This window comes from Pseudomonas sp. URIL14HWK12:I5, assembly GCF_900176445.1.
GTDB lineage: Bacteria > Pseudomonadota > Gammaproteobacteria > Pseudomonadales > Pseudomonadaceae > Aquipseudomonas > Aquipseudomonas monteilii.
In genome coordinates, this window is the sequence record NZ_FWXQ01000001.1 from 504,132 (window position 1) to 731,885 (window position 227,754).

Below are 227,754 nucleotides of genomic sequence, written 5' to 3' on the forward strand. Positions count from 1 at the left end.
TCACTTTCAGGTGGGCGCGCGGGCTGTCGTCCTTCAGGGCCTGGCGACGTGCTCGAACACCTTCGTTGAGCATGTTCATGATGTAGCCCATCGTCGCTGCAATCAGGCCGTTCTTGTCCCGAAAGTAGTGACTGATGATGCCGTTCGACACACCGGCCAAACGGGCAATCAGCGCAATGCTGGCGTCCCCCAGACCGACCTGATCGACCGCCTGTAACGTGGCTTCGATCAACTGCTGGCGGCGGATGGGTTGCATACCGACCTTGGGCATCTTGCTATCTCCTCAGGCCTGCGAGCAGACGACGGGCGGCTGACTCGGCGAAGGCCAGTCTATTTTGTTTTGATTGAACGTTCAATCAATAAAGAATAAGCTCTGCGACAATTTGTGCCATTGACAGTTTTTCAGGCGGTCGAGAAGGCACGAGTTGACACCCCAGGAAATCGCGTAACCCCCGGAATACAAGGCGTTGACGGGCATGAGCGATGCGAAATGCAGATTCTGCCGTACGGTCACTGGCCCTGCGACAGGCCCTTGGAGCGGGCGGGGTGATCTGTGACGAATGCGCGCACCTCTGCCGAGGTGTGGCTTTTTCAGCAGGCCACCTGTCTGTTTTTTTGCAACGTATCGATTCGGGATCACGGTTTCCAGGGTGCTTTTATAACACCTGATGCAGTGGGGATATTCCACCAATTGCTCGGGAAAGACTGATTAGCCTCCACAGCCGCACTGCCCGGAGCATTCGTGCAATGAGTTCTGCCTCACTTACCAAGCCCCCCGCCGAGAGGGTACGGGTCAACCGCGTGGTGTTCTTCACCTCCGCGCTGATGATCCTTGTTCTGACTGCCTTGCTGATCGCTGTACCCGAAACCGCCGGCCAGGTGCTGGGCGTGGCCCAGAAATGGCTGACGCGCACCTTTGGCTGGTACTACATGCTGGTGATCTGCGGTTACCTGCTGTTTGTCGTCTACCTGGCCTTCTCCGACTACGGCAGCCTCAAGCTGGGGGGCAAGGACGACCAGCCGGACTTCAGCTACGGCGCCTGGGCCGGCATGCTGTTCTCGTCCGGTATCGGTATTTCGCTGCTGTACTTCGGCGCGTCCGAACCGCTGGACCACTACTTCAACCCACCGGAAGGCACCCCAGCCAGCCTCGAAGCTGCGCGCCAGGGCCTGCAACTTACCTTCCTGCACTGGGGCCTGCACGGCTGGGCGATCTATGCCCTGGTTGGCCTGGCCGTGGGTTACTTCGCCTACCGCCACAACCAGCCGCTGGCACTGCGCTCGGCGCTGTACCCGCTGGTGGGTGAGCGTTGGGTCAAGGGTGCTGCCGGCAACGCCGTGGACATCTTCGGCATGTTCGTGACCCTGCTGGGCCTGGTGACCAACCTGGGGATCGGGTCGATGCAGGTGTCCTCCGGCCTGGAATACCTGTTCGGCATGGACCACAGCAAGACCAACCTGCTGGTGGTGATCCTGGTCATGGCCGGTGTGGCCACCGTGGCGGCGGTGTCGGGTGTGGAGAACGGCATTCGCCGCCTGTCCAACCTGAACATCATGCTGTTCAGCGGCCTGCTGATCTTCGTACTGCTGGGTGGTGAAACACTGCACCTGCTCAACGGTTTCGTGCAGAACATCGGTGACTACCTGAACGGCATCGTGCTGAAAACCTTCGACCTGTATGTGTATGAAGGCGAGGCGGGCAAGTCCGAGCGCTGGCTGGGCCTGTGGACCGTGTTCTACTGGGCCTGGTGGATTTCCTGGGGCCCGTTCGTCGGCATGTTCATTGCCCGTATCTCCAAGGGCCGCACCGTGCGCCAACTGGTGATGGGCGTGCTGCTGATCCCGCTGGGCTTTACCCTGGCCTGGCTGTCGATCTTCGGCAACACCGCGCTGGACCTGGTGATCAACCAGGGCGCCGTGGAGCTGGGCAAGACCGCGCTGGAACAACCGTCAATGTCGATCTACCAGCTGCTGGAATACTTCCCGGCGGCCAAGATCGTGATCGGTGTAGCGGTGTTCGTGGGCTTCGTGCTGTTCCTCACCCCGGCCGACTCCGGCGCGGTCATGATGGCCAACTTGTCGTGCAAAGGCGGCAAGGTCGACGAAGACGCCCCGCACTGGATGGTGGTGTTCTGGTCGGTGGTTATCACCCTGGTCACCATCGGCCTGCTGTTTGCCGGTAACTTCGAAGCCATGCAGACCATGGTGGTGCTGGCGGGCCTGCCGTTCTCGGTGGTGCTGGTGCTGTTCATGTTCGGCCTGTACAAGGCCATGAAGCAGGACGTGGCGGTGGAAAGCGAGCGCGCCGAGCTGGCCGCCCGTGGCCGTCGCGGCTTCAGCGAGCGCCTCACCCAGCTGGAACTGCAGCCGACCCAGGCCGTGGTGCAGCGCTTCATGGACAAGCAGGTTAGCCCGGCGCTGAAAGAAGCGGCCGCGCAGCTGCAAACCCTGGGCTTCGAAGTGGAAACCCGTGTTGGCCAGTCGCGCAACATGATGGGCCTGCGGGTGATGATGGACGAGGGTAACCCGTTCGTTTACGAAGTCAGCCTGGACGGCTACATGGCCGCGCCGAGCGAGGCGCCGGTGGAAGGCGAGCCGGAAGTGCGCCAGCGCTTCTACCGTGCCGAGGTGTATTTGCACGACGGCAGCCAGGAGTACGACCTGATGGGCTTTGCGCCGGAGCAGATCGTGCGTGATGTGCTGGACCAGTTCGAAAGCCACCGCCAGCTGTTGGGGCGTGTGTATAGCTGATGGCTGTTGAGGTAAAAGAAAACCCGCTCACCTGAGCGGGTTTTTTATTGGGCCGCGTTGTAGCCCCTGCTTCTCAGCGATTGGTGTAGCGGCCATTCTTGCCATGCCCAGGCATCGCTTGGTTGCTTCGCAGGGCAATCATCTGGCTGAGCTTGATCAGTTCGATGCCTTGGCCTCTGAGCTGTGGCAGTGCCCGCTCCAGCACATCGAGAGTCTGAGGATAAGGGTGCCCGATCAACACAGCCGAACCCTGCTTGCGCGCCAGGGCGATGCCTTGCTGCAACTGCCCGCTGATGGCCTCGGTAGTGCGCACATCGTCGAGGAACACATCACGCGAAACGTGGGCCAGGCCGATGCGCTGGGCTTCGGCAGCCGCTACGGTGGCCGCGCTGGTGCGGCTGTCGACGAAGAACAGGTGACGTTGTTGCAACTCACCCATCAACCAGGTCATGGCATCACGCTGTGCGGTCATCCGGCTGCCCATGTGGTTGTTGATGCCGGCGGCGAATGGCACCTTGGCCAAGGCTGCATCCAACCTGCTGGCCAGGACCGGCAGCGGCAACTCGGGATGCCAGGCATAGGGACCGGTCGCAGGGTCCATCGGCATGTGCAGGATCACCGTCTTGCCAGCTTTGTGTGCCTGACGAGCGAAATCGCTGGCATGCGGGGTGTCGGGCATGATCGCCATGGTCACCGGGCCGGGCAGGGCGAGGGTGCGGCTGTCCCGCTCGGTGCTCTGGCCCAGGTCGTCGATGATGATGCTCATGTAGGCCTTGTTGGCCGGTGCCGCTTGCGCGATCCCGGCCAACAGGCAGAACAACAGACACAGCAGATACCGCATAGGGTGAATCACTTGCCTGAGGTGATGTTCAGCCCTTTGAGCAGGCTCAGCGCCTGGCTCAACTGGAAGTCGTCATCCTGTGGGCGCTCTTTGCGCTTGCTGCTGCCGGTGGGGCGGTCGGCGCCGCCGTTGCCGTTGCCCAGGTGGCCCTGCAGGTCGGCTTCCTTGAAATTGTCGGTGTCGACTTCGGCGGTGAGCTTGGCCGGGCGCACTTCGATATCGGGGACGATGCCCTGGGCCTGGATCGAGCGGCCATTGGGGGTGAAGTACAGCGCGGTGGTGAGCTTCAGGGCGCGGTCGTTGGCCAGCGGCAACACGGTCTGCACCGAGCCTTTGCCAAAGCTGTCGGTACCCATCAGCACAGCGCGTTTCTGGTCCTGCAGGGCGCCGGCGACAATCTCGGAGGCCGAGGCACTGCCGCCGTTGATCAGCACCACCAGTGGCACGCCTTCGCTGGCGTCCGCCGGGTCGGCGGAGAAGCGCAGTTCGGAGTTGGCGATGCGGCCTTTGGTGTAGACGATCAGGCCCTTGGTCAGGAAGTGGTCGGCCACTTCCACCGCCGATTGCAGTACGCCGCCCGGGTTGTTGCGCAGGTCCAGCACAACGCCGCGCAGCTTCTTGCCGTTGTCCTTGCGCAGCTTGGCCAGGGCCTTGCCCACTTCGTCGCCGGTCTTGACCTGGAACTGGGTGATACGGATGTAGCCGTAGTCGTTTTCCAGCAGCTGGCTCTTCACGCTCTTGACCTGAATGACCGCGCGGGCCAGGGTCACGTCAAACGGGTTGCCGCCGTCGCGCACCAGGGTCAGGGTGATTTTTTCGCCAACCTTGCCGCGCATCTTGTCGACCGCTTCGGTCATGGTCTGGCCGCGGGTGGGGGCGCCGTTGATCTTGACGATCAGGTCGCCGGCCTGCACGCCAGCCCGGGAGGCCGGGGTGTCATCAATAGGCGAGACCACCTTGATGAAGCCGTCTTCCTGGCCCACTTCGATGCCCAGCCCGCCGAACTCGCCGCTGGTGCTTTCCTGCAGCTCCTGGAAGTCCTCGGGGCCGAGGTAGGCCGAGTGCGGGTCAAGGTTGCTGAGCATGCCTTTGATGGCGTTTTCCAGCAGGGTCTTGTCGTCCACTGGCTCTACATAGGCCGCCTTGATGCGGTCCATGACCTCGGCGAAGGTGCGCAGCTCTTCCAGCGGCAGTGGCGCCTTGGCCGTGACCTCGGTGGCAGGCACTGCGGCGGCCTTGGCCGGCTCGGCAGCGATGGCCAGGGGCGCACCGACCGCCAGGGCGATGGACAGGGCCAGCTGGGTGAGACGAGGCGAGTGCAGCATGTCGAACGAACTCCTGATCCTGTAAGCGCTCCCTGGGGAGCATCGGCGCAGCACTCAGGCTACGCCGTAGAAATTTGACTAGCCCCGGCACCACTGCGAAGGGTCGGTCGGGCGGCCCTGCTGGCGGATGGCGAAGTACAAGCCTGCCGCGTCCTGGCCGCCGCTGTCGCCAACGGTGGAAATGGCTTCACCGGCCTTGACGATATCACCGGCGCTCTTGAGCAGGCTCTGGTTGTGGCCGTACAGGCTCAGGTAACCGTTGCCATGGTCGAGAATGACCAGAAGCCCCGCACCGCGCAACCAGTCGGCGAACACTACACGCCCGCCGTGCACCGCACGTACCTGGGTGCCTGGGTTGGCGCTGATCATCACCCCGTCCCATTTGGCACGGGCATCGCTGCCGCGGGCATCACCAAAGCGTGCCAGCAGTCGACCATTGACGGGCCATGGAAGTTTGCCCCGTGCGGCAGAAAAAGCGCCGCCGTAGTTGGCGCCATCGCTGGAAACCATCGGCCCGAGGGTGGTACGGGCCTTTTTGGGCGGTTCCACAGGTTCCTTGGCCTGTTCGCGGGCGGCGGCGGCCAGGGCTTCCTGCTGGCGGCGTTTTTCCGCTTCCTGCTGGGCCAGCAAGGCTTTCTTGCGCGCCTCCTCGGCTTCGCGGGCCTGACGGGCCAGGGTTTCCTCGATGGTCTTGAGGACTTTGGACAGGTCGGCCTGGTCCTGCTCGCGGGCCTGCAACTTCTGGTCGCGGTCCTTCATGTCGCCATTGAGCTTGGCCAGCACCTGCTGGCGCTTGCCGCGCTCGGCTTCCAAGGCCTGGCGGCGGCTGTCGAGGTCGGCGCGCTGGGCCAGCAACTGCTCCTGCTGGGTGGCAATTTCCTGCTCGACGTTGCCCAGCTGGCGCAGGGTCTCGTTGAAGGTGCGCAGTTGTTCCAGGCGCGCCTTGCTGATGTAGTCGTAGTAGGTGAGGGTGCGGGCGAACTTCTCAGGGTTCTGCTGGTTGAGCAGCAGCTTGAGGTATTCCTCGCGGCCGTTGTTCTGGTAGGCCGAGCGGGCCTGGATGGCGATCAGCCGTTGTTGTTCAACGCGGGCGCTCTGGAGTTTTTTTTTCTCGGTATCAAGGCGCTCCAGATCGCCCTCGGTCTTTTTTAGCTCTTGCTGCAGCGCCTCCACCTGTTTTTCGAGGTTGCCGATGTCGGTCTCGGTGGCTTTGAGGTCCTTTTGCACACCGGCCTTTTCTTCCTGGAGCTTACCCAGCGTCTTCTTGAGCTCGGCAATGTCCTGGCGGGTGGCGTCCAGTTGCTGCTGGGTCTGCGCACGCTCATCGGCGAATGCCGGGCTGAGCAGGCAAGACAGGGCTAGGAGAATCAGGGCGCGAAGCATGGGGTTTGGCGTACCAAGGATGGAGACTGGCCTAGTATGCCCGCCCGGGCGGGCAAAAAAAACGCCTCGCTGCGGGTGCAGAGGGGCGTTTGTCCGGAATTCATGTGCAAAGGGGCTGCTTTGCAGCCCCAACCCACCGAATCAGGCGTCAACCAGGATCGAGGTGCCGGTCATTTCCACCGGCTTCTCAAGCCCCAGTAGCTTCAGCATGGTCGGTGCCACGTCGGCCAGCACGCCGCCATCACGCACTTTCACGTTGCGCTTGCCCACATAGATGAACGGCACCGGCTCGGTGGTGTGAGCGGTGTGCGCCTGGCCGGTGCATTCGTCTTCCATCTGCTCGACGTTGCCGTGGTCGGCGGTGATCAGCGCTTCGCCGCCCACCTTGTCCAGCGCGTCAACGATGCGGCCGACGCAGCCGTCCAGGGCCTCGACGGCTTTCACAGCCGCCTCGAACACGCCCGTGTGGCCGACCATGTCGCCGTTGGCGTAGTTGACCACGATCACGTCATAGCGTTGCTGCTCGATGGCTTCGACGATGCGGTCGGTCACTTCCGGTGCGCTCATCTCCGGCTGCAGGTCGTAGGTAGCAACCTTCGGCGATGGAATGAGGATGCGTTCTTCGCCTTCGAACGGCTCTTCGCGGCCGCCGGAGAAGAAGAAGGTGACGTGAGCGTATTTCTCGGTTTCGGCGATGCGCAGCTGGGTCTTGCCGTTTTTCGCCAGGTACTCGCCCAGCACGTTGTGCAGGCTGGCCGGGGCGAAGGCCGCAGGGGCCGGGATTTTGGCCGAGTACTGGGTCAGGCCGATGTAGGCCGCCAGTTTTGGCAGGCGGGCACGCGGGAATTCGTTGAAGTCGGCTTCGACGAACACGCGCGACAGCTCGCGGGCACGGTCGGCGCGGAAATTCATGAAGATCACGGCATCGCCGTCTTCGACCTTGACCGCTTCGCCAACGCGCGTGGCCTTGACGAACTCGTCGCTCTCGTCGCGTGCGTAGGCCGCTTCCAGGCCAGCCAGCGCGGTGTCGGCGGTGTATTCGGCAGTGCTGTCGACGATCAGGTTGTAGGCAGCGCTGACGCGGTCCCAGCGGTTGTCGCGGTCCATGGCGAAGTAGCGGCCGATCAGGCTGGCGATGCGGCCCTTGCCCAGCTTGGCGAAGGTGGCGTCGAGCAGTTCGATGGACGACTGCGCGCTGCGCGGCGGGGTGTCGCGGCCATCGAGGAAGGCGTGCAGGTAGATTTTTTCTGCACCGCGCTGCGCGGCCAGTTCGGCCATGGCCACCAGGTGGTCCTGGTGGCTGTGTACGCCGCCATCGGACAGCAGGCCGAGGATGTGCACGGCCTTGCCGGCACTGGCGGCCTTGTCCACGGCGCCGGTGAGCACAGGGTTTTCGAAGAATTCGCCGTCACGGATGGCCTTGGTCACCCGGGTGAAGTCCTGGTACACGACGCGGCCGGCGCCGAGATTCATGTGACCGACTTCGGAGTTGCCCATCTGCCCGTCCGGCAGGCCGACATCCATGCCCGAACCGGAAATGAGGCCGTGCGGCTGGCTGGCGCGCAGGCGGTCATAGACCGGTGTGTTGGCGGCGTAGATGGCGTTGTATTCGGGGCTTTCGCTGTGGCCGAAGCCATCCAGGATGATCAGGACCAGGGGTTTGGGCGTACTCGTCATCAATCAAACTCACGGTTGTTCAAAGATGATAAAGACACGCATTTTAGGGCAAATCCGCCACCAGCGGCGAATATTCGTCCTGTTGCCTGACCAGCGCGCCCGATGTAGCAACATGAAGGTACCTTTCCGGCCGGCCTGTCGGGCTTTGGTGGCACTGGGGGGCTGTGTATACTGGCCGGCATTTTCAATCGCCTGGAACACCGCTGATGGTTGCTCACCTGATTCAATTCGCGACAGATCACTACATCCTGGTTGCGATCTTCGTTGTTCTGCTGGTCCTGCTGCTGCTCAATGAAATCCGCCGTGGCGGCCAGAGCCTGAGCAACGGCCAGCTGACCGCCCTGGTCAATGCCGACAAGGGGCTGGTCGTCGACATCCGTACTGCCAAGGAATATGCCGCCGGCCACATCGTCGGTGCGATCAACATTCCGCAGGACAAGCTGGCCACCCGCATGAGCGAGCTGGACAAGCACAAAGAGAAGACCCTGATCGTCGTCGACGCAATGGGCCAGCAGTCCGGCACCCACTGCCGCGAACTGCTCAAGGCTGGCTACACCGCTGCCAAACTGAGCGGTGGCGTTTCCAGCTGGAAAGCCGATAACCTGCCCCTGGTGAAGTGATATGAAGCCCGTCATCGTCTATTCCAGCGACTACTGCCCCTACTGCATGCGCGCCAAGTACTTGCTTGAGAGCAAAGGCGTGGCCTTCGAGGAAATCAAGGTCGACGGCAAACCGCAGGTGCGCGCCGAGATGAGCCAGAAGGCCGGCCGTACGTCGGTGCCGCAGATCTGGATCGGCAGCACCCATGTCGGTGGATGCGATGACCTCTATGCCCTGGAGCGCGCCGGCAAGCTCGACGCGCTGCTGGCGGCCTGATTTGCACTGCATTCAAAAACATTAGGATAAGGATCTGCCATGACTGACCAACAGACCAACGGCGCTGCTGCAGAAGACAACAGCCCACAGTTCTCCCTGCAGCGCATCTACGTGCGCGATCTGTCGTTCGAAGCCCCGAAAAGCCCGCAGATCTTCCGCCAGAGCTGGGAGCCGAGCGTTGCGCTGGACCTGAACACCAAGCAGAAAGCCCTGGAAGGCGACTTCCACGAGGTGGTGCTGACCCTGTCGGTTACCGTCAAGAACGGTGACGAAGTGGCGTTCATCGCTGAAGTACAGCAGGCCGGTATCTTCCTGATCGCCAACCTGGATGCAGCTTCGATGAGCCACACCCTGGGTGCGTTCTGCCCGAACATCCTGTTCCCGTACGCCCGTGAGACCCTGGACAGCCTGGTGACCCGCGGTTCGTTCCCGGCCCTGATGCTGTCGCCGGTCAACTTCGACGCACTGTATGCGCAAGAACTGCAACGCATGCAGGAAGCGGGCGCTGCGCCGACTGTGCAGTAATCACTGCCGGTATCAAGAAAGCGCCTCTCGGGGCGCTTTTTTATTGCCTGTGCGGGCTTCTTCGCGGGGCAAGCCCGCTCCCACAATGGTTTGGCGTACACATTTGAATGTGGAGCGGGCTCGCCCCGCGAAGAGGCCGTTCCTGCCCATGCATCAACTGCCGGCAAACGCATTCTGCCGCCACGCCTCATACACGGTCACCGCCACAGTGTTCGACAGGTTCAAGCTACGGCACCCCGGCCGCATTGGCAGGCGCAGGCGCTGCTCAGCCGGCAAGCTGTCCAGCACCTCGGCTGGCAACCCGCGGCTCTCTGGCCCGAACAGGAAGGCATCACCCGGTTGATAGGCCACTTCATGGAACGGGTGCGAGCCCTTGGTGGTAAAGGCGAACAGCCGTGGATTGCCCAGGCTTTCCAGGCATCCGGCCAGGCTCTCATGGCGCTTGAGCGTGGCATACTCGTGGTAGTCCAGCCCCGCACGGCGCAGGCGCTTGTCGTCCAGTTCGAAGCTGATGGGTTCGATCAGGTGCAGGTGGCAGCCGCTGTTGGCGCACAGGCGAATGATGTTGCCGGTATTTGGCGGAATTTCTGGTTGAAAAAGGATGACGTGAAACATGCACGGCTCCAAGCGTGAAGATGACGGGCATTCTACCCCTGAACCGGACGTGCGTTCGAAGGCCTTCCCACGGATGATGCTGTCGCTGGCGATCGTTGGCGTCATGGTCGGGTTGATGATTGGCCGCCTGACAACGCCCGAAGAGCGGGTGTTGCAGCAGGTGGAGGTGGTGCAGGACGGCCTGGACCTTTGGTTCAATGAAGAACCGCAGCTGCACGGCGAGAACGTGGAAGGGACGGTTGCGTTGCTGTTCCAGGCCCAGGGCAAGGCCCAGCAAGGGCAATTGAGCCTGGCGGGGAAGCCAGTTAGCTGGCGGGTGCAGGAGAGCAAGGAAGGGCTGTTGCTGACAGTGGTGGCCGCGCGTCCCCTGCACGGCGAGTGGGCCGGTACAGAGGACGCTGGGCGTTGGCGTGTGCAGGTGAAGCTGCACGAATAAAAGAGGGGATATCCCGGCCTGCCTGTACCAGGGTCCCCAAAAGGGGTACTGCGTGTTGCGTGTAAAGGGGGGATGTCCCGGCCTGCCTGTACCGAGGTCCCCAAAACGGGCGGTGTTGCGAATAAAAGAGGGGTTCACCCGGCCTGCCTGTACCAGGGCCCCCGAAACTGGGTATGTATTAGGTATTGCAGGGGGCGTGCCAATTTTGCAAAGCCCTTGAATATTGGGCTTTGAGGGGTATTTGGCCGGTTTTTGAGGGGATTTGTGCCTTCGAGAGGTGCATTGGGCACAGGATCGGTGCATCGGTAGGCTGAAATGGCTGGGGCCGCAAAGCGGCCCCAGGGATCTTGCAGGATTACCGAGAGTTAGTGGTCGTCACCTTCCTCGTCATCACCGCCCGCGACATTCATCCCCAGCTCCTTGATCTTGCGGGTCAAGGTATTACGCCCCCAACCCAGTAACAGCGCCGCATCCCGGCGCCGACCGGCGGTATGCTTGAGCGCCGTCTCGATCATGATCCGCTCAAAGCTTGGCACCGCGCTGTCCAGCAGGTTCGACTGCCCGCGTGCCAACGCCTGGTCGGCCCACTGGCGCAAGGCCTGCTCCCAGTTGGTGACCGGTGCGGCATCCTGCGGCAGGTTCAGCAGTTCAGGCGGCAGGTCGCCGATCAGCACCTCGCGGCTGGAGGCCATCACAGTGATCCAGCGGCAAGTGTTCTCCATCTGCCGCACGTTGCCCGGCCACGGCAGGTTGCGGATGAACTCTTCGGTCTCCGGCTTGAGAATTTTCGGCTCCACCGCCAGCTCCTGGGCGGCGCGGGCGAGGAAATGGCGGGCGAGGGCGGGGATGTCCTCACGGCGGTCGGCCAGCCGAGGAATATGGATGCGAATCACGTTCAGGCGGTGGAACAAGTCTTCGCGGAACTTGCCGGCCTGTACCAGCGACTCCAGGTTCTGGTGGGTCGCGGCAATGATGCGCACATCGACCTTGACCGGCACGTGGCCGCCAACGCGATAGAACTCGCCATCGGCCAGCACCCGCAGCAGGCGGGTCTGGGTGTCGGCAGGCATGTCACCGATTTCGTCGAGGAACAGCGTGCCGCCATCCGCCTGCTCGAAGCGGCCCCGGCGCAGGTTGGCGGCACCCGTGAAAGCGCCTTTCTCATGGCCGAACAGTTCGGACTCCATCAAGTCCTTGGGGATGGCGGCCATGTTCAGGGCAATGAACGGCGACGCCGCACGCGGGCTGTGGCGGTGCAGCGCATGGGCGACCAGCTCTTTACCGGTACCCGACTCACCGTTGATCAATACGGTGATGTTGGAGTGGCTGAGGCGGCCGATGGCGCGGAACACCTCCTGCATGGCCGGTGCTTCGCCGATGATTTCGGGTGTGCGCGCCAGGTTCTGTGGCACATCCAGCCCTTGCTGTTCCTGGGCATGCTGGTTGGCACGCTTGACCAGCGAGACAGCCTCGTCCACGTCGAACGGCTTGGGCAGGTATTCGAAGGCACCCCCCTGGTAAGACGCCACGGCGCTGTCCAGGTCGGAATGAGCGGTCATGATGATGACCGGCAGGCGTGGGTGCTGCTCGCGAATCTGTGCCAGCAGGTCGAGGCCGCTGGCACCCGGCATGCGGATGTCGGAAATGATCACGTCCGGTTGCTGGCGTGCAAGGCGGCCCATCACACCATCTGCGCTGTCGAAGCTCTGGGTGGTCATGCCTTCCTGTTGCAGGGCTTTTTCCAGTACCCAGCGGATGGAGCGATCATCGTCGACAATCCATACGGTTTCACTTCGGCTCATGAGGCGGTGGCTCCTTGTTCCAGAGGCAGGTAGATCGAAAAGGCGGTGTGGCCTGCGTGGCTTTCACACTCGATCAGGCCCTGGTGCTGGCTGATGATGTTCTGGGTAATGGCCAGGCCCAGCCCGGTACCGTCGGGGCGGCCACTGACCATGGGATAGAAGAGGGTGTCTTGCAGTTCCGGCGGGATGCCCGGGCCGTTGTCGATGATTTCTACCCGCGCCACCAGACGATGGCGCACATGGCCGATGGTGAACTGGCGCAAGGCGCGGCTGCGCAGGGTGATGCGGCCCAGGCGCAGCTCGTTCTGCGAACTGATTGCCTGCATGGCGTTACGCACGATGTTGAGGACGGCCTGGATCATCTGCTCGCGGTCGATCAGGACGTCCGGCAGGCTTGGGTCGTAATCGCGCACCAAAGTGATGCAACCCTGGCTTTCGGCCTCGACCAGGCTGCAGACCCGCTCCAGCACTTCGTGGATGTTGGTCATGGCCAGTGACGGCAGCTTGTTCGAGCCGAGCATGCGGTCTACCAGGTTACGCAGGCGGTCGGCCTCTTCGATGATCACGTTGGTGTAGTCGCGCAGGCCTTCCTCGGGCAACTCGCGTGACAGCAACTGCGCCGCGCCACGGATCCCGCCGAGGGGGTTCTTGATTTCGTGAGCCAGGCCGCGCACCAGCATCTTGGTGGTTTCCTGCTTGCTCAGCTGGGCCTCTTCCTTGGTGATACGCAGCAGCCGGTCGCGCGGGTGCACCTCCAGCAACAGCAGGGTCTGGCCCTGGTTGAGGATGGGTGTTACCGCGTAGTCGACGGTGATGGTCTGCCCGGTCAGCGAGGTGAGCTGCGCTTCGCGCTTGGTGAACGGGTGCGCCTGTTCGACCGCCTGGCGCAACGAGCTGAGCGCTTCGGTCGACTCGGTGAACAGCTCGCTGATGAACTGCCCATGGCTACGTTGCCCGCTGACAGCCAGCAGCATTTCCGCAGCCGGGTTCATGTACTCCAGGCGCAGCTCGGCATTGAGCAGCAACGTGGCGGTGGTCAGGTTGTCCAGAAGCAGACGGTGCTGTGCATCGCTGATGGTCATAAGGCGTCGTTGACCTCTTTTGGCGCTTGCCTGGCACTGCTTTGGCCAGGGCCAGGTGCGGTGGCCCCGCTGGTGCGAAGCTCTGTACCTGCTAGAAATGCAAGAAACAAACCAAAGCTCCGAAAAGAAGCGGGATTTGCCGATAAAGGCCTGTATCTGCGCAAATTCGGATCAGAAACTCTGGATGAAACGTTTCATGTGAACCAGATTGGGGAGCAAATAGGGGCATGGCGCTTTGCTGTGCACCAAGATAGAGCATAGCGTGGGTGAGGTGATTTCTGTGTGGCGCAGAAACGAAAACGGCCTCCCGAGGGAGGCCGTTCCTGATCATGTCATCGGCGCAAGGCGCCGATCAGATCAGCAGCTGTAGTACAGCTCGTATTCCAGCGGGTGCACGAAGGTACGGACCTTGATCTCTTCTTCCGATTTCAGCTCGATGAAGGCATCGATGAAGTCGTCGGAGAACACGCCGCCCTTGGTCAGGAACGCACGGCCTTTGTCCAGCTCTTCCAGGGCTTCTTTCAGGCTGCCGCACACTTGCGGAATGTCCTTGGCCTCTTCTGGTGGCAGGTCGTACAGGTTCTTGTCGGCAGCATCGCCTGGGTGGATCTTGTTCTGGATGCCGTCCAGGCCAGCCATCAGCAGGGCCGCGAAGGCCAGGTACGGGTTGGCCGATGGGTCCGGGAAGCGTGCTTCGATACGGCGGGCTTTCGGGCTGCCGACGTAAGGAATACGGATCGAGGCGGAACGGTTACGCGCCGAGTAGGCCAGCATTACCGGGGCTTCGAAACCTGGAACCAGACGCTTGTACGAGTTGGTCGACGGGTTGGTGAAGCCGTTCAGGGCCTTACCGTGCTTGATGATACCGCCGATGAAGTACAGGGCGGTGTCGGACAGGCCGGCATAGCCTTCACCCGAGAAGGTGTTCTTGCCGTCTTTCCAGATCGACATGTGTACGTGCATGCCCGAACCGTTGTCGCCGTACAGTGGCTTCGGCATGAAGGTGGCAGTACGGCCGTAGGCGTCGGCAACGTTGTGCACGACGTATTTCAGGGCTTGTACTTCGTCAGCCTTCTTCACCAGGGTGTTGAACTTGACGCCGATTTCGTTCTGGCCGGCAGTCGCCACTTCGTGGTGGTGAACTTCAACGGTCTGACCCATTTCTTCCAGTGCGTTGCACATGGCAGTACGGATTTCGTGGTCGTGGTCGAACGGCGGAACCGGGAAGTAGCCGCCTTTCACGCCTGGACGGTGGCCTTTGTTGCCGCCTTCCACGTCAGCACCGGTCATCCACGAGCCTTGCTCGGAGAAGATCTTGAACATCGAGCCGGAGATGTCCGACTGGAACTTCACTTCGTCGAAGATGAAGAACTCTGGCTCCGGGCCTGCGAATACGGTGTCACCGATGCCGGTGCTCTTCAGGTACTCTTCGGCGCGCTTGGCGATTGCGCGTGGGTCACGATCGTAGCCCTGCATGCTCGACGGGTCGACGATGTCGCAGGTGATGATCAGGGTTGGTTCTTCGGTGAACGGGTCCAGCACGGCGGTTTCGTCAACCGGCATCAGGATCATGTCGGAAGCTTCGATGCCTTTCCAGCCAGCGATGGAGGAACCGTCGAACATCTTGCCGACTTCGAAGAAGTCCTCGTCCAGCGCATCACGCGACGGCATGGTCACGTGGTGCTGAATGCCTTTGGTGTCCGTGAAACGCAGATCAATCCACTTGACGTCATGATCTTTGATGAGTTGAACCGACTTCGACATGTTGTCCTCCGGATGGTCTAGAGCGCGGTGGGCCGCTGCCCTGGAAAAAGGGTGTTGCCGGGCGCGGATAGTCGGCCAAGCTTACCTGCCTCACAAGGGAGCAAATTGCATGCCAGTGCCCGAAAATGGCGAGGGCGGGATAAAAGGGGGCGTTTGCGGGCATTTGGTACGCGGATGATGGCGAAAAATGCACCCTTAAGATGCGGGCTTTGGTGTCGGCGCACCAAAGAAGTGCATTGCTTGATTTGTGTCGCGACTGCGATCGATCTCACGGGCACCGCAAAACCCCCGCCTTGCATTTATCTGAAAGCTTCTGATCAAAAGTTGGTCAAATCCTGAGCAATTTCCGCTATAATTCGCGCCCCTCATTTTCGGCAGGCCCTGTGCGCGCTGTTAACCAATGAAACTTATCGTCAAAGTCTTCCCAGAAATCACCATCAAGAGCCGGCCGGTGCGCAAGCGCTTCATCCGCCAGCTCGGCAAGAACATCCGCAACGTGCTCAAGGACCTCGACCCTGAGCTCGCGGTCGATGGTGTCTGGGACAATCTCGAAGTGGTCACCCGCGTCGAAGACGAGAAAGTCCAGCGCGAGATGATCGAGCGCCTCACCTGCACGCCGGGTATCACCCACTTCCTGCAGGTAGAGGAATACCCGCTGGGTGACTTCGACGACATCGTCGCCAAGTGCAAGCACCACTTCGGCCACTTGCTGGCCGGCAAGCACTTCGCCGTGCGCTGCAAGCGCGGTGGCCACCATGACTTCACCTCGATGGACGTCGACCGCTACGTCGGCAGCCAGCTGCGCCAGCAATGCGGCGCCGCCGGCATCGAGCTGAAGAACCCTGAAGTGCTGGTGCGCATCGAAATCCGCGACCAGCGCCTGTACGTGATCCACAACCAGCACAACGGCATCGGCGGTTACCCGCTGGGCGCCCTGGAGCAGACCCTGGTGCTGATGTCCGGTGGTTTCGACTCCACCGTGGCGGCCTACCAGATGATGCGCCGTGGCCTGATGACCCACTTCTGCTTCTTCAACCTCGGCGGCCGTGCCCACGAGCTGGGCGTGATGGAAGTGGCCCATTTCCTGTGGAAAAAGTACGGAAGCAGCCAGCGTGTGCTGTTCATCAGCGTGCCGTTCGAAGAAGTGGTCGGCGAAATCCTCAACAAGGTCGACAACAGCTACATGGGCGTCACCCTCAAGCGCATGATGCTGCGCGGTGCCGCGCACATGGCCGACCGCCTGCAGATCGACGCGCTGGTCACCGGCGAGGCGATTTCCCAGGTGTCCAGCCAGACGCTGCCGAACCTGTCGATCATCGACTCGGCCACCGACAAGCTGGTGCTGCGCCCGTTGCTGGCCAGCCACAAGCAGGACATCATCGACCAGGCCACCGAAATCGGCACCGCCGATTTCGCCAAGCACATGCCAGAATACTGCGGCGTGATCTCGGTAAACCCGACCACCCACGCCAAGCGCCACCGCATGGAGCATGAAGAAAAACAGTTCGACATGGCCGTGCTGGAGCGCGCCCTGGAGCGCGCCAAATTCATTTCCATCGACCATGTGATCGATGAGCTGGGCAAGGACATCGAAATCGAGGAAGTGGCCGAAGCGTTGCCAGGCCAGATCGTCATCGACATTCGTCACCCCGATGCCCAGGAAGACGAACCCCTGGCGCTGGAAGGTATCGAAGTCCAGGCCATGCCGTTCTACGCGATCAACAGCAAGTTCAAGCACCTGGACCCCACGCGCCAGTACTTGCTGTATTGCGACAAGGGTGTGATGAGCCGTTTGCACGCACACCACCTGCTCAGTGAGGGACATGCCAATGTGCGTGTTTATCGTCCGACATAAGACGCCGGGGCTGTATGGCGGCAGTATCCGCCATCGCCCTCCCGACCGCCGGGCCCGCTGAGCCTTAAACAGTACATATTGGCCGCCTACACTGGGCGGCAACCGAATCCTCTGATCGAGATACACTTGTGATCGAAAATCTGCGTAACATCGCCATCATCGCCCACGTTGACCATGGTAAAACCACCCTGGTCGACAAACTCCTGCGTCAGTCCGGCACTCTGGAGCGTAACGAGCTCAACGACGAGCGCGTCATGGACTCCAACGACCAGGAAAAAGAGCGCGGTATTACCATTCTGGCGAAAAACACCGCCATCAACTGGAACGGCTACCACATCAACATCGTCGACACCCCCGGCCACGCCGACTTCGGTGGCGAGGTTGAGCGTGTAATGTCGATGGTCGACTCCGTGCTGCTGCTGGTCGACGCCCAGGACGGCCCGATGCCGCAAACCCGCTTCGTGACCAAGAAAGCCTTCGAAGCCGGCCTGAAGCCAATCGTCGTGATCAACAAGGTTGACCGCCCGGGCGCACGTCCTGACTGGGTTCTGGACCAGATCTTCGACCTGTTCGACAACCTCGGTGCTACCGACGAACAGCTGGACTTCAAAGTCGTCTACGCCTCGGCCCTGAACGGCATTGCCGGCCTGGACCACACCGAAATGGGCGAAGACATGACCGCCCTGTACCAGTCGATCGTCGACAACGTACCTGCGCCGTCTGTTGACCGTGACGGCCCGTTCCAGATGCAGATCTCCGCACTGGACTACAACAGCTTCCTCGGCGTTATCGGCGTTGGCCGTATTGCCCGTGGTCGCGTCAAGCCGAACACCCCGGTTGTTGCCATCGACACCAACGGCAAGAAGCGTAACGGCCGTATCCTGAAGCTGATGGGCCACCACGGCCTGCACCGTGTAGACGTTGAAGAAGCCCAGGCTGGCGACATCGTCTGCATCAGCGGTTTCGACGAGCTGTTCATCTCCGACACCCTGTGCGCCCCGGATGCGGTAGAAGCGATGAAGCCGCTGACCGTTGACGAGCCGACCGTTTCCATGACCTTCCAGGTCAACGACTCGCCGTTCTGCGGTAAAGAAGGCAAGTTCGTCACCAGCCGTAACATCAAGGACCGTCTGGACAAAGAGCTGCTGTACAACGTTGCTCTGCGCGTTCAGGAAACCGATTCCCCTGACAAGTTCAAGGTATCGGGCCGTGGTGAGCTGCACCTGTCGGTTCTGATCGAAACCATGCGCCGTGAAGGCTTCGAGATGGCCGTAGGCCGTCCTGAAGTAATCATCCGCGAAGTTGACGGCGTGAAGCAGGAGCCGTTCGAGAACGTCACCATCGACATCCCTGAAGAATCCCAGGGCAAGGTGATGGAAGAGATGGGTCTGCGTAAAGGCGACCTGACCAACATGGTTCCGGATGGCAAGGGCCGTGTGCGCCTGGAGTACAACATTCCAGCCCGTGGTCTGATCGGTTTCCGTAACCAGTTCCTGACCCTGACCAACGGTGCAGGCATCCTGACCTCGATCTTCGATCGTTACGACACCATGAAGTCGGGCCAGATGTCCGGCCGCCTGAACGGCGTACTGGTTTCGGTCGAAACCGGCAAGGCGCTGACCTACTCGCTGGAAACCCTGCAGGCGCGCGGCAAGCTGTTCGTCGAGCACGGCCAGGAGATCTACAACGGTCAGATCATCGGCCTGAACAGCCGTGACAACGACCTGGGCGTGAACCCGACCAAAGGCAAGAAGCTCGACAACATGCGTGCTTCGGGCAAAGACGAAGTCATCGCCCTGGTACCGCCAGTTCGCCACACCCTGGAACAGGCCCTGGAATTCATCCAGGACGACGAGCTGTGCGAAGTGACGCCTAAGTCGATCCGTCTGCGCAAGAAGATCCTGGACGAAGGCGAGCGTACCCGCGCTGCCAAGAAAGCCAAGAACTGAGTTAGCTCAGGCTGAATGAAAACGCCCCCGGTCGAAAGGCCGGGGGCGTTTTTTTATGCCTTCAGGAATTGTGCTGCCCGCTTCGCGGGCAAGCCCGCGAAGCGGCACTTGAAGGCTAACGATCAGCGCCCAACCACCTTGGGCTTGTACGCACAATACCCCGGTCGCGGCCCGACCTTGGGGTGGTTGCGGCAGGTATCCGGGCGCTTGTCATAAATGGTGCACAGGCGGCTTTTACGATCCAGATACATGCAGTCATCGTTGCTCATCCGGGTCAGGGTGAAGATCCCCGACTTCTGGTTGAAGCGCTCGATGATGCCTTCCTTCTGCAGGCGTTTGGCCACGTTCTTCGGCGGTTCGTCTTTTTCGAACTCGTCTACCACGCCGATACGGATCAGATCCTTGATCTTCACCTCCACCGGCAGGGTGCAACAGGTCGAGTGGCAGCCACCGCACATGTGGCTGGTGTAGCGCTGCCAAGTCTCCAGGCGGTCGACTTCGGCGGCGGCGATCAGGGTTGTTTTCATCTTTATAGGGTGGATCACGGTCTTGGGGCGCGCGATGATACCGGAATTGTTCAATTTATGAACAACCTTTTGCCGGAATCGCAGAGTGGGCATGAAAACTGCGAACCGTAACTGTCACTCCCGGTCGAAGGGTCTAGTCTCAACAATCTCCCTCCGCTTTCGTCAACTTGCCCGAGGATGCCGCATGTCCCAGGAACCCAAAGCACGTGACGCCGAAGTCGCGGATTTTCGCGCCGCCGTACTGAACAAGCTGACCTATGCGGTTGGCAAGGACCCGGAGCACGCCTTCGACCATGACTGGTTCGAAGCCATTGCCCTGGCTGCGCGCGATCACATGGTCGACCACTGGATGGACCATACCCGCCAGGCTTATCGACGCAGCCAGAAGCGGGTCTACTACCTCTCCCTGGAATTCCTTATCGGGCGCCTGCTGTACGACAGCCTTAGCAATCTGGGGCTGCTGGACATCGCCCGCGATGCACTGGAAGGGCTGGATGTGGACTTGGAGCGCATCCGCCTGCTCGAACCCGATGCCGCGCTGGGTAACGGAGGCCTTGGCCGGCTGGCAGCATGCTTCATGGAAAGTATGTCCACCTTGGGCATTGCCGCCCATGGTTATGGCATCCGCTACGAGCATGGGCTGTTCCGTCAGGCCGTGGTCGATGGCTGGCAGCAGGAGCAGACCGAAAACTGGCTGGATTTCGGCAACCCGTGGGAGTTCGAGCGTGCCGAGGTGATCTACCCGATCAGCTTCGGCGGCAGCGTTGAAACCTTGAGCGATGATAGCGGTGCCCAGCGCCAGGTCTGGTCGCCGGGTGAAACGGTGCGGGCGGTCGCCTATGACACGCCCGTTGTCGGCTGGCGCGGGTCCAGCGTCAACACCTTGCGCTTGTGGCGTGCGCGGGCGCTGGAAGAGCTGCACCTTGAACGCTTCAATGCGGGCGACCACCTGGGGGCCGTGGCCGAAGTGGCGCGGGCCGAGAGCATTTCTCGCGTGCTGTACCCGGCGGACAGCACCGAGGCGGGGCAGGAACTGCGCCTGCGTCAGGAGTACTTCTTCGTGTCGGCTTCGTTGCAGGATTTGCTCCGCCGTCACCTGAACATGCACAAAGACCTGCTCAACCTGCCCGATGCGGCAGCCATCCAGCTCAACGACACCCACCCATCGATTGCGGTGGCGGAGTTGATGCGGCTGTTGGTGGATCAGCATGAAATACCGTGGGAAAAGGCCTGGGAGCTGACTGTCGGCACGCTCGCGTACACCAACCACACGCTGCTGCCCGAAGCCCTGGAAACCTGGCCGGTCGCGCTGATGGAACGCATGCTGCCCCGGCACATGCAGATCATCTACCTCATCAATGCCTACCATATCGACTCGCTGCGCGCCAAAGGCCTGCACGATTTCGACGTGCTGCGCGCCGTGTCGCTGATCGAGGAAGACAACGGCCGCCGCGTGCGCATGGGCAACCTGGCGTTTCTTGGCTCGCACAGCGTCAACGGCGTGTCGGCGCTGCACAGCAAGTTGATGAAGAGCACCGTGTTCTCCGAGTTGCACAAGCTTTACCCGCAGCGTATCAACAACAAGACCAACGGCATTACCTTCCGCCGCTGGCTGTACCAGTCCAATCCTCAGTTGACCGACATGCTGGTCGAGGCGCTCGGGCCAGAGCTCAAGGACGACCCTGAAGGGCGGCTGGCCGGCCTGGTGCCGTTTGCCGACAAGCCTGGTTTTCGCAAGCAGTTCGCCGCCCAGCGCCTGCACAGCAAGCGCGCGCTGGCCAGCATCATCCAGGACCGCATAGGCGTTACGGTAAACCCCGAGGCGTTGTTCGACGTGCAGGTCAAGCGCATCCACGAGTACAAGCGCCAGTTGCTAAACCTGCTGCACACCGTGGCGTTGTACCAGGCCATACGCAACGACCCCGGTACCAACTGGGTGCCGCGGGTGAAGATTTTCGCCGGCAAGGCGGCAGCCAGTTATCACCAGGCCAAGTTGATCATCAAACTGGCCAACGACATCGCTCGGGTGGTGAACAACGACCCGACCGTCCGTGGCCTGCTGAAGGTGGTGTTCCTGCCCAACTACAACGTCAGCCTGGCTGAAAGCATCATCCCGGCGGCAGACCTTTCCGAGCAGATTTCCACGGCCGGTTATGAAGCCTCCGGTACCAGCAACATGAAGTTCGGGCTGAACGGCGCGTTGACCATCGGCACGCTGGATGGCGCCAACGTGGAGATGTGCGAGCAGGTGGGTGCCGACAACATGTTCATCTTTGGCCTGACAGCCCAGCAGGTCGAGGCGCGCAAGAAGGCGGGTGATTTTGGTGCCAGTGCGGCGATTGCTGCGTCCAACCGCCTGAGTGACGTGCTGCAGGCGATTCGCAGCGGTGTGTTCTCGCCGGACGACCCTTCGCGCTACGCCGGCTTGATCGACGGGCTGGTGGCGTATGACCGCTTCCTGGTGTGCGCCGACTTCGATGCCTACTGGGATGCCCAGCGGCGGGTCGAGGAACTGTGGCACACGCCGCAGGAGTGGTGGCGCATGGCGGTGCTGAACACGGCGCGGATGGGGTGGTTCTCGTCGGACCGGACCATTCGGGAGTATGCCACCGAGATCTGGAAGGCTTTGGATTGATGTGAGGCCATTCGCGGGCGCGCCCGCTCCCACAGGTGCATCACAAGCCTCGCAGCTTGCGAGACACCTGTGGGAGCGGGCGTGCCCGCGAATGGGCCCACAACCAGACCACCGGCCTGGCGAAGGCTGAACTACCGACCTATTGTGCCGTCAGAGAGCCGTGGCGAGTCTCATCACTCGCTAGCCTGCAACTCTCCCTGTAAACTGCGGGGGTTTTTCATCCCCCCCAATCCGTTCGGAGCCATACATGTCCCGCGTTACCCTGAGTCGCTATCTGATTGAGCAGACCCGCAGCAACAATACCCCTGCCGATCTGCGCTTCCTGATCGAAGTGGTGGCGCGTGCGTGCAAGGAAATCAGCCATCACGTGTCCAAAGGCGCCCTGGGTGGTGTGCTGGGCAGCATGGGCACTGAAAACGTGCAGGGCGAAGTCCAGAAGAAACTGGACGTGATTTCCAACGATATCCTGCTGGAAGCCAACGAGTGGGGCGGCCACCTGGCCGGCATGGCGTCCGAAGAAATGGACAACGCCTACCAGATCCCGGGTAAATACCCGAAAGGCGCCTACCTGCTGGTCTTCGACCCGCTGGACGGTTCGTCGAACATCGACGTCAACGTGTCGGTCGGCACCATCTTCTCGGTACTGCGTTGCCCTAACGAATACCTGAGCCAGAACGAAACCCTGAACGAAAACGCCTTCCTGCAGCCAGGCACCCAGCAGGTCGCCGCCGGTTACGCCATCTACGGCCCGCAGACCATGCTGATCCTCACCCTGGGCAATGGCGTGAAGGGCTTCACCCTGGACCGCGAGCTGGGCAGCTTCGTTCTGACCCACGAAAACATCCGTGTGCCGGAAAGCACCGCCGAATTCGCCATCAACATGTCCAACCAGCGCCACTGGGAAGCCCCGGTACAACGCTACGTGGGCGAGCTGCTGGCAGGCGAGACCGGCCCGCTGAAGAAGAACTACAACATGCGCTGGATCGCTTCGATGGTGGCCGACGTGCACCGCATCCTGACCCGTGGCGGCCTGTTCATGTACCCACGTGACGCCCGTGAACCAAGCAAGCCGGGCAAGCTGCGCCTGATGTACGAAGCCAACCCGATGTCCTTCATCATCGAGCAGGCCGGCGGCGCCTCCACCAACGGTTACGATCGCATCCTCGACATCAAGCCAGAAAGCCTGCACCAGCGCGTGTCGGTGATCCTCGGCTCGAAGGAAGAGGTCGAGCGCGTTACCGCCTACCACAAGGAGTAAGTCATGCTCGCACCTTGGCAGCCGTTGCTGGAATGGTGGTTCGGTTGGGGCACCAGTCCCCAGGCCGTGGCTGACGAGAAGAGCACGCTGTGGTTCGGCAAGCATCACGATGCCGATGCCCATGCGCTGTTTGGCGACCTGACCGAGCAGGCCTTGGCCGGCGGGCTCGACGAGTGGCAGCAAAGCCCGCAGGGCTGGCTGGGCCTGCTGATTCTGCTGGACCAGCTGCCGCGCATGATCTACCGCGACACGCCGCGCGCTTTCGAGGGCGACCGGCGTGCCCAGGTGGTGGCCATGCAGGGCCTGCAGAAGGGCTGGGACTACCAGTTGCTGCCCATCCAGCGGGTGTTCGTGCTGCTGGTGTTGGAGCATGCCGAGGTGCTGGACTGGCAGAACCTGTGTGTCGAGCGTTATCAGGTATTGCTCGACGAGCAGCCAGAGGCCCATCGCCGGCTGTTCGAAGGCTTCCTCGACTATGCCGAGCAGCATCAGCGCGTGATTGCCCGGTTCGGGCGCTTCCCGCACCGCAATCTGGTGCTGGAGCGGCCGAGTACCAGTGAAGAGATGGACTTTTTGCTGGAGCCCGGGTCCAGGTTCTGAGGCATTGAGCCTGCTGCGCAGGCTGTCGTGACGCAAGGCCGCTCCTACAAGGTGCGGCCTTTTTTATTGGGCGATGACTATTACTTTGTGATTAATCGCACGGTAGTGGCCACCCGACCAATGGTGTAGGGGTAAATGGGGTGGAGTAGGGAACCTGGGAGGGTTTTTTCCGTCGAAGGTCACTGCAGGCCACTCGCCTGTATCCCCTCTCCAGGAGTGTCCTTCATGTCGTTGCGTTCCCTCGCCCTGTTGTCGCTGTGCGTCGTCCTGACTGCCTGCAGCAAGATCAACCAGGAAAACTATTCCAAGATCAAGGCCGGTATGAACAAGGCCGAGGTCGAGCAGTTGCTCGGCACGCCGACCGAGTGCTCTGGCGCGTTGGGCATGAGCAGCTGCACCTGGGGGGACGAGAAGAGCTTCATCAGCGTGCAGTACGCAGCTGACAAGGTGCTGATGTATTCAGGGCAGGGTCTCAAATGAGGCGTGCGTACCTGCTGATGGGGGTGTGCCTGGCGTTGCTGCTGGGCGGTTGTGCAGGCTCCGTGCATGACCCGCTGGCGCCGAAAACCGCCGGCAATGTCGACCTCAAGCGCTATCAGGGCAAATGGTTCGAGCTGGCACGCCTGCCTATGCGCTACCAGACCGGCTGCGAGCAGTCCGAGGCGCACTACAACCTCAAGCCGGATGGCAGCTTTGGCGTGCTCAACCGTTGCCGCACCATGGGTGATGAATGGCTGCGTGCCGAGGGGCACGCCAGCATTCAGGAACCGGGGCATACCGACAAGCTGTGGGTAGAGTTCGACAACTGGTTTACCAAGCTGGTGCCGGGCGTGGCTCGGGGCGAGTACTGGATTCTGTACGTGGATGACCGTTACCGCACGGCAGTGGTCGGCAGCCCGGATCGCAAGCACCTGTGGATTCTGTCGCGTACGCCGACATTGCCGGCGTGGGAGCGTGAGAACCTGTTGTCCAAGGCTCGGCAGCAGGGGTATGACACCAGCCGCTTGATTTGGCGGGCGTCTGATCAACAGATTGTAAAAATGCACTGATTTTTTGGGGCTGCAAAGCAGCCCCAGTACACTCAACCCAAAAGCTGCCGCAATACCTGAGTAAACGCCCGCGCGCTTTCCTCTTCCTGTGCATGCCGCCCTTGGCGCACTACCCACTGCCCATTCACCATCACATCGCGCACTTGGCGATCCCCACCCGCAAACAGCCAGCGGTTAAGAATGGCATCCCCATCCGCCATAGCGATATAAGGGTCCTGCCCGTCGAGTACCAGCCAGTCGGCACGCTTGCCCACGGCCAGCTCTCCAATCCCTTGCCCCAGTGCCTGCGCACCACCTGCCAGTGCTGCGTCATACAGCGTGCGCCCGACCATCGGCTGGTCGGCGCGGTACAGGCGGTTACGCCGCTGGTCACGCAGGCGCTGGCCATATTCCAGCCAGCGCAGTTCTTCCACCACGCTCAGCGACACATGGCTGTCTGAACCAATGCCCATGCGCCCGCCCTGCGCCAGGTAGTCCACCGCCGGGAAAATCCCGTCACCCAGGTTGGCCTCGGTGGTCAGGCACAGCCCGGCCACGGCACCGCTGCGGGCCATGGCGGTGACTTCATCCGGCTCGGCATGGGTGGCATGCACCAGGCACCAGCGGTGATCGACATCGATATGTTCGTACAGCCATTGCAGCGGGCGCAGGCCGCTCCAGGCCAGGCAGTCGTCCACTTCCTTCTGCTGCTCGGCGATATGGATATGCACCGGGCATTGCTTGTCGCTGGCCGTCAGCACGTCGGCGATCTGCCCAGGCGTTACCGCTCGCAGCGAGTGGAAGCACAGGCCCAACTGCTGTGCAGGTTGCGCGGCCAGGATCGGGGACAGTTGTGCCTGCAGTTGCAGGTACCCTTCGGTGGAACTGATGAAGCGCCGCTGCCCGTCGTTCGGTGCCTGGCCGCCGAAGCCGGCGTGGCTGTACAGCACCGGCAGCAAGGTCAGGCCAATGCCGCTGTCGGCCGCAGCCGCGCTGATGCGGCGGGAAAGCTCGGCCGGGTCGGCGTAGGCCTTGCCGGCATGGTCATGATGCACGTAATGAAACTCGGCTACCGAGGTGTAGCCGGCCTTGAGCATCTCGATGTACAGCTGGCGGGCGATGACCTGCAGCTGGTCCGGGGTGATCTGCCCGACCAGGCGGTACATCAGGTCGCGCCATGTCCAGAAACTGTCGTTGGGGTTGCCAGCGACTTCCGCCAGGCCTGCCATGGCGCGCTGGAAGGCATGCGAGTGCAGGTTGGGCATGCCGGGCAGCAACGGGCCGGCCAGGCGTTCAGCACCTTCGGCCGAAGCGCTCGGCTCGATGCTGACTACATGGCCATCGCTGGCGACCTCGATACGGACATGGTTGGCCCAGCCCGTTGGCAGCAGGGCGCGTTCGGCGAAGTAGGCGGACATCGGTAAAATCCTGTTATTGTTAACTTGTATATACATATACAGGCGTTTGCCTGCCGGGTAAACTGCGGCAAGCTACCGCTCATTCCATTGCAAAGGACTCAACGCCGTGCCGACACCTCCTGTCTCCGCGCTGGTTGCCCAGATGGGCGAGGGCCCGGCGCCGCTGTATGCCCGGGTCAAACACATGATCGTCCAGCAGATCGACAACGGCAGCTGGCCGCCCCACCACCGGGTTCCCTCCGAGAGCGAACTGGTCAGCGAGCTGGGTTTCAGCCGCATGACCATCAACCGCGCCCTGCGCGAGCTTACGGCTGAAGGCCTGCTGGTGCGCATGCAAGGCGTGGGTACCTTCGTGGCTGAGCCCAAGGGCCGATCGGCGTTGTTCGAGGTCAACAACATTGCCGACGAAATCGCCGCACGCGGCCATCAGCATAGCTGCCAGGTCATTACCCTTGCCGAAGAAGCCGCCGGCTCCGAACGGGCCCTGGCCCTGGACATGCGTGAAGGCCAGCGGGTGTTCCACTCGCTGATCGTGCATTTTGAAAACGGCGTGCCGGTGCAGATCGAGGACCGCTACGTCAACGCGGCCATTGCCCCTGACTACCTCAAGCAGGACTTCACCCGGCAGACGCCTTACGCCTACCTGTCCCAGGTGGCGCCGCTGACCGAGGGCGAGCACGTGGTCGAGGCCATCCTGGCCGAGCCGGACGAATGCACCCTGTTGCAGATCGAGCGGGGCGAGCCTTGTCTGCTGATTCGCCGCCGCACCTGGTCCGGCCGCCAGCCGGTGACCGCTGCACGGTTGATACACCCCGGTTCCCGTCATCGCCTGGAAGGACGTTTCAGTAAATGAGCCAACTGCAGTTGTTGCGTGCGCAGGATTACCCGCGCATGCCGTGGAAGAACGGTGGCGGTTTCACCGAAGAAATTACCCGCGACAGCGGTGAAGGGCTGGACGGTTTTGGCTGGCGCCTGTCGATTGCCGATATCGAGGAGTCGGGCGGGTTTTCCACGTTCGCCGGCTACCAGCGGATCATCACTGTGCTGCAGGGCGATGGCATGCGACTGCTGGTCAATGGCCAGGCCAGTCGACCGTTGTTGCCGTTGGATGCCTTTGCCTTCAGCGGCGAAAGCCAGGTCAGCTGCAAGCTGCTGGGCGGGCCGATTCGCGATTTCAACCTGATCTATGCACCGCAGCGGTATCGGGCGCGGTTGCAGTGGTTCGATGGCACCAGCCGGTTGTACAGCTCGGCGTCGACGGTGTTGTTGTTTGCGGCCAGTAGCCAGGTTGAGGTGACCATGGCAGGGCGCGAAACGCAGCGGTTGGGGTTGCATGACTGCCTGCGGCTCGAAGGCAATGACGAATTGCTTGGGCTGGAGGTTCAGGGGCGGTTCTGCCTGATCGAACTCATTTCACGTTGAGCTATTCGGGGCCGCAAAGCGGCCCCAGCTTTTTCAGCCGTTCAGCGGATCAGTCCAAATATTTTGGTTGTCCATGCTTGTACATACAAGTAAAGGTGTGTTTGTATATTGACCACGACATACCCGCCCGCGGACGACCGCAGAGGACCTTTCCCGTGACCGACAACAACAAATACCGTGACGTTGAAATCCGTGCCCCACGTGGCAACAAGCTGACCGCCAAAAGCTGGCTGACCGAAGCGCCACTGCGCATGCTGATGAACAACCTCGACCCACAGGTTGCGGAAAACCCGAAAGAACTGGTGGTGTACGGCGGTATCGGCCGCGCTGCCCGTAACTGGGAATGCTACGACAAGATCGTCGAAACCCTCACCCGCCTGGAAGACGACGAAACCCTGCTGGTGCAGTCGGGCAAGCCGGTCGGCGTGTTCAAGACCCACAGCAACGCCCCACGCGTGCTGATCGCCAACTCCAACCTGGTGCCGCACTGGGCCAACTGGGAACACTTCAACGAACTGGACGCCAAAGGCCTGGCCATGTACGGCCAGATGACCGCCGGCAGCTGGATCTACATCGGCAGCCAGGGCATCGTCCAGGGCACGTATGAAACCTTCGTCGAAGCCGGTCGCCAGCACTACGGCGGCAGCCTGAAAGGCAAGTGGGTACTCACCGCAGGCCTGGGCGGCATGGGCGGCGCCCAGCCACTGGCCGCTACCCTGGCCGGCGCCTGCTCGCTGAACATCGAATGCCAGCAGAGCCGCATCGACTTCCGCCTGGAAACCCGCTACGTCGACGAGCAGGCCACCGACCTCGACGACGCCCTGGCGCGCATCGCCAAGTACACTGCCGAAGGCAAGGCCATCTCCATCGCCCTGCACGGCAACGCTGCCGAAATCCTGCCAGAGCTGGTCAAGCGTGGCGTGCGCCCGGACATGGTCACCGACCAGACCAGCGCCCACGACCCACTGAACGGCTACCTGCCAGCCGGCTGGACCTGGGAACAGTACCGCGACCGTGCGCAGACCGAACCGGCTGCCGTGGTCAAGGCCGCCAAGCAGTCGATGGCCGTGCACGTACAAGCCATGCTGGACTTCCAGAAGCAGGGCATCCCGACCTTCGACTACGGCAACAACATCCGCCAGATGGCCAAGGAAGAAGGCGTGGCCAATGCCTTCGACTTCCCGGGCTTCGTGCCGGCCTATATTCGCCCGCTGTTCTGCCGTGGTATCGGCCCGTTCCGCTGGGCGGCGCTGTCTGGCGATGCCGAGGACATCTACAAGACCGACGCCAAGGTCAAGGAACTGATCCCCGATGACGCCCACCTGCACCGCTGGCTGGACATGGCCCGCGAGCGCATCAGCTTCCAGGGCCTGCCGGCACGTATCTGCTGGGTTGGCCTGGGCCTGCGCGCCAAGCTGGGCCTGGCGTTCAACGAAATGGTCCGCAGCGGCGAGCTGTCGGCACCGGTGGTGATCGGCCGTGACCACCTGGACTCGGGTTCGGTCTCCAGCCCTAACCGCGAAACCGAAGCCATGCGTGATGGCTCGGACGCTGTCTCCGACTGGCCGCTGCTCAACGCCCTGCTGAACACCGCAGGCGGCGCCACCTGGGTGTCGCTGCACCACGGCGGTGGCGTGGGCATGGGCTTCTCGCAGCACTCGGGTATGGTGATTGTCTGCGACGGTACCGACGAAGCCGCCGAGCGTATCGCCCGCGTGCTGACCAACGACCCGGGGACTGGCGTGATGCGCCACGCCGATGCCGGTTACGCCATCGCCATCGACTGCGCCAAGGAGCAGGGCCTGGACCTGCCGATGATCACTGGCTGATCGCCGCGCTTTGGATCGCACCCCGCAAGGGGTGATACTGAACAACAAGAAGGAGCGCGCAGGCACCGAAAAACGGGCCTGCGGCTCCACGCGATTTGGAGTAGCAACGTGACCGAATTCACCCTCAAGCCCGGCACCCTGACCTTGGCCCAGCTGCGTGCGATCCACGCCGCGCCCGTGCGCCTGCAACTGGATGCCAGCGCCGCGCCGGCCATCGACGCCAGCGTTGCCTGTGTCGAGCAGATCATTGCCGAAGACCGCACCGCCTACGGCATCAACACCGGTTTCGGCCTGCTGGCCTCGACCCGCATCGCCAGCCACGACCTGGAAAACCTGCAGCGCTCGCTGGTGCTGTCCCACGCCGCCGGTGTCGGCGCGCCGCTGGATGACGACCTGGTGCGCCTGATCATGGTGCTGAAAATCAACAGCCTCAGCCGTGGCTTCTCCGGCATTCGCCGCAAGGTCATCGACGCGCTGATCGCCCTGGTCAACGCCGAAGTCTACCCACACATCCCGCTGAAAGGCTCGGTGGGCGCGTCCGGTGACCTGGCGCCGCTGGCGCACATGTCGCTGGTGCTGCTGGGCGAAGGCAAGGCCCGCTACAAAGGCCAGTGGCTGTCGGCCACCGAAGCCCTGGCAGTTGCCGGCCTCGAACCGCTGACCCTGGCTGCCAAAGAGGGCCTGGCCCTGCTCAACGGTACCCAGGCTTCCACCGCCTACGCCCTGCGTGGTCTGTTCCAGGGTGAAGACCTGTACGCTGCTGCCATCGCCTGCGGTGGCCTGAGCGTCGAAGCGGCATTGGGCTCGCGTTCGCCGTTCGATGCGCGTATCCACGAAGTGCGTGGCCAGCGCGGCCAGATAGACACCGCCGCCTGCTTCCGCGACCTGCTGGGCGATTCCAGTGAAGTGTCGCTGTCGCACAAGAACTGCGACAAGGTCCAGGACCCGTACTCCCTGCGCTGCCAGCCGCAGGTCATGGGCGCCTGCCTCACCCAGCTGCGCCAGGCTGCCGAAGTGCTGGGCATCGAAGCCAACGCCGTGTCCGACAACCCGTTGGTGTTCGCCGCCGAAGGTGATGTGATTTCCGGTGGTAACTTCCACGCCGAGCCGGTGGCCATGGCTGCCGACAACATTGCCCTGGCCATCGCCGAAATCGGCTCGCTCAGCGAGCGCCGCATCTCGCTGATGATGGACAAGCACATGTCCCAGCTGCCGCCATTCCTGGTGGAGAACGGTGGGGTCAACTCCGGCTTCATGATCGCCCAGGTGACCGCTGCCGCCCTGGCCAGCGAAAACAAGGCCCTTTCGCACCCACACAGCGTCGACAGCCTGCCGACTTCGGCCAACCAGGAGGACCACGTGTCGATGGCCCCGGCTGCTGGCAAGCGCCTGTGGGAAATGGCTGAAAACACCCGTGGCGTACTGGCCATCGAATGGCTGGGCGCCTGCCAGGGCCTGGACCTGCGCAAAGGCCTGAAGACTTCCGCCAAGCTGGAGCAGGCGCGCAAGGCGCTGCGCAGCGAAGTGCCGCACTACGACCGTGACCGTTTCTTCGCGCCAGACATCGAAAAGGCCGTGGAACTGTTGGCCAAGGGTAGCCTGACCGGCTTGCTGCCGGCGGGTGTGCTGCCAAGCCTGTAATGCCCCTAGGGCCGCGTTGCGGCCCATCGCGAGCAAGCTCGCTCCTATAAAGGCAACGCGTTCCCTTGTAGGAGCGAGCTTGCTCGCGATTGGGTTGCATGGCGGCCCCCTGATCTCACGACCACAAAAACAATTTAAGGACGTGACATGCAACAAGCTCCAGGTCTCAAGCGCGGGCTAAGTGCCCGCCACATCCGTTTCATGGCCCTCGGTTCCGCCATCGGCACCGGGCTGTTCTACGGCTCTGCCTCGGCCATCCAGATGGCCGGCCCGGCCGTGCTGCTGGCCTACCTGATCGGCGGCGCTGCCGTGTTCATGGTCATGCGCGCCCTCGGCGAAATGGCCGTGCATAACCCGGTGGCCGGCTCCTTCGGCCACTACGCCAGCACCTACCTCGGCCCCATGGCCGGCTTCATCCTCGGCTGGACCTACGCCTTCGAAATGGTCATCGTCGCCATCGCCGACGTCACCGCCTTCGGTATCTACATGGGCTTCTGGTTCCCGGAAGTGGCCCGCTGGATCTGGGTGCTTGGCATCGTCTTCCTGATCGGCGGCCTCAACCTGTGCAACGTCAAGGTGTTCGGCGAAATGGAGTTCTGGCTGTCGCTGCTCAAGGTCGGCGCTATCGTGGCGATGATCCTGGCCGGCCTCGGCATCATGGCCTTCGGCTTCAGCCAGGTGGGTACCGGGCATGCCGTCGGCGTCAGCAACCTGTTCGACCACGGCGGCTTCATGCCTAACGGCGTGGGTGGGTTGATCGCGTCCTTTGCCGTGGTGATGTTCGCCTTCGGCGGCATCGAGATCATTGGCGTCACCGCCGGTGAGGCCAAAGATCCGCAGCGCGTCATCCCCAAGGCGATCAACGCCGTGCCGCTGCGCATCCTGCTGTTCTACGTACTCACCCTGTTCGTGCTGATGTGCCTGTACCCATGGCCGCAGATCGGCAGCCAGGGCAGCCCGTTCGTGCAGATCTTCAGCAACCTGGGCATTGGCTCTGCCGCCGCTGTGCTGAACATCGTGGTGATTTCTGCCGCCATCTCGGCCATCAACAGCGACATCTTCGGCGCCGGCCGCATGATGTACGGCCTGGCCCACCAAGGCCATGCGCCACGCAGCTTCGGCAAACTGTCGAAGCATGGCGTGCCGTGGATGACCGTGGTGGTGATGGGCGCTGCACTGCTGATTGGCGTGCTGCTCAACTACCTGATCCCGGAGAACGTGTTCCTGCTCATCGCTTCCATTGCCACCTTCGCCACTGTATGGGTGTGGCTGATGATCCTGCTCACCCAGGTGGCCATGCGCCGCAGCATGAGCCGTGAGGAAGTGGCCCAACTCAAGTTCCCGGTACCGTTCTGGCCCTACGGCCCGGCCATGGCCATTGCGTTCATGGTGTTCATCTTTGGTGTGCTCGGCTACTTCCCGGACACCCAGGCGGCACTGATCGTCGGCGTGGTCTGGGTGGTGTTCCTGGTGGCGTCCTACCTGCTGTGGTGCAAGCCGCGTGCAGGGCAGGGCAGGCCGGCAGCAGAACCCGTAGAGCTGCACCGTTAGTAAAGGAGATTGTGCATGAGAACCCTCTGGCAGCATTGCCATGTGGCTACCATGGCCGAGGGCCGTTATTCGGCCATCGAGGACGCGGCCATCGTCACCCGTGCCGGGCTGATCGAGTGGATCGGCCCACGCGCCGAGCTGGCGCCGGTCGACGCTGACCGCACGGTGGACCTGGGCGGCGCCTGGGTCACCCCGGGGCTGATCGACTGCCACACCCACGCGGTGTTCGGTGGCAACCGTAGCGGTGAGTTCGAGCAGCGCCTGCAGGGCGTGAGCTATGCCGAAATTGCTGCCCAGGGCGGTGGTATCGCCAGCACCGTGCGGGCCACCCGCGCGGCCAGCGAGGACGAACTGTTCGCCAGTGCTCGTCAGCGGGTTCAGGCGCTGATGCGCGATGGCGTGACCACGATCGAGGTCAAGTCTGGCTACGGCCTGGACCTGGCCAACGAACGCAAGATGCTGCGCGTGGCCCGGCGCCTGGCGGACGAACTGCCGCTGGCGGTGCGGGCCACCTGCCTGGCCGCGCACGCCCTGCCACCGGAGTACGCCGGCCGGCCCGACGACTATATCGCGCATATCTGCGACGAGATGCTGCCAGCCTTGGCTGCCGAGGGCCTGGTGGACGCAGTGGATGCCTTCTGCGAACACCTGGCGTTTTCCCCGGCCCAGGTCGAGCGGCTCTTCATCAAGGCGCGTGAGCTGGGCCTGCCGGTCAAGCTGCACGCCGAACAGTTGTCGTCGCTGCACGGCTCCAGCCTGGCAGCGCGTTACCAGGCGCTGTCGGCGGATCATCTGGAGTTCATGACCGAGGAAGACGCCATCGCCATGGCCGCAGCCGGCACTGTTGCTGTGCTGCTGCCGGGCGCCTTCTACTTCCTGCGTGAAACCCAGTTGCCGCCCATGGATGCACTGCGTCGCCACGGGGTGAAAATTGCCTTGGCCAGCGACCTCAACCCCGGCACGTCACCTGGGTTGTCGCTGCGGCTGATGCTGAACATGGGCTGCACCTGTTTCCGCATGACCCCGGAAGAAGCGTTAGCTGGCGTTACGGTACATGCCGCCACGGCACTGGGCCTGGGCGACAGCCACGGCTCGCTGGAAGTGGGCAAGGTGGCCGACTTCGTCGCCTGGCAAATCGAACGCCCTGCCGACCTGGCCTACTGGCTGGGCGGCGACCTGCCCAAGCGCGTGGTGCGCAAGGGCAACGAAATCTCCAATTGAGCGAGGCACGATGGACAAGGTACTGAGTTTTCACCAAGGCCACCTGCCGCTGCTGATCAGCATGCCGCACGCCGGCCTGGGCTTGAGCAACGCGGTGCGCGACGGCCTGGTCGATGAGGCGCGCAGCTTGCCGGACACCGACTGGCACATCCCCCGGTTGTACGCCTTTGCCCGTGACATGGGGGCCAGCGTGGTCGCGGCGGAGTACTCGCGCTTCGTCATCGACCTCAACCGCCCGGATGACGACAAGCCGTTGTATGCCGGCGCTACCACTGGCCTGTATCCGGCCACGTTGTTCGATGGCGAGCCGCTGTTCAAGGATGGGCTGGCGCCCTCAGGTGAAGAACGCAAAGGTTATCTGGAGCAGATCTGGCGTCCCTACCACGGCACGATCCGCAGCGAACTGGACCGGTTGCGCGAGCAGTTTGGTTACGCCCTGCTGTGGGATGCCCATTCCATTCGCTCGCTGATCCCGCACTTGTTCGACGGCAAGCTGCCGGACTTCAACCTGGGCACTTTCAACGGCGCCAGTTGTGATCCGGCATTGGCTGAGCGGCTGCAAGGCGTGTGCGCCAAGGCGCAAGGTTATAGCCAGGTGCTTAATGGCCGCTTCAAAGGCGGGCACATCACCCGGCATTACGGTGACCCGGCCAACCATATTCATGCTGTGCAACTGGAGCTGGCACAAAGCACGTACATGGACGAAACCGAGCCGTTTGCCTACCGGGAAGACTTGGCGAGGCCTACACAAGACGTACTGAAGCAGCTTCTGCAGGCGCTGCTGGCTTGGGGCGAGGAGCGTTACAAGCGTTGAGTGGAAGGGGCGACGCCATTGGCTTCGCCCCGCTTCATGGGTGTTCAGTCGTTGGCTACCTGCGCAATATGTGCGCACGCGCAAAATCGTTTCAAGCGGTAAAGGGTTGTCGAACAAGGCTGGGCCGCTTGGCCGGCTGGGGGTAGATATATGTGTCCGCAAGGTTGGCCGTATCAGCGAGGACGGTGCTGAAAGTGCAATTCAGGTTTATGATGGCCCACGGCCGAATAATCCTCACACGGAGTGCGCAATGCAGACCCTGTACCCGCAGATCAAACCCTACGCCCGGCACGATCTGGCCGTGGAAGCGCCGCATGTGCTGTATGTCGACGAAAGCGGCTCGCCAGAAGGTCTGCCGGTGGTGTTCATCCACGGTGGCCCGGGCGCCGGTTGCGACGCCCAGAGCCGTTGCTACTTCGACCCCACGCTGTACCGCATCATCACCTTCGACCAGCGCGGCTGTGGCCGCTCCACGCCACACGCCAGCCTGGAGAACAACACCACCTGGCACCTGGTCGAGGATCTGGAGCGCATTCGTGAGCACCTGGGTATCGACAAGTGGGTGCTGTTCGGCGGTTCCTGGGGCTCCACCCTGGCCCTGGCCTATGCCCAGACCCACCCCGAGCGCGTGCATGGCTTGATCCTGCGCGGCATCTTCCTGTGCCGGCCGCAGGAGATCGAGTGGTTCTACCAGGAAGGTGCCAGCCGAATGTTCCCGGACTACTGGCAGGACTACATCGCGCCAATTCCGCCGGATGAGCGCGGCGACCTGGTCAAGGCCTTCCACAAGCGCCTGACCGGCAATGACCAGATTGCCCAGATGCACGCCGCCAAGGCCTGGTCCACCTGGGAAGGCCGCACTGCCACCCTGCGCCCCAACCCGCTGGTGGTCGATCGCTTCTCCGAGCCGCAACGTGCGCTGTCGATCGCCCGCATCGAATGCCACTACTTCATGAACAATGCGTTCCTCGAGCCGGACCAGCTGATCCGCGACCTGCCGAAAATCGCCCACCTACCGGCGGTTATCGTGCACGGCCGCTATGACGTGATCTGCCCGCTGGACAACGCCTGGGCACTGCACCAGGCCTGGCCCAACAGCGAGCTGAAAGTCATCCGCGACGCTGGCCACGCGGCTTCCGAGCCGGGTATTACCGATGCCTTGGTGCGTGCGGCCGACCAGATGGCCCGGCGCCTGCTCGACCTGCCTCTGGAAGAAGCATGAGGGGCCTGCTCCAGCGCGTGCGTGGTGCGCGGGTTGAGGTAGCAGGGGAGGTGGTCGGCGCCATCGACCAGGGTTTGCTGGTGCTGGTGGCCGTCGAGCCTGAAGATTCCCGTGAACAGGCCGATAAGCTGTTGCACAAGCTGTTGAACTACCGTGTGTTCAGCGACGAGCAGGGCAAGATGAACCTGTCGCTCAAGGATGTCGGTGGCGGTTTGTTGCTGGTGTCGCAGTTCACCTTGGCGGCGGACACCCGCAACGGCATGCGCCCGAGCTTCTCGACGGCAGCGCCACCGGCCCTCGGCGCCGAGTTGTTCGACTATCTTTTGCAGCAGGCAAACGCGCAGCATACCGACGTGGCCAGTGGCCGCTTCGGTGCGGATATGCAGGTGCACCTGGTCAATGATGGCCCCGTAACATTTATGTTACAAATGTGAGCTCAAAAAACCCTTTGTTTATAGGAAAACAAGGGGTTTTGTACGATAAATAGTTGTTCCAGCCTGATGCGTTGTCACGCGACCTGCTGGATAATCGCGCGCTGCATGGACCTGCGTTCGCAGGTTCGTTTCACTCTGACTCGAGCATTGTCTGGATCCGTTTGGGGAATCATTACGCCCTCACGGGGTCCGAACAGTGCTCGCCAACCCGGCATTTGTCGCTGGCCGTTGGTTTCATGATCTGTTTTCGGCGAGGGTTGCTCGTGATTGTTAGTCCCCAAAAAGCATCAAGAATCCCCGGAACCGGGCTGCGCAAGGCTTTGATGGCCAGTGTGGCACTGGTAGGCCTGATGAGCGCGGGCCAGCTGTGGGCATTCAATCTTGACGATGTTGCAGCCAAGGCAAAGGATCTGGCCGGCCAGAAGTACGAAGCACCCAAAAGCAACCTGCCGGCCGTATTCCGCGACATGAAGTTTGCGGACTATCAGAAAATTCATTTCCTGCAGGAAAAGGCCGAGTGGGCCAAGGACAAGACCCCGTTCAAGCTGTCGTTCTATCACCAGGGCATGCACTTCGATACCCCGGTGAAAATCAACGAGGTCACCGCCACCAAGGTCGAGGAAATCAAGTACGACCCGAGCCGCTTCGAGTTCGGTGACGTGCCACACGACCCGGAAACCACCAAAAACCTGGGTTACGCCGGTTTCCGCGTGCTGTACCCGATCAACAAGGCCGACAAGCAGGACGAGATCATGACCCTGCTTGGCGCCAGCTATTTCCGCGTGGTCGGCAAGGGCCACGTGTACGGCCTGTCGGCCCGTGGCCTGGCCATCGACACCGCGCTGCCGTCGGGCGAGGAATTCCCGCGCTTCACCGAGTTCTGGGTCGAAAAACCCAAACCGGCCGACAAGCACCTGGTGATCTACGCACTGCTGGATTCGCCGCGCTCCACCGGTGCCTACAAGCTGACCCTGCGCCCGGGCAACGATACCGTGGTCGACGTACAGTCCCAGGTCTTCCTGCGTGATCAGGTCAGCCGCCTGGGTATCGCCCCGCTGACCAGCATGTACCTGTTCGGCCCCAACCAGCCGTCCAAGGTGCTCAACTACCGCCCGGCCCTGCACGACTCTGAAGGCCTGTCGATCCATGCCGGTAACGGCGAGTGGATCTGGCGCCCGCTGAACAACCCGAAACACCTGGCCGTGAGCAACTTCAGCGTCGAGAACCCGCGTGGTTTCGGCCTGATGCAGCGTCAGCGCGCCTTCAGCGACTACGAAGACCTCGACGACAACTACCAGAAGCGCCCAAGCGCCTGGATCGAGCCGAAAGGTGACTGGGGTAAAGGTACCGTCGACCTGGTCGAAATCCCGACTGCCGACGAGACCAACGACAACATCGTTGCCTTCTGGAGCCCGGAAAAGCTGCCGGAGCCGGGCAAGCCGTTCGAGTACGCCTACCGCCTGCACTGGACCATCAACGAGGCGAAGTTCCAGGCGCCTGAGTTGGGCTCGGTCAAGCAGACCCTGCGCTCCACCGGTGACGTGAAGCAGTCCAACCTGATTCGCCAGCCAGACGGCAGCGTGGCCTTCCTGGTCGACTTCGCCGGCCCGGCCCTGGCCGCCCTGCCGGAAGACACCGCCGTCCGCAGCCAGATCAGCGTGGGTGACAACGCCGAGGTGGTCGAGAACAATCTGCGCTATAACCCTGAGACCAAGGGCTGGCGCCTGACCCTGCGTTTGAAGGTCAAGGAAGCCAACAAATCGACCGAAATGCGTGCCGCGCTGGTGCGCGATGTGCCGGTCGAACCCGCCAAGCCTGCGCAGGACGCCAAGCAGGACAAGGCCGCAGCCAAGCATGCCAAGGCCGAGAAAGCCGTCAAGGCTGAGCAAACGGCCAAGGCCGAACAACCTGCCGCCGATGCGGCGCCCACCAACGGGGCCCCGGCCACCACCGAGAAGGTGCTGACCGAGACCTGGAGCTATCAGTTGCCTGCCGATGAGTAACTCAAGCGCAAGGCCAGTATCGCTTGGCGAGTACCTGGCTCACCTACCACTGAGTGACGAGCAACGGGCGGAACTCGCCAGTTGCACGTCGTTCAGTGAGCTGCACCAACGTTTGGCTGCCAAACCGGCCGCCGACGCTGCCGAGGCCGTGCAGGCCTCGGTGGGCCCGCGCCTGACCGTGGGCAGCGCCGCCGAGCTGGAGGACGCCGAAATGCTCGGCGTCGACGGCAGCGGTCGCCTGTGTCTGAAAATCGCCCCGCCGATCAAGCGCACCAAAGTGGTGCCAGAGCCTTGGCGCACCAACGTGCTGATCCGCATGTGGCGGCGCATGACCGGCCGCACCAATGCCCCGCAGCCACCCAAGCGCGAGCTGCCGCCGGCGCGCTGGCGTACGGTCGGCTCGATCCGCCGCTACATCCTGCTGGCCCTGATGATCGGCCAGACCATCGTCGCCGGCTGGTACATGAAGGGCATCCTGCCGTACCAGGGCTGGTCGTTCGTCGACCTCGACGAAATCCTCAACCAGTCGCTGTGGGATACGGTGGTGCAGGTTTGGCCGTATGCCTTGCAAACCTCCATTCTGATCCTCTTTGGCATCCTGTTCTGCTGGGTGTCGGCGGGCTTCTGGACTGCGCTGATGGGCTTCCTCGAGCTGCTCACCGGGCGTGACAAGTACAAGATTTCGGGCAGCAGCGCCGGCAACGAGCCGATTGCCCCCGAGGCGCGTACCGCGCTGGTGATGCCGATCTGCAACGAAGACGTGCCGCGCGTGTTCGCTGGCCTGCGTGCAACGTTCGAGTCGGTGGCTGCCAGCGGCAACCTCGACCGTTTCGACTTCTTCGTGCTCAGCGACACCAACGACACCGATATCGCCGTGGCCGAACAACAGGCCTGGCTGGACGTGTGCCGTGAAACCAAGGGCTTTGGCCGCATCTTCTACCGCCGCCGTCGGCGCCGGGTGAAGCGCAAGAGCGGCAACCTTGACGACTTCTGCCGTCGCTGGGGCGGCGAGTACAAGTACATGGTCGTGCTGGACGCCGACAGCGTCATGAGCGGCGAGTGCCTGAGCAGCCTGGTGCGCCTGATGGAGGCCAACCCGGACGCCGGCATCATCCAGACCGGGCCGAAAGCCTCGGGCATGGATACCCTGTATGCGCGCATGCAGCAGTTCGCCACCCGCGTATACGGCCCGCTGTTCACCGCCGGTCTGCACTTCTGGCAGCTGGGCGAGTCGCACTACTGGGGCCATAACGCGATCATCCGCATGAAGCCGTTCATCGAGCACTGCGCCCTGGCGCCGTTGCCGGGCAAGGGCGCGTTCGCCGGTGCGATCCTTTCTCACGACTTCGTCGAAGCCGCGCTGATGCGCCGTGCCGGCTGGGGCGTGTGGATCGCCTACGACCTGCCGGGCAGCTATGAAGAGCTGCCGCCAAACCTGCTGGACGAGCTCAAGCGTGACCGTCGCTGGTGCCACGGCAACTTGATGAACTTCCGCCTGTTCCTGGTCAAGGGCATGCACCCGGTGCACCGTGCGGTGTTCCTCACCGGGGTGATGTCGTACCTGTCGGCGCCGCTGTGGTTCCTGTTCCTGGTGCTGTCGACCGCGCTGCTGGCGACCAACACGCTGATGGAGCCTCAGTACTTCATCGAGCCGTACCAGCTGTACCCGCTGTGGCCGCAGTGGCACCCGGAGAAGGCCGTGGCGCTGTTCTCCACCACCATCGTGCTGCTGTTCCTGCCCAAGCTGCTCAGTGTCATCCTGATCTGGGCCAAAGGTGCCGTCGAGTTCGGCGGGCGGGTCAAGGTCACCTTGTCGATGCTGATGGAGATGCTGTTCTCCATGCTGTTGGCTCCGGTACGTATGATCTTCCACACCCGCTTCGTGCTGGCGGCGTTCCTCGGCTGGGCCGCGACCTGGAATTCGCCGCAACGTGACGACGACTCCACCCCGTGGGGCGAGGCTGTGCGCCGCCATGGTCCGCAAACCCTGTTGGGTATCGCCTGGGCTGGGCTGGTGGCGTGGCTGAACCCGAGCTTCCTGTGGTGGCTGGCGCCTATCGTTGGCTCGTTGGTGCTGTCGATCCCGGTTTCGGTGATTTCCAGCCGTACGCGCCTGGGCCTGGCGGCCAAGGACGAGAAGCTGTTCCTCATCCCCGAGGAATACGCTACCCCGCAAGAGTTGCTGGCCACCGACCGGTACACCCACGAGAACCGCTGGCATGCCCTGCACGACGGCTTCGTGCGGGCCGTGGTCGACCCTCGGCAGAACGCCCTGGCCTGCGCCATGGCCACTGCCCGTCATGGCCAGGCGGCGCCGATCGAAGCGCTGCGTGCCGAGCGCGTGGCCAAGGCGATGGAAGTCGGGCCGAAAGGGCTGGACCTCAATACCCGCCTGGCCCTGCTCAGCGACCCGGTGGCGCTCACCCGCCTGCACGAGCAGGTGTGGGCCGAGCACAATACGGCGTGGATCGATGTGTGGCGTGCGTCGATCAAGAACGACCCGCACTCGCCGCTGTTGCCGCTGCACCCGGAGAGTGAAGGCCAACCGGCACTCGTCGGCGCCTGATCGATTGCAATCGCGAGCTACGCTCGCTTCTACGATGAACACCCGTAGGAGCGAGCGTAGCTCGCGATGCGCCGCGCAAGCGGCGCTCGATTCTTCGGCCACAATCCGATTTTGGCCAACAAAGTCCCCCCCGGCTCTAGGTCCCCGAGCCGCCATGCGTTAGCATCCCATTCCGATACGACGCCTCGGCCAGTACGGCCGTGCCAACACAATAAGATTCGCTACTTTTCTTGCTAGGGGACTTGGTGATGATCAAGAAATACCTTTCGCGACTGCTGGTCGGTGTTACCGCCCTGGTCGCCGTGACAGCGGCCCAGGCCGGCGCCATCGATGATGCAGTCAAGCGCGGCACCCTGCGGGTGGGCATGGACCCGACCTACATGCCGTTCCAGATGACCAACAAGCGTGGCGAAATCATCGGCTTCGAAGTCGATATCCTCAAAGCCATGGCCAAGTCCATGGGCGTCAAGTTCGAGGCCGTATCCACCGCCTACGACGGCATCATCCCGGCCCTGCTGACCGACAAGTTCGACATGATCGGCAGCGGCATGACCCTGACCCAGGAACGCAACCTGCGTCTGAACTTCAGCGAACCCTTCATCGTGGTTGGTCAGACCCTGCTGATCCGCAAGGAACTGGCTGGCGAGATCAAGTCGTACAAGGACCTGAACAACGAGAAGTACCGCCTTACCTCCAAGCTCGGCACCACCGGCGAGATGGTTTCCAAGAAGCTGATCGGCAAAGCCAAGTACCACGGCTACGACAACGAGCAGGAAGCGGTGATGGACGTCGTCAACGGCAAGGCTGACGCCTTTGTCTATGATGCGCCGTATAACGTGGTGGCCGTAGAAAAAGCCGGCGCTGGCAAGCTGCTGTTCCTCGAAGAACCCTTCACCTACGAGCCGCTGGCCTTCGGCCTGAAGAAAGGCGACTACGACAGCATCAACTTCATCAACAACTTCCTGCACCAGATCAAGCATGACGGGACCTACGATCGTATTCACGACAAGTGGTTCAAGAACAAGGACTGGCTGAAGGAAATGGAATAAGGCCCAGGCCACAAGCCCGGCTTTATGACCCCGACGCGCAGGCAAACCCTGCGCGTTCGCATTTACGGAAGTACCCCACGTGATCAAACACAAGAAAGCCCAGTGGCCCTGGCATGGGCTGACGGCCCTGGTTCTGGTGGGCCTGGCGTTCAGCCTGTACATGGCCACCTCGATGATTTCCTACGAGTGGCGCTGGAACCGCGTACCGCAGTACTTCGCCTACAAGGCCGAGGAAACGCAGCGCGCAGCCAATTACGGTACCGTGCAGGACATCGTCGTCTCTGGCGATAACGCGCGCGTCACGCTGAAGGATGAAAGCGGCGCGGAACAAGTACTCGATGTCGCCAAGGACAGCCTGCAACTGAGCCGTGGCGACGATGTTGCCGAAGGCGACGCGATAGGCGTAACCCGCCATTGGGCAGCGGGCCCGCTGGCCTGGGGCCTGTGGACCACCTTGTGGATTTCGGTGGTGTCCGGGGCACTGGGGCTGGTGATCGGCCTGTTCGCCGGCCTGTGCCGGTTGTCGAACAACCCGACCCTGCGCGACCTGTCGACCGTTTATGTCGAACTGGTGCGCGGCACGCCGCTGTTGGTACAGATCTTCATCTTCTACTTCTTCATCGGCACCGTGCTCAACCTCTCCCGCGAGTTTGCCGGGGTGGCAGCGCTGGCGCTGTTCACTGGCGCCTATGTGGCCGAAATCGTCCGTGCCGGTGTGCAGTCCATTGCCAAGGGCCAGAACGAAGCGGCCCGCTCGCTGGGCCTGAACGCCGGCCAGTCGATGCGTCATGTCATCTTGCCGCAGGCGTTCAAACGCGTGCTGCCGCCGCTGGCCGGCCAGTTCATCAGCCTGGTCAAGGACACCTCGCTGGTGTCGGTAATTGCCATTACCGAACTGACCAAGAGCGGCCGTGAGGCCATCACCACCTCGTTCTCGACGTTCGAGATCTGGTTCTGCGTGGCAGGTCTGTACCTGCTGATCAACCTGCCGCTGTCGCACATTGCCAGCCGGCTCGAGCGGAGGCTTGCGCAAAGTGATTGAAGTCCGTGACCTGCTGAAAGTCTTCGACACCCGTGGCCAGGTGGTACGGGCGGTGGATAACGTCACCACCCAGGTCGCCAAAGGCGAAGTGGTGGTGGTGCTCGGCCCATCGGGCTCGGGCAAGTCGACCTTCCTGCGCTGCCTGAACGGCCTGGAGCATTTCGACGAAGGCCATGTGGCCATCGACGGCCTGCAACTGGCCGACCCCAAGACCGACATCAACGCCTACCGCCGCGAAGTGGGCATGGTGTTCCAGCACTTCAACCTGTTCCCGCACATGACCGTGCTGGAAAACCTGTGCCTGGCGCAGAAGGTGGTGCGCAAGCGCAACAAGGCCGAGCGTGAAGCCAAGGCCCGTGCGCTGCTGGAAAAAGTGGGTATTGCGCAGAAGGCCAACGAATTCCCGTCGCGCCTGTCCGGTGGCCAGCAGCAGCGGGTAGCGATTGCCCGCGCCTTGGCGATGGACCCGAAAGTGATGCTGTTCGACGAGCCCACCTCGGCGCTCGACCCGGAAATGGTCGGCGAAGTGCTGGACGTAATGAAGACCCTGGCCCAGGAAGGCATGACCATGGTCTGCGTCACCCACGAAATGGGCTTCGCCCGCGAAGTGGCGGACCGGGTGCTGTTCTTCGACCATGGCAAGCTGCTGGAAGACTCGGCCCCGGCCGCCTTCTTTGCGGCGCCGAAAGACCCAAGGGCCCAGGCCTTCCTGCGCCAGGTGCTGTAACCGCACCGGCCCTTTCGCGGGACAACCCCGCTCCCACAAGTGCTGCACCGCCCTCAAGGCTGGTGATTGACTTGTGGGGCTTGTCCCGCGAAGAGGGTGACCCGGTCTCAAATGCTGAATCGCCCGACCATCCCCCTCAACTGCTGCCCCAGTTGCTCCAACTCCCCACTCGAAGCCGCCGTCTGCTCACTGGCCGCACTGGTCTGATCTGACGCATCCCGCACGCTGATGACGCTTCGGTTGATCTGCTCGGCCACCACGCTCTGTTCCTCGCTGGCCGTGGCGATCTGCTGGTTCATGCCCTGAATGCTCGACACCGTGTCGGTGATCTGGCTCAGTGCATCCCCGACGCGGCGGCTCAGTTCCACGCTCTGCTCGGTCAGGTTCTTGCTGCTGTCCAGCAAGCGGGTCACTTCGTCAGTGCCGTTGTGTAGGCTGTCGATCAGTTGGCCAATCTCCTCGGTCGCTGTCGAGGTGCGTTGGGCCAGGCCGCGTACCTCGTCGGCCACCACGGCAAAGCCACGCCCGGCTTCACCGGCCCGTGCCGCTTCGATCGCCGCGTTCAGGGCCAGCAGGTTGGTCTGTTCGGACACCGACTTGATCACATCGAGGATGCTGCCAATCCGCTGGCTTTCGCCCGCCAGGTGCTGCATGGCCGTCAGGCAATGGTCCATTTGCCCGGCCAGTTGCTCGATACGGCCGATGGCTTCGGCTACCACCTGGTCGCCCAGTTGCGCCTGCTGGTCGGCGTTGGTCGCGGCGAGCGAGGCCTGCTCGGCGTTCTGTGCCACTTCCTGCACGGTGGCACTCATCTGGTTCATGGCAGTGGCTACCTGGTCGGTTTCCTCACGCTGCTGGTTGATGCGCAGCTTGGTGTCCTCGCTGCTGGTCGCCAGCTGTGTGGCGGCCTGTGACAGCTGGCCGACACCCTGGTCGATGCCCCCGATCAGCTCGCGCAGGCTCAAGGTCATTTCGCGCATGCTGGTTTGCAGCTGGCCCATTTCGTCGCGGCGTTGCACGGTGTCAACCTGGCTCAGGTCACCCTTGGCGATGCGCACGGCCACGGCCAGTGTCTGACGTAGTGGCTGGGTGATCTGCAGGGTAATCAGCCAGGCGGCTATCACCCCAAGCACCATGGCCAGCAATGCCACGCTGGTCAGCAGCGAGCGGGCAGCCAGGGCTTCGCTGTCCCGTTGTTCAACTTTGCGCCCGGCCAGTTCGACACTCGCCACGCCCAGTTCGTCGCCCATTTTTTCCATGCTGCCCTGCAGCTGCTCGGCGCGCACCGCTGCGCGGCGGTACTGATCCAGGCTGGCCCGGTACTTGGCCAACTCGACGCCGGGCTGCTCGGTCAGTGATCGTGGCAAGCTCAGTGGGGCCAACGCCTTTAGCAGTTGCTCAAGGCTCTTGTCGGCGGCGTCCAGTGCCTCGTCGCCGACCTTGGCGAACGCCTCGACGGGCGAGAAGGTGTAGGCCGGTACAAGGCTTTGCTGGTTGGCGCCTTCGACATGGCGACCGAGGCTTTCCATCAGGCCCAGCGCGCTGCCTTGTTGACTCTCAGACATCGTCAGCAAGGCTTGGGTCTGCAAGTCGTCGATGACATCGTCCAGTTTGAGCGCTTGCGCTTGCATGGCCTGGCGCAGTGCCGTGCGGCTGGCGACGGTGCTTTGCAGCTCGGTGAAGTCTTCACGCAGCTGTTGCAGCAATTGCAGTTTTTGTGTGAGCAACTGACGGGATTCGTCAACGTTGCTGCGTTGCTGCAACATGCTCAGCATGCGCTCCAGTTGCTCGATGGCCTGCTGGATACGTGCCTTGCTGGTGTCGTCGCTGAGTACGCGGAAGGTGATGCGCTCGGCACGCAGGTCTTTGACCAGATCGTTGATCTGGCCAATTTCACTGAGCTGTTGCGAGCGGTTGATGGCGCCATCAAGTGCACGCCAGCCGCTGATGGTGGTGGCCAGGGTGAGCAGCAGGACCACGGCGAAGCCGAGGGCCAGCTTGGCGGCGACATTGAGGTTGCCGAGCTTGCGGTTGAGGTAGCCGAGCATGGGAAGTCTCCGTGCGATTGGGGGAGGGCATGCAGGCGTATTGCCGGCATTACACCTCTGCCAATCGGCTGCGGAGCTGTAGGACTTGACCTGATAATCAGGTAGGAAATTTCGCCGCGGTATGTAGGAAGGCTCTTCCGGTCCTCGTTTAGAGCCTGAACCGCCCCACCAACCCCTGCAGGTGGGTGCCCAGCCGCGCCAGCTCCACGCTGGAGCTGGCCGTCTCTTCACTGGCTGCTGAGGTCTGGTCGGAAATGTCCCGCACATTCATCACGCTGCGGTTGATCTCTTCGGCCACGGCCGTCTGTTCTTCAGCAGCCGTGGCAATCTGCTGGTTCATCGCCTGGATCGACGACACGGTACGGGTGATGGTTTCCAGCGAACTGCCGGCGCGGCGGGTCAGCTCGACGCTGCTGTCGGTCAGCTGGCGGCTGTTGTCCATCACAGTGGCCACCCGTTGGGTGCCACTTTGCAGGCCGGCAATCAGTTCTTCGATCTCTTCGGTCGACTGCTGGGTGCGCTGGGCCAGGCTGCGCACTTCGTCGGCCACCACGGCAAAGCCACGCCCGGCCTCGCCGGCACGGGCGGCTTCGATTGCCGCGTTCAGGGCCAACAGGTTGGTTTGCTGGGCCACCGACTTGATCACGTCGAGCACACTGCCGATCTTGTCACTCTCGGCCTTGAGCTGGTTCATCGCTTCGCTGGAATTGACCACTTCGCCCGCCAGGCGCTCGATCTGCGCCACGGCCTCGCCCACCACCCGGTCACCTTCGCGGGCTTGCTGGTCGGCCATCAGGGCGGCTTCCGAGGCCTGCTCGGCGTTGCGCGCCACTTCATGCACAGTGGCGGTCATCTGGTTCATGGCGGTCGCCACTTGATCCGTCTCGACCTTCTGGTTGTTGACCCCGGCGCTGGTTTGCTCGGTGACGGCAGAGAGCTGTTCGGCGGCGCTGGCGATCTGCGTTACGCCGTCGCCAATGCCGCCGATCAACTCGCGCAGGCCTTGGGTCATGCGCTGCATGCTGGCCTGCAACTGGCCCAGTTCGTCGCGGCGCTGTACGGGCAGGCTCTGGGTCAGGTCGCCATTGGCCACACGTTCGGCGGCGCGCAGGGTCTGGCGCAGCGGGATGATGATCTGCCGAGTAATGGCCCAGGCGGCCACCAGGCCGAAGGCGAGGGCCAGCACGGTGGCGAGCGCGAGCAGGGTTTTGGCCTGGGCTGCAGCGGCGTCGCGCACCTCGGTTTGAGACGTGGTCATCGCCTGGCTGGTCTGCAGCAGTACCGTGCCTTGTTCGGCCATGCGTTGCAGGGCTTGCTCGCTGGCGGTCTGGGCATTGCCGAACTGGATGACTGCATCGCGGTAGCCAGCCATGGCTGTGGCGGCATCGTCCAGGCTGGCGGCATGTTCGGCAGGCACCTTGGACGGCAGTGCACGCAGTTCGGCCAGCGCCTGGTCGATGGCCTTCAACGCCGTTTGCTGGAAGTCGGCGTTGCCGCTGTAGGTGTAGCCGCGCACCTGAAAACGTGCCTGCTGCAGCAGGGCGCTCACATCCACCGCATGCTGGTACTGGTTGATATCGCCACCTTGCTGCAGCCCTCGCTGCACGCGGCCGATCAGTTCCGCTGCCTTGTCGGCGCTGTCGCCGAGCAAGTCACGGCTGGCTTCGCGGCGCTGGCCGGCCTGCTTCAGCTCGTTGAATGCCTGCTGGTAGGTGCGCACGGCTTCGCGCTGCTGCTCCAGGCGTTGGCGATCGGCGGGGTGCTCGATCAGCCCGAGCATCAGCTGTACCTGGCGGTCGAGGTTGGCCAAGGCCTTTTCAAGCTCGGCCACTGAGGCATCGTCACGCCGGCGCTCGTAGTGCTGGCGAGCAATGCGCAGTTCCTGGGTGTACTGCTGGATGACCGAGATGTTCCCCAGCTTGTCGCCACGGTCGATGATGCTGTCCATGCCGTGCCAGCCGGTCAGGGTAATAGCCAGGGTCAACAGCAGCACCAGGCCGAAGCCCAGCCCAAGTTTGCGATTGACGCTCACATTGCCCAGCGATTGGGCTAACCATTGATACATGTACGACTCCCTGGCGACTTGGCAGTACAAATAGTTGTTGTATTGCCAAGGCATCGGCCTGGGAGAGGGAAACTTGATGGGCTAAAAAACGGCGTTTGCGTCAGAAAATACGCGAAAGCAGCGCTGTTACCGCAGTCTCGACCCGCAAGATGCGCTCACCCAGCTGCACCGGCGCCAGCCCGGCCTTGCCCAGCAGGTCGACCTCGTAGGGGATCCAGCCGCCTTCGGGGCCGATGGCCAGGGTAACGGCTTGCTCCACGGCACGGGGGCAGGCGGGGTAGGGGCCAGGGTGGCCGACCAGGCCCAGGGTGCCAGCAGCGATGGCGGGCAGGCGGTCTTCGACGAAGGGCTTGAAGCGTTTTTCAATGATGACTTCGGGCAGCACGGTGTCGCGCGCCTGTTCCAGGCCAAGGATCAGGTTTTCGCGAATGCTTTCGGGCTGAAGGAAGGGCGTTTGCCAGAAGCTTTTCTCGACCTTGTAGCTGTTCACCAGGATCAGGCGTGGCACGCCCAGGGTGGCCACGGTCTGGAACAGCCGACGTAGCATTTTCGGCCGCGGCACCGCCAGCACCAGGGTCAGCGGCAGCTTGGCCGGCGGCGGTTGGTCAAACGCAACTTCCAGCTCGGCTTCGTGCTTTTCCAGCCGCAGCACCGTGGCCTTGCCCATCAGGCCGCCGATACGGCCCACGCGCAGGTTGTCGCCCACCGCCACGCGGTGGATATCCTGCATGTGGGTGAAGCGCCGGTCAGCGAGAACGACGCGGTCGGCCGAAACGAAGTCGGCCTCTTCAAGAAGCAACAGGTTCACGGTTGGGTCGCAGGTGGCTGGTCGTTATGGTCGTCGGCAGTTTCGTCATGGGCGCTGCGTTTGCGGATCATGCTGCCGCACAGCACACCCACCTCGAACAGCAGCCACATGGGCACGGCCAGCAGGGTCTGGGAGAAGATATCCGGCGGGGTGAGCACCATGCCGACCACGAAGCAGCCGATGATCACGTAGGGGCGGATCTTCTTCAGGTACTTCACGTCGACCACGCCGATCCACACCAGCAGCACCACCGCTACCGGGATTTCGAAGGCCACGCCAAAGGCGAAGAACAGCGTCATCACGAAGTCGAGGTAGCTGGCGATGTCGGTCATCATCGACACACCTTCCGGCGTGGCGCTGGCGAAGAAGCCGAAGATCAGCGGGAACACCAGGAAATAGGCGAACGCCATGCCGGCATAGAACAGGAAGATGCTCGACACCAGCAACGGAATGGCGATGCGCTTTTCATGGCGGTACAGCCCGGGTGCGATAAAGCCCCAGATCTGCTGCAGGATGAACGGGATCGCCAGGAACAGCGACACGATCATGGTCAGCTTGAACGGCGTGAGGAACGGCGAGGCCACGTCGGTGGCGATCATCGTCGCATTGGCCGGCAAGTGCTCGCGCAGCGGCGCCGAGACCAGTGTGTAGATCTGCTGGGCGAAGGAGAACAGCCCGGCAAAGATCAGGAAAATGACGGCAACGCACCGCAGCAGGCGGGTGCGCAGTTCGGTCAGGTGCGAAACCAGCGGCATCGGCTGGTCGTGTTCCGGGATCTCGCTCATGGGGCTCGCGGCGGTTGAGGCGGTTCAGAAGGCGTGGCCGGGGCGGCAGGCGGCTCGACCGGCCTGGCTTCCAGCCCGGCAGGTGGCTGCACGCTGGCCGTGGTCACCGGCGGCTGTGCAGGTGGCGTCAGCGGGTTGAGGATGCGCTTGGCTTCCTCTTCCATCTGCAGGATGTGCTCGTTGTGCAGCTGGCGGCGGATGTCGTCGGCGCCGATTTCGCGCTCCACTTCCATCTTGATGCTGTTGAAGCTGCGCTTGAGCCGGCCGATCCACAGGCCTGCCGTGCGCGCGGCACCCGGCAGGCGCTCGGGGCCGAGCACCAGCAGAGCGACCAGGCCGACGAGCAGCAGCTCGCTGAAACTGATGCCGAACATGGGTCAGTCTTTCCGCTGTGGCTCTTGGACCGGCTGGGCCTGGCCTTCGATGGTGTGGCCTTGCTGCGGCTGCGCGGTGCTCTGCTGGTGAGGCGCCTGCACCGGTGGCACCGGTTGGGCAGGCGGCGGGGTTTGCTCGGCCGGCTTGTTCTCTTCGTCGTTCATGGCTTTGCGGAAGCCCTTGATCGACTCGCCCAGGTCGCTGCCGAAGTTTTTCAGCTTTTTGGTGCCGAACACCAGGACCACGACGACCAGCAGGACGATCCAGTGTTTCCAGTCAAAAATACCCATGGTGCTCTCCTAGAATGCGTTGTGCTCAAGCCGAAGGCTGTCGCGCGGCCTTTTCATCGTGCCCGGACAGCCCGAAACGGCGCTCCAGCTCATCGAGCACGGCTTGTGGATGCTGTCCCAGCGCGCTGAGCATCACCAGGCTATGAAACCACAGGTCGGCGGTTTCGTAGATGACATCGCTGTAATCCTTGCTCACGGCAGCATCTTTGGCCGCGATGATGGTCTCGACCGATTCTTCGCCGAGCTTTTCGAGGATCTTGTTCAGGCCCTTGTGGTACAGGCTGGCCACGTAGGAGCTGTCAGGCGCTGCTTGCTTGCGTTCTTCAAGCACTTCGGCCAGGCGGTTGAGGGTGTCGCTCATGTCAGTGTCCTGCGCTGTAGATGGCATCCGGGTCCTTCAGGACCGGGTCGACGATTTTCCACTGGCCGTCTTCGTACACACGGTAGAAGCAGCTTTCACGGCCGGTATGGCAGGCGATATGACCCAGTTGCTCGACCATCAGGATGATCACGTCGGCGTCGCAGTCCAGGCGCAGCTCATGCAGCTTTTGCACATGCCCGGATTCCTCACCCTTGCGCCACAGCTTGCCACGCGAACGCGACCAGTAGATGGCGCGTTGCTCGGCGGCGGTAAGTGCCAGCGATTCGCGGTTCATCCAGGCCATCATCAGCACGCGTCCGGTCTTGTGGTCCTGGGCGATTGCCGGTACCAGGCCATCGCTGTTCCACTTGATCTCGTCCAGCCAGTCTTTCATCGTCGACTCCAAAACGGGCCCGCTCCTGTACCGGGCCCTTTGCGCTAGTGTGCCAGCCACGGGCGCGGCTGGCTATTGGCGTACGATCAGGTAAAGGCCTGCGGCCAGCATCAGCCAGGCCGGCCACGCAGCCGGGGCGGCCAGGCTGGCGGTTTCGGCGGCGCCAGCGGCCAGCACCGCACCACCACCGAGCAGGCCGGCGCCCAGCAGGCGCAGTGCCCAGCGGTCGCCCTGGCGGCGCCGTTCCGGCAGTTGCGGGTCGTGCAGGTGCGGCTGTGACAGGCGTTCTAGCAGGTCGCGGGCCATGTCGGCCAGGTGTGGCAGTTGCTCGACCTGGCTGTGGATGTTGCCGAACATCGCCTTGGGGCTGTAGCGGTCGCGCATCCAGCGTTCCAGGTACGGCTTGGCGGTGCTCCACAGGTCCAGGTCGGGGTACAGCTGGCGGCCCAGGCCTTCGATGTTGAGCAGGGTCTTTTGCAGCAGCACCAACTGCGGCTGCACTTCCATGTTGAAGCGCCGCGCGGTCTGGAACAGGCGCATCAGCACCTGACCGAAGGAAATATCCTTTAACGGTTTTTCGAAGATCGGTTCGCACACGGTGCGGATCGCCGCTTCGAATTCGTTGACCTTGGTGTGTGCCGGTACCCAGCCCGAGTCGATATGCAGCTGGGCGACACGGCGGTAGTCACGTTTGAAGAAGGCAATCAGGTTGCGCGCCAGGTAGTCCTGGTCCTCGGCGGTGAGGCTGCCGACAATGCCGCAGTCGATAGCGATGTACTGCGGGCTCCACGGTTTTACGGTGCTGACGAAAATGTTGCCGGGGTGCATGTCGGCATGGAAAAAGCTGTCGCGGAACACCTGGGTGAAGAACACTTCCACGCCACGCTCGGCCAGCAGTTTCATGTCGGTGCGCTGGTCGGCCAGGGTGGCCATGTCGGTCACCGGCACGCCGTAGATGCGCTCCATCACCAGCACCTTGGGGCGGCACAGGTCCCAGTACACCTGGGGCACGTACATCAGCTCGGAGCCTTCGAAGTTGCGCCGCAGCTGGCTGGCGTTGGCCGCTTCGCGCAGCAGGTCGAGCTCGTCGTAAATGGTTTTTTCGTAGTCGCCGACGATTTCCACCGGGTGCAGGCGGCGGGCATCGGCCGAGGCGCGTTCGGCGGCCTTGGCGATCAGGAACAGCCAGGCCAGGTCCTGGGCAATGACCGGCTTCAGGCCCGGGCGCACGACCTTGACCACCACTTCTTCGCCGGTCTTGAGACGTGCAGCATGTACCTGGGCCACCGAGGCCGAGGCCAGAGGCTCCACGTCGAAGCGGCTGAACAGCTGCGCCACCGGGGCGCCCAGCTGTGCCTCGATCAAGGCCACGGCCTGCTTGGGGTCGAACGGCGGTACACGGTCCTGCAACAGCATCAGCTCATCGGCGATGTCGTTGGGCAGCAGGTCGCGACGGGTGGACAGCAACTGGCCGAACTTGATGAAGATCGGCCCCAGGTCCTGCAGTGCCAGGCGCAGGCGCGCCCCACGGCTCAGCTCGGACGGCTTGCGTGGCAGCCAGCGCCACGGCATCAGCAGGCGCAGGCTCATCAGCCACCAGGGCAGCGGCAGGTCGAACAGCAGGTCATCGAGACGGTAGCGGATCACCACACGCTGGATGCGAAAAAGACGGCGGACGGCGAGCAGCTTCATGCGTTATCGCTGGTATCAAGGGATCGGGAGAGGCGCTTGAGGCGCGCCTCGAGGCGTTCTGTGTCGAGCTTCAGGGCATCGAGTTCGCTGAAGGCGGCTTCGGCTTCGCGTTTGCCCACCAGGGTGCGGGACTCTTCAGCCAGGTACTCGGACAGGTTCTGGCTGAAGCGCGCCAGGCCCTGGCGGGTCCAGCGTGCACGCAGGCGGATATGGCCTGCCAGCATGGCCGTGGCGACCGGGCCAAGCCAGCGTTGCAGCTCGTGCTCCCAGTCCAGCTCAAGGTCTTGCAGCACGCCGAACAGGTCCAGCAGTACGGCGCTGTCGCCATGCAGCTCCACCTGCGGGCTGTGCAGCACGGCGGTCTTGTCTTTGGCCAGGGCCAGTTGCGCCAGGCTGCCAGCCGGGGCGCGCAGGCTACAGTCGACTTCGCCCTGCCAGTGCGCGGCCAGCATCAGGCCTTCTCCATCGGGCAGGATGAAGACCTGCAGGGCCGGTTGGCGGCAGTCGATCTCGATGACCTTGCCATCCAGCGAGGCCAGGCGCGGCAGGGCCGTGCTGTCCATGCGCAGGATGCGGTTCAGGCCATGTTCGACGCTGGCGAGCAGCCCGGCCAGCAGCATCAGGGCTTGATCCCCCGGTGTACGGCAACGATGCCGCTGGTCATGTTGTGGTAGGTGACGCGGTCGAAACCGGCCTCGACCATCATGCTCTTCAGGGTTTCCTGGTCCGGGTGCATGCGGATCGATTCGGCCAGGTAACGGTAGCTTTCCGAGTCGTTGGTGATCAGCTTGCCGGCCAGTGGCATGAAGGCGAACGAGTAGGCGTCGTAGGCCTTGGACATCAGCTTGTTGGTCGGCTTGGAGAACTCCAGGATCAACAGGCGGCCGCCGGGTTTGAGCACGCGCAGCATCGAACGGATGGCTTCGTCCTTGTGGGTGACATTGCGCAGGCCGAAGGCGATGGTCACGCAATCGAAGTGGTTGTCCGGGAACGGCAGCTTTTCAGCGTCGGCCTGGACGAACTCGATGTTGCCGGCCACGCCACGGTCGAGCAGGCGGTCACGGCCGACCTTGAGCATCGAATCGTTGATGTCGGCCAACACCACCTGGCCGGTCGGACCTACAAGGCGCGAGAACTTGGCGGCCAGGTCGCCGGTACCACCGGCGATATCCAGCACGCGGTTGCCGCTGCGCACGCCCGACAGCTCGATGGTAAAGCGCTTCCACAGGCGGTGCATGCCGCCGGACAGCACGTCGTTCATCAGGTCGTACTTGGCGGCCACCGAGTGGAACACTTCGGCGACTTTCTTCGCCTTCTGGCTTTCAGGGACGTCCTGGTAGCCGAAATGGGTGGTGGGTTCGGCGTGTTCGCCTTTGCGCTGGTCGTTCATATCGCTTCACCGGAAAAAATTACCGCCATTCTAGGGCGAACGGGCGGATTTGTCTTGGCGGGGTGTGCCAGTGGGCAGGGGCGGGCATAATGCCGATTATGTCTACATCTTCAGGAACACCCGCATGACCCAGATCAGCGTCGAACGCAAACACTCCCTCGGCCGCGATGCCGCCCGCGCCAAGGCCGAAGCCCTGGTCGACAAGCTCAGCCGCGAATACGACCTCAAGGCCACCTGGAACGGTGACCGGGTCGATGTGGCGCGCAGCGGCGCCAACGGTAGCGTGCACATTGGCGAGGACAGCATCCGTGTGGAGCTGAAGCTGGGCATGATGCTGTCGATGATGAGCGGCACCATCAAAGGTGAAATAGAGCGGGCGCTGGACAAGGCACTGGCCTGACGCCCGCTGCGCTCAGTTGTCGGGGAACGGGACAAGGTCCTCGATCTGCTCCAGGCGCAGGTCACCCCGATAGATCTGATAGCGCTCCGAGGGCGCCAGAACCCGTTGTAACCGCTCGTCGCGGCTCATGGCGTCCGGGAACTTCAAATGCCCTTTGGCAAACCGCCGGGCATTGGCAGTGGCGCTGGTGTCATGAAAATGAGCTTCCCAGAGCTTGGCTCTGGGCTGCAGCCGATAAATGTCATACACATCCAGAAAATCGTTGGCCTTGAGCCTCTTGCGGCTTCTGGTCAGCCTGACCTCGACTTCGCCGGCCTCTATCAGGAAACGCAACGCTTTGCTGTCCGGGTGCTGGGTGTCCAGGTAAGCCGTGGTCAACAAGCGCTTTTTTTCTGCTTGTACCTCGGTTATTGCCTGTTCCAGCCTGGCGGCCAGTGAATGCCCTTGATCCGGGCCGGTACGCAAAGTAGCAGCGATGTCCGCCATGTCCTGAATATAGAAGTCGAGTTGGTCCGCCAGACTGTTGGGACCTTCCAGGTGGCGGGCAGCGTAAGCGACCCTGGCGGTTTTCTGGGCCAGCAGGTCGTTACCGGTGCGGCGAAGGCGAGCGTAGTCCGTTACCGTCGCAACTTGCGCCACGGCCTCCCAGTGATCTGCTTGTTGCTGATAGCGCGCAACGGTGTGTTCGGTCAGCGGGTCGATCTGCACGGCTTCGCTGTTTTCATCAGCCTGCTCGACAACCAGGGATCTGCCCCGGTTGGTGCGGATCACCTTGCGTCTGACGGGGCGCACCCTGTGCGTCACAGGCTTTTCGGGCACTGCAGCCTGCGTGTCGGCCGCAGCAGAGATCACGCCCAGGTCATTCTCGGTCAGGTTTATCAGTGCTTGCAGTTCAGCGATGTATTCATTGAGCTTGCCGCTGTCCACTGCCGGCAGGTTGCGCGAAAGCAGATACTCGGCATTGCCCAGTGACAGCTTGTATTCGCTCAGTGCGCTCTCCAGCGGCTCTTTCTGCTCCTCTGGCTTCAGGCCGGCTGCAGCCAGGCTGTCATGGCTCAGCAGCGCTTCATGCAGATGTTTGCTGCGCAGGGTTTTCTGTGAGAGCAGGGTGCTTTCGAAGTTCTCAGCGGTTAGCCGGTCTCTGTTCACGACCAACTGATAAAGGTCGCTGAGGATCTGGGCTCGGACAATCAGCGTCGAATAGCGCCGGTTGTTGATAATGGCATCAAGCTTCTTGCGCTTGCCAGAGAACTGGATCTGCCCATCTGTCAGCGCTTCGCTGAGGTTTTGGTCGAGGCGTTGGCTGACGTTGAAGAGGCGTCTATGGGTTGCCAGTGCTGCCTCGACGTTCTTGCTGTAATCCAGGTACAGCTGGGCCTGCTCGTGGCCAAAAGGCAGCTGTACGAGCCGGCGCGATTGGTCTTTGAGTGCCCCATAGTCATTCATTTCGAGCAGGCGTCGGAACTGCTGCACGTCGGCGGCGAGCAACTGCTCCCACCACTGCCCACGGGCATAGGAGGCAGTTGCGTTTGGGTCGAGCCTGGCGTATTTCGGGTCACTCATGCTGGCGAAAAGCTGCGCTTGATCCCTTATCAGAGTGGCCTGTTTTTCGTAGGTAAGGGCCAGCACATCAAAGATCGCACGCGCCTCGTTGCGCAGTGCCTGTAGTGCCTGTCGTCGTATCTGCAGTTCCTCTGGCAGGTCGCCAAGGTCTACGCCGGGGTTGGCATCCAGGGATTGCTGGAATGCCAGGTGTGCCTCGTCATACGGTTTTACCCGTTCCAGATAGCCATTGAGGAACGTTTCCATGCTGGTGAGTTTTTTGTCATTTGCCGCGCGGCTTTCCAGCATTCTCGTGAAAGCTTGTTTCTTCTCATCAATCAGCACCTTGGTCGCTTTCGGCATCCCGCCCGGCAGGTGCAGGTCGAGCATCCATTCGCCGTTCCAGCGCGTCAGCCAAGGTCCACGGGCGCGTTCGCGGCCGACAATGTAGTAACCGTCAGGTTCTGCGCCCCACGTCTGTGACCATTCACTCTGGCTGACTTCCGGTCCGATGATGCGCATGCCGCTATAGGTCTCTTCGACCTCATAGGCAACATCCTGCAGTTTCACATAGTAGCGGTCGTCAACCTTGTACAGGCCTCGCATTCGGCCGTTGGCCACTGCATTTTGCCCGTTGAGGTTGGCCTTGGCGCGTAAGGTGTTGAGCGCCACACGGGCTTCACGCGGCAGGTTGCCGAGCCGCTGGTCGCGGCCCCATTGGCTGACGTTGAGCGCAGCAGGCCCGGGTTGCTCGGTGACAGGGACCCAGGCTGATTTCTCGGGCGGCTGCGTTACAGTTGGGCTGGAAACTCTGCGCGGTCCGGGCTGAATGGGCAGTTCCATCTCGGGGCTGGCGGTAGCGGGCCCATGGGCTAGCAACATGGCCAGGTTCAGCAGGAGGTCGGCACCGGCGAGCCACTTTTCGTCGTTGCTGCCTTGGGTCAATGTGACCAGGTCGTCCTTGATACTGAGCAAGGCTGTGACCAGCCAGGCCAGCAAACCTGCAGGCCCTCGCAGCAAGGGCGCCGCCGTATTGAACGCCAGCCATGCGAACTGCCTGACCAGGGCCCAGCGTTGCTGGGCGTTGGAGATGCTCTGCCATGAGGCCAGCAACACGAGCATGTCAGCCCTGGCTTCATACATCGAATTGTCCAGGTTGCCCGACCATGGAGTGAAGGCCAAGGTGACAGGCGCCCTCAAGCGCTCGATCGTGTCAGCGGTCATTGCCGATCCTGGCCCCACCAGATGCGCCAGTTCATTGAGACCGGCATGCAGATGCGGATGGGTAAAACCATGATTGGCATAAATAGGGCGGGCGTCGTCATCCAGCCAGGTGAGGATGTCCTGCTGCAGGGCTTGTTCGGTCCGGATGGCGGTCATCAATTGATTGCGGCTGTCGAACTGTCTGATGGCCTGCGTGGCATACATAGGCCGGTAGAGTATCCAGGCCCCGGTGGCGGACACCTCGATGACGAACATGGCATGCACCCGGTTTGCCTTTGGGCCACCCGGCACGCTGCTGAACGACAGAGGCCCCATCTTCAGCGATGTGCCCGAGTGGGCTTCACGGTGGCAAAAATCTGCGACGACCTGCCAGTTGCGTTCGCTCAGCTGCCCCGCGATCTTGGCGTGTAATGCGCTCAGCAGTAAGGCATTGCGCCATTCTTCGGCAAAGCGCTGGCGCCGTTTGTCGATGTCAGTGCTCGTCTGCAACTGGTCGTGGACAAACTGCGGATACTGGCCACCGACATCCACGGCAACGATCAGTGCGTTGACATAGTCAAGGTCCATCCAGCTGCTTGTCGGCTGTTGCCCGGCCAATTGAATAGCCGAGGCCACCTGGTCGCTACCCAATTGCAGGCGTGAGATGGCCAGCTCGGTCAGGCTGATGGTTTTCAGGTACTCAAGCTTTGCGGGCCCCACGGAGGACATCTGTACAACTTGTGAAATTGTGATCAGCACCTGGTCTGGGTTGCACGGTTGCTGGTTCGGGTGGTCATCGCGCATTTGCTCACGCAGGCGACGAACCGTGTATTGCTGCAGGGTTTCGATCCCGTCTAGGGAGGTTTCACCTTGCGCCAGCATTTGCCCTGCCGACAGCTTCAGCAGTGCCGTGTGGTACTGAAAACGGTCAGTCACGGTGGCGCTCTCGAGCCAGTCAGGCAGCGGGATCGCGGGTGTCGATTGCACGAGGTGGAAGCACGCCGGGAATATCGATGAGGGGTCACTCAGCGTGTTGAAGAGCGCTTCCAGATCGGCAACGTGTTCGATGGCGCCAAGCTGCACCCGGTCAATTTTTTGCAGCAGGCCGTTGAGCAATTGCCGAGCCTGATAGCTGAACGGGTCTTCGGTCAATGCCGTGCAGGCCCAGGACATCGTGTCGAACGTATGATGCTCTGAAAGCTCGTCGCGCAGGGCGGTGGTGAACGCAGTGATCCCGTTGAAGCCGCGCACGGTGCCTGAGGGCTTGCACCACAAGACCAGGTCGCGCGCATTTTGATTGCCGGTGATGAGCAGGTCCGGTATTACCTCGTGAACCGTGCTGCCTGGGCTGGCGAGTGAAACCTGCAACCCCTGCACGTTTGCCTCTGTGCCGGCTTGAGCGAGAATGGCGTACAGCAGGGCCTTCTGATCGCTGTCCAGGCCCTGGCGTTCAAGGGTGCCGAGCAGTGCGGCCTTGAGAACCTGCTGCATCCAACGCAGGCGGGTTACATCTGAATCACCGTCGCGGCTGTTCCAGAAACTGACCTGCGCCTGTTGAAAGGTCTCGGAAAGGGTTGCAAGCACATCGTCGTAGTCAGTGTTCAGGTCGGCCATGCGGATATCGATGGCCGGCGCAACATGCTGGGGACGAAAGATGGCGGGTGGGTTCAGGCTGAGTTGGTCCGTGGGCTTGAGCGCCATGGGTTGGCCGCTGAGGAAATGTTCGAGCAATGTATCCACCAGGTTGCCTGGCGGAGTCGGTGGTCCTTCATCCAGATCATGCAGGATGCTGAAACCGGTCAGGGATTGCAGCTGCGGGTGGTTCTTGCGGGTCCATGGGTAGCGTGCTGCGAGTGCGTCGAAACCAGCGCTGGCCACGACTTCGCGCAGGCCGGGGCGGCTGGCGAACTGCGTCGCTACCAGATGCTTGAAGGACACAGATGGCGAGGGCAGTGATTGGGGCATGGCATCAGGCTCCGGTCAAAGGGGAGCCGAATGCTGAAGCGTTAACCTGAAGCCGCTGCGGTAGATAAGTCAGCGCGGCCATCTTAGGGTGAAGATTCTAATTCCAGGCCCTACCTTATGCTCAAGCCCAACCTCCATGGGCGGTTCCTCCTCCACTCATGAGCATGAGGTACAGAGCATGGCCAAAGCGACTGTGAAGAAAAAGGACGATGCCCCGGGCACGCTGGGCGAGATGCGCGGCTACGCGCGCAAGATCTGGCTGGCTGGCATCGGCGCTTATGCGCGGGTGGGCCAGGAAGGCTCCGACTACTTTCAGGAGCTGGTCAAGGCCGGCGAAGGCGTCGAGAAGCGTGGCAAGAAACGCATCGACAAAGAGCTCGATGCTGCCAACAACCAGATCGACGAAGCGGCTGAAGAAGTCAGTCGCGTACGCGGCAAGGTAGAAGTTCAACTCGACAAGATCGAAAAAGCTTTCGACGCACGGGTAGGGCGCGCCTTGAATCGCCTGGGCATTCCGTCTAAACATGACGTTGAGGCGCTGTCGATCAAGCTTGAACAGTTGCACGAGCTGCTTGAGCGCGTCGCGCACAAACCATAAGGAGAGCAGGATGGCTGGCAAGAAGAACACCGAAAAAGAAGGCAGCTCCTGGGTCGGCGGGATCGAGAAATACTCCCGCAAGATCTGGCTGGCGGGGCTGGGTATCTATTCGAAGATCGACCAGGACGGCCCGAAGCTGTTCGACTCGCTGGTGAAGGATGGCGAGAAGGCCGAGAAGCAGGCGAAGAAAACCGCTGAAGACGTGGCCGAAACCGCCAAGTCCTCCACCACTTCGCGCGTGTCTGGCGTGAAGGACCGTGCATTGGGCAAATGGAGCGAACTCGAAGAGGCTTTTGACAAGCGCCTGAACAGCGCCATCTCGCGCCTGGGTGTGCCGAGCCGCAACGAGATCAAGGCCCTGCACCAGCAGGTGGACAGCTTGACCAAGCAGATCGAGAAGCTGACCGGTGCTTCGGTTACGCCGATTTCGTCGCGCACCGCTGCCGCCAAGCCGGCTGCGAGCAAGGCGGCGGCCAAGCCACTGGGCAAAGCGGCAGCTAAACCTGCGGCGAAAACGGCGGCGGCCAAACCGGCAGCTAAAACCGCAGCGGCAAAACCGGCTGCCAAGCCTGCGGCCAAGGTGGCGGCGGCCAAGCCAGCCGCCAAACCGGCAGCGGCCAAGCCTGCTGCGGCGAAGAAGCCTGCGGTGAAAAAAGCCCCGGCCAAACCGGCAGCCGCCAAGCCAGCAGCCCCAACGGCCAGCGCCGCCCCGGCCGCTACCGCAGCACCGGCACCTGTTGCAGCCCCGGCCAGCAGCACGCCGTCGGCACCAACGGGCACCGGTACCCTGATCTGATACCGCGTCGCCTGCTTCGCGGGCTTGCCCGCTCCCACAGGTTTATCGCAGAACCCTTGGTTTGTGCGATCCCTGTGAGAGCGGGCGAGCCCGCGAAGGGCTGCAAAGCAGCCCCAGTCAAACTGGAGTACTTACTTGGCTGGCATCATTGTTACCCCTCCAGATACCGCACCGCCAACTGCTCCGCTGCCGCTCGCGCCTGTGCCTGTAAATGCGGCGCAACCAGCATCATCACCTGATACACCACAATCCCCACATCCCCTTCGCGCCCCAGCACCCGCTGGTAATCCAGCGAGAACATCAGCGTCAGGGTGATCTGCTCCACCAACTGCCCCAACGCCTGGGTCTCACTCTCCACCAGCCCCTGGCCCTTGAGGCTGGCCAGCAACGCCGCCAGCGTACACTTGAGCGCGTTGATCAGGCTGCGCATGCCACGCGCCAGCTTGGGCAGGCGCCCGGTCAGGTTGGACAGGTCCTGAAACAGGAAGCGGTACTGGGCCATGTGCTCGACGATCAGGTGCAGGAACAGCCAGTAATCCTCGGCATCCAGGCGCACCTCCAGCGGCGGGTCGAGCAGGGGCATCAGCGCTTCTTCGAAGCGCTCGAACAGGCCCAGCACCAACGGCTCCTTGCCGTGGAAGTGGTAGTACAGGTTGCCGGGGCTAATGCCCAGCTCGTTGGCAATCTCCAACGTGGAAACGTTCGGTTCGCCCTGCTGGTTGAACAGTTGCAGGGCGCATTCGAGGATACGGTCGCGGGTCTTCATCCAGTCGTCAGGCTCATCGGGTCAGGACATAGGTGCCTGGCGCCGGGCCGAGCGGTGGATACGTGCTGTTGCCCAGTTCGGTACGGGGCGCCTTGAGCGGGCCGGAACGTGGCGTGATCCATTCCAGCCACAACGGCCACCAGCTGCCGTCGCTGCGTTTGGCTTCATAGAACCAGGCGCGCGGGTCGCCCGTAAGCTTGGGGTTTTCCAGGTAGTAAGCCTTGGGGTTGCCCGGCGGGTTGATGATGCTCTGGATGTGCCCGCTATTGGCCAGCACGAAGCGCCGGTCGCCACCGAGCAGCAAGGCCGAGCGATACACGGCATCCCACGGGGTGATGTGATCGTTGCTACCGGCTACGGTGAAACTGTCCAGATCGACCTGCTTGAGGTCGATGGGCGTGCCGCACACTTCAAGGCCTGCGGGGTGGGTCAGCGGGTTGTGCTTGAAGAAGTCCAGCAAGTCGCCGTGCAGGGCTGCCGGCAGGCGTGTGTTGTCGGCGTTCCAGTAAAGGATGTCGAACGCTGGCGGCGTCTTGCCCAGCAGGTAGTTGTTGACCCAGTAATTCCAGATCAGGTCGTTGGGGCGCATCCAGGCGAAAATTCTGGCCACCTCGCCGCCGTCCAGCACCCCCCGTTGATACGAGCGACGCTTGGCGGCCTCGACGGTCTGCTCGTCGGCGAACAGGCTGGCCGGGCTGTCGAACTTGCTGTCCAGCAGGCTGACAAGGTACGTGGCGCTACGCACCCTGCGCAGTTGGCGCTTGGCCTGCAGATGCCCCTGCAGCGCGGCCATGGTCAGCCCGCCGGCGCAGGCGCCCATCAGGTTGGGGTCGCGGTTGCCACTGATGCTGCGGCAGGCGTTGAGCGCTTCTTCCAAGGCCTGCACATACGAGGACAGCCCCCACTCGCGGTGACGAGGGTCGGGGTTGCGCCAACTGACCATGAACACCTGCAGGCCGTTCTTGAGCATGTACTGGACGAAGCTGTTGTGTGCCTGCAAGTCGAAGATATAGAACTTGTTGATCTGCGGCGGCACCACCAGCAAGGGCCTGGCGTGCTGTTTTTCACTCATCGGCTTGTACTGGATCAGTTCCAGCAGCTCGTTGCGAAACACCACTGCGCCGGGCGTAGCAGCGACGTTGCCACCGACCTCGAAAGCGCGTTCGTCCACCTGGCGCGGCAGGCCGTCGTTATGGCGCAGGTCGTCGAGCAGGTGGGCCACGCCACGCACCAGGCTTTGCCCGCCGGTATTGAGCAGTTCCTTTACTGCCAGCGGGTTGAGCAGCGAGTTGCTAGGCGCCAGGGCGTCATTGATCAAGCCAAACAGAAAGTGCGCGCGGGCCCGGTCATCGTCGTCCAGGTGGCTTTCGTCGATCCATTGGCGGGTCTGCTTCTGCCAGGCCAGGTAGGCCTGCAGGCCACGGCGGTAAAACGGGTTCTGGCTCCAGGTCGGGTCGCTGAAGCGGGCGTCGCGGGGGTTGGGCTGGTAGGGCGAGTCGCCCAGCATCACGCGGCCCAGCTGGCCGCCGAGTGCCAGCAGGTGCCGCGCCGTATGCAGCGGGTTGGTCAAGCCGTGGCGGCCCACCCTGCGCAGGGTCGACACCAGGTCACGCCCGCGCAGGCCGAGTATGGCGTTCTGTACGTTCATGCTGGTGGCGGGGAGCGTTTTCGTTCCTTTGGCCGGTTTGTCTGTCATGGCAACACTCCCTCGTCTTACCCGTTTTCCGGGCAGCGACAATCAACCGCCGGAGGCGGGGCGCGGGTGCATGACCGCGCGCTGACGTTCTTCCTGGAGAAACTTCATGATGATCGGTGCGACGGCCTCGGCCCGGGTAATCAGGAACAGGTGACCATCGTCGATTATGTGTAGCTGGGCGTTGGGAATCCGCCAGGCCAGCAGGCGCATGTTGATCAGCGGAATAAGCGGGTCGTCATCACCGGCCAGCACCAAGGTCGGCTGGTGGATCTTGTGCAGCCAGTGGATGCTCGTCCAGCCCAGGCCTGCGAACAGTTGCCAGTAATAACCCATCTTGCCGCCAGAGCGGACCTTGGACGCATGGTGCATGGCCAGGTCCGGGTCGCGCCGGAAAGCGCCGCCATAGATCATCGGCGCGATGCGGATGACATGGGAGGGCTGCACGTAGCGCCTGGGGCTGGCCATCATCCACAACACTTTGGGCTTGCCCGGCACCATGACTGAGCCGGCGGCAGTGGCGGCCAGCACCAGCTTCTTGCAGCGCTCCGGGTAGTCATGGGCGAACTGCTGGGCCAAGGCGCCGCCCCAGGACACGCCGATGGCGCTGACCTGGCCGTAGTCCAGGTAATCGAGCATGCGCGCGGTCAGCTTGGCCAGCCCCGGAAAGCGATAGGGATGACGCGGTGTGGACGAACCGCCCACCCCGGGCACATCGAAGGCGATGACCTCAAGGTCCGGGTCCAGTGCTTCGATGAACGGGAACACCAGCTCCAGGTTGGCGCCGATGCCGTTGAAAATCAGCAACGGTGTCAGGTGCGGCTTGCCCGGGCGGACGGCAGTGCGAATGGATTGATCGTCCAGTTCGACGGTCCTGAAGATGTAGGGTTCCGGCATGCGTTCGACTCTTCGGTGAAAAAAGCACCGTGGCGCGCCCGTGGCGGCCACGGCAAGGCCACTCAACGCTCGTGAACGTAGGTACCCGGTGAGGCTTCGCCAGCGGCATAGGCGCGGTTGCCCAGGCGGGTCGGCGCCTTTTTGAGCTCCCCGGCACGTTCGCTCAGCCAGCTTTGCCAGTGCAGCCACCAGGAGTCGGCATGCTTGGTGGCGTTTTCCTGCCAGGCCACCGGGTCACCCGGGCGATCGGCACCGGTCATGAAGCGTGCCTTGGGGTTGCCTGGCGGGTTGAGGATGCTCTGGATATGGCCACTGTTGGACAGCACGAACTCGATCTTGCCACCGAACAGGTGCGCTGAGCGGTAGCACGACTGCCACGGGGTGATGTGGTCGGCGGTGCCGGCAACGCTGAAGATGTCGCACTGCACTTTCTTCAGGTCGATCGGGGTGCCGCACACTTCAAGGGCGTCCGGGCGGGTCAGCGGGTTGCTCTTGAACATTTCGATCAGGTCGCCGTGGAAGGCGGCCGGCAGGCGCGTGGTGTCGTTGTTCCAGAACAGGATGTCGAACACGGGCGGCTCGTTGCCGAGCAGGTAGTTATTGACCCAGTAGTTCCAGATCAGGTCGTTGGGGCGCATCCAGGCGAACACCTTGGCCATGTCGCTGCCTTCCAGTACGCCGGCCTGATAGGAGTGGCGCTTGGCAGACTCCAGGGTCTGCTCGTCGACGAACAGTGCAACCTGGGTATCCATGGTGGTGTCCAGCACGCTGACCAGCAGGGTCAGGGCGTTGACCTTGTTCTCACCGAGGGCGGCATAGTGGCCTACCAGCGCGGTGCAGGTGATGCCGCCGGAGCAGGCACCGAGCATGTTCAGGTCCTTGCTGCCGGTAATGGCCAGCACGGCATCGACCGCTTCCTTGAGCGCATCGATGTAAGTGGACAGGCCCCACTCGCGCTGGGCCTTGGTCGGGTTGCGCCAGCTGATGATGAAGGTTTGCTGCTGCGAGCGCAGGCAGTAGCGCGCCAGGCTCTTCTCCGGGCTCAGGTCGAACACGTAGAACTTGTTGATCTGCGGTGGTACCACCAGCAGCGGGCGGGCATGCACCTGTTCGGTGATGGGGCTGTACTGGATCAGCTCCAGTACATCGTTGCGGTACACCACGGCACCTTCACTGGTGCCCAGGTTCTTGCCCACTTCGAAGGCGTCCATGTTCACCTGGCTGGGCATGCCGCCGTTGTTGACCATGTCCTTGGCCAGGTTGGACAGGCCGTCGAGCAGGCTCTTGCCTCCGGTTTCGAAGAAGCGTTTGACCGCTGCCGGGTTGGACAGGGTGTTGGTCGGTGCCATGGCTTCGGTCATCAGGTTGATGACGAACTGGCCGCGGCTGATGTCTTGCGGTGACAGGTCGCTGCTGCCAATCCAGTCCTGCAGCTCCTTGCGCCAGGCCAGGTAGGTTTGCAGGTAGCGGCGGTACAGCGGGTTGTTGCTCCAGGCCGGGTCATTGAAGCGACGGTCGTCGCTTTCCGGGGCCAGGCTGGATTTACCCAGCAGCACGTTCTTCAGCTCCAGGCCAAAGTGGGCCACATGCTTGGCGCTGTGCAGCGGTTGGCGCACGGCCTGGCGCAGCACGGTACGTGCCGAGCTCAACAGGTCCTTGCGGCGAATGCCGATGACCGGGTTCAGCCCCAAGGTATTGTCCGAGGCCTGCCGCTGCAGCTCATCGTTGTTCTTGTTACTCATCTACGACGCTCCGTTGTCCTGAGACGAGTACCGGTTGCTGTGACATGAGCACAGCCCTGAGCCCGGTACTGCTACTCGGGTGACCAGTGATAAGGAACAGCGGTGCTGCGGGGGTTCTGACTGCCTGCAAAATGATGCAGGGAACTTGCCATACCCATTGGTTACCCGACTTTCATGTAATGCGCAAGACAGCCCTTCACTGGGCTGTCTGCAAGTCATTCAAACAGATGAATTTAGAAAATGCGCTCTAAACCCTGCAGCCCTTGCGCTAGAGCATGAGTTTCACCACCGATTCGGCCGGGTCGCGGGATTTCCCTGCCTTGTGCAGTTCGTCGAGGTACTCGGCCCACAACTGTTCCTGGCGCAGGCACAGCTGTTCGAGGTACTCCCAGGTGAACAGGCCGCTGTCATGGCCGTCGTCGAAGGTCAGTTTCAGTGCATATTGGCCGGCAGGTTCCAGGCCGACGAGGCCGACGTTGATCTTGCCAAATTGCAGGATGGGGTTGCCGTGGCCCTGGACCTCGGCAGAGGGGGAATGCACACGCAGAAATTCGGCAGGCAGGTTGTAGACCTCGCCGGGGGCGTAGGTGAGGGTGAGGGTTTTCGAGGCTTTGTGCAGGTTGATGGCGGTAGGTAGACGGGCCATGGGGGAATCTCTTGTGAGCTGATGAAGTACAGCTTCTGGAGATTTGGAGGAATGTGCAAGGGGCCGCAAAGCGGCCCCGTGCGGACTTACAGGATGTAACGCGACAGGTCTTCGTTCTGCGCCAGTTCACCCAGGTGGCTGTTCACATACGCAGCGTCGATCTGGATCGGCGTTTCGTCGTGGGCGCTCGCCAGATCGCCAGCACTGAACGACACCTCTTCGAGCAGGCGTTCAAGCAGGGTGTGCAGGCGGCGGGCACCGATGTTCTCGGTCTTCTCGTTCACCTGGTAGGCAATCTCGGCCAGGCGCTTGATGCCGTCAGCCTGGAACGCGATGTTCAGGCCTTCGGTTTTCAACAGGGCCTGGTACTGCTCGGTCAGCGAGGCATGCGGCTCTTGCAGGATGCGTTCGAAGTCTTCCGGGGTCAGTGCCTTCAGTTCCACGCGAATCGGCAGACGGCCTTGCAGCTCGGGCACCAGGTCGCTTGGCTTGCTCAGGTGGAATGCACCCGAGGCAATGAACAGAATGTGGTCGGTCTTGACCATGCCGAGCTTGGTGTTGACGGTGCAGCCTTCGATCAGCGGCAGCAGGTCGCGCTGCACGCCTTCACGGGACACGTCAGCGCCGCCCACGTTGCCGCGTTTGGCAACCTTGTCGATTTCGTCGATGAACACGATGCCATGCTGCTCGACCGCTTCCAGGGCCTTGGCCTTGAGCTCTTCCTCGTTGACCAGGCGGCTCGCTTCTTCATCGCGCACCATCTTCAGCGCTTCTTTCACCTTCAGCTTGCGCGCCTTGCGCTTGCCTTTGCCCATGTTGGCAAACAGGCTTTGCAGCTGGTTGGTCATTTCTTCCATGCCGGGTGGCGCGGCAATTTCGACGCCCACGGCATCGGCCACTTCGATTTCGATTTCCTTGTCGTCCAGCTGGCCTTCACGCAGGCGCTTGCGGAACAGCTGGCGGGTGTTGGAGTCGGTGCTGGTCTGTGCGGCTTCCTCGGCGAAGCTGCTCACCCGTGCCTGCGGCAGCAGGGCATCGAGGATGCGGTCTTCGGCGGCATCTTCGGCGCGGTGGCGCACGCGGATGATCTCCTGCTCGCGCAGCATCTTCAGCGCGGCATCGGCCAGGTCACGGATGATCGACTCGACGTCACGGCCCACGTAGCCCACTTCGGTGAACTTGGTCGCTTCCACCTTGAGGAAGGGCGCGTTGGCCAGCTTGGCCAGGCGACGGGCGATTTCGGTTTTGCCGACGCCGGTGGGGCCGATCATCAGGATGTTCTTCGGGGTCACTTCGGCACGCAGCTCGGCAGGCAGCTGCATCCGGCGCCAGCGGTTGCGCAGGGCAATGGCCACGGCGCGTTTGGCGTCGTCCTGGCCGATGATGTGGCGGTTGAGTTCGTGGACGATCTCGCGGGGGGTCATGGACATGGTCAATACGGTCCTTGGGCAGATGAATCAGCGTGGAAAAGCCCCGTCACCGGGAAGGGGCGCCAGAACAGCTGAGTCAGTCGGCCAGGTCCTGCTCCTCGATGGTCAGGTTGTGGTTGGTGAACACGCAGATGTCACCGGCGATGTTCAGGGCGGTTTCGGCGATTTCACGGGCCGAGAGGTCGGTCTTGTTCAGCAGGGCGCGGGCTGCGGCCTGGGCGTAGGCGCCACCGGAACCCATGGCGATCAGGCCGTCTTCGGGTTCGACCACGTCGCCGTTGCCGGTGATGATCAGGGAAGCGTCCTTGTTGGCCACGGCCAGCATGGCTTCCAGGCGGCTCAGGGAACGGTCGGTACGCCATTCCTTGGCCAGCTCGACGGCGGCACGTACCAGGTGGCCCTGGTGTTTTTCCAGCTGGCCTTCAAAGCGTTCGAACAGGGTGAAGGCGTCGGCGGTGGCACCGGCGAAGCCCGCAATGACCTGGCCGTGGTACAGGCGGCGCACCTTCTTGGCGTTGCCTTTCATCACGGTGTTGCCGAGGGATACCTGGCCGTCGCCACCCATGACGACTTTGCCGTTACGGCGGACAGAAACGATGGTGGTCAAGGGGAGAGTCTCCACGCAGCGGGGCGAAAGTGCCTGATGCAGACTCATATGGGGGTGGGGGGAAGGATTTCAACCGTGGGGGATGAATGGTCGCGCTTGGCAGGATGAACAGCGTTGGGGCATTCGCGGGCACGTCCGCTCCCACAGGATCACCATATGCCTTGGGATAGTGGTGATCCTGTGGGAGCGGGCGTGCTTGCGAAAAGTGTTACTCAGGCCTCGTGGCAAACGTGCCCATCGACCAAGGTATAACGCACTGCACCCGGCAGGCAGTGGCCGATGAACGGGCAGTTCTCGCCGCGCGAGAACCATTGCTCGCCGGCAACGGTGGAGGCTTGCGGGTCGAACAGCACCAGGTCGGCCGCGCCACCCACCTTCAGCTCACCAGCCGGCAGGCGCAGGGCAGCAGCCGGGCCGCTGCTCAGCCGGGCCAGCAGGGTCGGCAGGTCGAGCAGGCCGTCCTGCACCAGCGTCATGGCCAGTGGCAGCAGCAATTCAACGCTGCTGATGCCCGGCTCGGTGGCGCCGAACGGGGCCAGCTTGGCGTCGCGTTCGTGCGGCTGGTGGTGGCTGGAAATCGCCTGGATCACGCCCGACTTCACCGCCTCCCGCAGGCCGTCGCGGTCAGCACCGGTGCGCAGTGGCGGCTGCACGTGGTACAGGCTGGAGAACTCGCGCAGCGACTCATCGGTGAGGATCAGTTGGTACAGCGCCACATCGGCGGTTACCGGCAGGCCGAGGGCCTGGGCCTGGGCGATCAACCGTGCGCCACGGGCGCTGGTGATCTGGGTGAAGTGCGCACGCACGCCGGTCTGTTCCACCAGCAGCAGGTTGCGCGCCAGGGCCACGGTTTCGGCGGTTTCCGGGATGCCCGGCAGGCCGAGGAAGCTGGCCATGGCCCCTTCATGGGCCAGGCCGCCTTGGGCCAGGTCGCGGTCCTGGGAGTGGAACACCACGGTCAGGTCGAAGGTGGCGGCGTATTCCAGGGCGCGGGCCAGGGTACGGTTGTTGGGGATTTCCTTCAGGCCGTTGCCAAAGGCCACGCAGCCGGTGTCGCGCAGGGCTACCAGCTCGGCCAGTTGTTCGCCTTCCAGGCCCTTGGTCAGGGCGCCGATCGGGTAGACCTTGCTGTTGGCGGCTTCGCGGGCACGGTCGAGGATCAGCTCGGCCACGGCCGAGGTGTCCAGTACCGGCTTGGTTTGCGGCGGGCAGCACAGGCTGGTGACACCACCCGCCACGGCCGCGCGGGTTTCACTGGCGATGTTGCCTTTACGGCTGTAGCCCGGCTCGCGCAGGGACACGCCAAGGTCGACCAGGCCAGGCGCGGCAACCAGGCCATCGGCCTGGATCGTGCGGCTGGCGCTGAAGCCGGCCGGGGCGGTGCCGATGGCGGCAATGCGACCGCCGTCCAGGTGCAGGTCGGTAACCTGGTCCAGGCCTGTCTTGGGGTCGATGACCCGGGCGCCGAGAATACTGAGGGTCACTGGGCGTTCTCCTGGTCGAATTGACGTTGCGCGTTCTGCCCGCTCATGGCCATGGACAGCACGGCCATGCGCACGGCGATGCCGTAGGTGACCTGGTTGAGGATCACCGAGTGCTTGCCGTCGGCCACGGCCGACTCGATTTCCACGCCCCGGTTGATCGGGCCTGGGTGCATGACGATGGCGTCAGGCTTGGCCCCGGCCAGGCGTGCGGTGGTCAGGCCGAACAGGCGGTAGAACTCGCCCTCGCTGGGCAGCAGGCCGCCAGCCATGCGCTCGCGTTGCAGGCGCAGCATGATCACCACATCGACGTCTTTCAGGCCTTCGGCGAGGTCGGTGTACACCTTCACGCCGTACTGCTCGATGCCGATCGGGATCAGGGTTTTCGGGCCGATCACACGGATGTCCGGGCAACCCAGCGCCTTGAGCGCCAGCATGTCGGAGCGGGCCACGCGCGAGTGCAGGATGTCGCCGACGATGGCCACCGACAGGTTCTCGAAGCTGCCCTTGTGGCGGCGGATGGTGAGCATGTCGAGCATGCCCTGGGTCGGGTGCGCATGGCGGCCGTCACCGCCGTTGATCACGGCAACATCCGGGCACACGTGCTCAGCGATGAAGTGTGCGGCGCCTGAGTCGGAGTGGCGCACGACGAACATGTCGGCGGCCATGGCTTCGAGGTTGCGCAGGGTGTCGAACAGGGTCTCGCCCTTGCTGGTCGAGGAGGTCGACACGTTCAGGCTGATCACGTCGGCCGACAGGCGCTGGGCCGCCAGCTCGAAAGTGGTGCGGGTACGGGTGGAGTTCTCGAAGAACACGTTGCACACGGTCTTGCCGCGCAGCAACGGGACTTTTTTCACGGCCCGGGCACCGACTTCCAGGAAGGAGTCGGCGGTGTCGAGGATTTCGGTGAGCAGTTCGCGGGGCAAACCGTCCAGCGAGAGGAAGTGGCGCAGCTGGCCCTGATCATTGAGCTGCAGCGGGCGCTTGGCGTCGAATGGCGTCATCGCGGGGGACTCTTAAAGGGCGGAAGCGGAGGCGAGGTCCTGGCGCTCGAGGACGAGCGGTGCGGGTCCGGTCAATTTTACCCGTTCATGGGCCGCCAGCGACAGGGTGGCGCCCAGCACATTCGGGCGGATCGGCAGTTCGCCGGCATCCAGGTCCAGCAGGCAGACCAGGGTGACGCTGGCCGGGCGGCCATAATCGAACAGTTCGTTGAGTGCAGCGCGTACGGTGCGACCGCTCATCAGCACGTCATCTACCAGCACCAGGTGCTGGCCTTCCACTTCGAATGGCAGCTCGGACGGGCGCACTTGCGGGTGCAGGCCGTTCTGGCTGAAGTCGTCGCGGTAGAACGAAACGTCCAGGGTGCCCATGGGGCTGGTATCACCCATGGCTTCCTGCAGGGCCTGGGCAACCCAGACACCGCCGGTGCGGATGCCGATGTAACGTGGCTCGCTGATGTTGCGGCGGGCCAGGTGGGCGCGAAGGTCGACAGCCATCTGCCGGATCAGCTCGGCGGGATTGGGTAGGCTCATTGCGGGCTCCTCGGAAGGGTGCGCCGGGCGGGCCCGGCGGCAAAGATGATCAGGTATTGGCCTCCAGCCAGCCTTGTAGCAACAGGGCGGCGGCGATGGCATCGACCGGGTTGTCGCGGTAGCTGCCGCGCTGGCCTCCACGGGCCATGCGCTCGCCTTTGGCCTCGAAGGTGGTCAGGCGCTCGTCGTGGGTGTGCACGGGCAGGTTGAAGCGGCCATTCAGGCGGCGGGCGAACTTTTCGGCGCGGGCGCTCATTTCGCTGGGCGTGCCGTCCATGTTCAGCGGCAGGCCGACGACGATGGCGTCGGGTTTCCACTCATTGATGAGCTTTTCCACCTGAGCCCAGTCCGGTACGCCATTTTGTGCCTTAAGGGTGCACAGTTCGCGGGCCTGGCCGGTGACCACCTGGCCAACGGCCACGCCGATCTGTTTGCTGCCGTAGTCGAAGCCCAGTAGCAGGCGTAGTTCGGCCATCAGGCGTGGCCCGCCTGGCTGGTCAGCAGGTTCAGGTTGATCCCCAGGCTGGCGGCGGCCGCGTCCAGGCGCAGGTCGCTGGCCAGGCCAAAGATGATTTCCGGGTCGAACGGGCAGTTGAGCCAGGCGTTGTCGGCCAGTTCGGCTTCCAGCTGTCCGGCTTCCCAGCCGGCATAACCCAGGGTGATCAGGCTTTGTTTCGGGCCTACCCCGGCAGCGATGGCCAGCAAGATGTCCTGCGACGTGGTCAGCGCCAGCCCTTCCAGTGCCACGGTGGCCTGGAAGCTGCACTCGCTGCTGTGCAACACGAAGCCGCGGTCGGTCTGCACCGGGCCACCCTGGTAGATCGGCACCTGCAAGGTGCTGGCCGGTGGTGTTTCATCCGGGCGCAGCTGCTCGAGGATGTCGGCCAGGCTCAGCTCCTGCGGCCGGTTGACCACCAGGCCCATGGCGCCATGCTCGTTGTGCTCGACGATGTAGGTGAGGGTCTGGGCGAAGTTCGGATCGGCCATGTGTGGCATGGCGATCAGGAACTGATGCTTGAGGTAGCTCGGGGCGAGGGTTTTCATGAGGGATAGTGTGGCGCCAGGTGGCGGGGCTGACAAGGTGCGGATTTGTGTCGTTTGGTTGGCGACTGTCTTGAGGGTTTTGGTGCCTGTGAAATCGAGCGCCGCCGCATATAGCAAGCCCTATACCGAGGCCCGAGATCAGTTACTGGACAAACGGTCCCCTCGCGCAAAACGCCAGGTACGAATGATCTCCAGCCGGTCAAATTCGGCCAGATCCCCGGTAAACGGTGCAAAAGGCGCCGCCAGTCGCACAATACGTTGTGCCGCCTGGTCCAGCACCGGCTGCCCGGACGATTCCAGCACCAGCACCTCATACAACGAACCATCGCGGTTGATCGACACCATCATCCGCAAATTGCCGTAAATCTGTTGCCGGCGCGCTTCGTCGGGGTAGTTCAGGTTGCCCACCCGCTCGACCTTCTTGCGCCACTCTTCCTTGTACCAGGCACCCTTGTCGCGCATGGTCGATGCAGCATTCAGGCGGTGAATCTTCGGCCGCTTGGCGTACATCTGCTGTTCGTTGGACAGCTCCGCCTCCAGGCTGGCGATCTGGCTGGACAGCTGCGAGCTGTCGAAGTCTGGCGCTGGCGCCGCCGGCTTGGGCTGTGGCTTGCTTTCCTTGGGTTTGGGCTCGAGCTTCTGCGGCTTGGGCGCCGTGGTCACCACCGCCGACTTTTGTGGGGTAGGGGGCGGCACCACCTCGGGCTTGGCGGCAGGCGGTGGGGTGATCTTGTTGATCTTGCTGTCCTGGAACGGCGCCAATTCAGTGGTTGTAGGCACCGCTTTCTTGTCCAGGGTGCCGCTGCCCTGCTGGTTGTCCTGGGCCTGGAAATCGGCCTTCTCGGGCGGTTTCTCGCTCTTGAAGGTGGCCAGGGTGATGTCCATGGTGTGGCGGATTTCGGCAGGCTTGACCACGCTGAAGCCGACGCCAAGGATCAGCGCCAGGTGCACCAGGGCAGCCAGGAACAGGGTAAAGCCGAGCCGGTCCACCGGGCGAACACGGGGAGGCAGCAGGGTGGCGGGGATGTCAGCGGGCAGCGTCATCAGGTATCCAGCAACCGCAGGGCGGGGCAGCAGCTCAATCGAATAGGACCGGCATCATACCCCACTCTACGCGTTTGCTTCGCGTTGGCTGTCAGCGCGCCTTCAGCTTGCGATCAATGGCATCCATCAGCTTGCCACCGATGTCGGTGTTGTAGGCAGCGTCGATTTCGCGGATGCAGGTAGGGCTGGTGACGTTGATTTCGGTGAGGTAGTCGCCGATCACGTCCAGGCCCACGAACAGCAGGCCCTTTTCGCGCAGGGTCGGGCCGACCTGGGCGGCAATCCAGCGGTCGCGGTCGGTCAATGGGCGGGCCTCGCCACGGCCGCCGGCGGCCAGGTTGCCACGGGTTTCGCCACTGGCCGGGATGCGCGCCAGGCAGTAGTCCACCGGCTCGCCATCGATCATCAGAATGCGCTTGTCGCCGTCCTTGATGGCCGGCAGGTAGGCCTGGGCCATGATCTGCTGGGTGCCCAGCGCGGTCAGGGTTTCCAGGATCACCGACAGGTTGGGGTCGCCAGCCCGGTGACGGAAGATCGACGTACCGCCCATGCCATCCAGCGGCTTGAGGATCACGTCAACATGCTTGGCTGCAAACTCACGAATGATGTCCGGGCGGCGGCTGACCAGGGTCGGCGTGGTGCACTGCGGGAACAGCGTGGCGAACATCTTCTCGTTGCAGTCGCGCAGGCTTTGCGGGCGGTTGACCACCAGCACGCCATCATTCTCGGCCTGTTCCAGCAGGTAGGTGCTGTAGACGAATTCCATGTCGAACGGCGGGTCCTTGCGCATCAGGATCACGTCCAGCTCGGCCAGGGGGCTGTCCTGCTCTTCGCCCAGTTCGAACCAGTGCGCCGGGTCGGCAAACACCTTCAGCGGGCGCATGCGGGCGCGGGCCTTGCTTTCGCCCTGGTACAGGTCTTGCTGTTCCATGTAGAACAGGCTCCAGCCGCGTGCCTGGGCGGCCAGCAGCATGGCCAGCGAGCTGTCCTTCTTGTAGGAGATGGACGCGATGGGGTCCATGACAATGCCGAGGCGTACGCTCATGGGGTGGTTCCTCTTGGCGGCAGGTGCCGCGATGGCTCGAAAGAAAAGTGGCTCAGGGTGGCGCCGCAAACGCCGCCGGTCAAGGGGCGGCGCAGATGGAATGGCCATCCGGAGTGTGCTAAAAATGCAGCTAATTTCCATTGGTAGGCGTCTATGGAACAACCCCTGAAGGTGATGGTGATCGACGATTCCCGCACGATCCGGCGCACCGCACAGATGTTGCTCGGTGAAGCGGGCTGCGAGGTAATCACCGCCAGCGATGGCTTCGATGCCCTGGCCAAAATCGTCGACCACCAGCCCGGCATCATCTTCGTCGATGTGCTGATGCCGCGCCTGGACGGCTACCAGACCTGCGCCGTGATCAAGCACAACAGTGCTTTCAAGGACACGCCGGTCATCCTGCTGTCGTCGCGCGACGGCCTGTTCGACAAAGCCCGCGGCCGGGTGGTCGGTTCTGATCGGTTTCTGACCAAGCCGTTCAGCAAAGAAGAACTGCTCGATGCGATCCGCGCCCACGTGCCCGGTTTTGCCGCAACCCAACAACCCGCACCCTGACCGTGCCCCGCCATGGCACGGTCTTACTTTCCTGATGGGGAAACAGCATGGCCCGAGTTCTGATTGTCGACGACTCGCCGACAGAGATGTACCGCTTGACCGAGTGGCTGGAAAAGCACGGCTACCAGGTGCTCAAGGCCAGCAACGGTGCCGATGGCGTGGCCCTGGCCCGGCAGGACAAGCCCGACGCGGTGCTGATGGACATCGTCATGCCCGGCATGAACGGCTTTCAGGCCACCCGCCAGCTCAGCAAGGACCCGGAAACCGCCGCCATCCCCGTGATCGTGGTCACCACCAAGGACCAGGAAACCGACCGCATCTGGGCCACGCGCCAGGGCGCCCGTGACTTCTTGACCAAACCGGTGGAAGAAGACGCGCTGATCGCCAAGCTCAAAGAAGTGCTGGGGGCTTGACCACCCGCCCGCAAGGCGCGTCGCTGACCGCCTTCGAGTTGTTGCTGGACATCGACCGGCGCTGCCGCCTGCTGGTCGCCGACCAGCCCCCGCAGGACAACCGCCTGCAACAGTGGAGCGGTATCGGCTTTCGCCTTGCCGGGCAGTGGTTCGTCGCGCCCATGGGTGAGGTGGCCGAGGTACTGCGCGAACCGCGCAGCAGCCGCGTCCCGGGTGTGCAACCGTGGGTATGCGGGGTTGCCAATCTGCGTGGGCGGCTGTTGCCGGTGATGGACCTGAGCAGTTTCTTCGGCCTGGGCCACGCCGCTCCGGGCAAGCAGCGGCGGGTGCTGGTGCTGGACCACGACGACCTGTTCGTCGGTTTGCTGGTGGACGAGGTACTTGGCCTGCAACACTTCGCCCTCGACAGCCTGCAGCTGTCGCCGCCGCAGCCATTGATCCGCGCCGCTGCACGCTTCGTGCAGGGGCATTTCCCGCGTGAACGCAACTGGGCAATCTTCAGCCCCTTCGCCCTGGCCCAGGCGCCGGGCTTTCTTGATGTGGCGTTATAGGACCTGCGAACGTGAACAAGCCTGCCACCCCCGTCACAGCCACCACAGTGACCCCACGTACCCGCAGCATCGCGCAGATCACCGTGCTGTTTCTGATCCTGATCCTGTCGATCATCCTGCTGTTCGCCAACTTTGCCTACCTGAACACCCAGTCCAACTACGACAAGCAGTACATCGGCCATGCCGGCGAGCTGCGGGTGCTGTCTCAGCGCATTGCCAAGAACGCCACCGAAGCCGCCGCCGGCAAGGCCCTGGCCTTCAAGCTGCTGTCGGATGCACGCAACGACTTCGAGCGGCGCTGGGGCTACCTGCGCCAGGGTGACAAGTCCACCGGGTTGCCAGCTGCGCCGCCTACGGTGCGAGACGAGATGGAGGCGGTACGCCGCGACTGGGAAAACCTGCGCAAGAACACCGACACCATCCTGGCCAGTGAGCAGACCGTGCTGTCGCTGCACCAGGTGGCGGCGACGCTGGCCGAAACCGTGCCGCAGTTGCAGGTGGAATACGAAAAAGTGGTCGAGATCCTGCTGCAAAGCGGCGCTCCGGCCAACCAGGTGGCGGTGGCGCAGCGCCAGCTTTTGCTGGCCGAGCGCATCCTCGGTTCGGTCAACACCGTGCTCGCGGGTGACGATACCGCCGCTCAGGCAGCTGATGCCTTTGGCCGCGATGCCGGGCGCTTTGGCCAGGTGCTGGAGGGGATGCTCAGGGGTAACGCGGCCATCCAGGTAACCCGTGTCGAGGACGCCGATGCCCGTGCGCGGCTGGCCGAAATCGCCGAACTGTTCCAGTTCGTCGCGGGCTCGGTCGATGAAATTCTCGAAACCTCGCCCGAACTGTTCCGCGTGCGTGAGGCCGCGGGCAACATTTTCAGCCTGTCGCAAACCCTGCTGGACGAGGCATCACACCTGGCCAACGGTTTCGAGAACCTGGCCGGTGGGCGCACCCTCGATACCGTTGGCGGCTATGCCTTGGGCCTGCTGGCGCTGGCTTCGATCATCCTCATCGGCCTGGTCATGGTGCGCACCACCAACCGCCAGTTGCGTGAAACGGCAGAAAAGAACGAACGCAACCAGCAGGCAATCATGCGTCTGCTGGATGAAATCGAAGAGCTGGCCGACGGCGACCTGACCGTGACCGTATCGGTGACCGAAGACTTCACTGGCGCCATTGCCGACTCGATCAACTATTCCGTGGACCAGCTGCGCGACCTGGTCGCTACCATCAACCACAGCGCCGTGCAGGTTGCCGCTGCCGTACAGGACACCCAGAACACCGCCCGCCAGCTGGCCAAGGCTTCCGAACACCAGGCCGAGCAGATCAGCGAGGCCTCCGAGGCGGTCGGCGACATGGTCGAGTCGATCGACCGGGTTTCGGCACATGCCTACGAATCGGCCAAGGTGGCCGAGCGCTCGGTGGCCATTGCCAACAAGGGTAACGAGGTGGTGCATAACACCATCAACGGCATGGACAACATTCGCGAGCAGATCCAGGACACCGCCAAGCGGATCAAACGCCTGGGCGAGTCTTCTCAGGAAATCGGCGACATCGTCAGCCTGATCGACGACATTGCCGACCAGACCAACATCCTTGCCCTCAACGCGGCCATCCAGGCCTCGCTGGCCGGCGAGGCTGGCCGTGGTTTTGCCGTGGTTGCCGACGAAGTGCAGCGCCTGGCAGAGCGCTCGTCGTCGGCCACCCGGCAGATCGAGGCGCTGGTACGTACCATTCAGGCCGACACCAACGAGGCAGTCATCTCCATGGAGCAGACCACCGCCGAAGTGGTGCGTGGCGCTCGCCTGGCGCAGGATGCCGGGGTGGCGCTGGCCGAGATCGAAGGGGTATCGCAGAACCTGGCCGATCTTATCCACAGCATCTCTGACGCTGCCCAGTTGCAGACCTCGTCGGCCGGGCAGATTTCCCACACCATGGCGGTGATCCAGCAGATTACCGCACAAACCTCCGCCGGCTCCGGTGCCACCGCCGACAGTATCCGCCACTTGGCCCGCATGGCCAGTGAGATGCGCCGTTCGGTGTCCGGTTTCACCCTGCCGCCACCTGCGCAAAGCCCCACCGATGCGCCGCGCTGAGGAGTGCCCATGGCTTCTGCTGCTGTAAGTCCCGAACGCCACGACACCGTAGCGCTGGCCTGGACCAAGGCTGCCATCCTCGACTGCTTGGGCCAGGCGCGCCAGGCGCTGGAGCGTTTTGCCGGCGAACCGGGCGACCTGTCGATGCTGGCCTTCGTGGTCGACAACCTGCATCAGGTACATGGTTGCCTGCGCATGCTTGAACTGCGCGGAGCGACGCGCCTGGCCGAAGAGCTGGAACTGTTCGCCAAGGCGCTGGCCGACGGCCAGGTCAGCCCACGGGGCGATTGCCTGGGGGCGTTGTTTCGTGGCCTGGAGCAATTGCCTTCGTACCTTGAGCGCTTGCGCGGTGCCCGCCACGACCTGCCCTTGGTGATGCTGCCGCTGCTCAATCAGTTACGTGCCTGCCGAGGTATCGAGCCCTTGGCCCAGGCCAGCCTGATCAGCGGTGCAGCACAGCGTTTTGCCGGCGCCGACGACTTGGCCAACCTTGACCTGTCGTTGGGCAATTGGCGTGAACAATTGCAAGCCGGGCCGGGCCGCGATGCCCTGCGCTCGGTGGTGACTGCCCTGTGCGACGACCTGATGCGCATCAAGGAGCGCCTGGACCAGTTCGTGCGCAGCGACCGCCAGCACAGCGAGCAGCTAGATGCCCTGCTGGCGCCGCTGCGGCATGTAGCCGACACCCTGGCTGTGCTGGGCTTCCAGCAACCACGGCGGGTCATCATCGACCAGGTGCTGGCGCTGCAGGCCCTGGCCCAGGGCGAGCGCGTGGTGGATGACGCGGTACTGATGGATGTGGCGGGCGCCTTGCTGTACGTGGAGGCTTCGCTGAACGGCATGGTCGGCCCGCTGGAAGAAAACGGGCAGGGCGGGCTGCCAGGCTCGGACCTGGCCGAGATACGCCAACTGGTGCTGAACGAATCGCTGAACGTACTGCAGCAGGCCAAGGACCTGATCGGCGACTACCTGGAGTCCGACTGGCCGCGCCAACGCCTGCAACCGTTGCCGGGGCTGTTGCAGCAGATTCGCGGCGCGCTGGCCATGTTGATGCTGCCCGCAGTAGCCGAGCTGTTCGCCGGCTGCGCCAGCTATGTGCAGCGCTGGTTGCAGCACCTGGATGTAGAGCCGCCCGCCGATGAGCTGGCCCACTTGGGTGAGGCCATGAGTGCCGCCGAATGCTACCTGCAATGGCGGGTGGCCGACCCGCTGGCGGATGCCCAGCCGTTCATCGACATGGCCCGTGCCAGCCTGGCAGCGCTGGGCGTGTATTGTGCGCAGGCCGACACCCGTGCAGGCCTGGATGCCAATGGCGACGGTATCGATGACGAGCTGCGCGAGGTGTTTCTCGATGAAGCCGGCGAGTTGCTGCCGGAGATCGAGCGGCACTGGCTGCGCTGGCGTGCCGACAACCAGCAGCGCGAGGCGCTGGGGGAAGTACGCCGTGCGCTGCATACGCTCAAGGGCAGCGGCCGCATGGTGCATGCCGAAGCGGTGGCCGAGCTGGCCTGGGGCGCCGAGCACCTGCTGAACCGGGTGCTGGAGGGCCGTAGCGTGCTGAGCCCGGAAGGCGTGGTGGCCCTGCAGCAAGTGTTCGTCCACCTACCTGATTTGCTGGCCGACTTTGCGGCTGGGCAATTGCCGCAACTGACCGAAATCGAACAGTTGGCTGGGCACCTGCATGCCCTGGCAGAAAACGACGAACCGGGTGCTGCCGATATCGATGGCCTCGACCCGCAGCTGCTGGATATTTTCCGCACGGAGGCGCAAGGCCACCTGGCCAGCCTCGATGCTTTTCTGCAAGGCGCAGACGGCCACGATACGCCGGTCAGCGATGGCCTTCAGCGCGCCCTGCATACGCTCAAGGGCAGTGCTGCCATGGCCGGGGTGATGCCGGTCGCCGAGCTGGCCACCGCCTTCGACCGCCTGGCCCGGGAATACAAGGGCCACCAACTCCCCCTGCAAATGGCCGAGATCGAATGGCTGGAAGCCGCACGCTCGCTGTTCCACCTGGGTCTGGCGCAACTCGACAGCACACCGTTGGCCGCCATCGCTGGTGCTGCGGAGCTGATCGAACAGGTTGGCCAGGCCGTAGACGCACGCCTGGCCAGCTTGCATGACGACCCGCAGCATGTCCGGCGCGGCAAGCGCGACCCGCAGTTGGTCGCCAGTTTCCTGGCCCAAGCCATGGATATCCTGCTCGATGCCGAGTCGTTGCTATCGCGCTGGCAGCAACAGCCTGGGCAGCGTGATGCGCTGGACACCCTGCTCGACCAGCTGACCACCCTGGGGCACGCCGCGCACCTGGCCGACTTGTGGCAGATGGATGATGTGTGCGAGGCCTTGCTGGACCTGTATGGCGCCGTGGAAGAGGGCAGCCTGCCTGCCAATGCGCGTTTCTTCGCCCACGCCCGGCGCGCCCATGAAGCCCTGCTGGACATGCTCGATGAAGTGGCGGCCGGGCAGGACATCGCGCCGCGGTCAGAAACGCTTGACGGTCTGCGCAACCTGCTGGACCAAGCCTTGGCGCCAGAGGCCACTGGTCTGGTGGGCATCGACACGGTCACGCCGTTGCACCCGGACATGGACGTGGCCGATACCCTGGGCCTGGGGCTGCCCCATCAGCCGCAGCTGCCTGACGTGACCGAGCCTCTGCTTGAGGAACCGGAAAGCCCAGGCGAAGAGCTGCTGGAGGTGTTCCTCGAAGAAAGCTCGGACATCGTCGAAAGCGCCGCCGCAGCCTTGGCGCGCTGGCAGGCCGACCCGCGCAGCAGCGTCGAGGTAGACAACCTGATGCGCGACCTGCACACCCTCAAGGGTGTGGCGCGCATGGTCGAAATTGCCCCCATTGGTGACCTGGCTCACGAACTGGAGTTTCTGTACGAACTGCTGGCTGCCGGCCGCTTGCCGCCGAGCGCGCCTTTGTTCGCGCTGTTGCAGAACTGCCACGACCGCCTGGCGCACATGCTCGATGCCGTGCGTCTGGGGCAGCCACTGCATGCCGCCACGGCGCTGATCGACTATATCCGCAACTTCAGCAGCGCGGCCCTGACCGACAGTGCTGCCGGCCAGGGGCCGGTCGAAGCCGCCGCCAGCGAGGTGCCGACAGCAGCGCCAGAGCGGGCGCCAGGCGACATGGTCAAGGTCGATGCCGAGTTGCTCGACGACCTGGGTAACCTGGCGGGTGAGCACTCGATCATCCGTGGGCGCATCGAGCAGCAAGTCAACGATGCACAGTTCACCCTCAACGAGATGGAAACCACCCTGGAGCGCATGCGCGACCAGCTGCTGCGCCTGGACATCGAGACCCAAGGGCGAATCTCCAGCCGCCAGCAGTTCGAAGGCGATGCCTATGATGATTTCGACCCACTGGAAATGGACCGTCATTCACAGTTGCAGCAGTTGTCGCGGGCCTTGTTCGAGTCCGCCTCGGACTTGCTCGACCTGAAGGAAACCCTGACTCAGCGTGCCCAGGAGGCCTACAGCCTGCTGCAGCAGCAGGCGCGGGTGAACAGCCAGTTGCAGGAAGGCTTGACCGCAACCTTGATGGTGCCGTTCGAGCGCCTTGTGCCGCGCTTGCAGCGCGTGGTGCGGCAGGTGGCCAGCGAGCTGGGCAAGCAGGTAGAACTGGTGGTCGGCAACGCCGAAGGTGAACTGGACCGCAGTGTGCTTGAGCGCATGGTGGCACCGCTTGAGCACATGCTGCGCAACGCCGTCGACCATGGCCTGGAAAGCCGCGAAGCACGCCTGGCCGCCGGCAAACCGGAGCAGGGCACCATCCACCTGAATTTGCTGCACGAAGGCGCCGATATCGTGATCGAAATGACCGACGACGGTGCTGGCGTTCCGCTTGAAGCGGTGCGGCGCAAGGCCATCAAGCGCGGCTTGCTGGACCCGCAGGCGCAGTTGAGCGATCACGAGATCCTGCAGTTCATCCTGCGCCCGGGTTTTTCCACCGCCGAGAAAATCACCCAGATCTCCGGGCGCGGCCTGGGCATGGACGTGGTGCACGAGGAGGTCAAGCAACTAGGGGGCTCGATGAGCATCGAGTCGGCTCAGGGCAAGGGCGCGCGTTTCCTCATCCGCTTGCCGTTCACCGTGTCGATCAACCGGGCACTGATGGTGCATCTGGGTGAGGAGCAGTACGCCATCCCGCTCAATACCATCGAGGGCATCGTCCGTGTGCCGCCGGCAGAGCTGGCGGTGTGCTATCAGCTGAACCCGCCCCGCTATGTTTATGCCGGCCATGAATACGAGCTGCGTTACCTGGGCGAGTTGCTGCAAGGCCTGCCGCGCCCGGCCTTGCTGGGGCAGAGTGTGCCGTTGCCCGTGCTGCTGGTGCATGCCAAGGAGCAATCTTTCGCCATTCAAGCCGATAGCCTGTCGCCCAGCCGCGAAATCGTGGTGAAGAGCCTGGGGCCGCAGTTTGCTGCCGTTGCCGGGCTGTCGGGGGCGACGCTGCTGGGCGATGGCCGGGTCGTGCTGATTCTCGACCTGCTTGGCCAGCTGCGCGGCCAGCAGCGGCGCCTGGCTCGTTTGCCCGGTGGCGGCACCCCACGCCAGTTGCTCGGCCCGGTGCCGCGCCGCGCATTGTTGGTGATGGTGGTGGACGACTCGGTGACTGTGCGCAAGGTTACCAGTCGCTTGCTGGAACGCCACGGCATGAGCGTGCTGACGGCCAAGGACGGGGTCGATGCCATGGCCTTGTTGGAAGAGCACCGTCCGGACGTGTTGCTGCTGGATATCGAGATGCCGCGCATGGACGGGTTCGAGGTGGCCACTCGCATTCGCCGTGACGCGCGGCTGAAAGACCTGCCGATCATCATGATTACCTCGCGTACCGGGCAGAAGCACCGCGACCGCGCCATGGCCATCGGCGTCAACGAATACCTGGGCAAGCCGTATCAGGAGTCGTTGTTGCTGCAGAGCATTGCACACTGGAGCCAGCCTCATGCTTGAACTGATTGCCGGCCAGCGCAGCAGCCTGACCGGGCTGTTGCTGCCCTTGGGCGACCGCACCCTGGTATTGCCCAACGTGGCGGTGGCCGAGTTGAGCGGCCAGCGCAATTTGGTGTGCCAACGCGGTGAGCCGGCCTGGCACCTGGGCTGGATCGACTGGCGAAAGCAGCGCCTGCCGCTGATCGGGTTCGAAGCGGCGTGTGGTGGCGAGACGCCGTGCGGCGAGCGGGCGCGGGTTGTGGTGCTCAATGCTTTGGGCGACACCGGCCTGCGCTATTTGGCGCTGTTGCTGCAGGACATTCCGCGTTCGTGCAAGCTCGACAGCCAGCTGAATTATGTGGATGTGGCGCTGGGGCGCCTGGAGCTGGCGGCGGTGCAGGTGGGCGAGCAGGTGGCGCGGGTGCCTGACCTGGCCGGGCTGGAAAGGCTGGTGCGTGACGCGGAACTGCAACCTGAGTTTGGGTAAGATTCAGGGCCGTCACTGACGGAATGAGGAACCCAGCCCACCTCAGGAGGTCTGTGTTTGCATGTATTACGGTGAACGCTTCAACGCCTGGACCCACCTGGTCGGTGCTGTCCTGGCCTGTATCGGTGCCATCTGGCTGATCGTGGTCGCGGGCCTGCAAGGCGACCCGTGGAAGATTGTCAGTTTCTCCATCTACGGCAGCACGCTGCTGTTGCTGTACAGCATTTCCACCCTGTACCACAGCACCCGCGGGCGGGCGAAGGTGATCATGCGCAAGCTCGATCACCTTTCGATCTACCTGCTGATCGCCGGCAGCTACACCCCCTTCTGCCTGGTCAGCCTGCGCGGCCCCTGGGGCTGGAGCCTGTTTGGCGTGGTCTGGGGGCTGGCGGTGATCGGCATGCTGCAAGAGATCAAACCGCGCTCCGAGGCGCGGGTTCTGTCGATCATCATCTATGCGGTGATGGGCTGGATCGTGCTGGTGGCGGTCAATCCATTGCTCCACTCGCTGGGCACTGCCGGTTTTGCCTGGCTGGCTGCCGGCGGGGTGTTCTACACCGTCGGCATCATCTTCTTCGCCCTCGACAGCCGCTTGCGTCACGGGCACGGCATCTGGCACCTGTTCGTGATTGCCGGCAGCCTCATGCACTTCGTGGCGGTGTCGTTCTACGTACGCTAGTTAAAAATCGCCCCAAAGCTGTTGTGCCACCGACAGCGCCACCACTGGCGCGGTCTCGGTGCGTAGCACCCGTGGGCCGAGGCGTGCGGCATGAAAGCCGGATGCTTTGGCGTGCTCGACTTCGCCTTCGCTCAGGCCGCCTTCGGGGCCGATCAGGAAGGCCAGGTTGGCAGGCTTGTCGTGGCTGGTGAGCGGCTCGGCCACCGGGTGCAGTACCAGTTTCAGGTCAGCCTTGGTGCTGTTCAGCCACTCGGCCAGCGTGATCGGCGGGTGAATGACGGGCAAGGTCGAGCGACCGCATTGTTCACAAGCGCTGATTGCCACTTGGCGCCAGTGGGCCAGGCGTTTGTCGGCGCGTTCGTCCTTCAGCCGCACTTCGCAGCGCTCGCTGACGATCGGGGTGATTTCGTTGGCGCCCAGTTCGGTGGCTTTCTGGATCGCCCAGTCCATGCGCTCGCCACGGGACAGGCCCTGGCCGAGGTGTACATGCAGTGGCGAATCGGTCTGGCCAGGCAGTGCCTGGTCGAGGTTGACGCGTACGGTTTTCTTGCCCACTTCGAGCAACTGGCCGAGGTATTCCTGGCCGCTGCCGTCGAACAGCTGCACGGCGTCGCCGGGGACCATGCGCAGTACGCGGCCGATATAGTGGGCCTGGGCTTCGGGCAGGTCGTGCTCGCCAAGGCTCAGGGGGGCGTCGATGAAGAAGCGGGACAGTCTCATGGATTTGCTCGGTAGAAGAGAGACGCAGATCCCCTGTGGGAGCGGGCATGCCCGCGAAGCAGGCAGCGTGCTCGCTCCCACAGGAAAAGTGATGTGGCGAACTGCCGGGCCTAGCCCGGGTCACGGAAGTCGGGGTGGAAGTTGGCAGGCACGGCAACGCTGACGCTTTCCCGGGTAGCGATGTCGATGCCTTCACTGGCCACTTCCGCCAGGAAGTCGATCTGCTCGGGTGTGATCACGTAAGGCGGCAGGAAGTAGACCACGCTGCCCAGCGGGCGCAGCAGGGCGCCGCGGGTCAGGGCATGCTCGAACACCTTCAGGCCGCGCCGCTCCTGCCACGGGTAGGCGACCTTGCCAGCCTTGTCCTTGACCATCTCGATGGCCAGGGCCATGCCGGTCTGGCGAATTTCGGCAACGTGAGCATGATCGGCCAGGTGTGCAGTCGCCGTTGCCATGCGCGTAGCCAAGGCCTTGTTGGCCTCGATCACGTTGTCCTGCTCAAAGATGTCCAGGGTCGCCAGCGCTGCAGCGCATGCCAGCGGGTTGCCGGTGTAGCTGTGCGAGTGCAGGAATGCGCGCAGGGTCGGGTAGTCGTCGTAGAACGCCTGGTACACCTTGTCGGTGGTCAGGCAGGCGGCCAACGGCAGATAACCACCGGTCAGGGCCTTGGACAGGCACAGGAAGTCCGGGCGGATGCCCGCCTGTTCACAGGCGAACATCGTGCCGGTGCGGCCAAAGCCCACGGCGATCTCGTCGTGGATCAGGTGCACGTCGTAGCGGTCGCAGGCCTCACGCAGCAGCTTGAGGTACACCGGGTGGTACATGCGCATGCCGCCAGCGCCCTGGATCAGTGGCTCGACGATCACGGCGCTGATGGAGGCGTGATGCTCAGCCAGGGTCTGTTCCATGGCCTGGAACATGTTGCGCGAGTGCTCTTCCCAGCCCATGCCCTCGGGGCGCAGGTAGCAGTCGGGGCTGGGCACCTTGAGGGTGTCCAGCAGCAACGCTTTGTAGGTTTCGGTGAACAACGGCACATCGCCTACCGACATGGCGGCGATGGTTTCGCCGTGGTAGCTGTTGGTCAAGGTAACGAAGCGCTTCTTGCCTGGCTTGCCGACGTTCTGCCAGTAGTGGAAGCTCATCTTCAGCGCCACTTCGATGCACGACGAGCCATTGTCGGCATAGAACACCCGGTCGAGCCCGGCCGGGGTCATGGCCACCAGGCGCTCGGACAACTCGATCACAGGCTGGTGGCTGAACCCGGCCAGAATCACATGTTCCAGCTGGTCGACCTGGTCCTTGATGCGCTGGTTGATGCGCGGGTTGGCATGGCCGAACACGTTGACCCACCAACTGCTCACCGCGTCCAGGTAGCGCTTGCCTTCGAAGTCCTCCAGCCACACGCCTTCGCCGCGCTTTATCGGGATCAGCGGCAGCTGCTCGTGGTCTTTCATCTGGGTGCAGGGGTGCCACAGGACCTTGAGGTCGCGTTGCATCCACTGATCATTGAGGCCCATGGGCACTTCTCCTGGCTTTGCGGCGTGGTTCGACCGCGTAAGCCTAAGCAATGCCGCAGGGCAGGACAACCGCTGGCGTTCAATGGCGGTGGGTGCCGGTCCATTCAAGCTTGCGGATGTGTACGGTCCCTGCCTGCGAGGTGGAGATGGTCAGCCGCCGGAAAGGCCCATCGATCACCTGGTGATAGGGAGACGTCGCAATAGGCCCGGGGCGCAGGTCACGGACGCCGTAGCCTTCCAGGGTGAGCCAGTAGAAGTGGCGCGGCGCCGGAGCAATCAGGTCGTAGTCATTATTGTCGGCATCGAACAGCATGTTCAGGTCGTCACAGAGGAAATCGCTGACCACATAGTACTCCAGCCGCAGGCATGCGACTTCCTGAGCGAAGGTGATCTCCACATCGCTGTGCTCACCAATGACCAGTTCGGTGCCGTCTTCGCCCTTGAACGCTTCATGAAAGCCGGTCCATGAGGTGCTGTTGGAGCGGATACTCAGGCCAGAGGCTGTTCGAAGCGTTTGCTTGTGCCACAAAAACTGCCGTTCGACGTGTTGAAAGTGCTCCTCGAAGATCATGTTCGTGCCCTCCTGGCGGGGCTCTGGCCACCTTCGTCAGTTTCACTTGCCGCTGTGTGACCGGGCTACTGGCAAAAATGTCAGTTGCCAAAAGCACTTGATGTCACTGCGCTGGCAGGGTTGGCGGAGGTGACGTATTCTTAACGCATCTCTCTCGGGGCATTCCTGCCTCTTCCCGTATCTGTAACCTCTGACTCGGAGTTCGCCGACATGGCTGCTGCTTGGGTGCGCCTGTGCGCGTTGGTATTGATTGGTGTGTCCAGCGGCGCCGCGCTGGCAAAGGACAAGACGCCCACGGCAATCGTGGTGGGCGGCGGCCTGGCAGGCCTGACGGCAGCCTACGAGCTGCAGACCAAAGGCTGGCAGGTGACCCTGCTGGAAGCCAAATCGGGCATGGGGGGGCGTTCGGGCCTGGCCACCAGTGAATGGATCGGCAACGCCAAGGCGCAGCCGGTGCTTAACCAGTACCTGGACCGTTTCAAACTTGAAACACTGCCGGCGCCGGAGTTCGTGCGTACCCCCGGTTACCTGATCGACGGCGAGTATTTCAGCGCCACCGACCTGGCCACCAAGCAGCCTGCTACCGCCGAAGCACTCAAGCGCTACGAGAAAACCCTCGACGACCTGGCCCGCTCCATCGACGACCCGCTGAACCCGCAGGCAACCAGCACATTGTTTGCCCTCGACCAGATCAACGTCTCCACCTGGCTCGACAAGTTGCAGCTGCCGGCCACGGCCCGTCAGTTGGTCAACCAGCAGATCCGTACCCGCTACGACGAGCCGTCACGCCTGTCGCTGCTGTACTTCGCCCAGCAGAACCGCGTGTACCGTGGCGTCAGCGACCGCGACCTGCGTGCCGCACGCCTGCCGGGTGGCAGCCCGGTGCTGGCCCAGGCTTTCGTCAAACAGCTGAAAACCATCAAGACCAGCTCGCCGGTCACCGCCATCGTCCAGGACAAGGACGGGGTAACGGTAAAAGTCGGCAGCGTCGGCTACCAGGCCGATTACCTGGTCATGGCCGTGCCGTTGCGCGCCCTGGCCAAGATCCAGATGACCCCGGGCCTGGACAACCAGCACCTGGCAGCGTTGAAGGGCACCAACTATGGCTGGCGCGACCAGCTGATGCTCAAGTTCAAGAAGCCCGTGTGGGAAAGCCGCGCACGCATGTCGGGCGAAATCTTCAGTAACGCCGGCCTCGGCATGCTGTGGATCGAGCCTGCGCTCAAGGGCGGCGCCAACGTGGTGATCAACCTGTCCGGCGACAACGCCCGCCTGCTGCAGGCATTTGGCGACAAGCAGATGGTCGACCAGGTGCTGATCCGCCTGCATGCGTTCTACCCACAGGCCCGTGGTGCGTTTACCGGTTACGAGCTCAAGCGCTACAGCACCGACGCCGGCACCGGCGGCGCCTACCTGGCTTATGGCCCGGGGCAGATCAGCAAGTACTGGCGCTTGTGGGAGCGCCCGGTGCAACGCATCACCTTTGCCGGTGAGCATACCGATGCCCTGTACCCTGGCACCCTGGAAGGCGCCCTGCGCAGCGGCCAGCGTGCGGCCAGCCAGGTGCAGGACCTGTTGGCCGGCAAGTCGTTCGACCCGGCCAAAGCGGCGCCGGTTGCGGCGGCAGCGGCAGCCGGTGCGGTGGCCGCCAAGCAAAGCAAGGGCGGTTTCTTCTCCAATCTGTTCGGTGGTTCGTCCGACAAGGCTGACAAGGCGCCAGTGAAAGAGGAGCCGAAAAAGGTCGAAGAGGCCAAGCAGGACAAGCCGGGCTTCTTCAAGCGCCTGTTTGGCGGGGCGGACAAGCCGCAAGCGAAGGCCGAGCCGATCGCCAAGGCTGAGGAAGTGGTGCCGGCATCCGCGCCAGCTCCACAAGCCGCGCCGGCCCCGGTTGCGCCTGCACCTGTGGTCAAGGAGGCGGCTGCCAAGCCAGCAGCGACCAAGGCGGCCCCGGCCAAGCATGCGCCGGCGCACAAACCCGCGCACAAGCCTGCCGAGACCAAGAAGGCGACAGCCAAGTCCGAACCGACCAGGAAACCTGTGGCCAATACCCAGGCCAAGGCGGGTTGATTTATTGCCAGCGCCGCCCCTTTCGCGGGTAAACCCGCGAAGAGGCCGGCACTGGCAACCTTGCACACCCAGGCTATCGTTAATGTTTCCTTAATGGGAAGGTTACAGAATAACTATCGGATTTCTCGATAATCCGAAGCAATTTTTTTCGCTTTTCTTCGATACATTTCGCGTTAGTCTGTGCACAGCTTTCACGGGGAAACACGCCAACATGCAACTGCGCAATTCATCTTCTCGCTACGGCGTGGTCAGCATCATCCTGCACTGGGGTGTGGCGCTGGCAGTCTTCGGCCTGTTTGGCCTGGGCTTGTGGATGGTCGGCCTCGACTATTACAGCCCTTGGCGCAAAGCCGGCCCGGACCTGCACAAGAGCATCGGCCTGGTGCTGTTGGCGGTGATGTTGCTGCGCGTAGTCTGGCGTTTCGTCAGCCCGCCACCTCCGGCACCGGCCAACCATGGCGCCTTCACCCGCCTGGCGGCCAAGCTGGGGCACCTGGCCCTGTACCTTGGGCTGTTTGCGGTGATGGCGGCCGGTTACCTGATTTCCACCGCCGACGGCGTCGGCATTCCGGTGTTCGGCCTGTTCGAAGTGCCGGCATTGATCAGCGACTTGCCCGATCAGGCAGACGTGGCGGGTGTCATTCACCTGTGGCTGGCCTGGGGCCTGGTCATTTTTGCCGTGCTGCATGCCTTGGCAGCGCTCAAGCACCATTTCATCGACCGTGACGCGACCCTGACCCGCATGCTGGGCCGCAAAGCTTGACCCTCAACCTCAATTGCATAGGAAGGAACAGGATGTTGAAAAAGACTTTTGCCGCTCTGGCGCTCGGTACCGCACTGCTCTCCGCTGGCCAGGCCATGGCTGCCGAGTACAAGATCGACAAGGAAGGCCAGCACGCGTTCGTTGACTGGAAAATCAGCCACCTGGGCTACAGCTTCATCCACGGTACCTTCAAGGACTTCGACGGTAACTTCACGTGGGACAGCGCCAAGCCTGAAGCCAGCAAGATCAACGTCGACCTGAAAACCGCCAGCCTGTGGTCAAACCACGCCGAGCGTGACAAGCACATCGCCAGTGCCGATTTCCTCGACGTGAAGAAGTACCCGGAAGCCAAGTTCGTCTCTACCGCCGTCAAGACCACAGGTGAAAAGACTGCTGACGTGACCGGCGACCTGACCCTGCACGGCGTGACCAAGCCGGTCACCTTCAAGGCTACCTTCAACGGTGAAGGCAAGGACCCATGGGGCGGTGAGCGCGCTGGTTTCAACGCCACCACCACCCTTAACCTGAACGACTTCGGCATCAAAGGCCCGGGTGCTACTTCGCAGACCCTGGACCTGGATATCAGTGTTGAAGGTGTGAAGCAGAAGTAAGTGATGCTTCGGCAATAAAAAACGCCGCCCATTGGGCGGCGTTTTCGTTTCTTAGCCTTTTCGGGTCAACAAGGCTGGGCGCTCACCGCGCGGGCGGCTTGGCAGGTCATCCAGCTGCTCAGGCGTTGGGTAACGGTCGAGCTTGGACTCCTTGCGGATGATCACCGGCTGTTTTTCCGGCTGGCGCGAGTTGCGCACGGCCGGCTCTTGCCGGGCGGCATCGTCACGGGCAGGGCGGCCACGGCCTGCGCCGCCGCCATCGCGACGGGCACCGCTACCGTTGTTGGCGCGAGGCGGGCGTTTTTCGCCGCCGCCGCTGCGCTGCTGGCCACCACTGCGGGCCTGACCCTGGCCGCCGGCATTGCTGCGCTGGCCATTGCCCTGGCCCTGACCTTGGCCGGCACCACCACCTGGGCGGCGGTTGCGGCCCTGGTTCTTGCCCTGGTAGGGGCTGACGTAGTCGGCGCGGTTACCGAAGTTGTCGATATCGTCGTCCAGGAACTCTTCCGGGTCACGGTCGGCTGGTGCTTTCGGTACGCTGCTGTTGCTGGCCTGTTGCTGTTGCTGCTGGCGCGGCTTCTTGTCACGCGGCTTGCGCGGTTGTTGTTGCTTGTCGCCGCTCTTTTCCTTGTCGGCTGGCTTGTCCGCAGCCTGCTGCTTGGTCTTGCCTTTATCCTTGCCTTTGTCCTTGCGGCCGCCGTTGGCGTCCTTGCTGCCTTCGCCGCGTGGCTGATTACGGCCGCCACGGCCATTGTTCTGCGGGCGCTCGCGCACTTCGGGTTTTTCGGCTTCTACCTGGCTGGCGTCGAAGCCCATCAGGTCGCCGTCAGGGATCTTCTGCCTGGTAACCCGCTCGATGCTCTTGAGCAGCTTCTCTTCATCCGGCGCGACCATGGAAATCGCCTCGCCCGAACGACCGGCACGGCCGGTACGGCCAATGCGGTGAACATAATCTTCCTCGACATTGGGCAGCTCGAAGTTGACCACATGAGGCAGTTGGTCGATGTCCAGGCCGCGGGCGGCGATGTCGGTGGCAACCAGCACGCGCACGCTGTTGGCCTTGAAGTCGGCCAGCGCCTTGGTGCGGGCGTTCTGGCTCTTGTTGCCGTGGATCGCAGCGGCGCTCAGGCCGTGTTTTTCCAGGTACTCGGCCAGGCGGTTGGCGCCGTGCTTGGTACGGGTGAACACCAGCACCTGTTCCCAGGCACCCAGGGTAATCAGGTGTGCCAGCAGCGCGCGCTTGTGGCTGGCAGGCAGGCGGTAGACGCGTTGCTCGATACGTTCGACCGTGGTGTTCGGCGGGGTGACCTCGATACGCTCCGGGTTATGCAGGAGCTTGTCGGCGAGGTCGGTGATGTCCTTGGAGAAGGTGGCCGAGAACAGCAGGTTCTGGCGCTTGGCCGGCAGGCGGGCCAGTACTTTCTTGACGTCGTGGATGAAGCCCATGTCGAGCATGCGGTCGGCTTCGTCGAGTACCAGGATTTCCACGTGGGCCAGGTCGACCTTGCCTTGGCCGGCCAGGTCGAGCAGGCGGCCCGGGCAGGCAACCAGCACGTCAACGCCTTTGGCGATGGCCTGGATCTGCGGGTTCATGCCAACGCCGCCGAAGATGCAGGCGCTGACCAGGGGCAGGTCGCGGGCATACACCTTGAAGCTGTCGTGCACCTGGGCTGCCAGTTCGCGGGTCGGGGTCAGGACCAGAACGCGCGGCTGACGCGGGCCGTGACGTTGCGACTTGTCGGGGTGGCCGGCCGGGAACAGGCGCTCGAGAATCGGCAGGGCGAAACCGCCGGTTTTACCAGTACCTGTCTGTGCGGCAACCATCAGGTCACGGCCTTGCAACACGGCGGGAATGGCCCGCTGTTGCACGGGGGTCGGCTGGGTATAGCCCGCAGCCTCGATAGCGCGGACAAGAGCCTCGGAGAGACCGAGGGAAGCAAAGGACATGGGCGATCCTGTTCTCGTGTGGGCTGGGCCCGTTGGGATGTTCTGCCTGGCGCGACGGGCATCGGTGGGATGCGATCGCGTCCGGTCCAGCTGGGCTTTCACTGCACATCCGGGAAACGGAGGGTGGACGCGAAGGGGCGTCGGTGCCGATCGGGATGCCTGTTGCGAGGCCGAGCGTCCGGGCGTGAGCCGGGCGGGAAGGCCCGAGTATAACAGAGCTATCGCGCTGTGCTGCTTTCCTGCTGCTCAACGGCGTTGAGAATGTTTCCGATGTCGCCTGTGTAGCGCTGGTTGATGGCGGCAAAGGCCGGTTCCTGTTTGAAACGCTGCAGTGCTTCGGCAAAGGCCAGGGCCAATGCCTCACGCCCGGGTTTACGTACCAGCCCCAGATACTGGGCCTGGCGGCTGATCACCAGCGGCAGCGCCTCTACTTGCTGTTCCAGGCCCAGTTGCCGGAGCAGGTAATGACCAACCTTGCGATCGGTGATTGCCAGGTCGATACGGCCCAGCAGCAGCTTGCCGAAGTTGGCTTCCTGGGTGGGTGCGGCTTCCCGACGGAAATGCGTGGCCTCGTTGAACGCGGCGCCGTAGGCATAGCCGGGCGAGGTGCCGATGGTGAGGCCTGCGAGGTCGTCTGTGGCGGTCACAGGGTGGCGGCGTGCGCGCGCCTGGAACAACACGAATTCGACTTGCGACAAGAGCTCGGGGGCATAGACCAGGTAGGGGCGCCGGGCTTCGGTCTGGAAGATGTCCAGAATCCCGTCGGCCAGGCCTTGCTCGATCATTGCCAGGCAGCGCTTCCATGGAAGGAACTGCCATTCCACCTCGACGCCGAGGCGTTTGAACACTTCGGTGGTGACTTCGTAGTCGATGCCGTGGGGTTGGCCATTCTGCTGGTAGATGTAGGGTGCCCAGTCATCGGACACCAGGCGCAGACGCTCGCCCAAGGCCGACGGGCTCAGGCAGGCGAGCAGCAGGGTGCAGAACAGGCGGGCGACGAGTGGCATGGCCGGAGATTACGCGCTCGGCCTGTTCTAGGCCAGAGGGTGTGATGTTCTCCTCTGCCGGCCCACTCAAATGTGGGAGGACCTCAGCAAATGTGTCTCGATTTCCTTGCGCCGCTCACCCAGCGACAGCCGCAGCCCCGGGTGGCGCAAGCACTGGCGCAGTTGCTCGGGCTGCAGCTGGCCGTAGCGGGCGTTGAGGTTTTCCAGGGCCTTGTCCCACCAGGCCGGCGCGCAGGCGCGGTCGAACTCATTGGGGTAGGGGTAGCAGCCATAGAGCAACTCGCGGGCGAACTGGCGCTCGTGCCTGGGTAGGGTCATGCTCAACGCCTTGTAGCCCAGGCGGTGCAGCGCGGGAGGCCGGGGTAGCTGGTCGTTGACCAGCTTGACGTCAGCCAGCGCCGCCTGGCCCAGCGGGTCGTGGCCGTGCTTGCGCAGCCAGGCCTGGATCTTGGCGCGGAATTGCGCCTTGCGGCTCCAGTAGTGGTGGATGACATCGGTGCATTCAGCCAGCTCCAGTTGGCGATAGGCCGCCACCGCCAGGCAGAACTCTTCGAGGGTATAGGCCTCGCGGGCGAGGGGGTAGAACTCGTCCATCATGGCGATGGAGCTGTCCAGTGTGCTGGCGTCCTCGGCCGTGAGGCCGATCACGCCGGAGTTGATCAGTGGCATCTGGCAGTCGGCCAGGCCCCGGCCTTGCAAAATGGTCAGCAGGTTCTTGTACAGCAGGCACTTCTGGTTCGCGCCGTAGCGCGGGCCGATGGCATTGCACAGCAGCTTGCCCGGGGCCACGCGGGCGAACAGTTGCAGTGGCGACGTGCGGAAAAAGGTGTCGGTGTCGATCAGCACCGCCAGCGGGTGTTGCTCCAGCACCTGGCGCAACAGCACGTGCTTGCTGCGAAAGTGATAACCGTGGGGGGCGTTCCATGCCTGGCGCGTGGCTTCGTCCAGCAGGTGGATGCTGACAGGCAGTTTGGCATAGGGCTGCGGGTTGTCGGTGTACACCTGGATGTCCATGGCTTCACGTGCCGTACCCAGGTGGGCAAGGGCGCTGACAATGCTGAAGCAGGCTTCCTGGTGATAGGTTGCCGGGCCAAAAGCCAGGTAGACAAGCTGTGGACGCGGTGGCTGGGAATGCTGCATGGCAGGCAAGACCTGTGTAACCCGAAAATGAATAAGGCTTTAGTCTATGACCAAAGCCTTAATCATTTCTTAAGCAGACTTTGCCAAAAGATTTCAGCGCGGCAGCTTGAGGTTGTTCCAGATCGCCAGGCTCGGTTCGGCCTGGTTCAAGGTGTAGAAGTGCAGGCCCGGTGCGCCACCTTGCAGCAGCTGTTCGCACATGCGGGTGATCACTTCTTCGCCGAAGGCCTGGATGCTGGCGGTGTCGTCGGCATAGGCTTCCAGCTGCTTGCGGATCCAGCGCGGGATCTCGGCGCCACAGGCGTCGGAGAAACGGGCCAGCTTGCTGTAGTTGGTGATTGGCATGATGCCAGGCACCACCGGGATGTCCACGCCCAGCTTCTGTGCGCGCTCGACGAAGTAGAAGTAGCTGTCGGCGTTGAAGAAGTACTGGGTGATGGCGCTGTCGGCACCGGCCTTGACCTTGTGCACGAAGTTGGCCAGGTCGGCCTCGAAGTTGCGCGCCTGCGGGTGCATCTCAGGGTAGGCGGCCACTTCCAGGTGGAAGTGATCAGCTGTTTCCTGGCGGATGAACTCGACCAGGTCGCTGGCGTAGCGCAGTTCGCCACTGGCCATGCCCATGCCCGACGGCAGGTCGCCACGCAGGGCGACGATGCGCTTGATGCCGGCGGCCTTGTATTCGGCCAGCAGGGCGCGCAGGTCGTCCTTGGAGTCGCCCACGCACGACAGGTGCGGCGCGGCAGGTACCTTCACTTCGCTTTCCAGCTGCAGCACGGTGTTCAGCGTGCGGTCGCGGGTGGAGCCGCCGGCGCCGTAGGTGCAGGAGAAGAAGTCCGGGTTGTAGCTTGCCAGCTGGCGGGCGACGCCCATCAGCTTTTCGTGACCGGCGTCGGTCTTGGTGGGGAAGAACTCGAAACTGTAGCGGCGTTCTTGTGACATCACTCGTTCCTCAAGCAGCCTGCTTCACGCGGCAGGCTGCAAGTAAAAGCCAGGGCGGTGTGGGCCGGCCTGGCTTGGGCATCGTTGCGAAGCGTTGCCTACGAACGCTTAGTAGCGGTAGGCGTGCGGCTTGAACGGGCCTTCGACGGTCACACCGATGTAGTCGGCTTGTTGCTGAGTCAGCTTGGTGACCACACCGCCGAAGCCGCGAACCATTTCCAGGGCCACTTCTTCGTCGAGTTTCTTCGGCAGCACTTCTACGGTCAGGCGCTCGGCCTTCTTCTCGGCCGACAGGTCGGCGAACTTCTGCTTGAACAGGAAGATCTGGGCCAGTACCTGGTTGGCGAACGAACCGTCCATGATGCGGCTTGGGTGGCCAGTGGCGTTACCCAGGTTGACCAGGCGGCCTTCGGCCAGCAGGATCAGGTAGTCGTCGTTCTGTGGGTCGAAGCTGCCAGCGCCGGTACGGTGGATCTTGTGTACCTGCGGCTTGACCTCTTCCCAGGCCCAGTTCTTGCGCATGAACGCGGTGTCGATTTCGTTATCGAAGTGGCCGATGTTGCAGACCACGGCACGCTTCTTCAGGGCCTTGAGCATGTTGGCGTCGCAGACGTTGACGTTACCAGTGGTGGTGACGATCAGGTCGATCTTGCCCAGCAGGGCCTTGTCGATGCTGGCTTCGGTGCCGTTGTTGATGCCATCGATGAACGGCGAGACCAGCTCGAAGCCGTCCATGCAGGCCTGCATGGCGCAGATCGGGTCAACTTCGGTGACCTTCACGATCATGCCTTCCTGGCGCAGGGACTGGGCCGAGCCCTTGCCCACGTCACCGTAGCCGATCACCAGGGCTTGCTTGCCCGACAGCAGGTGGTCGGTGCCGCGCTTGATGGCGTCGTTCAGGCTGTGACGGCAGCCGTACTTGTTGTCGTTCTTGCTCTTGGTGACCGAGTCGTTGACGTTGATGGCCGGCACCTTCAGCTCGCCCTTGGCCAGCATGTCCAGCAGGCGGTGTACGCCGGTGGTGGTCTCTTCGGTCACGCCGTGTACGCGGTCCAGTACCTGTGGGTACTTCTTGTGCAGCAGCTCGGTCAGGTCGCCACCGTCGTCGAGGACCATGTTGGCGTCCCATGGCTGGCCATCTTTCAGGATGGTCTGCTCCAGGCACCACTCGTACTCTTCTTCGGTTTCACCTTTCCAGGCGAATACCGGAATGCCAGCGGCGGCGATGGACGCGGCGGCCTGGTCTTGAGTGGAGAAGATGTTGCAGGACGACCAGCGCACTTCGGCACCCAGGGCTACCAGGGTTTCGATCAGCACGGCGGTCTGGATGGTCATGTGGATGCAGCCCAGGATTTTCGCACCCTTGAGCGGCTGCTCGGCCAGGTACTTGCGACGCAGGCCCATCAGCGCAGGCATTTCCGATTCGGCAATGATGGTTTCGCGACGGCCCCAGGCGGCCAGGGAGATGTCGGCGACTTTGTAATCGGTAAAACCAGCAGGCATGTTTGCAGCGCTCATGAGAGCCTCCATTCGTAGTGTGCGAATGGGCGCCGTTGTGCGTTAAGCGCCCGCAAGAGCGAGCAACGCCCCATCCGAGCCTGACAGGCCTAGCCTGCTGCAGCGCCCCTCGGACAGGTGGCGGGCATGGCACCGCTGTGGGCAACCATGTGAAGCGGCGCAGATTATAGCCGCCCCCGCCCGCTTGCCCAAGGTTTTCTGTCGATTAATCGCGACGATAGTCGATGTTCAATGGAGCGATGGCGGCCGCTCTGCCATCATTGCTCTACGTTAGCCAAGCAGGTCAGGAGTACAGATGAACTTTCACACCCGCAAGTGGGTTAAACCCGAAGACCTCAACCCCAATGGCACCCTGTTCGGTGGCAGCCTGTTGCGCTGGATCGACGAAGAGGCGGCGATCTACGCCATCGTCCAGCTGGGCAACCAGCGCGTGGTAACCAAGTACATTTCGGAAATCAACTTCGTCAGCGCTTCGCGCCAAGGCGACATCATCGAGCTGGGCATCACCGCCACCGAGTTTGGTCGTACCTCGATCACGCTCAAGTGCGAAGTGCGCAACAAGATCAGCCGCAAGGCCATCCTCACGGTCGACAAGATGGTCTTCGTCAACCTGGGTGAAGACGGCCTGCCGGCGCCGCATGGGCGTACCGAGATCAAGTACATCCAGGACCAGTTCCCGGATTCTGCGGTGGAATGACGATTCCGGGGGCCGCAAAGCGGCCCCAGAATCTCAAGGCTGGGCGCTGACCTTGCGCACCACCCGCCCGATGCTCAACCCCTGCACCAGAATCGACGACAGCACCACGATGTAGGTGATCGACAGCAGCAGGTCACGCTCCTCGCCCAGCGGCAACGACAGCGCCAGGGCCACCGACACCCCACCCCGCAAGCCACCCCAGGTCAGCACCCGCACCGTGCCTTTCGGCACCGGGCGCCAGCGCCGCAGCAGCACAATGGCCGGGGCCACGGTCAGCAACCGCGACAGCAGCACCGCCAGCGCCAGCACGCCGCCGGCCGCCAGGTGCATCCAGTTGAACGGCAGCAGCAACAGCTCCAGGCCGATCAACGCGAACAACAAGGCGTTGAGCATGTCATCGATCAACTCCCAGAAACCGTCCATGTAGCGACGAGTCATGTCATTCATCGCCAGGTTACGCCCCAGGTTACCGATGATCAGGCCGGCCACCACCATGGCGATCGGCGCGGAGACATGCAGCTCGTAGCACATGGCCGAGCCACCAATGACCAGTGCCAGGGTCAGCATGACCTCGACCTGGTACTGCTCGACACTTTTGATCATGCGGTAGGTGGCGTAGCCGATCAGGCCGCCGAACACCACGCCACCGATGGCCTCCCGGGCGAACAGGATGGCGGTGTCGGTCATGCTCGGTGTTTCACCCAGCTGGATGATGCCCAGCAGCACGGTGAACACCACTACCGCCGTGCCATCGTTGAACAGCGACTCGCCAACGATAGTGGTTTTCAGCGGTTTGGAGGCGTTGGCGGTACGCAGCGCGCCCAGCACGGCAATCGGGTCGGTGGGGGAAATCAGCGCACCGAACAGCAGGCAGTAAATCAACGGCACCTGCCAGCCGAACAGGGCGAATACCCAGTGCGACAAGTAGCCGATAACCACGGTGGCGATCAGCACGCCCAATGTCGCCAGCAGGCCAATGGGCCAACGGTAGCTGCGCAGGTCGCTGAGGTTGACGTGCAGTGCGCCGGCAAACAGCAGGAAGGCCAGCATCCAGTGCATCAGCAGGTCGTTGAAATCGATCTGGTTCATCAAGCCTTCGACGCGTTCTTCCAGGCCCGGGAAGCCGATCAGGCTCAGGCCCTGCAGCATCAGGGAGAACAGCAATGCCGTGACCATCACGCCGATGGCGGGGGGCAGGCCGATGAAGCGGTAATTGACGTAGGTAAGAAGGGTGGTGAGGCAGATAAACGCGGCAACTAATTCAAGCATCCCGAATCCTGTAACAGTGGCTTCCAAGTCGTTACCCGAATGGCTCGGGCAGTTCTTTGATGACCTGGCGCGGGGTTCGGGACACAGGGTTTGACCGGATTCCCTTAAATCGTTCCCATGTCGGGGGCGCGGCGGCCCCCCGGAATGCCCTATATTCGAGCCCTTACAACCCTGCAAGGATAAGAAGGCGTGTTGGCAACATCCCTGGTGCTGGTCGCCGCCCTGCTGCATGCGACCTGGAATACCCTGATCAAATTCAGCGGCGAACGCCTGCTGGTAATCGCCAGCATGGACACGGTTGCACTCGCTTTCGCGGTGCTGGCCGTGGCGTTCGTCGATGTGCCGCCCGCTGAAATCTGGCCTTGGTTGATCGCTTCGGCACTCGCCGAGCAGTTGTACCGCTATTTGCTGATCCAGGCCTATCGCGTGGGCGACCTGGGGCTGGTCTATCCTCTGATGCGCGGCCTGTCACCATTGGTGGTGCTGGGGCTGACCCTGGCCTTCGCCGGGGAGTCGCTGAGCCAGCAGCAGATCATCGGCATCCTGTTGATCCCGTGTGGCATGGCCTGCCTGTTGTGGCAGGGCGGTGGTGGCGACCGGCTGCCTTGGTCGATGCTGCCGGTGGTTGCCCTGATTGGCCTGTGCATCGGCTGCTACACCTGGTTCGATGGCCAGGCGGTGCGCTTGTGGGGCAAGCCTTGGGACTACCTGGTGTGGTTGACCCTGCTCAGCGCCTGGCAATTTCCGCTGCTGGCCAGCGTGGCTCGGCGCGCGCCGTTCATGCTGTTCTGGCGAACACAATGGCGCCTGGGGCTGGCGGTGGGCTTTTGTGTATTGTTCAGCTACGCCCTGGTGCTCTGGGCCATGCATCTGGGGTCGGTGGCCGAGGCAGCTGCGTTGCGCGAGTTGAGCGTGATCCTGGTGGTGGTGCTGGGCATGCGCTACCTCAAAGAACCTTTTGGCGGGCCAAGACTCCTAGCTTGCGGGCTGGTCCTGGCAGGCATGCTGGTGATGAAGCTCTAACCCATTTTCGAACAAGGAGTCCTGAGCATGACCGTTGCCCTGTGGTGCATTTTGATCGCGCTGCTGTTGAATCCGCTGTGTGCCTTGATCGCCAAGGTGGCCAGCGGCCGCTTCGGCCTCAAGGACAACCATGATCCGCGCGCCTTCCTTGATACTTTGTCGGGTTTACCGCGGCGTGCGCATGCTGCGCAGCAGAACGGCTACGAGGCGTTTCCGGCGTTTGCCGCAGCGGTGCTGGTAGCGGACATCGTCGGCAATGCCGAGCAGGTGACGCAGGATGTGCTGGGGGTGATGTACATCACCAGCCGGCTGCTGTACATCATCTGCTATCTGGCGGATTGGGCTGCCTTGAGGTCGCTGGTGTGGTTTGCCGGGCTGGCGCTGATCGTGTCGTTCTTTGTGGTTTCCATCTGAAACAGAGTGGCCTTCTTCGCGGGCAAGCCCGCGAAGAATCCAGCGCCGATCAAGGCACTTTGGGTACTTCTGGCAGTGGCTGGCCCTTGGGCCACAGCATCCAGATCTGCCCCTGCTGCTTCATGTTCCCGGCCAGCTCGCCGGCTTGCGGCCCGGTACCCCAGAACAGGTCCGCACGCACCTCGCCAGCAATCGCCCCGCCCGTGTCCTGCGCCCCAACCGGGCGCACCACCGGCGAGCCATCCGGGCGAGTCGTGGACAGCCACAACAGGCTACCCAGCGGTATCACCTTGCGGTCGATGGCCACGCTGTAGCCGGCAGTCAGCGGCACATTCAGCGACCCGCGCGGGCCCTCGTTGCTGTCCGGGCGGGTGCTGAAGAACACGTAGCTGGGGTTGCTGGCCAGCAGTTCCGGCACGCGCTGCGGGTTGGCCTGGGCCCAGGCATGAATCGCGCCCATGCTCACCTCTTCTTTTTTCAGCTGGCCCTGTTCCACCAGCCAGCGGCCGATTGGCCGGTAGGGGTGGCCGTTCTGGTCGGCGTAGCCCAGGCGCAGTTGCCGACCGTCCTCCAGCTGGACGCGGCCGGAGCCCTGGATCTGCAGGAACTGCAGGTCCATCGGGTCGGTCAGCCAGGCCAGCACCGGCGCCTTGACGCCGTCACGGTTGATCACCTCGGCAGTGTCGTAAGGCTTGAGCACCCGGCCATCGAGGCGACCGCGCAGGCGTTTGCCCTTCAGCTCGGGGTACACGCTGGCCAGGTCGACCACGATCATGTCCTCAGGAATGCCATAAACCGCCACATGGTTGGTCGACGACTGCTTCAGGCTGCCGGGGTAGACCGGCTCGTAGTAACCGGTGATCAGGCCGTTGGCGTTGTTCTCGGCAGAGCGCAGGCCGTACACCTCCAGGTTCTGCTCCAGAAAGGTGCGCACTTGCGCGGCGCTTGCCGTGGCGCTTCCGGCCGCTTCACAGGTGGCAGCCCACACGGGGTCGCGCTTGAGCTTCTCGCAGCCGCTACGCCAGGCGTAAAAGCCGGCCAACAGGTCTTCATCGCTGACCGCCGGCAGGTCTTTCCAGGTGGCCGGGGCATAGGTGGCGATGGCGTGGGGCTCGGGCTTGGCGTTCTCGCCGCCATTGCAGCCGGCCAGCAACGCCAGTACAGGGAGTGTCCAGGCCAGATGGCGCAGGGCAGATTTCATGAGTGCATTCCTGTCATGGGCGAACATGAAGATTCACCCCTGTAATTTATGTGGCTATTGGTCTTTGGCCCTTGGGCAGCGATACTGGCCGCCCATTTGCGTAGGCCGAAGTGAGCGTGATGTTGAAGCGATTGACCGTTGTTCTGCTGGCAGCACTGGCCCTGGGCGGTTGTGACCGGGTTGACCCGAACTCGCCGCTGGGCAAGCGCAAGGTGATCTTCAAGGACATGCTCAAGACCAGCGAAGACCTGGGTGGCATGCTGCGTGGCCGGTTGCCGTTCGACGGGGTGAAGTTTGCCGAAGGTGCGCTGAAGCTGGACGGCCTTGCCCATCAACCCTGGCAGCACTTTCCTCAGGTACGCGATGGCGGCGACAGCGCCGCCCGTGCCGAGGTATGGGAGCGCCAAGCGCGTTTTCATGACCTGGCCCGGCAACTGGAGGGCGTTACCGGCGAACTGGTCGGTGTAACCCGCAGCCAGCCGCTGGATGCCGCGCAGTTGAAGGCGCCGATGGACAAGGTCGAAACGGCGTGCAAGGCCTGTCATACCGAATTCCGCAATCACTGATGGCATGGGCCGCTTCTACATCGACCGCGTTTGCTGCTGGTCTCAGCGGTCCAGGTCGTCGACTGCTTCCTGCAATTCTTTACGCGACTCGGCCAGCTTGTCCTTGCGCTTGTTGATCTTCTCGGCGTCGCCTTTCTTCTCGGCCTTCTTCAAGTCTTTTTCCCGCTGCGCCACTTCATGGCGGGCGTCGAGCACCTTCTGCTCACGTTCCTTGCGCAGGCTGGCGTCGGTGCAGTTGTCCACCCCGCGCAGGGCTTCTTCCAACCCTGCAACCTGGTCGCTGTTGCCATGGTCACGGGCGATCTTCAGCTGGTTTTCGATGGCACTGCGCTTGGCGGCGCAGCCGGTCAGGCCGGCATCCGGCTGGGCAGCCTGTGCGGTGCCTGCGGCCAGGCCAAGTGTCGCGAGCAGCAAAAGGGTCGAAATACGTTTCATGAAAAGCCTCCTGGACGGGGCGGGGCAGCAAAAGTTGGTGGAAATCCTGCCTTGGTTTTGCCCATTTAGGAACCCTTGTCGGCTTTTTCCGGAGCAATCTCAGGGTTTCCCTACAAGTAAATTGGTAAAAAATCATTGCTCGATGGGTTCGCTGCCATTCTGGAACCCGTTGATCCCTGCCAGGGCCAGCTCTGCGGCAAGGGCTTGAACCTCATTGGCAGCAAAAAACGCCGCCAGTTGCTGCCCACGCTTTTCGCCAATCCCGGCCAAGGCTTGCCATTCACGGCTGCTGCGTTTTTCCAGCCCTGGCCAGTCGCCTGCCAGTTGCAGGCTCGACGGTAGGGGTGTGCCCAGCCCGCGCAACCATTGGGCAAAAGGCCGTGAGCGGGCCGCATCGAAGCTGCTCGCCAACTGCACAGATGTCGCATCACTGATGCCTGCCACCTGGCCCAGGCGCTCGGCATCCAGATGCAACCAGTCGGCCATCGATGTCACTAGCCCGGCGTCCACCAGCCGGCGCCAGGTGCCAGGCCCGGTGCGTGGCAAGGCCAGCCCGTGTTTACCGCTGAGCCACGTCAGGCGGGCAATGAACTGCTCCTCGCAGCCCTCGCTGGCCTGCCAGCAAGTGTGGGCGTGGTACCGGTCGGGCGCCGGCGCGCTGACCGCCTGGCGTTCGACTGCGCGATGCACCACCTGCTCCAGGCGTGGGATGGTCAGGCCGGCCAGGCTGATGGCCACTTGGTCTCCGGGGCGGATGTCGAGGCTGTGCCAGCGCGCCAGTGAGCCCAGGCTCACTTGGGTAATGCGCCGGTCGTCCAGGGTGACCGGCAGCAATTGCAAAACTGGCGTGACCTTGCCGGTGCGACCGACCCGGAAGCGTACGTCACGCACTTCGGCCAAGGCCTGTGCATAGGGGTACTTCCAGGCCGCGATCCAGTAAGGCGCCTTGGCTTGCCAGCGCTCTGCCGGCGGCCGACTGCCCTGGCGCAGCACCACACCATCGGTGGCGAAAGGCAGGGCAGAGCGGTACCAGTGGTCGCGCCAATGGGCGGCCTCGTCCGTGGTGCCTATGGCGATGCTGTAGCGCAGGCTTTCCGGAAAGCCCAGTTGCGCCAGTTGCTTGAGGCGCTCAGCCTGCTGGCTGGGGCCGTGCGGCCAGTCCCAGACGAACAGGCCGATGCCGGCGCCTTGTTCAGTTGTCAGCTGTTTGCGTGCGAGCAGCCCGGCCACGGTGCCGCGGGCGTTGGCGCTGCCTGCCCGGGCTTGCACATGCTGGTCCAGGCGCAGATACAACTCACCCTGCAATTGCAGGTCGATTGCCTGAGGCAACTGCCGGGTGAGGGTGCCTAGCTGGGGAATGTGCCGGCTCCAGTCGTGCCCTTGCACGCCGTCTCCGCGACTGACCAACTGCACCAGCTGGCCTTGCCGATAGGTGAGCGAGACGGCAACACCGTCGATCTTGGGCTGCACCCATACACCGGTCTTGCCGACCAGCCAACGTGCGACGGCCTGGCGATCAGCCAGCTTGTCGATGCCGGTATGCGGTACCGCGTGAGGGATCGGGCCTCGCGCGCTGGCCAAGGGGGATGGAGCGGTGGCCAGGCCAAAGCATTGCTGCAAATGCTCCAGGCGTAGGCGGCTCTGGTCGTAAAGCGCGTCGGCCACCAGCGCAACACCTTGTCGGTGGTAGTGATCGTCCCAGCGGGCAAGTGTGGCCCGCAGTTGCGCTACTTCGGCGTCGACGTGTTGTGCAGACCAGTCGGGGCACTGCTCGGCCCGGGCCATTGGGGCCTGCTGCAACAGCAGCAGGGTAAGCAACAAAGGGTGAAGCATGGCCAGCATCCTTGCGTGGCGTGTAGGAGCCCCCAGCCTAGGCAGGTTTGCTGGTGCTTGCCGCAGCGAGATTGTCAGCCGATATGTCACAAAAAAGCCCCTGCCGATCACTCGGCAGGGGCTTTCGCCAGGCGCTGTAGGAAGCTTACAGGCCGGCAGCGTCACGCAGCGACTGGGCGCGGTCGGTGCGCTCCCAGGTGAAGGTGGTGAAGGTGTCGTCGCCGACAGTCTTCTGCTGCGGGGTGCGACCGAAGTGGCCGTAGGCAGCGGTTTCCTGGTACATCGGGTGCAGCAGGTCGAGCATGGTGGTGATCGCGTACGGACGCAGGTCGAAGCACTCGCGCACCAGCTGGATGATCTTGTCGTCGGAAACCTTGCCGGTGCCGAAGGTGTTGATCGAGATGGAGGTCGGCTGGGCCACGCCAATGGCGTACGACACCTGGATCTCGCAACGCTCTGCCAGGCCGGCGGCAACGATGTTCTTGGCCACGTAGCGGCCGGCGTAGGCGGCGGAACGGTCGACCTTGGACGGGTCCTTGCCGGAGAACGCGCCACCACCGTGGCGGGCCATGCCGCCGTAGGAGTCGACGATGATCTTGCGGCCGGTCAGGCCACAGTCACCCACCGGGCCGCCGATGATGAAGTTGCCGGTCGGGTTGATGTGGTACTGAGTGCCCTTGTGCAGCAGCTCGGCAGGCAGGGTGTGCTTGACGATCAGCTCCATCACGGCTTCTTGCAGGTCTTTCTGCGACACCTCAGGGTTGTGCTGGGTCGACAGCACCACGGCGTCGATACCGACCACCTTGCCGTTTTCGTAGCGGCAGGTGACCTGCGACTTGGCATCCGGGCGCAGCCACGGCAGCAGGCCGGATTTGCGCGCTTCGGCCTGGCGCTCGACCAGGCGGTGCGAGAAGCAGATCGGTGCCGGCATCAGCACTTCGGTTTCGTTGCTGGCATAGCCGAACATCAGGCCCTGGTCGCCAGCGCCCTGGTCTTCAGGCTTGGAGCGGTCCACGCCCTGGGCGATGTCCACCGACTGCTTGCCGATGATGTTCATCACGGCGCAGGTGGCACCGTCGAAGCCGACGTCGGAGCTGTTGTAGCCGATGTCGATGATGACTTTACGCACCAGGTCTTCCAGGTCGACCCAGGCCGAAGTGGTGACTTCGCCGGCGATGATGGCGACACCGGTCTTGACCAGGGTTTCGCAGGCCACGCGGGCGTATTTGTCCTGGGCGATGATGGCATCGAGGACAGCGTCCGAAATCTGGTCGGCGATCTTGTCCGGATGCCCTTCGGACACGGACTCGGAGGTGAAAAGGGAGTATTCGCTCATCTCGAAGGTTCCTGAAATTTACCGATGGTGTATGTCGCCAGCCGTCCGCTGGAAATGGCGGACCTGGATCTGGAAACCGTTACGCAAGCCTACGTACAGGCTGTCCCCGTGGGCGAGCCCGGCAGCGTTGGCCCAGCGGGCCAGGTCGTCCTGCTCGAAGCCAAGCCACAGGTCGCCGCAGGCTTCACGCGCCCACCCCTGGTCATGGCTGCACAGTTCGGTGACCAGCAGGCTGCCGCCTGCCTTTACCCGTTTGGCCAGCTGGCGCAAGGCCAGGGCCGGGTCGCTGAAATGGTGCAGCACCATGTTCAGCACAACGCAGTCGGCGGCCACATCCGTTGCATCCAGTGCATCTGCCAACTGCAGGTTGACGTTGTGAAGCCCTTCGCGTTGGCACACCTGGCGCGCCAGCTCAAGCATGGTCGGGCTGTTGTCCAGGGCGGTGACGTGGGCAAAGCGCCGGGCCAGGTCTGGCAGGAAGCCGCCGTCGCCGGGGCCAACCTCCAAGGCGCTGGCGGCCGGGTCGAAATTGAGTTTGTCGAGCAGTGTCAGCAGGCTTTCGCGGTATTGCGGCAGGCCGGCGATCAGGTCTTGCTGGGCGCGGAATTTCTCTTCCACACGCAGGAAGAAGTCCTGGCTGGTGGCCGCGCGGCGTTGTTGCACCTGGGCGATCCGCGCTTGCACGTCAGGCGGCAGGGCCATGTCATCCACTTCTTCAAGCAATGCCGCGTGCAGCCGGCCACCCAGGCGCAGGCCATCGGGCAGGGCGCGGCGGTAAAAGATGGCGTTGCCTTCGCGACGGGTTGCCACCAGCTCGGCCTGGGCCAGCACCTTCAGGTGGTGGCTCATGCCCGACTGGCCGATGTCGAAGATCTGCGCCAGTTCCAGCACACCGAAAGAGTCGTTGGCCAGGGCGCGCAATACGTTCAGGCGCAGCGCGTCGCCACTGGCCTTGCACAGGGCGGCCAATGCTTCGCGTTGCTCGGGGATCGATTGCGCACGGAGGTTCATGGGGCGGCAGTCTAGACAGGCATCAATGCCCTAGCAAGGCCAATATCAAAAAGTTTTGATATTGAGTGATGGGCGGGGCGGTTATCCCGGTTTTGCCCCGAATTGAAGGCCAATCACAGGAAAATCCCCCGACTGCGACCATACGTCATTGCCCCAAGCCCCCCCAGTGGGCGAAAATGGCCGCCTTTTTTCGTGACACCACCTATTCAAGCCCCCCAGGAGATCAGCGATGCCCAGCCGTCGTGAACGTGCCAACGCCATTCGTGCCCTCAGCATGGATGCCGTGCAAAAGGCCAACAGCGGCCACCCAGGTGCCCCTATGGGCATGGCGGATATCGCCGAAGTGCTTTGGCGCGACTATCTGAAGCACAACCCGAGCAACCCGAGCTTCGCTGACCGTGACCGCTTCGTGCTGTCCAACGGCCACGGCTCGATGCTGATCTACTCGCTGCTGCACCTGACCGGCTACGACGTCACCATCGATGACATCAAAGGCTTCCGTCAGCTGCACAGCCGCACCCCGGGCCACCCGGAATACGGCTACACCCCAGGCGTCGAGACCACCACCGGCCCACTGGGCCAGGGTATCGCCAACGCCGTGGGCTTCGCCCTGGCCGAAAAAGTACTGGCTGCCCAGTTCAACCGTGAAGGCCACACCATCGTCGACCACAACACCTACGTGTTCCTGGGCGATGGCTGCATGATGGAAGGTATCTCCCACGAAGTCGCCTCGCTGGCCGGCACTCTGGGCCTGAACAAGCTGATCGCCTTCTACGACGACAACGGCATCTCCATCGACGGTGAAGTGCACGGCTGGTTCACCGACAACACCCCGGCGCGCTTCGAAGCATACAACTGGCAGGTGATTCGCAACGTCGACGGCCACGATGCCGAAGAAATCAAGATGGCCATCGAGACGGCGCGCAAGAGCGACCGCCCGACCCTGATCTGCTGCAAGACCATCATCGGCTTCGGTTCGCCGAACAAGCAGGGCAAGGAAGACTGCCACGGTGCCCCGCTGGGCAACGACGAAATCGCCCTGGCCCGCAAGGAACTGAACTGGAACCACGGTCCGTTCGAAATCCCGGCCGACATCTATGCCGAGTGGGACGCCAAGGCCGCTGGTGCCAAGGCTGAAGCTGACTGGAACCAGCGTTTCGACGCCTACGCCAAGGCCTTCCCGGAACTGGCTGCCGAATTCAAGCGCCGTGACAGCGGCGAGTTGCCGGCCGACTTCAGCGAGAAGGCCCAGGCCTACATCAACGAAGTGGCCGCCAAGGGCGAAACCATTGCGAGCCGCAAGGCCAGCCAGAACGCCCTGAACGCCTTTGGCCCACTGCTGCCCGAGTTCCTGGGTGGCTCGGCTGACCTGGCAGGCTCCAACCTGACCCTGTGGAAGGGCTGCAAGGGCGTCGAAGCCAATGACGCCAGCGGCAACTACGTGTTCTACGGCGTGCGCGAGTTCGGCATGACCGCCATCATGAACGGCGTTGCCCTGCACGGTGGCCTGGTGCCTTACGGCGCGACTTTCCTGATGTTCATGGAATACGCCCGCAACGCCGTGCGCATGTCGGCACTGATGAAGCAGCGTGTGATCCACGTCTATACCCACGACTCCATCGGCCTGGGTGAAGACGGCCCGACTCACCAGCCAATCGAGCAACTGACCAGCCTGCGCAGCACGCCGAACCTGGACACCTGGCGCCCGGCCGACGCGGTGGAATCCGCCGTGTCCTGGAAAAGTGCCCTGGAGCGCAAGGACGGCCCTTCGGCACTGATCTTCTCGCGCCAGAACCTGCAGCACCAGGCACGTGACGCCCAGCAGATCGCCGACATCAGCCGTGGTGGCTACGTGCTCAAGGATTGTGCTGGCGAGCCTGAGCTGATCCTGATCGCCACCGGTTCCGAAGTGGGCCTGGCCGTTCAGGCGTTCGACAAGCTGACCGAGCAAGGCCGCAAGGTGCGCGTGGTTTCCATGCCGTGCACCAGCGTGTTCGATGCCCAGGACGCTGCCTACAAGCAGTCGGTGCTGCCGCTGGAAGTGGGTGCGCGTATCGCCATCGAAGCGGCCCACGCCGACTTCTGGTACAAGTACGTCGGCCTGGAAGGCCGTATCATCGGCATGACCACCTACGGTGAGTCGGCGCCGGCTTCGGCACTGTTCGAAGAGTTCGGCTTCACCCTGGAGAACATCCTCGGTACTGCCGAAGAGCTGCTGGAAGACTGATACAAGGAAGGCGAGGGCCTTTGGCCCTCGTTCGCGGCACAAGGCCGCTCCTACAGGGTATTGCGTACGCCGTCCCCTGTAGGAGCGGCCTTGTGCCGCGAATGGGCTGCGCAGCGGCCCCGTTCAACTGCCGGAGTTCAAGAGCTACCTATGCCCCACCTGCGTCCCTACAAAGTTGCACTCAACGGTTATGGCCGTATCGGCCGCTGTGTCCTGCGCGCGCTGTTCGAGCGGGGGGCGAAGGCCGGTTTCGAGATCGTCGCGCTGAACGACCTGGCCGATCAGGCCAGCCTGGAGTACCTGACTCGCTTCGACTCCACCCACGGGCGTTTCCCCGGTGAGGTGAAGGTCGATGGCGATTGTCTGCATATCAATGGCGACTGCGTGAAGGTAATGCGCAGTGCTACCCCTGAAGGCATCGACTGGGCAGCGCTCGGCATCGATCTGGTGCTGGAATGCTCCGGCGCCTACAACACCCGCGCCGATGGCCAGCGTTTCCTCGACGCCGGTGCGCCCCGGGTACTGTTCTCGCAGCCCATGGCCAGCGAAGCCGACGTAGACGCCACGGTGGTCTACGGCATCAACCAGGCCTGCCTGACCGGCAGCGAGCGCCTGGTGTCCAACGCCTCGTGTACCACCAACTGCGGTGTGCCGCTGTTGCGTGTGCTGGACCAGGCGTTCGGCATCGAATACGTGCAGATCACCACCATTCACTCGGCGATGAACGACCAGCCGGTGATCGACGCCTACCACCACGAAGACCTGCGCCGCACGCGTTCGGCCTTCCAGTCGGTGATCCCGGTGTCCACTGGTCTGGCGCGTGGCATCGAGCGCCTGCTGCCGGAACTTGCCGGGCGAATCCAGGCCAAAGCGGTACGCGTGCCCACCGTCAACGTCTCGTGCCTGGACATCACCCTGCAGACCGCCCGCGACACCAGCGCGGCCGAGGTCAACCGGGTATTGCGCGAGGCGGCACTGGAAGGCCCGCTCAAAGGCTTGCTGGCCTACACCGAACTGCCGCACGCCAGCTGTGATTTCAACCATGACCCGCATTCGGCGATCGTCGATGCCAGCCAGACCCGTGTTTCCGGCCCCCGCCTGGTGAACTTGCTGGCCTGGTTCGACAACGAATGGGGTTTTGCCAACCGAATGCTCGACGTTGCCGAACACTTTCTGCACGTCGTTCACCCAACCCGCAACAAACAGCCCTGAAGGACTGCATTCATGACCGTGTTGAAGATGACCGACCTCGACCTGCAAGGTAAACGCGTACTGATCCGCGAAGACCTCAACGTGCCTGTCAAGGACGGTGTGGTAGCCAGCGATGCGCGTATCCTGGCAGCGCTGCCGACCATCAAGCTGGCCCTGGAAAAGGGCGCGGCGGTAATGGTCTGCTCGCACCTGGGCCGCCCGACCGAAGGCGAGTTCTCTGCCGAGAACAGCCTCAAGCCGGTTGCCGACTACCTGAGCAAGGCCCTGGGCCGCGACGTGCCGCTGGTTGCCGACTACCTGGACGGTGTCGCGGTACAGGCCGGTGACCTGGTGCTGTTCGAGAACGTGCGCTTCAACAAGGGCGAGAAAAAGAACGCTGACGAACTGGCGCAGAAGTACGCTGCCCTGTGCGACGTGTTCGTCATGGACGCGTTCGGCACCGCTCACCGCGCCGAAGGTTCGACCCATGGTGTGGCCAAGTTCGCCAAGGTCGCTGCTGCCGGCCCGCTGCTGGCTGCCGAGCTGGATGCGCTGGGCAAAGCCCTGAAGGCGCCTGCCAAGCCGATGGCGGCCATCGTTGCCGGTTCCAAGGTGTCCACCAAGCTGGACGTGCTGAACAGCCTGAGCGCCGTGTGCGACCAGCTGATCGTCGGTGGCGGCATCGCCAACACCTTCCTGGCCGCTGCTGGCCACCCGGTGGGTAAGTCGCTGTACGAGCCTGATCTGGTCGATACCGCCAAGGCCATCGCCGCCAAGGTCAGCGTGCCACTGCCAGTAGACGTGGTGGTTGCCAAGGAATTCGCCGAAACGGCCGAAGCTACCGTCAAGGCCATCGCCGACGTGGCAGCCGATGACATGATCCTGGACATCGGCCCGCAAACCGCGGCCAACTTCGCCGAGCTGCTGAAGTCGTCGAAGACCATCCTGTGGAACGGCCCGGTCGGCGTGTTCGAGTTCGACCAGTTCGGCAACGGCACCCAGGTACTGGCCAAGGCCATCGCCGACAGCGCTGCATTCTCCATCGCCGGTGGCGGTGACACCCTGGCAGCCATCGACAAATATGGCGTCAGCAAGGATATCTCCTACATTTCTACCGGTGGTGGTGCCTTCCTCGAGTTCGTCGAGGGCAAGGTCCTGCCCGCCGTGGCAATCCTGGAAGAGCGGGCCAAGGCCTGATGACGTCGGCGCTTGGCAAAGGGAGTGGCCTGATGGTCAAGCAATTGCCTGTGATGATGCTGGCCGGCCTGCTGAGCGCCTGCTCTGGCAGCCCGGCTTCCGATGCCGATCCGGCGCATTCGCCCAAGGGCGGCTGCTATCAGTCCGAATGGCAGGCCGAAACCGTGCCGGTCATCAGCAAGCGCGTGGGCCCGGAAGGCCTGGAAAAGTACGACGAAGACCACCAGCGCAAGGCGCCGGGTTGCCCTTGAGCCCGGCGTTTCGTCGGCTCAGGCAACCAAGCGACCGCTGTGTGGTCATCTAGAGGATATGTAATGAAAGCGCTTTTGGCCGCTACGGCCCTGGCGACACTGGCAGGATGCTCACTGCTGCAGCCGGCGCAACCCGCCCCGGCAGACAACTGGACCCGTTGGGTCTGCGACACCCAGGCCGAAGTGCTGTGGCGCTTCGCCGATGCACAACGCGACCAGGTCGACGTGCGCCTGGGTGGCGGCGACCAGGTCTACCGGCTCAAGTCCGAGCCGGGTGCCTCGGGTGCGCTGTACAGCGATGGCATGCTGGCCTTCCACACCAAGGGCGAAGAAGGCCTGGTGTACTGGGTGGCAACCAACGATCTGATTGGGCGGGGCTGCAAGGCACCGTGACTGGCCGGGCCGCGACGGTGGCCCACACTACTTGAACAGCAACCGCCCCTGCGGCAGGCTTGCACGAAACAAACGACGCTTGTCGGGAGAGAGATACACAATGGCACTCATTAGCATGCGCCAGATGCTGGACCACGCCGCCGAGTTCGGTTACGGCGTACCAGCTTTCAACGTCAACAACCTCGAGCAGATGCGCGCCATCATGGAAGCGGCCGACAAGACCGACTCCCCGGTGATCGTCCAGGCTTCGGCCGGTGCCCGCAAATACGCTGGCGCCCCGTTCCTGCGCCACCTGATCCTGGCGGCCATCGAAGAATTCCCGCACATCCCGGTGTGCATGCACCAGGACCACGGCACCAGCCCTGACGTCTGCCAGCGCTCGATCCAGCTGGGCTTCAGCTCGGTCATGATGGACGGCTCGCTGGGTGAAGACGGCAAGACCCCGACCGACTACGAGTACAACGTCCGCGTTACCCAGCAGACCGTTGCCATGGCACACGCCTGCGGTGTTTCGGTAGAAGGCGAGCTGGGCTGCCTGGGTTCGCTGGAAACCGGCATGGCCGGTGAAGAAGACGGCATCGGCGCCGAAGGCGTGCTGGACCACAGCCAGATGCTGACCGACCCGGAAGAGGCTGCCGACTTCGTCAAGAAGACCCAGGTCGACGCCCTGGCGATCGCCATCGGTACCAGCCACGGTGCCTACAAGTTCACCAAGCCGCCTACCGGCGACGTGCTGGCCATCGACCGCATCAAGGAAATCCACAAGCGCATCCCCAACACCCACCTGGTGATGCACGGTTCCTCCTCGGTACCGCAAGAGTGGCTGGCGATCATCAACCAGTACGGCGGCGACATCAAGGAAACCTACGGTGTACCGGTTGAAGAGATCGTCGAAGGTATCAAGTACGGCGTACGTAAGGTCAACATCGACACCGACCTGCGTCTGGCCTCTACCGGTGCCATGCGCCGCCTGATGGCGACCAACCCGAGCGAGTTCGACCCACGCAAGTTCTTCGGTGAAACCGTCAAGGCCATGCGCGACGTGTGCATCGCTCGTTACGAAGCCTTCGGCACTGCCGGCAATGCCTCGAAGATCAAGCCGATCTCCCTGGAAGGCATGTACCAGCGCTACCTGAAAGGTGAGCTGGCCGCCAAGGTCAACTGATCGACCGGCAGCATGAAAAACCCGCAGCGATGCGGGTTTTTTTATGGGCGACAGAACCTGCACATAATCCCGGCAGACCGACCGTTAGTCGGCTACCGTACAGTTGAGCCGCTGATAGCGTTCTGATTGCATTGCGCGTTACAGCCTCGGGTCTAGAGTATTGATGGATCCAACCGTATTTTGAAGTCGGTCACATAACAGAGAAGCAGCATGGATGGCGCTCAAGCTCAACCACAGCCACTGGATGGCTGCTCGGTTCTTCTGGTGGTAGACGACTACCCCGAGAACCTCATCAGCATGCGGGCCTTGTTGGCCCGGCAGGATTGGCAAGTGTTGACGGCAAGCTCAGGGATGGAAGCCTTGAGCGCGTTGCTCGAGCACGATGTCGACCTGGTGCTGCTGGATGTGCAAATGCCGGAAATGGACGGTTTCGAAGTCGCCCGGCTAATGCGTGGCAGCCAACGCACCCGGCTGACCCCGATTATCTTCCTCACCGCCAACGAACAGTCCGAAGCCGCCGTGCTCAAAGGCTACGCCAGCGGCGCCGTGGACTACATGTTCAAGCCGTTCGACCCGCAAATCCTCAAGCCCAAGGTTCAGGCCTTGCTCGAACAGCAGCGCAACCGGCGCATGCTGCAACGTCTGAGCCGAGAGCTGGAGGCCGCCAGGGCATTCAATGCATCGATCCTGGAGAATGCTGCCGAGGGCATCCTGGTGGTAGATGCACAAGGTGTCATCAGTTTTGCCAACCCGGCCATTTCGCGCTTGCTGGCGGCACCGGTTCAGCAATTGCAGGGCGCTCACCTGCTTGACCTGGTGCAACTGGCCAATGCCAGGCTGTGGGAGGAGTCCGACTTCTATCAGGCCTACCTGGGGCGGCGCATTTTCCGCGTACACGATGCCCTGTTGCGCACTTTGGGGGGCGAGCTGGTGCCGGTGGCGCTGTCCTGTGCACCGCTGCCGGCCGACCAGCAGGCCATGGTGGTGACGGTGCTGGACATGTCGGTGGTGCGCAACCTGCACCAGCAATTGGAGTACCAGGCGGTTACCGACCCGCTCACCGGGTTGCTCAACCGGCGGGGTTTCTACCAGGCCGCCGAAGGTGCTCTGCTGCGTAACGAGCGCTCGGACAAGGCGCAGGCGCTGATGTACATGGACCTGGATGGCTTCAAGCGCATCAACGACTCGCTGGGCCATGAAACCGGTGACCGCGTGCTGCGCTGGGTAGGCGAGCAACTCAAGGACTGCCTGGGTAGCGAGGCGTTGCTGGCGCGGATGGGCGGTGATGAATTCACTGCACTGTTCGACAGCCTGCCTTACCCCGAGCAGGCGGGCCGTTATGCCGAGAAACTGCTTGAGCGTATTTCGATCAGCCATCAGATCGAAGGGCTTGATGTGAGCCTTGGGGTCAGTATCGGCATCGCCACCTACCCGGACTGCGGCGCCAATGTGGAGGGCCTGTTGCGTGCGGCAGATGCGGCGATGTATGCCGCGAAGCAGGCCGGGCGCCAGCAGTACCGCTTCTATGACCAGGAACTCAACGGCCGCGCACGTTCGCGCCTGATGCTTGAAGACGGCGTGCGCGCCGCCATCGAGCAGCAGGACTTCACCTTGGTCTATCAGCCTCAGGTGTCGTTCATCGATGGCCGTCTGCGTGGATTCGAAGCATTGTTGCGCTGGCAGCACCCCAGCGTCGGCGACGTACCGCCGGGGCTGTTCATTCCGTTGCTGGAGGAAGCACGGCTGATCAACCGCCTGGCCAGCTGGATTTATCGGCAGGGGGCCGCTCAGCGCCAGGCCTGGTACGAACGCTTCCCCGCAGACCTGGTACTTGGCATCAGTTTGAGCCGTGCGCAGTTCGTCATGCCCAGCCTGGTTGAGGAGTTGCAGCGGGTCATCCAGCTTTACCAACTGGACCCGGCGCAGCTGGAGGTGGAAGTGGCGGAGACCTCGTTGATGTACAACATCGATGCGGCCGTAAAGCAGATACACCGCCTGCGCGAGTTGGGAGTTCGGGTGGCGCTGGATGACTTTGGGGCGGGTGACTGCTCATTGCGCATGCTGCGCGACTTGCCAATCGACACCCTCAAGCTTGACCGCCACCTGGTGGCACGCCTGCCCGACTCGACGGTGGATGCGGCTTTGGTCCGCAGTGTGATTGGCCTGTGTGCCGACTACCGTATCACGGTGATTGCCGAAGGGGTGGAGACCCCGCCTCAGGCGGCCTGGCTCAAGGCCAATGGCTGTGAGTATGTGCAGGGCTTCCTGGTGGCTCACCCGATGATCGCAGCGGACGCCAGCGGCTTTCCGGCAATTTTCTCGTGGCCAGGGCCATGATTGGCTAGAATCGGCATTCGTTACGCCGAATGCAGCGCCATGACCGTATTACGTTACTTGCAAGCCTACCCCCCGCACCTGCAAGCGCAGGTGCGGCAGATGATCGACAGCGGCCGCCTGGGCGAGTACCTGCAGCGACGCTACCCCGACCGCCATGACGTGCAAAGCGACAAGGCGCTGTATGGCTATGCCCAGGACCTGCGCCAGCAGTACCTGCGCACCGCGCCGGGCCTGGACAAGGTATTGTTCGACAACCGCCTTGACCTGACCCATCGGGCCTTGGGCCTGAATACGGCGGTGTCGCGGGTGCAGGGCGGCAAGCTCAAGGCGAAAAAGGAAATCCGCATTGCCTCGTTGTTCAAGGAGGCCGCGCCACAGTTCTTGCGCATGATCGTGGTGCACGAACTGGCGCACCTGCGCGAGCGCGATCACAGCAAGGCGTTCTACCAGCTCTGCCAGCACATGGAGCCGGACTACCACCAACTGGAATTCGACCTGCGCGTCTACCTGACTTATCGGGAGCTGCCGGGCAACGTTTAAGGACCACGCAGCATGGAAGTGAGCAAGACCAAGAGCAGCTTCTACCGCCGTTTGTACGTGGCCTGGCTGATCGACAGCCGGACCGCGACCAGCGTACCCGCTTTGATGGAGGCCACCGGGATGCCACGGCGCACGGCCCAGGACACCATCGCCGCCCTGGCCGACCTGGACATCGTCTGTGAGTTCGAGCAGCAGGAAGGCGCGCGCAATCATGCCGGGCATTACCGCATTCATGACTGGGGCGCGATCGACAAGCAGTGGATCATCCAGCACCTGCGGCAGATCCGCGAAGTCTTGGGCTACCCGTGAAGTTCCGGGGCCGCAGCATGGCCCCGGCAACCTCAACCTTTGCGCATCCCGATATGCGGAATATCGTCCTCAAGGTATTCCTCTCCCACCACCACAAACCCGTGCCGGGCATAGAACCCTTGCAAATGCGCTTGCGCCGACAGGTAAACCGGCACGCCTGGCCAGCAATGCTCAGCCGCCTCCAGCCCCTTGAGCAGCAACGGATGCCCCAGCTTCAGCCCGCGCGCTGACGGCGAAGTCACCACTCGTCCGATCACCACATCCCCGCCCTGGGACTGCGGATCGAGCAGGCGCAGGTAGGCGACCAGCTTGTCATCCTGCCAGGCCATCAGGTGCAGCGTATCGCCCGTCAGGTCCTGGCCGTCCACTTCCTGGTAGGCGCAGCGCTGCTCTACCACGAACACTTCCGTGCGCAATTGCAGAATGGCGTAGAGCTGGTCCTTGCCGAGGTCGGTGTGGTGCTTGCAGAGCCAGTCGATGGACATAGGCGCGAACTCCTTGAGTGAGCGGTCGATCATCGCATGGCCTGTGCCCTTCGGCCAAAATAGAGGCTAAATGACACTATTGGCCGCTGCCCTCGGCGATGGCTTTGTGTAATCTCATCGGCAGTGTGTGCCCCCCATCGCGAAAGGACGTGAGCATGCGGCCACTGCTTTGTGTTCTGGGATTACTGGCAATGATGCTGGCAACACCCGTCGCACCCCAGGACAAACTGCGCCTGGTGGCCGACAGCTGGCCGCCGTTCACCGATACCAGCATGCCGGGCGGGGGCTTGGCCACCAGCATTGTGACCTCGGCGCTGGCCCGCGCGGGCTATGCCACAACGTTTGAAGAAGCGCCTTGGGCCCGGGCGTTGCTGGGGGTGAGTGAAGGGCGTTACGACGTGCTGATCAATGCCTGGCAGAACGACGCGCGTGCCCGTATCGGGCAGTTCTCCAGCGCTTACCTGACTAACCGTATTCGCCTGCTGCAACGCACGGGCGAGCCATTGCGCTATCAGCACCCGTCGGACTTGTACCCCTACAGCATTGCTGTGGTGCGTGATTACGCCTACTCACCTGAGTTTGACGGCGATACCCGGTTGAACAAGGTGCCGGTGCGCAACTTTTCGTCGGCCGTGCGCATGCTGGCGGCCGGGCGGGTGAACCTGGCGGTGGAGGATGAGTATGTGGCACGTTACAACTTGCAGCGTGAGCCGCAGGAAGTGCGCGATGGGGTGATGCTGGTGGAGCCGCCGTTGGGGGAGAACACCCTGCATATTCTGGTTAGCCTGAAGCACCCGGGGCATGCGCGGATTGTCGAGGGGTTCGAGCAGGCGATTGCGGCAATGAAGGCGGATGGCAGTTACGCGCGGTTGCTGCGCCAGCATGGTTTCTGAGGGTTGTGCCTGCTCTCAGGCAGGCGCACCCTCCTTGATCAAATGCGCCGCCAAGGTCCGCAATGGCCCCAGCTGCCGGCAAATCAGCGCCAACTGTGTCTGCACCAGCCGCTGATGCTCATCCAGCTCTTCCGGCATCTGCTCAAGGGCATTGGCCAGCGCCTCTTCTTCATCACTGTGAATCGCCACCGGTAACCGCGCCGCCAGCCCATTGGCTATTTCGTCCAGGCTGTTGGCCAGGCTTTGCCCGGCGCCTTCGATCAGTTGCTCCTGGACCTCCGCCGGCAACGCTGTGTCGCGGTGTGCACCCAGCCCGGAGAGGTAGCTGAGCAGGGTGTGCGACAGCACCAGGAAACGGAAGCCCACATCCGCTTCCTTACGGAAATGCCCAGGCTCCATCAGCATGTTGGCCAAGGTGGTGGACAGCGCCGCGTCGGCGTTGTGGGCATTGCGCCGGGCCAGGCGGTAGGCCAGGTCGTCGCGCTTGCCGTGGGCATACTGCTGCATGATCTGGCGCAGGTATACGCTGGCGCAGGCCAGGGTATTGGCCAGTGCCTTGTTCAGCCGCCGCCCTTGCCAGTCCGGCAGGAACAGGAACACCGCCAGGATGGCGATCAGGCTGCCCACCAGGGTATCGAACAGGCGCGGCAGGAACAGCCCATAGCCATCGCCGATCTGGTTGAAGCAGAACAGTACCATCAGGGTGATCGCCGCCGTGGCCAGGGTGTAGCGGGTGGTGCGGTTGACGAAGAACACCACCCCGGCGACCACGGCGAACAGCGACTGGATGACCGGGTTGGGGAACAGGTCGAACAACGCCCAGCCCACTGTCAGGCCGACGGCGGTGCCGAAGATTCGCTGTACCAGCTTGCGCCGGGTTGCGCCGTAGTTGGGCTGGCACACGAACAACGTGGTCAGGATGATCCAGTAGCCTTGGGTGGGGTGGATCAGGTGCACCATGCCGTAGCCGATCGACAGCGCCAGCGGCAGGCGCAGGGCATGACGGAACAACAGCGAGGTCGGCGTCAGCTGGGTGCGCAGGCGTGTCCACACGTCTTTAAGCGAGCGTGGGGAGCGGTCGAGCAGGCTGCTGTCGCTGGCGTCGGCCAGGCTGTCCGGGTTGCTGGCGGCGCTTAGCAGGCGGTCCAGTGTTGCCAGGTTGGCGGCCAGTGCCCGCAGCGAACGCAACAGGCCACGCCAGGCCGGGTTGCTCTGGATGCGCAGGTGTTCTAGCGAAGCGTTGAGGTCTTCGAGGGCTTCGGGATAACCGCTGGCCAGCACGAATGGCTGGCGCAGGCGGATGGAGCGCGCCAGCTCCTGGCAGGACGAACCCTGCTTGCGCAGCAGGCGCTGGCAGCGAAACATCACATCACTGTGGAAGAACGCGTCGGTCAGGGCGTTATAGGGGTAGTGCGAGGCACTGACCCGCTCGTGGATGTCCTGGGCCAGGAAATACAGCTTGAGGTAGCGGCTGACTTTGGAGTTCGGCTGGCTGTTGCCGACCCGGTGCAGGATGATTTCCTTGGCTGCGTTGAGCGCCGCCACCACCTTGCCGTTTTGCTGCGCCAGCTCAAGGCGGCGGGCCTCGACATCGAGGGTGCGTACCGGCTCGAACAGGCTGGCCTTGAGCTTGAGGTAGCTGCCCAGCTCGTAGAACAGCTTGGCCAGGCTTTGCTGCACCGGCTGGTTGGAGAACAGTGCCTGCCATAGCACCGACAGCAGCCCGTACCAGGCCGCCCCCGTCACCAGCAGCAAAGGCTCGTGCCAGAAGTCCGTCACCTGGCCCCCGCGCTGGTCAACGCCGATCATGGTGTAAACCGCTGTGATCAAGGTCGCTGAAGCGATGGCACCGTAGCGTTCGCCCAGTGCACCGAGCATGGTCAGGCCGAATGCGGCCAAGGCCAAGGCAACAACGAAAACCCAGGGGTAGGGGAACAGTAGCTCCACCGCCAGCGCGGCGATGGCAAAACACACGAGGGTAACGGCAAGGGCGCTGAGACGGCCCTGCCAGCTGTCGTCGGTTTCGGCCAGGGCACTGGCGATGATGCCGAGGAACAGGGGGATCAGCAGGGCCATCTCGTTCTGGTACCAGCACAGGGCCAGGCTGCCGGTGAGGGCGATGGTGACCCGGATGCTGTAGCTGAACTTGTCTTGGCCCCACAGGCGACGCAGTGACTGACGGAACGAGCTCGATGACATGATGGCCTGCTAGGCAGTAAGCGAAGAATGCATTGCAGCACGGGCCAGCAAGAAGCGTTCCGTGCTGCTGAATGGATTCTACTCTACACGAACTGCGCTGCGGCGTTGGCCGACGCCCAGGCCCACTGGAAGTTGAAACCGCCCAGGTGGCCGGTGACGTCGAGCACTTCGCCGATGAAGTACAGGCCCGGGCTTTTGAGCGATTCCATGGTCTTGGACGACACTTCGCGCGTATCCACGCCGCCCAGGGTGACTTCGGCGGTGCGGTAGCCTTCGGTGCCGGCCGGTACCACTTGCCAGTTCGCCAGCTTTTCGGCGATCTGTGCCAGCTCTGCCGGGGTGTACTGCTTCATCGGCCTGGACTCGAACCACTGCTCGGCCAGCAGGTTGGCCAGCTTGCGGGTGAACACCTCGCCCAGCACGGTCTTCAGTTCGGCGTTGGCGCGCTCGGTTTGCATCTGTTGCAGCCAGGTGAGCGCATCGCGGTCGGGCAGCAGGTTGATCTCCACCGTGTCACCGGCTTCCCAGAACGAAGAAATCTGCAAGATCGCCGGGCCGCTCAGGCCACGGTGGGTAAACAGCAGGTTTTCGCGGAAGCTGGTGCCATTGCAACTGGCGGTGCAGTCCAGCGAGGTGCCGGACAACTCGGTGCACAGTGCCTTGAGTTGGGGCTCGGTGATGGTGAACGGCACCAGCCCGGCGCGGGTCGGCAGCAGGGTGTGGCCAAACTGGCGCGCCACCTGGTAGCCGAAACCGGTGGCACCCAGGGTCGGGATCGACAGGCCGCCGGTGGCAATCACCAGTGACTGGCAGGCGAACTGGCCACCGCTGGTCTGCAGCAGGTAGCCGGTTTCGGTCTTTTCGATCTGTTCGATGCTGGTATGCATGCGGATTTCGGCGCCAGCCTCGTCGCACTCGGCCAGCAGCATGTCGAGGATGTCGCTGGCCTTGTTGTCGCAGAACAGCTGGCCGAGCTTTTTCTCGTGGTACGCCACGCCGTGCTTGCACACCAGTTCGATGAAGTCCCATTGGGTGTAGCGGGCCAGGGCCGACTTGCAGAAATGCGCGTTCTGCGACAGGAAGTTGGCCGGCTCGGTGTACATGTTGGTGAAGTTGCAGCGCCCGCCGCCAGACATGAGGATCTTCTTGCCGGGCTTGTTGGCGTGGTCGAGCAGCAGCACCCGGCGGCCACGGCGGGCGCTGAGCTGAGCGCACATCAGGCCGGCGGCGCCGGCGCCGAGGATGATGACGTCGGTGGAATGCACGGTGTTACCTCTTGGGAATTGCCGGGGCTGCTTGGCAGCCCTTTCGCGGCACAAGGCCGCTCCTACAGGAGATACGCGATCGCTTGCAGGAGCGGCCTTGTGCCGCGAAAGGGCCGCAAGGCGGCCCCAAAAAAATCATCAGATGATGCGGACTTTCAGTGAACGCCCTTTGATCTTGCCGCTGTTCAGCCGCTGCATGGCCTGCTTGGCCAGCGCCCGCTCCACGGCAACGAACGCCTGGAAGTCGAAGATGGCAATCTTTCCCACCTGCTTGCCCGGGATGCCGGCATCACCGGTCAGTGCCCCGAGAATATCGCCCGGGCGCAGCTTGTCCTTGCGCCCGGCTGCAATGCACAGGGTGCTCATCACCGGCAGCAGCGGCTCGCCGCCCTTGTTCTTCAGGCTGTCCAGCTGGTCCCAGCGCAGCGGGCTCTTCTGTAGCGCCTCGATGGCCTGGGCGCGGTGGCCTTCGGCTGGTGCCACCAGGCTGACTGCAACACCTTTCTCACCCGCACGGCCAGTACGGCCCACACGGTGTACGTGGATTTCGGCATCACGCGCCAGTTCCACGTTGATGACCATGTCCAGGCCATCGATATCCAGGCCGCGCGCAGCCACGTCGGTAGCCACCAGCACCGAGCTGCTGCGGTTGGCGAACATGGTCAGCACCTGGTCGCGGTCGCGCTGCTCCAGGTCGCCATGCAGCGCCTGGGCAACGATGCCCTTGGCGGTGAGGTGGGCAACCACGTCCTCGCATTGCTGCTTGGTGAAGCAGAACGCCACGCAGGACTGCGGGCGGTAGTGGCCGAGCACGCGGGTGACGGCCTCCAGGCGCTGCTGCGGGTCGATCTCGATGAAGCGCTGTTCGATCTGGTTGTCGGTGTGCAGGCTTTCGACCTTCACTTGCTGCGGGTTGCGCATGAAGTCGGCGGCCAGTTGCTTGATACCGGCCGGGTAGGTGGCCGAGAACAGCAGGGTCTGGCGGCGCGACGGGGTCTTGCCGATGATGCCGGCGATGGCGTCGAAGAAGCCCATGTCGAGCATGCGGTCGGCTTCGTCCAATACCAGCGTGTTCAGACCATCGAGTACCAGGGTGCCCTTGTCCAGGTGTTGCTGGATACGCCCCGGGGTGCCGACGATGATGTGCGCACCGTGCTCCAGCGAGGCGATTTGCGGGCCCAGCGAAACGCCGCCGCACAGGGTGAGGATCTTGATGTTGTCCTCGGCGCGGGCCAGACGGCGCAGCTCCTTGGCCACCTGGTCGGCGAGTTCGCGGGTAGGGCACAGCACCAGCGCCTGGCAGCCGAAGTAGCGCGGGTTGATCGGGTTCAGCAGGCCGATGCCGAAGGCGGCGGTCTTGCCGCTGCCGGTCTTGGCCTGGGCGATCAGGTCCTGGCCCTTGAGGATGACCGGCAGGCTCTGGGCCTGGATCGGCGTCATCGAGGCATAGCCGAGGGCGTCCAGATTCGCCAGCATGGCGGCGGACAACGGCAGAGTGGCAAAGGCGGTGGATTCGGTGGTCACGAGGCTGGCCTGCGGTGCGAAGCGAAAAATGCCGCACAGTCTACCAGCCTCATGGCCATTCGCCCTACGACTCCATGTGTTCTTCCGGACGACGGGCACGCCTTCCGTCCGTGGGCGCCAGTTGCAGGAAGATCGCTGCCGCCAGCATGGCCATCACGCCGATGGTGACGAAGGTCAGCTGGAAGGCGCCCAAGGTGGACTCCACGCCTTCGGCGCTGCCCGCTGCGGTAAAGCCGCCCAGCAAGGCACCGGCACAGGCCACGCCCAGGCTCAGGGCCAGTTGCGCGACCACCGATAGTAGGCTGTTGCCGCTGCTGGCGCTGGCGTCGTCCAGGTCGATCAGGGTCACGGTGTTCATCGCGGTGAACTGCATCGAGTTGACCGCCCCCAGCAAGCCCAACTGAATCAGTAGCACCGCGTAGGGCGTCTGCTCGTCGACCAGCCCTAGGCTGGCCAGCAGCAGGCCCAGCAGCAGGGTGTTGCCGGTGAGGATGATGCGGTAACCGAAGCGCTCGATCAGCGGGCGGGCAACGGACTTGGCCAGCATGGCCGCTGCCGCCAGCGGGATCATGCTCATGCCGGCCTGGGCCGGTGAGTAGCCCAGCGCGACCTGCAGCAGCAACGGCACCAGGAACGGCAGGGCGCCACTGCCCAAGCGGGCGAACAGGTTGCCGAGGATGCCGATGGCGAAGGTGCGCACGCGGAACAGGCTGGGCGAGAACAAAGGCTCCGGGTCGCGCCCGGCCCGCAGCCAGTAGGCGGCCAGGCACGCCATGCCGGCGAACAGCAGCAACATCACCCGCAAGTGCGGCAGGTGCAGCTCGCCCAGGCCTTCCATGGCGATGGTGATCAGTACCATCGCGGCGCCGAACAGCAGGAAACCGGGGCCGTCGAACGTGGTGCGCTCGGCGCCGCGCAGGTCTGGTATGAACTTCCATACCGCAAAGCAACCGATCAGGCCGACGGGCAGATTGAGCAGGAAGATCCAGTGCCAGCTGAGGATCTCCACCAGCCAGCCGCCGACCGTCGGGCCTAGCAATGGGCCGAGCAGGCCGGGGATGGTGATGAAACTCATGATTCGCACCAACTCGCTGCGTGGATAGGCGCGCAGCACCACCAGGCGCCCGACCGGCAGCATCAGCGCACCGCCCAGGCCCTGCACGACCCGGGCGAAGATCAAAAAGCCCAGGCTGTTGGCAGCGGCACACAGCAGCGAGCCGAAGCTGAACAGCAGGATGGCACTGAAGAAGATGCGCTTGGTGCCGAAACGGTCGGCGATCCAGCCCGAGGCGGGGATCAGCAGGGCTACGGTGAGCATGTAGGCGATGATCACGCCCTGCATGCGCAGCGGGTCTTCGGCCAGCGAGCGGGCCATGGCCGGCAGTGCGGTGTTGAGGATGGTGCCGTCCAGGGACTGCATGAAGAAGGCGATGGCCACCACCCAAGGGATCCAGCGGGCGGTGACGGGGTCTAGCGGTGCTCGATCGGGCATGACTTCCTCGTTTGTCAGTGCCGGCCTCTTCGCGGCTAAAGCCGCTCCCACAAGGGTTATGCGATCCCTGTAGGAGCGGCTTTAGCCGCGAAAGGGCCAGCAAATCCAGTCACAATGTCAGTGTGAGACCTTTGACCAGTGCCCCCGGCAAATGACTCGACCCGGTACTGCGCTGTCCATAGGTGCTGGTCGACAGGATCATCTCGCGCTCGCGGGTCAGGTCCTCCAGCTGGCTGCCAAGCAAACTGTACAGGCTGTCATCGAAGCGCATGGTGCTCACGGGCCCCTGAATCTGCCCGTTTTCCACCCAGAAGGTAGCGAATCGGGTCAACCCCGTCATGCGCGCCGCCGGCAGATCAGAGTAGTTCAGATACCACAGGTTACTGATGTACAGCCCGGTGCCCAGCCGCTCAAGCACATGCTCGCTGGCCAGAGTACCCGGCGCCAGGCTCAGCGCACACGGCGCTTCGTAACTGTCGGCACCATTGGCCAGCAACGCGAACTCGGCTGCACTGCGTGCACTGATCAACCTCTGCTGCGCCTCTCCTTGCTGAATCAACGGCACATCCAGGCGCGGTGCCCCCTCATCGGAAAACGCCGGGCTCAGCGACCCGCTAACCTGCTCGGAGAAACTCACCAGCGGGCTCAGCCGGGCATCACCGTTGTACAAACGCTGCAAGGCGCTGTTGCCAGTGGCCAGCGCCTGCGCGGAAAAACCGCCCCAGCACAGCATGCCGGCGATTTCGTCCATGGCCGCCGGGGCCAGGTAGGCGCGGTAGCTGCCGGGGTTGAGGGTGACTGCCGGGCGGCCGAGGAAGCCCAACTGTTCTCGCGCCTGGCGCAGACGTGCGATGAAGTCATCCGTGCTCCACACCTGGCCGGCATAGTTGGCCTTCACCGCCTGGCCGTTTTTGTGGAACAGGCTCCAGTCGAAGTTGAAGCTGTTGGCCTGGTGCCAGCCAAAGGCACCGAACGAACTGGCAAAGCCCCGGCAGATCGGGCCGGCAGCGTAGATACCGACCAGGTCCAGCTCGCCTGCTTCGCGGTCGAGCAGGGCCAGTACTTCGTCCAGTTCGGGCAGGGGCTGCGCCTGCAGGCTGTGGCTTTGCCAGGCACTTTCGTCTAGCCGCAGATAAGGGTCAACGGGCAACAGTGGCAACGTCTGGCGCAGTTGCTCCAGCGCATCGCCAAGGCGCTGGCGGTCCAGTTGCGCGTCGCCACTCAAGGTCACCTGCTGTTCCGCCTGGCGACCATCACCGACCAACCGCAGTTGCGCGCTGGCCTGGCTGACAGTGCCGGCCTGGCGCACCTTGGCGTGGTTGAAACGCACGAATTGCGACTGTTCGGCGCTGTAGCCGAGGGTGAACTGCTCGCCTGCTTGCAGGGCGGCGCGCACATCCCCGACCAGGGTTTCGAAAGCATGTTTCATCAGGCGTCTCCTCCGAATACATCAATCTGGCGGAATACGCAGGCGGGCGATGCATGGCCGACCCGCACCACCTGGTTGGGTTCGCCCTTGCCGCAGTTGGGCGTGCCGAGTACCTGGAAGGTGCTGCGGTCGCCAACCGCCGCCAGGTTGCGCCAGAACTGTGCGGAGATGCCGCGGTAGTTGGGGTTCTTGACGATGCCCTTGAGCTCACCGTTTTCGATCAGCTGGCCCCATTCGCAGCCGAACTGGAACTTGTTGCGTGCATCGTCGATGGACCAGGAGCGGTTGGTGCGCATCAGGATGCCGTGCTCGATACCCTTTACCAGTTGCTCCAGGCTTTGGTCGCCCGGCTCGATGTTCAGGTTGGCCATGCGGTCGATCGGTGCACGGTTCCACCCGCAGGCGCGGCTGTTGGCCACGCCGTCCAGGCCAGAGCGGAATTGCGACAATGCGCCGCCCAGCGGGCGCAACAGCAGGCCGGCGCGGATCAGGAACTGCTTGCTGGCCGGGGTGCCGTCGTCATCGAAGCTGTAGCTGGCCAGCTCTTCGCCGATGGTCGGGTCGAACGTCACGTTCAGCAGGCTGGAGCCGTATTGCAGGTGGCCGAAATCGCTGGCTTTGACGAAGCTGGTGCCAGCGTAATTACGCTCGTCACCGAGGATGCGGTCCATTTCCAGCGGGTGGCCGATGGACTCGTGAATCTGCAGCATCATCTGGTCTGGCATCAGCAGCAGATCGCGTGGGCCGCTGGGGGTGTTGGGTGCCAGCAGCAACTGCAGTGCCTCGTCGGCAACTTGCCGGGCGGCGCCCACCAGCCCGCAACGCTCGATGATTTCGAACCCGCCCTGCTGGCCGAAGTTGTCGCGGCCCAGGCTGCGGCTCTGGCTGTCCTGGCCATCGCTGGCGGTGACACCCAGGCCTGGGAACAGGAAGCGCTGGGCGTGGCGCAGTTCGGCACCGGCCGAGTTCAGGTAGGTTTGCTCGACCAGGGTCAGGCCCAGGCTCGCCTGCCAGTCCACCAGGCGGCTGTCCTTGGGCACGCTGGCCGATTCGGCGGCGAGCAAGCCAAGGCAGTCGGCGAGGGACAGCACGGGCTGGTCGAAGTTGGGTGAAATATGATCGTGACGGGCGCTGGTCACGGGTTGGTCGCGCAGGTCCAGCAAGCTGTGCCGGGCGATCTGCCGGGCCAGGACCTCGGCCTGCTCCAACGCGTGTTGCAGGCCCGCCTGGGACAGGTCGGCGGTGGCCGCGTAAGCTTCCACGCCGTTGACCCGCACAGTGAGCATGGCGCCTTCGTCCTGGCTGAAGAACGGAGGTTCGGCAACGTTGCGGCGAACCGATAGCGCCTGGTGCGACTGTTTCACATGGCGCAGGGAAAACAACTCGGCCGTACTGCGCAGCGCGGCAAAACGCTGGCGCAGCAGGGCGCTGGAATCAAACATGCACAAGCCTCCGTGTACACGGTGGCTCCCCCTAGAACCACCCCTCTAGCAATGCCAGCTCATTATGGCAGCCCGGTACTTTTCAGGTCAGGAAATAACGCGCGGCGGGAAATGGTCGGGCGTTGCCACCCCTTCTTTCTGGATGGCGGCTTTCAACATTCCGTTCAAATGCAGCGCGACATGGTGAGAGGTGTCCGTCAGCAGGTAGACGTGATGCTCGGCGAGGTCGGGCAAGCCCATGCCCTCCACGTAAGTGAGCGATGGGTCGGCGTTATCCAGCCCTTCGACGATGCCAACGGCCAGGCCACTCCTCATGCAGGCCAGCACGGCATGCCAGTTGGCGCTTTCCAGCAGGATGCGGTACGCGATGCCTTGAGCTTTCAGTGCCTGCAAGGCCGCCTCTCTGTACGGGCAGCCTTTCAACTGCAGAGCCAGTGGCAAGGGGCGGCTGGCATCATGATTGAACCCCGGGGCGGCGGCCCAGCGAGGCTGAGTCGATCGTATCCATTCACCTTGCTGCCAGTCTTCACTGCTGACCGCCACTGCCAGGTCCAGCCGCTGTCGGGCAAACAGGTCGATGAGCTCGGCGCTGGACCGTGCCACGGCCTCCAGTTCCAGTTTCGGGTTACTGGCAACAAACACCGGCAAGAAGTCGCTCATGAGGTTGGCGGCATAGCCGTCGGGCACACCCAGGCGCACTTTTCCGGTGATCTGCTGCGGTGACAGCGTAGCCAGCAACCTGTCATGCGCCATCAGAAAACGTGTTGCCTCGCCCAGCAAGTGCCGGCCTGCCGGGGTCAGCTCCACCGATTGGTTGCTGCGGGCAAACAGTTGTTGCCCGACCTTTTCTTCCAGCTTCTGGATTTGTGTGGTTACCGCCGAAGGGCTGCGGTGGACGTAGTCGGCTGCATCCTTGAAGCGGCCCAGCCGCGCTACTGCCTGGAAGGTTCTCAGTACGTTGATGTCGAGGCCTTTGCCCATTGCGCCACCTGATTTAGCCGGATCGAACCAGCGCTTCGATTTATTCAACTGTACAGGCTTTATACCCCCTCTTACTGTGAGGTCAAAGCACGCCTACCTCCCGAAAATGCAATGGAATGATACGGATGAGCCTGAACGACTTCGTTGTAGATGCACTTGTGCATACCCCTTCGTACCAGAACGCTCGGCTATGGACGGTCGAGAACCACGAGAAGTACTCGACCCTGTCTCAGCCTGAGCTTGGGCCGCAAAGCGATCATCGTTTTAACCACGAGATATTTCTGCTGATGCGGGCCTTGAATGAACAGGGTGTGGGGCAGGAGGGGCTGTGTGCCGACGCACAAGGGCAGGGGGCGCTCAAAAGCGTCATTAGCAATGTTGCCGACCGCCTGGCAGCACTTGGCAATGGGCGCAGGGTGCACTATGTCGAGTTGGGCCCTGAGCCGATCAAGAGCGCTTGCCTGCTGAAGCGAATGGCCGAGACTTCCAGCTCCATTCGCTACACCGCCATCGATATCAACCAGACTTCGGAGCCCGCGATGAGTGATGCGGTGCGGCCGATAGTGCAAGGCGACGGGAGCTTCAACTACATCGCCGCCGACTACCGCACGGTCACCCATGACGATTTACGTCACGATCAGGAGCTTACCCTGATCACCCTGCTGGGCTTTCAGGAGGGTAACGAGTTGCCGGTGAGCACGGGAAGGCTGATCCGTAGTCTTGCAGGTGAAACGACCTACATTCTTTCGGAAATGCAGGTGTACGAGGAAGGGTTGGAACAGCCCATCCTTGGGTTCTACGCCAACCCCAACATGCTGCAGTTCTCCCGAATGGTTGCGCTTCAACAAGGCTTCACACCGTCGGGGCCGCATGAAGCCATGCTCGTGCCGTTGCGAATTCTGGGTGAGTCGATCCATGTGGCTGTGACCCTGCAGCCTGTTCAGCGCCTACATCAACATGGGTATCTGCTGACCAATATCTGCCTCAAGTACACGCCCGAACAGTTCCGTCGCATCAGGGCACAGCACTGCAACTGCAGCGTGATGGACGAATTCGCCAGTGGCGACGGCTCGGTGCGCTATCAAATCGCGAAGTACCTCCAGTAGCGGCTTACAGGGACAGACTCATCATGAACCACTCAGACACCTTACCTTTGTTCGAGCGCGGCGTTGGCCGTGTGAAGCTGGCGCTCAAGTCAACGCTGAAGCGCGCGCCGCGACCTTCGTCGATATGCCTCGGCGAGGAGGTTGCCTGGCGGGACGATCTGCTCTGGCCCCAAGGCGCCACCATCGCCGATACCCGAACACTGGGAGAGCTGGGCTATACCCGCAGCCCGCACGCCAAAATTTCGGTCGATACCATCACTGGGGTAGCGGTTGTCCATCGGCTGTTCACACCTGAAGGTGTTGCGGCCTTGCAAGGCATCTGCACACGCCTGGAGGAAGCCGCTGGCGACAGTGAATGGATCATTTCCCGGCGCACGCGAGGGGTTACCGCGCTGTCGTCGTTCATCAACGACATGATGTGCAGTCGCGCATTCCTGTTGGCCGTGTCGCGCATTGCGGGCGTGCCGCTGGTGCCTTACCCCATGCTCAACGCCCGCTCGCAGATCAACTATTTCTATCCCAAGCCCGCGGAGCAACAGCAGCAACTGGGCATGTGGCACACGGACGGCACCAATTATGTGCTCAACATCGTGCTGTCGGGGCCTTCCGATTACAGCGGCGGCGAGTTCCTGTTCCACAACGGTACAGTCGATACCTTTGATGCCCTGGATTACCGCACCTTCGAAACTGCACGCCTGGACGCGCCTGGTGATGCCTTGTTCATCTACGGCAGCCGATTGTTTCACGGTGTTCGCCCGGTACTCAGCGGGCGACGCATGTCACTGGTGTTGTCGTTCCATTGTCCCTGGTTCAGTGACGACTCCAACCGTTTCTGGCACCTGGCTTCTGACGACGGCATTCCCGCGACCCTGCCGAATTGGCTGGGGTTACGCTGGGCACTGCACCGGCCGGCTGCCCGGCACTATGCGCGTATCGGCATTGAGCCGATTACGTTCGAGGAATTGCATCCCATAGGGGCGTGAGTATGCCAAGCAGTGTGCTCTACCTGATCCTGCTGCAAGCCATTTTTGTCCTGTCCTGGAGTTCGGGCTTCATTGGCGCCCGGCTGGGTACAGAGGACGCGGGTGCGATCAGCCTGCTCTTCTGGCGCTTTCTGCTGGTCAGCATCTGCCTGTTGCCCATTGTCGCGCATCGACTGGGGGCATTGTCGTGGGCACAAATACGCTACAACGCCGTGATCGGCTTTTTGGCCCAGTTCGCCTACCTGGTGAGTGTTTACATCGCTATTCGAGGTGGGCTACCGGCCGGGATCGCTGCCATTATTTGCGCCCTGCAGCCACTGATAACGGCATCGATGAGCCGCAAGGACCAGCATGAGCGCAGCGGCCGGCAGGAGTGGCTGGGGCTTGGGGTCGGGTTCGCGGGCGTAAGTGTGGTCGTGCTGGGAGAGTACAGCCTGTCCACGACCCGGCTTGAGCTTTGGCTATACGCTCTGCCGCTGATCGCCGCCGTCACGTTGTCCATTGCCACCCTTTATCAGCGGCGGCAATCGGTACTGGCGACCGACTACAGCAAGGACGGCTTGTTGATGCCGCTGTTTTTGCAGTCAACCACGACGTTGGTACTGCTGGCAGCCACAGGCTTGCCGCTGGGCCTGATCGAGGTGCCTGCCAGCACGCAAGTCTGGGCGGCTGTTGCATGGCTGACCTTGTTCTCGACGTTCATCGCCTACTTGAGCCTGTGGATACTGCTCACAAAACTGTCGGCGACTCGCGTTTCGGCACTGGTCTATCTGGAGCCGCCAGTGACGTTGCTATGGGCAGCACTGATGTTCGGGGACGCGATCCACTGGACAACCTATGCAGGCGTCGCAGTGGTCGCTGCGGGAATCGCCATTGCGCGTAGCCCGCGCAGGGTGACTTCGCCTGCACATGCAGTGGAGAGATAGGCACCGTGCATGAAGGCGCGCAATGCGCTCCTAGAACCAGGCGTCTTGCATCGCGAGGCAGGTGGCGTCGCGTGCCTCGAGCAATGCCAGCTCATGATGGCAGCCCGGTACTTCCCAGGTCAGGAAATAACGCGCCGCTTGCAGCTTGCCGAGGTAAAAGTCGCGGTCGCTGGCGTTGCCCTTGAGCAGGCCAAGCTCGGCGTGAATGGCCTGTTCCAGCCAACGCCAGCCAATCACGCAGTGGCCGAACGCCTTGAGGTACAGGGCCGAGTTGGCCAAGGCACCAGCAACTTTGCCCTGAGCCAGGTCGCTGAGCAGGGCAAGGGTCACGCTTTGCAGTCGGTTGACCAATTGCTCCAGCGGCTGGCGTAGCGGGTCGAGGTTCGGGTGATGGCTGGCGCGCTCGGCCGTATCGGCGATCAGGCGGATCAGTTGCTTGAGGCCGGCGCCATTGTTCTGCGCCAGCTTGCGGCCGAGCAGGTCGAGCGACTGGATGCCTTCGGTGCCTTCGTGGATCGGGTTCAGGCGGTTGTCGCGGTAGTACTGTTCTACCGGGTATTCGCGGGTATAGCCGTGGCCGCCGAGAATCTGGATGGCCAGTTCGTTGGCCTTGAGGCAGAAGGCCGAGGGCCAGGATTTGACGATAGGGGTCAGCAGGTCGAGTAGCTCCTGAGCCTGCTTGCGAGTGCTTTCTTCGTTGGCGGTCTGGGTGTCGTCGAACAGGCGAGCGGCGTACAGGCCCAGGTCGAAGGCGCCTTCGACGTAGGCCTTCTGCGCCAGCAGCATGCGTTTCACATCACTGTGTTCGATGATCGGCACCGCCGGGCTGTGCGGGTCTTTGTTATCCGGCAGCCGACCCTGCGGCCGCTGGCGGGCGTACTCCAGCGAGTACAGGTAACCGGCGTAACCGAGCATCACCGCGCCCATGCCGACGCCGATGCGTGCCTCGTTCATCATCTGGAACATGCAGGCCAGGCCTTGGTGCGGTTGGCCGATCAGGTAGCCGACGCACTCGCCGTTGTCACCGAAGTTCAGCGCGGTAGAGGTGGTGCCGCGCCAGCCCATCTTGTGGAACAACCCGGCCAGCAGCACATCATTGCGTGGGCCACGGCTGCCGTTCTGGTTCACCAGGTATTTCGGCACGATGAACAGCGAGATGCCTTTCACCCCAGGCGGGGCGTCCGGCAGTTTGGCCAGCACCATGTGCACGATGTTGTCGGACAGTTCGTGATCGCCGCCGGAGATGAAGATCTTGTTGCCCTTGAGCCGGTAGCTGCCGTCGCCGGCAGGTTCGGCGCGGGTGCGGATGTCGGCCAGCGATGAGCCGGCGTGGGGCTCGGTCAGCGCCATGGTGCCGAAATAGCGGCCCTCGATCATCGGCTGCAGGAACAGGCGCTTTTGCTCGTCGTTGCCAAAACTCTCGATCAGGTTGGCTGCGCCCATGGTCAGGAACGGGTAGGCCGTAGTGCCGGCGTTGGCGGCCTGGAAGTGGGCGAAGCAGGCCTGCGAGACCAGGCTGGGCAACTGCATGCCGCCGGCTTCGAAATCGCGGTTGGCGTTGAGGAAGCCGGCTTCGAGGAAGGCATCGACCGCGGGTTTCACCTCCGGGATCAGTTCGGCCCGGCCGTCCACATAGCGCGGCTCGTTTTCATCAGCCTTGCGGTTGTGCGGGGCGAAGAACTTTTCGGCGATGGTGCGTGCAGTGGTCAGCGCGGCGTCGAAGGTTTCGCGGTTGTGCTCGGCGAAGCGCGGGCGCTGAGTGAGGGCTTCGGCGTCGAGGACTTCATAGAGTTCGAAGGCGAGGTTGCGGCGGCTGAGCAGGGTCTCGGGCATGGTGGCGGTCCTGAGGCGGGATGCTGCGAGTGTAGGGGCGAGGTCGGGGTGGGGACAGGTTAATAGGTTTGGGTGATATGGGTTTAGAAAGGGTTTGGGGCATTTAGGCACTTGTCTTTTGTTTTTTGGCGCCTGCGCGATCGAGCGCCGCCCGCGCGGCGCATCGCGAGCTGCGCTCGCTCCTACGTTGGTTTCGGGCCAGTCATGCCTGTGCCAGAGGCGCGCGACCGCTTGGTTTGTACGACGCGATATCGTGTCATGCACCAAAGCGTTCGCGCGCAAATCCCGCAGGAATAATTGGCCCGAAACAAACGTAGGAGCGAGCGCAGCTCGCGATGCGCCGCGCGGGCGGCGCTCGGTATCATAGGTGCTGAACATCTCAAGCCATGCGCCCATAAAAAAGGAGAGCCGAAGCTCTCCTTTCATATCAACAACCCTCAGCCAATGGTCATCAAGCTGGCATTACCGCCCGCAGCAGCAGTGTTGACACTCACTGCCCGCTCGATCACCAAGCGCTCCAGCGCAATCTGGTGATCCCCGCTGGACAGCCCGTGCACACCCACGATCGCCCCGGCGCGTTTGGCCACCTGCTGGCAAACGCCGCGCAGTTGGTCCGAGTCGCCATGGTGGATCACGGCGTCGAACGCCACCTCATCCTTGTTCCAGTCCGAAACCAGCTTCACCTTGGCCTGCAGCTCGCGTGGCAGGCGCTGGCGCAGCGCCTTGCCAGGTTCGCCGTCAGCCCATACCGCCGAGCTGCCCACCGCCAGCACGGCCGCGAACTGGGCCAGCAGGTCGGCCTCGTTGTCGGCCAGGCACAGCACGTGCTCGCGCGGCAGGATGGTATAGCTGTTGCGCTCGCCGGTCGGGCCTGGCAGCAGGCGGGCGATGCCGCTCTGCGACTGGCTGGCGAACTGGCTGCACAGCGCGGCCAGGTCAGCCAGCTGGTTGTTTTCTGCCCAGGCCTTCAGGCCGTGCAGCGGCTTGATCAGCTGATCGTGCAGGGTGCGGTCCGGCTTGCCTTCGCCATCCTGATGCTGGAAGTGGCGGCCAATCGCGTCGGCCGGGCGGGTCGACAGCAGGCGGTACAAGTACAGCGGGCCACCGGCTTTCGGGCCGGTACCAGACAGGCCTTCACCACCGAATGGCTGCACACCTACTACCGCACCGACGATGTTGCGGTTGACGTACATGTTGCCGGCGTTGGCGGTTTCCACAACTTTGGCGATGGTCTCGTCGATACGGGTGTGTACGCCGAGGGTCAGGCCGTAACCGGAGTTGTTGATCTGCTCGATCAGCTGGTCCAGGTTGCGACGGTTGTAGCGCACCACGTGCAGCACCGGGCCGAAGATTTCGCGCTTCAGCTCGTCGAAGCTTTCCAGCTCGATCAGGGTTGGCATCACGAAGGTGCCGCGCTTGATCTCGGCTGCATCGGCGATTGCCACTTGATAGACCGAGCGGCCTTTCTCGCGCATGCCCTGGATGTGCTTCTCGATGCCGGCCTTGGCTTCGGCGTCGATCACCGGGCCAATGTCCACGGCCAGGCGGTCCGGGCAGCCCAGGCGGCTTTCGGCCATGGCGCCCTTGAGCATTTCGATCACGCGGTCGGCGGAGTCTTCCTGCAGGCACAGCACGCGCAGGGCCGAGCAACGCTGGCCGGCACTGTCGAAGGCCGAGGACACCACGTCGATCACCACCTGCTCGGTCAGTGCCGAGGAGTCGACGATCATGGCGTTCTGGCCACCGGTTTCGGCGATCAGCGGGATCGGTCGGCCCTGGTTGTCCAGGCGGCCAGCGACGTTACGTTGCAGTAGGCGGGCCACTTCGGTGGAGCCCGTGAACATCACACCTTTGACGCGCTCATCACCCACCAGGCCGGCACCAACGGTTTCGCCGCGGCCTGGCAGCAGTTGCAGCACGCCTTCAGGGATGCCGGCTTCCAGCAGCAGGCGCACGGCCTGGGCGGCGATCAGCGGGGTTTGCTCGGCTGGCTTGGCCAGTACCGGGTTACCGGCGGCCAGGGCAGCGGCTACCTGGCCGGTGAAGATTGCCAGCGGGAAGTTCCACGGGCTGATGCACACCACCGGGCCCAGCGGGCGGTGGGCGTCGTTGCTGAAGTCGTTGCGGGCCTGTACCGCGTAGTAACGCAGGAAGTCCACGGCTTCACGCACTTCGGCGATGGCGTTGGCGAAGGTTTTACCCGCTTCGCGGATGAGCAGGCCCATCAGCGGCTGGATTTCGGCCTCCATCAGGTCGGCGGTGCGCTCAAGAATGGCGGCGCGCTCGGCGGGCGGGGTAGCCTGCCAGATCGGTGCAGCATTCAGCGCGCACTGGATGGCGTTGTCGACATCGGCGACGGTAGCTTCCTGTACATGGCCTACCACGTCGCGGTGGTCTGCCGGGTTCAGTACCGGCGCGGCGGCACCTTGGCTGGCCGCGCAGGCCAACAGCGGGGAGGCTTTCCAGTCATTGTGAGCGGTGGCCAGCATGGCGCAGGACAGCGATGCCAGGCGGTGTTCGTTGGCCATGTCGATACCGGCCGAGTTGGCGCGCTCGCTGCCATACAGTTCACGCGGCAGCGGGATGCGCGGGTGCGGCAGGCCGATGCTGCCTTCCTGGGTGCCCATGCGCTCGATGCTGGCGACCGGGTCGGCAACCAGTTCCTGAATGGAAATCGAGTGGTCGGCGATGCGGTTGACGAACGAGGTGTTGGCGCCGTTTTCCAGCAGGCGGCGTACCAGGTAGGCCAGCAGTGTTTCGTGGGTGCCGACCGGTGCATACACGCGGCACGGGCGGTTCAGCTTGCCGTCGGCAACCTTGCCGACCACTTGCTCGTACAGTGGCTCGCCCATGCCGTGCAGGCACTGGAACTCGTACTGGCCCGGGTAATAGTTCTGCCCGGCAATGTGGTAAATGGCCGACAGGGTGTGGGCGTTGTGGGTGGCGAACTGCGGGTAGATGGCTTCTGGCACGGCCAGCAGCTTGCGGGCGCAGGCCACGTAGGACACGTCGGTGTACACCTTGCGGGTGTAGACCGGGTAGCCTTCCAGGCCTTCGACCTGGGCGCGCTTGATCTCGCTGTCCCAGTAGGCGCCTTTTACCAGGCGGATCATCAGGCGGTGGCGGCTGCGCTTGGCCAGGTCGATGACGTAGTCGATCACGTACGGGCAGCGTTTCTGGTAGGCCTGGATAACAAAGCCGATACCGTTCCAGCCGGCCAGCGACGGTTCGAAGCACAGGCGCTCGAGCAGGTCGAGCGACAGTTCCAGGCGGTCGGCCTCCTCGGCGTCGATGTTCAGGCCGATGTCGTACTGCTTGGCCAGCTGGGTCAGCGACAGCAGGCGCGGGTACAGCTCTTCCATCACGCGCTCGTACTGGGCGCGGCTGTAGCGCGGGTGCAGCGCCGACAGCTTGATGGAGATGCCCGGGCCTTCATAGATGCCGCGGCCATGGGAGGCCTTGCCGATCGAGTGGATGGCCTGCTCGTAGGACGCCAGGTACTTCTGTGCGTCGTGCTCGGTCAGTGCCGCTTCGCCGAGCATGTCGTAGGAATAGCGGAAACCTTTGGCTTCGAAGCGGCTGGCGTTGGCCAGGGCTTCGGCAATGGTTTCACCGGTCACGAACTGCTCGCCCATCAGGCGCATGGCCATGTCGACGCCCTTGCGGATCATCGGCTCGCCGCTTTTACCAATAATTCGGGTGAGCGAGGAGGTCAGGCCGGATTCGTTGTGGGTGCTGACCAGCTTGCCGGTCAGCAGCAGGCCCCAGGTGGCGGCGTTGACGAACAGCGATGGGCTGTTGCCCAGGTGCGGCTGCCAGTTGCCGGTGCTGATCTTGTCGCGGATCAGCGCGTCGCGGGTGCCCTTGTCGGGGATGCGCAGCAAGGCTTCGGCCAGGCACATCAGCGCCACGCCTTCCTGGGACGACAGCGAGAATTCCTGCAGCAGGCCCTGGACGATGCCGGCACGGCCACCAGCGCTCTTCTGGTTGCGCAGTTTTTCGGCGATGCCGGCGGCCAGCTTGTTGGTTGCCTCTGCCAGCGGGGCGCTCAGGCGCGCCTGCTCCAGCAGCATTGGCACCACTTCCTGCTCGGGGCGGCGGTAGGCGGCAGTGATTGCCGAACGCAGCACGGACTGCGGCAGGATGCTCTCGGCGAATTCCAGGAAGCACTGGTGGCTGTGGTCAGCCTGGACTTCGCCGGCGTCGTCGGCCAGGTTGCTGACATGACCGTTGAGTTCGGTCAGGGTGGCACCACCCTCGAGCTTCTCCAGGTAATTGAAGATCGCTTGCTTGATCAACCAGTGCGGCGTGCGGTCAATGGACTGCGCAGCTGCTTTGAGTCGCTCACGGGTCGGGTCGTCGAGTTTGACCCCAAGGGTGGTAGTCGCCATTTCTTATCCTCGTTATTGCCACGGTTGTGGCCTAAGCTGGCGTCAAGAGTATCTGTAGGACAATTCGGGTGCAACCAGGTGCAACCCGAATTTTTTGTGTAAAAGGTGCAACTCGTCTGACAGTCATTTCCACACGATGGAAAGGGTCGTTTTCGGTGCTTTTTATTCTGAAAAAACGGCTTGATGCGCCAAAAAGGAGCAAGAAAGCAGCTTTATCGGAAAATGCACCGGCAGGTGCAACTTGCAAATGAAAAAGGGTTGCACCCGCTTTGCGTTGTTGCATAGCATTCGCCGCCTGGGTGCAACCGCCATGGCTGCGGTTGCGCATGAGATAAAAACAAACGCCAGGGCACACGTATGGGCAACCCACTAACGATCACCTTCGTGATCTACATCGCGGCAATGGTGCTGATCGGCTTCGCTGCCTATCGCTCCACCAACAACCTTTCCGACTATATCCTCGGCGGTCGTAGCCTGGGCAGCGTGGTGACCGCGCTTTCCGCTGGCGCTTCCGACATGAGCGGCTGGCTGCTCATGGGCCTGCCGGGCGCCATCTACTTCTCCGGTCTTTCCGAGGCCTGGATCGCCATCGGTCTCACCGTCGGTGCCTATCTGAACTGGCTGTTCGTCGCCGGCCGCCTGCGCGTGCAGACCGAGCACAACGGTGATGCACTGACCCTGCCGGATTACTTCTCCAGTCGCTTCGAAGACAACAGCGGCCTGTTGCGGATCATCTCGGCCATCGTCATCCTGGTGTTCTTCACCATCTATTGCGCCTCTGGCATCGTTGCCGGTGCCCGCCTGTTCGAAAGCACCTTCGGCATGTCGTATGAAACTGCCCTGTGGGCGGGGGCTGCGGCCACGATTGCCTACACCTTCGTGGGTGGCTTCCTGGCAGTGAGCTGGACCGACACCGTGCAAGCGTCGCTGATGATCTTCGCGCTCATCCTCACCCCGGTGATCGTGCTGATCTCGACCGGTGGCTTCGACACCACCTTCGCCGCCATCGACGCGGTGAACCCGGCCAACTTCGACATGCTCAAGGGCGCGACCTTCGTCGGTATCATCTCGTTGATGGGCTGGGGTCTGGGCTATTTCGGCCAGCCGCACATCCTGGCGCGCTTCATGGCTGCCGACTCGGTGAAGTCGATTGCCAACGCTCGCCGTATCTCCATGACCTGGATGATCCTGTGCCTGGCCGGTACCTGTGCCGTGGGCTTCTTCGGTATCGCCTACTTCTCGGCGCACCCTGACCTGGCGGGTCCGGTCACTGAAAACCGCGAGCGTGTGTTCATCGAGCTGGCCAAGATCCTATTCAACCCATGGATTGCCGGTGTGCTGCTGTCGGCCATTCTGGCGGCTGTAATGAGCACCCTGAGCTGCCAGCTGCTGGTGTGCTCCAGTGCCCTGACCGAAGACTTCTACAAAGCCTTCCTGCGTAAGAACGCCTCGCAGGGTGAGCTGGTGTGGGTTGGCCGCCTGATGGTGCTGGCCGTTGCGCTGATCGCCATCGCCATGGCCGCAAACCCGGAAAACCGCGTGCTGGGCCTGGTGGCCTACGCCTGGGCTGGCTTCGGTGCGGCCTTCGGCCCGGTAGTGCTTATTTCGGTACTGTGGAAAGGCATGACCCGTAACGGCGCGCTGGCCGGTATCGTGGTGGGCGCGCTGACCGTGATCCTGTGGAAGAACTTCGACACCCTCGGGCTGTACGAAATCATCCCGGGCTTCCTGTTCGCCAGCATCGCCATTGTGCTGGTGAGCAAGCTGGGCAGCCCGTCGCAGTCGATGGTCAAGCGCTTCGAAACCGCTGATGCGGCTTATCACGCTGACAAGTAATACCCGTTGAATCGGCGGCGCCTGCTTCGCGGGCGCCACCGATCAGCAGCAAGGCCTGACTCCGCCTGCAAGGCAAGGTAAACTTGCCACCCCCGCAGGAGTTGCCATGAACTATCGTCACGCCTTCCACGCCGGCAACCACGCCGACGTCCTCAAACACATCGTGCTGACCCGCCTCATCGCCCTGATGTCGCGCAAGGAGCAGCCGTTCGCCTACATCGATACCCACGCAGGGCTTGGTCTGTACGACCTGCAAGGCGACCAGGCAACCCGTACCGGCGAGTATCTGGAAGGCGTTGCCCGCTTGTGGAATCGTGACGACCTGCCAGCGATGGCTGCCGATTACCTGCGCGTCATCAAGCGCCTGAACGCCGACGGCGAGCTGCGTTACTACCCCGGTTCGCCCGAGCTGGCCCGTCGCCTGATGCGCCAGCAGGACCGTGCCCTGCTCAACGAGAAGCACCCCGAAGACGGGCCGCTGCTCAAGGAGAACATGAAAAAAGACCCGCGCGTGGTCGTGCATCTGGGTGAAGGCTGGCATGTGCCGCGGGCCTTGCTGCCGGTGCAGGAAAAGCGCGCGATCATGCTGATCGACCCGCCGTTCGAGCAGGCCGATGAGCTCAAGCGCTGCACCAATGCCATGAAAGAGGCGATTGGCCGCATGCGCCAGACTGTTGCGGCCATCTGGTACCCGATCAAGGACCAGCGCTCGCTGACTCGCTACTACCAGGACCTGACCAGCACCGGTGCGCCGAAACTGCTGCGGGTCGAGCTGTATGTGCATCATCAGGACAGCCCGCAGGGGCTCAATGGCTCTGGCCTGGCCATTGCCAATCCACCGTGGGGGCTGGAAGAAGAGCTCAAGGAGCTGCTGCCTTGGCTGGCCAAGGAGTTGGCGCAGACCGATGGCAGCTACCGTATGGACTGGTTGATCGCCGAGTAAGCAGCTGTCTCCTATCCCTTGTGGGAGCAGGCTTGTCCCGCGAAGCAGGCGACGCGGTGTATGGCACCGGCTTTGCCGGTGTTCGCGGGGCAAGCCAGCTCCCACAACGACCGCGCAGTTCCTGATCTTTGCGTTATAATCCCGCCCTTTAGCCGCCACCCGCCCAAGAGGCCGCTGGCGCATTTTTACCGAATGAAGAGGCTAATCCCTTGGCATTGACGATCCTTGGCCTGTCCGGCGCCCTTAGCCATGACCCTTCCGCGGCCCTGTACATTGACGGCAAGCTGATTGCCGCCGCCGAAGAAGAGCGCTTCGTGCGTGACAAGCATGCGAAGAACCGCATGCCCTACGAGTCGGCGAAGTTCTGCCTGGAACAGGCAGGCATCAAGCCGTCCGACGTCGACGTGGTAGCCATCCCGTTCGCCCCGATCAGCCTGTTCGGCAAGGCGCGCTGGCACTATGCCAAGCGCTACTGGTACGCCCCGGATCGTGCCCTCGACGCCATCCTGATGGGCAACCGTCGCTACAAGCGCTACCGCAAGAAGATCGTCTGGTGCCTGGAGCAGCTGGGCTTCGACCCGAAAAAGGTCAAGATCGAGCCGGTCGAGCACCACCTGGCTCATGCCTCCAGTGCCTACCACTGCTCGGGCTTCAAGGAAAAAACCGCCATCCTCGGCATCGACGGTAAAGGCGAATACGCCACCACCTTCTTTGGCTACGGCGAAAACGGCAAGATCCACAAGATCAAGGAGTTCTTCGACCCGGACTCCCTGGGTGGCCTGTACGGCGCGATTACCGAGTTCCTCGGCTTCGAAATGCTCGACGGCGAGTTCAAGGTCATGGGCATGGCGCCGTATGGCGATGCCAGCAAGTACGACTTCTCGCGCCTGGCCAGCTTCGAAAACGGCGAACTGGTGATCAACACCGAGTATGCCAACGTTATCGGCCTGCGCCGCTATAAAGAGAAGGGCAAGGGCTTCTACTTCTCGCCGAAGCTGATCGAATGGCTGGGCCCCAAGCGCGAAGGCGACATCGCCGACGAGCCGTACATTCATTACGCGGCCAGCATGCAGGCGCTGTTCGAGAAACTGGCGCTGCAGATGATCGACCACTACCTGGGCGACACCCTGCGTGAAACCGGCAAGCTGGCCTTCGCCGGCGGCTGCGCGCTGAACGTGAAACTGAACCAGAAGATCATCGCCCGTCCGGACGTGAAAGAGCTGTTCGTCCAGCCGGCTTCCGGCGACGCCGGTACTGCCGTCGGCGCCGCAGCCTATGTTTCCCATGCCCGTGGCGTACCGGTCGAGAAGATGGAACACGTCTACCTCGGCCCGTCGTACTCCAACGAAGACGTGATCGCGGCCTGCGCCCGTCACCCGAACCAGCCGAAGTGGCGCAAGCTGGAGAACATGCCCCAGCAGATCGCCCAGATCATGGTCGACGGCAACCCGGTGGCCTGGTTCCAGGGCCGCATGGAGTTTGGCCCGCGCGCCCTCGGTGGTCGTTCTATCATCGGCTGCCCGAGCGTTGAGGGCGTGGCTGACCGCATCAATCACCAGATCAAGTTCCGCGAACGCTGGAGACCTTTCTGCCCGTCGATGCTCGACACCGTTGCCCCGCAGATGATCAAGGTCGACCACCCGGCGCCATTCATGACCTTCACCTTCGAAGTGGCTGAAGAGTGGAAAACCCGCGTCCCGGAAGTGGTCCACGAGGACGGTACTTCGCGTGCACAGGTGCTCAAGCGTGAGTACAACCCACGCTACTACGACATGATGAAGGCGCTGGAAGACCTGACCGGCAACGGCGTGTCGCTGAACACCTCGCTGAACCGCCGTGGTGAGCCGATGATCTGCTCGCCGACCGATGCCCTGAACATGTTCTTCGGCTCGGACCTGCAGTACCTGATCATGGAAGACATCCTGGTCGTGAAGGACGGCGCTGCCGCCTATGACCAGCCGCTCTGAACCGCGCATCCTGCAGTTCTGCCATGGCTATGACGGGCCTTTCCTGGATTGCGCCCGTCAGTACGCCAGCCTGTTCCAGGGCCGTGGCTACCAGGTCACCACGGTGTTCCTTACCGGCGCTGCCGACCCGCAGGTAGCGGCGGGCTGCGCGTCGGACGAGGTGCTGTTCCTGGCGTTCAGCTCCAAGGCCGTGCGTGGCCTGAAGCTCGGCGCCATCCGTGCCTTGCGGCGGATCGCGGCCGAGCGCAATTTCGCGTTCTGCATTGCTCACCGCTTCAAGCCGATCTACGTGGCCCTGCTGGGCACCGGCCTGCCGGTGATTGGCGTGCATCATGCCTTTGGCGACTACGAGCGCAAAGGCCGCCGTTTGTTCGCCAACCTGTTCAGCAAGCGCCTGAGCTTGCTGGGCGTGTCGGACGCCGTGCGTGACGATATGCGCCGCTGCCTGCCGCAGTGGCCGGCCGAACGCATCCAGACCCTGTACAACCGCATCGATATCGACGCCCTGCAAGCGGCACTGGTGCCGCGCGCCGAAGCACGCCAGGCCTTGGGCCTGGATGCACAGGCATGGATCGTCGGCAATGTCGGGCGCCTGCACCCCGACAAAGACCAGGCAACCCTGTTGCGTGGTTTTGCTCAGGCGTTGCCAGGGCTGCCAGCGGGCGCCCGTCTGGCGATTCTCGGCAAGGGCCGGCTGGAGGCCAAGCTCAAGGCTCAGGCCGCCGAGCTGGGCATTGCCGGGCAAGTGGACTTCCTGGGCCAGGTGCCGGATGCACGGCGCTATTTCCAGGCGTTCGACGTGTTTGCCCTGAGCTCTGACCATGAGCCGTTCGGCATGGTCCTGCTCGAAGCCATGGTCGCCGGTGTGCCGGTGCTCGCCACGGCATGCGGCGGGGCTCGCGAAGTGGTCGAGGGTGTGGGGGTGCTGTTCCCGCTGGGCGATGCTGCACAGTTGGCGCAGGGGCTGAAGCATCTGGCCGTGCTGGACGGCGAGCAGCGCCAGGCCTGTGCCGAGCACATGCTGCAGCGTCTGCGTGAACGCTTCTCCGACCACGCGGTGCGTGAGGCCTTCTGGCAGCTGCCGCAAGTGCGTGCGCTGGTGGAGCAGGCCTGATGCTCAATCGAATCCAGGCCTTCCGCGAACGCGGTTGGCAAGTTATAGATGCCAAGGCCTATGCCGAGGCATGGGCGCGCTTTGGTGGCAGTGTTGCCACTCATCCGCTGGTGGTCGAACAGCTGGCAGACCTGGCACAGATCCCGGTGCGATACCTGGGCTGGCATCAGGCGGGTGAGCTGAAGGCCGCCATCCCGACCTGGGGGCGTCACCTGGCGCTGTCCAAGGATGTGCTCAAGCGTGCTGGCAAGAAAGCCCTGTTCGATCTGGGCAATGCCGAAATCATCCTGCCGGCGGCAGCCGATGCCGCTGCACCGCTGCGCCATGCCGCGCGCTACCTGTCCGATCTGAACCAGGGCCGCTTCAGCGGCCTCAAGGCGCAGAAGGAACAGCTGGCCATGGCCCGCGCCCCTGAAGACCTGTCGAAAAAATTCCGCTACAACCAGCGCCGCGAACTGCGCCTGCTGGAAGAAGCAGGTGGCCTGGTACGCCCGATCAGCGACTTCAGTGCGCAGGAAATCGCCAGCATGTACTGCGACCTGTTCCAGCGCCGCTGGGGCTTCCCGGCCACCGGTGCCGAGCACATGGCCCAGGTGCTGGAGCGCCTGCAAGCGCTGCTGATCGGCTCGGTACTGCTGCTGGATGGCAAGCCGATTGCCATTCAGCTGGTGTACCGCGTCGAAGCGCCGGAATGGATCAGCGTCGAGTACATCAATGGCGGCGTAGACCCTGAAACCAAGGCTTTCAGTCCGGGTAGCGTGCTGAGCTTCCTCAATACCCAGGCCGCCTGGGAAGACGCCCGTACGCGCAACAAGCCACTGCGGTTCTCGTTCGGCCGTGCCGACCGCGAGTACAAGGACCGCTGGTGCAACCCTGTGCCGGTGTACCAGGCGTGAGCCGCAAGCAGCAGTTGCTCAAGCGCCACCGGCGCAACAAGCGCCTGGGCTTGCTGACGAGCCTGGTTGCGTTGGTCGCCTTGGGGTTTTTCAGCTGGTGGTGGCTGCCGTTGCTGCTGTTGCCGCTGGTCTGGGCGGCTCACGAAGCCTGGTTTGCCGACCATCTGTTCTACGCCCCGGGCGAGGATTACGCCTACGACTTCGGTGAACAGGCGCGGGAAGTGCCTGCCAGCCTGCGCGATGGCCGGCTCCAGGCCGATTGCGTGCTGCAGGGTGACGAAACCCTCATGCTTGAGCTGCAGGTAAAAAGCTCCTGGCTGGGGCGGTTTCTCGACCCTCGGGTAGAGCTGGATGCTGCTGAGCAGGCTGACCGGCAAACGTTCGAGCGTGGTGTTGATGGCGTACGTTTTCTCAACCTGACCGGCCTGGCCGTGCCCTTGCAAGCGGGTACCTTGCGCCTGCGCGGTCGTCATTGCCGGCTGCAAGGCCAGCCGCGCCTGTGGATAACCCCCGCTGTCGAGCTGCAACGTCGCCGGGTGATGGTGATCGCGCCGCACGCCGATGACGCCGAGCTGGCTGCATATGGCCTCTACAGCCAAGCCGACGAAACCTGGGTGGTCACCCTGACAGCTGGCGAGATCGAAGCCGAACACTACCAGCAGATGGGCCTGCCAAAAGCCGAGGCCGCCCGCCTGAAGGGCCGCTTGCGTGCCTGGGACAGCATCGCCGTGCCGCGCTGGGCTGGTGTGCCGGAGTCACGTTGTGTGCAGTTGGGTTACTTCTGCCTGCAACTGCCTGCCATGCAGGCCGCGCCCGATCAGCCGGCTGCTTCCCGTGAAGCTGACCTGGCCGATATCCGCGTGTTCCGCCAGTTCAACCCGTTCCCGCTACCGGCCGACCGCGATGGCGCGCCAACCTGGCACAACCTGCTGGCCGACCTGCGGGCCTTGCTGGAAATGGCCAAGCCGGAAGTGTTGGTGATGCCGCACCCGCAACTCGACCCGCACCCCGATCACATCTGCGCCCAGGCGGCCGTGCTGGAGGCCCTGCAAGGCCTGGCCTGGCAGCCGCAGACCTTGTTGTGCTACGCCAATCACCTGCACGACAACGACCGCTGGCCGATGGGCGACAGTGGCGACGGCGTGGCCTTGCCGCCGCAGTTGAGCGCAGCCCAGGCCTGGGCACCCTGCAGCCTGGTGCTGGACCTGGCCACGCAGCGCGACAAGGCCATGGCCCTGGGCATGATGCACGACTTGCAGCCGCCGGCGCCCTTCAAGCGTCGCTTGCGCCGCCTGCTGCAGCGCTGGCTGGCCGGGCGGCGGCGCTCGCCTTACGGGGAGAACGAGTTCTTCCGCAAGGCCGTGCGCAGGCACGAACTGTTCTGGCGGCGTGAGCTGTAAGCACGCCCCATGGTTGACCGCGATGGCGCAGAGCGCCCAAGGAACGTTATGAAAGTCCTATTTCTGGTACAGAAGGAACAGCGGGCGATTCTCGACCGCCTGTACGACGGCGTCGCGGCCAACTGCGAGTGCGACCTGCGCTGGCTGAGCAGCGATGACCAGCGCAACCTGCGCCGCTACTTCAAGCGTGAAGTGCAGGTCGAGCGCTATGACCGCATTGTGTTCTTCCTGCGCTTCAAGCAGGAGATTCGCCAGGTGGCCTTCATCCGCACCGTGCCGAACCTGGTCATCCTGGAGCACGACGCCTACCAGAACTACATCCCGTGCAAGTACACCGGCAAGTTCAGCGCCCATTACCGGCAGCTGCCATGGGCGCGGGTCATCAGCTCGGGCTACATGGTCAGCGAACGCCTGCGCCAGGAAGGCTTCGATGCGGTATTCGTGCCCAAGGGCTATGACGAGCAACTGCTGGCCGACCAAGGGCGTGAGCGCGATATCGAACTGGCCTTCGTCGGCAGTGTCAACAGCGTGGCCTACAGCGGCCGCAAGGCGCTGCTGGACGAATTGGGGCAGGTCGAGAACCTGCTGGTTACCCGTACCAAGTCGGGCGAAGACTACTGCAACACGCTCAACCGTATCCGGTTCTTCGTCAGTGCCGACGTTGGCATGGGCGAATACATGATCAAGAATTTCGAAGCCATGGCCTGTGGCTGCGTATTGCTGGCATACGACCAGGGCGAGGAAGAGAACCGCGCGCTGGGCCTGCAGGACATGCACAACGTGGTGTTCTATGACAACATCCCGACCCTTCAGGAAAAGCTCCGCCGTTTGCGGGCAGACCCTGAACTGGCCCGGCAGATTGCAGAAAATGGCCGCCATCTGGCGGTTTCCCGTTTCAGTTTCGCCGCAGTTGGCCGTAGCATCGTCGACCACATGCGCCCGGCGCTGAGGCCCCATCCGCCCTTGTCTGCATGGCAGCGGTTGCGCCTGAAGCTGGGCATCTAAATAAGAGCTTTCACGCCCAGGAGCGGGTTGTTGAAGGCCGTTTGTCGCAATGCGGAGGGAGTCCGGTGCGCTTTTCAAATGAGAGTGACGTCACGCTCGTCGTGACCAGTTGTGGGCGGTTCGATCTGCTCAAAGATACCCTTGAGAGTTTCGACCGCTACAACACCGCGCCCATTCGCGAGGTATTCATCACCGAAGATTCCGGTGACGATGCTGTGCATGCCGCTGTGCCAGAGCACTGGAAACCGCACTGCAAGGTGTTCGTTAACCGGCCCAAGCTTGGCCAGTTGCCGTCTATCGACCTGGCTTACAGCCACGTCAAGACGCCGTACATCTTCCACTGCGAGGACGACTGGCATTTCTATCGCCAAGGCTTTGTCGAAGACTCGCGGGCCATTCTGGAGGTGAGCCCCAACCTGTTGCAGGTGTGGCTGCGCAGTCATGCTCACGACCTGGCCATCCATAGCCCTTACATCCACTTGGGCGATCGGCAGGTGATCGCGGGTGTGCCTTGCTACCCGCTGCTGTCCGACAAGGCTGAATGGCAGGCGTTTTCGCTCAACCCCGGTCTGCGGCGTTTGAGTGATTACCAGCGCTGCGCGCCATTTGCCGCCTATGCTGGAGAGAAGGCGCTTTCCCGACGCTACGCTGAGTTAAATCTGACAGCGGTCACCTTGGAGGGTGATGCAGTATTGCACACTGGATTCGGTAATCACGTGACCTTGCCCATCGAAGTGGAGCGCAAGGCCAAACGCCGTCAACGTGATCGGATCAAACTGGCATTGACGCTGGTGACGGGTGCCTTGATCGGCATGGGTATCACCATTTTTGTTCAATGAAGTCGCTGTCCCACCTGACATGAGCGGGAGAGGGCCCATGAACATCGTCAATATGATGTGGGCGGGTGGAACGCCGTACATGTCCATCCACAAGGTGCATCGCCAAGTGCTGTCGCACGCAGGTACCGATGCCCGGATCAGTAACTGGTTGCTGCTGGGAAGCGGGTTGTGTTGCGGGCTTGGCTCGACCCGGGAGTGGCACATGCCACTGCGTGCGCTGAAAGGACGGCACCTGTGGCGCCTGTTGCGGCCCTGGTTGCGCTTGCGTTTGCGCAAGGCGCTGGCCGAGGCCAACGCTGAGGTCGTGCTGCTCGACGGTATTGGCGTCGCGCGGCTGGTGCTGCCGCTGTTGCAGAACAGTCCCCAGGTTCGGGCAAAGGTGCTGTTCCATGGCAAGACGCGCCTGAGCAGTAGCGATGTACGCTTGTTGCGTATGTTCCCCGCCGAGCGCCTGAGCATCGCAGCGGTGTCGCATACGCTGGCCGAATCACTGGAGCACGACTTGGGCAGGCCGGTGCAGACCCTGCGCATGGCGCTTGACCCGTTAGCGTTCGTCGAGCCGTTGTTGAGCCGTGACAGGGCCAGGCAGGCGCTGCAGTTGCCTGCTGCGACCGGGGTCATGCTGGGCGCGGTGGGGCGGTTGGTGGAAAGCAAAGGCTTCGAGATGCTGATCGAGGCGTTTGCCCGGGCCAGCACACATCAGCCGGACCTGCAGTTGGCCATTATTGGCGAAGGCCCTCTGCACGCCGTGCTGCAAGAGCGTATCGATGCACTGGGCCTGGCCGCGCGCGTTCACCTGTGCGGTCACCGTGAAGACCTGCAGCAGTTGTATCGGGCGTTCGATTGGCTACTGGTGCCTTCTCGCTCTGAAGGCCTGGGGCTGGTGGTGCAGGAGGCGGTCATGGCCGACGTGCCGGTGGTGTGCAGCGACCTGCAAGTGTTTCGCGAACAGTTGCAGGATACCGGCGGTTACCTGCCGGTAGCCGATGAAGGGGCATGGGCCGAGGCAATCGAACGATGCACATCCCTCAGCGCCCGGACGGTAGCCGCCCGGCAGCGTCAGGCGCTGGCGCCGGAGCAAGCCTGGCAGGCCTTCTGCAATGGCTCGCAGAGCTTGCTGCGAAACTGACGTTCAGCGTGCCAGCAGGGCAGCCTCGAACGCAGCGAGGGGGAACCGGTCACCCAGGTTCTCCCGCTCGATATAGCGCACCATGTGCTGCACATTGCGACGAATCATGCGTGCCGACAACGGCGGGCGCAGGAAACGCATGTCGGCCACGTCGATCAGGCCCAGGCGCTGGTCGGGGGTAACCACCACGTTGCCCAGGTGCAGCGAGCGGAAGTACACACCGCTGTGGTGCAGCTGGCGAACCAGCTGAATCAGCTGCGGCAGGTAGGTATCCCAGCTGAACCCATCATCGCGCGACATTTGCAGCAGGGTACGCCCGGGCAGCGGGCGATACAGCACGGCGGTACGGCCTGGCAGGTCGAGCTTGTGCTGGCTGATCACCTCGAGCGTAGGGATGCCCAATTGTGCCAGGCGCGCAGCGTTATCGACGAAGCGCTGCGAGTAGGGGCGCAACAGTGCAGATGAAATCAGCCGCTTCCTACGAAAAACCTTGAGGAAATTTCCATCCTTGAGCAGGTAGACTTTGGCGCCATGGCTGTCTGCCTCAAGCACCTGTGCGCCTTGTGTCAGCTGATCGAAGTCGACCTGGGTGAGCCGGGAGCATTGCATGAATAGAGCCTTGTCGTCTGGCGAGCAAAATGACCGGCAATAATGCCGAAAATAATGCTGTTGCACCATGGATGGTGTCTTTGATTCATCGGGGGAAAGGATGTTGTATCAAAAAAACTGGGCACGGGCCTGGTTAGGTTTGGGTCTGGTCTGGTTCCTGGCAGCAATTGCCCTGGCACCGAGCAACAAGGTTTACCAGCAGGGGCTGGTGTTGTTTTTGTGGCTGCCAACGCTGGTACTGGCGTGGTCTGCCCGTGAAGTGCTGGTGCAAGCCTGGAGGCGCCAGCCAGCGCTGTGGGTGAGTGTGCTGCTGTTGTTGGCGTGGTGCGGGCTGAGCCTGGCCTGGTCGCCCGCAGAAGACCCAGGGCGCGAGATCAAGCGCCTTGTCTACATTCTGGTATTCCTGCTGGCATTCCCGCTGCTGGCGCAGCAAGGCAGGGCCCGCATTCGTCAGCTGTTGCTGCTTGGCAGCGGCCTGTTGGCCCTCGCCGCGCTGGTCTCGATCATCAATTTCTACGGTTTGCAGGGCAAATCGTTGCTGGCCCGTCTGGCAGGCATTGGCGAGATCTCGCACCCGATTCTGGGGGCTTATGTCATCGGCTCGGCGGTGCTCTTCTTGCTGTACGCGCCGCCGCGCCAGCGTGGCATGCAGCTGTTATGGCTGGGGGCGCTGGTCTGTCTGGGCGCGTTTGCCATGCTCAGCCAGAGCCGCGGGGCGATTCTGGCCCTGGTGATCACCGTGGTGATCGCGCCGCTGTGGTTCCGTGATCGCCACAGTCAGGTGTTTTCCATCCTCGCGCTGGTTGCCACCGGCCTTGCGTTCTTCGTCGTATACGACCTGATCGCCAAGCGCGGTTCGTCCTATCGGCCGGAAATCTTCAATGCCGTCATCGATATGATTGCCGCACACCCCTGGACCGGCCTGGGGCTGGGGGCTGCCTACGACGTAAGTGCCGTGGGTAAACACTTTGACCACACCCACAATATGTTCACCCATGTTGCCGTGGAAATGGGGATCCCTGGCATGTTGCTCTGGGTCATCGTGTGGTTGTTCACCCTCGGCGAAATCATCCGTGCGCGCGGTACACTGTTTGGCAAGATCCTTCTGGGGTTCTGGGTGTACTCGACCCTGGCCATGCAGTTCGATGCCGCCAGCCTCACCGGCACGCCGCGCGCCGAGTGGTTCATCAGCTGGCTGCCTGTCGGCCTTGCCATGATGCTGCCATGGGGGCGTGCCGAAAATGGCGCCTGTGGTAAAATTTCCGGTTCAACCTGAACAGCGAGCTCGATAATGGCCGAAACACCGCGACCGGCGGAGCACACCTCCAGCCTGAAGATCTACTTCCGGCTGCTGAGCTATGTGAAACCCTATGTCGGCATTTTCCTGCTGAGCATTGTCGGTTTCGTGATCTTTGCCTCGACCCAGCCAATGCTGGCGGGCATCCTCAAATACTTCGTCGATGGGCTGAGCAACCCCGAAGCGGTGTTGTTCCCCAACGTGCCCTACCTGCGCGACCTACAATTGTTGCAGGCAGTGCCGCTGCTGATCATCCTGATCGCCGCGTGGCAGGGCCTGGGTTCGTTCCTCGGCAACTACTTCTTGGCCAAGGTGTCCCTGTGCCTGGTGCATGACCTGCGGGTGGAGTTGTTCAACAAGCTGCTGGTGTTGCCCAACCGCTATTTCGACAACCATAACTCCGGGCACCTGATTTCGCGCATCACCTTCAACGTGACCATGGTCACCGGCGCGGCGACCGACGCCATCAAGGTGGTGATCCGCGAAGGCCTGACCGTGGTGTTCCTGTTCGCCTACCTGTTGTGGATGAACTGGCACCTGACCTTGGTGATGGTCGCCATCCTGCCGGTAATTGCGGTGATGGTCAGCGTTGCCAGCAAGAAATTCCGCAAGCAGAGCAAGAAGATCCAGGTGGCCATGGGTGATGTCACCCACGTTGCCTCGGAAACCATCCAGGGCTACCGCGTGGTGCGCAGCTTCGGTGGCGAAGCCTATGAGGAACAGCGCTTCGGCAAGGCCAGCCAGAGCAATACCGACAAGCAATTGCGCATGACCAAGACCGGCTCGCTCTACACGCCGATGCTGCAGCTGGTGATCTACAGCGCCATGGCCGCGCTCATGTTCCTGGTGCTGTTCCTGCGCGGTGACTCCACGGCTGGCGACCTGGTTGCCTATATCACCGCCGCCGGCCTGCTGCCCAAACCGATCCGCCAGCTTTCGGAAGTCAGCTCGACCATCCAGAAGGGCCTGGCCGGTGCAGAAAGCATCTTCGAGCAACTGGACGAAGAACCTGAGCTGGACACCGGTACTGTCGAGAAGGAACGCGTGGAAGGGCGCCTGGAAGTGCGCAACCTGAGCTTCACCTACCCGGGTACCGAGCGCGAAGTGCTAAGCGACATCAGCTTTGTCGCCGAGCCAGGGCAAATGATCGCCCTGGTGGGCCGCTCCGGCAGCGGCAAGTCGACCCTGGCCGCGCTGATCCCGCGCTTCTATCACCACGACCAAGGGCAGATTCTGCTCGATGGCGTGGAAATCGAGAACTATCGCCTGCGTAACCTGCGCCGCCATGTTTCGCAGGTGACTCAGCACGTCACCTTGTTCAACGACACCGTGGCCAATAACATCGCCTACGGCGACCTGGCTGGCGCCCCGCGCGCAGATATCGAAGCTGCTGCGGCCGACGCCTACGCCAAGGAGTTCGTCGACCGGTTGCCCAAGGGCTTCGATACCGAAGTGGGTGAGAACGGTGTGCTGCTTTCCGGCGGCCAACGCCAGCGCCTGGCGATTGCCCGGGCGCTGCTGAAAAACGCACCGCTGCTGATTCTCGACGAAGCCACCTCGGCGCTGGATACCGAGTCCGAGCGGCACATCCAGGCTGCCCTGGACCATGTGATGCAAGGCCGCACCACGCTGGTGATCGCCCACCGCCTGTCGACCATCGAGAAGGCCGATCAGATCCTGGTCATGGATCAGGGCCGCCTGGTGGAGCGCGGCACCCATACCGAGCTGCTTGCGGCTAATGGCCATTATGCCCGCCTGCATGCGATGGGGCTGGATGAGCCGGCCAAGGCCGATATCACGTGAACCCTCCTTGATCGGGGCCATCATGGCCCCGATTGTCACGGGAATTTTCCGGGGACGATCTGGCCATAAAGCCGTCGACTACCCTGTGCTAATATCCTGCCCCTGTTCATTATTTCCATATGGGTTGCCCATGAAGTTGTCCATGCCGCGTTTCGATCAAGCCCCGGTACTGGTGGTCGGCGATGTCATGCTCGACCGCTACTGGCATGGCGGTACTTCGCGTATCTCGCCTGAGGCGCCAGTTCCGGTGGTCAAGGTCGATCAGATCGAAGATCGCCCAGGCGGTGCGGCCAACGTTGCCTTGAACATCGCTGCGCTGGGCGCGCCGGCTTCGCTGATCGGCGTCACCGGCCAGGATGAAGCTGCCGACAGCCTGGCCAACAGCCTGCAAGCTGCCGGTGTGCGTTCGGTGTTCCAGCGCATCGCGCACCAGCCGACCATCGTCAAGCTGCGGGTCATGAGCCGTCACCAGCAGTTGCTGCGTATCGATTTCGAAGAGCCGTTCGCCACCGACCCGCTGTCGCTGGGTGCGGAAGTCGACAGCTTGCTCGAAGGCGTCAAGGTGCTGGTCCTTTCCGACTACGGCAAGGGCGCACTGAAAAACCACCAGAGCCTGATCCAGGCGGCGCGAGCCAAGGGTATTCCGGTGCTGGCCGACCCCAAGGGCAAGGATTTCTCCATCTACCGCGGTGCTAGCCTGATCACCCCGAACCTCAGCGAGTTCGAGACCATCGTTGGCCGTTGCGCTGATGAGGCCGAGCTGGTTGCCAAAGGTGTGCAACTGCTGCAGGACCTGGACCTGGGCGCCTTGCTGGTGACCCGTGGTGAGCACGGCATGACCCTGCTGCGCACGGGGCAGCCGGCGCTGCACCTGCCGGCGCGGGCGCGCGAAGTGTTCGATGTGACCGGTGCCGGTGATACTGTCATCTCCACCCTTGCGGCGGCTATTGCGGCTGGCGAGGACCTGCCCCACGCGGTGGCGCTGGCCAACCTGGCGGCAGGCATCGTGGTTGGCAAGCTGGGTACGGCTGCGATCAGCGCCCCCGAACTGCGACGGGCCATCCAGCGTGAGGAAGGCTCCGAGCGCGGTGTGCTGGGCCTTGAGCAACTGCTGCTGGCCATCGATGATGCGCGGGCGCACAAAGAGAAGATCGTCTTCACCAATGGCTGCTTCGACATTCTGCATGCCGGGCATGTCACCTACCTTGAGCAGGCGCGGGCCCAGGGCGATCGCCTGATCGTCGCGGTCAACGACGATGCCTCGGTCAGCCGGCTCAAAGGGCCAGGGCGGCCCATCAACAGCGTCGACCGGCGCATGGCCGTTCTGGCCGGCCTGGGGGCGGTGGATTGGGTGATCAGTTTCCCTGAGGGCACGCCGGAAAACCTGCTGAGCCAGGTCAAGCCGGATGTGCTGGTCAAGGGTGGCGACTATGGCATCGACCAGGTGGTGGGCGCCGATATCGTCAAGGCCTATGGCGGTACCGTGAAGGTGCTGGGCCTGGTCGAAAACAGCTCGACCACGGCGATTGTCGAGAAGATTCGCAAGAACTGATAACGCTGGGGCTGCAAAGCAGCCCCAATATCACTTATTCAGGCTAGTACGCGCCCGCTCCAGCAGCGCCCGCGCTTTGTCACCAAACCGCTGCAAGTGCGATGCCCGCAACGGCTTGGGCTCCACCAACCCCTGCTGTTTCACCCAGTCCTTCCAGCGCACTCGCTCGTCCTTCACCACCCAGCCTTCCTGCCGTGCAAAACTCTCTGCCAGGTACAGCCCACGCGTACTCGCCGGCACCAACTCATCCTTCTTCAGCGTATACAGCTCCGCCAGCGGTTGGCCGTCCTTCAACGGCATCAGGTACAGGTCTGGCCGTTTGCGGTTGAGTCGCGCTACCAGCTGGCCGCTCTCCAGTCGCTCATCGACGTGGAACAGGCTCAGTTTCTTGGCTTCACGGGGCACCTGCAGGCGCATGTCGTAGATCAGTTGCAGCGAGGCGGTGGGCAAGTGCACATAGGCCCGTGGCCGCTCCAGTAGCATCAGGTTGCCGCAGTGCACGGGGCGGGCGGCGCCGGACTGCGGGGTCAGCAGGAAGTGCGGTGTTTCGCGATAGTGCAGGGCGGCGGCATACGGCACGGGCAGCCAGGTATCGTTGAAGCGCCCGCCCAGCCAGCCTTCCGGGGTTTCCAGCAGGCATTCCTCAGCCACTTCCTGCACCGCCGTGTGCAATGGCAGGTTCAGCTCCTGTGCCGGTACATAGCCGGAAATCAGTTTCAGCACCACATCGCCCCGGTCTTGCCGGCGCTGGCGCACCAGCACCCAGTAATCGCGGTTTTGCCAATGCAGGGTGAGGCGCACCGACACGCCCAGGTTGGCCAGTTCGGCCACGAAGTGCTGCGTGTCGGGTAGCTGGATGGCCTTGCGCCGTTGCTGGGTCTGGGCAAAGTTGAGCGGCATGCCGATACTTTGATAAATCAGCCCTTCGGGCGTGGCCTCGACATGCAGCGGCAGTGTCTTGAAGTTGCTCGGGTTCTTGCGGATCAGCGTTCGCGCCACGAGGCTCCTCCTTGCGTCGGGTCAGTCGCCAGGCCCTTGGGCCTGGGGAAACTCAATGCTGGCCCAGGATACGGGCGATGGTGGCCACATTGTGGGCCAGGTGCAGCGGGTTGATGGTGCCGACGATAGCACTGCTGACGCCCGGGTGGGCGAACAGCAGTTCGAAGCTGGCCTGCACCGGGTCAACGCCCGGGGCCAGGCAGACATGTCCACTGGCCAGGGCCTTCTTTATCAGGATGGCCTTGCCGTGCTCGGCAGCGTAGTCCAGTACCGGGCGTTCTGCCTGCTCGTTGAGGTTGTAGGTGACCATGGCGCAGTCGCCCTGTTCCAGTGCTTTCAGGCCGCCGGCCACGGTCTTGCCAGACAGGCCGAAGCCGAGGATCTTGCCCTCCTGCTTAAGTTCAGCCAGGGTCTGGTAGACCTCCTGCTGTTCGAGGATCGCCAGGTCATTGCCGTCGGAATGCACCAGCACCAGTTCGATGCGATCGGTTTCCAGGCGGCGCAAGCTGCGCTCCACCGAGCGACGTGTGTGGGCGGCGCTGAAGTCGAAGTGCGACTGGCCGCTGTCGAATTCTTCACCGACCTTGCTCACGATCACCCACTCATCGCGTTGGCCGCGCAGCAGGGGGCCCAGGCGTTCTTCGCTGCGGCCATACGCCGGGGCGGTGTCGATCAGGTTGATGCCCAGCTCGCGGGCCTGGGCCAGCAGCAGGCGGGCTTCGTCATCGCCGGGGATGGTGAAGCCGGTGGGGTACTTCACGCCTTGGTCGCGGCCCAGCTTGACCGTGCCCAGGCCCAGCGGTGAAACCTTGAAACCGGTGCTGCCCAGCGGGCGGTGGAAGTCGTGCAGGGTTGGCAGGGTCATGGCAGCAGTTGCTCCCAGGCCGGCACACCCAGCGGTGGGCGTGGCAGGCCGGCCAGTTCGGCTTGTGCCTGCGGGCGGATACCGTCGCGCTCCAGGTGGCTGATGACCCGGTCGCTGAAGTCCGGCGCCAGGGCCAGCTTGGTCGGCCAGCCCACCAACAGGCGTTGCTGGTCGGCGAGGAAGGCGTTGTCCGGGCGCACCAGGCCGGACTGCGCAGGTTCGGCGCGGTCGACGCGCAAGGTGGCCCAACGGACCTGGCTTTGGTCTACCCATGGCAACAGGTTGGCTATTTCCTTCTGCGCCGCCGCAATCTGTGCCGCCGGCTCACGTGCCACGCCATCGGCTTCGGCCAGATCCCCGCCCAGGTACCAGACCCATTGGCCATCAGCAGCCGGGTGAGTCGTCACTGTTACCCGTGGCTTGGGGCCGCCGCCCAGGCAGTGTGCATACAGCGGCTTGAGGTTAGGGCCCTTGGCCATGACCATGTGCAGCGGGCGAATTTGCATCGCAGGCAGCTTCAGGCCCAAGGCATGCAGCAGGTCCTCGGTGCCGGCACCGGCGCTGAGCACGATACGCTGGGCACGGATGTCGCGGCCATCGACGCGCAGGCCGACCAGTTCGTCGCTTTCGCGCAGCGGCTCGATGCGTTCCCCGGCCAGCAGGCTGTCGCCCGCCAGGTCGGCCAGGTTGGCCAGCAGGCTTGGTACGTCGATGACCAGTTCGGCCAGGCGATAGACCTTGCCCTTGAAAGCGCGGTCTTGCAGGGCGGGCGGCAGTTGCTCGCCTTTTACCTGGTCGACCCGGCCGCGCACGGCCTTGCTCGCGAAGAAGCTGGTGATGTTGCCGGCCAGAGTGCCTGGCGACCACAGGTAGTGGGCCTCGGACAGCAGGCGGGTGTTGCTCAGGTTCAGCTCGCCGCTACCGCTCAAGGCTTCGCGCCAGCGGCGCGGCATGTCGGCGATGGCTTCCGAAGCACCGGTGAGGGCACCTTGCAGGGCGTACTTGGTACCACCGTGAATGATGCCTTGAGACTTGATGGTCTGCTCGCCGCCAAGGCTGGCGCGTTCCACCAGCACTGTCAAATACCCCAGGCGGCGCAGGCGGGCATTGAGCCAGAGGCCTGCGACCCCGGCGCCGACGATCAGCACGTCAGTGGAAATGGCAGATGGCATGGCGGTACCTCGAAGACTGGGACAGCTGACAAGTATACAGGCAGCTTCAGTGCCCGGCAGTCTTGGAAAACAGCTGAATCACCACCACCCCACCCACGATCATCGCCATGCCCAGCATCGCCGGTACATCCAGCTTCTGCCCGTAGATCACCAGCGCCGCCACACTGATCAGCACGATCCCCAGCCCGGACCAGATGGCGTAGGCAATGCCCACCGGAATGCTGCGCACCACCAGGGTCAGCATCCAGAACGCGATGCCATAGCCAACCACCATCAGCAGCAACGGCAATGGCGTGCTCAGGCCCTTCACTGCTTTCATCGAAGCGGTGGCAATGACTTCGGCGCAGATGGCGATGGCGAGGTAGGTGTAGGCATTCATGGCAGGATCCTCCGGTAACTGGTCGGGCATTCTAGACGCTACCTGGATGGGGTAAAGTCATTACCTATCAGTAGGGGAGATAGGTTGATGGCAGAGCAATGGAATCTTGAGCAACTGCGCACCTTCCTGCGCGTCGCTGAACTGCGCTCGTTTTCTGCCGTGGCCCGGGAGCAGCGCAAGGCGCAGTCGGCCATCAGCAGCGCGATTGCCCTGCTTGAAACCGACCTGGGGGTCACCCTGTTCGAGCGCAGCAGTGGCCGGCAGCCGAAGCTGACCGAAAACGGCAGTGCACTGCTGGAAGATGCCCGCGAACTGTTGCGCCAGTGCGAGCGCCTGGATGGCCGCGCCCTTGCGTTGATGCGCGGGCAGGAGGCTTTGCTGCGGGTGGCGCAGGACGAAGCCATGCCTTATCAGCCGGTGATCGACAGCCTCGACGAACTGGCCAGCCGCTATCCATTTCTAGAAGTGCAATTGGCCAGTGGTGCGCAAGGTGATGTGGCGCGCAAGCTGGTGGAGCGCCGCGCCGACCTGGGCCTGTTCTTCCACCACGAAAGCATGCCGGCATCGCTGGAGCGGCGCGCCCTGGGCAGTGTGGAGATGGTCACGGTGTGCGCTGTCGGCCATCCGCTTGCAGGTGAGGGCCGGGTCACCCGCCAGCAACTGGCCCGCCACCGACAACTCCTCATCACGCCACAGCAAAGCGGTTACCCCGGTGGCGAAGCAGTCAGCCCGCAGGTGTGGCGTGCCGACAGCTTCTACGCCATGGCCGAACTGTTGATGCGCGGCCTGGGCTGGGCCTGGTTGCCGCGGCATGTGGTGCAGTACCCGACTTACCAGGCGCACATGGTCGAACTGGACAGCGAGTGGCGCCCGCCGGCACTCGTGGCAGAACTGGCCTGGCGCCGTGATGAGCCGCTGGGGCCTGCGGCGCAGTGGCTGGCCGAGCGCTTTGCAGTGCACTTGCGTGCGATCGGGTAAACTCCGCCGCCATGAACAGAACACTCTATACCTTGCTATTTCACCTGGGCCTGCCGCTGGTTGCGCTGCGCCTTTACCTGCGCGCACGCAAGGCGCCGGCCTATGGCCAACGCATCGGCGAGCGCTTTGCCTTCAAGCTGCCGGCCATGCGCCAGGGTGGCATTTGGGTGCACGCGGTATCGGTGGGCGAAAGCATCGCAGCAGCGCCGATGGTGCGTGCCTTGCTCAAGGCCTACCCGGGCCTGCCGATCACGCTTACCTGCATGACGCCGACCGGTTCCGAGCGCATTCGCGCCATGTTCGCCGACGAACCACGCGTGCAGCATTGCTACCTGCCCTACGACCTGCCCTGGGCGGCCGGGCGCTTTCTCGACCATGTGCAGCCGAAGCTGGGCATCATCATGGAAACCGAGCTGTGGCCCAATCACATTCACCAGTGCGCCAAACGCGGCATCCCGGTGGCGCTGGCCAATGCGCGGTTGTCCGAGCGCTCGGCCCGTGGCTATGGGCGCTTTGCCAAGCTGACACGGCCAATGCTGGCGGAGATGAGCCTGATTGCGGTGCAGACCGAAACCGAGGCCCAGCGCTTCCGTGATTTGGGCGCGCGCCCTGAGTGCGTGCAGGTCACCGGTTCGATCAAGTTCGACCTGAAGATTGATGAGCAACTGCTCCCGCGTGCCAAGGCACTGCGCGCGCAATGGGGGGCTGAGCAGCGCCCGGTGTGGATTGCGGCCAGTACCCATGAAGGCGAGGATGCGCTGATTTTGCAGGCGCACCGGCAGTTGCTACAGGTGCATGGTGATGCGTTGCTGATCCTGGTGCCGCGCCATCCCGAGCGATTCAATGCGGTGCATGTGCTGTGCAGCGAGCAATTCGCTACCGTGCGGCGCTCTGCCGGCACGCCCGTCGACGCGCAAACCCAGGTATTGCTTGGCGATACGATGGGTGAGTTGTTGTTCCTGTATGCGCTGGCCGATATTGCCTTTGTCGGTGGCAGCCTGGTGGCGACGGGTGGGCACAACCCGCTGGAGCCGGCAGCACTGGCGTTGCCGGTGCTGATGGGGCCGCATGTGTTCAACTTCCTTGAAATCAGCGCGATGCTGCGTGAGGCGGGGGCGTTGCAGCAGGTGGACGATGCCGACGGGCTGGCCGGGGCAGTGCGGCGGTTGGTCGAGTTGCCGCAGGATGCACAGCGCATGGGCGAGGCGGGCAGGGCGGTGATGCGGGCCAATCAGGGGGCATTGCAGCGGTTGCTTGATGGGCTGGGCGCGCTCCTGCGCTGATTTTTGTGTGGCCTTCTTCGCGGGTAAACCCGCGAAGAATCCAGCATCTATATCAAGGCCTGCGCACAAAGTTCTTGGCAGCCGCCGCAGCCAAGTCCGGCGGCAGGAAGTCCTTGTCCGGGTTGTAGTCCGGCTTCAGGTAGCGCTTGAGGTCCTGCAGGTCTTGCGGGCTGAGGGTGCCGGCCGCCTGCTTCAGACTCAGGTTGTCGAGGATGTAGTCATAGCGGCTGTTGTTGTAATCCCGCACCGAGGTGTACAGCTGGCGCTGGGCATCGAGCACGTCGACGATGTTGCGGGTACCCACCTGGTAACCGATTTCAGTGGCTTCCAGCGCACTCTGGTTGGAGATGATCGACTGCTTGCGCGCCTGCACCTGTTCCACGTCGGTGTTCACCGCGCGGTGCAGGTTGCGGGTGTTTTCCACCACCTGGCGGCGCAGGCTTTCGCGCTGCTGCTCGCTCTGGCTCAGGCGCTGGTAGGCCTCGCGTACTTGCGAGCTGGTCAGGCCACCGCTGTAGATCGGGATGTTCAGCTGCAGGCCGATGCTGGTTTGCTCGACGTCACCGCTATAGCGTGAAACAGGGGCCGGTGCAGGGTTGGTGAAGCCGAAGCTGTCGTTGTCGCCTTTCTGGTATTTGGCCACCGCATCGAGCGTCGGTGCATGGCCTGCCTTGCGCTGACGCAGCGTTTCTTCAGCGGCGGAAACCGCATAGTTGGTAGCCAGCAGGTTGAGGTTCTGGCGCCCGGCGGTTTCGACCCAGGCTTTGGCATCGTTCGGGGTTGGCACCTGTACCGGCAGGGTATGCACTACGCCCTGGATCGAGGTGTATTCGCGGTTGGTCAGGGTGACCAGCGCTTCGAATGCATCCTGCACCTGGCGCTCGGCGATGATACGGTTGGCCCGGGCGGTGTCGTAACTGGCCTGGGACTGCAGCACGTCGGTCTTGTCCGAAAGGCCCACATCGAAACGTTCGTTGGACTGGTCGAGCTGGCGCTTGAAGGCAGCTTCTTCGGCTTTGGTAGCGGCCAGGTTGTCCTGGGCGCGCAGCACGGCGAAGTAGCTCTGCGCGGACTGCAGGATCAGGTTCTGTTCAGTGGCCGACAGCTCCAGTGCCGCCTGTTCGTTGACCGCTTCGGCAGCCTGCAGCTGGAACCAGCGGTCCGCGCGGAAGATCGGCTGCGCCAGGGTGGCGCTCCAGGTATTGCCGCTGCGGTTGGTGGTGGCAGACGGCTCGTCCAGCTTGGTGCGGGTGTTCATCATCTCGGCGCCAGCCGACAGGTTGGGCAGCAACCCGGCGCGGGCCTGTGGCACCACTTCGCGGCGGGCGCCGTAATCGGCGCGGGCGGCGGCCAGGTCGGCGTTGTTGTCCACCGCTTCCTGGTAGACGCTGACCAGGTCGGTCTTCACTGTCGGGGGCACGTCCGCTGCCCAGACCACTCCGTTGGACGCACAAGACACGGCTATCGCCAGTGAGAGTTTGCGCAGCATAGAGGCAATCCTTGTACGAAATTTAATTACTGAACTGTTGAGTATCGGATGACGGGCCAGTGTAGTGCCATGCGCCCCCGGCAACAATCGCCAGGTGTGCCTTTCATCAACCGCGCATTTACCCGCTTGGCTTTGCCGACCACTCCAGTCTAGACTGCGCATGTTCTTGTCGGGGTGCCTTGAAGCAAAGGCTGAGATCGCAGAGGTGCGGATCCCGTTGAACCTGATCAGGTTAGCGCCTGCGTAGGGAACAAGATTGCTCGCCTTCCCGGGGAGCCTCTTGTGCCAGGTCCGGGAATGTCGCAGCTGCATGCAGCTTCAGGCACCCCCATATCCGGCACTGCACCCATCATGGGTGTGTCCGCGCCATTCAGGTTCACCCCGACATTCCACTGCTAGGAAGCCGTCTGGAGAGCCTGTGATGACCAAACAAGAAAAAGCGATCAACCTCAGCGAATCGGCACAAGTCGATCAGCAGTCCGTGCAACCGTTCCCGCGTTCGCGCAAGGTGTATGTCGAAGGCTCGCGCCCGGATATCCGTGTGCCCATGCGTGAAATCAGCCTGGACGATACCCCGACCGATTTCGGTGGCGAAACCAATGCCCCGGTGCTGGTCTACGATACCTCTGGCCCGTACACCGACCCCAACGTGATCATCGACGTGCGCAAGGGCCTGGCCGACGTTCGTTCGGCGTGGATCGACGCCCGTGGTGACACCGAGCGCCTGGACGGCCTGAGCTCCGATTTCGGCCAGCAGCGCCTGAACGATGCCGAACTGGCCAAGCTGCGCTTTGCCCACGTGCGCAACCCGCGCCGCGCCAAGGCCGGCGCCAACGTCTCGCAGATGCACTATGCCCGCCGTGGCATCATCACCGCCGAGATGGAATACGTGGCCATCCGCGAAAACATGAAGCTGCAGGAGGCCCGCGCCGCCGGCCTGCTGAAAGAGCAGCACGCCGGCCACAGCTTCGGCGCCAACATCCCGAAAGAAATCACCCCCGAATTCGTCCGCCAGGAAATCGCCCGTGGCCGCGCGATCATCCCGGCCAACATCAACCACCCGGAAGTGGAGCCGATGATCATCGGCCGCAACTTCCTGGTGAAGATCAACGGCAACATCGGCAACAGCGCCCTGGGTTCCTCGATCGAGGAAGAAGTGGCCAAGCTGACCTGGGGCATCCGCTGGGGTTCGGACACGGTCATGGACCTGTCCACCGGCAAGCACATCCACGAAACCCGCGAGTGGATCATCCGCAACTCGCCGGTGCCGATCGGTACCGTGCCAATCTACCAGGCGCTGGAAAAGGTCAACGGCGTGGCCGAAGACCTGACCTGGGAGCTGTTCCGCGACACCCTGATCGAGCAGGCTGAACAGGGCGTGGACTACTTCACCATCCACGCCGGCGTGCTGCTGCGCTATGTGCCGCTGACCGCCAAACGTGTTACCGGCATCGTCAGCCGTGGTGGCTCGATCATGGCCAAGTGGTGCCTGGCGCACCACAAGGAAAACTTCCTGTACACCCACTTCGACGAAATCTGCGAAATCATGAAGGCCTACGACGTCAGCTTCTCGCTGGGTGACGGCCTGCGCCCTGGCTCGATTGCCGATGCCAACGACGCCGCGCAGTTCGGTGAGCTGGAAACCCTCGGCGAGCTGACCAAGATCGCCTGGAAGCACGATGTGCAGTGCATGATCGAAGGCCCGGGCCACGTGCCGATGCAGTTGATCAAGGAGAACATGGACAAGCAGCTGGAGTGCTGCGACGAGGCGCCGTTCTACACCCTCGGCCCGCTGACCACCGACATTGCACCGGGTTACGACCACATCACGTCGGGCATTGGTGCGGCGATGATCGGCTGGTTCGGTTGCGCCATGCTGTGCTACGTCACGCCCAAGGAGCACCTGGGCCTGCCGAACAAGGACGACGTGAAAACCGGCATCATCACCTACAAGATCGCCGCGCACGCCGCCGACCTTGCCAAGGGCCACCCGGGCGCGCAGATTCGTGACAACGCCTTGTCCAAGGCGCGCTTCGAGTTCCGTTGGGAAGACCAGTTCAACCTGGGCCTGGACCCGGACACTGCCCGTGCCTTCCACGACGAGACCCTGCCGAAGGAATCGGCCAAGGTCGCGCACTTCTGCTCGATGTGCGGGCCGAAGTTCTGCTCGATGAAGATCACCCAGGAAGTGCGTGAATACGCCGCCAGGATCGAGACCGTGGACGTGTCGGTCGAAGAAGGCATGCGCGAGCAGGCCGAGCGGTTCCGCCAGGAAGGCAGCCAGCTGTACCACAAAGTGTAAAAGCGCCGTTTCTCCACTGTGGGAGCGGGCTTGTCCCGCGAACGCGTCAGCTGCGCCAACGCGTTTGGCAGGCCTGACGCCTTCGCGGGGCAAGCCCGCTCCCTGAGTGGGTCGGCGAAACCCTATCAATCCTTCTGGCGAACATAACAATGACCACCCCCAGCCAATTTTCCCCCGACCACCCGGTCCCCACCCACCAGCGCATCTTCGGTGCCCGCGACCTGTTCTCGCTGTGGTTCTCCCTCGGCATCGGCCTGATGGTGCTGCAGGTAGGCGCCATGCTGGCCCCCGGTCTGGGCCTGGCGGGCGCAGTGCTGGCCATCGCACTGGGCACCGGCGTGGGCGTGCTGTTGCTGGGGGCTGCCGGTGTGATCGGCAGCGACACCGGCCTGTCGGCCATGGGCACCCTGAAACTCAGCCTGGGCGGCCACGGCGCGCGCTTGCCGGCGCTGCTCAACCTGCTGCAACTGGTCGGCTGGGGCGCGTTCGAGATCATTGTCATGCGCGATGCTGCCAGCCTGCCGGGCGCGCGCGCCTTCGGCGAAGACAGTGCCTGGAACAGCCCGATGCTGTGGACCCTGTGCTTCGGTGCCCTGGCCACCTTGCTGGCAGTGAGCGGGCCACTGGCCTTCGTGCGCAAGGTACTGCGCGCCTGGGGTATCTGGTTGCTGCTGGGTGCTTGCGTCTGGCTGACCTGGAACCTGTTCGCCAAAGCTGATCTGGCTGATCTGTGGAGCCGCGCCGGGGACGGCTCGATGTCGCTGGCGGTAGGCTTCGACATCGTCATTGCCATGCCCCTTTCGTGGCTGCCGCTGATCGCCGACTACTCGCGCTTCGCCCGCAACGGCAAGCATGTATTTGGCGGTACGGTAGTGGGCTACTTTATCGGCAACACCTGGCTGATGAGCCTGGGCGTGGCTTATACCCTGGCCTTCGCTGCCAATGGCGAGGTCAATGCCCTGCTGCTGGCCCTGGCGGCCGCCGGCATGGGTATTCCGCTGTTGCTGATTTTGCTGGACGAGTCGGAAAAGGCCTTTGCCGACATCCATTCGGCGGCCGTGTCCACCGGTGTGCTGGTGCCGGTGAAGGTCGAGCACCTGGCCTTGGCCATTGGCGTGCTGTGCACCCTGATCGCTTTGCTGGCGCCGCTGGCCCAGTACGAGAACTTCCTGCTACTGATCGGCTCGGTGTTCGCGCCGCTGTTCGGCGTGGTGCTGATGGACCACTACGTGGTGCGTCGCCGTCGCCTGCCGGCCCAAGTGGGTGGTTTGCACTGGCAGGCGCTGCTGGCCTGGGTGGTGGGTGTGGCGGCTTACCATGTCATCGCTACACAGGCGCCGGACTTCGGGGCGACCCTGCCGGCACTGGTGCTGGCAGGGCTGCTGCACGGGCTGCTGAGCCTCAGCCGCGACCGGGAAACAGTTCAGGCTTGAGCACGCCATTCAGGCGTGGGTAGGGGATCTTCAGTTCCACGTGGCCCATGGAATAGGGCGCGATGGCGTAGACCTCATACTTGACCACGACTGCGCCGTACGTCAGGGCGATGTGCGGCGATTTCTTGAACGGCCAGGTTTTGACGAACTCGGCGTCCTTGTCCATGCCCACGCTCATCAGCCAGGCCCGGTGCGACTCCTCGACGGTTTTCCAGAAGGTGTCTTCCTGGCCGGGCACCAGCATGTCCTGCAGGGTCAGCACCTTGTCCAGCTTGCGCGAATAGTTGATGAAGCCACGCCCCGGCATGCCGTGGGCGCCACCGCTGTCCAGGTAGCTGGACAATTCGATGATCACCAGCCCGTCATGCTGCTCGCGTACCTTGGCTTGCAGGTAGCTGCTGTTACGTTTGTCGGCACTGGCCAGGTATTGCTGCTCGTAGGCCTGCAGGGTGCTCGGCGCGGTGCCATGCTGATTGTCTTCGGTCAGTTGCAGCAGGCGTTTTTCGACGATGGCGTCCAGCTTTGGCAAGGCCGGGAAGTGGACCATGTCGATGTTTACCAACGGGCAGTCGCTTTCGCTGCAGCCGGGTTTCACGTGCTCCCAGGCGTCGCGCTTGACCTCGAGCGGGGCTCGGTAGTTGGGCGTGAACAGGCTCTGGCAGGCGCTCAGAGCGAGTGCCAGCACAGCCACGGAAGTCAGTTTGACAAGTGTCATGATGATCCTTGCAGAACAGGGAAAAGTCGGCCTTTGACCGTCTGCGCGGCCTTCAGTTCGCCACTAAGCTAACAGAGTGAAGACCTGCTGTCCCGAGTGCGCCAGCGGTTGGCAGAAAGGGATGAAACCGGCAGGCGTGCAGAGTAGGATGGCGCGATGCAGTAACCAGGCGGTTGATGTAGCAACGAGGATTTCCATGTCAGACACATTGAATTCGGTGCCCAAGGCGGTCGAGATCGTCAAACGGGCCAACTGTTTCCAGGGCTTCTACAAGCTCGACAAGGTGCACCTGCGCCATGAGCTGTTTGCCGGAGGCATGGGCCGCGAGATCAGCCGCGAACTGTTCGTGCGCCACGATGCAGTGTGTGTACTGCCTTACGACCCGTTGCGTGATGAAGTGGTGCTGATCGAGCAGTTTCGCGTTGGCGCCATGGGCAAGATCGATAACCCCTGGCTGATCGAGATGGTCGCCGGGCTGATCGACAAGGACGAACAACCTGAGGAAGTTGCCCACCGCGAAGCCGAAGAAGAAGCTGGCCTGACGTTCACTGCACTGTGGCCGATGACCCGCTACTTCCCGTCGCCCGGCGGCAGTGACGAATACGTTCATCTGTTCCTTGGCCGGTGCAGCAGCGAGGGGGCGGGCGGCCTTCATGGCCTGGAAGAAGAGGGCGAAGACATTCGCGTGCGCGTGTGGTCGTTCGAAGACGCCTTGCAGGCCGTGCGCGACGGGCGTATCTGCAACGCGGCGACCATCATCGGCCTGCAATGGCTGGCGCTGAATCGCGACGAAGTACGAGGGATGTGGAAGTGAACCTGCTGCGCGAGCGCTATCGAGTCGATCTGGTCGGGCTGCAGGCAGCCTGCGAGGCCAACTACGCCCGGCTGATGCGCCTGTTGCCCGACATGCGCACCACCCAGAGCTCGCGTCGTATCGGCATGACCCAGGGTGACCAGATGCTCGGTGTGCTCGTGCTCGATGTGGTGCTGGCCTGCCCGTACACCACCACCCTGCATGTACGTCAGGAGCACAGCCTGCCGTGGCTGCCTGTGCCGCACCTGGAAGTGCAGGTGTACCACGATGCGCGCATGGCCGAAGTGGTCAGCGCCGAACACACGCGGCGCCTGCGCAGCATCTATCCGTACCCTAACAAGGCCATGCATCAGCCGGACGAAAAGGCCCAGCTCAACCTGTTCCTCGGTGAATGGTTGAGCCATTGCCTGGCTTGCGGTCACGAACTGGCAAGTGTTCGCTGACATGCGGCCAGACCTGACGCGCCCTGTGCATGTGGTGCAACTGACCGACGCTCACCTTTTCGCCGATCCGGCCGGCAGCATGTTGGGCCTTAAAACCCGTGACAGCCTGAGCCATGTGGTGGCCCAGGTGCAGCGTGAGCAACCGCTTGTCGACTTGCTGCTGTGTACGGGCGACCTGTCCCAGGATGCCAGTGTTGCCTCTTATGAAGCGTTTCGTGAGCTGACCGCGCCATTTGCCGTGCCCACCCGCTGGTTGCCGGGCAACCATGACGAAGCCCGGGTCATGGCCGAAGTGGCCCCGGAGCTGGTGCAGGCGGTAACCGATATCGGCGCCTGGCGTATTGTCATGCTCAACACGGCAGTGCATGGCGCGACACATGGCCTGCTGGCGGATGACCAGCTGGCCGTGCTGCAAGCCGCGCTGGAAGGGGCGGGCGAGCGCCATTGCCTGGTGTGTTTCCACCATCAGCCGGTAGACATCGGCTGCGCCTGGATCGCGCCGATCGGCTTGCGCAACGCCCAGGCACTGTTCGATATCGTCGAGGCTTATCCACAGGTGCGGGCGTTGCTGTGGGGGCATGTGCATCAGGAATGGGATGAAGTACGCGATGGCCGGCGCCTGCTGGCTACGCCGTCGACCTGCATTCAGTTCGCGGCGCGCAGTGAGGAATTCCAGGTGAGCGAAGAGCAGCCTGGCTACCGCTGGTTGCGCCTGCATGCTGATGGGCGGCTGGAGACCGGGGTGGAGCGGGCGCTGGATTTCACCCTTGCCCTCGATTTTGATAGCCCAGGATATTGAAGAATTCGGGGCGCGGAGCTGCCCCGGCTCTCTTGAAGAAATTGTTGCGAAACCCGTGACACTGCGTCAAAACCCGGCGAACGCGCTACACTGCGCGTCCCTGCGCCCGCATCATCAGGCGCAACGCCACAGTTTCCGGGGGCAGCATGTCGGGTTCCATCCTCTATATCCATGGCTTCAACAGCTCGCCGCTTTCCACCAAGGCGCGCCAGCTCGAGGCTGTGATGCAGCAACTGGGGCTGTCGGCCCAGCTACGCGTGCCAGCCTTGCACCACCACCCGCGCCAGGCCATCGCCCAACTCGAAGCGGCTATCGCAGAACTCGGTGCGCCATTACTGGTGGGCAGCTCGCTCGGCGGCTACTATGCCACCCATCTGGCCGAGCGCTATGGCCTGAAAGCGCTGCTGGTCAACCCGGCGGTAACCCCGCACAAGCATTTCGACGGTTACCTGGGCACCCAGCGCAATCATTACAGTGGTGAAACCTGGGAGCTGACCCACGATCACGTGAAGGCCCTGGCCGAGCTGGAAGTACCGGCCCCGGTCGATGCCAGCCGCTATCAAGTGTGGCTGCAGACCGCCGATGAAACCCTGGACTATCGCCACGCCGAGCACTATTACCGTGCCTGTGCCCTGCGCATCCAGGCCGGTGGCGACCACAGCTTCCAGGGCTTCGCCCAGCACCTGCCGGCACTGCTGGCCTTCGCCGGCATTGCCCGCGGGCAGTATGCGGCGCTCGACTTTTCTGTATTTTGATTTTTTTGCATTCACCAGACTGACGAAGAGACCCTATGGCCAATCCCAGCGCTAGCGCCTATAACGCAGACGCCATCGAAGTCCTCTCGGGCCTTGACCCGGTCCGCAAGCGGCCGGGCATGTACACCGATACCAGCCGCCCCAATCACCTGGCCCAGGAAGTCATCGACAACAGCGTCGACGAAGCCCTGGCTGGCCACGCCCGTTCGGTGCAGGTCATCCTGCATGCCGACCACTCGCTGGAAGTCAGCGACGATGGCCGCGGCATGCCCGTGGACATCCACCCGGAAGAGGGGGTGTCCGGGGTCGAGCTGATCCTCACCAAGCTGCACGCCGGCGGCAAGTTCTCCAACAAGAACTACCAGTTCTCCGGTGGTTTGCACGGTGTCGGTATTTCGGTGGTCAATGCCCTGTCGACCCAGGTGCGTGTGCGCGTCAAGCGCGACGGCAACGAATACCAGATGACCTTTGCCGATGGCTTCAAGGCCAGCGAGCTGGAAGTGGTCGGCTCGGTCGGCAAGCGCAACACCGGCACCAGCGTCTACTTCAGCCCCGACCCGAAGTACTTCGACTCCCCCAAGTTCTCCATCAGCCGCCTCAAGCATGTGCTCAAGGCCAAGGCCGTGCTGTGCCCGGGCCTGCTGGTCAGCTTCGAGGACAAGGCCAGCGGCGAAAAGGTCGAGTGGCACTATGAGGACGGCTTGCGCTCTTACCTGGTCGATTCGGTCAACGAGTTCCAGCGCCTGCCCGACGAGCCGTTCTGCGGTAGCCTGGCCGGTAACAAGGAAGCCGTTGACTGGGCCTTGCTGTGGTTGCCGGAGGGCGGCGACAGCATCCAGGAAAGCTATGTCAACCTGATTCCGACCGCCCAGGGCGGTACCCACGTCAACGGCCTGCGCCAGGGGCTGCTGGATGCCATGCGCGAGTTCTGCGAGTTCCGCAACCTGCTGCCGCGTGGGGTGAAGCTGGCACCGGAAGACGTCTGGGAACGCATCACCTTTGTGCTGTCGATGAAGATGCAAGACCCGCAGTTCTCCGGGCAGACCAAAGAGCGCCTGTCTTCGCGTGAAGCGGCAGCGTTCGTTTCCGGCGTGGTCAAGGACGCCTTCAGCCTGTGGCTCAACGCCCACCCCGAGCTGGGCATGCAGCTGGCCGAGCTGGCCATCAGCAACGCCGGACGCCGCCTCAAGGCCAGCAAGAAGGTCGAGCGCAAGCGCATCACTCAGGGCCCGGCATTGCCCGGCAAGCTGGCCGATTGTGCCGGCCAGGACCCGATGCGTGCAGAGCTGTTCCTGGTCGAGGGTGACTCGGCCGGTGGCTCGGCCAAGCAGGCGCGGGACAAGGAGTTCCAGGCGATCCTGCCGCTGCGCGGCAAGATCCTCAACACCTGGGAAGTGGACGGTGGCGAAGTCCTGGCCAGCCAGGAAGTGCATAACATTGCCGTGGCCATTGGCGTTGACCCCGGTGCCACCGACCTTGCGCAGCTGCGCTACGGCAAAATCTGCATCCTCGCCGACGCCGACTCTGACGGCCTGCACATTGCCACGTTGCTGTGCGCGCTGTTCGTTCAGCACTTCCGGGCGCTGGTCGAGGCCGGGCACGTGTATGTGGCCATGCCGCCGCTGTACCGCATCGACCTGGGCAAGGAAATCTACTACGCCCTCGACGAAGCCGAGCGTGACGGCATCCTCGATCGCCTGGTGGCCGAGAAGAAGCGCGGCAAGCCGCAGGTCACCCGGTTCAAGGGCCTGGGCGAGATGAACCCGCCACAGCTGCGCGAAACCACCATGGACCCGAACACCCGGCGCCTGGTGCAGTTGACCCTGGATGACGTGCAGGCCACCTGCGAGCTGATGGACAAGCTGCTGGCCAAGAAGCGCGCCGGCGACCGCAAGAGCTGGCTGGAAACCAAAGGCAACCTGGCCGAGGTCATGGTTTGATTCGGCAGTTTCTTGCCGTTTGTCTTGCGCTGGTTGCCCTGCCGAGCCTGGCGGGCAACTGGCCCGAGCTGAAGCTCAGTGCCGAACACCCGATCGACGGCATGCGCGGTGGCAACCTTTCGGGCCTGGTGGAATGCCGGGGAGGGCTGTGGGGCGTGTCCGATCGCGACGACGACCGTATCTACCGCTTTGACCAGCAAAACCCGACCTGGCGCGCGCAACCGCTGACCTTTACCCCGCCATCGCCACCGGAAAGCGGGCTGCCGTGGGGCCTGAAGTCGCGCAACTGGGCGGCGTCGTACATTCGCGGAGGCGAGCTGGACTTCGAGGGCATCACCTGTGATCAGGCGGGTAACCTCTACCTGGCCAGTGAAGCCCATGCCGCCGTGTTGCAGTTACCCGTTGACGGCGAACCGGACTGGTTGAAGATCGACCCGGCCATGGTCCGCCAGGCGCGCGCCAGCGGCATGCTGCTGAACTTCAATGCACTGTTCGAAGGCCTGGCGATCAACCCGGCGGGCGACCGCCTGTGGCTGGCCGCCGAGCGCGAACGGCGTGGCCTGGTAGCCATCGAACGCCAGCAATCGGTATGGACTTGCGGGCGCAGCTGTGTGCTGTTGAGCGAGGCCGGGGTCGAGATGCAGCCGGCGCAAATGCCCGATGCCCGAGCGCTTTCGCGTGATTTTTCCGACCTGGCCTGGTTCGAGGGCAAGCTGTTCACGCTCGAACGCAACGCCTACCGGGTGTGCCGGCGTGATGTCGATAGCGGCAAGGTCGAGCGCTGCTGGTCGTTTGCAGCAGATGCCCTGGTGGAGTCGCGCCGCTACGCACAACCGTTCGGACTGGCTGAAGCGCTGGTAATCGATGCCAAGGGCGCTTGGATTGGCCTGGACAACAACAACGGTGCCCGTGCCGATGGCGAAACCCGCCCGATCGTCTGGCGCTTCGATGCGCCGGAAGGCGGCTGGAGCGCCAAGCCATGAGCCAGACGCCGGGCAAGCGCGCGGGCAGGGTGCTGATGGTTGTCGCCTGGGCGGCGGCACTGTTTCTTGCTACGCGTTTTTTCGGCCAGTGGGAAGACAGCCAGCGTAACCCCAATACCCAGGTGCAGTCCGAGCATGGCGAAGGTTTTATCGAGGTACGCCTGCTGAGCAACGGCCAGGGCCACTTCGTGGTGGATGGCGCCATCAACGGCCAGGTGGTGCATTTCATGCTCGACACCGGCGCTACCGACGTGGCCATCCCCGAGGCATTGGCCCGGGACCTGAACCTGGAGCGGGGCAGCCCGGTCCTGCTCAGCACCGCCAACGGACGCACCGAGGGCTACCGCACACGCCTGGCCAGCCTGCAACTGGGCGACATCCGCCTGCAGGGCGTACGCGCAATCGTGGTGCCAGGCCTGGACGGGCCAACTGTATTGCTGGGCATGAGTGCCCTGAAACAACTTGAATTTACCCAGCGCGGCGGCACCATGCTACTGCGCCAGAACCTGAAATGACGAGGCCCGCATGAGCGACTCACTGGAACTCAGCCTGGACGGCGTAGAACGCCGCTCGCTGGCTGACTTCACCGAACAGGCCTACCTCAACTATTCCATGTACGTGATCATGGACCGCGCCTTGCCGCATATCGGCGACGGCTTGAAGCCGGTGCAGCGACGCATCGTCTACGCCATGAGCGAGTTGGGGCTTGATGCCGATGCCAAGCACAAGAAGTCGGCGCGTACCGTCGGTGACGTGCTCGGTAAGTTTCACCCCCACGGCGACTCGGCCTGCTACGAGGCCATGGTGCTGATGGCGCAGCCGTTCAGCTACCGCTACACCCTGGTCGACGGCCAGGGCAACTGGGGTGCGCCGGACGATCCGAAGTCGTTCGCCGCCATGCGTTACACCGAGGCGCGCTTGTCGCGCTACGCCGAAGTGCTGCTTAGCGAAGTCGGCCAGGGTACCGTCGACTGGGTGCCGAACTTTGACGGCACCCTGCAGGAGCCGGCCGTGCTGCCCGCGCGCCTGCCCAACATCCTGCTCAACGGCACCACCGGTATCGCCGTGGGCATGGCCACCGACGTACCGCCGCACAACCTGCGTGAAGTGGCCAGCGCCTGTGTGCGCCTGCTCGACGAGCCAAAGGCCACCATCGAGCAGTTGTGCGAGCACATTCAGGGGCCGGACTACCCGACAGAGGCCGAGATTGTCACGCCTCGGGCGGAAATCCTCAAAATGTACGAGAGCGGCCGTGGCTCGATCCGCATGCGTGCCGTGTACCGCGTCGAAGATGGCGATATCGTCGTCACCGCGCTGCCGCATCAGGTTTCCGGGGCCAAGGTGCTGGAGCAGATCGCCGCGCAGATGCAGGCCAAGAAGCTGCCGATGGTCGCCGACCTGCGTGACGAGTCGGACCACGAGAACCCGTGCCGTATCGTCATCATTCCGCGTTCCAACCGCGTGGATGCCGACGAGCTGATGCAGCACCTGTTCGCCACCACCGACCTGGAAAGCAGCTACCGGGTGAACGTGAACATCATCGGCCTCGACGGTCGGCCGCAGTTGAAGAACCTGCGTGCCATCCTGTTGGAGTGGCTGGAGTTCCGTACCAACACGGTTCGCCGCCGCTTGCAGCACCGCCTGGACAAGGTCGAGAAGCGTCTGCACCTGTTGGACGGTTTGCTCACCGCGTTCCTCAACCTGGATGAAGTGATCCATATCATCCGTACCGAAGAGCACCCCAAGCAGGCGCTGATCGAGCGCTTTGAGCTGACCGAGATTCAGGCTGACTACATCCTCGAGACCCGCCTGCGACAGCTGGCACGCCTTGAAGAGATGAAGATCCGCGGCGAGCAGGACGAGCTGCTGAAGGAGCAAGCCAAGCTGCAGGCCTTGCTGGGTAGCGAGGCCAAACTGCGCAAGCTGGTGCGTAGCGAACTGATCAAGGATGCCGAAACCTACGGCGACGACCGCCGCTCGCCGATTGTCGAGCGCGCCGAAGCCAAGGCACTGTCTGAAAACGAACTGATGCCGACCGAGCCGGTTACCGTGGTGCTGTCCGAGAAGGGCTGGGTGCGTTGTGCCAAAGGCCACGATATCGACGCTACCGGCCTTTCCTACAAGGCTGGCGACGGTTTCAAGGCCGCTGCGGCCGGGCGCTCCAACCAGTTTGCCGTGCTGATCGACTCCACCGGCCGCAGCTACTCGCTGGCCGCTCACAGCCTGCCATCGGCGCGTGGCCAGGGCGAGCCGTTGACGGGCCGCCTGACGCCGCCACCGGGGGCGACCTTCGAATGCGTGCTGCTGCCTGATGACGATGCACTTTATGTGGTGGCATCGGATGCCGGTTACGGCTTTGTGGTCAAGGGCGAAGACCTGCAGGCCAAGAACAAGGCCGGCAAGGGCTTGCTCAGCCTGCCCAACGGCGCCAAGGTCATGACCCCGCGCCCGGTGGCCGACCGCGAGCAGGACTGGCTGGCGGCAGTCACCACCGAGGGCCGCTTGTTGGTATTCAAGGTCAGCGACTTGCCGCAGCTGGGTAAAGGCAAGGGCAACAAGATCATTGGCGTGCCGGGCGACCGGGTGGCCAGCCGTGAAGAATTTGTCACCGATCTGGCCGTGATTCCCGAAGGTGCAACACTTGTATTGCAAGCCGGCAAGCGTACCCTATCTCTGAAAGCGGACGACCTGGAGCATTACAAGGGCGAGCGCGGACGGCGGGGCAGCAAGCTGCCACGCGGCTTCCAGCGCGTCGATGGGTTGCAGGTGGAAGTACCGGCTTAACCGGTAGAAATGTCTGGAACGGCAATTTCAGCGCCGTTCCGGGCAGAAATGCTGGAGTCGGACGGTTATTTCGCGGATGATATGGCCCTTGCGGTGCCGACGTAGTCGTGTGCCCGTTTGAATCTATATGTATCACTGCGGTGTGCCTGAAGGCGACCGCCTGGATGGGATGATGAAATTTCTGCGCCTTCCATTTGCGCTGTTGATGACTGGCCTGCTGGGCCTTGGCGGGTGCACCATGCATCAGCCGGTTGCCCTGTACCAGCTCGACAGTGGTGATCCTGGCCAGCCTTCGCAAAGTGCAGGCATGGCCGTGGTACTCGGCCCGGTATCGGTTGCCGATTACTTGCAGCGCGAGACGTTCCTGCAACGTCAAGCCGATGGCAGCCTGAGCGCAGCGACCGACGGTCGCTGGGCGGGCAGCCTTTCGTCGGATATCGACCAACTGCTGGTGCGTCAGCTTGCCTGGCGCCTGGACAGCCAGCGTGTGGTGTTGGCTCCGGCAACCGCTGGTTTCAGCCCGGATGTACAAGTGCTGTTGTCGATCACCCGCCTGGACTCGGGTAAAGACCAGCCGGCCATTCTCGATGCCCAATGGCGTCTGCTGGACCGCCGTGGCCATGTGCGTGACAACCGCATCATTCACCTTGAGCAGCCGCACGAGGGTAGCGAGTCGTCGCAGGTGCAGGCCCAGGGCCAACTGCTGCAGAAGCTGGCTGAGCAGCTGAGCACGGCGGTGAAGCCATTGGCCAACCAGCCGGCAATTGCCGAAGAGTCGCCTAAAAAGCCCGCAGCGCCGGTGCAAGTGAAGAAGGCGCCGGAGAAGTCCAAGATCCCGATGGCTTCGCCGATTCGTACCGATATGGAAGTCTATCGGTTCTGATTGAACTGCCAGCCACAAAAAAGCCCGCGATGATGCGGGCTTTTTTGTGGCTGCAGGCTAGAGGCGGACTTTGTGGGAGCGGGCGTGCCCGCTCCCACAGGGGTAACTATCAGGCCCTGCGCTCGTGCATCCGCGCCAACTGCCGTTCCAGCATCGACGGGTAAGGCTCCATCAGGCGCTCCACGCAGCAGGCACCCTCAGGGCTGGCAATCGGGCGAATACGCGCACGCTGGCGAATCAGCGCGTCATCGCTGATTTGCCGCTCCACCAGCAACAGGTTGCGGCTGTGCTGCGACAGCGCCAAGGCATCCTGGGCCTTTTCGGCCATGAGCAGGTCCACCATCTCCAGCCCTTGCAGGTCGTTGCCCAAGGCCAGGCCCAGCTGTAGCTGCAGGGTGATGCCGCTGTCGGCCACTTCAATCTGCAGGGCGTGGCCCAGGGCGCGCAACAGCTCGCCGCAGCAGATGGCATTGGTCAGGTAGTCTTCGCCGCACTCGCGGCTGTGGAACAGCACCAGGGTGCTGCCATCGTTCAGCGTGTGGGTTTCACCGTCGTAGAGCGAAGCCGCGTGCTCCAGGCAATCGCGGTAGCGTTCGGTCAGCTCGGTGAGGCGTGTGCGTGGCAAGCGGCGCAACTGCTCCTGCGAGCCCAGTTGCACGGCAAGTACGGCGCTGTACTGCGGTTCGTCAGACTCAACCACTGCAGCGGCCTTGGGCGCACTGTCGTCGTCCAGCAGGCCGGCGAAGGCATCGTCGTCATCCTCGTCTTCCACCGCGGCAACCTTGGCGCGTGGTGCGGCCTTGGGGGGCGGTGAAGCCTCGTGCAGGTCGTCGTATTGCGCGTCGTCCTCTTCCTCCAGCTCGGGCTCTGGCGGTGGCGGCGGGGCCAGGCGCGCATGCAGCTGGCGGGCGATATCGCCGATCTCGTCCTGACGGTCGGTGGCCGGGGTGTAGGGTTGCGGGTCGCGCAGCCATACCCGCAACTGCAGCAGCGGCAGGGTAATGAAACGGCCCTGGCGCAGGCTCAGGGTCAAGGCGAGCACCAGCAGGATAGCGGCAAGGATGCCCATGCTCTGCAGGCTGATCAGCATCGGCTGCTGGAACTGGCTCATGTCCAGGCTTATGCGCAGTTGCCCGGCAGTGACGTCCTGGAAGGTGATCTTGGTCTGGTACAAGCCCTCGGCCTCACCCAGCAGGCTGTTGCGCGGGCGCTGGCCGGCTTCGGCGAGGATGCGGTTGTCCACACTGTAGATCGCCGCATGGGCCACCAGTGGGTTTTTAACCAGGTTACCCAGCAGCACGTTGAGGCTGAGGATGTCGTTTGACACCAGCAGCTCGGTTGCCGACGTGGCCGTCTGGGTGGTCAGGCTCTGGCCCAGGGCATCGGCCTGCTCATGCATGGCCTGCTTGAACTGCAGGCCCATGACGCAGGCATAGATCACCAGCGCCAGCGCCACCAGGAAGATGTTGGTGCAGGCGATCCGCAGTGCCAGCGGCACGCGACGTTGACTCAGGGCACGATAGATCATCAGGAAGAAGTTGTCTGGTTTGACGGGCGTGGGCCGGTTCACTGAGCTCGGCTCTTAATGGCATGAAAGTGGGGGGAGTATAGCGACCCGGGTTTTGTCGGCAAAGTATCGTTGGCGCCCGATGGTCACGGAAAATCGGTAGAATGCGCATTTTTCATCGAAGTCGGAGCCAGGTTGTGCGCGAAATCGTCCTGATCAACATCACCGGTGAGGACCGTCCCGGTCTCACTGCGGCTATCACCGGCGTCCTGCTGCAGGGCGGTGTGAGCATCCTCGACATCGGCCTGGCGGTCATGCACGGCACCTTGTCGTTCGGCATTCTGGTCGATATCCCGGACAACGAAGTGGCTACCGCGCTGCTGCAAAGCGTGCAGGCCAAGGCTCACGAGCTGAATTTGCAGGCCCGCTACACGCCGATTTCCGAGGCAGACTACCAGCACTGGGCCGACGGCCAGGGTGAAGCGCGCCACATCGTGACCCTGCTCAGCCGCAAGATCACCCCCGAGCAATTGCAGCGTGTGAGTGCGGTGATCAGCCAGTACGGCCTGACCATCGAGCGCATCGAACGCCTGTCGGCCCGGGTAGCGCTGGACGCCGAAACCGAAAAGGGCAAGGCGGCCATCGAGATTTCCGTGCGCGGCGTGCCGAGCGACGCCCAGGCCCTGCGGGCTGACTTCTTCGCCCTGGCTGAAGCGCTGAGCGTCGACATCGCCTTCCAGAAGGACGACCTGTTCCGTCGCAACCGCCGTCTGGCGGTGTTCGACATGGACTCCACACTGATCGAGGCCGAAGTCATCGATGAGTTGGCCAAGGCGGCCGGCGTGGGTGAGCAGGTGGCGGCCATCACCGAGCGTGCCATGCGCGGCGAACTGGACTTCCGCGCCAGCTTCAAGGAGCGTATGGCGCTGCTCAAGGGCCTGGATGTGGGCGTGCTGGACGAAATCGGGGCTTCGCTGCGCCTGACCGAGGGCGCCGAAAACCTGTTCGCCGAACTCAAGCGCCTGGGTTACAAGACTGCGATTTTGTCAGGTGGCTTTACCTACTTTGCCCGCCAGGTGCAGGCGCGACTGGGTATCGACTACGTATTCGCGAACGAACTGGAAGTGGTCGACGGCAAGGTGACCGGCGTGGCGGTCGAGCCGATCGTCGATGCCCAGCGCAAGGCCGAGCTGCTGCAGAAGCTGGCCAGTGAAGAAGGTTTGCAGCTGGAGCAGACCATTGCCGTGGGTGACGGTGCCAACGACCTGCCGATGCTGTCGCTGGCCGGGTTGGGCGTAGCGTTTCGCGCCAAGCCGCTGGTGCGCCAGTCGGCCAAGCAGGCCATTTCTACCCTGGGGCTGGATGGTGTGCTGTACCTGCTGGGCCTGCGCGACCGCGACGCCCGCGGCTGACCTGGCAGTCTGGGGCTGCAAAGCCCCAATAAAAAGGCCCTGCTCATGCAGGGCCTTTTCATGCGGCTTGAATCAAGCCTGTGCAGGCTCTGCCAACAGTTGTCCCATGCGCACTGCGGAACCAGCGCCCAGGTTTTCAGCCCATTTCACCTGCTCTGGTCCGAACAGCACGATGGCGGTCGAGCCCAGCTTGAAGCGGCCCAGCTCGGCACCTTTCTCCAGGTGGATCGGCGCACGACTGGTTTCGTCGTAACGGAAAGTCTTCAGTTCACGCTTGGGTGGCGTCACCAGCCCGGCCCACACGGTCTCGATCGAGGCCACGATCATTGCACCCACCAACACCACGGCCATCGGCCCGCGTTCGGTGTCGAACAGGCAGACCACGCGCTCGTTGCGGGCGAACAGCTCGGGAACGTTCTCTGCGGTGGTCTGGTTGACCGAGAACAGGCGGCCCGGCACGTAGACCATTTCGCGCAGGGTCCCTGCCAGCGGCATGTGCACGCGGTGGTAATCCTTGGGCGACAGGTAGATGGTGGCGAACTCGCCGCCCATGAACGGCGCGGCCATGGCCGGATCGCCGCCCAGCAGCTCTTGCGCGCTGAAACCGTGGCCCTTGGCTTGGAAGATGCGACCGTGCTCAATCGGGCCGAGCTGGCTCACAGCACCGTCGGCCGGGCACAGGATGGCACCTGGCGTTTCGTCCAGCGGGCGCGCACCCGGTTTCAGGGCGCGGGTGAAGAACGCATTGAAGTGCTCGTAGGCGCTCAAGTCCTCGACCAGGGCTTCGGACATGTTGACCTGGTAGCGCTTGGCGAACCAGGCGGTGAAGGCGTTCTTGAACCAGCGCGCGCGGCACTCGGCAACGCAGCCGGCCAACCGCGACAGCAGGTGGTGCGGCAGCAGGTACTGGCTGATGATGAACAGACGGGATTTCATGCAGGTTCCTTAAACTTCTACAGGCGTGTCCGGGTGGTTGCCCCATTCGCTCCACGAGCCGGCATAGGCCTTGACGCGTGGATAGCCGAGGGCCTTGGCCACCAGATAAGTGAAACCGGAGCGGCGATGGGTCTGGCAGTGGGTGATCACTTCCTTGTCAGCGGTGATGCCCAACTGCTCGAGGACTTCTTTGATGTCCTTGCGAATGCGCAGGTGGTCGTTGAGATCCATGCCGGCGGTCCACTCGAAGTTGATCGCGCCGGGGATATGGCCACCCTTGGCAGCCAGCACTTTCTCGCCGTTGAATTCCTGCGGGCCGCGCGCGTCCCAGATGACCAGGTCATTGGCGCCCAGGCGGCTTTGCAGGTACTCGCGGGTGGCGGTGGGCGCGTTGTCGATACGCAGGTGCACCGGAGTGTTGCCGTTGGCGGGCACTTCGGTGGTCAGCTTGTCTGCTGGCCAGGCCTGGATGCCGCCATTGAGGTAGTGGTAATGCTTATGGCCGATCACGTCGAGCAGCCAGATGAAACGCCCGGCCCAGCCGCCGCCTTCATCGTCATACACCACATACACGGCGTCGTTGCGGTGGCCGAGTTCGCTGAACAGTTTTTCCAGGTCACCCAGCGCAGGCAGCAGGCCGGGCGCAGGAGGCTGGCCAAGCTGGGTACGCTTGCCTTCGACAAAGCGTGCGCCGGGGATGTGCCCGCTGACATAGCGGTTGGCGCTGCTCAAGTCGACCAGTATCAGCTGGGGCGAATCCAGGCGTGGCAGCAGGTCCGCGGCTTCGATCACCAGGGGCAGGCCGGAAAAGTCAGTCATCCACGGTCTCCAGTGTGGAAAGAGGGGCGATTGTAGCGCAAGGCTCAGCCCTTGCGGTTGGCAAACACCGACAGCGCCCGCTCGGTACATTGCGCGGTCTTGCCGAAGGCCTGCACGCTGATGTCGGCCAAAGGCCGGCAGCCTTGGTCGGCCACCATCAGCATCAGCACCTGGTCGTTCACCGCCAGCGAGCGTAGCAGCACATGCTCGCTGCGGAACAGTGCACGCAGGGGCGCGGGTAACAGTGCCGAGAACTGGGTGTGGTTTTCCGGGGTGATGCGCAATTGCCCTGCCTGGGCCAGCAGCTTTTGCAGCAGTTTGTTCTGCGACACTTGGAGGGCCATGGTGCCAGCCTCCTTGGGCAGACCGGCAAGTTGCTGCACGCGCAGGTAGTCGCTGGCTTTGTCCAGGCTCAGCAGCAGGATGCGTTGCATGCCGCAGGCCTGCAGGGCTTCGAGGGCCTGGGTGGCCAAGTGTACGGTGTTGGTGAACGGGCTAGGCTGGGCCAGCAGGTGCTGGCACAGCTTGCGCCAGCGTGCCAGGTCGTCGCTGCTGGGCGGTGGCGGGGCGAGCATGTCCGGGTGCGGGCGGCGCTGGTGCCAGGGCCAGATCAACGCCTCTGCCGGGTGGAACAACGCGTGCCGGGCGTGGCGGCGGGCACTGGCGGCGGCCTGTTGGTGCACTTGCTGCTGCACATCTTCCAGCGAGGTTTGCAGGTACAGCGCAGTCAGTAGCTGCCAGCGCAGCAGGTGCGGGTTGTCCCAGCCAACTTGCGCGGCCAGGGCCAGGTTGTTGGCCAGCAGCACGGTGTTGGCCGGTTGGTTGAACCAGCGGCGCAGGCCGGGCTCGGCGTCCAGGCGGTGTTGCTGGCTGAGCAGGTCTTCGTCGCGGGCGATACTCAGCACCTGAGCCAGTTGCTCGCGCTCTTCCAGCAGCAGGCGGTAACCTTGGGTTACCCACTGCGGCAGGCGCCAGTACTCGGCCATGGTCTGGCACAGCGCCATGATCCGTACGCCAAACAGTTCTTCCTCCACATGGGCGGCGTCTTCGCCCTTGTGGATAACCCGTAGCTCCCAGGTGTCGAGCAGTTTGGGGTAGGCCAACGCCAGCGGCCAGAGTGGCGACAGGAACAGCAGGCTGCCCCAGTGAATCTCCTGCCACAGCCGTGCCAGGCGGCTGGCGAACAGGCCGCTGGCTTGTTGCGAGGCGTGCTGGCTGATCAGCTGGAACTGGCTGAGTACGGGCGGGATTTCTTCAACGGGCACCGAGGGCAGGCGCTTGAGCAGTTGTTCACTGCGCTCCAGGCCCAGGCGATTAAGGGCGACTTCCAGGCTTTCGGCAGGCTCTGCCTGGCTGGCATTGGTGGGGTGATTGGCTTCGCGCATCACCGACAGCACCAGTGCCGGGCTATCCTGCATCAGTTCGGCGATATCGCGCAGCGAGCGGCGGCTATCGTGGATGGCAGCCATGACCCGGTCGTAGCTGTGCTTCGGCACGGGGATGCGAACACTCTCTAGCAGCTTTACCCAGGCCTCTAGCGTACGTGGGGCCTGAGCGGGCACCTTGGTTTCAATTGGCATTTTGACATCAGTCCGAACTGGCTTTTCGCATTGAGTGGCTATAGTCTGGCGCAGTTCTGCCGATAAGTAGAAGAAGAGTTTTAAAGCTCCCGTCTCTTCCCCTGACCACGACAGCAAGTGCTTTGAACCTATGGCTAAAATTATCGGCATCATCGTCGTATTCGCGAGCGTGCTCGGCGGGTACGTGCTCTCCCACGGCAAGATCGCGGCGCTGATCCAGCCGTTCGAAGTACTGATCATTGGCGGAGCGGCCTTTGGTGCATTCCTGCAGGCCAACCCTGGCCACATGACCATGCACGTCATCAAGAAGTCGATGAAGATGTTCGGCTCGCGCTTCACCCACGCCTACTACCTGGAGGTGCTGGGCCTGGTGTACGAGATCCTCAACAAGAGCCGTCGCGAAGGCATGATGGCCATCGAGGCCGACATCGAGGACGCAGCAGCCAGCCCGATTTTCGCCAAGTACCCGACGGTGCTGGCCGACGAGCGCATGACCGCGTTCGTCTGCGACTACCTGCGCATCATGTCCACCGGCAACATGGCCCCGCACGAGCTGGAAGGCCTGTTCGACATGGAGCTGCTGAGCATGAAGGAAGAGCTGGAGCACCCGTCCCATGCGGTGACCGGTATCGCCGACGGCATGCCTGGCTTCGGTATCGTCGCGGCAGTACTGGGGATCGTGGTGACCATGGCCTCGCTGGGCGAGGGTGACCAGGCGGCTATCGGCATGCACGTAGGTGCGGCATTGGTCGGTACCTTCTTCGGGATTCTGGCGGCGTACGGCTTCTTTGGCCCGTTGGCCAAGTGCCTGGAGCACGATGCCAAGGAAGAGCTGAACCTTTACGAATCGATCAAGGCTTCGCTGGTTGCCTCGGCCTCGGGCATGCCACCTTCGCTGGCGGTCGAGTTCGGGCGCAAGGTGCTGTACCCCAAGCACCGCCCAAGCTTCTCCGAGCTGGAACAAGCGGTTCGCGGTCGCTGAGTCATGGAGAACAATCAGCCCATCATCGTCAAGCGCGTCAAGCGCTTTGGCGGCGGCCACCACGGTGGCGCCTGGAAAATCGCCTTTGCCGACTTTGCTACGGCAATGATGGCGTTCTTCCTTGTGCTGTGGTTGATGTCCACGGCCACGCCGGAGCAGAAGATCGCCATCGCCGGCTACTTCAAGGACCCGATCGGCTTTTCGGAAAGCGGCACGCCTTATGTCATCGACCTGGGTGGTTCGCCTGAGCTGGCACCGGAAAAAACCATCAATCCGGAAGCCAAATCCGAGCCGATGCCCGAAACCACGACCCAGCTGAACAAAGACCAGGTCGAGACCATGGCCGAGCAGGTCGAGCGTGAGCGCCTGGAGTTACTGCTGCAAGAGCTGCAGAACAAGGTGGAAGAGAACCCGCAACTGCAGAAGTTCAAGGACCAGATCCTGTCCGAGATCACCCAGGATGGCCTGCGCATCCAGATCATGGATGCCGAGAATCGGCCGATGTTCGACATCGGCAGCGCGCGCCTGCAGCCGTACTTCGAAGATATCCTGCTGGCCATGGCCGACACCATCAAGGCGGTGCCGAACAAGATCAGCATCAGCGGCCATACCGATGCCAAGCCGTATGCCGGCACTGGCGAATTCGGCAACTGGGAGCTGTCGGCCAACCGTGCCAACGCCGCACGCCGTGCGCTGGTGGCCGGTGGTTACCCGGACGGGCAGGTGGCGCGGGTGGTGGGCTACGCTTCGTCGTCGCTGTTCGACCGCAAGGACCCGTTCAACCCGGTCAACCGCCGCATCGACATCATCGTGCTGACCAAGAAGGCACAGCGCAATATCGAGGGTGAGCAGGGTGAGCCGGAAGCGCCGTCTGCCGAGCCTGCGCCACCGGCCAGCGGTGCTGCGCCAGGGGCTGCGGCGCCGGCTGCACCAGGGGCAGCTGAACAAGCGCCAATGCAGCCGCGTGAGCTGCGCCAAAAGCTGAACATCTTTGAAGATGGCACGCTGAAGATGGATGAGGCCAAAGAGCAGTGAGCCTGCTCGGCCCTTCCGGGCGCGGCGCAAGGCCGCGCCTGCAACTCAATGGCTGTCTTGTGACAGGCTGGCAATGATCGAGCGGTAGCTGTTCATGCGCTGCGGCTTGATGCGCCCTTCGTCCAGTGCCTTGAGCAGCGCACAGCCCGGTTCGCGGTCATGCTTGCAGTCGCGGAAGCGGCAGGTGCCGAACAGGTCGCGGAACTCGATGAAGCCATCTTCCACATCGTCGCGGCTGACATGGCCAAGGCCGAACTCGCGGATGCCCGGCGAGTCGATCAGGTCGCCGCCGTTAGGGAAGTGGTACAGCCGTGCCGTGGTAGTGGTGTGGGTGCCCTGGCCAGACCATTCCGACAGGTCGCCGACACGGGTGCCGGCGTCTGGGAGCAGGCTGTTGACCAGCGACGACTTGCCCACGCCCGACTGGCCGACGAATACGCTGATGTGGCCGTCGAGCTGCTGTTGCAGGCGCTGCATGCCGTCACCGTGGTGTGCCGATACCTCCAGTAGCGGGTAGCCCAGTTCGCGGTAAACCTCCAGCAACGCATGCAGGCCAGGGCCGTTCTCGTCGTTGATCAGGTCGGCCTTGTTCAGCAGCAGCAGCGGGCGCAGCCCCGCGTGCTCGGCAGCGACCAGGTAGCGGTCAATCAGGTTCGGGTGGGGCTCCGGGGCCGGGGCGAACACGATCACGATCAGGTCGACGTTGGCTGCCACAGGCTTCAGCTGCCCGTGATTGTTCGGCCGGCACAGCTCGGTGCTGCGCGGCATCTGCGCCACGATCACGCCAATGCCCTGGTTGCCCGCACGCCATACCACGCGGTCGCCGGTGACCAGTGCTGGCAGGTTGGCGCGCAGGTGGCAGCGGAACACCTGGCCTGCGGATTCGCCGTCCTGGGCTTCCACCTCTACCTGCACGCCGAAGTGCGCGATCACCAGGCCCAGTTGCTCAGGCCCCAGATCGCCGCCTTCCAGTTCTTGCAGCACGTGCTGCTCGCGTTTGGCGGCGCGAGCGGCGCGCTCGCCCTGGATTTTTTCGATCCGCCAGTTCTGGCGGCGATTGAGCTGGCGTTTGGCCATGAAGGTACCGTGAGAGAGGCCCGGCGAGGGGCATTGAAAACGGCAGGCAGTTTAGCACGCCAGGCGTTGGACTTTTCCGCTTACCTTTGTGCAGTGAATGGGCGCGCCCTGGCCACTAGGCTACTATGACGGCCTATACGAGGAGCCCCTGCATGCAAAACCCACAGAACCTGATCTGGATCGACCTGGAAATGACCGGCCTGGATCCGGACAGCGACGTCATCATAGAGATGGCCACCATCGTCACCGACAGTGAGCTGAACACCCTGGCCGAAGGGCCGGTGATCGCTATCCACCACAGTGACGAAGTGCTGGCGCGCATGGACGAATGGAACACCCGCACCCACGGTGCTTCGGGCCTGACCCAGCGCGTGCGCGAGAGCAAGGTCAGCATGGCTGAAGCCGAGGCGCATACCATCGCCTTCCTCGAACAGTGGGTGCCCAAGGGCAAGTCGCCCATCTGCGGCAACAGCATCTGCCAAGACCGCCGCTTCCTCTATCGCCACATGCGCAACCTGGAAAACTACTTCCACTACCGCAACCTGGATGTCTCCACCCTGAAGGAGCTGGCCGCGCGCTGGGCGCCGAATGTGCGTGACAGCTTCAAGAAGGGCAACACCCACCTCGCGCTCGACGACATTCGCGAATCGATCGCCGAGCTGCGCCACTACCGCGAACACTTCATCAAGGTGTGAGCTGAAACGGCGCAGATATTGTATCTGCGCCCCCTTTTGGTGCTTCGAGCAACTGGTTAGACTGCGCGCCTTTCTCGCACGGACACGCACCATGTTGTTGATGCTCTACCTCATCGCCATCACTGCCGAAGCCATGACTGGCGCGCTGTCTGCCGGGCGCCGCGGCATGGACTGGTTCGGCGTGGTGCTGATCGCCTGCGTCACCGCCCTGGGTGGCGGCTCGGTGCGCGACGTGCTGCTCGGGCATTACCCGCTGACCTGGGTGAAACACCCGGAATACCTGGTGCTGACCAGCTTCGCGGCGCTGCTGACCATCTTCATTGCGCCGATGATGCGCCGCCTGCGCTCGCTGTTTCTGGTGCTCGATGCACTGGGGCTGGTGGCCTTTACCCTGATTGGCTGCATGACCGCGCTGGAGATGGGGCAGGGCATGCTGGTGGCGTCGATCAGCGGGGTGATCACCGGGGTGTTTGGCGGCATCTTGCGGGATATCTTCTGTAACGACATCCCGCTGGTGTTCCGGCGCGAGCTCTATGCCAGCGTGTCGTTCGCGGCGGCGTGGTTCTACCTGGGGTGTGTGTATTTCAAGGTGCCGGCAGAGCAGGCGATGCTGCTGACGTTATTTGGCGGGTTCCTGGTGCGCTTGCTGGCGATTCGTTTCCACTGGGAAATGCCCAAGTTTCACTATAACGACCAGCAGTGAATTCGTGGGCCGCACAGCGGCCCCAGCTATTGAATACCGTGCCGGGCGAGCGCCCACTCCACATGCTCGCGCACCAGCTCCGATTCATCGTCACGCCGTGCCTTCAGCGCCTCGATCACTGGAATGGTGGATGGCGCATTGCCCAACCCCACCGCCAGGTTGCGCAAGAACCGCTCATACCCCGCCCGCCGCAACGGCCCGCCCTCGGTCTTGCGCAGGAAGGTGCGCTCATCCCACAGGAACATTTCCGCCAGCTCGGCATTTTCCAGCCCATGCCGTGGCTGGAAGTCCTGCTCCTGGCTGTGTTTGGCAAAGCGGTTCCATGGGCAGACGATCTGGCAATCGTCGCAACCGAACACTCGGTTGCCCATCTTCGCGCGCAGCTCGACAGGGATCGCGCCCCTCAGTTCGATGGTCAGGTATGAAATGCAGCGCCGCGCATCCAGCACATAGGGCCCGACGAAGGCCTGGGTCGGGCAGATGTCCAGGCAGGCCTGGCAGCGGCCGCAGTGTTCGCTGGTGGTGGCTTCGTCCACCGGTATTGGCAGGTCGACAAACAGCTCGGCGAGGAAGAAGTAGCTGCCTGCCTTGCGGTTGAGCAGCAGGGTATTCTTGCCGATCCAGCCCAGGCCGGCCTGTTCGGCCAGGGCCTTTTCCAGCACCGGGGCGCTGTCGACGAAAGCGCGGTAACCGAACGGGCCGACGGCCTCCTGGATGCGGTCGGCCAGGAACTGCACGCGCTTGCGCACCAGTTTGTGATAGTCCCGGCCCAGCGCATAGCGCGAGATGTAGGCTTTTTCAGGCTGTGCCAGGCGCTGTGCCATCTGTGTGTCGCCGGACAGGTAGTCCATGCGCAGCGACACCACGCGCACGGTACCGGGGATCAGCTGATCGGGGTGCGATCGCTTGCTCCCATGTGCGCCCAGGTACTCCATCTCGCCCTGGTAGCCAGCATCGAGCCAGCGTTGCAGGTGGTGTTCGTGTTCGCCAAGGTCGACCCCGGCGATGCCAACGTGGGCAAAACCGAGTTCTTGGCCCCAAATCTTGATCGATTGGGCCAGTTGGGCGAGGTCAGGCGTACAGACGGACATGGATGGGCAAGGCAATACGGGTTCAGGTGCGTATAATTCTGCCAGACATTGGAGCCTTTGACCCCATGCCGCAGACTAAACACCCCAGCCATGCCCCTCAACTGCTCAGCAGCGTGACCGTCACGCACCTGGCGGCCCGGCATGCGCATGCCCATAAGGGCGACTTTGGCCATGTCCTGGTGGTCGGCGGTGACCTTGGCACCGGCGGCGCCGTGCTGCTCAGCGCCGAAGCCGCGCTGCGGTGCGGTGCCGGGCTGGTCAGCGTGGCAACCCGGCCCGAACATGTCTCGGCCAGCCTGGCGCGTTTGCCCGAGGTAATGTGCCTGGGCGTCAGTTCGGCCAATCAGTTGATGGGTGTGCTGGAGCGAGCCTCGGTGCTGGTGGTCGGCCCGGGGTTGGGGCAGGCGGCATGGGGCCGCAGCTTGCTGTCGGCGGTGGCCAATGCCGAGCGGCCGCAGGTGTGGGACGCCGATGCCCTGAATTTGCTGGCACGTACCCCACTGGCCCTGCCCAGTGGCAGCATCCTCACCCCGCACCCGGGCGAGGCGGCGCGGTTGCTGGGCATTTCCACCGAGGCGGTGCAGGCCGACCGCCCGGGTGCTGCGCGCAAGCTGGCGCGACGGTATAACAGCGTCTGCGTGCTGAAAGGGGCCGGTACCCTGGTGGCCGACCCTGCCGGGCAGTTGATGCTGTGCGAGCGTGGCCATCCGGCCATGGCCGGTGCCGGCTTTGGCGATGTGCTGACCGGTGTGCTGTCGGCGTTGCTGGCCCAGGGCCTGGACGCCTGGCAGGCCGCCGGGCTGGGGGTGTGGCTGCACGCCTGTGCGGGCGAGCGGCTGGGTGTAAAAGGTAGAGGCCTGGCGGCCAGTGATCTGGCGCCGGTCATTCGAACGTTGTTGGAGGAGCATTCTGCGTGTCTGGCATAACCCTGTTTCTGGCCGATGAAGACGCCACGGTCAAATTTGGCGCAGCACTGGCCGAGGTGACCGGCGGTCGCGGCGTGATCTTTCTTGAAGGCGACCTGGGCGCTGGCAAGACTACGCTTTCCCGAGGGCTGATCCGCGGCCTGGGCCATACGGGGGCAGTGAAAAGCCCGACCTTCACCGTGGTCGAACCCTACGAGATCGGTGAGGTCCGAGCATTCCACTTCGACCTGTATCGCCTGGTCGATCCGGAGGAGCTGGAGTTCATGGGGATTCGTGACTATTTCGAGGGCGACCCGCTGTGCCTGTTCGAGTGGCCACAAAAGGGTGCGGGCGTTTTGCCAAAGCCTGACCTGACCATTACCATAAGCCCCCAAGCGGGCGGACGCTCGCTGATCCTTTCGCCGCAGGGGGCTCGCGGCGAGGCCTGGTGCGTGGCACTGGCCAAACACTATAAACAGTAAGTGGGGTAGGTATGCGCATACGCGCACTGGTCGCCATCGTTGGTCTGCTGCTGACAACGGTGACCGTTGACGCTCTGGCCGTCACTCAAGTCAAGAGCGTGCGCCTGTGGCGCGCGCCAGACAACACGCGGCTGGTCTTCGACCTGTCTGGCCCCGTGCAGCACAGCGTCTTCACCCTGAGCGCGCCGGACCGCCTGGTTATCGACATCAATGGTGCGACCCTGGCCGCGCCGTTGAACGTGGCCACCTCCAACACGCCGATCAGCAGCGTGCGTTCGGCCCAGCGTACCCCGACCGACCTGCGCGTGGTGGTCGACCTGAAAAAGTCGGTCACCCCGAAAAGCTTCACCCTGGCGCCGAATGCCCAGTACGGCAACCGCCTGGTGGTCGACCTGTACGACCAGGAAGCCGACGCCATTGCGGCCAGCGCGCCGCCTCCGGCCCCGGCGCCGGTGCAGACGCCTGCGACCACGCCTGCCGTGCCGGTAAGCCCGGCCCAGCCCGCCATCAAGCTGCCACCGGTACCGAGCGGCAAGCGTGACATCGTGGTGGCCATCGACGCCGGCCACGGCGGCGAAGACCCGGGGGCCTCCGGCTCGCGCGGCCAGCACGAAAAAGACATCGTGCTGCAGATCGCCAAAGAGCTGCAGCGCCAGATCAACAGCGAAAAAGGCTTCCGTGCCGAGCTGACCCGCACTGGCGACTACTTCATTCCGCTGCGCAAGCGCACGGAAATCGCCCGCAAGAAGGGCGCCGACCTGTTCATCTCGATCCATGCCGACGCGGCACCGTCACGCGCCGCCTTTGGTGCCTCGGTGTTCGCCCTGTCTGACCGTGGCGCTACCTCCGAGACCGCGCGCTGGCTGGCCGATACGGAAAACCGTTCCGACCTGATCGGGGGGGCCGGTAACGTCAGCCTGGATGACAAGGACCGCATGCTCGCTGGCGTGCTGCTGGACCTGTCGATGACCGCCACCCTCAGTTCCAGCCTCAACGTGGGGCAGAAGGTGCTGGGCAACATGGGCCGCGTCACCTCGCTGCACAAACAGCGCGTGGAACAGGCCGGCTTCATGGTGCTGAAATCGCCGGACATTCCATCGATTCTCGTTGAAACCGGTTTTATCTCGAACAACAACGAAGCCGCCAAGCTGGCCACCGCCAGCCACCAGCAGGCGTTGGCCCGCTCGATCCACACCGGTGTGCGCCAGTATTTCCAGCAAAACCCGCCGCCTGGCACTTATATCGCCTGGCTGCGTGACACCGGCAAGATTGCCGCCGGCCCGCGTGAGCACACGGTACGCCCTGGCGAAACCCTGGCGATGCTCGCCGTGCGCTACCAGGTGAGCGTGGCCAGCCTGCGCAGCACCAACAGCCTCAAGACCGATGAGCTGAAGGTCGGCCAGCGCCTCGACATCCCTGCTACTACATTGGCCTCGCAATGAGTGGCGGTTCGCGCATTCAGCTGCTCAGCCCGCGGCTGGCCAACCAGATTGCCGCTGGCGAGGTTGTCGAGCGGCCGGCCTCGGTCGCCAAGGAACTGCTGGAAAACAGCCTGGACTCCGGTGCCCGACGCATAGACGTGGAAGTGGAGCAGGGCGGCGTCAAGCTGCTGAAGGTGCGCGACGATGGCAGCGGCATTTCTGCCGATGACCTGCCGCTGGCCCTGGCCCGCCATGCCACCAGCAAGATCCGCGAGCTGGAAGACCTCGAAGGGGTGTTGAGCCTGGGTTTCCGTGGCGAGGCGCTGGCTTCGATCAGCTCCGTGGCGCGGCTGACCCTGACGTCGCGTACCGCCAGCGCTACCGAGGCCTGGCAGGTGGAAACCGAAGGCCGTGACATGCTCCCGCGCGTACAGCCGGCGGCGCATCCGGTGGGAACTTCGGTGGAAGTGCGCGACCTGTTCTTCAATACCCCGGCGCGGCGCAAGTTCCTCAAGGCCGAGAAAACCGAATTCGATCACTTGCAGGAAGTGATCCGCAGGCTGGCGCTGGCACGTTTCGATGTCGGCTTCCACCTGCGGCATAACGGCAAGAGCATCCTCAGCCTGCATGAGGCTCACGACGAAACAGCGCGTGCCCGGCGGGTAGGTGCCATCTGCGGCCCGGGCTTCATGGAGCAGGCGCTGCCGATCGACGTCGAGCGCAACGGCCTGCGCCTGTGGGGCTGGGTCGGCCTGCCGACCTTCTCGCGCAGCCAGGCAGACTTGCAATACTTCTTCGTCAATGGCCGCGCAGTGCGTGACAAGCTGGTCGCCCACGCCGTGCGCCAGGCCTACCGCGACGTGCTGTTCAATGGCCGGCACCCGACCTTCGTGCTGTTCCTGGAGTTGGAGCCCAACGGCGTCGACGTCAACGTGCACCCGACCAAGCACGAAGTGCGCTTCCGCGAAGGGCGTTCGGTGCATGATTTCCTGTATGGCACCCTGCACCGTGCCCTGGCCGATGTGCGCCCGGAAGACCAGCTGGCCGCGCCTGCCGCCGTGCCTGAGGTGGTCCGTCCCACTGGCCCGCAGGCCGGTGAGTTCGGCCCGCAGGGCGAAATGCGCCTGGCTTCGCCGGTGCTTGAGCAGCCTCGTGCCCCGCAGCAGTCGTTCTCCAATGGCGGCAGTGGTGCGGGCTACCAGTATCAGTACACCCCACGCCCCTCACAGCCGGTGCCGGCTGCCGAAGCGCAGGCGGTGTATCGCGAGTTTTACAAGCCGTTGGAAAACGGTGCGGCGCCGGCAACGGCCCTTCCCGAAAGCCAGGGTGACATTCCCCCGCTGGGCTACGCGCTGGCGCAGCTCAAGGGCATCTACATCCTCGCTGAGAACGCCGTTGGCCTGGTGCTGGTGGACATGCACGCCGCCCACGAGCGCATCATGTACGAGCGCCTGAAGGTGGCCATGGCCAGCGAAGGCCTGAGCGGGCAACCGCTGCTGGTGCCTGAAACCCTGGCCCTGAGCCAGCGCGAAGCGGACTGCGCCGAAGAACACGCGCAGTGGTTCCAGCGCCTGGGCTTCGAGCTTCAGCGCTTGGGCCCGGAGACCCTGGCGATCCGCCAGATCCCGGCCTTGCTCAAGCAGGCGCAGGCCAACCGGCTGGTGCAGGATGTGCTCGCCGACCTGATGGAGTACGGCACCAGCGACCGTATCCAGGCGCACCTCAACGAACTGCTCGGCACCATGGCCTGCCACGGCGCCGTGCGCGCCAACCGGCGCCTGGCCATTCCCGAGATGAACGCCCTGCTGCGCGACATGGAAAACACCGAGCGCAGCGGCCAGTGCAACCATGGCCGTCCCACATGGACCCAGATGGGCCTGGACGACCTGGACAAACTCTTCCTGCGCGGTCGATGAAATGAGCGGCAAGCCCCCTGCAATATTCCTGATGGGCCCTACGGCGGCCGGCAAGACCGACCTGGCTATCGAGCTGACCCAAGTGCTGCCTTGCGAGCTGATCAGCGTCGATTCGGCGCTGGTCTATCGCGGTATGGACATCGGCTCGGCTAAACCGCCGAAAGAAATCCTCGCTGCCCACCCGCACCGGCTGATCGACATCCGCGACCCGGCCGAGAGCTATTCGGCCGCGCAGTTCCGTGCTGACGCCCTGGAGGCCATGGCCGAGATCACTGCACGCGGCAAGATACCGCTGCTGGTGGGCGGCACCATGCTCTACTACAAGGCGTTGATCGATGGCTTGGCAGACATGCCGGCGGCAGACGCTGCCGTGCGCGCCGAGCTGGAGGCTCAGGCCGAAGCGCTGGGCCTGGCCGAGTTGCACCGCCAGCTGGCCGAGGTTGACCCGGTGTCAGCGGCGCGCATCCACCCCAATGACCCGCAGCGACTGATCCGGGCGCTGGAAGTGTACCGGGTGAGTGGCGAGAGCATGACGGCTCATCGCCAACGTCAATTCGCGGAAAGTCGCGGCGCAGACGCAGGCGCTGACGGACATTTGCCCTATACTGTCGCCAGTTTGGCGATTGCTCCTACAGATCGTCACATTTTGCATCAGCGAATTGCGTTACGATTTTCGCAGATGCTGGAACAGGGCTTCGTTGACGAGGTCCGATCGCTGCGAGCCAGAAGTGACTTGCACGCCGGGCTGCCGTCTATACGGGCAGTGGGGTATCGGCAGGTCTGGGATTACCTGGATGGCAAGCTGACTGAGAATGAGATGCGTGAACGCGGTATCATTGCAACCAGGCAGCTGGCCAAGCGGCAGTTCACCTGGTTGCGTGGCTGGCCTGACGTACACTGGCTTGACAGCCTGGCCTGCGACAATCTGTCCCGCACCTTGAAATACCTTGGGGCCATCTCCATATTGAGCTGAGTCCCTGCTGATTGCCGTCTATTCTTGCGAAGGGGCGGCCTAATTTATCGATTTTATTGATTTTCTATTATTTATCCTTACAGGAGTGCGGCATATGTCAAAAGGGCATTCGCTACAAGACCCTTACTTGAACACCTTGAGAAAAGAAAAGGTCCCGGTATCCATCTACCTGGTCAACGGCATCAAGCTGCAGGGCTCGATCGAATCCTTCGACCAGTTCGTGGTACTGCTGAAAAACACCGTCAGCCAGATGGTCTACAAGCACGCCATTTCGACTGTCGTGCCTGCCCGTCCGGTTCGCCTGCCAAGCCCGTCCGATTCCGAACACGGCGACAGCGAGCCAGGCAACGCCTGATAGGAGCCTGCATTGTTCTTTGAGCGCCACGGTGGTGGTGAGCGGGCATTGCTCGTTCACTTGGAAGGTCAGAACCCTGAGGCGCGCGAAGACCCGCAGGAGTTTCAGGAGTTGGCATTGTCGGCCGGTGCCGACATCGTCTCGTTGGTCACGGTGTCAAGGCATCAGCCTTCCGCCAAATACCTGATTGGCAGTGGCAAGGTCGAGGAATTGCACGACCTGGTCCATGCCGAGCAGGTAGACCTGGTGATTTTCAATCACACCCTCACGCCCAGTCAGGAGCGCAACCTTGAACGTGTGTTCGAGTGTCGTGTGCTCGACCGTACCGGGCTGATCCTCGATATCTTCGCCCAACGGGCGCGTACCCATGAAGGCAAGCTGCAGGTCGAACTGGCCCAGCTGGAGCACATGAGCACGCGGCTGGTGCGCGGCTGGACCCACCTTGAGCGACAAAAGGGTGGTATCGGCCTGCGCGGCCCGGGTGAAACCCAGCTGGAAACCGACCGCCGCCTGTTGCGGGTGCGCATACGCCAGATCAAGTCACGCCTGGAAAAGGTACGCAGCCAGCGCGAGCAGGCGCGCCGTGGGCGCAAGCGCGCAGACATCCCGTCGGTGTCGCTGGTGGGTTACACCAACGCCGGCAAGTCCACGCTGTTCAACGCCCTGACCGAATCCGAGGTGTACGCCGCAGACCAGTTGTTCGCCACGCTCGACCCGACCTTGCGCCGGCTTGAGCTGAACGACCTGGGGCCGATCGTGCTGGCCGACACCGTGGGCTTCATTCGCCACCTGCCGCACAAGCTGGTCGAGGCATTTCGGGCTACGCTCGAAGAGTCGAGCAACTCCGACCTGTTGCTGCATGTGATCGACGCCCATGAGCCTGAGCGCATGGAACAGATCGAGCAGGTGCTGGCTGTGTTGGGCGAGATTGGTGCCGAAGGCTTGCCGATCCTCGAGGTGTATAACAAACTCGACTTGCTCGAAGATGTCGAGCCGCAGATCCAGCGCAACGCCGATGGCAAGCCGGAACGGGTCTGGGTATCGGCACGCGATGGGCGTGGCCTGGAGCTGGTCGGCCAGGCAATTGCCGAGTTGCTGGGGGATGATCTGTTTGTCGGTACCCTGTGCCTGGAGCAGCGTTTTGCCCGTTTGCGCGCGCAATTCTTTGCCTTGGGTGCCGTGCAGAGTGAAGAGCATGATGAAGAGGGGCGCAGCCTGCTGAGCGTGCGACTGCCCATGGTCGAACTGAATCGCCTGGTCAGCCGCGAAGGCATGGAGCCGCAAGTGTTTGTCGAGCAACACACTTTGCAATAAATGCTCGTCGAGGTCGCCGGGCAGCAGTGACAGGCATTCTGTAGCATTGGACGGCGCGCCGTGGGCGCGTCTTTGCTTTATCAGATGGAGAGCGCTATGGCTTGGAACGAGCCGGGTGGCAACTCGAACAATCAGGATCCCTGGGGCGGCCGCCGTGGTGGCGGTGGCGGTGGTGGTGACAAGAAAGGTCCGCCGGATCTGGACGAGGCCTTCCGCAAATTGCAGGACAGCCTGAATGGCATGTTCGGCAGTGGCAAGAAACGTGGCGGCGGTGACCGCAATGTCGGCAAGGGCGGTGGCCTTGGCCTGCTGGGCATTGGCTTGGCGGTGCTGGCTGCCATCTGGCTGTACAGCGCCGTGTACGTGGTCGACGAGCAGGAGCAGGCTGTGGTGCTGCGCTTCGGCAAGTACTATGAGACGGTCGGTCCCGGCCTGAACATCTACTTCCCGCCGATCGATCGCAAGTACATGGAAAACGTCACGCGTGAGCGTGCCTACACCAAGCAGGGCCAGATGCTGACCGAAGACGAGAACATCGTCGAGGTTCCGCTGACCGTCCAGTACAAGATCAGCAACCTGCAGGACTTCGTGCTCAACGTCGACCAGCCTGAGGTAAGCCTGCAGCACGCGACCGACAGTGCCCTGCGCCACGTGGTGGGTTCCACCTCGATGGATCAGGTGCTCACCGAAGGCCGTGAGCAGATGGCCGTGGATATCCGCGAGCGCCTGCAGCGCTTCCTCGACAACTACCGTACCGGTATCACCGTCACCCAGGTCAACGTACAGAGCGCGGCGGCCCCGCGTGAAGTGCAGGAAGCCTTCGACGACGTGATCCGTGCCCGCGAAGACGAGCAGCGTGCCCGCAACCAGGCCGAGTCCTACGCCAATGGCGTGGTGCCGGAAGCCCGTGGTCAGGCCCAGCGCATCATCGAGGACGCCAACGGTTACCGCGACGAAGTCATTGCCCGGGCCAAGGGTGAGGCCGACCGCTTCACCAAGCTGGTCGCCGAGTACCACAAGGCACCTGACGTGACCCGTCAGCGTCTGTACCTGGAGACCATGCAAGAGGTCTACAGCAATTCGAGCAAGGTCATGGTGGCGACCAAGGACGGGCAGAACAACCTGCTCTACCTGCCACTGGACAAGATGGTCGAAGGCAGCCGCAACCCGTCCGCGCCAACCACCAGCGTGTCGCCATCGGTCAACGATGCGGCCGCCCGTGCGGCGCAGGACCTGCAACAGCAACAGCAGCCGCTGCGTACTAGGGAGAGCCGCTGATGAGCAATAGATCGCTGATCGCCCTGATCGCCGCCGTGGTTCTCGCCATCGTGGCCTGGAACAGCTTCTACATCGTGTCCCAGACCGAGCGTGCGGTACTGCTGCGCTTCGGTAAGGTGGTCCAGGCAGATGTTCAGCCGGGCCTGCACGTGAAGATCCCGTACGTGAACCAGGTGCGCAAGTTCGACGCCCGCCTCATGACCCTCGACGCCCCGACCCAGCGGTTCCTGACCCTGGAGAAGAAAGCGGTGATGGTCGACGCCTACGCCAAGTGGCGCGTCAAGGATGCGGAGCGCTTCTACACCGCCACGTCCGGCATGAAGCAGATCGCCGACGAGCGTCTGTCGCGTCGTCTGGAAAGCGGCCTGCGCGACCAGTTCGGTAAACGTACCCTGCACGAGGTGGTTTCCGGTGAGCGTGACGCACTGATGGCTGACATCACTGCATCATTGAACCGCATGGCCAACAAGGAGCTGGGCATTGAAGTGGTCGACGTGCGCGTCAAGGCCATCGACCTGCCGAAGGAAGTCAACCGCAGCGTGTTCGACCGCATGAGCACAGAGCGTGAGCGTGAAGCGCGCGAGCACCGTGCCAAGGGTAACGAGCTGGCTGAAGGTATTCGTGCCGACGCCGACCGTCAGCGCCGTGTGCTGCTGGCCGAGGCCTACCGCGAAGCAGAAGAAACCCGTGGTGACGGCGACGCTCAGGCGGCCGCCATCTATGCCAAGGCCTACAGCCAGGACGCTGATTTCTATGCGTTCCACCGTAGCCTGCAGGCATACCGCGAGAGCTTCTCGAGCAAGAGCGACGTGCTGGTCCTGGACCCGAAGAACGAATTCTTCCGTTACCTGGACAAGAGCAAGCCGTGATGCTCAGGCCCTGATTTTCATGCAGCGGCGCCCCGCCTGGCAGCTAAAACACCAGGCGGGGTGCATCCTGAATGAAAAGGGGTGTATGATGAGGCAGCCGGGAAATTTCCCGGCTTTTTTGCGTCTGCAAGGTTGATTGGCAACGCGCCAGTTGACGGTTTGGTCAGCTCGCAAGGCAATTCGAGGGTATCGGGTACGGTGGCTGCGCTGGGATCAGTGCTGCCCGCTGCTGTGCGCGATACCGGCTTTACTGACGGCTCGCCTGCTGGCAAGCCGCCCGGACCAGAGGGGAAATGGCGTAATGGCAACGGTAGACCGCTGGCTGCTGCCAGATGGCATCGAGGAAGTACTGCCACCTGAAGCTGCGCGCATCGAGATCGCGCGCCGCCAGGTGTTGGACCTGTTCCAGAGTTGGGGCTACGAACTGGTCGTCACCCCGCATATCGAGTACCTGGAGTCGCTGCTCACCGGCGCCGGCCAGGACCTGGATCAGCGCACCTTCAAGGTGGTGGACCCACAGTCCGGCCGCCTGATGGGCTTCCGCGCCGACTTCACTCCGCAGGTGGCGCGCATCGACGCCCACACCCTGCGCCGTGAAGGCCCGAGCCGCCTGTGCTATGCCGGTAGCGTGCTGCACGCCCAGCCGCGTGCACTGTCGACCTCGCGCAGCCCGATCCAGCTGGGTGCCGAGCTTTACGGCGATGCCAGCCCTACCAGTGATGTCGAAGTCATCAGCCTGATGCTCGCCACGCTGCAGCTGGCCGATGTGCCGGATGTGCACATGGACCTGGGCCACGTTGGTATCTACCGTGGCCTGGCCCGTGCCGCCGGCCTGTCCGGTGCGGTGGAGCAGCAGCTGTTCGACGCCATGCAACGCAAGGCTGTCGATGAAGTGCAGGCGCTGACCGCCGACCTGCCGAAAGACCTGGGCAACATGCTGCGCGCCCTGGTCGAGCTGTGCGGTGGCCGTGAAGTGCTGGCCGAAGCCCGCGTGCGCCTGGGCCGTGCCCCGGCCAGCGTGCTGGCCGCGCTGGACGACCTGCTGGCGATCGCTGACCGCCTGGCGTCGCGCTACCCGGACCTGCCGCTGTACTTCGACCTCGGCGAATTGCGCGGTTACCACTATCACACGGGCGTGGTGTTCGCCGTGTTCGTACCGGGCGAAGGTCAGTCGATCGCCCAGGGCGGGCGTTACGACGACATCGGCGCCGACTTTGGCCGGGCGCGCCCGGCCACCGGTTTCTCCACGGATTTGAAGACCCTGGTCACACTGGGGCGAGCGGAGGTCGTATTGCCAGCGGGCGGCATCTGGATGCCGGACAGTGGTGATGCGGCCCTCTGGCAGCAAGTCTGCCAGTTGCGCAGCGAGGGCCAGCGTGTGGTCCAGGCCCTGCCTGGCCAGCCGTTGAGTGCTGCTCTCGAGGCGGATTGTGATCGGCAATTGATTCAGCAAGACGGGCGCTGGCAGGTTCTGCCGCTGGCCCAGTGAGTTTCTGCGTCGGCAACAGGCCGGCAACCAAGTTTGCGTGAATGAGGACCAATGTAATGGGTAAGAATGTCGTCGTCCTGGGCACCCAGTGGGGTGATGAGGGCAAAGGCAAGATCGTCGATCTGCTGACCGAACATGCTGCCGCCGTAGTGCGCTACCAGGGTGGCCACAACGCGGGTCACACCCTGGTGATCAACGGTGAAAAGACCGTTCTGCACCTGATTCCGTCCGGCATCCTGCGTGAAGGCGTACAGTGCCTGATCGGCAACGGCGTGGTCGTTGCCCCGGATGCCCTGATGCGTGAAATCACCAAGCTGGAAGAGAAGGGCGTACCGGTGCGCGAGCGCCTGCGCATCTCCCCGGCTGCGCCGCTGATCCTGTCGTACCACGTGGCCCTGGACCAGGCCCGCGAAAAAGCCCGTGGCGAAGCCAAGATCGGCACCACCGGCCGTGGCATCGGCCCTGCCTACGAAGACAAGGTTGCGCGCCGCGGCCTGCGCGTAGGCGACCTGTTCCACCGCGAGCGTTTCGCGGCCAAGCTGGGTGAGCTGCTGGACTACCACAACTTCCAGCTGGTGAACTACTACAAAGAGCCGGCCATCGACTTCCAGCAAACCCTGGACGAGTGCATGGCCTACGCTGAACAGCTCAAGCCGATGATGCTGGACGTCACCGCCGAACTGCACAACCTGCGCCGCGCTGGCAAGGACATCATGTTCGAAGGTGCCCAGGGCTCGCTGCTGGACATCGACCACGGTACCTACCCGTACGTCACCAGCTCCAACACCACCGCTGGCGGTATCTCCACCGGCTCCGGTGTTGGCCCGATGTACCTGGACTACATCCTGGGTATTACCAAGGCCTACACCACTCGCGTAGGTTCCGGTCCGTTCCCGACCGAACTGTTCGACGAAACCGGCGCTACCCTGGCCAAGCGTGGCCACGAGTTCGGTTCCACCACTGGCCGTGCCCGTCGTTGCGGCTGGTTCGATGCCGTGATCCTGCGTCGCGCCATCGACGTCAACAGCATCTCGGGCATCTGCCTGACCAAGCTGGACGTACTGGACGGCCTGGAAACCATCAACATCTGCGTTGGCTACAAGAACGAGAACGGTGCTGTCATCGACGCGCCGTCCGATGCCGACAGCTACATCGGCCTGGAGCCGGTGTACGAAGAGATGCCAGGCTGGAGCGAGTCGACCGTGGGCGTTAAAACCCTGGAAGAGCTGCCGGCCAACGCTCGCGCCTACATCAAGCGCATCGAAGACCTGATCGGCGCGCCGATCGACATCATTTCTACCGGCCCGGACCGCAACGAGACCATCGTGCTGCGCCATCCGTTCGCCTGATCTGCCCTCCAGGCTGATCTGACGCCGTGGCCCTGAAAGGGGCTGCGGCGTTTTCATTTCTGCGCCGAGCGAAAGCAGCTTACCACCTGGCTGAACCTTGGCGTTTATGCCTGCTGTCTCCGGCACAACCCTTGCTGTAAGAAGTTTCTGTAGATGCCATCAAAATAGTGGCGCCAGAAAACACGAGGGTTACACCGTGTCTGCCATCCTCTCACTGTTACGAAGCCGCCTTTTGCGGCCTGTGTTTGTTGCCCTTGGTATCGCTCTTTTGGTGCAGGTGCTGGTTGCCGTTGCGCTTACCCGAAGCACGGTCACTGCCCTGGAGGCCGACCTTGGCGAACGCCTGGGCAATGACAGCCGTCAGTTGGCCGGCGAACTGGAGCAAGCCGGGCAAGATGTGCGCTCGGGCCTGGACAGTCTGTCCAGCAGTACCCGTCAGCGCCTGAGTGCAGGGTTGTCGGCACGCCTGCAAAGCGAACAGCAGCAACTGCGTAGCACCCTGGAAAAGAACCTGAAGGACTCCGCCAACGATATGGCAGAGCTGCTGGCCTCGGTTGCCCCGCGTGCCATCTGGGACAACGATGTGCCGGTGCTCTCAGACTTTGCACGGCGTGCCCAGCGCAATCCCAACGTGCTGTTCGTGGTGTACGACGACGCCCAGGGCCAGCACCTCACCCGCTATCTGAACCGGCAAAACCCGATCAACCAGGCGTTGATGGAAAAAGGCCAGGGCGAGCGAGCGCTGGACAAAGTGATCGATGCAGCTCGGCGCGATCCTGCCGTTTATTTCGTCGAGGCTTCGATCAGCCCCAATGGCGCCGAAATCGGCAAGGTAGTGATGGGGGTTTCCACAGCGGGTATCGAGCAGGAACTGAAGGCGCTCGATCAGCGCTTCGCGGCACTGATCGCCAGTGGCGAGCAACTGGTAGGCGACAGCCTGGTCGGTGCTGCCGCGGACAGCGGCAAAACCCTGCGTGAACGGCTGGAAAAAGCACAGGGCAGTGCTGCTGCCATGCAGGCCAACACCGCGCAAACCGTTCGCGATGCTGCCGGCGAGCTGCGCTGGCGCATTGGTCTGGGCCTGGTGCTGGTTGGCCTGGGCGTGTTGCTGGTGGTGGCCGTGGTGCTTGGTCGTCGTGTGCTGAGCAAGCTGCGCCTGCTGATTGCTGCCCTTGACGACCTGGCGGCAGGCGAGGGCGACCTGACCAAGCGTGTGCCACTCGACAGCCGGGACGAGATCGGCGACATGGCTTCGGCCGTGAACCGCTTTGTCGACAAGTTGCAACCGATCGTGCGCGAGGCGGGCGAGGTCGCCCAGCGTACCGGTGTGGAAATTGGCGCGATGGCCCAGCGTAATGCCGGTGCCGATGCTGCTGCTGCGCTGCAGCGTGACGAAGTGGCGGCCAGCCTGCGTGACCTTTCGAGCATGGCCGATGAAGCCCAGGCCGAAAGCCATGCGATGCAGGCAGCATTGAAACAGGTGGTGGATATCCGCCAGGCCACCGATGAAAACAGCCGCACCTCGACCCAGCTCGCAGGGCTGATCGAAAACCTGGCTGGCCAGGTAGAGACGGGCTCTCAGGTGATCGAGCGCCTGGCCAAGCAGAGTGAGCAGATCGAAGTAGTGCTGACGGTGATCCACGGCATCGCCGAGCAGACCAACCTGCTGGCGTTGAATGCGGCCATCGAAGCGGCCCGGGCCGGTGAGACCGGGCGCGGCTTTGCCGTGGTGGCTGATGAGGTGCGGGCGTTGGCGAGCAAGACGCAAAGCTCCACGGGGGATATCCAGGCGCATATCGCTGCGCTGCAGAAGGGCGCCAAGGAGGCCGTGGCGACGATCAGCCAGGCCGGTCTGAAGGCCAGCGAAGGGCTGCTGGTGCTGCGTGACAACGAGCGCCGTCAGCAGTCTGTGCAGGCGGCGGTGGAGCAGGTTCACGCAGCTATCGGCCTGGCTACCCGTGCGGCCGAGCAGCAGGCGAGCGGGGCGCAGGCGGTGCGTGGTCGGGTGGAGACTATCCATGCCCAGGCCGAGCGGTCGGCCGAAGTAGTGATGCAGACCACGGCCAGCAGCAAGGTGCTGGATGACCTGGCTGCGCAGTTGCGGGCGAGCCTGGGTCAGTTCAGGGCGTAACCCGGGCTTTGTGGGAGCGGGCGTGCCCGCTCCCGCAGGTATTACACAGGCCTTGAGGGCGGTGCTGTACCTGTGGGAGCTGGCTTGCCGGCGATGAGGGCTGCGAGGTTTATGCCTTGTTCAGGTACATCCGCGTGGTCAGCAGATAAACCGGCAGGCCTGACACCACGATCAGCAAGGCTGCATAGGGCGCCGCCGCCGCGAACTCGACGTTGGCCGTATGCGCCCACACCTCGGTAGCCAGGGTGGTCATCCCGGTCGGGCTGAGCAGCAGGGTAGCTGTCAGTTCTTTCATGGCATCCAGAAACACCAGCGCAAACGCTGCCGCCATGGCCGGGAAGATGATCGGCAAGGTCACCCGGCAGAATGCCGTGAAGCTGCTGGCACCCAAGGTGCGCGCGGCTTCCTCCAGTGATGGCGAGGCCTTGTTCAACGCAGTGCGCACCGGTGACTGCGCCAATGGCAGGAACAGCAGCGCATAAGCCAGCAGCAGCAACGCCGTGGTCTGGTACAGCGCCGGCACATAGTGCAGGGCGAAGAACACCAAGGTCAGTGCAATCACCAGGCCGGGCAGGGCGTGCAGCAGGTACGGCAAGCGCTCGGCCCAGATCGCCAGACGGCCTTTGTAGCGCACCACCAGGAAGCTGATCGGTAGCGCCAGCAGCACACAGAAACCGGCACCGCCAAGCGACACCGACAGCGAGGTGAACAGCGCCTTGGAGATGGCTCCCACCGGGAAGGCTGCCGACGAACCCACGCTCAGCCAGTAGCCGAGCATGGCCAGTGGGATACCGCTGCCCAGCACTGCCAGGGCCACGCAGAGTAGCTGCGCCGGTACGGCCCAGCCACGCAGTCGCACGGGCTGCGCGCGGCGTGCCACGCCCTGGCCGATGCGCACATGGCGGGCTTTGCCACGTACACGCAATTCCAGCCACAGCATCACCAGGCACATCGCCAACAGCACGGCAGACAGCATGGCCGCGTTGGCATTGCTGAATTCCAGTTCGAACTGCTGGTAGATCGCCGTGGTGAAGGTCTGCAGGCCGAGGATCGACAACGCACCGAACTCCACCAGCATGTGCAGGGCGATCAGCAGCGCTCCGCCGAGCATCGAGGGCCACAGCAGCGGCAAGGTGACCTTGATGAACACGCCCCAGCGGCTACAACCCAGGGTGCGCGCCGACTCCTCCAGCGAGGTGTCGAGGTTGCGCAGGGTGGCGGCCACCGGCAGGAACACCAATGGGTACTTGGACAGGGCCATGACCAGGATGGCCCCGCCCAGCCCTTCGAAGTCCGAGCTCAGCGACACCCAGGTGAAACTGCTGACGAACGACGGCACAGCGAAGGGCAGGCAAAGCACCACGCCCCACAGCCGGCGGCCAGCCAGGTTGCTGCGCTCCAGCAGCCAGGCCAGGGCCAGCCCGACCACCATGCAGGCCAATGTCACCCCGACCATCAGCATCAGGGTATTGCGCATCAGCCCCCAGACAAAGGGGCGCCACAGCAGGTGCAAGGCTTCACGCCAGCCGGCTTCCCAGGCTTTGATGGCGACATACAGCAGCGGCAGCAAGCTCATCGCCACCAGAAACAGCACAGGCAGCACCACCCAGATGGAGGGGCGCTTGCGGCGCGGTACGAAGCGTACCGGCGCCGGCTCGGACAGGGCGGCGGTCATCAGAGCAGGCCGACCTCGCGTTCAAGCTCGATGGCTTCCTCGGCATTGCCCAGGTCGGCTGGCGAGATTTTCGGCGGGCGCAGGTCCTCGAACGGCTTCAGGCCCCGGTCGGAAACCATGCCCTTGTGCAGCGGGTACTCGGCGGTGGTCTGGGTGATCACACGTTGGCCTTCTTCGCTGGCCATCCAGTTGAGCAGTGCCTGGGCTTCTTTCGGGTGCTTGCTGGCCTTGACCACAGCGGCGCCAGAGATGGTCACCAGGTTGCCGGCATCGCCATCTGCCAGGTAGTAGAGCTTGGTGTCGAGCTTGCCGCGTTCGCGCTCAAGTGCGTACCAGTAGTAGTTGTTCACCAGTACCGCAGCCACTTCACCTTTTTCCACGGCTTTGAGGGCGACCATGTTGTTGGTGTAGGTTTTGCCGAAGGCTTTCAGGCCGGTCAGCCATTCTTCGGTGGCTTCACGACCATGCATCTTCAGGATGGCCACGGCCTGCTCCTGGAATGCACCGCTGGTGGGTACGTAGCCGACGCGGCCTTCCCACTCAGGGTTGGCGAAGTCCATCACTGTGGTCGGCAGGTCTTTTTCATCGACCTTCTTCGGGTTGTACACCACGATGCGCGTGCGCGCGGTGATGCCCATCCAGGTGCCGTTGGCGCCCACATACTCCTTGGGCACCATGTTCGCGGTGGCGTCGTCGATCTTCGCCAGCAGGCCCAGTTCGCCCAGGTTGTTCAGGGGCGGGGACTCTTCGGTGTAGATGAGGTCGGCTGGCGAACGGTCGCCCTCCTCGATGATCTGGCTGGCCAGCTGGTTGCTGCTGCCCTTGCGGATATCGATGTGGATGCCGGTCTTGGCCTCGTAGGCCTTGGCGATGGCTTCGCCGATTTCCTTGTGCTGACCGTTGTACATGGTCAGGGTGACCGGTGCGTCTGCCATGGCGGCCGGAGCGCCGATGACCAGGCTCAGCACGGTGGCGGCCAAGGTACGCATCAGCGGTTGCGGGCGGATCGTCATGCGGGTACTTCCTCGCTTACGGCTACATATTTGGAAACAATGGTAAACGAAATCGTTTCTCAAGTGGCCGGGTGACGAGAAATTCATGGTCAGACCAAGGTGTAACAGTCTGAAGGTGTCAGGTATTTCACTACCCGGAAGGCCTGTGATGATTCTGTGGGAGCGGGCGTGCCCGCCAAGAGGGCGGCACAGGTTTGCACCTATGACCGAAAGAGGAGGGATACAAAAAACGCAGGCAAGAAAAAACCCACTAGCAAGCTAGTGGGTTTTTGTATGGTGCCCAGGAGAAGACTCGAACTTCCACGACCGTTAAGTCACTGATACCTGAAACCAGCGCGTCTACCAATTCCGCCACCTGGGCAAAGCTTTACATCATCTGCAGAAGGCGACTATTGTCAGCTTCACACAGCAGTAACAGATCCTTGGTCATCTATTACTTGAAAATATTTGGTGCCCAGGAGAAGACTCGAACTTCCACGGCCGTTAAGCCACTGATACCTGAAACCAGCGCGTCTACCAATTCCGCCACCTGGGCACACATTCGAGGTTACTTGATGCTTTACAGCGTCGTTCATCTCTACTACAACTTCGGGGTTGTCCGTCGTTGTGGTGCGCACTATACGGACGGTCCGGGGGGCTGTAAACCCCCCAAGCGAAAAAAATTTCAAAAAATTCAACTTGTTGATTCCGCAGGCCTATTCCTGTTCGCCGGAAGCGCCGGTGGGGCTGTCCAAGGCTGACATTTCCGGTTTCAATACGCCTATGCCAGAATTCATATCTATATACCCCAAGGTGAACCCCTTCTGATGGCCGATTGGCAATCCCTCGATCCCGAGGCCGCTCGCGAAGCGGAAAAATACGACAACCCTATCCCCAGCCGTGAGCTGATCCTGCAGCGCCTCGCCGACCGTGGCGAACCGGCCGCGCGTGAGGAGCTGGCGGCCGAGTTCGGTCTGTACGAAGAAGACCAGATCGAAGCCCTGCGCCGCCGCCTGCGTGCCATGGAGCGCGACGGCCAGCTTATCTATACCCGGCGTGGCACTTATGCCCCGGTAGACAAGCTGGACCTGATCTGTGGTCGCGTCTCCGGCCACCGCGATGGCTTCGGCTTCCTTATTCCCGATGACGGCAGCGAAGACCTGTTCCTCAGCCCGTCGCAGATGCGCCTGGTGTTCGACGGTGACCGCGGCCTGGCCCGTGTCTCTGGCGTCGACCGCCGTGGCCGCCGCGAAGGTGCGCTCGTCGAGGTCATCTCCCGTGCCCACGAAAGCGTGGTCGGCCGTTACTTCGAAGAAGGTGGCATTGGCTACGTAACCCCGGACAACCCGAAGATCCAGCAGGAAGTGCTAGTAACCGCCGGGCGTAACGGCGGCGCGAAGATCGGTCAGTTCGTCGAGATCAAGATCACCCACTGGCCAACCCCGCGCTTCCAGCCGCAAGGCGACGTGGTCGAGGTCATCGGCAACTACATGGCACCGGGCATGGAAATCGACGTTGCCTTGCGCAGCTACGACATTCCGCACGTCTGGCCTGATGCTGTCGTCAAGGAAGCGCGCAAGTTCCGCTCCGAAGTCGAAGAGAAGGACAAAGAGAAGCGCGTCGACCTGCGCCACCTGCCGTTCGTCACCATCGACGGTGAGGATGCTCGGGACTTCGACGACGCCGTCTACTGCGAACCGCTGGGCAAGCTGCGCCTGTTCTCCGGTGGCTGGCGCCTGTATGTGGCGATTGCCGACGTGTCCAGCTACGTTCGCCTGGGCTCGGCCCTGGACGTCGAGGCTCAGCAGCGCGGCAACTCGGTGTACTTCCCCGAGCGTGTAGTGCCGATGCTTCCCGAAGAGCTGTCCAACGGCCTGTGCTCGCTGAACCCGCACGTCGACCGTCTGGCCATGGTCTGTGAAATGACCATGAACAAAGCCGGCCAAATGGTCGACTACCAGTTCTACGAAGGCGTTATCCACTCCCACGCCCGCCTGACCTACAACAAGGTCAGCAGCATGCTCGAGCACGCCCGCACCCGCGAAGGCAAGGCGCTGCGCGAGGAATACAAGGAAGTCGTACCGGACCTTAAGAACCTGTACAACCTGTACAAGGTGCTGGTGGATGCCCGTCACACCCGTGGCGCCATCGACTTCGAAACGCAGGAAACCCGCATCATCTTCGGCGACCAGCGCAAGATCGCGGAAATCCGCCCGACCGTGCGCAACGATGCCCACAAGCTGATCGAGGAATGCATGCTGGCGGCCAACGTGGCCACCGCCGAGTTCCTGCAAAAGCACGGCGTGCCAGCCCTGTACCGCGTGCACGACGGCCCGCCGCCGGAGCGCCTGGAAAAGCTGCGCGCCTTCCTCGGTGAGCTGGGCCTGAGCCTGCACAAAGGCAAGGACCCTTCACCGAAGGATTACCAGGCCCTGCTGGCGAGCATCGCCGGGCGCCCGGACTTCCACCTGATCCAGACCGTGATGCTGCGTTCGCTGAGCCAGGCCGTGTACAGCACCGAGAACAATGGCCACTTCGGCCTGAACTACGAGGCGTACACCCACTTTACCTCGCCGATCCGCCGTTACCCGGACCTGCTGGTGCACCGCGCCATCCGCAGCATCATCCGTTCCAAGGTCGATACCCCGCACGTCAAGCGTGCTGGCGCCATGACCATTCCCAAGGCGCGTATCTACCCGTACGACGAGAACACCCTGGAGCAGCTCGGCGAGCAGTGCTCGATGACCGAGCGTCGGGCCGACGAAGCTACCCGTGACGTGGTGAACTGGCTCAAGTGCGAGTTCATGAAGGATCGCGTGGGCGAGACCTTCCCGGGTGTGATCACCGCCGTGACCGGTTTCGGCCTGTTCGTCGAGCTGACCGACATTTACGTAGAGGGCCTGGTGCACGTCAGTGCGCTGCCGGGCGACTACTACCACTTCGACCCTGTGCACCACCGTCTGTCGGGCGAGCGCACCGGGCGCAGCTTCCGCCTGGGCGACACCATTGAAGTGAAGGTCATGCGTGTGGACCTGGACGAGCGCAAGATCGACTTCGAGGTGTCGGAAAAAACCCTCGCCGCACCGATCGGCCGCAAGCAGCGCGGCGCCGCGTCAGCAGCCGACAAGGTTGAACAGCAGCCGGTAACCGAAGCGAAAGCCACGCCTAAACCGCGTAGCCGCAAGAGCGAAACCGCCGAGGCGTACTTCCCGAAAGACGCCGTGCAGCGTAACGCCGAAGTGCGCAAGAGCCGCGAAATGAAAAAGGCGCTGATGAGCGAGGCACGCAGTGGCGGCCATGCCAGCAGCAAGTCGGACAAAGGTGGCAAGGCCTCCGGCTCCGGCAAGCCGACCAAGCACCGTAAAGGCCCGCCGAAGTCCGGTGCGCCACGCAAGAGCAAGAGCAAGTCATGAGTCAGCTGGAAAAGATCTACGGCGTGCACGCCGTGCAGGCATTGCTGAAGCACCATCCGAAGCGCGTCAAGCAGATCTGGCTGTCGGAAGGGCGCAGCGAGCCACGCCTGGAAACCTTGCTGGCGCTGGCAGCGGAGAACCGCGTGCCGGTCGGCCAGGCTGAACGCCGTGAGCTGGATGCCTGGGTAGAGGGCGTGCACCAGGGCGTGGTCGCCGAGGTCAGCCCAAGCCAGGTGTGGGGCGAGTTGATGCTCGAAGAGTTGCTTGAGCGCACCGAAACGCCGCCGCTGATCCTGGTGCTGGACGGTGTGACCGACCCGCATAACCTCGGCGCGTGCCTGCGCACGGCCGATGCGGCCGGTGCCACGGCTGTGATCGTGCCCAAGGACAAGTCGGCCACCCTGACGCCGGTTGTGCGCAAGGTGGCCTGCGGTGCGGCAGAGGTGATCCCGCTGGTGGCCGTGACCAACCTGGCGCGGACGCTGGAGAAGCTGCAGCAGCGTGGCCTGTGGGTGGTGGGCACTGCCGGCGAGGCCGAGCAGGAGATCTACCAGCAGGACCTGACCGGGCCACTGGTGATGATCATGGGCGCGGAAGGCAAGGGCATGCGCCGGTTGACCCGCGAACATTGCGACTTTTTGGTGAAGTTGCCGATGGGTGGCAGCGTCAGCAGCCTGAACGTTTCGGTGGCGACCGGGGTTTGCCTGTTCGAAGCGGTGCGCCAGCGGCAAGCCAAGCGCTGATCGCGTAAGCCTGTTCCGGCCTCTTCGCGGGTAAACCCGCTCCCACAGGATTTTCACTGTCTTCAAGGCTGTGGGATCCCTGCGGGACCGGTTTTACCCGCGAAAGGGCCGGTAGCCTGAGAATATGTTTCAGACTGTTCAAATATTCACCAGCCTCCTTGCTTGTCCGCCCCGCCTTCTCTACAATTGCGCCCCTTGCCGAGCTGGCAGGCGCTCATGTGCCTCCCCTCCGTGCAAGACATACAGTGTCATTCACTCCTTGTCTGACCAGATTTCCTGGCAGACTACTAACCCGTAAGGAGCATTCATGCGTCATTACGAAATCATCTTCCTGGTTCACCCGGACCAGAGCGAACAAGTCGGCGGCATGGTTGAGCGTTACACCAAGCTGATCGAAGAAGATGGTGGCAAAATCCACCGCCTGGAAGACTGGGGCCGTCGTCAACTGGCCTACGCAATCAACAATGTTCACAAGGCTCACTACGTGATGCTGAACGTTGAGTGCACCGGCAAGGCCCTGGCCGAGCTGGAAGACAACTTCCGCTACAACGATGCCGTTATCCGTAACCTGGTCATCCGTCGCGACGAAGCCGTTACCGGCCAGTCCGAGATGCTGAAGGCTGAAGAGAACCGCAGCGAGCGCCGTGAGCGTCGCGAGCGTCCTGAGCATGCTGACTCCGCCGAAGGCGACGACAGCAATGACAGCGACTCCAGCGATAACGCTGACGAGTAATCCACGGACCTTTAGAGGAGCCTATTAAATGGCACGTTTCTTCCGTCGTCGTAAATTCTGCCGCTTCACTGCTGAAGACGTGAAAGAGATCGACTTCAAAGATCTCAACACCCTGAAAGCTTACGTATCCGAAACCGGCAAGATCGTTCCAAGCCGTATCACCGGTACCAAAGCTCGTTATCAGCGTCAGCTGGCTACCGCTATCAAGCGCGCCCGCTTCCTGGCCCTGCTGCCCTACACCGACAGCCACGGCCGCTGAGACCGGGTCGTCGACAAGCAGTAAGGGATTAGCATGCGAGCGTTAGCAAGTTTCATCATGCGCGGTCGTGTGCAGGCCACCCTGGTGGTGGTCATCAGCGCGGTACTGCCGCTGCTGTTCTGGTTGAGTGCCGCTGCCAGCAGCCTTGTGCTGCTGCGGCGTGGGTTCAAGGATGCTACAACGGTCATCGCCGGCGGCCTGCTGGCCGGGCTGGCCGTGTGGGTCATGGGCGATCCCATCACCTTTCTGGTGATTGCGGGTGCCCTGGCCCTGGCCGCCATGCTGCGTGCCGAGCATCCCTGGAGCCGGGTGTTGCTGGCCAGTGCCGTGTTCGCCGTGGCGTTTAGCCTCGTGCTTGATCTGGCGCTGGCGCAAACCTTCGATGTGCTGGCCAAGGCGTTTGCCGAGGCCATGCCCAAAATCGAAGGGCAACCGGTGCTCTCCGGTGAGCTGATCCGCCCTGTGCTGGTCGCTTCCACAGCAGTGACGGTGCAATTGTTCAGTGTGTTGGCGTTAATGCTGGCGCGCTACTGGCAGGCAGCGTTGTACAACCCTGGAGGCTTCGGTCGCGAGTTTCGCGAACTGAAGTTGCCGAAACAGACCATGGCGGTCTTGGTGGCAGTGATGGTGGTGGCGCCGTTTATCGGCCCGCAGTTCATCATCCTGGCATCGGCTTCCAGCCTGGTTCTGGTGCTGGCCGGCATCGCCTTGATGCACGGGCTGGTGGCACAGGGCCGACTGGCCGGTTTCTGGCTGGTGGGCATGTACGTGACGCTGCCGCTGATCATGCAGCTGATTTATCCGTTGCTGGTGGTTTTGGCCATTGTCGACAGCCTGATTGATTTTCGCGGTCGCAAGTCCCCCAAGGGGAATGACTCCGCGAACGGTGAAGGTTAAAAGTTAAGAGGTTTTACCAAATGGAACTGATCCTGCTGGAAAAAGTCGCTAACCTGGGCAACCTGGGCGACAAAGTAAAAGTTAAGGCTGGTTACGGCCGTAACTTCCTGCTGCCATTCGGCAAGGCCACCGTTGCCAACGCCGCCAACCTGGCTGCGTTCGAAGAGCGTCGCGCCGAGCTGGAAAAAGCAGCCGCTGACAAGAAAGCTTCGGCTGAAAGCCGCGCTGCCCAACTGGCCGAGCTGGAAGTGACCATCACTGCCACCGCTGGCGACGAAGGCAAGCTGTTCGGTTCGATCGGCACCCACGACATCGCTGACGCCCTGACCGCCTCCGGCGTTGAAGTGGCCAAAGCTGAAGTTCGTCTGCCGAACGGCACCATCCGTCAGGTTGGCGAATACGACGTAGCCGTGCACCTGCACAGCGACGTTGAAGCCACCGTACGCGTGGTTGTCGTAGCTGCCTAAGCTGCGCTGACTGGCTGGCTCCTTGCGAGCCGGGCGGTTAACATCGGGCACGGTCCTGTTTTCGACAGGCCGTGCCCTTTGTCTTTTTCATCCTCCAGAATTCTTTCGTGGCCATGAACGAGATCACCACCTCCGAACAGCTAGACCTGCAAACCGCAGCCCTGAAGGTGCCGCCGCATTCCATTGAGGCCGAACAGGCCGTGCTCGGTGGCCTGATGCTGGACAACAACGCCTGGGAGCGGGTGCTGGATCAGGTGTCGGATGGCGACTTCTACCGGCATGACCACCGCCTGATCTTCCGTGCCGTGCACAAGTTGGCCGACGCCAACCAGCCATTCGACGTGGTGACCCTGCATGAGCAACTGGACAAAGAAGGCCTCTCATCGCAAATCGGCGGCTTGGCGTACCTGGCCGAGCTGGCCAAGAACACCCCGTCGGTGGCCAACATCAAGGCCTATGCCGCGATCATTCGCGAGCGGGCCACGTTGCGCCAACTGATCAGCATCAGTACCGACATCGCCGACAACGCCTTCAACCCGCAGGGGCGTAACGCCGAAGAAATCCTCGACGATGCCGAACGGCAGATCTTCCAGATCGCCGAGGCGCGGCCGAAAACCGGCGGCCCGGTCGGCGTCAACGAACTGTTGACCATGGCCATCGACCGTATCGATACGCTGTTCAACTCCGACAGCGATATCACCGGCGTGTCCACCGGCTTTACTGACCTGGATGAAAAAACCAGTGGCCTGCAGGCTGCCGACCTGATCATCGTCGCGGGCCGTCCGTCGATGGGTAAGACCACCTTCGCCATGAACCTGGTGGAAAACGCCGTGCTGCGTACCGACAAGGCAGTGCTGGTGTTCTCCCTCGAAATGCCAGGCGAATCGCTGATCATGCGTATGCTTTCGTCGCTGGGCCGTATCGACCAGACCAAGGTACGTTCCGGCCAGCTGGACGACGATGACTGGCCGCGCCTGACCTCGGCGGTGAACCTGCTCAACGACCGCAAGCTGTTCATCGACGATACCGCCGGTATCAGCCCCTCGGAAATGCGCGCCCGTACCCGTCGGCTGGCCCGTGAGCACGGCGAAATTGCCATGATCATGGTCGACTACCTGCAGTTGATGCAGATTCCGGGGTCGGCCGGCGACAACCGGACCAACGAAATTTCCGAAATCTCCCGCTCGCTCAAGGCCCTGGCCAAGGAATTCAACTGCCCGGTCATCGCCCTGTCGCAGCTGAACCGCTCCCTGGAACAGCGCCCGAACAAACGCCCGGTGAACTCCGACTTGCGTGAATCTGGTGCAATCGAGCAGGACGCCGACGTGATCATGTTCGTGTACCGCGACGAGGTGTACCACCCCGAGACCGAGCACAAGGGCGTGGCCGAAATCATCATCGGTAAGCAGCGTAACGGCCCCATCGGCTTCGTACGCCTGGCGTTCATCGGCAAGTACACCCGCTTCGAAAACCTCGCGCCGGGTATGTACAACTTCGATGACGATGAATAAAGCGCGGTTTAATTAGGCTGCGAATATCTACCGGCTTAACAGGAACTCTGTGGGAGCGGCTCCAGCCGCGAAGAATCCATCGCGGAGGATGCACCGGCTATGCCGGTGTTCGCGGCTAAAGCCGCTCCCACAGGGTGTGCGGTGCGCCTGCTGGCTCAGTGTTCTGAGCGATCTTCGTTCTTGCTTGACTGATGATGCGCCCCTCGCTCAGGGTGATAACCCGGTCAAACCGCGACAACGCGCTCTGATCATGCGTCACGCAGATCAACCCCTTCCCTTGGAATGTTTCGAATAACAGGTCCCAGGTGCGCTCTGCCGACCCGGCATCAAGCCCAGCTGTGGGCTCGTCAAAGAAATTGAATTCGCCGGGCCGGTTAAGCAAGCGTAGCAACGTCAACCTGCGTGCTTCTCCACCCGAAATGGATTCTGCGCGTGCGTCCAGTTCAAGCTCGTACCAGTCTTTGCTTAGCCCCAGGCACTCAAGCCATCGTTCGATTTGAGCGCGATCATGAGCATGCTCGAACAATACCGCCCGGGGCATTGAACCGGGTATGAAGTGCGCATCCTGAGGGCAGAGTCGTAAACTATTGAACTGCTCACGCCCGTCGAGTGCAGCTAGGCACCTGCCGTGCAAGTGAACATGCCTGCGCAACTGGAATACCGTTCCTGCCAGCGCATGCAGAAGTGTGGACTTGCCGCACCCGCTGGGCCCAACCAGCGCAACCCGTTCTCCTGCACGAATTACCAAGGGCTCATCGATCAGCAGTTGCAGCGCGTTTCGAGCGCTGAGTTGGCAGGGGGTAATGCAAAGCCCTGCGTTTTCATCTGAGGGCTCTGCCTTTATGGATTCTGTCGGGCCGAACACCGGAAGTTGCAGCCAGTGTTCGAGCTTGCGTTTGTCGAGCCGGAACTGATCGAGCAATCGCCAGGCTTCCGCCAGTTGTGCAACGCCGGCGAGCAACCCACTCACCAGAGTAAAGAGGGCAACAAGCTCGCCCAGGCTCAGATGCGGTGTTGCCTGGGATTGATCATGGATACCCCACAACAGCAAACCACCACTGCCCAGGCCAATGAACAGGGTGCGCAGGCCCTGTAGCCATCCGCCACTGTAGGCAACCCCTACCGCCGAGTCGGCATAGCCCGATAGTGTCTGGTTGACCGGAATCATTGCGGCATCCTCGGCCTTTTCCAGCTTGACCGTTGACGCGCTGGCGAAGGTGTCAACCCATTGTTCCGCCAGTTCGTCTTCTCGCGAGTTGACTGCTTCGATACGGGGGCGACGCCAGCGCACCAGTCGATCGTTTGTCCACAGATACGCCAAGCTCAAGGGGACGAGGCCGATCAATACCGAGGTAGCCCCGAGGTACGCAAACAGCGCGACCAGCACCACTGCTTCGGCCAAGACCGGCCACGCCGAGCCAATCAGAAAGCCTAGCCACCGCTCCTGGGCCGTTATTCCTCTATCCAGTACCTTTACCAAGGTTCCGCCATGGAGTTGTCCATAAGCCTCGAAACGTTTGTCCAGCAACCCTCGGCACCAGCGCATGGAAAGCTGCTTCACGCGCTCTTGGCAGAGCCGCGCAAGGCACCAGGCTTGTAAAGGGGTCAACGAGGCTTGTAGTGCGACAAGGCATATGAAGGCACCGAGCAGAACGAGAGAAGACGTGGCCGAGGTAGACAGGTTGTCGATAATGTCAGCCAGGATCAGGGCAGGTACGACGGTCGCGACTTTGAGAATTAAGGTCGCGCTCAGGGCGGCGAGGAGGCCTCGGTAAATATGCATATCATTGCCTTATGCCTTTGAATGCGCTCTGCGGCGCGACTGGAATTCCGGACCTTATCAAGTGGAAGCGCTCCAGTCCGGGTATGAAAACTTGTACGACTGTGGCGAGATTGGGGTGCTCATATAGTGTGCGGTAGAATACAGTTTTATTATCCTTGCCCAGGTTGATCAGCGTGCGCTTGATCTGTCCACGTACGCTTAGCTCTATACGAGGTGGATGATATTCAGGCACGTTGTACTTAGGGCATGGGTGCAGAAGTGAGGAAAGTTTTGCCGAGTAGGTGAGCACTTTCTCCGTGGTGAGATCTTCTTGTTTTTCTTTCGGTCCAGAAAGCTGTTCGCACTGCATCTGTTCAGTTACAGCGCGGTACATTGCAATGGATGGATTTATGGAACTTCCCGAGCCGACGCCGCTGAGAGAGCCTTCTTTTTTGCTGCGAGAAATAGCAATGCAAAATGGAACGTCATAGAAATCGTGGGTTAAGTATATATCTAGTTTTTTCGCATGGCAGAGAAGCTTGGTGTCATGTGCAAAAGTCTCTTCCAGGAAAGAATTGGAGGGTCGATAGATTTCTGGGGGTGAGTTCAGCTTGCAAAGCGATAGATAGTACATTGACAAGGCGTGACGTTCGATAGCTTCATTTATGGCGTGTAAGAGAGCTTCGCTCTCGGTGCAGCCAATAGCTGTTCCAGAGTTGCTCGCATATTTTGCAAGGAATCCTGCTGCAGTTTTCTCAATTGCTTTAAGGTTGCTGGAGGAGGGGGCTATCAATATCGCTGGGATTTTTATTTCATTGTGGCTGTCCAATGCGTGAAGTGCAAAATAAGGTATTTTGCAGCTAGGCGGGATAGACTTTAGTAGCCAGTCGTCGAAAGGAGCTATGGATTGTAGGATTTTGTCACTTTCGATGATGTTTGGAATGGCCTTGTCGACGAAGTAATGCTCTAGGCTCTCGGCAAGGGCTCCTAGCTCACAATGCTCCCCCTTTCCTGCTCCGCAAGAGATCTCCCTGTAGGTGCTGTCGTATAAGTGGCATGTGGCGACCAAGTTATTATTTTTTGATAGTTTTGTTTTCGAGTGAAAGCCTAGATGCTGATGTAGCTTTGTCAGGCGGTTGTAGGCTTCTTCTGTGGTCAACTCGCGTTCGGTGATCATCTTTAGCTCCTAGGTCAGGCTAGAAGGGGCAAAGCCCCTTCTGGCTTATTGCTTACAGCATGTTGAGGAAGTCAACCTCGGATTCGGTAAATGTGTAGTTCATCACGCGAGAGATCTGAGGCATGTTGATTTCAGAACGACGACGTCCCATGGCTATTGCTCCTTTAAGGTTGATTTGAGTGCGCTCGTTGCGCAGGGCTTTTGTATCACTTGTTTTTTTCTTGGTTCAAGAGCTGCCCGGAATTTGTTGCGGAAAGCTAGCGTAGGAATTTTTTCTGGTATTCGTAGTTCTATTCCTACAATTTTCCTGCGAGGTAGAAAAATCATCCATTAATTAATGGGTTAACGCTTATGGAGGGTTAAGGGGGATAAATGTTTTGTAAAATACTTAAAGGACTACGACCCTCCAGCAGAGGGGCGGGTCATGATTGGTCTTGGCGAATGTAGTTTTTCTGGTTAATCCCGATCAGGGAACGAATGCTGTGCACCGTAAGCCATTGGGCTTGCTTGATAGTGGCTGTGTACGGGAGGTTTTCGAACCTGCCATTTTTTGTTCTATGTGATGTAGGGGGAGGTGCACGCTGTAAGGCCTCATTGATATATCGCCTGGACGGGCCTTTCGCGGGCAAGACCGCTCCCACTGGTAGGTGCCAGTCGTAGAGTCTGTGGTAATCCAGTGGGTTTACCCACGAGATGCCCGAGAGCAATCTTCGGAGTGGATGGGGTATGTGCGCGAGTTGATCATCACCCGGGTGATGGATGAGAAGCCGATGATGATCTGGGCTACCCATTACCCGAGTGCGATGGCCAAGGCGCTGATGGATGATGCTGAGTTGGGGATGAGGCAGTGAGGGTTTGGCTTCAGGTGGTGTGAGGGCCGCCACGTGTTCGCCACAACATTTTCTGCGCCTATGAAATCGAGCGCCGCCCGCGCGGCGCTCGATGTGGGCGCCACCGCAAACCTCAAGCCAGGCACTTCGCAGCCCGCATCCAATGGTCGCCCCCCCACCAATCCCCACGAAGACAGTCGGATTTGGTCAAAATTTGTGCTATATTCCGCGCCCGCGATTTCCCTGCACACCAGAACCGGTCACTGACATGCAAGCAGCCAAACCACTCTACGACTATCCCAAGTACTGGGCCGAATGCTTCGGGCCAGCACCTTTCCTGCCGATGAGCAGGGAGGAGATGGATCTGCTCGGCTGGGATTCCTGCGACATCATCATCGTGACCGGTGATGCCTACGTCGACCATCCGTCGTTCGGCATGGCCATCATCGGCCGCCTGCTGGAGGCCCAGGGCTTCCGCGTGGGCATCATTGCCCAGCCGAACTGGCAGTCGAAAGACGACTTCATGAAGCTCGGCGAGCCGAACCTGTTCTTCGGTGTGGCCGCGGGCAACATGGACTCGATGATCAACCGCTACACCGCAGACAAGAAGATGCGTTCGGACGATGCCTACACCCCTGGTGGCCTGGCCGGCAGCCGTCCGGACCGCGCCAGCCTGGTGTACAGCCAGCGCTGCAAGGAAGCCTACAAGCACGTGCCGATCGTACTCGGCGGTATTGAAGCTTCGCTGCGCCGGATCGCCCATTACGACTACTGGCAGGACAAGGTCCGCCACTCGATCCTGATCGACGCCAGCGCCGACATCCTGCTGTTCGGAAACGCCGAGCGCGCGGTGGTCGAAGTGGCCCAGCGCCTGTCCAACGGCGAGAAAATCGAAAGCATCACCGACGTGCGCGGCACTGCCTTCGTGCGCCGTGATACCCCGCAAGGCTGGTACGAGATCGACTCCACACGTATCGACCGCCCAGGCCGCGTGGACAAGATCATCAACCCGTACGTGAACACCCAGGACACCCAGGCCTGCGCGATCGAGCAGGCCAAGGGCGACCAGGAAGACCCGAACGAAGCCAAGGTGGTGCAGATTCTCGACAGCCCGAGCGTGACCCGTGAAAAATCGGTGATCCGCCTGCCGTCGTTCGAAAAGGTGCGTAACGACCCGGTTCTCTACGCCCACGCCAACCGCGTGCTGCACCTGGAGACTAACCCGGGCAACGCCCGCGCCCTCGTGCAGAAGCACGGCGAAGTGGATGTGTGGTTCAACCCGCCGCCCATCCCCATGAGCACCGAAGAAATGGACTACGTGTTCGGCATGCCGTACGCCCGTGTGCCGCACCCGGCCTATGGCAAGGAGCGCATCCCGGCCTACGAGATGATCCGTTTCTCGGTGAACATCATGCGTGGCTGCTTCGGTGGCTGCACCTTCTGCTCGATCACCGAGCACGAGGGCCGCATCATCCAGAACCGCTCGCACGAGTCGATCCTGAATGAAATCGAAGAGATGCGCGACAAGGTGCCGGGCTTCACCGGCGTGGTCTCCGACCTTGGTGGCCCGACTGCCAACATGTACCGCATCGCCTGCAAGAGCCACGATATCGAGAAGCACTGCCGCAAGCCGTCGTGCGTGTTCCCCGGCATCTGCGAAAACCTCAACACCGACCACAGCTCGTTGATCGAGCTGTACCGCAAGGCCCGTGCCTTGCCGGGTGTGAAGAAGATCCTGATCGCCTCGGGCCTGCGTTACGACCTGGCCGTCGAGTCGCCGGAGTACGTGAAGGAGCTGGTTACCCACCATGTGGGCGGTTACCTGAAGATTGCCCCGGAGCACACCGAGCGTGGCCCGCTGGACAAGATGATGAAGCCGGGCATCGGCACCTACGACCGCTTCAAGCGCATGTTCGAGAAGTTCTCGAAAGAGGCGGGCAAGGAACAGTACCTGATCCCGTACTTCATCGCCGCGCACCCGGGCACCACTGACGAAGACATGATGAACCTGGCCCTGTGGCTGAAGGGTAACGGCTTCCGCGCCGACCAGGTGCAGGCGTTTTACCCGTCGCCGATGGCTTCGGCCACGGCCATGTATCACTCGGGCAAGAACCCGCTGCGCAAGGTGACCTACAAGAGCGAAGGGGTGGAGATCGTCAAGAGCGACGAGCAGCGCCGCCTGCACAAGGCGTTCTTGCGCTACCACGACCCGAAAGGCTGGCCGATGCTGCGTGAGGCGCTGCAGCGCATGGGCCGTGCCGACCTGATCGGGCCGGGCAAGCACCAGTTGATCCCGCTGCACCAGCCGCAGACCGATACCTACCAGAGCGCACGCCGCAAAAACTCGACGCCGGCGGGCAGCCACAAGGTGGGCAAGGATCAGAAGATCCTTACCCAGCACACCGGCCTGCCACCGCGTGCCAGCGATGGCAGCAAGCCGTGGGACAAACGCGAGAAGGCCAAGGCCGAGGCGTTTGCGCGTAACGAGAAGGCGGCCAAAGAGCGCAAGGAAGCAGCCAAGGGTGGCAAGGGCAACAAGAAGCCGCGTCAGCCAGTGATCCCGCGCTGATTGATGAATTTCGGGGCTGCAAATCAGCCCCGAAATCTCAAGGTCAATCAGGCTTCTTGTCGACCCACTTCGGCGCCACCGGCGCAATGAAGCTGTCCATGCCATCCAGCAGTTCATCCGGCTGCTGCGCCAGCAGCAACATCGCCCGATGTTGCTGCCGCACAAAGCCTTCTTCGACGATATGGTCGAGGAACCCGCCCAGCTTGTCGTAGAAGCCGTTCACATCGAGCAGCCCCAGCGGCTTGGCGTGATAGCCCAGTTGCCCCCAGGTCCATACCTCGAACAATTCTTCCAGCGTACCCAGCCCACCCGGCAAGGCGATGAAGGCATCGCTCAGCTCGGCCATGCGTGCCTTGCGCGCGTGCATGCCATCGACCACTTCCAGGCGCGTCAGGCCTTTGTGGCCGACTTCAGCGTCCAGCAGGCTTTGCGGGATGATGCCGACCACCTCGCCACCTGCTGCCATGGCCGCGTCGGCCACCACGCCCATCAGGCCCACGGCGCCGCCGCCATACACCAGGGTCAGCCCACGGCGGGCAATGGCCTGGCCGAGCGCGACGGCAGCTTCACGGTAAGCAGGGTTGGCGCCAATGCTGGCACCACAGAACACACAAACGGAACGTACGGGCATTGCTCATCTCCTGTCACTCAGGTGCACAGGGTACGGCGCATGCCCGTTGCTTCCAAGGCCGCGTTCATTCCGGGCGGGAGAATTCGCAGATGGCGCCGGTAGCCCCGTGGGCATAGGCGGCGAGCAGGCTATTGAGGAAGGCAGAGATGGGCATTTGGTATTGCTCCTAAATGAGAGGTTGTCCCATCGTCTAATAAAAGGGCATGATGTGCCCTTAGATTGGTTGTATACAATCCATTGAACAATTCTACTGGCTGGCCTCTTGACACCCCCTTGACCCATATCAGCAAGGGGCTGAACGGTTTCAGGCAGTCTCGCAATTGATAAAACCCTGCCAAGGAGATTCATGATGTTTGCGAAAGCTGTAGCGGTATCCCTGCTGACCCTCGCCAGCGCCTCTGTCTTCGCCGCCGAGTGCTCGGTAACTGTCGACTCGACCGACCAGATGTCCTTCAACACCAAGGAAATCACCGTCGACAAGAGCTGCAAGGAATTCACCGTCAAACTGACCCACTCGGGCAACCTGCCGAAGAACGTGATGGGCCACAATCTGGTGATCAGCAAGACTGCCGACATGCAGGGCATTGCTACCGAAGGCATGAGCCAGGGCCTGGACAAGGACTACATCAAGGCTGACAACGCCGCGATCATCGCTCACACCAAGATGATCGGTGCGCCTGAGAAAGAAACCGAAGTGAAGTTCGACGCTACCAAGCTGGAAGCCGGTGGTGACTACAGCTTCTTCTGCACCTTCCCGGGCCACATCTCGATGATGAAGGGCAAGGTCGTCGTCAAGTAAGCGGGTAAGGGGCCGCAAGGCGGCCCCTTAGCTTCAAGGGGCGAACGGCAGTTCGCGCTTGTGCTGGGTCTTGCGGTAGGTGGCAACGATTATGTCGAATGCCGCCTGATCAACCGGCTGACCATGCAGGAAGGCATCGATCTGCTGGTAGGTCACGCCATGGGACGCTTCGTCCGGCTTGCCCGGCGCCAGGTCTTCAAGGTCTGCGGTCGGCACCTTCTCCACCAGTGACTCCGGCGCACCAAAGCTGCGCGCAATGGCCCGTACCTGGTTTTTCACCAGCCCGCTCAGCGGCGCCAGGTCGCAGGCACCATCACCAAACTTGGTAAAGAAGCCCATTACCGCCTCGGCGGCGTGGTCGGTACCGATCACCAGGCCCGCACGTGCGCCGGCAATGGTGTACTGGGCGACCATGCGCGTACGCGCCTTGACGTTGCCCACCACGAAATCCACCAGGGTTGGCGAGCCATTCTTCAGTTCTACAACCTCAGCGGCCAGCGCCCTCACTGCCGGGGCAATGTCGACGGTGTGCACTTCATCGGCCTTGATCACGTCCAGGCAGGCCTGGGCGTCATGCTCGTCATGCTGCACCTGGTACGGCAGGCGCACGGCAATGAAGGTGTAGGCCTTGTCGCCGGTCTCGGCGCGCAACTCGTTGATGGCGCGCTGGGCGAGCAGGGCGGCGGTCAGCGAGTCGACGCCACCGCTGATGCCCAGCACCAGGGTCTTGAGCCGGGCGTTGGCCAGGCAGTCCTTGATGAACGCCACGCGCCGGGCGACTTCGGCCTCAAGCGCGGCAGTGTCGGCGAACGGCGGCTGTACCTTCAGTGCCTGTGCAATCTCTTGCTGAACCGCTTGCATGGGTTACTCCTTGCTGGGGACTTTGAATACGTGGCGCAGGTAGGCGACGAAGTTCTCGTCGCGGCATTGGGTCTTGGCGGCTTCGTCCGAGATCTTGGCCACTGGCGCGCCGTTGCAGTCGGTCATTTTAAGCACGATGCTCATCGGGGCCACACCCGGGATGTCGCAGGTCAGGTTGGTGCCGATGCCAAAACTGACGTTGATGCGACCGCGCAGGGCACGGAAGATTTCCAGCGAACGGGTGAGGTTGAGGCCATCGGAAAACACCAGGGTCTTGGTCATCGGGTCGATACCCAGTTTCTGGTAGTGGGCAATGGCTTTCTCGGCCCAGGCCACCGGTTCACCGGAGTCGTGGCGCAGGCCGTCGAAGAGCTTGGCAAAGTACAGGTCGAAATCGCCAAGGAAGGCATCCATGGTGATGCAGTCGGTAAGGGCGATGCCGAGCAGCCCGCGGTATTCGCGCACCCAGCAGTCCAGCGCGGCGATCTGGCTGTCGATCAGGCGTGGGCCGAGTTGCTGGTGGGCCATGATCCATTCATGGGCCATGGTGCCCAGTGGCTTGATATCCAGTTTCCATGCCAGGTCGACGTTGCTGGTGCCGACGAAGCGGCCCGGGAAGTCGTCGCGCAGTACCCGCACCACGTCTTCCTGCACACGGCTGGAAAAGCGCCGCCGGGTCCCGAAGTCGGCTACCTGCAGTTCGGCCAGTTCATCGTCACTGGCATGCGCGCGCAGCCAGTCGAACTTGCGGTACAGCTGGTCGCGGGCCTCAGCCAGGCGCATGCGTGGGTGAAGGTGGCGGTTGCGCACTTCGCTGACGATGGCCAGCAGCGGTACTTCGAACAGAATCACATGCAGCCACGGGCCTTTCAGGCGCAGGAACAGCTGGTCGTTTTCGATGCCGATGCGCACGTAGCGCAGGTTGAAGCGAAACAACCGCAGAAAACGCAGGAAGTCGGGCTTGAGGAAGCTGATGCGCTCGAGGAAGGCCGGCTGGCCATCATCCAGGGTGAGGTCGCTGAGCAGTTCGAGCTGGTGGCGGATCTCGCCAAGATAAGGGCGCAGGTCCTCACCGTTGCGGCAGCGGAATTCCCATTCGACGTCGGCGTCCGGGTAGTTGTGCAGCACACCCTGCATCATGGTGAGTTTGTAGAAGTCGGTGTCGAGCAGGTTGTGCACGATGCGCTCGGCGAATGCGCTCTCGCTCATCAAGTGGGGCTCCGGAAGCGGCGAATGGCGGACATTGTGCCAGCCTTTTGGGCTTGTTGTGTCCGGGCTTGCCCGCGAAGAGGCCGGAACAGCCAAAACAGAGGTGTTTTTCCGTGCACCGGCTAGCCTTGAAACGGTGCCGCCTGTAGCAGTCGCGCACCAGCGGTGTGCAGTTCGGTGACGTCCGCTGTTACAGGCCGGTTGCACGTTAACACTTGGCGGGGTTGCAATGATGGCACCGGGCGGTTGCTCCTTGTCTGTACGTGTGGTGGCGCCTGCCGCGTGGCAGACGGTTGCACGCTCAATAAAGAAAAGGCCGCCGGTCGCCTGCTGGCGCCTAGCACAGTGTGTTTTCCCGGAAGACAAACCCTATGGCACGGCCCTTGCTCTGAGCACAGGGTTGAGAAGTTGTAGTGCCAACCAAAAAAAACTCTAGGAGCACCACCTCATGTCGCAGACGTTTTACAAGAAAGGTTTCCTGGCTCTGGCCGTAGCTACGGCCCTAGGTGTTTCTTCGTATGTTCAGGCCGACGTCAAGATCGGTGTAGCGGGCCCAATGACCGGGGCTAACGCCGCGTTTGGCGAGCAGTACATGAAAGGTGCGCAGGCAGCGGCCGACAAGATCAACGCCGCCGGTGGCGTCAACGGCGAGAAAATCGTCCTGGTCAAAGGCGATGACGCCTGCGAACCGAAGCAGGCCGTGGCCGTGGCCAACCGCCTGGCCGATCAGGACAAAGTGATCGGCGTGGTGGGGCACTTCTGTTCTTCCAACACCATTCCAGCCTCTGAGGTGTATGACGAAGCGGGCATCATTGCCATTACCCCGGGCTCGACCAACCCACAAGTGACCGAGCGCGGCCTCAGTGCCATGTTCCGCATGTGCGGCCGTGACGACCAGCAGGGTATCGTCGCCGGCGACTACATCGTTGACGTGCTCAAGGGCAAGAAAGTCGCGGTGCTGCACGACAAGGACACCTATGGCCAGGGCCTGGCCGACGCGACCAAGGCGCAACTGGAAAAACGCGGCGTGAAGCCTGTGCTGTACGAAGGCCTGACCCGCGGCGAGAAAGACTTCAGCGCCGTGGTCACCAAGATCCGCTCCACCGGTGCCGACGTGGTCTACTTCGGCGGCCTGCACCCAGAGGCTGGCCCGCTGGTCCGCCAACTGCGCGAGCAGGGCCTGAAAGACGTCAAGTTCATGTCCGATGACGGCATCGTCACCGACGAACTGGTGTCCACCGCTGGCGGCGCGCAGTACGTCGATGGCGTGTACATGACCTTCGGCGCCGACCCGCGCCTGCTGCCCGACAGCAAAGCGGTGGTAGAGGAGTTCCGCAAGGCCGGTACCGAACCTGAAGGTTACACCCTGTACGCCTACGCCTCGCTGGAAGCCCTGGCGGCTGCATTCAACGGCGCCAAGTCGAACAAGGGCGAAGACGCGGCCAAGTGGCTCAAGGCCAACCCGGTCAAGACGGTGATGGGCGAGAAGAAGTGGGACAGCAAGGGTGACCTCACCGTGTCCGACTACGTGGTCTACCAGTGGGATAAAGACGGTAAATACCACCAGCTGGAAAAACAAAAATAACAACGGCCCACGGCCCGGGCTGATGCTCGGGCCCAAGCCCCGCGGTACCTGTCTTTATTCGTAGATCTGCACAGTTCTGCGCTGCGAGGGCCCCGCACCGGTGGCCCGCGCCGTGGTCGGCGCTCGTGCAATCTCAATCAGGTGAGATTGCGTTATGGATGGTATTTTCCTGCAGCAACTGGTCAACGGCCTGACCCTCGGGTCGGTCTATGGCCTGATCGCCATCGGCTACACAATGGTCTATGGCATTATCGGCATGATCAACTTCGCGCACGGCGAGGTGTACATGATCTCCGCCTACCTGGCGGCGATCAGCCTGGCATTGCTGGCTTACTTCGGTATCGAGTCGTTCCCCCTGCTGATGCTGGGCACGCTGTTGTTCACCATCGTCGTTACGGGCGTATACGGCTTCACCATCGAGCGCATCGCTTACAAACCCCTGCGTAACTCTACCCGCCTGGCACCGCTCATCAGCGCCATCGGCATTTCGCTGATCCTGCAAAACTATGCACAGATCAGCCAGGGTGCCCGCCAGCAAGGTGTTCCAACCTTGCTTGAAGGTGCCATGCGTGTCGAAGTCGGCACCGGCTTCGTGCAACTGACCTACACCAAGATCTTCATTCTGGTGGCCGCCTTCGTCGGCATGGGCCTGCTCACCTACGTAATCAAGTACACCAAGCTCGGCCGCATGTGCCGCGCCACCCAGCAAGACCGCAAGATGGCCTCGATCCTGGGCATCAACACCGACCGGGTGATCTCCTACGTGTTCGTCATCGGCGCAGTCATGGCCGCGCTGGCCGGCGTGCTGATCACCATGAACTACGGCACCTTCGACTTCTACGCCGGCTTCATCATCGGCATCAAGGCGTTCACCGCCGCCGTGCTCGGTGGTATAGGCTCGCTGCCTGGCGCCATGCTCGGCGGGATCATCCTGGGTATTTCCGAGTCGCTGTTCTCTGGCCTGATCAACTCCGACTACAAGGACGTGTTCAGCTTCTCGCTGCTGGTGATGATCCTTATCTTCCGCCCACAAGGCCTGCTGGGTCGCCCGCTCGTGGCTAAGGTGTGAACATGTCCGTTGCCAAAACTGCCGCTGTTACCGAAACCAAGGGTTTCGACCTTAAACGCAGCCTGCTGGAGACCATCGTCGCCGGCCTGCTGGCACTCATTGTGTTTGGCCCGGTCGTCGGCGTGGTGCTCGACGGCTACAGCTTCAATGCCGAGCCGCGGCGCGTGGCCTGGCTGGTGGGCGGGGTGATGCTGGGGCGCTTCCTGCTCAGCCTGTACCTGCAGACCGCCGCTGGCACGCGCATGCTCCAGGGCTTTGAAAGCGGTGGCTCGGGCGTGCATGTGAACGCACCGGACTACAAGTCGCGCTTGCGTTACATCATCCCCGCGCTGATCGTGATTGCCATTGTGTTCCCGGTGTTTGCCAACAAGTACCTGCTGACCGTGGTCATCCTTGGGCTGATCTACGTGTTGCTGGGCCTTGGCCTTAACATCGTGGTCGGCCTGGCCGGCCTGCTCGACCTGGGCTACGTGGCGTTCTATGCCATTGGTGCCTACGGGTTGGCGCTGGGCTACCAGTATTTGGGCCTGGGCTTCTGGAGCGTGCTGCCGCTGGCGGCGATTGCCGCAGCACTGGCGGGGTGCATTCTCGGCTTCCCGGTGCTGAGGATGCACGGTGACTACCTGGCGATCGTGACCTTGGGCTTTGGCGAAATCATCCGCCTGGTGCTGAACAACTGGCTGTCGTTCACCGGTGGCCCCAACGGCATGCCGGCGCCGTCGCCAACCTTCTTCGGCCTGGAGTTCGGCCGTCGGGCCAAGGACGGCGGCGTACCGATCCACGAGTTCTTCGGCTTCGATTACAACGCCAACCTCAAGTTCGTGTTCATCTACGCGGTGCTGTTCATCGTCGTGCTGGCGGTGCTCTACATCAAGCACCGCCTGACCCGCATGCCGGTCGGCCGGGCCTGGGAAGCACTGCGTGAAGACGAGATCGCCTGCCGTTCGATGGGCCTGAACCACGTACTGGTCAAGCTGTCGGCCTTTACCCTGGGTGCTTCCACTGCCGGCCTGGCCGGGGTGTTCTTTGCCACTTACCAGGGCTTCGTCAACCCGTCGTCGTTCACCTTCTTCGAGTCGGCGCTGATCCTCGCCATCGTCGTGCTGGGTGGCATGGGCTCGACCGTGGGCGTGGTGATTGCTGCATTCGTGCTGACCGTTGCGCCGGAACTGCTGCGCAGCTTCTCCGAATACCGGGTACTGCTGTTCGGCGTACTGATGGTGCTGATGATGATCTGGCGACCGCGTGGGCTGATCCGCATCAGCCGTACCGGTGTGACCCCGCGTAAAGGAGTGGCGCCATGAGCGACGATATCATTCTCTCGGTCGACAACCTGATGATGCAGTTCGGTGGCATCAAGGCGCTCAGCGACGTCAGCCTCAAGGTCAAGCGCAACCAGATCTTCGCCCTGATCGGCCCCAATGGCGCGGGCAAGACCACGGTGTTCAACTGCCTGACCGGTTTCTACAAGGCCAGCGGCGGGCGCATCGAGCTGAACGTTCGCGGCAGCCACACCAACGTCATCCAGCTGCTGGGCGAGCGCTTCCAGGCGGCGGACTTCGTGTCGCCGGCGCGCTTTGCCAACCGGCTGTACTACAAGATGTTCGGCGGCACTCACCTGGTCAACCGCGCAGGCCTGGCCCGTACCTTCCAGAACATTCGCCTGTTCAAGGAAATGTCGGTGGTGGAAAACCTGCTGGTGGCCCAGCACATGTGGGTCAACCGCAACCTGCTGGCCGGGGTGCTCAACACCAAGGCCTACCGCAAGGCCGAGAGTGATGCGCTGGACCACGCCTTCTACTGGCTGGAAGTGGTCGACCTGGTCGACTGCGCCAACCGCCTGGCCGGCGAGCTGTCGTACGGTCAGCAGCGTCGCCTGGAGATTGCCCGGGCCATGTGTACGCGGCCCAAAGTCATCTGCCTGGATGAACCGGCAGCAGGCCTGAACCCGCAGGAAACCGAGGCACTCAGCCGCATGATCCGCGTGCTGCGTGACGAGCACGACATCACCGTGGTGCTGATTGAGCACGACATGGGCATGGTCATGAGCATTTCCGACCATATCGTGGTGCTGGACCACGGCAACGTGATTGCCGAAGGCGCCCCGCAAGACATCCGCCACAACCCGACGGTGATCGCCGCCTACCTGGGTGCAGACGAAGAGGAACTGGTATGAGTGCGCCCATTCTCGAACTGAAGGACCTGGACGTGTTCTATGGGCCGATCCAGGCGCTGAAAAAGGTGTCGATGCACATCAACGAAGGTGAGACGGTCAGCCTGATTGGTGCCAACGGTGCGGGCAAGTCGACCCTGTTGATGTCTATTTTCGGCCAGCCTCGGGCAGCGTCGGGGCACATCGTTTATCGCGGCACCGACATCACCCGCAAGTCGTCGCACTACATCGCCTCCAACGGCATCGCTCAGTCGCCGGAAGGGCGCCGGGTGTTCCCTGACATGACCGTCGAGGAGAACCTGATGATGGGCACCATCCCCATCGGCGACAAGCATGCCGACGAAGACATGCAGCGCATGTACGAGCTGTTCCCGCGCTTGAAGGAGCGGCGTAACCAGCGGGCCATGACCATGTCCGGGGGTGAGCAGCAGATGTTGGCCATTGCCCGGGCGCTGATGAGCCGGCCGAAGCTGCTGCTGCTGGATGAGCCGTCGCTGGGGCTGGCGCCGATTGTGGTCAAGCAGATCTTCTCGACCTTGCGCGAGCTGGCCAAGAGCGGGATGACCATCTTTCTGGTGGAGCAGAACGCCAACCATGCGCTGAAGCTGTCGGACCGGGCGTATGTGATGGTCAACGGGCAGATCCGCATGACCGGGACCGGGCAGGAGTTGCTGGTCAACGAAGAGGTGCGTAACGCCTACCTTGGCGGGCACTGAGTTTCATTCGGGGCCGCTGAGCGGCCCATTCTCAATGTGGACAACTTGCCACGGACCTGTCTCCACATACCCCGGTTTCCTTCCTGGCCCCATCTTTCCACAGGCCGGATCTTTTCCACGGATAATGTGGAACCGCCTGTGGAAAACATGGTGGCATCTCGCTCAATCCCTTTGATACCAAGCCCTGCACAGGGTTGATCGTTTTTTGATCAGGCGCTCTTTGTGGATGATTTTTCAAGGTTTTTCAAAGCCCTGCAAGGACTTGGATGTCGCTGAAAAGCCTGTGGATAACTCTGTGAAGAAACGTTGGACAGACCGCTGCAGGCGGCATGCTTGAAAGCCTTGCGCCATCACTCAAAAGATATCCAACGACCACCTGTCGCTGAAAGGGTTCCGCACCGTGGACAAGTTGCCCCCAATCCGTGGGGAAAGCCTTGTGGATAACATGCGCATAGCTGGCGCCGGGCCCTCTGCTGCAAGGGTTTGCCGTAGATGAACAAAAAATGAACAGCCGCCAGACTGGCTTGCTGCCAGCGCCCGGCGCGGGCATGCTGCAAAGCTGCCATGACAACCTACCGTGAGGAACAGAGCATG

General features: G+C 62.8%; 196 protein-coding genes, 2 tRNA genes, 2 pseudogenes and 2 riboswitches (2 of these 202 running past the window's edge). Of the genes and pseudogenes, 115 read left to right on the forward strand and 85 right to left on the reverse strand.

The window, feature by feature from the left end; translation table 11 throughout:
• Positions 1-271, reverse strand: partial view of a transcriptional regulator BetI gene (betI, locus tag B9A31_RS02380; RefSeq protein WP_016712476.1) — the 5' portion only. 386 nt of this gene lie to the left of the window's left edge; the window shows 271 of its 657 coding nt (coding positions 1-271); its start codon is at positions 269-271; the stop codon falls past the left edge of the window.
• A 533-nt stretch (positions 272-804) separates the two neighbouring features.
• Here betI and B9A31_RS02385 point away from each other — a divergent pair.
• The gene (locus B9A31_RS02385; protein ID WP_230852945.1) at positions 805-2,751 is read left to right on the forward strand and encodes a BCCT family transporter; all 1,947 of its coding nucleotides are present in this window, start codon (positions 805-807) and stop codon (positions 2,749-2,751) included.
• Between the two features lie 73 nt (positions 2,752-2,824).
• On the opposite strand, the gene B9A31_RS02390 is transcribed toward B9A31_RS02385, so the two are convergent.
• The 4 genes from B9A31_RS02390 to gpmI form a co-directional block, all read right to left on the reverse strand.
• Positions 2,825-3,592 carry a divergent polysaccharide deacetylase family protein gene (locus tag B9A31_RS02390; RefSeq protein ID WP_027610023.1) on the reverse strand — a complete coding sequence of 256 codons (768 nt, stop codon included), beginning with the start codon at positions 3,590-3,592 and terminating at the stop codon, positions 2,825-2,827.
• An 8-nt stretch (positions 3,593-3,600) separates the two neighbouring features.
• The gene (locus tag B9A31_RS02395) at positions 3,601-4,917 is read right to left on the reverse strand and encodes a S41 family peptidase (RefSeq protein ID WP_016712472.1); all 1,317 of its coding nucleotides are present in this window, start codon (positions 4,915-4,917) and stop codon (positions 3,601-3,603) included.
• A gap of 78 nt (positions 4,918-4,995) precedes the next feature.
• Positions 4,996-6,300 carry a murein hydrolase activator EnvC family protein gene (locus tag B9A31_RS02400; RefSeq protein WP_027614846.1) on the reverse strand — a complete coding sequence of 435 codons (1,305 nt, stop codon included), beginning with the start codon at positions 6,298-6,300 and terminating at the stop codon, positions 4,996-4,998.
• Positions 6,301-6,441: 141 nt separating this feature from the next.
• Positions 6,442-7,977: a 2,3-bisphosphoglycerate-independent phosphoglycerate mutase gene (gpmI, locus tag B9A31_RS02405; RefSeq protein ID WP_019098296.1), complete on the reverse strand. Its 1,536-nt coding sequence runs from the start codon at positions 7,975-7,977 to the stop codon at positions 6,442-6,444.
• A 206-nt stretch (positions 7,978-8,183) separates the two neighbouring features.
• Here gpmI and B9A31_RS02410 point away from each other — a divergent pair, with 206 nt between their 5' ends.
• From B9A31_RS02410 to secB, 3 genes are read left to right on the forward strand one after another with little or no spacing between them, the layout of a single operon-like run.
• On the forward strand, positions 8,184-8,597 hold the full coding sequence (locus B9A31_RS02410; protein WP_019098297.1) for a rhodanese-like domain-containing protein: 414 nt from the start codon (positions 8,184-8,186) through the stop codon (positions 8,595-8,597).
• Between the two features lies 1 nt (position 8,598).
• The gene (gene grxC, locus B9A31_RS02415) at positions 8,599-8,853 is read left to right on the forward strand and encodes a glutaredoxin 3 (protein ID WP_003249204.1); all 255 of its coding nucleotides are present in this window, start codon (positions 8,599-8,601) and stop codon (positions 8,851-8,853) included.
• Between the two features lie 39 nt (positions 8,854-8,892).
• On the forward strand, positions 8,893-9,378 hold the full coding sequence (gene secB, locus B9A31_RS02420; protein ID WP_016712467.1) for a protein-export chaperone SecB: 486 nt from the start codon (positions 8,893-8,895) through the stop codon (positions 9,376-9,378).
• 153 nt (positions 9,379-9,531) lie between these two features.
• Here secB and trmL read toward each other — a convergent pair whose 3' ends face one another.
• A complete protein-coding gene (gene trmL, locus B9A31_RS02425) occupies positions 9,532-9,993 on the reverse strand; it encodes a tRNA (uridine(34)/cytosine(34)/5-carboxymethylaminomethyluridine(34)-2'-O)-methyltransferase TrmL (protein ID WP_016712466.1) in 462 nt (153 codons plus the stop codon).
• On the opposite strand from trmL, the gene B9A31_RS02430 reads away from it, so the two are divergent.
• Complete coding sequence (locus B9A31_RS02430) at positions 9,992-10,429, forward strand: hypothetical protein (protein ID WP_019098298.1); 438 nt, start codon at positions 9,992-9,994, stop codon at positions 10,427-10,429. The genes trmL and B9A31_RS02430 overlap by 2 nt on opposite strands.
• Positions 10,430-10,794: 365 nt before the next feature.
• Here the strand turns inward: B9A31_RS02430 and ntrC are convergent, their stop codons facing one another.
• From ntrC to glnA, 3 genes are all read right to left on the reverse strand, one after another.
• Positions 10,795-12,231 carry a nitrogen regulation protein NR(I) gene (gene ntrC, locus B9A31_RS02435; RefSeq protein WP_016712464.1) on the reverse strand — a complete coding sequence of 479 codons (1,437 nt, stop codon included), beginning with the start codon at positions 12,229-12,231 and terminating at the stop codon, positions 10,795-10,797.
• Positions 12,228-13,313 carry a nitrogen regulation protein NR(II) gene (glnL, locus tag B9A31_RS02440; RefSeq protein ID WP_016712463.1) on the reverse strand — a complete coding sequence of 362 codons (1,086 nt, stop codon included), beginning with the start codon at positions 13,311-13,313 and terminating at the stop codon, positions 12,228-12,230. Before glnL ends, ntrC begins: the two co-directional genes overlap by 4 nt.
• Positions 13,314-13,670: 357 nt before the next feature.
• Positions 13,671-15,077, reverse strand: coding sequence for a type I glutamate--ammonia ligase (glnA, locus tag B9A31_RS02445; RefSeq protein WP_016712462.1), 1,407 nt, complete (start codon positions 15,075-15,077; stop codon positions 13,671-13,673).
• Between the two features lie 400 nt (positions 15,078-15,477).
• Between glnA and thiI the strand changes: the two genes are divergently transcribed.
• Both thiI and typA read left to right on the forward strand, forming a co-directional pair.
• Complete coding sequence (gene thiI, locus B9A31_RS02450) at positions 15,478-16,932, forward strand: tRNA uracil 4-sulfurtransferase ThiI (protein WP_016712461.1); 1,455 nt, start codon at positions 15,478-15,480, stop codon at positions 16,930-16,932.
• A gap of 128 nt (positions 16,933-17,060) precedes the next feature.
• The gene (gene typA / locus B9A31_RS02455) at positions 17,061-18,881 is read left to right on the forward strand and encodes a translational GTPase TypA (RefSeq protein WP_016712460.1); all 1,821 of its coding nucleotides are present in this window, start codon (positions 17,061-17,063) and stop codon (positions 18,879-18,881) included.
• A gap of 122 nt (positions 18,882-19,003) precedes the next feature.
• Here the strand turns inward: typA and B9A31_RS02460 are convergent, their stop codons facing one another.
• Entirely contained in the window at positions 19,004-19,408 is a 405-nt protein-coding gene (locus tag B9A31_RS02460; protein ID WP_025752310.1) for a YkgJ family cysteine cluster protein, read from the reverse strand.
• Positions 19,409-19,592: 184 nt separating this feature from the next.
• On the opposite strand from B9A31_RS02460, the gene B9A31_RS02465 reads away from it, so the two are divergent.
• The 5 genes from B9A31_RS02465 (at position 19,593) to B9A31_RS02485 (ending at position 24,950) form a co-directional block, all read left to right on the forward strand.
• Complete coding sequence (locus tag B9A31_RS02465; RefSeq protein WP_019098300.1) at positions 19,593-22,043, forward strand: glycogen/starch/alpha-glucan phosphorylase; 2,451 nt, start codon at positions 19,593-19,595, stop codon at positions 22,041-22,043.
• 247 nt (positions 22,044-22,290) lie between these two features.
• Complete coding sequence (locus B9A31_RS02470) at positions 22,291-23,301, forward strand: class 1 fructose-bisphosphatase (RefSeq protein ID WP_016712457.1); 1,011 nt, start codon at positions 22,291-22,293, stop codon at positions 23,299-23,301.
• A gap of 3 nt (positions 23,302-23,304) precedes the next feature.
• Positions 23,305-23,901 (forward strand): DUF924 family protein, encoded by a 597-nt coding sequence (locus tag B9A31_RS02475; RefSeq protein WP_019098301.1) that lies wholly within the window; start codon positions 23,305-23,307, stop codon positions 23,899-23,901.
• Between the two features lie 225 nt (positions 23,902-24,126).
• Positions 24,127-24,381 (forward strand): outer membrane protein assembly factor BamE domain-containing protein, encoded by a 255-nt coding sequence (bamE, locus tag B9A31_RS02480; protein ID WP_003249234.1) that lies wholly within the window; start codon positions 24,127-24,129, stop codon positions 24,379-24,381.
• Positions 24,378-24,950 carry a lipocalin family protein gene (locus B9A31_RS02485; protein WP_019098302.1) on the forward strand — a complete coding sequence of 191 codons (573 nt, stop codon included), beginning with the start codon at positions 24,378-24,380 and terminating at the stop codon, positions 24,948-24,950. The genes bamE and B9A31_RS02485 overlap by 4 nt, the downstream gene beginning before the upstream one ends.
• Positions 24,951-24,982: 32 nt before the next feature.
• Here B9A31_RS02485 and B9A31_RS02490 read toward each other — a convergent pair whose 3' ends face one another.
• On the reverse strand, positions 24,983-26,347 hold the full coding sequence (locus B9A31_RS02490; RefSeq protein ID WP_019098303.1) for a formimidoylglutamate deiminase: 1,365 nt from the start codon (positions 26,345-26,347) through the stop codon (positions 24,983-24,985).
• Positions 26,348-26,489: 142 nt separating this feature from the next.
• Here B9A31_RS02490 and hutC point away from each other — a divergent pair, with 142 nt between their 5' ends.
• From hutC to B9A31_RS02560, 14 genes are all read left to right on the forward strand, one after another.
• Complete coding sequence (gene hutC / locus B9A31_RS02495) at positions 26,490-27,200, forward strand: histidine utilization repressor (protein ID WP_174244684.1); 711 nt, start codon at positions 26,490-26,492, stop codon at positions 27,198-27,200.
• Positions 27,197-27,769 (forward strand): HutD/Ves family protein, encoded by a 573-nt coding sequence (locus B9A31_RS02500; RefSeq protein WP_016712452.1) that lies wholly within the window; start codon positions 27,197-27,199, stop codon positions 27,767-27,769. Before hutC ends, B9A31_RS02500 begins: the two co-directional genes overlap by 4 nt.
• Positions 27,770-27,924: 155 nt before the next feature.
• Positions 27,925-29,598 (forward strand): urocanate hydratase, encoded by a 1,674-nt coding sequence (gene hutU / locus B9A31_RS02505; protein ID WP_016712451.1) that lies wholly within the window; start codon positions 27,925-27,927, stop codon positions 29,596-29,598.
• 108 nt (positions 29,599-29,706) lie between these two features.
• Positions 29,707-31,239, forward strand: coding sequence for a histidine ammonia-lyase (gene hutH, locus B9A31_RS02510; RefSeq protein ID WP_019098304.1), 1,533 nt, complete (start codon positions 29,707-29,709; stop codon positions 31,237-31,239).
• Between the two features lie 147 nt (positions 31,240-31,386).
• A complete protein-coding gene (locus tag B9A31_RS02515; RefSeq protein WP_019098305.1) occupies positions 31,387-32,790 on the forward strand; it encodes an amino acid permease in 1,404 nt (467 codons plus the stop codon).
• A gap of 15 nt (positions 32,791-32,805) precedes the next feature.
• A complete protein-coding gene (gene hutI / locus B9A31_RS02520; protein ID WP_025752319.1) occupies positions 32,806-34,011 on the forward strand; it encodes an imidazolonepropionase in 1,206 nt (401 codons plus the stop codon).
• A 10-nt stretch (positions 34,012-34,021) separates the two neighbouring features.
• Entirely contained in the window at positions 34,022-34,825 is an 804-nt protein-coding gene (gene hutG, locus B9A31_RS02525) for an N-formylglutamate deformylase (protein ID WP_019098638.1), read from the forward strand.
• A 250-nt stretch (positions 34,826-35,075) separates the two neighbouring features.
• A complete protein-coding gene (pip, locus tag B9A31_RS02530; RefSeq protein ID WP_016712445.1) occupies positions 35,076-36,047 on the forward strand; it encodes a prolyl aminopeptidase in 972 nt (323 codons plus the stop codon).
• A complete protein-coding gene (gene dtd, locus B9A31_RS02535; RefSeq protein WP_019098637.1) occupies positions 36,044-36,481 on the forward strand; it encodes a D-aminoacyl-tRNA deacylase in 438 nt (145 codons plus the stop codon). The genes pip and dtd overlap by 4 nt, the downstream gene beginning before the upstream one ends.
• Before the next feature lie 263 nt (positions 36,482-36,744).
• Positions 36,745-38,484, forward strand: a complete 1,740-nt coding sequence (locus B9A31_RS02540; RefSeq protein WP_201296075.1) for a glucan biosynthesis protein G — start codon at positions 36,745-36,747, stop codon at positions 38,482-38,484.
• Positions 38,477-41,050 (forward strand): glucans biosynthesis glucosyltransferase MdoH, encoded by a 2,574-nt coding sequence (mdoH, locus tag B9A31_RS02545; RefSeq protein WP_025752326.1) that lies wholly within the window; start codon positions 38,477-38,479, stop codon positions 41,048-41,050. Before B9A31_RS02540 ends, mdoH begins: the two co-directional genes overlap by 8 nt.
• Before the next feature lie 251 nt (positions 41,051-41,301).
• Positions 41,302-42,099, forward strand: coding sequence for a transporter substrate-binding domain-containing protein (locus tag B9A31_RS02550; RefSeq protein ID WP_025752328.1), 798 nt, complete (start codon positions 41,302-41,304; stop codon positions 42,097-42,099).
• A 79-nt stretch (positions 42,100-42,178) separates the two neighbouring features.
• Entirely contained in the window at positions 42,179-43,141 is a 963-nt protein-coding gene (locus B9A31_RS02555) for an amino acid ABC transporter permease (RefSeq protein WP_016712441.1), read from the forward strand.
• Positions 43,134-43,868 (forward strand): amino acid ABC transporter ATP-binding protein, encoded by a 735-nt coding sequence (locus tag B9A31_RS02560; protein ID WP_025752329.1) that lies wholly within the window; start codon positions 43,134-43,136, stop codon positions 43,866-43,868. Before B9A31_RS02555 ends, B9A31_RS02560 begins: the two co-directional genes overlap by 8 nt.
• 107 nt (positions 43,869-43,975) lie before the next feature.
• On the opposite strand, the gene B9A31_RS02565 is transcribed toward B9A31_RS02560, so the two are convergent.
• The 12 genes and pseudogenes from B9A31_RS02565 to ubiE all read right to left on the reverse strand — a co-directional run bounded on the left by B9A31_RS02565 (position 43,976) and on the right by ubiE (position 54,076).
• The gene (locus B9A31_RS02565; RefSeq protein ID WP_084296632.1) at positions 43,976-45,916 is read right to left on the reverse strand and encodes a methyl-accepting chemotaxis protein; all 1,941 of its coding nucleotides are present in this window, start codon (positions 45,914-45,916) and stop codon (positions 43,976-43,978) included.
• A gap of 148 nt (positions 45,917-46,064) precedes the next feature.
• Positions 46,065-46,937 carry a methyl-accepting chemotaxis protein gene (locus B9A31_RS27645; protein ID WP_371058789.1) on the reverse strand — a complete coding sequence of 291 codons (873 nt, stop codon included), beginning with the start codon at positions 46,935-46,937 and terminating at the stop codon, positions 46,065-46,067.
• Positions 46,920-48,035: pseudogene (locus tag B9A31_RS27650) on the reverse strand (methyl-accepting chemotaxis protein); the annotation flags it as partial. The pseudogene B9A31_RS27650 and the gene B9A31_RS27645, both read right to left, overlap by 18 nt.
• A gap of 46 nt (positions 48,036-48,081) precedes the next feature.
• Positions 48,082-48,789 carry a 16S rRNA (uracil(1498)-N(3))-methyltransferase gene (locus B9A31_RS02575; RefSeq protein ID WP_019098458.1) on the reverse strand — a complete coding sequence of 236 codons (708 nt, stop codon included), beginning with the start codon at positions 48,787-48,789 and terminating at the stop codon, positions 48,082-48,084.
• Positions 48,786-49,574 carry a twin-arginine translocase subunit TatC gene (gene tatC / locus B9A31_RS02580; protein ID WP_016712436.1) on the reverse strand — a complete coding sequence of 263 codons (789 nt, stop codon included), beginning with the start codon at positions 49,572-49,574 and terminating at the stop codon, positions 48,786-48,788. The genes B9A31_RS02575 and tatC overlap by 4 nt, the downstream gene beginning before the upstream one ends.
• Entirely contained in the window at positions 49,571-49,948 is a 378-nt protein-coding gene (tatB, locus tag B9A31_RS02585) for a Sec-independent protein translocase protein TatB (RefSeq protein ID WP_016712435.1), read from the reverse strand. Before tatB ends, tatC begins: the two co-directional genes overlap by 4 nt.
• 3 nt (positions 49,949-49,951) lie before the next feature.
• Positions 49,952-50,239: a twin-arginine translocase TatA/TatE family subunit gene (locus B9A31_RS02590; RefSeq protein ID WP_016712434.1), complete on the reverse strand. Its 288-nt coding sequence runs from the start codon at positions 50,237-50,239 to the stop codon at positions 49,952-49,954.
• 25 nt (positions 50,240-50,264) lie between these two features.
• On the reverse strand, positions 50,265-50,600 hold the full coding sequence (locus B9A31_RS02595) for a phosphoribosyl-ATP diphosphatase (protein ID WP_013974545.1): 336 nt from the start codon (positions 50,598-50,600) through the stop codon (positions 50,265-50,267).
• A gap of 1 nt (position 50,601) precedes the next feature.
• Positions 50,602-50,994, reverse strand: a complete 393-nt coding sequence (gene hisI, locus B9A31_RS02600; protein WP_003249284.1) for a phosphoribosyl-AMP cyclohydrolase — start codon at positions 50,992-50,994, stop codon at positions 50,602-50,604.
• 72 nt (positions 50,995-51,066) lie between these two features.
• A complete protein-coding gene (ubiB, locus tag B9A31_RS02605; protein ID WP_025752338.1) occupies positions 51,067-52,686 on the reverse strand; it encodes a ubiquinone biosynthesis regulatory protein kinase UbiB in 1,620 nt (539 codons plus the stop codon).
• Positions 52,683-53,306, reverse strand: coding sequence for a ubiquinone biosynthesis accessory factor UbiJ (locus B9A31_RS02610; protein WP_019099357.1), 624 nt, complete (start codon positions 53,304-53,306; stop codon positions 52,683-52,685). Before B9A31_RS02610 ends, ubiB begins: the two co-directional genes overlap by 4 nt.
• Positions 53,306-54,076, reverse strand: coding sequence for a bifunctional demethylmenaquinone methyltransferase/2-methoxy-6-polyprenyl-1,4-benzoquinol methylase UbiE (gene ubiE / locus B9A31_RS02615; RefSeq protein WP_016712431.1), 771 nt, complete (start codon positions 54,074-54,076; stop codon positions 53,306-53,308). Before ubiE ends, B9A31_RS02610 begins: the two co-directional genes overlap by 1 nt.
• A gap of 124 nt (positions 54,077-54,200) precedes the next feature.
• Between ubiE and B9A31_RS02620 the strand changes: the two genes are divergently transcribed.
• Positions 54,201-54,476, forward strand: a complete 276-nt coding sequence (locus B9A31_RS02620) for a polyhydroxyalkanoic acid system family protein (RefSeq protein WP_016712430.1) — start codon at positions 54,201-54,203, stop codon at positions 54,474-54,476.
• Positions 54,477-54,488: 12 nt separating this feature from the next.
• Here the strand turns inward: B9A31_RS02620 and B9A31_RS02625 are convergent, their stop codons facing one another.
• Positions 54,489-59,186: a DUF6543 domain-containing protein gene (locus B9A31_RS02625; RefSeq protein ID WP_084296634.1), complete on the reverse strand. Its 4,698-nt coding sequence runs from the start codon at positions 59,184-59,186 to the stop codon at positions 54,489-54,491.
• 178 nt (positions 59,187-59,364) lie between these two features.
• Between B9A31_RS02625 and B9A31_RS02630 the strand changes: the two genes are divergently transcribed.
• Positions 59,365-59,784, forward strand: coding sequence for a phasin family protein (locus tag B9A31_RS02630; protein ID WP_084296635.1), 420 nt, complete (start codon positions 59,365-59,367; stop codon positions 59,782-59,784).
• 10 nt (positions 59,785-59,794) lie between these two features.
• Positions 59,795-60,580: a phasin family protein gene (locus B9A31_RS02635; RefSeq protein WP_025752344.1), complete on the forward strand. Its 786-nt coding sequence runs from the start codon at positions 59,795-59,797 to the stop codon at positions 60,578-60,580.
• A 151-nt stretch (positions 60,581-60,731) separates the two neighbouring features.
• Here the strand turns inward: B9A31_RS02635 and B9A31_RS02640 are convergent, their stop codons facing one another.
• The 14 genes from B9A31_RS02640 to gshB all read right to left on the reverse strand — a co-directional run bounded on the left by B9A31_RS02640 (position 60,732) and on the right by gshB (position 74,510).
• Positions 60,732-61,346, reverse strand: coding sequence for a TetR/AcrR family transcriptional regulator (locus B9A31_RS02640; RefSeq protein ID WP_084296636.1), 615 nt, complete (start codon positions 61,344-61,346; stop codon positions 60,732-60,734).
• Between the two features lie 13 nt (positions 61,347-61,359).
• Positions 61,360-63,042, reverse strand: a complete 1,683-nt coding sequence (gene phaC, locus B9A31_RS02645; RefSeq protein ID WP_025752348.1) for a class II poly(R)-hydroxyalkanoic acid synthase — start codon at positions 63,040-63,042, stop codon at positions 61,360-61,362.
• A gap of 42 nt (positions 63,043-63,084) precedes the next feature.
• Entirely contained in the window at positions 63,085-63,936 is an 852-nt protein-coding gene (gene phaZ, locus B9A31_RS02650; RefSeq protein WP_019099360.1) for a poly(3-hydroxyalkanoate) depolymerase, read from the reverse strand.
• Positions 63,937-63,998: 62 nt separating this feature from the next.
• Positions 63,999-65,678 carry a class II poly(R)-hydroxyalkanoic acid synthase gene (gene phaC, locus B9A31_RS02655; RefSeq protein WP_016712422.1) on the reverse strand — a complete coding sequence of 560 codons (1,680 nt, stop codon included), beginning with the start codon at positions 65,676-65,678 and terminating at the stop codon, positions 63,999-64,001.
• A gap of 268 nt (positions 65,679-65,946) precedes the next feature.
• Positions 65,947-66,324 carry a gamma-butyrobetaine hydroxylase family protein gene (locus tag B9A31_RS02660; RefSeq protein ID WP_084296637.1) on the reverse strand — a complete coding sequence of 126 codons (378 nt, stop codon included), beginning with the start codon at positions 66,322-66,324 and terminating at the stop codon, positions 65,947-65,949.
• 86 nt (positions 66,325-66,410) lie between these two features.
• Entirely contained in the window at positions 66,411-67,754 is a 1,344-nt protein-coding gene (gene hslU / locus B9A31_RS02665; protein WP_016712420.1) for an ATP-dependent protease ATPase subunit HslU, read from the reverse strand.
• 76 nt (positions 67,755-67,830) lie between these two features.
• Complete coding sequence (hslV, locus tag B9A31_RS02670) at positions 67,831-68,361, reverse strand: ATP-dependent protease subunit HslV (RefSeq protein WP_003249309.1); 531 nt, start codon at positions 68,359-68,361, stop codon at positions 67,831-67,833.
• Between the two features lie 212 nt (positions 68,362-68,573).
• On the reverse strand, positions 68,574-69,845 hold the full coding sequence (locus tag B9A31_RS02675; RefSeq protein WP_019099361.1) for a dihydroorotase: 1,272 nt from the start codon (positions 69,843-69,845) through the stop codon (positions 68,574-68,576).
• Positions 69,842-70,846 (reverse strand): aspartate carbamoyltransferase catalytic subunit, encoded by a 1,005-nt coding sequence (locus tag B9A31_RS02680; RefSeq protein ID WP_011536054.1) that lies wholly within the window; start codon positions 70,844-70,846, stop codon positions 69,842-69,844. Before B9A31_RS02680 ends, B9A31_RS02675 begins: the two co-directional genes overlap by 4 nt.
• 12 nt (positions 70,847-70,858) lie before the next feature.
• Positions 70,859-71,377: a bifunctional pyr operon transcriptional regulator/uracil phosphoribosyltransferase PyrR gene (gene pyrR, locus B9A31_RS02685; RefSeq protein WP_019099362.1), complete on the reverse strand. Its 519-nt coding sequence runs from the start codon at positions 71,375-71,377 to the stop codon at positions 70,859-70,861.
• 49 nt (positions 71,378-71,426) lie between these two features.
• The gene (gene ruvX / locus B9A31_RS02690) at positions 71,427-71,852 is read right to left on the reverse strand and encodes a Holliday junction resolvase RuvX (RefSeq protein ID WP_012312410.1); all 426 of its coding nucleotides are present in this window, start codon (positions 71,850-71,852) and stop codon (positions 71,427-71,429) included.
• Positions 71,852-72,421, reverse strand: coding sequence for a YqgE/AlgH family protein (locus B9A31_RS02695; RefSeq protein WP_016712417.1), 570 nt, complete (start codon positions 72,419-72,421; stop codon positions 71,852-71,854). The genes ruvX and B9A31_RS02695 overlap by 1 nt, the downstream gene beginning before the upstream one ends.
• Before the next feature lie 138 nt (positions 72,422-72,559).
• Positions 72,560-73,465, reverse strand: a complete 906-nt coding sequence (locus tag B9A31_RS02700; protein WP_019099363.1) for an energy transducer TonB — start codon at positions 73,463-73,465, stop codon at positions 72,560-72,562.
• A 91-nt stretch (positions 73,466-73,556) separates the two neighbouring features.
• The gene (gene gshB / locus B9A31_RS02705; RefSeq protein WP_016712415.1) at positions 73,557-74,510 is read right to left on the reverse strand and encodes a glutathione synthase; all 954 of its coding nucleotides are present in this window, start codon (positions 74,508-74,510) and stop codon (positions 73,557-73,559) included.
• Positions 74,511-74,663: 153 nt separating this feature from the next.
• Here gshB and B9A31_RS02710 point away from each other — a divergent pair, with 153 nt between their 5' ends.
• The 7 genes from B9A31_RS02710 (at position 74,664) to B9A31_RS02740 (ending at position 84,220) form a co-directional block, all read left to right on the forward strand.
• Positions 74,664-75,065, forward strand: coding sequence for a response regulator (locus tag B9A31_RS02710; protein ID WP_019099364.1), 402 nt, complete (start codon positions 74,664-74,666; stop codon positions 75,063-75,065).
• Between the two features lie 47 nt (positions 75,066-75,112).
• A complete protein-coding gene (gene pilH, locus B9A31_RS02715) occupies positions 75,113-75,478 on the forward strand; it encodes a twitching motility response regulator PilH (protein ID WP_016712413.1) in 366 nt (121 codons plus the stop codon).
• Positions 75,475-76,029 (forward strand): chemotaxis protein CheW, encoded by a 555-nt coding sequence (locus B9A31_RS02720; protein WP_019099365.1) that lies wholly within the window; start codon positions 75,475-75,477, stop codon positions 76,027-76,029. Before pilH ends, B9A31_RS02720 begins: the two co-directional genes overlap by 4 nt.
• Before the next feature lie 47 nt (positions 76,030-76,076).
• On the forward strand, positions 76,077-78,116 hold the full coding sequence (locus tag B9A31_RS02725; protein ID WP_230852946.1) for a methyl-accepting chemotaxis protein: 2,040 nt from the start codon (positions 76,077-76,079) through the stop codon (positions 78,114-78,116).
• Between the two features lie 9 nt (positions 78,117-78,125).
• Positions 78,126-83,075, forward strand: a complete 4,950-nt coding sequence (locus tag B9A31_RS02730; RefSeq protein WP_084296638.1) for a hybrid sensor histidine kinase/response regulator — start codon at positions 78,126-78,128, stop codon at positions 83,073-83,075.
• Positions 83,068-83,541 (forward strand): chemotaxis protein CheW, encoded by a 474-nt coding sequence (locus tag B9A31_RS02735; RefSeq protein ID WP_019096623.1) that lies wholly within the window; start codon positions 83,068-83,070, stop codon positions 83,539-83,541. The genes B9A31_RS02730 and B9A31_RS02735 overlap by 8 nt, the downstream gene beginning before the upstream one ends.
• 61 nt (positions 83,542-83,602) lie before the next feature.
• Positions 83,603-84,220, forward strand: a complete 618-nt coding sequence (locus B9A31_RS02740; RefSeq protein ID WP_025752365.1) for a PAQR family membrane homeostasis protein TrhA — start codon at positions 83,603-83,605, stop codon at positions 84,218-84,220.
• Here the strand turns inward: B9A31_RS02740 and B9A31_RS02745 are convergent, their stop codons facing one another.
• The 3 genes from B9A31_RS02745 to B9A31_RS02755 all read right to left on the reverse strand — a co-directional run bounded on the left by B9A31_RS02745 (position 84,221) and on the right by B9A31_RS02755 (position 87,028).
• Positions 84,221-84,940: a 16S rRNA (uracil(1498)-N(3))-methyltransferase gene (locus tag B9A31_RS02745; protein ID WP_019096621.1), complete on the reverse strand. Its 720-nt coding sequence runs from the start codon at positions 84,938-84,940 to the stop codon at positions 84,221-84,223. It abuts the gene before it with no gap.
• A gap of 110 nt (positions 84,941-85,050) precedes the next feature.
• Positions 85,051-86,457, reverse strand: a complete 1,407-nt coding sequence (locus tag B9A31_RS02750; RefSeq protein ID WP_016712407.1) for an adenosylmethionine--8-amino-7-oxononanoate transaminase — start codon at positions 86,455-86,457, stop codon at positions 85,051-85,053.
• A 79-nt stretch (positions 86,458-86,536) separates the two neighbouring features.
• The gene (locus B9A31_RS02755) at positions 86,537-87,028 is read right to left on the reverse strand and encodes a hypothetical protein (protein ID WP_016712406.1); all 492 of its coding nucleotides are present in this window, start codon (positions 87,026-87,028) and stop codon (positions 86,537-86,539) included.
• A 210-nt stretch (positions 87,029-87,238) separates the two neighbouring features.
• Here B9A31_RS02755 and B9A31_RS02760 point away from each other — a divergent pair, with 210 nt between their 5' ends.
• From B9A31_RS02760 to B9A31_RS02770, 3 genes are all read left to right on the forward strand, one after another.
• Positions 87,239-89,095 (forward strand): flavin monoamine oxidase family protein, encoded by a 1,857-nt coding sequence (locus B9A31_RS02760; RefSeq protein WP_019096620.1) that lies wholly within the window; start codon positions 87,239-87,241, stop codon positions 89,093-89,095.
• Between the two features lie 211 nt (positions 89,096-89,306).
• Entirely contained in the window at positions 89,307-89,858 is a 552-nt protein-coding gene (locus B9A31_RS02765) for a cytochrome b (protein ID WP_019096619.1), read from the forward strand.
• 32 nt (positions 89,859-89,890) lie between these two features.
• Positions 89,891-90,469 (forward strand): YceI family protein, encoded by a 579-nt coding sequence (locus tag B9A31_RS02770; RefSeq protein ID WP_019096618.1) that lies wholly within the window; start codon positions 89,891-89,893, stop codon positions 90,467-90,469.
• Positions 90,470-90,520: 51 nt separating this feature from the next.
• Here the strand turns inward: B9A31_RS02770 and B9A31_RS02775 are convergent, their stop codons facing one another.
• The 5 genes from B9A31_RS02775 to ahcY all read right to left on the reverse strand — a co-directional run bounded on the left by B9A31_RS02775 (position 90,521) and on the right by ahcY (position 97,020).
• Positions 90,521-92,416 (reverse strand): DEAD/DEAH box helicase, encoded by a 1,896-nt coding sequence (locus B9A31_RS02775; protein WP_027610035.1) that lies wholly within the window; start codon positions 92,414-92,416, stop codon positions 90,521-90,523.
• 218 nt (positions 92,417-92,634) lie between these two features.
• Complete coding sequence (locus B9A31_RS02780) at positions 92,635-93,423, reverse strand: substrate-binding periplasmic protein (protein WP_019096156.1); 789 nt, start codon at positions 93,421-93,423, stop codon at positions 92,635-92,637.
• A 66-nt stretch (positions 93,424-93,489) separates the two neighbouring features.
• Positions 93,490-94,563, reverse strand: a complete 1,074-nt coding sequence (locus B9A31_RS02785) for a hypothetical protein (RefSeq protein WP_025752372.1) — start codon at positions 94,561-94,563, stop codon at positions 93,490-93,492.
• A 93-nt stretch (positions 94,564-94,656) separates the two neighbouring features.
• Positions 94,657-95,502 (reverse strand): methylenetetrahydrofolate reductase [NAD(P)H], encoded by an 846-nt coding sequence (metF, locus tag B9A31_RS02790; protein ID WP_016712399.1) that lies wholly within the window; start codon positions 95,500-95,502, stop codon positions 94,657-94,659.
• A gap of 108 nt (positions 95,503-95,610) precedes the next feature.
• On the reverse strand, positions 95,611-97,020 hold the full coding sequence (ahcY, locus tag B9A31_RS02795) for an adenosylhomocysteinase (protein WP_019096157.1): 1,410 nt from the start codon (positions 97,018-97,020) through the stop codon (positions 95,611-95,613).
• A gap of 20 nt (positions 97,021-97,040) precedes the next feature.
• A riboswitch (S-adenosyl-L-homocysteine riboswitch) is annotated at positions 97,041-97,137 on the reverse strand.
• A gap of 178 nt (positions 97,138-97,315) precedes the next feature.
• On the opposite strand from ahcY, the gene B9A31_RS02800 reads away from it, so the two are divergent.
• Complete coding sequence (locus tag B9A31_RS02800) at positions 97,316-97,717, forward strand: acyl-CoA thioesterase (RefSeq protein WP_016712397.1); 402 nt, start codon at positions 97,316-97,318, stop codon at positions 97,715-97,717.
• A gap of 33 nt (positions 97,718-97,750) precedes the next feature.
• Here the strand turns inward: B9A31_RS02800 and B9A31_RS02805 are convergent, their stop codons facing one another.
• Positions 97,751-98,986, reverse strand: coding sequence for a cation:proton antiporter (locus B9A31_RS02805; RefSeq protein ID WP_016712396.1), 1,236 nt, complete (start codon positions 98,984-98,986; stop codon positions 97,751-97,753).
• A gap of 189 nt (positions 98,987-99,175) precedes the next feature.
• Here B9A31_RS02805 and B9A31_RS02810 point away from each other — a divergent pair, with 189 nt between their 5' ends.
• Complete coding sequence (locus tag B9A31_RS02810; protein WP_084296639.1) at positions 99,176-100,009, forward strand: EamA family transporter; 834 nt, start codon at positions 99,176-99,178, stop codon at positions 100,007-100,009.
• Between the two features lie 27 nt (positions 100,010-100,036).
• Positions 100,037-100,423: an MAPEG family protein gene (locus tag B9A31_RS02815; protein ID WP_019096159.1), complete on the forward strand. Its 387-nt coding sequence runs from the start codon at positions 100,037-100,039 to the stop codon at positions 100,421-100,423.
• Between the two features lie 49 nt (positions 100,424-100,472).
• On the opposite strand, the gene B9A31_RS02820 is transcribed toward B9A31_RS02815, so the two are convergent.
• A complete protein-coding gene (locus B9A31_RS02820; protein ID WP_016712393.1) occupies positions 100,473-101,624 on the reverse strand; it encodes a murein transglycosylase A in 1,152 nt (383 codons plus the stop codon).
• Between the two features lie 119 nt (positions 101,625-101,743).
• On the opposite strand from B9A31_RS02820, the gene B9A31_RS02825 reads away from it, so the two are divergent.
• Complete coding sequence (locus B9A31_RS02825) at positions 101,744-102,190, forward strand: c-type cytochrome (protein WP_084296640.1); 447 nt, start codon at positions 101,744-101,746, stop codon at positions 102,188-102,190.
• 42 nt (positions 102,191-102,232) lie between these two features.
• Here B9A31_RS02825 and B9A31_RS02830 read toward each other — a convergent pair whose 3' ends face one another.
• The 4 genes from B9A31_RS02830 to B9A31_RS02845 form a co-directional block, all read right to left on the reverse strand.
• Positions 102,233-102,625: a DUF1090 domain-containing protein gene (locus B9A31_RS02830; RefSeq protein ID WP_016712391.1), complete on the reverse strand. Its 393-nt coding sequence runs from the start codon at positions 102,623-102,625 to the stop codon at positions 102,233-102,235.
• A gap of 132 nt (positions 102,626-102,757) precedes the next feature.
• Positions 102,758-104,458 carry an NAD-dependent DNA ligase LigB gene (ligB, locus tag B9A31_RS02835; RefSeq protein ID WP_084296641.1) on the reverse strand — a complete coding sequence of 567 codons (1,701 nt, stop codon included), beginning with the start codon at positions 104,456-104,458 and terminating at the stop codon, positions 102,758-102,760.
• A gap of 145 nt (positions 104,459-104,603) precedes the next feature.
• Complete coding sequence (metK, locus tag B9A31_RS02840; protein WP_003249375.1) at positions 104,604-105,794, reverse strand: methionine adenosyltransferase; 1,191 nt, start codon at positions 105,792-105,794, stop codon at positions 104,604-104,606.
• A gap of 18 nt (positions 105,795-105,812) precedes the next feature.
• A complete protein-coding gene (locus B9A31_RS02845; RefSeq protein WP_019097662.1) occupies positions 105,813-106,805 on the reverse strand; it encodes an ArsR/SmtB family transcription factor in 993 nt (330 codons plus the stop codon).
• Positions 106,806-107,034: 229 nt separating this feature from the next.
• Here B9A31_RS02845 and tkt point away from each other — a divergent pair, with 229 nt between their 5' ends.
• The 9 genes from tkt to B9A31_RS02890 all read left to right on the forward strand — a co-directional run bounded on the left by tkt (position 107,035) and on the right by B9A31_RS02890 (position 116,415).
• Entirely contained in the window at positions 107,035-109,032 is a 1,998-nt protein-coding gene (gene tkt, locus B9A31_RS02850; protein WP_019097663.1) for a transketolase, read from the forward strand.
• Positions 109,033-109,182: 150 nt separating this feature from the next.
• The gene (gene epd / locus B9A31_RS02855) at positions 109,183-110,244 is read left to right on the forward strand and encodes an erythrose-4-phosphate dehydrogenase (RefSeq protein WP_012274524.1); all 1,062 of its coding nucleotides are present in this window, start codon (positions 109,183-109,185) and stop codon (positions 110,242-110,244) included.
• Between the two features lie 12 nt (positions 110,245-110,256).
• A complete protein-coding gene (locus B9A31_RS02860; protein WP_016712386.1) occupies positions 110,257-111,420 on the forward strand; it encodes a phosphoglycerate kinase in 1,164 nt (387 codons plus the stop codon).
• Complete coding sequence (locus B9A31_RS02865) at positions 111,420-111,671, forward strand: hypothetical protein (RefSeq protein ID WP_019097664.1); 252 nt, start codon at positions 111,420-111,422, stop codon at positions 111,669-111,671. Before B9A31_RS02860 ends, B9A31_RS02865 begins: the two co-directional genes overlap by 1 nt.
• Before the next feature lie 63 nt (positions 111,672-111,734).
• Positions 111,735-112,064 carry an MliC family protein gene (locus B9A31_RS02870; RefSeq protein WP_016712384.1) on the forward strand — a complete coding sequence of 110 codons (330 nt, stop codon included), beginning with the start codon at positions 111,735-111,737 and terminating at the stop codon, positions 112,062-112,064.
• A 100-nt stretch (positions 112,065-112,164) separates the two neighbouring features.
• The gene (gene fba / locus B9A31_RS02875; RefSeq protein ID WP_012274520.1) at positions 112,165-113,229 is read left to right on the forward strand and encodes a class II fructose-bisphosphate aldolase; all 1,065 of its coding nucleotides are present in this window, start codon (positions 112,165-112,167) and stop codon (positions 113,227-113,229) included.
• 210 nt (positions 113,230-113,439) lie between these two features.
• A complete protein-coding gene (locus tag B9A31_RS02880; RefSeq protein ID WP_019097665.1) occupies positions 113,440-115,566 on the forward strand; it encodes a putative bifunctional diguanylate cyclase/phosphodiesterase in 2,127 nt (708 codons plus the stop codon).
• Positions 115,567-115,605: 39 nt separating this feature from the next.
• Positions 115,606-116,106, forward strand: a complete 501-nt coding sequence (locus B9A31_RS02885) for a M48 metallopeptidase family protein (RefSeq protein WP_026020381.1) — start codon at positions 115,606-115,608, stop codon at positions 116,104-116,106.
• 12 nt (positions 116,107-116,118) lie between these two features.
• Positions 116,119-116,415 carry a winged helix-turn-helix domain-containing protein gene (locus tag B9A31_RS02890; protein ID WP_016712380.1) on the forward strand — a complete coding sequence of 99 codons (297 nt, stop codon included), beginning with the start codon at positions 116,119-116,121 and terminating at the stop codon, positions 116,413-116,415.
• A 32-nt stretch (positions 116,416-116,447) separates the two neighbouring features.
• Here B9A31_RS02890 and B9A31_RS02895 read toward each other — a convergent pair whose 3' ends face one another.
• Positions 116,448-116,900, reverse strand: a complete 453-nt coding sequence (locus B9A31_RS02895) for a GNAT family N-acetyltransferase (protein ID WP_016712379.1) — start codon at positions 116,898-116,900, stop codon at positions 116,448-116,450.
• Between the two features lie 155 nt (positions 116,901-117,055).
• Between B9A31_RS02895 and B9A31_RS02900 the strand changes: the two genes are divergently transcribed.
• Complete coding sequence (locus B9A31_RS02900; protein WP_019097666.1) at positions 117,056-117,793, forward strand: substrate-binding periplasmic protein; 738 nt, start codon at positions 117,056-117,058, stop codon at positions 117,791-117,793.
• 15 nt (positions 117,794-117,808) lie between these two features.
• Here the strand turns inward: B9A31_RS02900 and yccS are convergent, their stop codons facing one another.
• The 7 genes from yccS to B9A31_RS02935 all read right to left on the reverse strand — a co-directional run bounded on the left by yccS (position 117,809) and on the right by B9A31_RS02935 (position 128,125).
• Positions 117,809-119,992, reverse strand: a complete 2,184-nt coding sequence (yccS, locus tag B9A31_RS02905; protein ID WP_019097667.1) for a YccS family putative transporter — start codon at positions 119,990-119,992, stop codon at positions 117,809-117,811.
• An 83-nt stretch (positions 119,993-120,075) separates the two neighbouring features.
• Complete coding sequence (locus B9A31_RS02910) at positions 120,076-121,257, reverse strand: BaiN/RdsA family NAD(P)/FAD-dependent oxidoreductase (RefSeq protein ID WP_016712376.1); 1,182 nt, start codon at positions 121,255-121,257, stop codon at positions 120,076-120,078.
• 138 nt (positions 121,258-121,395) lie between these two features.
• The gene (gene dbpA / locus B9A31_RS02915) at positions 121,396-122,733 is read right to left on the reverse strand and encodes an ATP-dependent RNA helicase DbpA (RefSeq protein ID WP_232062858.1); all 1,338 of its coding nucleotides are present in this window, start codon (positions 122,731-122,733) and stop codon (positions 121,396-121,398) included.
• 112 nt (positions 122,734-122,845) lie between these two features.
• On the reverse strand, positions 122,846-124,273 hold the full coding sequence (mdtD, locus tag B9A31_RS02920) for a multidrug transporter subunit MdtD (protein WP_019097669.1): 1,428 nt from the start codon (positions 124,271-124,273) through the stop codon (positions 122,846-122,848).
• Between the two features lie 109 nt (positions 124,274-124,382).
• Positions 124,383-125,702, reverse strand: a complete 1,320-nt coding sequence (locus tag B9A31_RS02925; protein ID WP_027610038.1) for a TldD/PmbA family protein — start codon at positions 125,700-125,702, stop codon at positions 124,383-124,385.
• Complete coding sequence (locus tag B9A31_RS02930; RefSeq protein ID WP_025752389.1) at positions 125,702-127,144, reverse strand: TldD/PmbA family protein; 1,443 nt, start codon at positions 127,142-127,144, stop codon at positions 125,702-125,704. Before B9A31_RS02930 ends, B9A31_RS02925 begins: the two co-directional genes overlap by 1 nt.
• 87 nt (positions 127,145-127,231) lie before the next feature.
• Positions 127,232-128,125, reverse strand: coding sequence for a LysR family transcriptional regulator (locus B9A31_RS02935; protein ID WP_016712371.1), 894 nt, complete (start codon positions 128,123-128,125; stop codon positions 127,232-127,234).
• A gap of 125 nt (positions 128,126-128,250) precedes the next feature.
• Here B9A31_RS02935 and B9A31_RS02940 point away from each other — a divergent pair, with 125 nt between their 5' ends.
• From B9A31_RS02940 to B9A31_RS02950, 3 genes are read left to right on the forward strand one after another with little or no spacing between them, the layout of a single operon-like run.
• Complete coding sequence (locus B9A31_RS02940; protein ID WP_016712370.1) at positions 128,251-129,231, forward strand: hypothetical protein; 981 nt, start codon at positions 128,251-128,253, stop codon at positions 129,229-129,231.
• Between the two features lie 23 nt (positions 129,232-129,254).
• Complete coding sequence (locus B9A31_RS02945) at positions 129,255-130,214, forward strand: 2OG-Fe(II) oxygenase (protein WP_016712369.1); 960 nt, start codon at positions 129,255-129,257, stop codon at positions 130,212-130,214.
• A gap of 2 nt (positions 130,215-130,216) precedes the next feature.
• Positions 130,217-131,140, forward strand: a complete 924-nt coding sequence (locus tag B9A31_RS02950) for a DMT family transporter (protein WP_084296643.1) — start codon at positions 130,217-130,219, stop codon at positions 131,138-131,140.
• Between the two features lie 30 nt (positions 131,141-131,170).
• On the opposite strand, the gene B9A31_RS02955 is transcribed toward B9A31_RS02950, so the two are convergent.
• The 3 genes from B9A31_RS02955 to B9A31_RS26905 form a co-directional block, all read right to left on the reverse strand.
• A complete protein-coding gene (locus B9A31_RS02955; RefSeq protein WP_084296644.1) occupies positions 131,171-132,973 on the reverse strand; it encodes an acyl-CoA dehydrogenase in 1,803 nt (600 codons plus the stop codon).
• A 437-nt stretch (positions 132,974-133,410) separates the two neighbouring features.
• Positions 133,411-137,364 carry a trifunctional transcriptional regulator/proline dehydrogenase/L-glutamate gamma-semialdehyde dehydrogenase gene (gene putA / locus B9A31_RS02960; RefSeq protein WP_027610042.1) on the reverse strand — a complete coding sequence of 1,318 codons (3,954 nt, stop codon included), beginning with the start codon at positions 137,362-137,364 and terminating at the stop codon, positions 133,411-133,413.
• Positions 137,365-137,395: 31 nt separating this feature from the next.
• Positions 137,396-137,647 (reverse strand): hypothetical protein, encoded by a 252-nt coding sequence (locus B9A31_RS26905; protein ID WP_141099571.1) that lies wholly within the window; start codon positions 137,645-137,647, stop codon positions 137,396-137,398.
• A gap of 74 nt (positions 137,648-137,721) precedes the next feature.
• Between B9A31_RS26905 and putP the strand changes: the two genes are divergently transcribed.
• The 9 genes from putP to B9A31_RS03005 all read left to right on the forward strand — a co-directional run bounded on the left by putP (position 137,722) and on the right by B9A31_RS03005 (position 148,493).
• Positions 137,722-139,200: a sodium/proline symporter PutP gene (gene putP / locus B9A31_RS02965; RefSeq protein ID WP_019097676.1), complete on the forward strand. Its 1,479-nt coding sequence runs from the start codon at positions 137,722-137,724 to the stop codon at positions 139,198-139,200.
• 106 nt (positions 139,201-139,306) lie between these two features.
• A complete protein-coding gene (locus B9A31_RS02970) occupies positions 139,307-140,143 on the forward strand; it encodes a 23S rRNA (adenine(2030)-N(6))-methyltransferase RlmJ (protein ID WP_016712364.1) in 837 nt (278 codons plus the stop codon).
• A gap of 209 nt (positions 140,144-140,352) precedes the next feature.
• A complete protein-coding gene (locus B9A31_RS02975) occupies positions 140,353-142,110 on the forward strand; it encodes a carbamoyltransferase family protein (RefSeq protein ID WP_016712363.1) in 1,758 nt (585 codons plus the stop codon).
• Positions 142,094-143,224, forward strand: a complete 1,131-nt coding sequence (locus B9A31_RS02980) for a glycosyltransferase (protein WP_019097677.1) — start codon at positions 142,094-142,096, stop codon at positions 143,222-143,224. Before B9A31_RS02975 ends, B9A31_RS02980 begins: the two co-directional genes overlap by 17 nt.
• Positions 143,224-144,120: an antimicrobial resistance protein Mig-14 gene (locus B9A31_RS02985; protein WP_019097678.1), complete on the forward strand. Its 897-nt coding sequence runs from the start codon at positions 143,224-143,226 to the stop codon at positions 144,118-144,120. Before B9A31_RS02980 ends, B9A31_RS02985 begins: the two co-directional genes overlap by 1 nt.
• Positions 144,117-145,520, forward strand: a complete 1,404-nt coding sequence (locus B9A31_RS02990; RefSeq protein ID WP_084296645.1) for a PIG-L deacetylase family protein — start codon at positions 144,117-144,119, stop codon at positions 145,518-145,520. Before B9A31_RS02985 ends, B9A31_RS02990 begins: the two co-directional genes overlap by 4 nt.
• Before the next feature lie 48 nt (positions 145,521-145,568).
• Positions 145,569-146,525: a glycosyltransferase family protein gene (locus tag B9A31_RS02995; RefSeq protein ID WP_019097680.1), complete on the forward strand. Its 957-nt coding sequence runs from the start codon at positions 145,569-145,571 to the stop codon at positions 146,523-146,525.
• Positions 146,526-146,590: 65 nt separating this feature from the next.
• Complete coding sequence (locus tag B9A31_RS03000; RefSeq protein ID WP_027610046.1) at positions 146,591-147,364, forward strand: glycosyltransferase family 2 protein; 774 nt, start codon at positions 146,591-146,593, stop codon at positions 147,362-147,364.
• Between the two features lie 37 nt (positions 147,365-147,401).
• Positions 147,402-148,493: a glycosyltransferase gene (locus B9A31_RS03005; protein WP_019097682.1), complete on the forward strand. Its 1,092-nt coding sequence runs from the start codon at positions 147,402-147,404 to the stop codon at positions 148,491-148,493.
• Positions 148,494-148,496: 3 nt separating this feature from the next.
• On the opposite strand, the gene B9A31_RS03010 is transcribed toward B9A31_RS03005, so the two are convergent.
• Entirely contained in the window at positions 148,497-149,102 is a 606-nt protein-coding gene (locus B9A31_RS03010) for a serine/threonine-protein kinase (RefSeq protein WP_019097683.1), read from the reverse strand.
• 100 nt (positions 149,103-149,202) lie between these two features.
• Here B9A31_RS03010 and B9A31_RS03015 point away from each other — a divergent pair, with 100 nt between their 5' ends.
• The 3 genes from B9A31_RS03015 to hldE all read left to right on the forward strand — a co-directional run bounded on the left by B9A31_RS03015 (position 149,203) and on the right by hldE (position 153,754).
• Positions 149,203-150,378: an O-antigen ligase family protein gene (locus B9A31_RS03015; RefSeq protein ID WP_084296646.1), complete on the forward strand. Its 1,176-nt coding sequence runs from the start codon at positions 149,203-149,205 to the stop codon at positions 150,376-150,378.
• 15 nt (positions 150,379-150,393) lie between these two features.
• The gene (gene msbA, locus B9A31_RS03020; RefSeq protein WP_019097685.1) at positions 150,394-152,202 is read left to right on the forward strand and encodes a lipid A export permease/ATP-binding protein MsbA; all 1,809 of its coding nucleotides are present in this window, start codon (positions 150,394-150,396) and stop codon (positions 152,200-152,202) included.
• Between the two features lie 130 nt (positions 152,203-152,332).
• Positions 152,333-153,754, forward strand: a complete 1,422-nt coding sequence (hldE, locus tag B9A31_RS03025; protein ID WP_019097686.1) for a bifunctional D-glycero-beta-D-manno-heptose-7-phosphate kinase/D-glycero-beta-D-manno-heptose 1-phosphate adenylyltransferase HldE — start codon at positions 152,333-152,335, stop codon at positions 153,752-153,754.
• A 30-nt stretch (positions 153,755-153,784) separates the two neighbouring features.
• Here the strand turns inward: hldE and B9A31_RS03030 are convergent, their stop codons facing one another.
• From B9A31_RS03030 to B9A31_RS03045, 4 genes are read right to left on the reverse strand one after another with little or no spacing between them, the layout of a single operon-like run.
• Positions 153,785-154,753 carry a hypothetical protein gene (locus tag B9A31_RS03030; protein ID WP_019097687.1) on the reverse strand — a complete coding sequence of 323 codons (969 nt, stop codon included), beginning with the start codon at positions 154,751-154,753 and terminating at the stop codon, positions 153,785-153,787.
• 52 nt (positions 154,754-154,805) lie between these two features.
• A complete protein-coding gene (locus tag B9A31_RS03035; protein WP_019097688.1) occupies positions 154,806-155,618 on the reverse strand; it encodes an aldo/keto reductase in 813 nt (270 codons plus the stop codon).
• Complete coding sequence (locus tag B9A31_RS03040; RefSeq protein ID WP_084296647.1) at positions 155,615-156,790, reverse strand: NAD(P)/FAD-dependent oxidoreductase; 1,176 nt, start codon at positions 156,788-156,790, stop codon at positions 155,615-155,617. The genes B9A31_RS03035 and B9A31_RS03040 overlap by 4 nt, the downstream gene beginning before the upstream one ends.
• A gap of 46 nt (positions 156,791-156,836) precedes the next feature.
• Complete coding sequence (locus B9A31_RS03045; protein WP_008095055.1) at positions 156,837-157,169, reverse strand: DMT family transporter; 333 nt, start codon at positions 157,167-157,169, stop codon at positions 156,837-156,839.
• Between the two features lie 87 nt (positions 157,170-157,256).
• On the opposite strand from B9A31_RS03045, the gene B9A31_RS03050 reads away from it, so the two are divergent.
• Positions 157,257-158,147, forward strand: a complete 891-nt coding sequence (locus B9A31_RS03050) for a LysR family transcriptional regulator (RefSeq protein WP_016712349.1) — start codon at positions 157,257-157,259, stop codon at positions 158,145-158,147.
• 11 nt (positions 158,148-158,158) lie between these two features.
• Positions 158,159-159,430 carry a lipid IV(A) 3-deoxy-D-manno-octulosonic acid transferase gene (gene waaA / locus B9A31_RS03055; RefSeq protein WP_027610049.1) on the forward strand — a complete coding sequence of 424 codons (1,272 nt, stop codon included), beginning with the start codon at positions 158,159-158,161 and terminating at the stop codon, positions 159,428-159,430.
• Positions 159,431-159,482: 52 nt separating this feature from the next.
• Here the strand turns inward: waaA and B9A31_RS03060 are convergent, their stop codons facing one another.
• Entirely contained in the window at positions 159,483-160,919 is a 1,437-nt protein-coding gene (locus tag B9A31_RS03060; protein WP_084296648.1) for a TolC family outer membrane protein, read from the reverse strand.
• 160 nt (positions 160,920-161,079) lie between these two features.
• A riboswitch (TPP riboswitch) is annotated at positions 161,080-161,186 on the forward strand.
• Between the two features lie 154 nt (positions 161,187-161,340).
• Here B9A31_RS03060 and thiC point away from each other — a divergent pair.
• Both thiC and cytX read left to right on the forward strand, forming a co-directional pair.
• Positions 161,341-163,221, forward strand: coding sequence for a phosphomethylpyrimidine synthase ThiC (gene thiC / locus B9A31_RS03065; protein WP_019097691.1), 1,881 nt, complete (start codon positions 161,341-161,343; stop codon positions 163,219-163,221).
• A gap of 149 nt (positions 163,222-163,370) precedes the next feature.
• A complete protein-coding gene (gene cytX / locus B9A31_RS03070; RefSeq protein WP_084296649.1) occupies positions 163,371-164,654 on the forward strand; it encodes a putative hydroxymethylpyrimidine transporter CytX in 1,284 nt (427 codons plus the stop codon).
• On the opposite strand, the gene B9A31_RS03075 is transcribed toward cytX, so the two are convergent.
• Positions 164,623-165,369, reverse strand: a complete 747-nt coding sequence (locus B9A31_RS03075) for an RsiV family protein (protein ID WP_019097693.1) — start codon at positions 165,367-165,369, stop codon at positions 164,623-164,625. The two genes, cytX and B9A31_RS03075, sit on opposite strands and share 32 nt — an antisense overlap.
• 196 nt (positions 165,370-165,565) lie before the next feature.
• On the opposite strand from B9A31_RS03075, the gene B9A31_RS03080 reads away from it, so the two are divergent.
• From B9A31_RS03080 to B9A31_RS03120, 9 genes are all read left to right on the forward strand, one after another.
• Entirely contained in the window at positions 165,566-166,183 is a 618-nt protein-coding gene (locus B9A31_RS03080) for an NUDIX domain-containing protein (protein WP_016712343.1), read from the forward strand.
• Positions 166,174-166,626, forward strand: coding sequence for a DUF1249 domain-containing protein (locus B9A31_RS03085; protein ID WP_025752404.1), 453 nt, complete (start codon positions 166,174-166,176; stop codon positions 166,624-166,626). Before B9A31_RS03080 ends, B9A31_RS03085 begins: the two co-directional genes overlap by 10 nt.
• A 1-nt stretch (position 166,627) precedes the next feature.
• Positions 166,628-167,425: a 3',5'-cyclic-AMP phosphodiesterase gene (cpdA, locus tag B9A31_RS03090; RefSeq protein ID WP_026020382.1), complete on the forward strand. Its 798-nt coding sequence runs from the start codon at positions 166,628-166,630 to the stop codon at positions 167,423-167,425.
• Between the two features lie 146 nt (positions 167,426-167,571).
• Entirely contained in the window at positions 167,572-168,180 is a 609-nt protein-coding gene (locus tag B9A31_RS03095; RefSeq protein WP_016712341.1) for a YqiA/YcfP family alpha/beta fold hydrolase, read from the forward strand.
• Positions 168,181-168,215: 35 nt separating this feature from the next.
• The gene (parE, locus tag B9A31_RS03100; protein ID WP_016712340.1) at positions 168,216-170,120 is read left to right on the forward strand and encodes a DNA topoisomerase IV subunit B; all 1,905 of its coding nucleotides are present in this window, start codon (positions 168,216-168,218) and stop codon (positions 170,118-170,120) included.
• On the forward strand, positions 170,117-171,103 hold the full coding sequence (locus B9A31_RS03105) for an esterase-like activity of phytase family protein (protein ID WP_019097696.1): 987 nt from the start codon (positions 170,117-170,119) through the stop codon (positions 171,101-171,103). Before parE ends, B9A31_RS03105 begins: the two co-directional genes overlap by 4 nt.
• Positions 171,100-171,618, forward strand: coding sequence for a retropepsin-like aspartic protease family protein (locus B9A31_RS03110; protein ID WP_019097697.1), 519 nt, complete (start codon positions 171,100-171,102; stop codon positions 171,616-171,618). Before B9A31_RS03105 ends, B9A31_RS03110 begins: the two co-directional genes overlap by 4 nt.
• A 10-nt stretch (positions 171,619-171,628) precedes the next feature.
• The gene (gene parC, locus B9A31_RS03115) at positions 171,629-173,887 is read left to right on the forward strand and encodes a DNA topoisomerase IV subunit A (RefSeq protein WP_084296650.1); all 2,259 of its coding nucleotides are present in this window, start codon (positions 171,629-171,631) and stop codon (positions 173,885-173,887) included.
• A 172-nt stretch (positions 173,888-174,059) separates the two neighbouring features.
• A complete protein-coding gene (locus B9A31_RS03120) occupies positions 174,060-174,770 on the forward strand; it encodes a PqiC family protein (protein ID WP_025752408.1) in 711 nt (236 codons plus the stop codon).
• A 109-nt stretch (positions 174,771-174,879) separates the two neighbouring features.
• Here the strand turns inward: B9A31_RS03120 and B9A31_RS03125 are convergent, their stop codons facing one another.
• Positions 174,880-176,340 (reverse strand): AhpA/YtjB family protein, encoded by a 1,461-nt coding sequence (locus B9A31_RS03125; protein ID WP_019097699.1) that lies wholly within the window; start codon positions 176,338-176,340, stop codon positions 174,880-174,882.
• 134 nt (positions 176,341-176,474) lie between these two features.
• Here B9A31_RS03125 and serB point away from each other — a divergent pair, with 134 nt between their 5' ends.
• Positions 176,475-177,689, forward strand: coding sequence for a phosphoserine phosphatase SerB (gene serB / locus B9A31_RS03130; protein WP_019097700.1), 1,215 nt, complete (start codon positions 176,475-176,477; stop codon positions 177,687-177,689).
• Positions 177,690-177,761: 72 nt separating this feature from the next.
• On the opposite strand, the gene asd is transcribed toward serB, so the two are convergent.
• From asd to B9A31_RS03145, 3 genes are read right to left on the reverse strand one after another with little or no spacing between them, the layout of a single operon-like run.
• Entirely contained in the window at positions 177,762-178,625 is an 864-nt protein-coding gene (gene asd / locus B9A31_RS03135) for an archaetidylserine decarboxylase (RefSeq protein WP_019097701.1), read from the reverse strand.
• 9 nt (positions 178,626-178,634) lie between these two features.
• On the reverse strand, positions 178,635-179,444 hold the full coding sequence (locus B9A31_RS03140) for a rhodanese-like domain-containing protein (RefSeq protein ID WP_019097702.1): 810 nt from the start codon (positions 179,442-179,444) through the stop codon (positions 178,635-178,637).
• 44 nt (positions 179,445-179,488) lie between these two features.
• Positions 179,489-181,024 (reverse strand): HDOD domain-containing protein, encoded by a 1,536-nt coding sequence (locus tag B9A31_RS03145; protein WP_084296651.1) that lies wholly within the window; start codon positions 181,022-181,024, stop codon positions 179,489-179,491.
• A 130-nt stretch (positions 181,025-181,154) separates the two neighbouring features.
• Here B9A31_RS03145 and motA point away from each other — a divergent pair, with 130 nt between their 5' ends.
• Both motA and motB read left to right on the forward strand, forming a co-directional pair.
• A complete protein-coding gene (motA, locus tag B9A31_RS03150) occupies positions 181,155-182,006 on the forward strand; it encodes a flagellar motor stator protein MotA (protein WP_016712329.1) in 852 nt (283 codons plus the stop codon).
• Positions 182,007-182,009: 3 nt separating this feature from the next.
• Positions 182,010-183,041 carry a flagellar motor protein MotB gene (motB, locus tag B9A31_RS03155; protein ID WP_084296652.1) on the forward strand — a complete coding sequence of 344 codons (1,032 nt, stop codon included), beginning with the start codon at positions 182,010-182,012 and terminating at the stop codon, positions 183,039-183,041.
• A gap of 45 nt (positions 183,042-183,086) precedes the next feature.
• On the opposite strand, the gene rsgA is transcribed toward motB, so the two are convergent.
• Positions 183,087-184,118 carry a small ribosomal subunit biogenesis GTPase RsgA gene (gene rsgA / locus B9A31_RS03160; RefSeq protein ID WP_019098047.1) on the reverse strand — a complete coding sequence of 344 codons (1,032 nt, stop codon included), beginning with the start codon at positions 184,116-184,118 and terminating at the stop codon, positions 183,087-183,089.
• A 152-nt stretch (positions 184,119-184,270) separates the two neighbouring features.
• On the opposite strand from rsgA, the gene orn reads away from it, so the two are divergent.
• Positions 184,271-184,813: an oligoribonuclease gene (orn, locus tag B9A31_RS03165; RefSeq protein ID WP_084296653.1), complete on the forward strand. Its 543-nt coding sequence runs from the start codon at positions 184,271-184,273 to the stop codon at positions 184,811-184,813.
• A gap of 91 nt (positions 184,814-184,904) precedes the next feature.
• On the forward strand, positions 184,905-185,516 hold the full coding sequence (locus B9A31_RS03170) for a trimeric intracellular cation channel family protein (protein WP_003249516.1): 612 nt from the start codon (positions 184,905-184,907) through the stop codon (positions 185,514-185,516).
• A 26-nt stretch (positions 185,517-185,542) separates the two neighbouring features.
• Here the strand turns inward: B9A31_RS03170 and queG are convergent, their stop codons facing one another.
• On the reverse strand, positions 185,543-186,607 hold the full coding sequence (queG, locus tag B9A31_RS03175) for a tRNA epoxyqueuosine(34) reductase QueG (RefSeq protein ID WP_025752417.1): 1,065 nt from the start codon (positions 186,605-186,607) through the stop codon (positions 185,543-185,545).
• Between the two features lie 65 nt (positions 186,608-186,672).
• On the opposite strand from queG, the gene B9A31_RS03180 reads away from it, so the two are divergent.
• The 13 genes and pseudogenes from B9A31_RS03180 to B9A31_RS27660 all read left to right on the forward strand — a co-directional run bounded on the left by B9A31_RS03180 (position 186,673) and on the right by B9A31_RS27660 (position 201,089).
• On the forward strand, positions 186,673-187,533 hold the full coding sequence (locus B9A31_RS03180) for an NAD(P)H-hydrate dehydratase (RefSeq protein WP_025752418.1): 861 nt from the start codon (positions 186,673-186,675) through the stop codon (positions 187,531-187,533).
• Entirely contained in the window at positions 187,521-187,994 is a 474-nt protein-coding gene (tsaE, locus tag B9A31_RS03185) for a tRNA (adenosine(37)-N6)-threonylcarbamoyltransferase complex ATPase subunit type 1 TsaE (protein WP_016712323.1), read from the forward strand. Before B9A31_RS03180 ends, tsaE begins: the two co-directional genes overlap by 13 nt.
• Positions 187,995-188,005: 11 nt before the next feature.
• A complete protein-coding gene (locus B9A31_RS03190) occupies positions 188,006-189,436 on the forward strand; it encodes an N-acetylmuramoyl-L-alanine amidase (RefSeq protein WP_016712322.1) in 1,431 nt (476 codons plus the stop codon).
• A complete protein-coding gene (gene mutL / locus B9A31_RS03195; protein WP_019097354.1) occupies positions 189,433-191,331 on the forward strand; it encodes a DNA mismatch repair endonuclease MutL in 1,899 nt (632 codons plus the stop codon). The genes B9A31_RS03190 and mutL overlap by 4 nt, the downstream gene beginning before the upstream one ends.
• A 1-nt stretch (position 191,332) precedes the next feature.
• On the forward strand, positions 191,333-192,304 hold the full coding sequence (miaA, locus tag B9A31_RS03200) for a tRNA (adenosine(37)-N6)-dimethylallyltransferase MiaA (protein ID WP_019097353.1): 972 nt from the start codon (positions 191,333-191,335) through the stop codon (positions 192,302-192,304).
• 94 nt (positions 192,305-192,398) lie between these two features.
• A complete protein-coding gene (gene hfq, locus B9A31_RS03205) occupies positions 192,399-192,659 on the forward strand; it encodes an RNA chaperone Hfq (protein WP_003258160.1) in 261 nt (86 codons plus the stop codon).
• Between the two features lie 12 nt (positions 192,660-192,671).
• Positions 192,672-193,973 (forward strand): ribosome rescue GTPase HflX, encoded by a 1,302-nt coding sequence (gene hflX, locus B9A31_RS03210; protein ID WP_016712319.1) that lies wholly within the window; start codon positions 192,672-192,674, stop codon positions 193,971-193,973.
• A 96-nt stretch (positions 193,974-194,069) separates the two neighbouring features.
• A complete protein-coding gene (gene hflK / locus B9A31_RS03215; protein ID WP_016712318.1) occupies positions 194,070-195,251 on the forward strand; it encodes an FtsH protease activity modulator HflK in 1,182 nt (393 codons plus the stop codon).
• Entirely contained in the window at positions 195,251-196,120 is an 870-nt protein-coding gene (gene hflC / locus B9A31_RS03220; protein WP_012274454.1) for a protease modulator HflC, read from the forward strand. Before hflK ends, hflC begins: the two co-directional genes overlap by 1 nt.
• Positions 196,121-196,421: 301 nt before the next feature.
• Positions 196,422-197,609, forward strand: coding sequence for an ATP phosphoribosyltransferase regulatory subunit (locus B9A31_RS03225; protein WP_019097352.1), 1,188 nt, complete (start codon positions 196,422-196,424; stop codon positions 197,607-197,609).
• Positions 197,610-197,665: 56 nt separating this feature from the next.
• On the forward strand, positions 197,666-198,958 hold the full coding sequence (locus B9A31_RS03230) for an adenylosuccinate synthase (protein WP_016712316.1): 1,293 nt from the start codon (positions 197,666-197,668) through the stop codon (positions 198,956-198,958).
• A 1,012-nt stretch (positions 198,959-199,970) separates the two neighbouring features.
• Positions 199,971-200,183 (forward strand): annotated as a pseudogene (locus B9A31_RS27655) (methyl-accepting chemotaxis protein); the annotation flags it as partial.
• 201 nt (positions 200,184-200,384) lie between these two features.
• Complete coding sequence (locus B9A31_RS27660) at positions 200,385-201,089, forward strand: methyl-accepting chemotaxis protein (protein WP_371058791.1); 705 nt, start codon at positions 200,385-200,387, stop codon at positions 201,087-201,089.
• Between the two features lie 109 nt (positions 201,090-201,198).
• Here the strand turns inward: B9A31_RS27660 and B9A31_RS03240 are convergent, their stop codons facing one another.
• From B9A31_RS03240 to B9A31_RS03255, 4 genes are all read right to left on the reverse strand, one after another.
• Positions 201,199-202,764: an ABC transporter permease gene (locus B9A31_RS03240; RefSeq protein ID WP_025752433.1), complete on the reverse strand. Its 1,566-nt coding sequence runs from the start codon at positions 202,762-202,764 to the stop codon at positions 201,199-201,201.
• Positions 202,764-203,777, reverse strand: a complete 1,014-nt coding sequence (locus B9A31_RS03245; protein WP_025752435.1) for an extracellular solute-binding protein — start codon at positions 203,775-203,777, stop codon at positions 202,764-202,766. The genes B9A31_RS03240 and B9A31_RS03245 overlap by 1 nt, the downstream gene beginning before the upstream one ends.
• Before the next feature lie 274 nt (positions 203,778-204,051).
• Positions 204,052-204,138: transfer RNA gene (locus B9A31_RS03250), tRNA-Leu, on the reverse strand.
• Positions 204,139-204,225: 87 nt separating this feature from the next.
• Positions 204,226-204,312, reverse strand: a tRNA-Leu gene (locus B9A31_RS03255).
• A gap of 271 nt (positions 204,313-204,583) precedes the next feature.
• Between B9A31_RS03255 and rnr the strand changes: the two genes are divergently transcribed.
• The 7 genes from rnr to dnaB all read left to right on the forward strand — a co-directional run bounded on the left by rnr (position 204,584) and on the right by dnaB (position 211,779).
• Positions 204,584-207,169 carry a ribonuclease R gene (gene rnr / locus B9A31_RS03260; protein WP_084296654.1) on the forward strand — a complete coding sequence of 862 codons (2,586 nt, stop codon included), beginning with the start codon at positions 204,584-204,586 and terminating at the stop codon, positions 207,167-207,169.
• Positions 207,166-207,912 (forward strand): 23S rRNA (guanosine(2251)-2'-O)-methyltransferase RlmB, encoded by a 747-nt coding sequence (gene rlmB / locus B9A31_RS03265; protein WP_016712311.1) that lies wholly within the window; start codon positions 207,166-207,168, stop codon positions 207,910-207,912. The genes rnr and rlmB overlap by 4 nt, the downstream gene beginning before the upstream one ends.
• Positions 207,913-208,219: 307 nt before the next feature.
• Positions 208,220-208,645, forward strand: a complete 426-nt coding sequence (rpsF, locus tag B9A31_RS03270; protein WP_003249557.1) for a 30S ribosomal protein S6 — start codon at positions 208,220-208,222, stop codon at positions 208,643-208,645.
• A gap of 28 nt (positions 208,646-208,673) precedes the next feature.
• Positions 208,674-208,904: a 30S ribosomal protein S18 gene (gene rpsR / locus B9A31_RS03275; protein WP_003249563.1), complete on the forward strand. Its 231-nt coding sequence runs from the start codon at positions 208,674-208,676 to the stop codon at positions 208,902-208,904.
• Positions 208,905-208,937: 33 nt separating this feature from the next.
• Complete coding sequence (locus tag B9A31_RS03280) at positions 208,938-209,801, forward strand: hypothetical protein (protein ID WP_019098921.1); 864 nt, start codon at positions 208,938-208,940, stop codon at positions 209,799-209,801.
• A 20-nt stretch (positions 209,802-209,821) separates the two neighbouring features.
• The gene (gene rplI / locus B9A31_RS03285) at positions 209,822-210,268 is read left to right on the forward strand and encodes a 50S ribosomal protein L9 (RefSeq protein ID WP_003249568.1); all 447 of its coding nucleotides are present in this window, start codon (positions 209,822-209,824) and stop codon (positions 210,266-210,268) included.
• A gap of 113 nt (positions 210,269-210,381) precedes the next feature.
• On the forward strand, positions 210,382-211,779 hold the full coding sequence (dnaB, locus tag B9A31_RS03290) for a replicative DNA helicase (RefSeq protein ID WP_025752446.1): 1,398 nt from the start codon (positions 210,382-210,384) through the stop codon (positions 211,777-211,779).
• Positions 211,780-211,894: 115 nt separating this feature from the next.
• Here the strand turns inward: dnaB and B9A31_RS03295 are convergent, their stop codons facing one another.
• Both B9A31_RS03295 and B9A31_RS03300 read right to left on the reverse strand, forming a co-directional pair.
• On the reverse strand, positions 211,895-213,562 hold the full coding sequence (locus B9A31_RS03295) for an ATP-binding cassette domain-containing protein (protein ID WP_025752448.1): 1,668 nt from the start codon (positions 213,560-213,562) through the stop codon (positions 211,895-211,897).
• A gap of 1 nt (position 213,563) precedes the next feature.
• Positions 213,564-214,718, reverse strand: coding sequence for a YcaO-like family protein (locus B9A31_RS03300; protein WP_019098919.1), 1,155 nt, complete (start codon positions 214,716-214,718; stop codon positions 213,564-213,566).
• 647 nt (positions 214,719-215,365) lie between these two features.
• On the opposite strand from B9A31_RS03300, the gene B9A31_RS27380 reads away from it, so the two are divergent.
• Positions 215,366-215,569, forward strand: a complete 204-nt coding sequence (locus tag B9A31_RS27380) for a DUF3077 domain-containing protein (RefSeq protein ID WP_025752451.1) — start codon at positions 215,366-215,368, stop codon at positions 215,567-215,569.
• A 247-nt stretch (positions 215,570-215,816) separates the two neighbouring features.
• On the forward strand, positions 215,817-218,117 hold the full coding sequence (locus B9A31_RS03315) for a YgiQ family radical SAM protein (RefSeq protein WP_025752453.1): 2,301 nt from the start codon (positions 215,817-215,819) through the stop codon (positions 218,115-218,117).
• Between the two features lie 43 nt (positions 218,118-218,160).
• Here the strand turns inward: B9A31_RS03315 and B9A31_RS03320 are convergent, their stop codons facing one another.
• The gene (locus tag B9A31_RS03320) at positions 218,161-218,748 is read right to left on the reverse strand and encodes an LOG family protein (RefSeq protein ID WP_025752455.1); all 588 of its coding nucleotides are present in this window, start codon (positions 218,746-218,748) and stop codon (positions 218,161-218,163) included.
• 349 nt (positions 218,749-219,097) lie between these two features.
• Between B9A31_RS03320 and azu the strand changes: the two genes are divergently transcribed.
• A complete protein-coding gene (azu, locus tag B9A31_RS03325) occupies positions 219,098-219,547 on the forward strand; it encodes an azurin (RefSeq protein ID WP_025752457.1) in 450 nt (149 codons plus the stop codon).
• A gap of 33 nt (positions 219,548-219,580) precedes the next feature.
• Here the strand turns inward: azu and nadE are convergent, their stop codons facing one another.
• Together nadE and pncB are read right to left on the reverse strand one after the other, a co-directional pair.
• A complete protein-coding gene (gene nadE / locus B9A31_RS03330) occupies positions 219,581-220,408 on the reverse strand; it encodes an ammonia-dependent NAD(+) synthetase (protein WP_019098913.1) in 828 nt (275 codons plus the stop codon).
• A gap of 3 nt (positions 220,409-220,411) precedes the next feature.
• Entirely contained in the window at positions 220,412-221,617 is a 1,206-nt protein-coding gene (gene pncB, locus B9A31_RS03335; protein WP_019098912.1) for a nicotinate phosphoribosyltransferase, read from the reverse strand.
• Positions 221,618-222,065: 448 nt separating this feature from the next.
• Between pncB and B9A31_RS03340 the strand changes: the two genes are divergently transcribed.
• The 6 genes from B9A31_RS03340 to B9A31_RS03365 all read left to right on the forward strand — a co-directional run.
• Positions 222,066-223,202, forward strand: a complete 1,137-nt coding sequence (locus tag B9A31_RS03340; protein WP_025752459.1) for a branched-chain amino acid ABC transporter substrate-binding protein — start codon at positions 222,066-222,068, stop codon at positions 223,200-223,202.
• Between the two features lie 154 nt (positions 223,203-223,356).
• Positions 223,357-224,271, forward strand: a complete 915-nt coding sequence (locus tag B9A31_RS03345) for an ABC transporter permease subunit (protein WP_019098910.1) — start codon at positions 223,357-223,359, stop codon at positions 224,269-224,271.
• A 2-nt stretch (positions 224,272-224,273) separates the two neighbouring features.
• Entirely contained in the window at positions 224,274-225,575 is a 1,302-nt protein-coding gene (gene livM, locus B9A31_RS03350; RefSeq protein WP_016712245.1) for a high-affinity branched-chain amino acid ABC transporter permease LivM, read from the forward strand.
• Entirely contained in the window at positions 225,572-226,447 is an 876-nt protein-coding gene (locus tag B9A31_RS03355; protein WP_025752462.1) for an ABC transporter ATP-binding protein, read from the forward strand. The genes livM and B9A31_RS03355 overlap by 4 nt, the downstream gene beginning before the upstream one ends.
• Complete coding sequence (locus B9A31_RS03360; protein ID WP_016712243.1) at positions 226,444-227,160, forward strand: ABC transporter ATP-binding protein; 717 nt, start codon at positions 226,444-226,446, stop codon at positions 227,158-227,160. Before B9A31_RS03355 ends, B9A31_RS03360 begins: the two co-directional genes overlap by 4 nt.
• Before the next feature lie 591 nt (positions 227,161-227,751).
• Positions 227,752-227,754: the 5' portion of an SDR family oxidoreductase gene (locus B9A31_RS03365; RefSeq protein WP_016712242.1), read on the forward strand. Its footprint extends 765 nt past the window's final position; 3 of the gene's 768 nt are visible here — the first part of the coding sequence; the start codon lies at positions 227,752-227,754; its stop codon lies off the right edge, out of view.

Excerpts from the sequence above, each read along its gene's own strand:
- B9A31_RS02390 (WP_027610023.1), bottom strand. The coding sequence starts at position 3,592 with ATGCGGTATCTGCTGTGTCTGTTGTTCTGCCTGTTGGCCGGGATCGCG.
- B9A31_RS02395 (WP_016712472.1), bottom strand. The coding sequence starts at position 4,917 with ATGCTGCACTCGCCTCGTCTCACCCAGCTGGCCCTGTCCATCGCCCTG.
- B9A31_RS02400 (WP_027614846.1), bottom strand. The coding sequence starts at position 6,300 with ATGCTTCGCGCCCTGATTCTCCTAGCCCTGTCTTGCCTGCTCAGCCCG.
- gpmI (WP_019098296.1), bottom strand. The coding sequence starts at position 7,977 with ATGACGAGTACGCCCAAACCCCTGGTCCTGATCATCCTGGATGGCTTC.
- B9A31_RS02410 (WP_019098297.1), top strand. The coding sequence starts at position 8,184 with ATGGTTGCTCACCTGATTCAATTCGCGACAGATCACTACATCCTGGTT.
- grxC (WP_003249204.1), top strand. The coding sequence starts at position 8,599 with ATGAAGCCCGTCATCGTCTATTCCAGCGACTACTGCCCCTACTGCATG.
- secB (WP_016712467.1), top strand. The coding sequence starts at position 8,893 with ATGACTGACCAACAGACCAACGGCGCTGCTGCAGAAGACAACAGCCCA.
- B9A31_RS02430 (WP_019098298.1), top strand. The coding sequence starts at position 9,992 with ATGCACGGCTCCAAGCGTGAAGATGACGGGCATTCTACCCCTGAACCG.
- trmL (WP_016712466.1), bottom strand. The coding sequence starts at position 9,993 with ATGTTTCACGTCATCCTTTTTCAACCAGAAATTCCGCCAAATACCGGC.
- ntrC (WP_016712464.1), bottom strand. The coding sequence starts at position 12,231 with ATGAGCCGAAGTGAAACCGTATGGATTGTCGACGATGATCGCTCCATC.
- glnL (WP_016712463.1), bottom strand. The coding sequence starts at position 13,313 with ATGACCATCAGCGATGCACAGCACCGTCTGCTTCTGGACAACCTGACC.
- glnA (WP_016712462.1), bottom strand. The coding sequence starts at position 15,077 with ATGTCGAAGTCGGTTCAACTCATCAAAGATCATGACGTCAAGTGGATT.
- thiI (WP_016712461.1), top strand. The coding sequence starts at position 15,478 with ATGAAACTTATCGTCAAAGTCTTCCCAGAAATCACCATCAAGAGCCGG.
- B9A31_RS02460 (WP_025752310.1), bottom strand. The coding sequence starts at position 19,408 with ATGAAAACAACCCTGATCGCCGCCGCCGAAGTCGACCGCCTGGAGACT.
- B9A31_RS02465 (WP_019098300.1), top strand. The coding sequence starts at position 19,593 with ATGTCCCAGGAACCCAAAGCACGTGACGCCGAAGTCGCGGATTTTCGC.
- B9A31_RS02470 (WP_016712457.1), top strand. The coding sequence starts at position 22,291 with ATGTCCCGCGTTACCCTGAGTCGCTATCTGATTGAGCAGACCCGCAGC.
- B9A31_RS02475 (WP_019098301.1), top strand. The coding sequence starts at position 23,305 with ATGCTCGCACCTTGGCAGCCGTTGCTGGAATGGTGGTTCGGTTGGGGC.
- bamE (WP_003249234.1), top strand. The coding sequence starts at position 24,127 with ATGTCGTTGCGTTCCCTCGCCCTGTTGTCGCTGTGCGTCGTCCTGACT.
- B9A31_RS02485 (WP_019098302.1), top strand. The coding sequence starts at position 24,378 with ATGAGGCGTGCGTACCTGCTGATGGGGGTGTGCCTGGCGTTGCTGCTG.
- B9A31_RS02490 (WP_019098303.1), bottom strand. The coding sequence starts at position 26,347 with ATGTCCGCCTACTTCGCCGAACGCGCCCTGCTGCCAACGGGCTGGGCC.
- hutC (WP_174244684.1), top strand. The coding sequence starts at position 26,490 with ATGGGCGAGGGCCCGGCGCCGCTGTATGCCCGGGTCAAACACATGATC.
- B9A31_RS02500 (WP_016712452.1), top strand. The coding sequence starts at position 27,197 with ATGAGCCAACTGCAGTTGTTGCGTGCGCAGGATTACCCGCGCATGCCG.
- B9A31_RS02515 (WP_019098305.1), top strand. The coding sequence starts at position 31,387 with ATGCAACAAGCTCCAGGTCTCAAGCGCGGGCTAAGTGCCCGCCACATC.
- hutI (WP_025752319.1), top strand. The coding sequence starts at position 32,806 with ATGAGAACCCTCTGGCAGCATTGCCATGTGGCTACCATGGCCGAGGGC.
- hutG (WP_019098638.1), top strand. The coding sequence starts at position 34,022 with ATGGACAAGGTACTGAGTTTTCACCAAGGCCACCTGCCGCTGCTGATC.
- pip (WP_016712445.1), top strand. The coding sequence starts at position 35,076 with ATGCAGACCCTGTACCCGCAGATCAAACCCTACGCCCGGCACGATCTG.
- dtd (WP_019098637.1), top strand. The coding sequence starts at position 36,044 with ATGAGGGGCCTGCTCCAGCGCGTGCGTGGTGCGCGGGTTGAGGTAGCA.
- mdoH (WP_025752326.1), top strand. The coding sequence starts at position 38,477 with ATGAGTAACTCAAGCGCAAGGCCAGTATCGCTTGGCGAGTACCTGGCT.
- B9A31_RS02565 (WP_084296632.1), bottom strand. The coding sequence starts at position 45,916 with ATGCTCGGCTACCTCAACCGCAAGCTCGGCAACCTCAATGTCGCCGCC.
- B9A31_RS27645 (WP_371058789.1), bottom strand. The coding sequence starts at position 46,937 with ATGCAGCGCATGACCCAAGGCCTGCGCGAGTTGATCGGCGGCATTGGC.
- tatC (WP_016712436.1), bottom strand. The coding sequence starts at position 49,574 with ATGAGCGAGATCCCGGAACACGACCAGCCGATGCCGCTGGTTTCGCAC.
- tatB (WP_016712435.1), bottom strand. The coding sequence starts at position 49,948 with ATGTTCGGCATCAGTTTCAGCGAGCTGCTGCTCGTCGGCCTGGTCGCT.
- B9A31_RS02590 (WP_016712434.1), bottom strand. The coding sequence starts at position 50,239 with ATGGGTATTTTTGACTGGAAACACTGGATCGTCCTGCTGGTCGTCGTG.
- B9A31_RS02595 (WP_013974545.1), bottom strand. The coding sequence starts at position 50,600 with ATGAGCGACACCCTCAACCGCCTGGCCGAAGTGCTTGAAGAACGCAAG.
- hisI (WP_003249284.1), bottom strand. The coding sequence starts at position 50,994 with ATGAAAGACTGGCTGGACGAGATCAAGTGGAACAGCGATGGCCTGGTA.
- ubiB (WP_025752338.1), bottom strand. The coding sequence starts at position 52,686 with ATGAAGCTGCTCGCCGTCCGCCGTCTTTTTCGCATCCAGCGTGTGGTG.
- B9A31_RS02610 (WP_019099357.1), bottom strand. The coding sequence starts at position 53,306 with ATGCTGCTGGCCGGGCTGCTCGCCAGCGTCGAACATGGCCTGAACCGC.
- ubiE (WP_016712431.1), bottom strand. The coding sequence starts at position 54,076 with ATGAACGACCAGCGCAAAGGCGAACACGCCGAACCCACCACCCATTTC.
- B9A31_RS02620 (WP_016712430.1), top strand. The coding sequence starts at position 54,201 with ATGACCCAGATCAGCGTCGAACGCAAACACTCCCTCGGCCGCGATGCC.
- B9A31_RS02625 (WP_084296634.1), bottom strand. The coding sequence starts at position 59,186 with ATGCCCCAATCACTGCCCTCGCCATCTGTGTCCTTCAAGCATCTGGTA.
- B9A31_RS02630 (WP_084296635.1), top strand. The coding sequence starts at position 59,365 with ATGGCCAAAGCGACTGTGAAGAAAAAGGACGATGCCCCGGGCACGCTG.
- B9A31_RS02635 (WP_025752344.1), top strand. The coding sequence starts at position 59,795 with ATGGCTGGCAAGAAGAACACCGAAAAAGAAGGCAGCTCCTGGGTCGGC.
- B9A31_RS02640 (WP_084296636.1), bottom strand. The coding sequence starts at position 61,346 with ATGAAGACCCGCGACCGTATCCTCGAATGCGCCCTGCAACTGTTCAAC.
- phaC (WP_025752348.1), bottom strand. The coding sequence starts at position 63,042 with ATGACAGACAAACCGGCCAAAGGAACGAAAACGCTCCCCGCCACCAGC.
- phaZ (WP_019099360.1), bottom strand. The coding sequence starts at position 63,936 with ATGCCGGAACCCTACATCTTCAGGACCGTCGAACTGGACGATCAATCC.
- phaC (WP_016712422.1), bottom strand. The coding sequence starts at position 65,678 with ATGAGTAACAAGAACAACGATGAGCTGCAGCGGCAGGCCTCGGACAAT.
- B9A31_RS02660 (WP_084296637.1), bottom strand. The coding sequence starts at position 66,324 with ATGGCCCGTCTACCTACCGCCATCAACCTGCACAAAGCCTCGAAAACC.
- hslU (WP_016712420.1), bottom strand. The coding sequence starts at position 67,754 with ATGTCCATGACCCCCCGCGAGATCGTCCACGAACTCAACCGCCACATC.
- B9A31_RS02680 (WP_011536054.1), bottom strand. The coding sequence starts at position 70,846 with ATGACGCCATTCGACGCCAAGCGCCCGCTGCAGCTCAATGATCAGGGC.
- pyrR (WP_019099362.1), bottom strand. The coding sequence starts at position 71,377 with ATGAGCCTACCCAATCCCGCCGAGCTGATCCGGCAGATGGCTGTCGAC.
- ruvX (WP_012312410.1), bottom strand. The coding sequence starts at position 71,852 with ATGGCCGAACTACGCCTGCTACTGGGCTTCGACTACGGCAGCAAACAG.
- B9A31_RS02695 (WP_016712417.1), bottom strand. The coding sequence starts at position 72,421 with ATGAAAACCCTCGCCCCGAGCTACCTCAAGCATCAGTTCCTGATCGCC.
- B9A31_RS02700 (WP_019099363.1), bottom strand. The coding sequence starts at position 73,465 with ATGACGCTGCCCGCTGACATCCCCGCCACCCTGCTGCCTCCCCGTGTT.
- gshB (WP_016712415.1), bottom strand. The coding sequence starts at position 74,510 with ATGAGCGTACGCCTCGGCATTGTCATGGACCCCATCGCGTCCATCTCC.
- B9A31_RS02710 (WP_019099364.1), top strand. The coding sequence starts at position 74,664 with ATGGAACAACCCCTGAAGGTGATGGTGATCGACGATTCCCGCACGATC.
- pilH (WP_016712413.1), top strand. The coding sequence starts at position 75,113 with ATGGCCCGAGTTCTGATTGTCGACGACTCGCCGACAGAGATGTACCGC.
- B9A31_RS02730 (WP_084296638.1), top strand. The coding sequence starts at position 78,126 with ATGGCTTCTGCTGCTGTAAGTCCCGAACGCCACGACACCGTAGCGCTG.
- B9A31_RS02735 (WP_019096623.1), top strand. The coding sequence starts at position 83,068 with ATGCTTGAACTGATTGCCGGCCAGCGCAGCAGCCTGACCGGGCTGTTG.
- B9A31_RS02740 (WP_025752365.1), top strand. The coding sequence starts at position 83,603 with ATGTATTACGGTGAACGCTTCAACGCCTGGACCCACCTGGTCGGTGCT.
- B9A31_RS02745 (WP_019096621.1), bottom strand. The coding sequence starts at position 84,940 with ATGAGACTGTCCCGCTTCTTCATCGACGCCCCCCTGAGCCTTGGCGAG.
- B9A31_RS02750 (WP_016712407.1), bottom strand. The coding sequence starts at position 86,457 with ATGGGCCTCAATGATCAGTGGATGCAACGCGACCTCAAGGTCCTGTGG.
- B9A31_RS02755 (WP_016712406.1), bottom strand. The coding sequence starts at position 87,028 with ATGATCTTCGAGGAGCACTTTCAACACGTCGAACGGCAGTTTTTGTGG.
- B9A31_RS02760 (WP_019096620.1), top strand. The coding sequence starts at position 87,239 with ATGGCTGCTGCTTGGGTGCGCCTGTGCGCGTTGGTATTGATTGGTGTG.
- B9A31_RS02765 (WP_019096619.1), top strand. The coding sequence starts at position 89,307 with ATGCAACTGCGCAATTCATCTTCTCGCTACGGCGTGGTCAGCATCATC.
- B9A31_RS02770 (WP_019096618.1), top strand. The coding sequence starts at position 89,891 with ATGTTGAAAAAGACTTTTGCCGCTCTGGCGCTCGGTACCGCACTGCTC.
- B9A31_RS02775 (WP_027610035.1), bottom strand. The coding sequence starts at position 92,416 with ATGTCCTTTGCTTCCCTCGGTCTCTCCGAGGCTCTTGTCCGCGCTATC.
- B9A31_RS02780 (WP_019096156.1), bottom strand. The coding sequence starts at position 93,423 with ATGCCACTCGTCGCCCGCCTGTTCTGCACCCTGCTGCTCGCCTGCCTG.
- B9A31_RS02785 (WP_025752372.1), bottom strand. The coding sequence starts at position 94,563 with ATGCAGCATTCCCAGCCACCGCGTCCACAGCTTGTCTACCTGGCTTTT.
- metF (WP_016712399.1), bottom strand. The coding sequence starts at position 95,502 with ATGTCACAAGAACGCCGCTACAGTTTCGAGTTCTTCCCCACCAAGACC.
- ahcY (WP_019096157.1), bottom strand. The coding sequence starts at position 97,020 with ATGAGCGCTGCAAACATGCCTGCTGGTTTTACCGATTACAAAGTCGCC.
- B9A31_RS02800 (WP_016712397.1), top strand. The coding sequence starts at position 97,316 with ATGAACTTTCACACCCGCAAGTGGGTTAAACCCGAAGACCTCAACCCC.
- B9A31_RS02805 (WP_016712396.1), bottom strand. The coding sequence starts at position 98,986 with ATGCTTGAATTAGTTGCCGCGTTTATCTGCCTCACCACCCTTCTTACC.
- B9A31_RS02815 (WP_019096159.1), top strand. The coding sequence starts at position 100,037 with ATGACCGTTGCCCTGTGGTGCATTTTGATCGCGCTGCTGTTGAATCCG.
- B9A31_RS02820 (WP_016712393.1), bottom strand. The coding sequence starts at position 101,624 with ATGAAATCTGCCCTGCGCCATCTGGCCTGGACACTCCCTGTACTGGCG.
- B9A31_RS02825 (WP_084296640.1), top strand. The coding sequence starts at position 101,744 with ATGTTGAAGCGATTGACCGTTGTTCTGCTGGCAGCACTGGCCCTGGGC.
- B9A31_RS02830 (WP_016712391.1), bottom strand. The coding sequence starts at position 102,625 with ATGAAACGTATTTCGACCCTTTTGCTGCTCGCGACACTTGGCCTGGCC.
- ligB (WP_084296641.1), bottom strand. The coding sequence starts at position 104,458 with ATGCTTCACCCTTTGTTGCTTACCCTGCTGCTGTTGCAGCAGGCCCCA.
- metK (WP_003249375.1), bottom strand. The coding sequence starts at position 105,794 with ATGAGCGAATACTCCCTTTTCACCTCCGAGTCCGTGTCCGAAGGGCAT.
- B9A31_RS02845 (WP_019097662.1), bottom strand. The coding sequence starts at position 106,805 with ATGAACCTCCGTGCGCAATCGATCCCCGAGCAACGCGAAGCATTGGCC.
- tkt (WP_019097663.1), top strand. The coding sequence starts at position 107,035 with ATGCCCAGCCGTCGTGAACGTGCCAACGCCATTCGTGCCCTCAGCATG.
- epd (WP_012274524.1), top strand. The coding sequence starts at position 109,183 with ATGCCCCACCTGCGTCCCTACAAAGTTGCACTCAACGGTTATGGCCGT.
- B9A31_RS02860 (WP_016712386.1), top strand. The coding sequence starts at position 110,257 with ATGACCGTGTTGAAGATGACCGACCTCGACCTGCAAGGTAAACGCGTA.
- B9A31_RS02865 (WP_019097664.1), top strand. The coding sequence starts at position 111,420 with ATGACGTCGGCGCTTGGCAAAGGGAGTGGCCTGATGGTCAAGCAATTG.
- B9A31_RS02870 (WP_016712384.1), top strand. The coding sequence starts at position 111,735 with ATGAAAGCGCTTTTGGCCGCTACGGCCCTGGCGACACTGGCAGGATGC.
- fba (WP_012274520.1), top strand. The coding sequence starts at position 112,165 with ATGGCACTCATTAGCATGCGCCAGATGCTGGACCACGCCGCCGAGTTC.
- B9A31_RS02880 (WP_019097665.1), top strand. The coding sequence starts at position 113,440 with ATGGATGGCGCTCAAGCTCAACCACAGCCACTGGATGGCTGCTCGGTT.
- B9A31_RS02885 (WP_026020381.1), top strand. The coding sequence starts at position 115,606 with ATGACCGTATTACGTTACTTGCAAGCCTACCCCCCGCACCTGCAAGCG.
- B9A31_RS02890 (WP_016712380.1), top strand. The coding sequence starts at position 116,119 with ATGGAAGTGAGCAAGACCAAGAGCAGCTTCTACCGCCGTTTGTACGTG.
- B9A31_RS02895 (WP_016712379.1), bottom strand. The coding sequence starts at position 116,900 with ATGTCCATCGACTGGCTCTGCAAGCACCACACCGACCTCGGCAAGGAC.
- B9A31_RS02900 (WP_019097666.1), top strand. The coding sequence starts at position 117,056 with ATGCGGCCACTGCTTTGTGTTCTGGGATTACTGGCAATGATGCTGGCA.
- yccS (WP_019097667.1), bottom strand. The coding sequence starts at position 119,992 with ATGTCATCGAGCTCGTTCCGTCAGTCACTGCGTCGCCTGTGGGGCCAA.
- dbpA (WP_232062858.1), bottom strand. The coding sequence starts at position 122,733 with ATGCTGGCGAATCTGGACGCCCTCGGCTATGCCTCGATGACGCCGATC.
- mdtD (WP_019097669.1), bottom strand. The coding sequence starts at position 124,273 with ATGCCCGATCGAGCACCGCTAGACCCCGTCACCGCCCGCTGGATCCCT.
- B9A31_RS02925 (WP_027610038.1), bottom strand. The coding sequence starts at position 125,702 with ATGAAACATGCTTTCGAAACCCTGGTCGGGGATGTGCGCGCCGCCCTG.
- B9A31_RS02930 (WP_025752389.1), bottom strand. The coding sequence starts at position 127,144 with ATGTTTGATTCCAGCGCCCTGCTGCGCCAGCGTTTTGCCGCGCTGCGC.
- B9A31_RS02935 (WP_016712371.1), bottom strand. The coding sequence starts at position 128,125 with ATGGGCAAAGGCCTCGACATCAACGTACTGAGAACCTTCCAGGCAGTA.
- B9A31_RS02940 (WP_016712370.1), top strand. The coding sequence starts at position 128,251 with ATGAGCCTGAACGACTTCGTTGTAGATGCACTTGTGCATACCCCTTCG.
- B9A31_RS02945 (WP_016712369.1), top strand. The coding sequence starts at position 129,255 with ATGAACCACTCAGACACCTTACCTTTGTTCGAGCGCGGCGTTGGCCGT.
- B9A31_RS02950 (WP_084296643.1), top strand. The coding sequence starts at position 130,217 with ATGCCAAGCAGTGTGCTCTACCTGATCCTGCTGCAAGCCATTTTTGTC.
- B9A31_RS02955 (WP_084296644.1), bottom strand. The coding sequence starts at position 132,973 with ATGCCCGAGACCCTGCTCAGCCGCCGCAACCTCGCCTTCGAACTCTAT.
- putA (WP_027610042.1), bottom strand. The coding sequence starts at position 137,364 with ATGGCGACTACCACCCTTGGGGTCAAACTCGACGACCCGACCCGTGAG.
- B9A31_RS26905 (WP_141099571.1), bottom strand. The coding sequence starts at position 137,647 with ATGCAACAACGCAAAGCGGGTGCAACCCTTTTTCATTTGCAAGTTGCA.
- putP (WP_019097676.1), top strand. The coding sequence starts at position 137,722 with ATGGGCAACCCACTAACGATCACCTTCGTGATCTACATCGCGGCAATG.
- B9A31_RS02970 (WP_016712364.1), top strand. The coding sequence starts at position 139,307 with ATGAACTATCGTCACGCCTTCCACGCCGGCAACCACGCCGACGTCCTC.
- B9A31_RS02980 (WP_019097677.1), top strand. The coding sequence starts at position 142,094 with ATGACCAGCCGCTCTGAACCGCGCATCCTGCAGTTCTGCCATGGCTAT.
- B9A31_RS02985 (WP_019097678.1), top strand. The coding sequence starts at position 143,224 with ATGCTCAATCGAATCCAGGCCTTCCGCGAACGCGGTTGGCAAGTTATA.
- B9A31_RS02995 (WP_019097680.1), top strand. The coding sequence starts at position 145,569 with ATGAAAGTCCTATTTCTGGTACAGAAGGAACAGCGGGCGATTCTCGAC.
- B9A31_RS03005 (WP_019097682.1), top strand. The coding sequence starts at position 147,402 with ATGAACATCGTCAATATGATGTGGGCGGGTGGAACGCCGTACATGTCC.
- B9A31_RS03010 (WP_019097683.1), bottom strand. The coding sequence starts at position 149,102 with ATGCAATGCTCCCGGCTCACCCAGGTCGACTTCGATCAGCTGACACAA.
- B9A31_RS03015 (WP_084296646.1), top strand. The coding sequence starts at position 149,203 with ATGTTGTATCAAAAAAACTGGGCACGGGCCTGGTTAGGTTTGGGTCTG.
- msbA (WP_019097685.1), top strand. The coding sequence starts at position 150,394 with ATGGCCGAAACACCGCGACCGGCGGAGCACACCTCCAGCCTGAAGATC.
- hldE (WP_019097686.1), top strand. The coding sequence starts at position 152,333 with ATGAAGTTGTCCATGCCGCGTTTCGATCAAGCCCCGGTACTGGTGGTC.
- B9A31_RS03035 (WP_019097688.1), bottom strand. The coding sequence starts at position 155,618 with ATGACCCTGCCAACCCTGCACGACTTCCACCGCCCGCTGGGCAGCACC.
- B9A31_RS03040 (WP_084296647.1), bottom strand. The coding sequence starts at position 156,790 with ATGCCATCTGCCATTTCCACTGACGTGCTGATCGTCGGCGCCGGGGTC.
- B9A31_RS03045 (WP_008095055.1), bottom strand. The coding sequence starts at position 157,169 with ATGAATGCCTACACCTACCTCGCCATCGCCATCTGCGCCGAAGTCATT.
- B9A31_RS03050 (WP_016712349.1), top strand. The coding sequence starts at position 157,257 with ATGGCAGAGCAATGGAATCTTGAGCAACTGCGCACCTTCCTGCGCGTC.
- waaA (WP_027610049.1), top strand. The coding sequence starts at position 158,159 with ATGAACAGAACACTCTATACCTTGCTATTTCACCTGGGCCTGCCGCTG.
- B9A31_RS03060 (WP_084296648.1), bottom strand. The coding sequence starts at position 160,919 with ATGCTGCGCAAACTCTCACTGGCGATAGCCGTGTCTTGTGCGTCCAAC.
- thiC (WP_019097691.1), top strand. The coding sequence starts at position 161,341 with ATGACCAAACAAGAAAAAGCGATCAACCTCAGCGAATCGGCACAAGTC.
- cytX (WP_084296649.1), top strand. The coding sequence starts at position 163,371 with ATGACCACCCCCAGCCAATTTTCCCCCGACCACCCGGTCCCCACCCAC.
- B9A31_RS03075 (WP_019097693.1), bottom strand. The coding sequence starts at position 165,369 with ATGACACTTGTCAAACTGACTTCCGTGGCTGTGCTGGCACTCGCTCTG.
- B9A31_RS03080 (WP_016712343.1), top strand. The coding sequence starts at position 165,566 with ATGTCAGACACATTGAATTCGGTGCCCAAGGCGGTCGAGATCGTCAAA.
- cpdA (WP_026020382.1), top strand. The coding sequence starts at position 166,628 with ATGCGGCCAGACCTGACGCGCCCTGTGCATGTGGTGCAACTGACCGAC.
- B9A31_RS03095 (WP_016712341.1), top strand. The coding sequence starts at position 167,572 with ATGTCGGGTTCCATCCTCTATATCCATGGCTTCAACAGCTCGCCGCTT.
- parE (WP_016712340.1), top strand. The coding sequence starts at position 168,216 with ATGGCCAATCCCAGCGCTAGCGCCTATAACGCAGACGCCATCGAAGTC.
- B9A31_RS03110 (WP_019097697.1), top strand. The coding sequence starts at position 171,100 with ATGAGCCAGACGCCGGGCAAGCGCGCGGGCAGGGTGCTGATGGTTGTC.
- parC (WP_084296650.1), top strand. The coding sequence starts at position 171,629 with ATGAGCGACTCACTGGAACTCAGCCTGGACGGCGTAGAACGCCGCTCG.
- B9A31_RS03120 (WP_025752408.1), top strand. The coding sequence starts at position 174,060 with ATGAAATTTCTGCGCCTTCCATTTGCGCTGTTGATGACTGGCCTGCTG.
- asd (WP_019097701.1), bottom strand. The coding sequence starts at position 178,625 with ATGAAATCCCGTCTGTTCATCATCAGCCAGTACCTGCTGCCGCACCAC.
- B9A31_RS03140 (WP_019097702.1), bottom strand. The coding sequence starts at position 179,444 with ATGACTGACTTTTCCGGCCTGCCCCTGGTGATCGAAGCCGCGGACCTG.
- B9A31_RS03145 (WP_084296651.1), bottom strand. The coding sequence starts at position 181,024 with ATGCCAATTGAAACCAAGGTGCCCGCTCAGGCCCCACGTACGCTAGAG.
- motA (WP_016712329.1), top strand. The coding sequence starts at position 181,155 with ATGGCTAAAATTATCGGCATCATCGTCGTATTCGCGAGCGTGCTCGGC.
- motB (WP_084296652.1), top strand. The coding sequence starts at position 182,010 with ATGGAGAACAATCAGCCCATCATCGTCAAGCGCGTCAAGCGCTTTGGC.
- rsgA (WP_019098047.1), bottom strand. The coding sequence starts at position 184,118 with ATGGCCAAACGCCAGCTCAATCGCCGCCAGAACTGGCGGATCGAAAAA.
- orn (WP_084296653.1), top strand. The coding sequence starts at position 184,271 with ATGCAAAACCCACAGAACCTGATCTGGATCGACCTGGAAATGACCGGC.
- B9A31_RS03170 (WP_003249516.1), top strand. The coding sequence starts at position 184,905 with ATGTTGTTGATGCTCTACCTCATCGCCATCACTGCCGAAGCCATGACT.
- queG (WP_025752417.1), bottom strand. The coding sequence starts at position 186,607 with ATGTCCGTCTGTACGCCTGACCTCGCCCAACTGGCCCAATCGATCAAG.
- B9A31_RS03180 (WP_025752418.1), top strand. The coding sequence starts at position 186,673 with ATGCCGCAGACTAAACACCCCAGCCATGCCCCTCAACTGCTCAGCAGC.
- B9A31_RS03190 (WP_016712322.1), top strand. The coding sequence starts at position 188,006 with ATGCGCATACGCGCACTGGTCGCCATCGTTGGTCTGCTGCTGACAACG.
- mutL (WP_019097354.1), top strand. The coding sequence starts at position 189,433 with ATGAGTGGCGGTTCGCGCATTCAGCTGCTCAGCCCGCGGCTGGCCAAC.
- miaA (WP_019097353.1), top strand. The coding sequence starts at position 191,333 with ATGAGCGGCAAGCCCCCTGCAATATTCCTGATGGGCCCTACGGCGGCC.
- hfq (WP_003258160.1), top strand. The coding sequence starts at position 192,399 with ATGTCAAAAGGGCATTCGCTACAAGACCCTTACTTGAACACCTTGAGA.
- hflK (WP_016712318.1), top strand. The coding sequence starts at position 194,070 with ATGGCTTGGAACGAGCCGGGTGGCAACTCGAACAATCAGGATCCCTGG.
- hflC (WP_012274454.1), top strand. The coding sequence starts at position 195,251 with ATGAGCAATAGATCGCTGATCGCCCTGATCGCCGCCGTGGTTCTCGCC.
- B9A31_RS03225 (WP_019097352.1), top strand. The coding sequence starts at position 196,422 with ATGGCAACGGTAGACCGCTGGCTGCTGCCAGATGGCATCGAGGAAGTA.
- B9A31_RS03230 (WP_016712316.1), top strand. The coding sequence starts at position 197,666 with ATGGGTAAGAATGTCGTCGTCCTGGGCACCCAGTGGGGTGATGAGGGC.
- B9A31_RS27660 (WP_371058791.1), top strand. The coding sequence starts at position 200,385 with ATGGCCGATGAAGCCCAGGCCGAAAGCCATGCGATGCAGGCAGCATTG.
- B9A31_RS03240 (WP_025752433.1), bottom strand. The coding sequence starts at position 202,764 with ATGACCGCCGCCCTGTCCGAGCCGGCGCCGGTACGCTTCGTACCGCGC.
- B9A31_RS03245 (WP_025752435.1), bottom strand. The coding sequence starts at position 203,777 with ATGACGATCCGCCCGCAACCGCTGATGCGTACCTTGGCCGCCACCGTG.
- rnr (WP_084296654.1), top strand. The coding sequence starts at position 204,584 with ATGGCCGATTGGCAATCCCTCGATCCCGAGGCCGCTCGCGAAGCGGAA.
- rlmB (WP_016712311.1), top strand. The coding sequence starts at position 207,166 with ATGAGTCAGCTGGAAAAGATCTACGGCGTGCACGCCGTGCAGGCATTG.
- rpsF (WP_003249557.1), top strand. The coding sequence starts at position 208,220 with ATGCGTCATTACGAAATCATCTTCCTGGTTCACCCGGACCAGAGCGAA.
- rpsR (WP_003249563.1), top strand. The coding sequence starts at position 208,674 with ATGGCACGTTTCTTCCGTCGTCGTAAATTCTGCCGCTTCACTGCTGAA.
- B9A31_RS03280 (WP_019098921.1), top strand. The coding sequence starts at position 208,938 with ATGCGAGCGTTAGCAAGTTTCATCATGCGCGGTCGTGTGCAGGCCACC.
- rplI (WP_003249568.1), top strand. The coding sequence starts at position 209,822 with ATGGAACTGATCCTGCTGGAAAAAGTCGCTAACCTGGGCAACCTGGGC.
- dnaB (WP_025752446.1), top strand. The coding sequence starts at position 210,382 with ATGAACGAGATCACCACCTCCGAACAGCTAGACCTGCAAACCGCAGCC.
- B9A31_RS03295 (WP_025752448.1), bottom strand. The coding sequence starts at position 213,562 with ATGCATATTTACCGAGGCCTCCTCGCCGCCCTGAGCGCGACCTTAATT.
- B9A31_RS03300 (WP_019098919.1), bottom strand. The coding sequence starts at position 214,718 with ATGATCACCGAACGCGAGTTGACCACAGAAGAAGCCTACAACCGCCTG.
- B9A31_RS03315 (WP_025752453.1), top strand. The coding sequence starts at position 215,817 with ATGCAAGCAGCCAAACCACTCTACGACTATCCCAAGTACTGGGCCGAA.
- B9A31_RS03320 (WP_025752455.1), bottom strand. The coding sequence starts at position 218,748 with ATGCCCGTACGTTCCGTTTGTGTGTTCTGTGGTGCCAGCATTGGCGCC.
- azu (WP_025752457.1), top strand. The coding sequence starts at position 219,098 with ATGTTTGCGAAAGCTGTAGCGGTATCCCTGCTGACCCTCGCCAGCGCC.
- nadE (WP_019098913.1), bottom strand. The coding sequence starts at position 220,408 with ATGCAAGCGGTTCAGCAAGAGATTGCACAGGCACTGAAGGTACAGCCG.
- pncB (WP_019098912.1), bottom strand. The coding sequence starts at position 221,617 with ATGAGCGAGAGCGCATTCGCCGAGCGCATCGTGCACAACCTGCTCGAC.
- B9A31_RS03340 (WP_025752459.1), top strand. The coding sequence starts at position 222,066 with ATGTCGCAGACGTTTTACAAGAAAGGTTTCCTGGCTCTGGCCGTAGCT.
- B9A31_RS03345 (WP_019098910.1), top strand. The coding sequence starts at position 223,357 with ATGGATGGTATTTTCCTGCAGCAACTGGTCAACGGCCTGACCCTCGGG.
- livM (WP_016712245.1), top strand. The coding sequence starts at position 224,274 with ATGTCCGTTGCCAAAACTGCCGCTGTTACCGAAACCAAGGGTTTCGAC.
- B9A31_RS03355 (WP_025752462.1), top strand. The coding sequence starts at position 225,572 with ATGAGCGACGATATCATTCTCTCGGTCGACAACCTGATGATGCAGTTC.
- B9A31_RS03360 (WP_016712243.1), top strand. The coding sequence starts at position 226,444 with ATGAGTGCGCCCATTCTCGAACTGAAGGACCTGGACGTGTTCTATGGG.